Annotated in this window: 203 protein-coding genes, 2 tRNA genes, 1 other RNA gene and 3 pseudogenes (1 of these 209 cut by a window edge); 113 read left to right on the top strand and 96 right to left on the bottom strand. The window is 62.4% G+C overall.

Going from position 1 to position 230,686, the window contains the following annotated elements:
- Positions 1-304 precede the first annotated feature (304 nt).
- Positions 305-1,795 (top strand): sensor histidine kinase, encoded by a 1,491-nt coding sequence (locus HT585_RS21410; RefSeq protein ID WP_246707837.1) that lies wholly within the window; start codon positions 305-307, stop codon positions 1,793-1,795.
- Between the two features lie 197 nt (positions 1,796-1,992).
- Here HT585_RS21410 and HT585_RS21415 read toward each other — a convergent pair whose 3' ends face one another.
- The 3 genes from HT585_RS21415 to HT585_RS21425 all read right to left on the bottom strand — a co-directional run bounded on the left by HT585_RS21415 (position 1,993) and on the right by HT585_RS21425 (position 5,384).
- Positions 1,993-2,673, bottom strand: coding sequence for a response regulator (locus HT585_RS21415; RefSeq protein WP_173423536.1), 681 nt, complete (start codon positions 2,671-2,673; stop codon positions 1,993-1,995).
- 452 nt (positions 2,674-3,125) lie between these two features.
- Entirely contained in the window at positions 3,126-4,274 is a 1,149-nt protein-coding gene (locus tag HT585_RS21420) for a CobW family GTP-binding protein (protein ID WP_176354853.1), read from the bottom strand.
- A 12-nt stretch (positions 4,275-4,286) separates the two neighbouring features.
- The gene (locus HT585_RS21425; protein WP_176354854.1) at positions 4,287-5,384 is read right to left on the bottom strand and encodes a D-alanyl-D-alanine carboxypeptidase family protein; all 1,098 of its coding nucleotides are present in this window, start codon (positions 5,382-5,384) and stop codon (positions 4,287-4,289) included.
- A 164-nt stretch (positions 5,385-5,548) separates the two neighbouring features.
- Here HT585_RS21425 and HT585_RS21430 point away from each other — a divergent pair, with 164 nt between their 5' ends.
- Positions 5,549-6,712 (top strand): M20 aminoacylase family protein, encoded by a 1,164-nt coding sequence (locus HT585_RS21430; protein ID WP_176354855.1) that lies wholly within the window; start codon positions 5,549-5,551, stop codon positions 6,710-6,712.
- A gap of 22 nt (positions 6,713-6,734) precedes the next feature.
- Complete coding sequence (locus tag HT585_RS21435; RefSeq protein ID WP_176354856.1) at positions 6,735-7,199, top strand: Lrp/AsnC ligand binding domain-containing protein; 465 nt, start codon at positions 6,735-6,737, stop codon at positions 7,197-7,199.
- A gap of 57 nt (positions 7,200-7,256) precedes the next feature.
- Here HT585_RS21435 and HT585_RS21440 read toward each other — a convergent pair whose 3' ends face one another.
- Complete coding sequence (locus HT585_RS21440) at positions 7,257-8,306, bottom strand: NAD(P)-dependent alcohol dehydrogenase (RefSeq protein WP_176354857.1); 1,050 nt, start codon at positions 8,304-8,306, stop codon at positions 7,257-7,259.
- 220 nt (positions 8,307-8,526) lie between these two features.
- Between HT585_RS21440 and HT585_RS21445 the strand changes: the two genes are divergently transcribed.
- Positions 8,527-9,468: an AraC family transcriptional regulator gene (locus tag HT585_RS21445; RefSeq protein ID WP_176354858.1), complete on the top strand. Its 942-nt coding sequence runs from the start codon at positions 8,527-8,529 to the stop codon at positions 9,466-9,468.
- A 39-nt stretch (positions 9,469-9,507) separates the two neighbouring features.
- Here the strand turns inward: HT585_RS21445 and HT585_RS21450 are convergent, their stop codons facing one another.
- The gene (locus HT585_RS21450; RefSeq protein WP_176354859.1) at positions 9,508-9,990 is read right to left on the bottom strand and encodes an Lrp/AsnC family transcriptional regulator; all 483 of its coding nucleotides are present in this window, start codon (positions 9,988-9,990) and stop codon (positions 9,508-9,510) included.
- A gap of 80 nt (positions 9,991-10,070) precedes the next feature.
- On the opposite strand from HT585_RS21450, the gene HT585_RS21455 reads away from it, so the two are divergent.
- Together HT585_RS21455 and HT585_RS21460 are read left to right on the top strand one after the other, a co-directional pair.
- Positions 10,071-13,127, top strand: coding sequence for an aminotransferase class III-fold pyridoxal phosphate-dependent enzyme (locus HT585_RS21455; protein ID WP_176354860.1), 3,057 nt, complete (start codon positions 10,071-10,073; stop codon positions 13,125-13,127).
- A 209-nt stretch (positions 13,128-13,336) separates the two neighbouring features.
- Positions 13,337-14,347, top strand: a complete 1,011-nt coding sequence (locus tag HT585_RS21460) for an amino acid ABC transporter substrate-binding protein (RefSeq protein ID WP_176354861.1) — start codon at positions 13,337-13,339, stop codon at positions 14,345-14,347.
- 445 nt (positions 14,348-14,792) lie between these two features.
- Here the strand turns inward: HT585_RS21460 and HT585_RS21465 are convergent, their stop codons facing one another.
- From HT585_RS21465 to HT585_RS21480, 4 genes are all read right to left on the bottom strand, one after another.
- Positions 14,793-15,680, bottom strand: a complete 888-nt coding sequence (locus HT585_RS21465) for a branched-chain amino acid ABC transporter permease (protein WP_176354862.1) — start codon at positions 15,678-15,680, stop codon at positions 14,793-14,795.
- Positions 15,681-15,706: 26 nt separating this feature from the next.
- Positions 15,707-16,444: an ABC transporter ATP-binding protein gene (locus HT585_RS21470; RefSeq protein WP_246707838.1), complete on the bottom strand. Its 738-nt coding sequence runs from the start codon at positions 16,442-16,444 to the stop codon at positions 15,707-15,709.
- Between the two features lie 87 nt (positions 16,445-16,531).
- Complete coding sequence (locus tag HT585_RS21475) at positions 16,532-17,695, bottom strand: ABC transporter substrate-binding protein (RefSeq protein WP_176354863.1); 1,164 nt, start codon at positions 17,693-17,695, stop codon at positions 16,532-16,534.
- A 34-nt stretch (positions 17,696-17,729) separates the two neighbouring features.
- Complete coding sequence (locus HT585_RS21480; protein ID WP_176354864.1) at positions 17,730-19,607, bottom strand: branched-chain amino acid ABC transporter ATP-binding protein/permease; 1,878 nt, start codon at positions 19,605-19,607, stop codon at positions 17,730-17,732.
- A 178-nt stretch (positions 19,608-19,785) separates the two neighbouring features.
- Between HT585_RS21480 and HT585_RS21485 the strand changes: the two genes are divergently transcribed.
- Genes HT585_RS21485 through HT585_RS21505 form a run of 5 tightly spaced genes read left to right on the top strand, consistent with a single transcriptional unit; the run spans position 19,786 to position 24,912 of the window.
- Positions 19,786-20,667 (top strand): SIS domain-containing protein, encoded by an 882-nt coding sequence (locus HT585_RS21485; RefSeq protein WP_176354865.1) that lies wholly within the window; start codon positions 19,786-19,788, stop codon positions 20,665-20,667.
- 43 nt (positions 20,668-20,710) lie between these two features.
- Positions 20,711-21,373: a cysteine hydrolase family protein gene (locus HT585_RS21490; RefSeq protein WP_176354866.1), complete on the top strand. Its 663-nt coding sequence runs from the start codon at positions 20,711-20,713 to the stop codon at positions 21,371-21,373.
- Between the two features lie 36 nt (positions 21,374-21,409).
- Positions 21,410-22,756 (top strand): glutamine synthetase family protein, encoded by a 1,347-nt coding sequence (locus HT585_RS21495; RefSeq protein WP_176354867.1) that lies wholly within the window; start codon positions 21,410-21,412, stop codon positions 22,754-22,756.
- Positions 22,757-22,771: 15 nt separating this feature from the next.
- Positions 22,772-23,596 carry an N-formylglutamate amidohydrolase gene (locus HT585_RS21500; RefSeq protein ID WP_176354868.1) on the top strand — a complete coding sequence of 275 codons (825 nt, stop codon included), beginning with the start codon at positions 22,772-22,774 and terminating at the stop codon, positions 23,594-23,596.
- Positions 23,593-24,912, top strand: a complete 1,320-nt coding sequence (locus HT585_RS21505; RefSeq protein ID WP_176354869.1) for an aminotransferase class III-fold pyridoxal phosphate-dependent enzyme — start codon at positions 23,593-23,595, stop codon at positions 24,910-24,912. The genes HT585_RS21500 and HT585_RS21505 overlap by 4 nt, the downstream gene beginning before the upstream one ends.
- Positions 24,913-24,938: 26 nt before the next feature.
- On the opposite strand, the gene HT585_RS21510 is transcribed toward HT585_RS21505, so the two are convergent.
- Together HT585_RS21510 and hutC are read right to left on the bottom strand one after the other, a co-directional pair.
- Positions 24,939-27,866 carry an aminotransferase gene (locus tag HT585_RS21510; protein WP_176354870.1) on the bottom strand — a complete coding sequence of 976 codons (2,928 nt, stop codon included), beginning with the start codon at positions 27,864-27,866 and terminating at the stop codon, positions 24,939-24,941.
- 63 nt (positions 27,867-27,929) lie between these two features.
- The gene (hutC, locus tag HT585_RS21515) at positions 27,930-28,673 is read right to left on the bottom strand and encodes a histidine utilization transcriptional repressor HutC (RefSeq protein WP_173423801.1); all 744 of its coding nucleotides are present in this window, start codon (positions 28,671-28,673) and stop codon (positions 27,930-27,932) included.
- 138 nt (positions 28,674-28,811) lie between these two features.
- Here hutC and hutF point away from each other — a divergent pair, with 138 nt between their 5' ends.
- From hutF to HT585_RS21545, 6 genes are all read left to right on the top strand, one after another.
- Entirely contained in the window at positions 28,812-30,185 is a 1,374-nt protein-coding gene (hutF, locus tag HT585_RS21520; protein ID WP_176354871.1) for a formimidoylglutamate deiminase, read from the top strand.
- A 35-nt stretch (positions 30,186-30,220) separates the two neighbouring features.
- Complete coding sequence (locus tag HT585_RS21525; protein ID WP_176354872.1) at positions 30,221-31,255, top strand: ABC transporter substrate-binding protein; 1,035 nt, start codon at positions 30,221-30,223, stop codon at positions 31,253-31,255.
- Between the two features lie 161 nt (positions 31,256-31,416).
- Positions 31,417-32,274, top strand: a complete 858-nt coding sequence (locus HT585_RS21530) for an ABC transporter permease (RefSeq protein WP_077502802.1) — start codon at positions 31,417-31,419, stop codon at positions 32,272-32,274.
- Complete coding sequence (locus tag HT585_RS21535) at positions 32,267-33,094, top strand: quaternary amine ABC transporter ATP-binding protein (protein WP_176354873.1); 828 nt, start codon at positions 32,267-32,269, stop codon at positions 33,092-33,094. Before HT585_RS21530 ends, HT585_RS21535 begins: the two co-directional genes overlap by 8 nt.
- Complete coding sequence (locus HT585_RS21540) at positions 33,087-34,574, top strand: HAL/PAL/TAL family ammonia-lyase (RefSeq protein ID WP_176354874.1); 1,488 nt, start codon at positions 33,087-33,089, stop codon at positions 34,572-34,574. Before HT585_RS21535 ends, HT585_RS21540 begins: the two co-directional genes overlap by 8 nt.
- On the top strand, positions 34,571-35,155 hold the full coding sequence (locus HT585_RS21545; RefSeq protein ID WP_176354875.1) for a HutD/Ves family protein: 585 nt from the start codon (positions 34,571-34,573) through the stop codon (positions 35,153-35,155). The genes HT585_RS21540 and HT585_RS21545 overlap by 4 nt, the downstream gene beginning before the upstream one ends.
- A gap of 31 nt (positions 35,156-35,186) precedes the next feature.
- Here HT585_RS21545 and HT585_RS21550 read toward each other — a convergent pair whose 3' ends face one another.
- Positions 35,187-35,627, bottom strand: a complete 441-nt coding sequence (locus tag HT585_RS21550) for an acetyltransferase (RefSeq protein WP_176354876.1) — start codon at positions 35,625-35,627, stop codon at positions 35,187-35,189.
- A 265-nt stretch (positions 35,628-35,892) separates the two neighbouring features.
- Entirely contained in the window at positions 35,893-36,303 is a 411-nt protein-coding gene (locus HT585_RS21555; protein WP_176355119.1) for an SgcJ/EcaC family oxidoreductase, read from the bottom strand.
- On the opposite strand from HT585_RS21555, the gene HT585_RS21560 reads away from it, so the two are divergent.
- The 3 genes from HT585_RS21560 to HT585_RS21570 all read left to right on the top strand — a co-directional run bounded on the left by HT585_RS21560 (position 36,244) and on the right by HT585_RS21570 (position 37,046).
- Positions 36,244-36,414 (top strand): hypothetical protein, encoded by a 171-nt coding sequence (locus HT585_RS21560; protein ID WP_176354877.1) that lies wholly within the window; start codon positions 36,244-36,246, stop codon positions 36,412-36,414. The genes HT585_RS21555 and HT585_RS21560 overlap by 60 nt on opposite strands.
- 151 nt (positions 36,415-36,565) lie before the next feature.
- The gene (locus HT585_RS21565; protein ID WP_176354878.1) at positions 36,566-36,724 is read left to right on the top strand and encodes a hypothetical protein; all 159 of its coding nucleotides are present in this window, start codon (positions 36,566-36,568) and stop codon (positions 36,722-36,724) included.
- 91 nt (positions 36,725-36,815) lie between these two features.
- The gene (locus HT585_RS21570) at positions 36,816-37,046 is read left to right on the top strand and encodes a hypothetical protein (RefSeq protein ID WP_176354879.1); all 231 of its coding nucleotides are present in this window, start codon (positions 36,816-36,818) and stop codon (positions 37,044-37,046) included.
- A 219-nt stretch (positions 37,047-37,265) separates the two neighbouring features.
- Here the strand turns inward: HT585_RS21570 and HT585_RS21575 are convergent, their stop codons facing one another.
- Complete coding sequence (locus HT585_RS21575; RefSeq protein ID WP_176354880.1) at positions 37,266-37,409, bottom strand: hypothetical protein; 144 nt, start codon at positions 37,407-37,409, stop codon at positions 37,266-37,268.
- A 221-nt stretch (positions 37,410-37,630) separates the two neighbouring features.
- On the opposite strand from HT585_RS21575, the gene HT585_RS21580 reads away from it, so the two are divergent.
- The 3 genes from HT585_RS21580 (at position 37,631) to tcmP (ending at position 40,638) form a co-directional block, all read left to right on the top strand.
- The gene (locus HT585_RS21580) at positions 37,631-38,692 is read left to right on the top strand and encodes a DMT family transporter (protein WP_176354881.1); all 1,062 of its coding nucleotides are present in this window, start codon (positions 37,631-37,633) and stop codon (positions 38,690-38,692) included.
- A 201-nt stretch (positions 38,693-38,893) separates the two neighbouring features.
- The gene (locus HT585_RS21585; RefSeq protein WP_176354882.1) at positions 38,894-39,727 is read left to right on the top strand and encodes a DUF5131 family protein; all 834 of its coding nucleotides are present in this window, start codon (positions 38,894-38,896) and stop codon (positions 39,725-39,727) included.
- Between the two features lie 38 nt (positions 39,728-39,765).
- Complete coding sequence (tcmP, locus tag HT585_RS21590) at positions 39,766-40,638, top strand: three-Cys-motif partner protein TcmP (RefSeq protein ID WP_176354883.1); 873 nt, start codon at positions 39,766-39,768, stop codon at positions 40,636-40,638.
- A 106-nt stretch (positions 40,639-40,744) separates the two neighbouring features.
- On the opposite strand, the gene HT585_RS21595 is transcribed toward tcmP, so the two are convergent.
- The 3 genes from HT585_RS21595 to HT585_RS21605 form a co-directional block, all read right to left on the bottom strand.
- Positions 40,745-40,821 (bottom strand) — tRNA-Met (locus HT585_RS21595).
- A 134-nt stretch (positions 40,822-40,955) separates the two neighbouring features.
- Complete coding sequence (gene mnmA / locus HT585_RS21600) at positions 40,956-42,152, bottom strand: tRNA 2-thiouridine(34) synthase MnmA (protein ID WP_176354884.1); 1,197 nt, start codon at positions 42,150-42,152, stop codon at positions 40,956-40,958.
- A gap of 390 nt (positions 42,153-42,542) precedes the next feature.
- A complete protein-coding gene (locus tag HT585_RS21605; RefSeq protein ID WP_176354885.1) occupies positions 42,543-43,292 on the bottom strand; it encodes a helix-turn-helix transcriptional regulator in 750 nt (249 codons plus the stop codon).
- A 487-nt stretch (positions 43,293-43,779) separates the two neighbouring features.
- On the opposite strand from HT585_RS21605, the gene sciP reads away from it, so the two are divergent.
- Together sciP and HT585_RS21615 are read left to right on the top strand one after the other, a co-directional pair.
- Entirely contained in the window at positions 43,780-44,055 is a 276-nt protein-coding gene (gene sciP, locus HT585_RS21610) for a CtrA inhibitor SciP (RefSeq protein ID WP_003527546.1), read from the top strand.
- A gap of 215 nt (positions 44,056-44,270) precedes the next feature.
- Positions 44,271-44,552 carry a GNAT family N-acetyltransferase gene (locus tag HT585_RS21615; protein ID WP_176354886.1) on the top strand — a complete coding sequence of 94 codons (282 nt, stop codon included), beginning with the start codon at positions 44,271-44,273 and terminating at the stop codon, positions 44,550-44,552.
- A gap of 164 nt (positions 44,553-44,716) precedes the next feature.
- Here the strand turns inward: HT585_RS21615 and HT585_RS21620 are convergent, their stop codons facing one another.
- Positions 44,717-45,067, bottom strand: coding sequence for a flagellar export protein FliJ (locus HT585_RS21620; RefSeq protein ID WP_077502815.1), 351 nt, complete (start codon positions 45,065-45,067; stop codon positions 44,717-44,719).
- Positions 45,068-45,509: 442 nt separating this feature from the next.
- On the opposite strand from HT585_RS21620, the gene ctrA reads away from it, so the two are divergent.
- Positions 45,510-46,211 carry a response regulator transcription factor CtrA gene (gene ctrA, locus HT585_RS21625; protein WP_025424706.1) on the top strand — a complete coding sequence of 234 codons (702 nt, stop codon included), beginning with the start codon at positions 45,510-45,512 and terminating at the stop codon, positions 46,209-46,211.
- 340 nt (positions 46,212-46,551) lie between these two features.
- Here the strand turns inward: ctrA and HT585_RS21630 are convergent, their stop codons facing one another.
- The gene (locus HT585_RS21630) at positions 46,552-46,914 is read right to left on the bottom strand and encodes a response regulator (protein ID WP_025424707.1); all 363 of its coding nucleotides are present in this window, start codon (positions 46,912-46,914) and stop codon (positions 46,552-46,554) included.
- A 265-nt stretch (positions 46,915-47,179) separates the two neighbouring features.
- The gene (chpT, locus tag HT585_RS21635; protein ID WP_176354887.1) at positions 47,180-47,833 is read right to left on the bottom strand and encodes a histidine phosphotransferase ChpT; all 654 of its coding nucleotides are present in this window, start codon (positions 47,831-47,833) and stop codon (positions 47,180-47,182) included.
- 277 nt (positions 47,834-48,110) lie between these two features.
- Between chpT and HT585_RS21640 the strand changes: the two genes are divergently transcribed.
- Positions 48,111-48,701, top strand: a complete 591-nt coding sequence (locus tag HT585_RS21640) for an EipA family protein (RefSeq protein WP_176354888.1) — start codon at positions 48,111-48,113, stop codon at positions 48,699-48,701.
- 216 nt (positions 48,702-48,917) lie between these two features.
- Complete coding sequence (locus HT585_RS21645) at positions 48,918-50,099, top strand: coiled-coil domain-containing protein (protein ID WP_176354889.1); 1,182 nt, start codon at positions 48,918-48,920, stop codon at positions 50,097-50,099.
- A gap of 109 nt (positions 50,100-50,208) precedes the next feature.
- Here the strand turns inward: HT585_RS21645 and HT585_RS21650 are convergent, their stop codons facing one another.
- A complete protein-coding gene (locus HT585_RS21650; protein ID WP_176354890.1) occupies positions 50,209-51,045 on the bottom strand; it encodes a TrmH family RNA methyltransferase in 837 nt (278 codons plus the stop codon).
- Positions 51,046-51,049: 4 nt separating this feature from the next.
- Positions 51,050-51,433: a hypothetical protein gene (locus tag HT585_RS21655; protein WP_176354891.1), complete on the bottom strand. Its 384-nt coding sequence runs from the start codon at positions 51,431-51,433 to the stop codon at positions 51,050-51,052.
- A gap of 29 nt (positions 51,434-51,462) precedes the next feature.
- Between HT585_RS21655 and HT585_RS21660 the strand changes: the two genes are divergently transcribed.
- Both HT585_RS21660 and rpoH read left to right on the top strand, forming a co-directional pair.
- On the top strand, positions 51,463-52,491 hold the full coding sequence (locus HT585_RS21660; RefSeq protein WP_176354892.1) for an RluA family pseudouridine synthase: 1,029 nt from the start codon (positions 51,463-51,465) through the stop codon (positions 52,489-52,491).
- 210 nt (positions 52,492-52,701) lie between these two features.
- Positions 52,702-53,607 carry an RNA polymerase sigma factor RpoH gene (rpoH, locus tag HT585_RS21665; protein ID WP_077500721.1) on the top strand — a complete coding sequence of 302 codons (906 nt, stop codon included), beginning with the start codon at positions 52,702-52,704 and terminating at the stop codon, positions 53,605-53,607.
- Positions 53,608-53,693: 86 nt separating this feature from the next.
- On the opposite strand, the gene HT585_RS21670 is transcribed toward rpoH, so the two are convergent.
- Positions 53,694-55,997 carry a hypothetical protein gene (locus HT585_RS21670; protein ID WP_176354893.1) on the bottom strand — a complete coding sequence of 768 codons (2,304 nt, stop codon included), beginning with the start codon at positions 55,995-55,997 and terminating at the stop codon, positions 53,694-53,696.
- A 63-nt stretch (positions 55,998-56,060) separates the two neighbouring features.
- On the bottom strand, positions 56,061-57,359 hold the full coding sequence (locus tag HT585_RS21675) for an adenylosuccinate synthase (protein ID WP_053249702.1): 1,299 nt from the start codon (positions 57,357-57,359) through the stop codon (positions 56,061-56,063).
- Positions 57,360-57,566: 207 nt separating this feature from the next.
- On the opposite strand from HT585_RS21675, the gene HT585_RS21680 reads away from it, so the two are divergent.
- Together HT585_RS21680 and HT585_RS21685 are read left to right on the top strand one after the other, a co-directional pair.
- Positions 57,567-58,451, top strand: coding sequence for an EamA family transporter (locus HT585_RS21680; protein WP_176354894.1), 885 nt, complete (start codon positions 57,567-57,569; stop codon positions 58,449-58,451).
- Positions 58,452-58,574: 123 nt separating this feature from the next.
- Positions 58,575-60,389, top strand: a complete 1,815-nt coding sequence (locus HT585_RS21685) for a methyl-accepting chemotaxis protein (protein ID WP_176354895.1) — start codon at positions 58,575-58,577, stop codon at positions 60,387-60,389.
- A 63-nt stretch (positions 60,390-60,452) separates the two neighbouring features.
- Here HT585_RS21685 and HT585_RS21690 read toward each other — a convergent pair whose 3' ends face one another.
- The 14 genes from HT585_RS21690 to tolQ form a co-directional block, all read right to left on the bottom strand.
- On the bottom strand, positions 60,453-60,959 hold the full coding sequence (locus tag HT585_RS21690) for a GNAT family N-acetyltransferase (protein ID WP_176354896.1): 507 nt from the start codon (positions 60,957-60,959) through the stop codon (positions 60,453-60,455).
- A 190-nt stretch (positions 60,960-61,149) separates the two neighbouring features.
- A complete protein-coding gene (gene serA, locus HT585_RS21695) occupies positions 61,150-62,745 on the bottom strand; it encodes a phosphoglycerate dehydrogenase (protein ID WP_176354897.1) in 1,596 nt (531 codons plus the stop codon).
- A gap of 85 nt (positions 62,746-62,830) precedes the next feature.
- Positions 62,831-64,009, bottom strand: coding sequence for a phosphoserine transaminase (locus tag HT585_RS21700; RefSeq protein WP_176354898.1), 1,179 nt, complete (start codon positions 64,007-64,009; stop codon positions 62,831-62,833).
- Between the two features lie 164 nt (positions 64,010-64,173).
- Positions 64,174-65,010 carry an outer membrane protein gene (locus HT585_RS21705; RefSeq protein WP_176354899.1) on the bottom strand — a complete coding sequence of 279 codons (837 nt, stop codon included), beginning with the start codon at positions 65,008-65,010 and terminating at the stop codon, positions 64,174-64,176.
- Positions 65,011-65,198: 188 nt separating this feature from the next.
- Positions 65,199-66,029, bottom strand: a complete 831-nt coding sequence (locus HT585_RS21710; protein ID WP_176354900.1) for an outer membrane protein — start codon at positions 66,027-66,029, stop codon at positions 65,199-65,201.
- Positions 66,030-66,259: 230 nt separating this feature from the next.
- Positions 66,260-67,612: a phosphoglucosamine mutase gene (gene glmM / locus HT585_RS21715; protein WP_176354901.1), complete on the bottom strand. Its 1,353-nt coding sequence runs from the start codon at positions 67,610-67,612 to the stop codon at positions 66,260-66,262.
- A gap of 312 nt (positions 67,613-67,924) precedes the next feature.
- Positions 67,925-69,868, bottom strand: coding sequence for an ATP-dependent zinc metalloprotease FtsH (gene ftsH / locus HT585_RS21720; protein ID WP_173423580.1), 1,944 nt, complete (start codon positions 69,866-69,868; stop codon positions 67,925-67,927).
- 100 nt (positions 69,869-69,968) lie between these two features.
- Positions 69,969-71,309, bottom strand: a complete 1,341-nt coding sequence (gene tilS / locus HT585_RS21725; RefSeq protein ID WP_246707839.1) for a tRNA lysidine(34) synthetase TilS — start codon at positions 71,307-71,309, stop codon at positions 69,969-69,971.
- A complete protein-coding gene (gene ybgF, locus HT585_RS21730) occupies positions 71,299-72,330 on the bottom strand; it encodes a tol-pal system protein YbgF (RefSeq protein WP_176354902.1) in 1,032 nt (343 codons plus the stop codon). Before ybgF ends, tilS begins: the two co-directional genes overlap by 11 nt.
- A 197-nt stretch (positions 72,331-72,527) precedes the next feature.
- Entirely contained in the window at positions 72,528-73,061 is a 534-nt protein-coding gene (gene pal, locus HT585_RS21735; protein ID WP_176354903.1) for a peptidoglycan-associated lipoprotein Pal, read from the bottom strand.
- Positions 73,062-73,243: 182 nt separating this feature from the next.
- Complete coding sequence (tolB, locus tag HT585_RS21740) at positions 73,244-74,554, bottom strand: Tol-Pal system beta propeller repeat protein TolB (protein ID WP_173423583.1); 1,311 nt, start codon at positions 74,552-74,554, stop codon at positions 73,244-73,246.
- Between the two features lie 79 nt (positions 74,555-74,633).
- Positions 74,634-75,713, bottom strand: coding sequence for a hypothetical protein (locus HT585_RS21745; RefSeq protein WP_176354904.1), 1,080 nt, complete (start codon positions 75,711-75,713; stop codon positions 74,634-74,636).
- Between the two features lie 9 nt (positions 75,714-75,722).
- Positions 75,723-76,175, bottom strand: coding sequence for a protein TolR (tolR, locus tag HT585_RS21750; protein WP_173423585.1), 453 nt, complete (start codon positions 76,173-76,175; stop codon positions 75,723-75,725).
- Positions 76,176-76,202: 27 nt separating this feature from the next.
- A complete protein-coding gene (tolQ, locus tag HT585_RS21755) occupies positions 76,203-76,925 on the bottom strand; it encodes a protein TolQ (protein ID WP_176354905.1) in 723 nt (240 codons plus the stop codon).
- A 308-nt stretch (positions 76,926-77,233) separates the two neighbouring features.
- On the opposite strand from tolQ, the gene HT585_RS21760 reads away from it, so the two are divergent.
- The 3 genes from HT585_RS21760 to ligD are packed head-to-tail and all read left to right on the top strand — an operon-like array spanning position 77,234 to position 81,008.
- Complete coding sequence (locus HT585_RS21760; protein WP_176354906.1) at positions 77,234-77,524, top strand: hypothetical protein; 291 nt, start codon at positions 77,234-77,236, stop codon at positions 77,522-77,524.
- Positions 77,524-78,369 carry a non-homologous end joining protein Ku gene (gene ku, locus HT585_RS21765; protein WP_176354907.1) on the top strand — a complete coding sequence of 282 codons (846 nt, stop codon included), beginning with the start codon at positions 77,524-77,526 and terminating at the stop codon, positions 78,367-78,369. Before HT585_RS21760 ends, ku begins: the two co-directional genes overlap by 1 nt.
- Positions 78,370-78,377: 8 nt before the next feature.
- Positions 78,378-81,008 (top strand): DNA ligase D, encoded by a 2,631-nt coding sequence (ligD, locus tag HT585_RS21770; RefSeq protein ID WP_176354908.1) that lies wholly within the window; start codon positions 78,378-78,380, stop codon positions 81,006-81,008.
- Between the two features lie 89 nt (positions 81,009-81,097).
- Here ligD and ybgC read toward each other — a convergent pair whose 3' ends face one another.
- Positions 81,098-81,553, bottom strand: coding sequence for a tol-pal system-associated acyl-CoA thioesterase (gene ybgC / locus HT585_RS21775; protein ID WP_176354909.1), 456 nt, complete (start codon positions 81,551-81,553; stop codon positions 81,098-81,100).
- Positions 81,554-81,680: 127 nt separating this feature from the next.
- Between ybgC and HT585_RS21780 the strand changes: the two genes are divergently transcribed.
- Genes HT585_RS21780 through HT585_RS21790 form a run of 3 tightly spaced genes read left to right on the top strand, consistent with a single transcriptional unit; the run spans position 81,681 to position 84,648 of the window.
- Positions 81,681-82,901, top strand: a complete 1,221-nt coding sequence (locus tag HT585_RS21780; RefSeq protein WP_176354910.1) for an NAD-dependent epimerase/dehydratase family protein — start codon at positions 81,681-81,683, stop codon at positions 82,899-82,901.
- Positions 82,898-83,761 (top strand): glycosyltransferase, encoded by an 864-nt coding sequence (locus HT585_RS21785; RefSeq protein WP_176354911.1) that lies wholly within the window; start codon positions 82,898-82,900, stop codon positions 83,759-83,761. The genes HT585_RS21780 and HT585_RS21785 overlap by 4 nt, the downstream gene beginning before the upstream one ends.
- Positions 83,758-84,648: an NAD-dependent epimerase/dehydratase family protein gene (locus tag HT585_RS21790; protein WP_176354912.1), complete on the top strand. Its 891-nt coding sequence runs from the start codon at positions 83,758-83,760 to the stop codon at positions 84,646-84,648. Before HT585_RS21785 ends, HT585_RS21790 begins: the two co-directional genes overlap by 4 nt.
- 119 nt (positions 84,649-84,767) lie before the next feature.
- On the opposite strand, the gene HT585_RS21795 is transcribed toward HT585_RS21790, so the two are convergent.
- The 6 genes from HT585_RS21795 to ruvC form a co-directional block, all read right to left on the bottom strand.
- Positions 84,768-85,436: a hypothetical protein gene (locus HT585_RS21795; RefSeq protein ID WP_176354913.1), complete on the bottom strand. Its 669-nt coding sequence runs from the start codon at positions 85,434-85,436 to the stop codon at positions 84,768-84,770.
- 315 nt (positions 85,437-85,751) lie between these two features.
- Complete coding sequence (locus HT585_RS21800) at positions 85,752-86,651, bottom strand: metallophosphoesterase (protein ID WP_176354914.1); 900 nt, start codon at positions 86,649-86,651, stop codon at positions 85,752-85,754.
- Positions 86,652-86,835: 184 nt separating this feature from the next.
- A complete protein-coding gene (locus tag HT585_RS21805; protein WP_176354915.1) occupies positions 86,836-87,738 on the bottom strand; it encodes a metallophosphoesterase in 903 nt (300 codons plus the stop codon).
- Positions 87,739-88,779 carry a Holliday junction branch migration DNA helicase RuvB gene (gene ruvB, locus HT585_RS21810; RefSeq protein ID WP_173423596.1) on the bottom strand — a complete coding sequence of 347 codons (1,041 nt, stop codon included), beginning with the start codon at positions 88,777-88,779 and terminating at the stop codon, positions 87,739-87,741.
- Between the two features lie 87 nt (positions 88,780-88,866).
- Complete coding sequence (gene ruvA, locus HT585_RS21815) at positions 88,867-89,484, bottom strand: Holliday junction branch migration protein RuvA (RefSeq protein WP_176354916.1); 618 nt, start codon at positions 89,482-89,484, stop codon at positions 88,867-88,869.
- A gap of 72 nt (positions 89,485-89,556) precedes the next feature.
- Positions 89,557-90,069 (bottom strand): crossover junction endodeoxyribonuclease RuvC, encoded by a 513-nt coding sequence (gene ruvC, locus HT585_RS21820; protein WP_053249697.1) that lies wholly within the window; start codon positions 90,067-90,069, stop codon positions 89,557-89,559.
- A gap of 171 nt (positions 90,070-90,240) precedes the next feature.
- On the opposite strand from ruvC, the gene HT585_RS21825 reads away from it, so the two are divergent.
- Complete coding sequence (locus HT585_RS21825; RefSeq protein WP_176354917.1) at positions 90,241-91,242, top strand: LLM class flavin-dependent oxidoreductase; 1,002 nt, start codon at positions 90,241-90,243, stop codon at positions 91,240-91,242.
- Positions 91,243-91,348: 106 nt separating this feature from the next.
- On the opposite strand, the gene HT585_RS21830 is transcribed toward HT585_RS21825, so the two are convergent.
- From HT585_RS21830 to HT585_RS21865, 8 genes are all read right to left on the bottom strand, one after another.
- Positions 91,349-92,155, bottom strand: coding sequence for an HAD hydrolase-like protein (locus HT585_RS21830; protein ID WP_246707840.1), 807 nt, complete (start codon positions 92,153-92,155; stop codon positions 91,349-91,351).
- Between the two features lie 21 nt (positions 92,156-92,176).
- A complete protein-coding gene (locus tag HT585_RS21835) occupies positions 92,177-92,923 on the bottom strand; it encodes a YebC/PmpR family DNA-binding transcriptional regulator (protein ID WP_176354918.1) in 747 nt (248 codons plus the stop codon).
- 86 nt (positions 92,924-93,009) lie between these two features.
- Positions 93,010-93,507 (bottom strand): DUF6636 domain-containing protein, encoded by a 498-nt coding sequence (locus HT585_RS21840; protein WP_176354919.1) that lies wholly within the window; start codon positions 93,505-93,507, stop codon positions 93,010-93,012.
- Between the two features lie 16 nt (positions 93,508-93,523).
- Positions 93,524-94,360 (bottom strand): MBL fold metallo-hydrolase, encoded by an 837-nt coding sequence (locus HT585_RS21845; protein ID WP_176354920.1) that lies wholly within the window; start codon positions 94,358-94,360, stop codon positions 93,524-93,526.
- A 293-nt stretch (positions 94,361-94,653) separates the two neighbouring features.
- Positions 94,654-97,833 (bottom strand): efflux RND transporter permease subunit, encoded by a 3,180-nt coding sequence (locus tag HT585_RS21850; RefSeq protein ID WP_176354921.1) that lies wholly within the window; start codon positions 97,831-97,833, stop codon positions 94,654-94,656.
- On the bottom strand, positions 97,830-98,984 hold the full coding sequence (locus tag HT585_RS21855) for an efflux RND transporter periplasmic adaptor subunit (RefSeq protein ID WP_176354922.1): 1,155 nt from the start codon (positions 98,982-98,984) through the stop codon (positions 97,830-97,832). Before HT585_RS21855 ends, HT585_RS21850 begins: the two co-directional genes overlap by 4 nt.
- Before the next feature lie 401 nt (positions 98,985-99,385).
- Positions 99,386-100,210: a TIGR00282 family metallophosphoesterase gene (locus HT585_RS21860; RefSeq protein ID WP_077500688.1), complete on the bottom strand. Its 825-nt coding sequence runs from the start codon at positions 100,208-100,210 to the stop codon at positions 99,386-99,388.
- Between the two features lie 118 nt (positions 100,211-100,328).
- The gene (locus tag HT585_RS21865) at positions 100,329-100,901 is read right to left on the bottom strand and encodes a 5-formyltetrahydrofolate cyclo-ligase (RefSeq protein WP_176354923.1); all 573 of its coding nucleotides are present in this window, start codon (positions 100,899-100,901) and stop codon (positions 100,329-100,331) included.
- 359 nt (positions 100,902-101,260) lie between these two features.
- On the opposite strand from HT585_RS21865, the gene HT585_RS21870 reads away from it, so the two are divergent.
- Positions 101,261-101,470 (top strand): helix-turn-helix domain-containing protein, encoded by a 210-nt coding sequence (locus HT585_RS21870; protein ID WP_077500742.1) that lies wholly within the window; start codon positions 101,261-101,263, stop codon positions 101,468-101,470.
- Positions 101,471-101,794: 324 nt separating this feature from the next.
- Positions 101,795-102,670 carry a LysR family transcriptional regulator gene (locus tag HT585_RS21875; RefSeq protein ID WP_246707841.1) on the top strand — a complete coding sequence of 292 codons (876 nt, stop codon included), beginning with the start codon at positions 101,795-101,797 and terminating at the stop codon, positions 102,668-102,670.
- A 23-nt stretch (positions 102,671-102,693) separates the two neighbouring features.
- On the opposite strand, the gene ssrS is transcribed toward HT585_RS21875, so the two are convergent.
- The 3 genes from ssrS to HT585_RS21890 all read right to left on the bottom strand — a co-directional run bounded on the left by ssrS (position 102,694) and on the right by HT585_RS21890 (position 103,567).
- Positions 102,694-102,852, bottom strand: a non-coding RNA gene (gene ssrS, locus HT585_RS21880) — 6S RNA.
- Positions 102,853-102,907: 55 nt separating this feature from the next.
- On the bottom strand, positions 102,908-103,285 hold the full coding sequence (locus HT585_RS21885; RefSeq protein WP_176354924.1) for a cell division protein ZapA: 378 nt from the start codon (positions 103,283-103,285) through the stop codon (positions 102,908-102,910).
- Between the two features lie 12 nt (positions 103,286-103,297).
- Complete coding sequence (locus tag HT585_RS21890; protein WP_176354925.1) at positions 103,298-103,567, bottom strand: DUF4164 domain-containing protein; 270 nt, start codon at positions 103,565-103,567, stop codon at positions 103,298-103,300.
- Between the two features lie 336 nt (positions 103,568-103,903).
- Between HT585_RS21890 and tkt the strand changes: the two genes are divergently transcribed.
- The 9 genes from tkt (at position 103,904) to HT585_RS21935 (ending at position 112,933) form a co-directional block, all read left to right on the top strand.
- On the top strand, positions 103,904-105,886 hold the full coding sequence (gene tkt, locus HT585_RS21895) for a transketolase (protein WP_176354926.1): 1,983 nt from the start codon (positions 103,904-103,906) through the stop codon (positions 105,884-105,886).
- Positions 105,887-105,961: 75 nt separating this feature from the next.
- Positions 105,962-106,972, top strand: a complete 1,011-nt coding sequence (gap, locus tag HT585_RS21900; protein WP_176354927.1) for a type I glyceraldehyde-3-phosphate dehydrogenase — start codon at positions 105,962-105,964, stop codon at positions 106,970-106,972.
- A gap of 5 nt (positions 106,973-106,977) precedes the next feature.
- Positions 106,978-107,568 (top strand): putative glycolipid-binding domain-containing protein, encoded by a 591-nt coding sequence (locus tag HT585_RS21905; protein WP_176354928.1) that lies wholly within the window; start codon positions 106,978-106,980, stop codon positions 107,566-107,568.
- A complete protein-coding gene (locus HT585_RS21910) occupies positions 107,568-108,767 on the top strand; it encodes a phosphoglycerate kinase (RefSeq protein ID WP_176354929.1) in 1,200 nt (399 codons plus the stop codon). Before HT585_RS21905 ends, HT585_RS21910 begins: the two co-directional genes overlap by 1 nt.
- A 242-nt stretch (positions 108,768-109,009) precedes the next feature.
- The gene (locus HT585_RS21915; RefSeq protein WP_176354930.1) at positions 109,010-110,035 is read left to right on the top strand and encodes a class I fructose-bisphosphate aldolase; all 1,026 of its coding nucleotides are present in this window, start codon (positions 109,010-109,012) and stop codon (positions 110,033-110,035) included.
- Positions 110,036-110,245: 210 nt separating this feature from the next.
- Entirely contained in the window at positions 110,246-111,181 is a 936-nt protein-coding gene (locus HT585_RS21920; protein WP_210270520.1) for a PhzF family phenazine biosynthesis protein, read from the top strand.
- Positions 111,182-111,280: 99 nt separating this feature from the next.
- Positions 111,281-111,814, top strand: coding sequence for a MarR family winged helix-turn-helix transcriptional regulator (locus HT585_RS21925; RefSeq protein ID WP_176354931.1), 534 nt, complete (start codon positions 111,281-111,283; stop codon positions 111,812-111,814).
- Positions 111,811-112,578, top strand: coding sequence for a DNA alkylation repair protein (locus HT585_RS21930; protein ID WP_176354932.1), 768 nt, complete (start codon positions 111,811-111,813; stop codon positions 112,576-112,578). Before HT585_RS21925 ends, HT585_RS21930 begins: the two co-directional genes overlap by 4 nt.
- Before the next feature lie 10 nt (positions 112,579-112,588).
- Positions 112,589-112,933, top strand: a complete 345-nt coding sequence (locus tag HT585_RS21935; protein WP_176354933.1) for a DUF6616 family protein — start codon at positions 112,589-112,591, stop codon at positions 112,931-112,933.
- A gap of 23 nt (positions 112,934-112,956) precedes the next feature.
- On the opposite strand, the gene HT585_RS21940 is transcribed toward HT585_RS21935, so the two are convergent.
- Together HT585_RS21940 and HT585_RS21945 are read right to left on the bottom strand one after the other, a co-directional pair.
- On the bottom strand, positions 112,957-113,460 hold the full coding sequence (locus tag HT585_RS21940; RefSeq protein ID WP_176354934.1) for a GrpB family protein: 504 nt from the start codon (positions 113,458-113,460) through the stop codon (positions 112,957-112,959).
- Positions 113,461-113,523: 63 nt separating this feature from the next.
- Complete coding sequence (locus HT585_RS21945; protein WP_176354935.1) at positions 113,524-114,072, bottom strand: TetR/AcrR family transcriptional regulator; 549 nt, start codon at positions 114,070-114,072, stop codon at positions 113,524-113,526.
- A gap of 105 nt (positions 114,073-114,177) precedes the next feature.
- Between HT585_RS21945 and HT585_RS21950 the strand changes: the two genes are divergently transcribed.
- On the top strand, positions 114,178-115,686 hold the full coding sequence (locus tag HT585_RS21950; RefSeq protein WP_176354936.1) for a DHA2 family efflux MFS transporter permease subunit: 1,509 nt from the start codon (positions 114,178-114,180) through the stop codon (positions 115,684-115,686).
- 108 nt (positions 115,687-115,794) lie between these two features.
- Here the strand turns inward: HT585_RS21950 and HT585_RS21955 are convergent, their stop codons facing one another.
- Both HT585_RS21955 and HT585_RS21960 read right to left on the bottom strand, forming a co-directional pair.
- The gene (locus tag HT585_RS21955) at positions 115,795-117,729 is read right to left on the bottom strand and encodes a TPR end-of-group domain-containing protein (protein WP_176354937.1); all 1,935 of its coding nucleotides are present in this window, start codon (positions 117,727-117,729) and stop codon (positions 115,795-115,797) included.
- A 122-nt stretch (positions 117,730-117,851) separates the two neighbouring features.
- Complete coding sequence (locus HT585_RS21960; protein WP_176354938.1) at positions 117,852-118,007, bottom strand: hypothetical protein; 156 nt, start codon at positions 118,005-118,007, stop codon at positions 117,852-117,854.
- Between the two features lie 260 nt (positions 118,008-118,267).
- On the opposite strand from HT585_RS21960, the gene HT585_RS21965 reads away from it, so the two are divergent.
- The 3 genes from HT585_RS21965 (at position 118,268) to rcdA (ending at position 120,617) form a co-directional block, all read left to right on the top strand.
- Positions 118,268-119,572 carry an MFS transporter gene (locus HT585_RS21965; RefSeq protein ID WP_176354939.1) on the top strand — a complete coding sequence of 435 codons (1,305 nt, stop codon included), beginning with the start codon at positions 118,268-118,270 and terminating at the stop codon, positions 119,570-119,572.
- Positions 119,559-119,747 (top strand): DUF1192 domain-containing protein, encoded by a 189-nt coding sequence (locus tag HT585_RS21970; protein WP_176354940.1) that lies wholly within the window; start codon positions 119,559-119,561, stop codon positions 119,745-119,747. Before HT585_RS21965 ends, HT585_RS21970 begins: the two co-directional genes overlap by 14 nt.
- 351 nt (positions 119,748-120,098) lie before the next feature.
- Positions 120,099-120,617: a protease adaptor protein RcdA gene (gene rcdA / locus HT585_RS21975; protein ID WP_077500665.1), complete on the top strand. Its 519-nt coding sequence runs from the start codon at positions 120,099-120,101 to the stop codon at positions 120,615-120,617.
- 190 nt (positions 120,618-120,807) lie between these two features.
- On the opposite strand, the gene rpmE is transcribed toward rcdA, so the two are convergent.
- Positions 120,808-121,029, bottom strand: coding sequence for a 50S ribosomal protein L31 (gene rpmE / locus HT585_RS21980; protein ID WP_053249635.1), 222 nt, complete (start codon positions 121,027-121,029; stop codon positions 120,808-120,810).
- 209 nt (positions 121,030-121,238) lie between these two features.
- On the opposite strand from rpmE, the gene HT585_RS21985 reads away from it, so the two are divergent.
- Positions 121,239-123,041: an ABC transporter transmembrane domain-containing protein gene (locus HT585_RS21985; RefSeq protein ID WP_176354941.1), complete on the top strand. Its 1,803-nt coding sequence runs from the start codon at positions 121,239-121,241 to the stop codon at positions 123,039-123,041.
- Positions 123,042-123,172: 131 nt separating this feature from the next.
- Positions 123,173-124,165, top strand: coding sequence for a Bug family tripartite tricarboxylate transporter substrate binding protein (locus HT585_RS21990; RefSeq protein ID WP_176354942.1), 993 nt, complete (start codon positions 123,173-123,175; stop codon positions 124,163-124,165).
- A gap of 391 nt (positions 124,166-124,556) precedes the next feature.
- On the opposite strand, the gene HT585_RS21995 is transcribed toward HT585_RS21990, so the two are convergent.
- The 6 genes from HT585_RS21995 to HT585_RS22020 form a co-directional block, all read right to left on the bottom strand.
- Positions 124,557-126,206 carry an FAD-binding dehydrogenase gene (locus HT585_RS21995; RefSeq protein WP_176354943.1) on the bottom strand — a complete coding sequence of 550 codons (1,650 nt, stop codon included), beginning with the start codon at positions 126,204-126,206 and terminating at the stop codon, positions 124,557-124,559.
- 194 nt (positions 126,207-126,400) lie between these two features.
- Positions 126,401-127,432 (bottom strand): peptidoglycan -binding protein, encoded by a 1,032-nt coding sequence (locus HT585_RS22000; protein ID WP_176354944.1) that lies wholly within the window; start codon positions 127,430-127,432, stop codon positions 126,401-126,403.
- A gap of 3 nt (positions 127,433-127,435) precedes the next feature.
- Complete coding sequence (locus tag HT585_RS22005) at positions 127,436-128,539, bottom strand: MotA/TolQ/ExbB proton channel family protein (protein WP_176354945.1); 1,104 nt, start codon at positions 128,537-128,539, stop codon at positions 127,436-127,438.
- A gap of 254 nt (positions 128,540-128,793) precedes the next feature.
- Positions 128,794-129,594, bottom strand: coding sequence for an inositol monophosphatase family protein (locus tag HT585_RS22010; protein ID WP_176354946.1), 801 nt, complete (start codon positions 129,592-129,594; stop codon positions 128,794-128,796).
- Positions 129,595-129,974: 380 nt separating this feature from the next.
- Positions 129,975-131,213, bottom strand: a complete 1,239-nt coding sequence (locus HT585_RS22015) for a tetratricopeptide repeat protein (protein WP_246707843.1) — start codon at positions 131,211-131,213, stop codon at positions 129,975-129,977.
- A gap of 9 nt (positions 131,214-131,222) precedes the next feature.
- Positions 131,223-131,876, bottom strand: coding sequence for a thiamine phosphate synthase (locus tag HT585_RS22020; protein ID WP_176354947.1), 654 nt, complete (start codon positions 131,874-131,876; stop codon positions 131,223-131,225).
- Positions 131,877-131,978: 102 nt separating this feature from the next.
- On the opposite strand from HT585_RS22020, the gene HT585_RS22025 reads away from it, so the two are divergent.
- Together HT585_RS22025 and HT585_RS22030 are read left to right on the top strand one after the other, a co-directional pair.
- Complete coding sequence (locus tag HT585_RS22025; RefSeq protein WP_176354948.1) at positions 131,979-132,758, top strand: sulfite exporter TauE/SafE family protein; 780 nt, start codon at positions 131,979-131,981, stop codon at positions 132,756-132,758.
- Between the two features lie 98 nt (positions 132,759-132,856).
- Complete coding sequence (locus HT585_RS22030; RefSeq protein ID WP_176354949.1) at positions 132,857-133,117, top strand: ArsR/SmtB family transcription factor; 261 nt, start codon at positions 132,857-132,859, stop codon at positions 133,115-133,117.
- Between the two features lie 161 nt (positions 133,118-133,278).
- Here the strand turns inward: HT585_RS22030 and HT585_RS22035 are convergent, their stop codons facing one another.
- On the bottom strand, positions 133,279-133,452 hold the full coding sequence (locus tag HT585_RS22035; RefSeq protein WP_065780944.1) for a YdcH family protein: 174 nt from the start codon (positions 133,450-133,452) through the stop codon (positions 133,279-133,281).
- A 212-nt stretch (positions 133,453-133,664) separates the two neighbouring features.
- Between HT585_RS22035 and HT585_RS22040 the strand changes: the two genes are divergently transcribed.
- The 7 genes from HT585_RS22040 (at position 133,665) to HT585_RS22070 (ending at position 138,006) form a co-directional block, all read left to right on the top strand.
- Positions 133,665-133,868, top strand: a complete 204-nt coding sequence (locus HT585_RS22040) for a YdcH family protein (protein WP_077500646.1) — start codon at positions 133,665-133,667, stop codon at positions 133,866-133,868.
- 53 nt (positions 133,869-133,921) lie between these two features.
- Positions 133,922-134,386, top strand: coding sequence for a 5-(carboxyamino)imidazole ribonucleotide mutase (gene purE / locus HT585_RS22045; RefSeq protein WP_038576471.1), 465 nt, complete (start codon positions 133,922-133,924; stop codon positions 134,384-134,386).
- The gene (locus tag HT585_RS22050; protein ID WP_176354950.1) at positions 134,383-135,432 is read left to right on the top strand and encodes a 5-(carboxyamino)imidazole ribonucleotide synthase; all 1,050 of its coding nucleotides are present in this window, start codon (positions 134,383-134,385) and stop codon (positions 135,430-135,432) included. Before purE ends, HT585_RS22050 begins: the two co-directional genes overlap by 4 nt.
- 176 nt (positions 135,433-135,608) lie before the next feature.
- On the top strand, positions 135,609-135,734 hold the full coding sequence (gene ykgO, locus HT585_RS22055) for a type B 50S ribosomal protein L36 (protein ID WP_053249625.1): 126 nt from the start codon (positions 135,609-135,611) through the stop codon (positions 135,732-135,734).
- 81 nt (positions 135,735-135,815) lie between these two features.
- Positions 135,816-136,430: a tetratricopeptide repeat protein gene (locus HT585_RS22060; protein WP_176354951.1), complete on the top strand. Its 615-nt coding sequence runs from the start codon at positions 135,816-135,818 to the stop codon at positions 136,428-136,430.
- Between the two features lie 179 nt (positions 136,431-136,609).
- Positions 136,610-136,915, top strand: a complete 306-nt coding sequence (locus HT585_RS22065; RefSeq protein WP_176354952.1) for a hypothetical protein — start codon at positions 136,610-136,612, stop codon at positions 136,913-136,915.
- Positions 136,916-136,995: 80 nt separating this feature from the next.
- Entirely contained in the window at positions 136,996-138,006 is a 1,011-nt protein-coding gene (locus tag HT585_RS22070; RefSeq protein ID WP_176354953.1) for an alpha/beta fold hydrolase, read from the top strand.
- 2 nt (positions 138,007-138,008) lie between these two features.
- Here the strand turns inward: HT585_RS22070 and pyk are convergent, their stop codons facing one another.
- Both pyk and HT585_RS22080 read right to left on the bottom strand, forming a co-directional pair.
- Complete coding sequence (pyk, locus tag HT585_RS22075) at positions 138,009-139,448, bottom strand: pyruvate kinase (RefSeq protein ID WP_176354954.1); 1,440 nt, start codon at positions 139,446-139,448, stop codon at positions 138,009-138,011.
- A pseudogene (locus HT585_RS22080) lies at positions 139,448-139,828 on the bottom strand (DUF1036 domain-containing protein); the annotation flags it as partial. The gene pyk and the pseudogene HT585_RS22080, both read right to left, overlap by 1 nt.
- Before the next feature lie 287 nt (positions 139,829-140,115).
- On the opposite strand from HT585_RS22080, the gene HT585_RS22085 reads away from it, so the two are divergent.
- The 3 genes from HT585_RS22085 to HT585_RS22095 all read left to right on the top strand — a co-directional run bounded on the left by HT585_RS22085 (position 140,116) and on the right by HT585_RS22095 (position 141,621).
- Complete coding sequence (locus HT585_RS22085; RefSeq protein WP_176355125.1) at positions 140,116-140,910, top strand: N-formylglutamate amidohydrolase; 795 nt, start codon at positions 140,116-140,118, stop codon at positions 140,908-140,910.
- Positions 140,911-140,928: 18 nt separating this feature from the next.
- Entirely contained in the window at positions 140,929-141,234 is a 306-nt protein-coding gene (locus tag HT585_RS22090) for a DUF1244 domain-containing protein (protein WP_176354956.1), read from the top strand.
- A 123-nt stretch (positions 141,235-141,357) separates the two neighbouring features.
- Positions 141,358-141,621, top strand: coding sequence for a DUF2312 domain-containing protein (locus tag HT585_RS22095; RefSeq protein WP_176354957.1), 264 nt, complete (start codon positions 141,358-141,360; stop codon positions 141,619-141,621).
- 77 nt (positions 141,622-141,698) lie between these two features.
- On the opposite strand, the gene HT585_RS22100 is transcribed toward HT585_RS22095, so the two are convergent.
- Together HT585_RS22100 and HT585_RS22105 are read right to left on the bottom strand one after the other, a co-directional pair.
- Complete coding sequence (locus tag HT585_RS22100) at positions 141,699-143,567, bottom strand: peptidoglycan L,D-endopeptidase MepK (protein WP_176354958.1); 1,869 nt, start codon at positions 143,565-143,567, stop codon at positions 141,699-141,701.
- 180 nt (positions 143,568-143,747) lie between these two features.
- Positions 143,748-145,341, bottom strand: a pseudogene (locus HT585_RS22105) (sigma-54-dependent transcriptional regulator).
- Positions 145,342-145,476: 135 nt separating this feature from the next.
- On the opposite strand from HT585_RS22105, the gene HT585_RS22110 reads away from it, so the two are divergent.
- Genes HT585_RS22110 through HT585_RS22120 form a run of 3 tightly spaced genes read left to right on the top strand, consistent with a single transcriptional unit; the run spans position 145,477 to position 149,177 of the window.
- Positions 145,477-147,336 carry a M3 family oligoendopeptidase gene (locus HT585_RS22110; RefSeq protein ID WP_176354960.1) on the top strand — a complete coding sequence of 620 codons (1,860 nt, stop codon included), beginning with the start codon at positions 145,477-145,479 and terminating at the stop codon, positions 147,334-147,336.
- Between the two features lie 60 nt (positions 147,337-147,396).
- Positions 147,397-148,554, top strand: a complete 1,158-nt coding sequence (locus HT585_RS22115) for an aminodeoxychorismate synthase component I (protein ID WP_176354961.1) — start codon at positions 147,397-147,399, stop codon at positions 148,552-148,554.
- Positions 148,551-149,177 carry an aminotransferase class IV family protein gene (locus tag HT585_RS22120; protein WP_176354962.1) on the top strand — a complete coding sequence of 209 codons (627 nt, stop codon included), beginning with the start codon at positions 148,551-148,553 and terminating at the stop codon, positions 149,175-149,177. Before HT585_RS22115 ends, HT585_RS22120 begins: the two co-directional genes overlap by 4 nt.
- On the opposite strand, the gene HT585_RS22125 is transcribed toward HT585_RS22120, so the two are convergent.
- Positions 149,142-150,092 carry a diguanylate cyclase domain-containing protein gene (locus tag HT585_RS22125; RefSeq protein WP_176354963.1) on the bottom strand — a complete coding sequence of 317 codons (951 nt, stop codon included), beginning with the start codon at positions 150,090-150,092 and terminating at the stop codon, positions 149,142-149,144. The two genes, HT585_RS22120 and HT585_RS22125, sit on opposite strands and share 36 nt — an antisense overlap.
- A gap of 162 nt (positions 150,093-150,254) precedes the next feature.
- Here HT585_RS22125 and HT585_RS22130 point away from each other — a divergent pair, with 162 nt between their 5' ends.
- The 8 genes from HT585_RS22130 (at position 150,255) to HT585_RS22165 (ending at position 159,671) form a co-directional block, all read left to right on the top strand.
- On the top strand, positions 150,255-151,133 hold the full coding sequence (locus HT585_RS22130; protein WP_425513773.1) for a heme-dependent oxidative N-demethylase family protein: 879 nt from the start codon (positions 150,255-150,257) through the stop codon (positions 151,131-151,133).
- Positions 151,134-151,276: 143 nt separating this feature from the next.
- Positions 151,277-152,728, top strand: a complete 1,452-nt coding sequence (locus tag HT585_RS22135) for a homospermidine synthase (protein WP_176354965.1) — start codon at positions 151,277-151,279, stop codon at positions 152,726-152,728.
- Positions 152,729-152,899: 171 nt separating this feature from the next.
- Positions 152,900-153,268, top strand: coding sequence for an outer membrane lipoprotein Omp10 (gene omp10, locus HT585_RS22140; protein ID WP_176354966.1), 369 nt, complete (start codon positions 152,900-152,902; stop codon positions 153,266-153,268).
- A gap of 231 nt (positions 153,269-153,499) precedes the next feature.
- Positions 153,500-155,371 carry a bifunctional metallophosphatase/5'-nucleotidase gene (locus tag HT585_RS22145; RefSeq protein ID WP_176354967.1) on the top strand — a complete coding sequence of 624 codons (1,872 nt, stop codon included), beginning with the start codon at positions 153,500-153,502 and terminating at the stop codon, positions 155,369-155,371.
- A gap of 121 nt (positions 155,372-155,492) precedes the next feature.
- Positions 155,493-156,524: a ferrochelatase gene (hemH, locus tag HT585_RS22150; protein WP_176355126.1), complete on the top strand. Its 1,032-nt coding sequence runs from the start codon at positions 155,493-155,495 to the stop codon at positions 156,522-156,524.
- A 102-nt stretch (positions 156,525-156,626) separates the two neighbouring features.
- Positions 156,627-157,625, top strand: coding sequence for an SPFH domain-containing protein (locus HT585_RS22155; RefSeq protein WP_176355127.1), 999 nt, complete (start codon positions 156,627-156,629; stop codon positions 157,623-157,625).
- Positions 157,626-157,628: 3 nt separating this feature from the next.
- Positions 157,629-158,087, top strand: a complete 459-nt coding sequence (locus HT585_RS22160) for an NfeD family protein (protein ID WP_173423643.1) — start codon at positions 157,629-157,631, stop codon at positions 158,085-158,087.
- Positions 158,088-158,237: 150 nt separating this feature from the next.
- Positions 158,238-159,671 carry an outer membrane beta-barrel protein gene (locus HT585_RS22165; RefSeq protein ID WP_176354968.1) on the top strand — a complete coding sequence of 478 codons (1,434 nt, stop codon included), beginning with the start codon at positions 158,238-158,240 and terminating at the stop codon, positions 159,669-159,671.
- Positions 159,672-159,762: 91 nt separating this feature from the next.
- Here the strand turns inward: HT585_RS22165 and galU are convergent, their stop codons facing one another.
- Positions 159,763-160,650 carry a UTP--glucose-1-phosphate uridylyltransferase GalU gene (gene galU / locus HT585_RS22170; protein WP_176354969.1) on the bottom strand — a complete coding sequence of 296 codons (888 nt, stop codon included), beginning with the start codon at positions 160,648-160,650 and terminating at the stop codon, positions 159,763-159,765.
- 393 nt (positions 160,651-161,043) lie between these two features.
- Between galU and HT585_RS22175 the strand changes: the two genes are divergently transcribed.
- Both HT585_RS22175 and HT585_RS22180 read left to right on the top strand, forming a co-directional pair.
- Entirely contained in the window at positions 161,044-162,264 is a 1,221-nt protein-coding gene (locus tag HT585_RS22175) for a lytic murein transglycosylase (RefSeq protein ID WP_176354970.1), read from the top strand.
- A gap of 101 nt (positions 162,265-162,365) precedes the next feature.
- A complete protein-coding gene (locus tag HT585_RS22180; RefSeq protein ID WP_425513776.1) occupies positions 162,366-163,592 on the top strand; it encodes an SGNH/GDSL hydrolase family protein in 1,227 nt (408 codons plus the stop codon).
- Positions 163,593-163,787: 195 nt separating this feature from the next.
- On the opposite strand, the gene HT585_RS22185 is transcribed toward HT585_RS22180, so the two are convergent.
- Complete coding sequence (locus HT585_RS22185; RefSeq protein WP_176354971.1) at positions 163,788-165,245, bottom strand: glutamate synthase subunit beta; 1,458 nt, start codon at positions 165,243-165,245, stop codon at positions 163,788-163,790.
- A 104-nt stretch (positions 165,246-165,349) separates the two neighbouring features.
- Positions 165,350-170,074: a glutamate synthase large subunit gene (gene gltB, locus HT585_RS22190; RefSeq protein WP_176354972.1), complete on the bottom strand. Its 4,725-nt coding sequence runs from the start codon at positions 170,072-170,074 to the stop codon at positions 165,350-165,352.
- Positions 170,075-170,631: 557 nt separating this feature from the next.
- Here gltB and HT585_RS22195 point away from each other — a divergent pair.
- Positions 170,632-171,678 carry a threonine aldolase family protein gene (locus HT585_RS22195; protein ID WP_176354973.1) on the top strand — a complete coding sequence of 349 codons (1,047 nt, stop codon included), beginning with the start codon at positions 170,632-170,634 and terminating at the stop codon, positions 171,676-171,678.
- Between the two features lie 25 nt (positions 171,679-171,703).
- Here the strand turns inward: HT585_RS22195 and HT585_RS22200 are convergent, their stop codons facing one another.
- The gene (locus HT585_RS22200) at positions 171,704-172,561 is read right to left on the bottom strand and encodes a LysR substrate-binding domain-containing protein (protein ID WP_176354974.1); all 858 of its coding nucleotides are present in this window, start codon (positions 172,559-172,561) and stop codon (positions 171,704-171,706) included.
- A gap of 96 nt (positions 172,562-172,657) precedes the next feature.
- Between HT585_RS22200 and HT585_RS22205 the strand changes: the two genes are divergently transcribed.
- A complete protein-coding gene (locus HT585_RS22205) occupies positions 172,658-173,647 on the top strand; it encodes a bile acid:sodium symporter family protein (protein ID WP_176354975.1) in 990 nt (329 codons plus the stop codon).
- A gap of 75 nt (positions 173,648-173,722) precedes the next feature.
- Here the strand turns inward: HT585_RS22205 and HT585_RS22210 are convergent, their stop codons facing one another.
- Complete coding sequence (locus HT585_RS22210; RefSeq protein WP_077500592.1) at positions 173,723-174,184, bottom strand: Hsp20 family protein; 462 nt, start codon at positions 174,182-174,184, stop codon at positions 173,723-173,725.
- Positions 174,185-174,578: 394 nt separating this feature from the next.
- On the opposite strand from HT585_RS22210, the gene HT585_RS22215 reads away from it, so the two are divergent.
- Positions 174,579-175,544, top strand: a complete 966-nt coding sequence (locus tag HT585_RS22215; RefSeq protein ID WP_176354976.1) for an alpha/beta fold hydrolase — start codon at positions 174,579-174,581, stop codon at positions 175,542-175,544.
- 27 nt (positions 175,545-175,571) lie between these two features.
- Here HT585_RS22215 and hisN read toward each other — a convergent pair whose 3' ends face one another.
- Together hisN and HT585_RS22225 are read right to left on the bottom strand one after the other, a co-directional pair.
- A complete protein-coding gene (gene hisN / locus HT585_RS22220) occupies positions 175,572-176,345 on the bottom strand; it encodes a histidinol-phosphatase (RefSeq protein WP_176354977.1) in 774 nt (257 codons plus the stop codon).
- Positions 176,346-176,661: 316 nt separating this feature from the next.
- Entirely contained in the window at positions 176,662-177,543 is an 882-nt protein-coding gene (locus HT585_RS22225; RefSeq protein ID WP_176355129.1) for an N-formylglutamate amidohydrolase, read from the bottom strand.
- A gap of 195 nt (positions 177,544-177,738) precedes the next feature.
- On the opposite strand from HT585_RS22225, the gene cpdR1 reads away from it, so the two are divergent.
- From cpdR1 to HT585_RS31610, 5 genes are all read left to right on the top strand, one after another.
- Positions 177,739-178,101: a response regulator CpdR1 gene (gene cpdR1, locus HT585_RS22230; RefSeq protein WP_025424823.1), complete on the top strand. Its 363-nt coding sequence runs from the start codon at positions 177,739-177,741 to the stop codon at positions 178,099-178,101.
- A gap of 274 nt (positions 178,102-178,375) precedes the next feature.
- Positions 178,376-178,450 (top strand) — tRNA-Val (locus HT585_RS22235).
- A 429-nt stretch (positions 178,451-178,879) separates the two neighbouring features.
- Complete coding sequence (locus tag HT585_RS22240; RefSeq protein WP_176354978.1) at positions 178,880-179,692, top strand: hypothetical protein; 813 nt, start codon at positions 178,880-178,882, stop codon at positions 179,690-179,692.
- A 71-nt stretch (positions 179,693-179,763) separates the two neighbouring features.
- Positions 179,764-180,639, top strand: coding sequence for a hypothetical protein (locus HT585_RS22245; protein ID WP_176354979.1), 876 nt, complete (start codon positions 179,764-179,766; stop codon positions 180,637-180,639).
- A 258-nt stretch (positions 180,640-180,897) separates the two neighbouring features.
- A complete protein-coding gene (locus HT585_RS31610; RefSeq protein ID WP_343214066.1) occupies positions 180,898-181,284 on the top strand; it encodes an alpha/beta fold hydrolase in 387 nt (128 codons plus the stop codon).
- A 95-nt stretch (positions 181,285-181,379) separates the two neighbouring features.
- Here the strand turns inward: HT585_RS31610 and HT585_RS22255 are convergent, their stop codons facing one another.
- The 6 genes from HT585_RS22255 to HT585_RS22280 all read right to left on the bottom strand — a co-directional run bounded on the left by HT585_RS22255 (position 181,380) and on the right by HT585_RS22280 (position 187,901).
- Entirely contained in the window at positions 181,380-182,057 is a 678-nt protein-coding gene (locus HT585_RS22255) for a peroxiredoxin-like family protein (RefSeq protein ID WP_176354980.1), read from the bottom strand.
- Positions 182,058-182,345: 288 nt separating this feature from the next.
- Positions 182,346-185,624, bottom strand: coding sequence for an adenylate/guanylate cyclase domain-containing protein (locus HT585_RS22260; RefSeq protein ID WP_176354981.1), 3,279 nt, complete (start codon positions 185,622-185,624; stop codon positions 182,346-182,348).
- Positions 185,625-185,845: 221 nt separating this feature from the next.
- Positions 185,846-186,109 (bottom strand): hypothetical protein, encoded by a 264-nt coding sequence (locus HT585_RS22265; RefSeq protein WP_176354982.1) that lies wholly within the window; start codon positions 186,107-186,109, stop codon positions 185,846-185,848.
- Between the two features lie 36 nt (positions 186,110-186,145).
- Positions 186,146-186,328, bottom strand: a complete 183-nt coding sequence (locus HT585_RS22270) for a hypothetical protein (protein ID WP_176354983.1) — start codon at positions 186,326-186,328, stop codon at positions 186,146-186,148.
- Positions 186,329-186,447: 119 nt separating this feature from the next.
- Positions 186,448-187,386, bottom strand: a complete 939-nt coding sequence (gene dapA / locus HT585_RS22275; RefSeq protein WP_176354984.1) for a 4-hydroxy-tetrahydrodipicolinate synthase — start codon at positions 187,384-187,386, stop codon at positions 186,448-186,450.
- 11 nt (positions 187,387-187,397) lie between these two features.
- Positions 187,398-187,901 carry a hypothetical protein gene (locus tag HT585_RS22280; protein WP_176354985.1) on the bottom strand — a complete coding sequence of 168 codons (504 nt, stop codon included), beginning with the start codon at positions 187,899-187,901 and terminating at the stop codon, positions 187,398-187,400.
- Between the two features lie 302 nt (positions 187,902-188,203).
- Between HT585_RS22280 and ilvD the strand changes: the two genes are divergently transcribed.
- Positions 188,204-190,042 (top strand): dihydroxy-acid dehydratase, encoded by a 1,839-nt coding sequence (gene ilvD, locus HT585_RS22285; protein WP_176354986.1) that lies wholly within the window; start codon positions 188,204-188,206, stop codon positions 190,040-190,042.
- Positions 190,043-190,202: 160 nt separating this feature from the next.
- A complete protein-coding gene (locus HT585_RS22290; protein WP_176354987.1) occupies positions 190,203-190,631 on the top strand; it encodes a lipocalin-like domain-containing protein in 429 nt (142 codons plus the stop codon).
- 34 nt (positions 190,632-190,665) lie between these two features.
- Here HT585_RS22290 and HT585_RS22295 read toward each other — a convergent pair whose 3' ends face one another.
- Positions 190,666-191,070: a GFA family protein gene (locus HT585_RS22295; RefSeq protein ID WP_176354988.1), complete on the bottom strand. Its 405-nt coding sequence runs from the start codon at positions 191,068-191,070 to the stop codon at positions 190,666-190,668.
- A 156-nt stretch (positions 191,071-191,226) separates the two neighbouring features.
- On the bottom strand, positions 191,227-191,634 hold the full coding sequence (locus HT585_RS22300; RefSeq protein ID WP_176354989.1) for a GFA family protein: 408 nt from the start codon (positions 191,632-191,634) through the stop codon (positions 191,227-191,229).
- A 102-nt stretch (positions 191,635-191,736) separates the two neighbouring features.
- On the opposite strand from HT585_RS22300, the gene HT585_RS22305 reads away from it, so the two are divergent.
- Entirely contained in the window at positions 191,737-192,198 is a 462-nt protein-coding gene (locus HT585_RS22305) for a MarR family winged helix-turn-helix transcriptional regulator (RefSeq protein ID WP_176354990.1), read from the top strand.
- A gap of 116 nt (positions 192,199-192,314) precedes the next feature.
- Here HT585_RS22305 and HT585_RS22310 read toward each other — a convergent pair whose 3' ends face one another.
- Positions 192,315-192,761 carry a MarR family winged helix-turn-helix transcriptional regulator gene (locus HT585_RS22310; RefSeq protein WP_176354991.1) on the bottom strand — a complete coding sequence of 149 codons (447 nt, stop codon included), beginning with the start codon at positions 192,759-192,761 and terminating at the stop codon, positions 192,315-192,317.
- Between the two features lie 61 nt (positions 192,762-192,822).
- Between HT585_RS22310 and HT585_RS22315 the strand changes: the two genes are divergently transcribed.
- The 4 genes from HT585_RS22315 (at position 192,823) to HT585_RS22330 (ending at position 197,037) form a co-directional block, all read left to right on the top strand.
- On the top strand, positions 192,823-193,551 hold the full coding sequence (locus tag HT585_RS22315; protein WP_176354992.1) for a DUF899 domain-containing protein: 729 nt from the start codon (positions 192,823-192,825) through the stop codon (positions 193,549-193,551).
- Positions 193,552-193,671: 120 nt separating this feature from the next.
- Positions 193,672-194,136, top strand: coding sequence for a DUF1579 domain-containing protein (locus HT585_RS22320; RefSeq protein WP_176354993.1), 465 nt, complete (start codon positions 193,672-193,674; stop codon positions 194,134-194,136).
- Between the two features lie 80 nt (positions 194,137-194,216).
- Positions 194,217-194,987, top strand: a complete 771-nt coding sequence (locus HT585_RS22325) for a VOC family protein (protein WP_176354994.1) — start codon at positions 194,217-194,219, stop codon at positions 194,985-194,987.
- A gap of 292 nt (positions 194,988-195,279) precedes the next feature.
- Positions 195,280-197,037 (top strand): GGDEF domain-containing protein, encoded by a 1,758-nt coding sequence (locus tag HT585_RS22330; protein WP_176354995.1) that lies wholly within the window; start codon positions 195,280-195,282, stop codon positions 197,035-197,037.
- 21 nt (positions 197,038-197,058) lie between these two features.
- Here the strand turns inward: HT585_RS22330 and HT585_RS22335 are convergent, their stop codons facing one another.
- Positions 197,059-197,967: a LysR family transcriptional regulator gene (locus tag HT585_RS22335; protein ID WP_176354996.1), complete on the bottom strand. Its 909-nt coding sequence runs from the start codon at positions 197,965-197,967 to the stop codon at positions 197,059-197,061.
- Between the two features lie 111 nt (positions 197,968-198,078).
- Here HT585_RS22335 and HT585_RS22340 point away from each other — a divergent pair, with 111 nt between their 5' ends.
- The 14 genes from HT585_RS22340 (at position 198,079) to HT585_RS22405 (ending at position 221,236) form a co-directional block, all read left to right on the top strand.
- Entirely contained in the window at positions 198,079-199,113 is a 1,035-nt protein-coding gene (locus tag HT585_RS22340; protein WP_176355130.1) for an aldo/keto reductase, read from the top strand.
- A 401-nt stretch (positions 199,114-199,514) separates the two neighbouring features.
- Complete coding sequence (locus HT585_RS22345) at positions 199,515-202,841, top strand: transglutaminase family protein (RefSeq protein ID WP_176354997.1); 3,327 nt, start codon at positions 199,515-199,517, stop codon at positions 202,839-202,841.
- A complete protein-coding gene (locus HT585_RS22350; protein ID WP_176354998.1) occupies positions 202,842-205,250 on the top strand; it encodes a circularly permuted type 2 ATP-grasp protein in 2,409 nt (802 codons plus the stop codon).
- Positions 205,251-205,266: 16 nt separating this feature from the next.
- Positions 205,267-206,145, top strand: coding sequence for a transglutaminase family protein (locus HT585_RS22355; protein ID WP_176354999.1), 879 nt, complete (start codon positions 205,267-205,269; stop codon positions 206,143-206,145).
- A gap of 175 nt (positions 206,146-206,320) precedes the next feature.
- Positions 206,321-207,571: a TadE/TadG family type IV pilus assembly protein gene (locus HT585_RS22360; RefSeq protein ID WP_246707846.1), complete on the top strand. Its 1,251-nt coding sequence runs from the start codon at positions 206,321-206,323 to the stop codon at positions 207,569-207,571.
- A 225-nt stretch (positions 207,572-207,796) separates the two neighbouring features.
- Positions 207,797-210,262 carry a glycogen/starch/alpha-glucan phosphorylase gene (locus HT585_RS22365; protein ID WP_425513774.1) on the top strand — a complete coding sequence of 822 codons (2,466 nt, stop codon included), beginning with the start codon at positions 207,797-207,799 and terminating at the stop codon, positions 210,260-210,262.
- Entirely contained in the window at positions 210,259-212,469 is a 2,211-nt protein-coding gene (gene glgB, locus HT585_RS22370; protein WP_176355000.1) for a 1,4-alpha-glucan branching protein GlgB, read from the top strand. The genes HT585_RS22365 and glgB overlap by 4 nt, the downstream gene beginning before the upstream one ends.
- 124 nt (positions 212,470-212,593) lie before the next feature.
- Entirely contained in the window at positions 212,594-213,856 is a 1,263-nt protein-coding gene (glgC, locus tag HT585_RS22375; RefSeq protein ID WP_176355001.1) for a glucose-1-phosphate adenylyltransferase, read from the top strand.
- An 11-nt stretch (positions 213,857-213,867) separates the two neighbouring features.
- Positions 213,868-215,310, top strand: a complete 1,443-nt coding sequence (gene glgA / locus HT585_RS22380; protein ID WP_176355002.1) for a glycogen synthase GlgA — start codon at positions 213,868-213,870, stop codon at positions 215,308-215,310.
- A gap of 6 nt (positions 215,311-215,316) precedes the next feature.
- Positions 215,317-216,945 carry an alpha-D-glucose phosphate-specific phosphoglucomutase gene (locus tag HT585_RS22385; protein ID WP_176355003.1) on the top strand — a complete coding sequence of 543 codons (1,629 nt, stop codon included), beginning with the start codon at positions 215,317-215,319 and terminating at the stop codon, positions 216,943-216,945.
- Between the two features lie 168 nt (positions 216,946-217,113).
- Positions 217,114-219,078 (top strand): glycogen debranching protein GlgX, encoded by a 1,965-nt coding sequence (glgX, locus tag HT585_RS22390; RefSeq protein ID WP_176355004.1) that lies wholly within the window; start codon positions 217,114-217,116, stop codon positions 219,076-219,078.
- A 76-nt stretch (positions 219,079-219,154) separates the two neighbouring features.
- Positions 219,155-219,643, top strand: a complete 489-nt coding sequence (locus HT585_RS22395) for a MaoC family dehydratase (RefSeq protein ID WP_173423678.1) — start codon at positions 219,155-219,157, stop codon at positions 219,641-219,643.
- Positions 219,636-220,706: a DUF2332 domain-containing protein gene (locus tag HT585_RS22400; protein ID WP_176355005.1), complete on the top strand. Its 1,071-nt coding sequence runs from the start codon at positions 219,636-219,638 to the stop codon at positions 220,704-220,706. The genes HT585_RS22395 and HT585_RS22400 overlap by 8 nt, the downstream gene beginning before the upstream one ends.
- Positions 220,703-221,236, top strand: coding sequence for a GNAT family N-acetyltransferase (locus HT585_RS22405; protein ID WP_210270524.1), 534 nt, complete (start codon positions 220,703-220,705; stop codon positions 221,234-221,236). The genes HT585_RS22400 and HT585_RS22405 overlap by 4 nt, the downstream gene beginning before the upstream one ends.
- Before the next feature lie 130 nt (positions 221,237-221,366).
- On the opposite strand, the pseudogene HT585_RS22410 reads toward HT585_RS22405, so the two are convergent.
- The 5 genes and pseudogenes from HT585_RS22410 to HT585_RS22430 all read right to left on the bottom strand — a co-directional run.
- Positions 221,367-221,591: pseudogene (locus HT585_RS22410) on the bottom strand (alcohol dehydrogenase catalytic domain-containing protein); the annotation flags it as partial.
- 119 nt (positions 221,592-221,710) lie between these two features.
- Positions 221,711-222,262, bottom strand: coding sequence for a sarcosine oxidase subunit gamma family protein (soxG, locus tag HT585_RS22415; RefSeq protein WP_176355007.1), 552 nt, complete (start codon positions 222,260-222,262; stop codon positions 221,711-221,713).
- On the bottom strand, positions 222,255-225,248 hold the full coding sequence (locus HT585_RS22420; RefSeq protein ID WP_176355008.1) for a sarcosine oxidase subunit alpha: 2,994 nt from the start codon (positions 225,246-225,248) through the stop codon (positions 222,255-222,257). The genes soxG and HT585_RS22420 overlap by 8 nt, the downstream gene beginning before the upstream one ends.
- Positions 225,245-225,565 (bottom strand): sarcosine oxidase subunit delta family protein, encoded by a 321-nt coding sequence (locus tag HT585_RS22425; RefSeq protein ID WP_077500523.1) that lies wholly within the window; start codon positions 225,563-225,565, stop codon positions 225,245-225,247. The genes HT585_RS22420 and HT585_RS22425 overlap by 4 nt, the downstream gene beginning before the upstream one ends.
- 17 nt (positions 225,566-225,582) lie before the next feature.
- Positions 225,583-226,836 (bottom strand): sarcosine oxidase subunit beta family protein, encoded by a 1,254-nt coding sequence (locus HT585_RS22430; protein ID WP_176355009.1) that lies wholly within the window; start codon positions 226,834-226,836, stop codon positions 225,583-225,585.
- A gap of 337 nt (positions 226,837-227,173) precedes the next feature.
- On the opposite strand from HT585_RS22430, the gene rpsU reads away from it, so the two are divergent.
- The 3 genes from rpsU to HT585_RS22445 all read left to right on the top strand — a co-directional run bounded on the left by rpsU (position 227,174) and on the right by HT585_RS22445 (position 229,162).
- A complete protein-coding gene (gene rpsU / locus HT585_RS31790) occupies positions 227,174-227,386 on the top strand; it encodes a 30S ribosomal protein S21 (protein WP_077500520.1) in 213 nt (70 codons plus the stop codon).
- A gap of 264 nt (positions 227,387-227,650) precedes the next feature.
- Positions 227,651-228,535 carry a tetratricopeptide repeat protein gene (locus HT585_RS22440; protein WP_246707847.1) on the top strand — a complete coding sequence of 295 codons (885 nt, stop codon included), beginning with the start codon at positions 227,651-227,653 and terminating at the stop codon, positions 228,533-228,535.
- Between the two features lie 150 nt (positions 228,536-228,685).
- Positions 228,686-229,162 carry a DUF992 domain-containing protein gene (locus HT585_RS22445; RefSeq protein ID WP_176355010.1) on the top strand — a complete coding sequence of 159 codons (477 nt, stop codon included), beginning with the start codon at positions 228,686-228,688 and terminating at the stop codon, positions 229,160-229,162.
- Between the two features lie 259 nt (positions 229,163-229,421).
- On the opposite strand, the gene HT585_RS22450 is transcribed toward HT585_RS22445, so the two are convergent.
- A protein-coding gene (locus tag HT585_RS22450; RefSeq protein WP_176355011.1) for an NAD(P)(+) transhydrogenase (Re/Si-specific) subunit beta crosses the window boundary here: on the bottom strand, positions 229,422-230,686 show its 3' portion. Its footprint extends 136 nt past the window's final position; 1,265 of the gene's 1,401 nt are visible here — the last part of the coding sequence; its start codon lies beyond the right edge, outside the window — the gene reads right to left on this strand; its stop codon occupies positions 229,422-229,424.

The raw sequence follows: 230,686 nt of genomic DNA on the forward strand, positions 1-230,686 counted from the left end.
CTAAAGGACAGTCGGACCGGAATACTTTGGTCTCCACTGTTCTCAGACCTTAGTCGGAGCAAGATTTCGCATGCCGACGTCGCGTGAATGTCTGCAGCGCTTTGGTGCCCGGCCCGGGCGGCCATGCCAGCCCCACAGGTCCTTCCGCCGTCGGAGAATTTACCGTAACCATTTGATTGACTACAGAATTCCCTTGCATCAATTCCGGCTTTTGGCGTCTTTTGACGCACGATGCCGGAATTGGCGGAGGCATTTTTAAGGAATAGAGCATATAAGATCGCAGAAACGCGATCGGACAAGTCTCATGGATGCCGCCGGGAACAACACCGAAATGGCCAAGCGCAACTTTCCGCTGAACCTGAGCAGTTCAGCCACTCTGCAAAAGCTGGCGTCGGCATTCCAACGGCTCCGGCTTGAAGTTCGCTTCATCATCATCGCCTCGTTTATCGTCGTGGCGTTGATGATCGCGCTCGCGATCTGGACGACAAACCGCCTGGAGCGAACCGTGTTCAACAGCGTCGGCTCGCTCGGCGCCGCCTATCTTCAGACGTTCGTTGCGCCGCTGATCTCCGAGGAAGACATCAAGCGTGGCGTCCTTCCGCCCTTCGTAGAAGAGAAGCTGAAGCAGCTTCTGGGCACCAGCGCTCTCGGTCAGCACGTGCACGAACTGAAAATCTGGAGCCCCGACGGGGCCCTGATGTATTCGACGTCAGGCAAGCTCATCGACGAAGAGGTTGTCTTTGACGAGTTGCAGCGCGCCTTGACGGGAGAAATCGTCGTTTCTCGCACGATGATCCAGAAGCATGAATATACCGGCGAAGAGCAGCGCGGCATGTACATCGAGGTCTACGCACCGCTTGTGCGCAATGAGGCAGGCAAGGTGCTGCTGGTCGGCGAATTCTACGAGCGCCCCGATTTCCTGGTCGGTGAGTTGTCGACCGCCTGGCGCGAAACGGTCAGTATCGTTCTTCTCGTTTCGGTGCCGATGCTGGCGCTGCTGTTCCTGATCGTGCGCAGCGGCAGCCTGCTCATCGATCGGCAACACGCCGCCATCCGCCACAGTCTTGGACGGGCACTTGAACTGTCCAACCAGAACCGTCGGCTGCGGGCAGCTGCGGAGACAGCCCGGCTCGAGGCCGGCAAGCTCAATGAGATGATCCTCGACCAGATCGGGTCCGATCTGCACGACGGTCCGGTCCAACTGCTGACATTGCTCAAGCTGAAACTCAGCGACATGGCCTCGACGAGCGGCGGCCAAACAGCAGCAGCCGTCAAGTCGCAGGAAATCGACAGGCTGGTCAGCACGGTTACGACGGTGCTTGAAGATTTGAGGAACATTTCCTCCGATCTCGTGCTGCCGGAACTCGACGACATGTCAGTGAACGACACGATCCTGCTTGCCGTCAGGCGGCATGTGGATCTCATAGGTCGCGATGTCGATGTGGTCGGGCTGATCGCATCGCAGAAGGTAGATGCACACCTGAACATCTGCGTCTATCGCTTCATCCAGGAAGCGTTGATGAACAGCGAACGACATGCGCCGGGCAACCGCCAGCATCTGCGCTACGGCACGCGCCACAACCGGCTGTTCATCACCGTGGCCGATGTGGGCGACGCACCATCGACACCAGCGGCCCCGCGCAGCACCGGACGCACCGGGCTCGGGACCATCACGCAGAAACGCCGCATTCGCGCCTTTGGCGGCCGCATGCGCATGATCCGCCGGCCAAACGGCATGGTGGTGACCGCGGTTCTGCCGCTCGATCACAGCGGCGGCCCGTTCGATCGTCCATAGATTTCAATGATGCTTCGCAGGCAGGAGGCCAACCGAAACGGCGAGAACGCCGCATTCGCGCGAGATTCGGCATTCTGGGCGGCTACGGTATCACGCCTCAAGTCGAATTCGAATTGAGGCTCGAACCGTGCAGCAAGTCTGAAGTGCCACAGCGCCGCACATCATACTTGACGCGCGGCGCTGTGATGTTCGATCGCCTAGTTGATGCGCCGTGACGCACCGCGCTCCGCAGAGCCGTCGGGCAGGACATCCAGGCGCTGCGCTGCCAGCACCACTTCCACACGGTTCCTGACGTCGAGTTTCTGCATCAAGACAGTCATGTAATGTTTGACGGTCTTTTCGCTGATATCAAGACAGGCCGCTATTTCGCGGTTCGTGCTGCCCCGCATGAGATGACGAACGATCTGCTCCTCGCGCAGGCTCAGGCGTCGTTGTGCCTGAGACCGCCGGCGGATTTCCGCTGTTTTCATGGCCATGATGACCTTGGTCGCGAACCCCGCCGTGATGAACGTCTCGCCGTCATAGACGGTGCGTATGGCCTCGTGAAGGTCGCTGGCGCTGCTGCCTTTCAGCACATAGCCAGAGACCCCGTAATTCAGGACTTGTATCGCGGTTTCAATGCTTGAATTTGCGGTGAAGACGATGATCCGCGTGTCTTTGTATTTTTGCGCAACCAGCTCGATAGCCGCAATGGCGTCGCCGGGCATGCTCAAATCGAGCACGAGAACTTGAGGTGAAAATTCTTCAACTATTTTCAAAGCATCGACCGCGTTTTCGCCCTTCGCGACGATCTCGAGGTCACTTTTTCCAGAATATAAACTGACCAGTCCTTCCAAAAGGATCGGATGGTCGTCAACAAATGCAACTGATATCGACATGGTCGTTGCTCTCCCTCCGCAACGAACATGCTAGTTCATCAGGTTCGCGTTTAAAAGAACACACTTAACTTCTAGTTAATTTAGAAAGTGAACGGATACCGTGGTGACACGAACAGAGATACGGGTGGTACGTCTGAAACACAGCCGAAATATTCGCGTTTTGATCTAAGAAATGAGACAAGCACTCTTTAGACGGGAAGCTGCAAAAACCAGACTATTACAATATTTACAATTGCTTATGCGGCCAAAGGGTCACTCAGCTGGGCGCAACCCGGGACGCGGGAAGCGCGAGGCGGCGTTTTCTGGAGCATCTCGGTACATTTTAAGTAACGCCAGAATATTAGCCCAAAAATGTTTGCCGTCGTCGCCAAAGATCACCCGAAAGTACTACGGATTTTAACCTTCTTGCACGGCACTGACAGAATGATGCCGCCGGTTTCAGTGTTAAAACCCTAGAACTTCATGCCGGGCACAACCAAGGGATTGTCCGAAAGCGCCTGGGCATCGGGACGATCGATTCGCGGTTTGCCGGTGAAGGCATCGAAAAGGTCGTGCACGAACGCTTCGCTCAGCCCCTTGGTGATCAAGACCATGCGTGTCCGCCGATCGACCGGATCCGGCCAGGCAGACAGCCGCTCCGGGGTATGAAAGACGTTCTGCACGCCGTGAAGCACCAGCGGTCGCTCCGGGTTGTCGGAAACGGAGACGATCGCCTTCATCCGCAACAGCTTTTCGCCATGGGCCGAGCGTAGCAGATCGATGAACATGTCGAGCGCCATCGGCTCGATCGGCCGGTCATGCGTGATGCTGAACGAACGAATGTCTTGACCATGTCGGGTCACATCGTGGTGGTGGTGGTGATGATGATCGCCGTCAGGATGATGGTGCACGTGGTGTTCGTGATCATGGTGGTGGTGGTCGTGATCCGCCTCGTCCTGCAGCCAGCGGCCAACATCGGCAATCTTCGAGGCGGGATCGTAGAGGCCGCAGGCAAAGAGCGCGCCCTTCCCGGCCTCGGGGCTGTCACCGTCGACGAACGGCGCACGCGGATTGAGCGCTCGCAGGCGCGACCGCAGTTCTTCCAACTGCGCCTGATCGGCGAGCCCGGCCTTGCTGATCACGATGCGATCGGCGACCGCGACCTGCTTCAGCGCTTCCTCGTGGTTGGCAAGCGTCTGCAGGCCATTGACCGCATCGACCACCGTCACCACGCCGTCGAGACGGAAGCTCTGGGCGATCACCGGATTGCCGATCACCGACTGCAGCACCGGCGCCGGGTCGGCAAGCCCGGTCGTTTCGATGACGACACGCTTCAGCGGCTTGATGCGCCCTGTCTGCATCCGGTCCATGAGGTCGGCAAGCGTGTCCACCAGTTCGCCGCGCACCGTGCAGCACAGGCAGCCGTCGGAAAGCTCGATGACGCCATCGCTCGAGGCTTCCACCAGGAGGTGATCGATCGAGACATCGCCGAATTCGTTGATGATGACGGCCGTGTCCGAGAGGTCCGGGTCCTTCAGAAGGCGGTTCAAAAGCGTCGTTTTGCCCGCACCGAGAAATCCGGTCAGGATCGAGACCGGCACCGCCGGCAGTGGGCTAACCATGGAAAACTCCGATCAGAGGCTCGGCCGCGGCACCGGGATCGGCACATTGGCGACGTCGCCCTGGCCGGCCGGATCCGCGCCGGCCTTGGCCAGCTTGTCGCCGCTGCCGGGAATAAGGCCGGCAAAGGCCAGCTTCAGCGGGCGGTTGATCTCGTGGATGAACGGCGAAAGCAGCTTCTGCCGTCCGGCTTCGTCGCGGCCTTCGCTGCGCACCTTGGCAGCGGCCTGCGAGCAGATCTGCTTGCTGACGTCGGCAACCAGGTCGCGCGTTTCGCCATAGGGCGCGATCTGTACCAGTGAGGGCTTGGCCGCGCCCGAGGTCGTCAGTGCCGTCTGCAACAGGCGCGCGGATTCGTCGGCACGGGCGCCGAGGCTGTCTTCGCCAAGCACGACGGAAACGACGCTTCGGCCGTCGCGCGTCGCCGAGGAGACCTGATTGAAACCGGATGCGCAGATGAAGCCGGTCTTCATGCCGTCTGCGCCTTCGAATCGGCCGATCAGCATGTTGTAGTTCGGATAGTCCTTCTTGCCGGTGGTAAAGCCTTCCAGCGAGAAATAGGACGCGTATTCGGGAAACTCACGCTTGAGCGTGATCGCCAGCACCGCAAGGTCGCGCGCAGTGGTGTACTGGCCGGGCCCCGGTAGACCGTTGGCATTGATGAAATGCGACGACGTCATGCCGATGCGGCGCGCCTCCGAATTCATCCGGTCGATAAAGGCGGGCTCGGAGCCGCCGACGGTTTCGGCGATTGCCACCGCCACGTCGTTGGCCGACTTCACCAGCATCATTTTCAGGGCGCTGTCGAGCGTCATGGCCTGGCCGGGCTTGTAGAACATCTTGCTCGGCGGCTCAGAGGCGGCGTTCTTGGTCATCACGACCGGGCTCGTCAGCGCCAGCTGTCCCGATTTGATCGCCCGGAAGGTGGTATAGGCCGTCATCAGCTTGGTCAGCGATGCCGGATACCACTTCTGGAAGATATCCTGGTGCTCGTAAACCTTCAGCGTATTGACGTCGACGACGAGCCGCGGATTGGCAAATGCCGGCATTGCCATGAGAAGGCTCGCGCAGGCACCAGCCACGACACCCACCGCCTTTGCCTTGCCACGCATGAAAAATCCTGCTGTCACTACCATAGACCTCGAAATTCCGCTGTTGCCTCGTCTCGTTCGGCTATTTAGCCTATATGGCGAGGAGATGGCAAAGCCCATTCATTGGCTGCCGCGCCAATCCACCGCAGATAGATGTGATCGAACAGACCGACAGGACGTATCTCATGCCGATTCTCAACCGTGCCGCCGAACTGCAGAACGAAGTCACCGAATGGCGGCGCCATCTGCACAAGAACCCCGAGCTCCTGTTCGCGGTGGAAAATACGGCAGCCTTCGTCGAAAATAAACTGAAGGAATTTGGCGTTGACGAAATCGTGACTGGCCTTGGCCAGACGGGCGTCGTCGGCCTCATCAAGGGCAATCTCGGTCCCGGCCGCACCATCGGCCTTCGCGCCGACATGGACGCGCTGCCCATCACCGAGACCACCGGCAAGCCCTGGGCGTCGCAAACATCCGGCAAGATGCACGCTTGCGGCCATGACGGCCACACGGCCATGCTGCTTGGCGCGGCCAAGTATCTTGCCGAGACCCGCAACTTTGCCGGCAGCGTCGCCGTGATCTTCCAGCCGGCCGAAGAAGGCGGCGGCGGCGGCAACGAGATGGTCAAGGACGGCATGATGGAGCGGTTCGACATCGCGGAAGTCTACGGCATGCACAACATGCCGGGCATGCCCGTCGGCCATTTCGGCAGCCGCGTCGGCGCGATCATGGCCTCGACCGACGAATTCACCATCACCATCAAGGGCCGCGGCGGCCATGCAGCCCAGCCGCACAAGACGATCGACCCGATTGTCATCGGCACCCAGATCGTGACCGCTCTGCAGACGATCGCGTCGAGAACGGTCGATCCGCTCGCATCCGTCGTCGTTTCGGTCACCACGTTCAACGCCGGCTTCGCCCACAACGTCATTCCCGAAGAGGCTGTGCTCGGCGGCACCGTGCGCACGCTGAAGCCGGAAGTGCGCGATATCGGCGAGACCCGCATCCGGCTGATCGCCGAAGGCATCGCCGACGTCTATGGCGCGACCGTCGACGTTTGGTACAGCCGCAATTATCCCGTGACCGTCAACCATGAGGACGAAACCGGCTACGCGCTGAAGGCGGCGGCGGAAATCGCCGGCCAAGGCAACATCAAGCCGTCGCTTGACCCGATGATGGGTGGCGAAGACTTCTCCTATATGCTGCTCGCCCGCCCGGGCGCGTTCATCTTCATGGGCAACGGCGACACCGCCGGACTGCACCACCCCGCCTATGACTTCAACGACGAAGCGATCCCGCACGGGATCTCCTATTGGGTGAAACTCGCGGAAACGCGACTTGCCGCCTGAGGCGCGGGCGGGAGGCGGCACCATGCATCAGATCGACAAGATAGACCGTAGAATTCTCAACATCCTGCAGGCGGACGGCCGGATCACCAATCTGGAGCTTGCCGATCGCATCGGCCTGTCGCCGACGGCGACCAGCGAAAGGCTGCGCCGACTGTTGAAGGAAGGCTATGTTTCCGGCTTCGGCGCCCGTCTCGATCCGCAGAAGCTCGGCTTCGGCCTGCTCGTCTTCATCGAGGTCATGCTCGACAAGACGACGCCCGATGTCTTCGACCAGTTCGCGATCGCCATCAAGCAGGCACCGGCGGTGCTCGAATGTCACATGGTCGCCGGCGGCTTTGACTATCTCGTCAAGACCCGCTTCGAGGACATGGCCGCCTACCGCAGCTTCCTCGGCCAGGTGCTCTGGACGCTTCCGGGCGTCAAGGAGACCCGCACCTATGCCGTCATGGAAGAGATCAAGAACGACGGGCCGCTGCCGCTCGTCTGAAGAGAAACAAGAATGGTCCCGGGACCCGATGGGATCCCGGGACCATTTCCGACAAGCTTACGCCGCGTCGAGCGAGGCCATGTCGATGACGAAGCGGTAGCGCACGTCGCTTTTGACGACCCGCTCATAGGCTTCGTTGATCTCCTGGATTCTGATCGTTTCGATCTCTGAGACGATGTCGTGCTCGCCGCAGAAATCCAACATTTCCTGGGTTTCCTTGATCGAGCCGATCATCGAGCCGGAAATGCTGCGGCGCGCCGGAACCAGCGCAAAGGCATGGACCGGCACGGCATTTTCCGGAATGCCGACCAGCACGAAATTGCCGTCGACCTTCAAGAGATTGACATAGGCGTTCCAGTCGATCTCGGCTGCAACCGTACAGATGATCAAGTCGAACTGGCCCTGAAGCGTCTTGAAGGTTTCCGGATCGTTGGTGGCGTAATAGTGGTCGGCACCGAGCTTCAGCCCGTCTTCCTTCTTGGAAAGGGTCTGGCTGAGAACGGTAACGTCGGCGCCCATGGCGTGGGCAAGCTTGACGCCCATATGGCCGAGGCCGCCCATGCCAACGATCGCGACCTTCTTGCCGGGACCGGCCTTCCAGTGACGAAGCGGGGAGTAGAGCGTGATGCCGGCGCACAAGAGCGGTGCCGCCGCGTCGAGCGGCAGGTTTTCCGGGATCGACAGCACGTAGCCTTCCTTGACGACGATGCTGTCGGAATAACCGCCCTGGGTCGCGGTCTTGCCGTCGGCTTCGACGCCGTTATAGGTCACGACCAGACCCGGCATGTAATGCTCGAGATCGAGGTCGCGCGTCGCGCAGGTGGTGCAGGAATCGACGAAGCAGCCGACGCCGGCGCGGTCACCCACCTTGAACTTGGTGACCTTGGAGCCGACGGCGGTGACGATGCCCACGATTTCGTGGCCGGGGACCATCGGGAAGGCCGAGTTGCCCCATTCGTTGCGTGCCTGGTGGATGTCGGAGTGGCAGACGCCGCAATATTTGATGTCGATCACCACGTCGTCGTCGCGCGGCTCGCGACGTTCGAAGGTGAAGGGCGTAAGCGGTTTCGACGCGTCGGTCGCCGCATATCCTCTTGCAATGGCCATCAGTCTGTCCTTCAATTTTGGGAGATGCGAAAAGCCGGAGCGTTACCGACAGATCGCAGGCAGGGACTATGCGTTCGCCATCGACAAAAGCGTTATCGTGATCCTGCAAAGTTTTTGCCCGATCCTGCAAGAATGAAAGATGCATAGTGGCAAGTACGCTCCGAAGCGCTATCTGAGCATAGCTTCACGCAATGCTAAGCCGCTGGAAAGACCAAAGAATATGACCGCCACGCGACAGACCGCCAGACAGGACATGATCGACGTCATTGCCCGGATCAGCGGGAAGGACGGAGATCACCGGACTGCAATCCCCGGCTTGAGCATTCATCGCCATTCCGGCGACGCACCGGCCAACTGCGCCGCCTACAAGCCGAGCCTCGCCGTCATCGTCCAGGGCGCCAAGCGCGTGGTTCTCGGCGACGAGACGCTGATCTATGGCGCATCGGATTATCTCTTGACCTCGATCGACCTGCCGGTGCTTTCGCAGGTTTGCAAGGCGTCGATCGAAGAACCCTATCTCAGCTTCGCCTACCAGATCGATACGGCCAAGATCCCGGCATTGCTCGATTTTCTGGCGCAGGGGCCAGTGTCGGCGCCCGCCTCCCCCCGCGGCATGACGGTCAGCAAGATCACGCCCGATCTCGAAGATGCGGCACTTAGGCTCCTGCGCCTGCTCGACCGGCCCGACGACATCCCGGCACTGCTGCCGCTGGTCGAGCAGGAGATCCTCTATCGCCTTGTCACCGGCCCACACGGCCATCGGCTTCGCCAGATGGCAACCGCCGAGAGCCAGCCCCACCAGGTTGGCCGCGCCGTCGCTTGGCTGAAGGAGCACTATTCGCGGCCATTGCGCATCGACGACCTGGCAAGCCGCGTTTCGATGAGCGTCTCGTCTTTGCACCATCATTTCAAGGCGATCACGGCAATGAGCCCGCTTCAGTACCAGAAGCAGTTGCGGCTTCAGGAGGCGCGGCGGCTGATGCTGGAAGAGAGCCTCGATGCGGGCGACGCCGGCCATCAGGTGGGCTACGAGAGCCAGTCGCAGTTCAGCCGCGAATATGCCCGCCACTTCGGCGAGCCGCCGTTGCGCGACATCGGTCGCGTGCGCCGCACACTGGTCGCGCGGTTTGCCGGCGAGGCGGAAATGCTGAGTGAAGGCTGAGGCGACGGGGCTTCTTCCCCTCCCATTACGGCAGGGATATCAGCTTCTTTCGATATCCCGCCTGAGCACGATAGACGTGGTCAGGTCCTCGATATTGTCCATGGTCGCCACTTCGTTGCGCAACTCGTTCAGCGCATTGATGGACCCGACCTCGACCTCGACGACGAGATCGAGCTGGCCGCTGACGGACGAGACCTTGCGCACGGACGAAAAGCCCGCGAGCCGATCGAGCACGCCGATCGATGGCGTGCGCTGCAGGGTAACGAGCAGGAAGGCCTGGATCTGCCCCTCCTCTAGCTGGCCGATATCGGCGCGATAGCCGCGGATGATGCCCGCCTTTTCGAGACGGGTGACCCGCTCCGTCGTAGCACTTCTCGAAAGCCCGATCCGGCCCGCCAACGACTTCATCGGGATGCGCGCCTCCCGTGACAGGATGCTCAAAATCGTCCGGTCGATCGCGTCTGTGTCCTGCATGATTTCCGCCTCCGAGCGCGCCGACAAGATGACGGTTATTATAAACATAATGCCGGTGCAACCGGCATATTGCCGGATGCATGCCTTGGCCGCTCGTGTAACTCTGCCCACAAGACAAAGGGCGCCCAATGAACGACATGCTGAAGACGACACCAGACTTTTCCATCGACCAGGCATCGGCACTGCTGACGGATCACTATGGCCTTTCCGGCACGCTCTCGCTGCTCGCCAGCGAACGCGACCAGAACTTCAAGGTCGAGGCCGCAGACGGCGCCACCTATATCCTGAAGGTCGTCAATGCCGCCGAGCCCGAGATCGAGAGCGACTTCCAGACGGCACTGCTGAGCCACGTCGCAACCTTTGCCGGCGAATTGCCGGTGCCGCACATCGCTCCGACCTTGGCCGGCACCAGCCTTGCCGAAACCACCAGCCAGCACGGCGTGCGCCACCGTCTGCGTCTCGTCAGCTGGGTTTCGGGCCTTCCGCTTGCCGAAACCGGCCGCAGCGCCGCAGCGCTCCAGTCGCTCGGCCGGATGCTCGGTCGCTTCGACGCCTCGCTGAAGGGCTTCATGCATCCGGGCGCGTTGCGCGACCTCGACTGGGACATCCGCAACGCCGGCCGTTCCGCAGACAGGCTCGCCCATATCTCCGACCCCGAAGATCGGGCGCTGCTGGAACGCTTCCTCACCCGCTTTACGCAATCGGTAGCGCCGAGGCTCGCGACATTGCGTTCGGCCGTCATCCACAACGACGCCAACGACTGGAATGTGCTGGTCGACAAATCAGATCATGATCGCATCTCCGGCTTGATCGATTTCGGCGACGCGCTTTATGCGCCTGTCATCGCCGAAGTCGCGATTGCCGCCGCCTACGCCGGGCTCGACCATCCCGATCCGATGGGCGCCACCGCGGCCATCGCTCGCGGCTACCACGCCGAATATCCGCTGCTGGAAGAAGAAGTCGATCTGCTCTTCGACCTCATCGCCATGCGTCTCGTTACCTCGGTCACCATCTCGGCCTCGCGCCGCGCGCACACGGCCGACAACCCCTATCTCGCCATCAGCGAAAAGCCGGCCTGGACGCTGCTGCGCAAGCTTGACCGGATGAACCGTCGCTTCGCCATCGCGATCCTGCGCAAGGCCTGCGGCTTCGAGGCGGCACCCGGCACGCGCGGCGTTACCGCCTGGATCGCCGAAAATCGCAAGACGCTCGCCCCCCTGCTGGAGCGCCCGGCCGCGACCTATCCGGCAGCGCTCGTGCCCTATGGCGATCCCAACCATCCGATGACGGTGAATTCATCAGGCGAACAGCCGGATGAAGCGCAGGCAATCTGGGAAGACCATTGCCGCGAACATGGCATCGCTCTCGGCATCGGCCCTTGGGGCGAAGCCCGCACCGTCTATGCCGGCGAGATGTTCGTCTCGCGGCTGGTCGAGAACACACGTCGCACCCGCCATCTCGGCCTCGACCTGTTCATGGCCGCCGGCACCAAGGTCTTTACGCCGATCGCCGCCACGGTCGTCAGCGTCGAGGTCGAGCAGGACCCGCTCGGCTACGGCTGCCTGATCGCCCTTCGTCACGAACCCGAGGGCTGCCCGCCCTTCGTGTCGCTCTGGGGCCATATGGCCCATGAGGCCATGGGCCGGATCAAGGCCGGCGACCGGCTCGAAGCCGGCGCTCTTGTCGGCGAAATGGGGGCCCCGAAGGAAAACGGCGGCTGGGCGCCGCACCTGCACCTGCAGCTTTCCGTCGATACCAGCCTTTCGGCCACCGAAATCCTCGGCGTCGGCGAGCCGCAATATCTCGACGTCTGGGCTGAACTCTTCCCCGATGCGCGCACCTTCGCCGGCATCGCCGAGGAATTCTACAAGAAGAGCGGTCGCGCGCATGACGAGATCGTCAAGCTGCGCAAGGAATTGCTGCTGCCGAACCTGTCGATCTCCTACGACAAGCCGATCAAGTTCGTGCGCGGCGAAGGCGTCTGGCTGATCGACGACAGCGGCCGCGCTTATCTCGACTGCTTCAACAATGTCTGCCACATCGGCCATGCTCATCCGGCCGTGGTCGAGGCCATGGCAAAGCAGGCAGCCACCCTCAACACCAACACCCGCTACCTGCACGACAACATCGTCGCCTATGCGGAACGGCTGACGGCGACGCTGCCCAAGGAATTGACGGTTGCCGGTTTCGTCAACAGCGGCTCGGAGGCAAACAGCCTAGCGCTGCGCCTGATGCGCGCCCATACCGGCCGCGAAAACGCCATCACGCTCGACTGGTCTTATCACGGTACCACGCAGGAGCTGATCGATATCAGCCCCTACAAGTTCCGTCGCAAGGGCGGCAAGGGCCCGAAGCCGCATGTCCATGTGGCAGCGGTTCCCGACAGCTATCGTGCGCCGGCCGACTGGCCGGCCGAAGAGCACGGCAAGCGCTTTGCCGAAAGCGTCGCCGAACAGATCGCCGTCATGCAGGCAAAGGGCGAAGGCCCCGGCTTCTTCATCGCGGAATCGATCCCGAGCGTCGCCGGCCAGGTGTTCCTGCCGGAAGGCTACTTGAAGGAAGTCTATCGCCTGGTGCGCGAAGCCGGCGGTGTGTGCATCGCCGATGAGGTCCAGGTCGGCTTCGGCCGCGTCGGCAGCCATTGGTGGGCGTTCGAGACGCAAGGCGTGGTGCCCGACATCGTCACCATGGGCAAGCCGATCGGCGACGGTCATCCGCTCGCCGCCGTCGTCACCACCCGCGACGTCACCGACAGCTTCAACAACGGCATGGAGTACTTCAACACCTTCGGCGGAAACCCGGTTTCCTGCGCCGTCGGCCTTGCCGTGCTCGACGTCATCGAAGGACAGGACCTGCGCGGCAACGCGCTTGCCGTCGGCAACTACCTCATCTCCTCCTTCAAGGCGATGCAGGCACGCTACGAGGTGATCGGCGACGTGCGCGGCATGGGGCTCTTTCTCGGCATCGAACTGGTGACCGACCGTAAGACCAAGGCACCCGCCACCGAATTTGCCAGGGCCGTATCCAATGGCGCGCGCCAGCGCGGCGTGCTGATGGGGACCGAAGGACCGCATGACAACGTCTTGAAGATGCGCCCGCCGATGATCTTCTCGAAACGCGACGCCGACCATCTGCTCGCCGTTCTCGAAGAGACTTTTGCGGATGTGAAAAGGAAGCTCGGTTAAAGCACTGCCAGGAAAAGTGCGGAGCGGTTTTCCGTCAGGAAGCGCGTAAACACAAAGACATAGAGCGTTTTTGTGTTCCGTAAATCGGAAACGCTCTAAAGGCCGAGCTCGATACCGCCGAAACGATAGCCAGTTGGCCGGGACGCACACGCGCCCCGGCAGCGAAGATGCATGCCTTCAAAACTGCATAACAAGAGGAGAACAGAACAATGAAATCAGCAATTCTTGCACTTGCGAGTGCTGCCTTTCTCGCTGGAACGGCGGCAAGTGCCGCCACGCTCGACGTCGTCAAGGAACGCGGCGAGCTTCGCTGCGGTGTCAGCCAGGGCGTACTCGGCTTTTCCGCGCCGAACGACAAGGGCGAATGGAGCGGCTTTGACATCGACTTCTGCCGTGCGGTCGCTGCGGCAACGCTCGGCAACCCGGACAAGGTAAAGTACGTCCCGCTGTCGACCAAGGAGCGCTTCACGGCGCTGCAGTCGGGCGAAGTCGATCTGCTTTCGCGCCAGACCACCTGGACGCTGTCGCGCGACAGCGATCTCGGCATGAGCTTCGTCGGCGTCAACTACTATGACGGCCAGGCCTTCATGGTGCGCAACGACCTCGGCGTGAAGAGTGTCAAGGAACTTTCGGGCGCGTCCATCTGCACGGAGACCGGCACGACCACCGAGCAGAACATGGCCGACTACTTCAGCTCCAACAACATTCAGTACCAGGTCATCGCCTTTGAAAAGCCCGACCAGACGATCCAGGCCTTCAATACGGCACGCTGCGACGTCTATTCGACCGATGCCTCGGCGCTCTATGCCCAGCGCCTGACGCTGAACGACCCGGACCGCTTCGTCGTGCTGCCGGAAGTCATCTCCAAGGAGCCGCTTGGACCGGCCGTGCGCCAGGGTGACGAGCAGTGGTTCAAGGTCGTGCGCTGGACATTGTTCGCAATGATCGAAGCCGAAGAACTTGGTATCACCAAGGAGAATGCGACCAAGATGCAGGAAAGCGGCACGGTCGGCCAGAAGCGCTTCCTCGGCATCGACAACGAAGCCGGCAAGGCGCTGGGCCTCGGCCCGACCTGGGCCTTCCAGGCGATCTCCGCCGTCGGCAACTATGGTGAAGTGTTCGAAAAGCACCTCGGCAAGGACAGCGCGCTCAAGATCGACCGTGGCCTCAACAAGCTCTGGAACCAGGGCGGCCTGATGTACGCGCCGCCGGCGCGCTGATCGAAGGCAAATCCGGGGAAGGTCTTTCCCCGGAACTGCGCCAACCAACAGACCAGCCAACCAACTCGCCGCGGCCCTCACCGCGGCGTTTTTCGTTTCGGGCGATCGGTGAGAAGCAGTTGCATTCTGTCGGTCTGCCCGGGGCGAGGCTTTGCGCAGCGCCGCTTGAGGCAGCTTTTCCAATACGGATCCAAGCGGTTCAGCACAAACTCCCGGTTTTGATTTCGCGCCAGACAGCCGACAAGTCAAATTTCGTCACGGGAGATCGCCAAGCCAACGAGAACCACCCCGTTCCCTGTGCCTGCAACAGGGGTCGATCGGGTCGTTGAACTCCCCCAAAACGAGGGAGGAATGAGGGAGAGTGGATTGCCATCAAGCAAAAGCAAAGGCCGCGAAGGGAGCCCCCGCGGCCTTTGCTTTCACGTCGAAAGGATCGCTTTGGCGATCAGAGCTTTACGATGGTCTTGCGTGCCAGCAGGCCCTGCGGCGCGAAGAGAAGCACGCCGATGACGAGCAGGATGGTGAAGGCATCGCGGTAGCTGAGCAGGCTTTCCGGCAGATAAGCCTGCAGGAACACCTCGATGAAGCCGAGCAGGAAGCCGCCGGCAACGGCGCCCGACAGGCTGCCGAGCCCGCCGATGATCGCGGCGATGAACGCCTTCAGCACCGGCAGGAAGCCCATCAGCGGATCGACGCTGCCGCGCTGCGCCACCCAGAGAATACCTGCAACGCCGGCAAGCAGCCCCGAAATGGCAAAGGCTGTCGCCACGACGGCGTTGGCGCGAATGCCCATCAGCCGGACGATCGCGAAATCCTCGGACGCTGCCCGCATCGCCCGGCCGAGAACGGTGGTGCGCAGGAAGAGATTGAGCCCGACGAGCATGATAACGGTAACCAGGATCGACGTGCCCTGGATGAGGCCGAGATGGAGGCCGCCGATCTCGATCGTGCCGGAAAAGCTTTCCGGCATCGGCACCGGCTTCGGTCGGGCCGAGATGAAATTCTGGAAGATGACGCGCAGGATGGCGCTGACGGCAAAGCTGGTGAGAAGCAGTGTCGTGCCGCTGGCGCCGCGCACCGGCCGGAAGGCGACGCGCTCCATCAGCATGGCAAGCGCCACCGCAATCATCAGCGCACCGAAGACTGCAAGCGGAAACGGCAGGCCGAGCAGAAGCGCGAAACACAGCCCATAGCCGGCTGCCGTCATCAGCTCGCCATGGGCGAAATTGATCAGCCCCATGATCGAGAAGACGACCGCAAGCCCGAGCGCGAGGAGCGCATAGGTGCCGCCGAGGCTGAGCGCGTTGACCAACTGCTGCAGGAACATGTCCATCGTTGTGACCTCTTTGCCCCCGGGCCTCAGGCGCCGAGATAGGCGCCCTGGATTTCGGTTGAATTGCGAAGCTCGGCGGCGGTGCCGGAGAGCACGATGCGTCCATTCGCCATGACATAACCGGCGTCGGCGATTTCGAGCGACAGCGCCACGTTCTGCTCGACCAGCAGGATTGTCAGGCCTTTCTGGCGCAGGCCGGCGATCAGGTCGAAGATCAGGTCGACCACCTGCGGCGCGAGCCCGAGCGACGGCTCGTCGAGCAGCAAGAGGTCGGGCGACGACATCATCGAACGGGCGATCGCCAGCATCTGCTGCTCGCCACCGGACAGCGAACCGGCCTTCTGGCTGAGACGTTCTTTCAGGATCGGGAAGCGCGACAGCATGTCTTCGCGCACTTCGGAGATAGCACCCCGCGCCTTGTGCATGGCACCGCCGAGCAGCAGGTGCTCGTCCACCGTCAGGCTCGGAAAGATGCGCCGCCCTTCGGGCGTCAGCGTCATGCCGAGCCGGACGATCTGTTCCGGCGGCAGGCCGGAAATGTCCTGGCCGTTGAACGACACCCGCCCTGCCTTCTTGGCGGCCAGCCCTACCAGCGCATTCAGTGTCGAGCTTTTGCCGGCGCCGTTGGCGCCGAGCAGCGTGACGATCTGCCCCTTGTTGACGGTGAGGTCGACACCCTTCAGCGCCTCGACCGCACCATAGGCGACCTTGAGGCCGCTGACCTCGAGCAAGGGCTTCTGCGCTGGAATTTCACTGTGCATCATCGGGGCAAAGTCCTGCCATGGATTGCGAGACGGCCTTGCAGCCAAGCGATCTCCGGCCTGTCGCCGGAGATCTCGAGTAGCAGCGGTTCAGGGGGCCGGAATGTCGGCAGCGGCCGGAACACCCTGACTGATCAGCTCGCGGTTACCACCGCCGATGCGCACCAGCGACACCGAGCGCAAAGGCATGCCTTGCGTGCCGGCGTAGCTGATCGGGCCGGTGACGCCCTGGACGTTTTCGAGCGAGGCGATCGCGTTGCGGATGGCGACGGGGTCGATGCTGTTGGCTTCAGTCACCGCAGCGTCGATGACCTTGCCGAGGTCATAGCCGTTGGCGATGTAGACCGTATCCGGCTCCTGGCCGAACTTCTCCTTGTACTTGACGTTGAAGTCGGCAAGCGGGCTGCCCTCGCTGGCAAAGCCGGCCGTGGTGAAGACCACGCCGTCGACGGTGGCGCCAAGGCCGAAGGTCGTCGGCGAGTCGATGCCGTCACTGCCGAGGATCGGAATGGTGACGCCGGCGCCGCGCAGCTGGCGGATGAAGGCCGGGAAATCGGGCTCGTAGGCAGCCGTCATGATGACATCGGGAGCCGGGTTCATTGCCTTGATCTTGGTGACTTCAGCGCCGAAATCCTGCTGGCCCATGCTGAAGGTGCCTTCGCCCAGCAACTCACCGCCCTTGGCCTTGAAGGCGACGCCGAAATACTCCGGAAGCTTCAGCGTGTAGGCGCTGTCGGGAGACTTCAGGATATACGCCTTCTTGTAGCCCTTCTCGACCGCATAAGTCGCAAGCACTGAGGCCTGTACGTTGTCGGCTGGGTAGTTGCCGAACATGTAGTCGCCCACTGCAAGCGGCATGGTCGGGGTCGTCGCGCAGAACGAGAAAGCCGGGATCTGGGCGGCCTGCGTCACCTGGCCGGCGGCGATCGACGGATCGGCGTCGCAGGGGGTGATCATGATCTTGACGCCCTGGTCGACCAGTTCCTGCGCCACCAGCGCCGTCTGGGCCGCATCCGAGCGGGTATCCTTGGCCACGAGCTTGATCGGGAACTTGCCGGCAGCGCCGCCCGCGGCGTTGATTTCCTCGACCGCCATCTCCAGGCCCTTCAGCGACGGCTGGTCGTAGGGGGCGAGACCGCCGGTCTGGGCGGTCGCAAGACCGATCACCAGGTCTTCCGCGAATGCCGGCAGCGGCGACAGCGCGACGCCGCCAAGGATGGTTGTGAGGCACAATGTCTTGAGACTGGATTTCATCGGTAAGCTCCCTCTTTCTGATTTCGTTTACTGATCAAGCTGGGTTGGTAAGGCCGCTTGCGCCCGGCTGGAGGCCTCTTGCCTCGACAGCTTCGCGTTTTGCCTGACCCGCCGAGCGGCGACGGCCAATATAGGCTTCGATGACAGCCGGATTGGCCTGGATCTCCGTCGGCGTACCGATGGCGATCTGCTGGCCCTTGTTGAGCACGACGACGATATCGCAGAGCCGCATGATCAGCTTCAGGTCGTGCTCGACGACGAGCAGGCCGAGGCGGTACTTCGTGCGGATACGGTCGAGCACATGCATCAGTTCCTGCGTCTCGGCCGGGTTCATGCCGGCGGCCGGTTCATCGAGCAGCAAGTAACGCGGCTTCAGCGCCAGCGCGCGAGCGATCTCGAGACGGCGTTGCGCGCCATAGGAGAGCGTGCCGGCGAGCTGGTCGGCAAAGCCATCCAAACCCACCTCGGCCAAGACCAGCCGCGCGCTTTCCATCGGGTCCTCGCCGTTGCCTTTCAGCGCGCTTGCCGCCACCGTGGCATTCTCAAGCACGGTCAGGTTCTTGAACAGCCGTATGTTCTGGAAGGTGCGCGCAAGCCCGGCGACCGGGACCGCATGCACCGGCAGCGACGCGATATCCCTGCCATCGATCAGCACGCGACCGCTCGACGGCGGCACGACGCCGGAAACGCTGTTGATCAGCGTCGACTTGCCGGCGCCGTTCGGGCCGATCAGGCCAGTGACGAGGCCCGGCTTGATCTCGAAGTTGGCATTTTCCAGCGCAACGAGGCCGGCGAATTTCTTGCCGAGATTCTCGACCTTGAGCGTTCCGCCTGCAGGGATCGGCGCAATCTTTTGCGCACCCTCAGACGATATCGCAGGCTTAGAGGCGAAGCGCTTCAACCAGGCAAAACGCTCGTCCAGTTCCCGCACACCGAAGAGCCCGTCCTGCAGCCGGTACATCACCACCAGGATCGCGACGCCGATGCCGATATCGGTCAGGCCGAAGACGGTCGGCAGCGTGACGAAGCCGAGGTCGACGCCGCCCTCGAGTTTGCGCAGCAGCTCGACGATCAGCATGATCACCGCCGTGCCGCCGACGGCACCCGAAACGGTGGTGACGCCACCGAGGATCAGCATCGCCAGCAGCACGAAGGTCAGGTTGAAGTAAAAGTCCTTGGGCGAGAAGGCGCCGAGGAAATGTGCCAGCAGCGCGCCCGCAGCCCCAGCCAGAATGGCGCCGAGCACCCAGCCGATGAAACGATGGAGCCTGACGTTGACCCCGACGGCGGTCGATGCGATCTCATCCTCGCGTGAGGCTCTCAGCTTCAGGCCCGCGCTCGAATCCCGATAGAGACGGGCAATCGCAATGGCGGCGGCGGCAAACGGCAGCGCCACCCACAGATTGACCGCACGCGGGATGCCGAAGAAGGTCTGGCTGCCGCGGGTGATGTCGGTCGATGCGACCAGCACCACATGGACGATGACGAGGAAACCGAGCGTCGCGATCGATGCCGATGATCCGGCAAGGCGGGCAACGGGTATGCCGATGAGCACGGCGACCAGCGCCACGACCACCAGCGCCACTGCCAGCGCCGGCAGGAACGACATGCCGATGCCGGCCAGCCATTCCGGCAAATGCGGCAGCGCCGTCTTCTGGACGATCGGGTTGATGGTCAAAAGGCCGGACGCGTAGGCGCCGATCGCCATGAAGCCGACATGGCCGAAGGAAACGATGCCCGAATTGCCGGCATACATGCCGATGCCGAGCACCGCGATCACATTGATCATGAACAGCGTCACGAGGCGCTCGCCGCTGCCCGGAAAGGCCGACGAGGCTACGGCAGCAGCCACCAGCAGCGGCAACGACGTTAAAAGGATACCGACGACGGTTTCTCGCCTGACGCGAACCATCTGCATTCCCCCGAATTGTCGGCCCGCCATTGTTTTTGGCTCGGGCCTGTTCCCGAAATGAAAGTTATCCCATCTCGATCAAATGTCAATCTTGTTTCAAAAAACATTCTCTGCTAGCAATTATGTAACAAAAATTAGAAATCGGGGTTCAAGCCATCATTTTTGGGAGGCGGAAATCGTGGCAATCCGGGATCGACTGACAGACGGGACTATTACGTTCACGCGATCGGAACTGAAGATCGTGCGGCAGCTGCTGGCGAACTATCCGGCAGCGGGACTGAATACCGTTGCCCATCTGGCCTCCTCGGCGGGGGTCAGCAACCCAACCGTGGTGCGCTTTGCCAACACGCTCGGCTTCGAGGGGTATCCGGAATTTCAGAAGGCATTGCTCAGCGAAGTGCAGGAGCGCATGAGTTCGCCCTTGTCGATGCTCGACGAACGACGACCGTCGCTGGAACAGGAGAATTTCTACCAGCATTTCCTGCGCGCCAGCATCCACGCGCTCGAAGCCTCCATGCTGATGCTGCCGTCGGAAGATTTCGAGGCGGCCGTCGATGCAGCCGCAGACACGAGCGCACGCGCACATTGCCTCGGCGGCCGTTTCAGCGGTTTTCTCGCCGGCTTGCTATGGTCGCACATGAAGCAGCTCAGGGGCGATACCCGCTGGATCAACGGCAGCCAGGCCGACCAGGTCGACCAGCTCGTCGACCTCGGCAAGCGCGACGTGCTCTTCGTCTACGACTACCGCCGCTACCAGAACGACACCATCCGCTTCGCCAAACAGGCGGCCGCACAGGGTGCGCGCATCGTGCTGTTCACCGACCGATGGCTTTCGCCGATCGCCGATTTTGCCACCGTCACACTGACGGCGCCGGTCGACACGGTCTCGCCCTATGACACGATGGTGCCGGCAATCGCCCAGACGGAAGCGTTGATCGCCGCGCTGACGGCACGCCTTGCCACCCAATCCCGCGCCCGCATCGAGAAGATGGAAGAGCTGCGCCGCGGCTACGCCATCACCGAAGACGCTCTCAACCCGAACGTCGACGACGGCCGCTGACACGTTTGCCGAAAGGCCAGAACCACAACCGAGGAGAAACCGAATGAGTGCCGTTACAGTGAAGGTCGGGGACGACATGCTGAGACGCGACAGCGACTACGAGCGCGGCCGCACATCCGTGCTGTTCGTCGACATGCAGCGCATCTGGTGCGAACCCAATCTCGACCCCACCCATCCAAAGGATGCCGACAGCTACTATCACCAGCGGCTGCGCCAGACGGTGATCCCCAATCAGGTCCGCATCCTGGAGGCCGCCCGCAATTCCGGCTGCGAAGTGCTGCATACCATCATCGAGAGCCTGACGCTTGACGGCCGCGACCGCTCGCTCGACCACAAGCTGTCCGACATGCATGTGCCGAAGGGCTCGCCGGAAGGCCAGGTCATTCCGGAACTCGCGCCTATCGACAACGAGATCGTGCTGCCGAAGACGTCTTCCGGCGTCTTCAACTCGACCAACATCGACTACATCCTGCGCAACCTCAACACCCGCTACCTGATCATCGCCGGCGTCATCACCGACCAGTGCGTCGACATGGCAGTGCGCGATGCGGCCGACCGCGGCTACCTCGTTACCGTCGTCAACGACGCCTGCGCGACCTACAGCCCCGAGCGCCACGAAGGCGCCCTTCGCGCCTATTCCGGCTACTGCTGGACCACCGATACCGACACCGTCGTCAACCGCCTTCAAGGCCTGCGCCAAGCCTGAGCCGCCACTGATGATCTTGAGACAAGAGGGGAATTCATGACCGAGACCAACAACGGCAAGGCTCATTCCGCGCTGACGGAACTCGCCACCTTCGTCACGACCGACATCGCCGGCATCACCCGCGGCCGCAGTTTCGCCGCGTCGCAGATCGACGACTACCTGCGCAAGGGTGTCGGCTGGGTGCCGGCCAACCTGGCGCTGACGCCGTTCGACCAGATCGCCGAGAACAATCCTTGGGGGTCTTCCGGCGACCTCCGGCTGATAGCCGATCCGGCGAGCAAGGCACGCGTCACCTGCCTGCCCGACGTCACGCCGCTGCACTTCTATCATTCCGATATCACCGACCTCAAAGGCGACCCCTGGGAGTGCTGCGTGCGCAGTCTCCTCAAGCGCACACTCGAAGAGTTCGAGCGTGAGGCCGGCCTGAAAGTCATTTCCGCCGTCGAGCAGGAATTCCAGCTTCTCGGCGTCGACTGGCCCGACGCGCCGTCCTTCGGCTTGCGTGCCGAGCGCCGTGCCGACCCATTCGGCCCGTTGCTGATGACGGCGCTGCAAGAGGCGGGCGCGGAGCCTGAAATGTTCCTCCCGGAATACGGCAAGGATCAGTTCGAGATCACCTGCCGGCCGGCGGATGCGCTGACGGCCGCCGACCGCGGCGCGACGATCCGCTCCATCACCAAGGAAGTCGCTGCCCTCTTCGGCTGGAACGCCAGCTTCGCGCCGAAGACGAGCGCCAACGGCGTCGGCAACGGCGTGCATCTGCATGTCAGCTTCACCGACCTTGACGGCAACCCCGTTACTTTCGACGCCTCGCGACCGGGCCGCCTGTCGAAAGTTGCCGGGTCCTTTGCCGCCGGCGTCATCCGCCACCTGCCGGCGCTCACCGCCTTCACCGCCCCGTCGGTGCTGTCCTATATGCGGCTCGTTCCGCATCACTGGAGCGCCGCCTATACCTGCCTTGGCGAAAAAAACCGCGAAGCGACGCTCCGGATCTGCCCGACGCTCGATCTTCCCGGCAGCAACCCGGCCAAGCAGTTCAACATGGAGTACCGCGCCGCCGACGCCTGCGCGAGCCCGCACCTCTCGCTGGCCGTGCTGCTGAAGGCCGGCCTCGAAGGCATCCGCGCAGGTCTCGAACAGCCGCCGCTGATCAACTCGGATCCATCCAATTTTTCCGACAAGGACCAGAAGAAGCTCGGCATCCGTCGCCTGCCGTCGAGCCTGCCGGAAGCACTCGAAACGCTTGCCGAGGACAAGGTCGTCACCGGCTGGTTCGCCAAGGACTTCCTCGATTGCTACGTCGCGATGAAGCGCAAGGAAATCGAGATCGTCGACGGCCTCTCCCCCGATGAGCTCTGCGCCCGCTACGCGGCCGTCTACTGATACGGATAGGCTCCCATGACTTCGACAACGGCCATCAAGAGCCCCGACGCGCGACGCGGTCGGCACGACCCTCGCCAACCGCTTCTGGCGATCGACGAGCCGCCGCCCTATGCGGTGTTCAACCCGGACGGCACGTCGCCATTCCTGCTGCTCTGCGAGCATGCGTCCAACCGCATGCCGCGTGCGCTCGGCGATATGGGCCTGCCTGAACACGAGCGCCGGCGCCACATCGCCTGGGACATCGGCGCGCTGGCGCTCGCCCAGCACTTAAGCCTCAGCCTCGACGCGCCGCTGTTCTTCACCAACTATTCAAGGCTGGTGATCGACTGCAATCGCCCGCTTTCGGCGCCGTCCTTCATCCCCGAAGTCAGTGAAACGACGGAGATCCCGGCCAACCGGGATCTCACTGAAGCCGAGCGAAAGCAGCGGGTGGAGACCCTGTTCAAGCCCTTCGCTGATGCCGTTTCCCGGCGCCTCGATCTGCTTGAAGCCAAGGGAGAACGGCCGTTCGTCGTCGGCGTGCACAGCTTCACCCCCATCTATTTCGGCAAGCCGCGGCCGTGGCAGGCGGGCATTCTCTATCGCGATGCCGAGGCTTTCGCACAATCGATGATCCGCGGCTTGAGCAGCGAAGACCAGCTGACCATCGGCGACAACGAGCCCTACAACATTCATCCGGATGAAGACTATACCGTCCCGGTTCACGCCGACGCGCGCAGGTTGCCGGGCGTGCTGATCGAAGTCCGGCACGACCTGATCGATACCGACGCTGGCGTAAAGGCCTGGGGCGAGCGGCTCACGCGTTGTCTCCAGAAAAGCCTTGGGGAGTGCCGCCCGTGACCGAAGGCCTCTACGCCAGAGACGGACAAGCGATTGCCAACCTGCAGAAGCTACGCTTCTTTCCGCTTGCCATCGCCGGCGGCCATGGCGCACGCCTCATTGAAGAGAACGGCCGCGAACTGATCGACCTCTCCGGCGCCTGGGGGGCTGCGAGCCTTGGCTATGGCCACCCCGCCCTCGTCGAAGCGGTGTCGCGCGCCATCGCCAATCCGGCCGGCGCAAGCGTGCTGTCCGCCGCGAACGCTCCGGCGACGGCTCTTGCCGAAAAACTGCTCGGCCTTTTCCCCGGCAAGGGACGCAATAAGGTGTGGTTCGGCCACTCCGGCTCTGATGCCAACGAGGCGGTCTTCCGGGCGATCGCCAAGGCGACCGGCCGCACCGGCGTCATCTCCTTCGTCGGCGCCTATCACGGCTGCACCACCGGTTCGATGGCCTTTTCCGGCCACAGCGTTCAGGCGGGTGCCACCAAGGCGGAAGGCCTCATCCTGCTGCCCTACCCCGACGCCTATCGACCCTACCAGGGTGATGCCACCGGCGACGCGATCCTCGAGCTCCTGAAACAGCAGTTCGCAACGACGGCACCACCCGAGAAGATCGGTTGTGCCTTCATCGAGCCGATCCAGTCGGACGGCGGGTTGATCGTGCCGCCGAAGGGGTTCTTCAAGAAATTCGCCGAACTCTGCCAAGAGCACGCCATTCTCGTCGTCTGCGACGAGGTGAAGGTCGGGCTTGGCCGCAGCGGCAAGATGCACTGCTTCGAACACGAGGATTTCGTTCCCGATATCCTGACGATCGGCAAGGGGCTCGGCGGCGGCCTGCCGCTTTCGGCGGCTATCGGCCCGGCCGAAATCATGGACTGCGCCAACGCCTTTGCGATGCAGACGCTGCACGGCAACCCGGTCTCGGCATCAGCCGGCCTTGCCGTGCTCGAAACCATCGAGCGGGAGGGACTGGCGGAGGCGGCGCACCGAAAGGGCGAACGCCTGCGCGAGGGCCTCCGGCAACTTTCGGCCCGCCACGCCCTGATCGGCGATGTCCGCGGGCGCGGCCTTGCCTCGGGCGTGGAGCTGATCGCCGATCACGAGAGCCGGGCATCGGCAACAAGGCAAACCGCCAAGCTGGTCTATCGCGCCTATGAACTCGGCCTCGTCGTCTACTACGTCGGCATGAACTCCAACGTGCTGGAAATGACGCCGCCGCTGACGATATCAGAAGCGGAGATCGACCAGGCGCTCGATATTCTGGACGGTGCTTTCGGCGATGTGGCGGCCGGGCGGGTTTCCAACGCGGTCCTTGCTGACTTTGCCGGCTGGTAAGACCAACCCGCCAGCAGGTCCGTTCCTTACCAGCCCTCGTCCAGCACGCGCGTCAGCATGTCGGCGAAGAAGTCGGCACTCTCGCGGCTGAGGCAGAGCGGCGGCTTGATCTTCAAGACGTTCAGGTGGTCGCCGGTCGGCTGCATGATGACGCCGAGCTCAAGCAGGCGGTCGCAGATGGCAGCGGTCTCCTCCTTTGCCGGCTCCAGCGTGTTGCGATCGCGGACGAACTCGACGCCTAGATAAAGCCCCATGCCGTGCACGGCACCGACGAGGGGGAACCGCTGCTCAAGCGCTTGGAGCCTCGTCTTGAGATAACCGCCGACGACGCGGGCGTTGTCCTGCAGCTTCTCCTCTTCGATGAGATCGAGAACGGTATGCCCGACGACGGAGCTGACGGGGCTGCCGCCTGATGACGAGAAGAAGTAACCTTCCTTCTCCAGCGCATCGGCGATCTCGCGCCTGGTGATGACGGCACCCAGCGGATGGCCGTTGCCCATGCCCTTGGCGATGGTGATGATATCGGGCACCACGCCCTGCTCCTCGAAGCCCCAGAAGTAGTCGCCAAGCCTGCCATAGCCGACCTGCACTTCGTCTGCGATGCACACACCGCCGCGCTGCCGGACCATGGCATAGACCGCATCGAGATAGCCCTTGGGCAACGGAATGCCGCCGGCATTGCCATAGACCGGCTCGCAGATGAAACCGGCAAGCCCTTGGGCTCCGTCCTCCAGCTCGCGCAGCTTGGTCGCCACCGACCGGACGTAGTGGTCGGTGGTGTCGGAGCCACGGAATTGTCCACGATAGGTGTTGGGCGCGACGACAGCATGCACCCAGTCGGGACGGGTCTCAAGCGCCCGCGGGTTGTCGGCGATCGAGGTCGAGACCGCGTCGCTCGCCACCGTCCAGCCATGATAAGCCTCGAGCAGGCTGACGACATTGCGCTCACCGGAAAATGCCCAGGCGAGACGCAAGGCAAGGTCGTTCGCCTCCGAGCCACTATTGACCAGGAACACCGTGTCGAGACCGTCAGGCGCAAGCGCTGCAAGCCTTTCGGAAAACTCGGCAACTGACGCATAGTGAAAGCGCGAATTGGTGTTGAGCAGCGACCACTGCCGACCGACCGCCGCCGCCAGCCTTGGGTGCCCGTGGCCAAGGATCGTTACGTTGTTGACCATGTCGAGATAGGCCCTGCCCTCGACGTCGAACAGATACTCCTTCCAGCCGCGCTCGATCTGCGGCGGCTTGCTGTAGTAGTTCTTCTGCGGCCTGGCGAAATGTTGCTGGCGGCGATCAAGCAGTTCGGTCGAATGGAGCACCGGCGCATCGCAGTCGAAACCGAGAATGCCTGAGGGTGACGGGCAGAGCGCGCGCCAGGCGTCGGCCTGATGGGCCGGGACAAACAGCGGCGGGATCAACCCCGGTTCGCGGCAGAGCTGTACCCGCATCAGCCCAAGCCCGTGGCCGGCATCGACCACCGTGCCGATCGGCGCACCGGCGGCAACCGCCTCCTCAGCGTCCTCGGGCGGCTCCAGACCGGTGAGATGGAGAACGACTGCAGGACCGTTCAGCAACACCCGTCCGTCATGCCATTCGGTTCCGCCGGCAAAGGGCGCTCTGACGACAGTGCCGACAGGCAGGCACAGATCGACATGCAGCGCAAAGGTCGAAGTCGGTCGCGACGCGCGAAGCGCACTCTCGGTCAGCCGATATTCGCCGTAACGGGTGGACGCCATGCCGATCGCATGCGCAGCCGTCTGCAACAGTGACGCCGGAAGGCCCTGGTGCTGCCACCGTTCCTCGGGAAGCAAGGGGCTGAGGATGGAAAGGTCGATCTGGCGCACGCCGGCCGGCTCGATCTCGACGAGCAACCCTTCGCCGATCACCGTCAGCGTTTTTTCAGGCGCGGCATCGACAGCGCACAGGATCGCCTGCTGCATCAGCGCCGGCGGCACGGAAACGGCGACGTCGAAGATCTCACGTTCATGGGCGGCATTGCCCTGAACGTATGCATTGTCAGGGTCGATGGTCAGCTGCCGTTCGGAGCTGGCGACCAGCACGGCGGCGCGCGCGACAATCAGCGGCCACAACGCCTTCAGCTCGCTTTCCTCAAGCGGGCAGACCGCATGAAAAGCCGTGATAGCCGGCAGAATGAAGAGTGGATCGCCATCGGCATGATGCAGCAGCGAGGCGCAGGTGACGGCCAGTTCGGCGACGAGCCAGCCCTTGAGAATATCGCCGAAATCGATGACGCTGTCAGGAAACGGTCGGCCGGCGGCATCCGGTTGCCCGACGACATTGTCGTCGGTGACATCGTGGTGAATGGCCTGCACGCGCAGATCGGCGGTCAGCGGCTGAAGCCGGCGCATGGACGCCACCATGGCTTCGGCAATGCGCTTCTTCAGTCCCTCGTCGTTCATGGCCGCCAGCAGATGCAGCGCGACCGGGGCGGCGTGCCTCAGATCCCATTGCAACTCGCGGTCGAGGCCCGCATGGTCGAAATCACGCAGCGCCACCGCCAGCCGCCCGGCGATGTCGCCGAGGGCCGCCACCGTTTCCGCCGTCAGATGCTTGCGCCGCGTCAACGGCACGCCGTCGAGATAGGTCAGCAGACGAACGCGATAGGCGTCACCGCGCACGGTCACGTCGACGATATCGCTGCCATCGAGCGCGCGCACCACCTGCGGCGCCCGCACCGATCCCGTCTGGCGGGCGAGATGCAGCAAGGCGGCGTTCTGCGCCTGCAGTTCCTGCAGGTCATAGGCCGCCCGGCAGATTTTGAGCACGAAGCGCGCCTCGCCGGTGTCTATCCGGTAGTTGCGGTCCTGCTGGCTGCCGAGTTCGCTCAAGGTGCCGGAGAGGCCGAAATGCTCCAAAAGGATGCGCGCTGCGTCGTCAGGCGCGACGTCGGGCCTTGTCAATTCCGTGCGAAGCTTCAGCGCGTCTTGAACCATAGTGTCGCCTCCATCACATCCAGCACCATGCCGACTTCCGTTACGACCGAGCGGGTCTCCCGACTATTGCGACATACCTTCAAGGCGATAGCGCGTCCCGGGATAGAGCAGGCGCGCCGTCGTCACATTGGCGGTGTCGGACCAGGTGCGGCGCCGGATCATCAGGCAGGGCTCGTTGCGGTCGATACCGAGCAGCTTGCATTCCCATGGCTGCGGCGAGACCGCCTCGACGATCTGCTCCGTGCGGGTGATCGGTGCCACCGCCGTCAGATAGGCGTTGGGCGTCATGTCGCGGAAATCCTGCTCCATGTATTTCGGGCAGATCGACGGGTTGACGAACCGGTCCTCGATCTGGATCGGCAAGCCGTTTTCCGAATGCACCATGATCGAATGGAAAACCCTGGCCCCGGTCGCAAGGCCGAGCGCATAGCCGATTTCCGACGGCGCCACTTCTTCCTGCATCAGCGTCATGCGCGAGGTGTGCGCATGGCCGCGCTCGCGGATTTCGTCGGCGATGTTGCGCACTTCCAAAAGCGCCGTGCTGCCCTTGTGGGCCGCAACGAACGACCCGACCCCCTGGACACGGGTGATCGCGCCTTCGGTTGCAAGCTCCCTAAGCGCCCGGTTCGCGGTCATGCGGCTGACGCCGAGATCGGCGACGATCTCGTTTTCGGAAGGGATGCGATGATGTGCCGGCCATTCGCCGCTGTCGATGCGGGTGCGGATGAACTGCTTCACCGCCTCGTAGCGTGGCACCGGTCCGTCCTCGAATGCCGCCATGTCGATCCTTCGCCTGAGTGCCGTTATCGGCATTTTCCCCGCCCTTTCCGGATCACGAACAAATCATGCGCATCCGGCAATGATTCTTTTCGTTCATTTCGCGCTTGCGCGCCACAGCAAAATATCTATAGTTCCATATACAACTACGTACAGGAAAATCGCAACATGGCAACTTTTCCCGTCAACCGGCTCTTCGCCGACCATGCGCTTCTGCCGACCGGCTGGGCGCAGAACGTCGCCATTGCGCTTGATCAGACAGGCGAGATCGTCTCCATCAATGCCGATCAGCCCATCGCCGATGGCGACGAGCGCGTCGCCGGACCGCTGGTCCCCGCCATTGCCAACCTGCATTCCCACGCCTTCCAGCGCGCCATGGCCGGCCTTGCCGAAGTCGCCGGCAGCGGCGACGACAGCTTCTGGACCTGGCGGGAAGAAATGTACCGCACCGTCGGCCTCGTGAACCCCGACGATGTCGAGGCGATCGCCGCCAAGCTCTACATGGAGATGCTGAAGGGTGGCTTCGGCCATGTCGCCGAATTCCACTACCTGCACCACACCGCCAACGGCACGCCCTATTCCGACCCGGCCGAGATGTCGTTGCGCATTCTGAATGCTGCCAAGGCAACCGGCATCGGGCTGACCCACCTGCCGGTCTTCTACGCCCACGCCAATTTCGGTGGCGTCGCCCCCAATGCCGGCCAACGTCCCTTCCTTCACGATCCGGATCAGTTCCTTGCGCTGCTGGAACGCTTGGCGCCGCTCTGCCGCGACAACGGCCAGACGCTCGGCTATGCCATCCATTCGCTGCGCGCCGCGACCCCTGAAGAGATGCGCACGATCCTCGAACGCGCGCCCGTAGCAGGCCCGATCCATATCCATGTCGCAGAGCAGACCAAGGAAGTGGAAGACAGCCTTGCATGGAGCGGCCGTCGTCCGGTTCAGTGGCTGCTCGACGAAATGCCGGTCGATGAGCGCTGGTGCCTGATTCACGCGACCCATCTGACAGACGACGAACGACAGCGCTTGGCACGTTCCGGCGCCGTTGCCGGCCTCTGCCCGGCAACCGAAGCCAATCTCGGCGACGGCATCTTTCCTGCGGTCGACTATATGGCCGAAGGCGGGCGCCTCGGCATCGGCACCGACAGCCATGTGGCAACCAGCGTTGCCGAAGAGCTGCGGCTGCTCGAATACGGCCAGCGGCTGCGCGACCGCCGCCGCAACCGGCTGGCCGGCCCCGGCGCCTCCGTCGGCCACACCATTTTCGAGGCCGCCCTCAAGGGCGGTGACCAGGCCGTCGGCCAGAAGACATCGGGCATCTCGGTCGGTGCGCGCGCCGATTTTGTCGTGCTCGACGGCGCCAATCCGTACATCGCCGCGGCAAGCGGCAATCAGATCCTCGACCGCTGGCTGTTTGCGCTCGGCGGCGAGACCGTCCGCGACGTCATGGTCGCCGGACAGTGGAAGATCCGCAACGGACGCCACGACCGGGAGGAAGACATCGACCGCGCCTTCGCGCGGGTGCTCATGAAACTGAAGTAGCAATCGAAGCGACCATCAAAAAAAGGGGAATGCGCATGTCGATCAGCAAACTGAAACTCACCCTCGCCGCCACGGGCCTCGTGCTTGCCGCCTCCACCGGCAATGCCAGCGCCTCCTATTGCGGCGACGGCAAGACCGTCACCTTCGCCGGCATCGACTGGGAAAGCGGCGCCTTCATCACCGAGGTGATGAAAACGATCCTCGCCAAGGGCTACGACTGCCAGGTGGATTCGATCCCCGGCAACTCGGTGACGCTGGAACAGGCGACCGCCAACAACGACGTCCAGATCTTTGCCGAGGAATGGCTCGGCCGCTCCGACATCTGGAACAAGGCCGTCGAGGAAAAGAAGGTCGTTGCCGTCGGCAAGACCTTCGTCGGCGCCAGCGAAGGCTGGTTCGTGCCGGAATACGTCATCAAGGGCGATGCCAGCCGCAACATCGAGGCGAAGGCCCCGGACCTGAAGAGCGTGTCGCAGCTCACCGACGCCAAGATCGTCGAACTCTTCGCCGATCCGGAAGAGCCGTCCAAGGGCCGCTTCCTCAATTGCCCGTCGGGCTGGACCTGCGAAGGCGTCAGCACCGCCAAGCTCGATGCCTACAAGCTCGGCGAGACCTATGTGAACTTCCGTCCGGGTACCGGCACGGCACTCGATTCCGCCATCACCTCGGCCTATCTGCAGGGCGAGCCGATCCTGTTCTACTACTGGTCGCCGACTGCGATCATGGGCAAGTTCAAGCTCGTACAGTTGGAAGAGCCGGCCTACAACGAAGCTTGCTGGAAGGAGCTTTCGAGCGCCACCGGCAAGCGCGACGAGGGCTGCGCCTTCCCGTCGGTCGACGTCTCCTATGGTGTCAACAGCACCTTTGCCCAGGAAGCCCCCGAGATCATCGCCATCCTGGAAAAGGCGACCTTCCCGCTCGAAGACGTCAACGGCAGCCTTGCCTACATGACCGACAAGAAGGTCGATGCGGTGGCGGCGGCGGCCGAGTTCCTGAAGACCAAGGGCGACGTCTGGGGCAAATGGGTCTCCGACGAGGCTCGCGGCAAGATCGAAGCCAGCCTGAAGTAAGTCCGTTCGGTCGGCCGACGCGTATCCGATGTGCGGCGCCTCTGTCTGAGACAGAGCGCTGGCATCACACCTGCGTCGGCCGGAACCTTCGACACCCCGAGGCAAGCGCCATCGGCGGCGGCATCGTGCCCGCCCATGGCCCGAGCAAGGAACGACATCCGATGTTTCCGGATACCCTCAATCTCTCCATCCGCGCGCCGGTGAACGAGTTCATCCAGACGCTGGTCAGCAGCTACGGCTGGGTCTTCAAGGCGATCAGCGCGGTGATCCTCAAAGCCGTGCTGTTCATCGAGTGGATCCTGCGCGGCCTGCCCTGGTGGGTCGTCATCCTCGCCTTCATGGCGCTCGCCTGGCAAAGCTCCAAGCGCTGGACGCTGACGGTCGCCGTCGGCGCGCTGCTGTTCTTCGTCGGCGTGCTCGGTCTCTGGGATCTCACCATGCAGACGCTGGCGCTGATGCTGATGGCGACGCTGGTGTCGGTGGCGATCGGCGTGCCCATGGGCATTCTCGTCGCCAAGAGCCGGCTGGTGCGCAACATCACGCTTCCGGTGCTCGACGTGATGCAGACCATGCCGAGTTTCGTCTACCTGATCCCGGCTCTCATGCTCTTCGGTCTCGGCAAGGTGCCGGCGATCCTGGCGACGATCATCTACGCGGTGCCACCGCTGATCCGGCTCACCGACCTCGGCATCCGCCAGGTCGATCACGAGGTCGTCGAGGCGGCAACCGCCTTCGGCGGCAGCCCCAACCAGATCCTCTTTGGCGTCGAACTTCCGCTTGCCACTCCGACGATCATGGCCGGCCTCAACCAGACGATCATGATGGCGCTGTCGATGGTGGTCGTCGCCTCGATGATCGGTGCGCGCGGCCTCGGCGAACAGGTGCTGAACGGCATCCAGACGCTCGACGTCGGCAAGGGCCTGGAAGCCGGCATCGGCATCGTCATCCTGGCAATCGTACTCGACCGCATCACGCAAGGGTTCGGCAAGAGCCGGACGGAGGATCCCCGCAATGGCTGATATCGAGATCCGCAACGTCTACAAGATCTTCGGGCAGGACGCGAAGGCGGCCCTTGCCATGGCCAAGGACGGCCTCGACAAGGCCGAGATCCTTGCCCGCTCCGGCTGCAGCGTCGGCCTCAACGACGTCAGTCTGACGATCGGCGCCGGCAAGATCTTCGTCATCATGGGCCTGTCCGGATCGGGCAAGTCGACGCTGGTGCGTCACATCAACCGGCTGATCGAGCCGACGAGCGGAGAGGTCGCCTTTGATGGCAGCAACATCCTCGATCTCGATGCCAAGGCGCTTCGCACCTTCCGCATGCACCGTGTCAGCATGGTGTTCCAGAGTTTTGCCCTGATGCCGCATCGAACCGTCTTGCAGAACGTCGTCTACGGCCAGCGCGTGCGCGGCCTCTCCAAGGCTGACAGCCGCGACATCGGCATGAAATGGATCGAGACCGTCGGTCTCAATGGCTACGATGCCAAGTTCCCGCACCAGCTCTCAGGCGGCATGAAGCAGCGCGTCGGCCTTGCCCGCGCGCTTGCCGCCGACACCGATGTCATCCTGATGGACGAGGCCTTCTCGGCGCTCGATCCGCTGATCCGCGCCGACATGCAGGACCAGCTGCTGCAGCTGCAGCAGAACCTGTCGAAGACCATCGTCTTCATCACCCACGATCTCGACGAGGCTTTGCGCATCGGCTCGGAAATCGCCATCCTGAAGGACGGTCAGGTGGTGCAGGTGGGAACGCCGGACGATATTCTCGACAAGCCCGCGAATGACTACGTCGCCCGTTTCGTCCAACGCCGCCAGGGAAGGCCCGAAGCGCATGACTGAAACCATCACCCTTGATGGACCGGCGGACTGGACCGAGATCGCCGCCGTCGCGAACGGCGCCCGGCTTGCGCTTTCCGATGCGGCCCGCAGCCGCATCGTCAAGGCCCGCGCCGTGGTCGAGGCACTCGTCGATCGCGGCATCCGCGGCTACGGCATCAACACCGGCGTCGGCGCGCTCTGCGATGTCATCATCGACAGGGAAAACCAGGAAGCGCTATCGCGCCACATCATCCTCAGCCATGCCTGCGGCGTCGGCGAGCCGCTGGGGCGGGCGGAAGCGCGGGCGGTGATGGCGGCCCAGATCGCCAATTTCGCCCATGGTTACTCCGGCGTGCGCATCGAAACAGTCGAGGCGTTGCTAGCCCTGCTCAACGCCGGCCTCATCCCCAACATCCCATCGCGCGGCTCCGTCGGCTATCTCACCCATGCCGCGTCGATCGGCCTCGTGCTGATCGGCCATGGCACGGTGAACGACGGCAAGGAGATTGTGAACGGTGCTGAGGCGTTGCGCCGGATCGGGCTCCAGCCGCTGCGGCTGCAGGCGAAGGAGGGCTTGAGCCTCGTCAACGGCACGCCCTGCGCCACCGGTCTCGCAGCGCTGGCCCTGTCGCGCACGCAAAGCCTTTTTGCCTGGACGGATGCGGCGGCGGCACTCACCTATGAAAATCTCGGCAGCCAGGCCAATACCTTTGCCGCCGGGCCATTAGCGTTGCGCCATTCGCCGGGGTTGCAGGCGGTCGGAAAAACCTTGCGCGATTTCCTCGCGGATAGCCCGATGCTGGCCGCAAGCGCCGGCACGCGCACGCAGGACCCCTTGAGCTTGCGCGCCGTTCCGCATCTGCACGGTGCCGCCCGCGACACCTTTGACCACGTGGCCGAGGTGGTGAACCGGGAACTGGCCAGCCTCACCGACAATCCCGCCGTCTCCGGCACGCCGGACGCGCCGGAGGTGCATTCGCAGGCCCATGCGGTCGGCGCCGCCCTCGGCCTTGCCATGGACAGCCTCGCCGTTGCTGTCGCCGAAGTCGCGGCCATATCCGAACGTCGCATCGACCGGCTGGTGAACCCGCTCGTCAGCGGCCTTCCGGCCTTCCTTGCCGGCGACGGCGGTGTCTCCTCCGGCTACATGATCGCCCAGTATACGGCCGCAGCCCTCGCCGCGGAAAACCGCCGGCTGGCGGCGCCCGCAAGCCTCGACGGCGGCATCACCTCGGCGCTGCAGGAGGATATCCTGACGCACGCCACCCCCGCGGCCTTCAAGGCGCTGGCGATCGTCGACAACCTCGAGCGGATCCTTGCGATCGAGCTTCTCGCCGCCGCCCAGGCCTACGACCTGCAGCCACAGGCAACCGGCAAGGCCAAACGCACCGGCGCGCTCTACCAACGCATCCGCGCCGCCGTTCCCCATTATGCGGACGACCGTCCGATGAACGAAGATTTCGACCGGATGCGGCGCGTCATTGAGGAAAGCACCCCATGAAACTGCTGCCCGCCTCTGGCCACAAGCGCATGCCCTGGAAAAACGGCGGCGGCGAAACCGTCGAGATCGCGGTCTTTCCGGAGGGCGCCTCGCTTTCGCAGTTCGACTGGCGGGTGAGCATGGCGACCGTCGCCAGCGACGGCCCGTTCTCCGCCTTCCCAGGCATCGACCGCACGCTGTCGATCCTCGAAGGCAACGGCATGACGCTTCTGATCGAAGGTCGCGCGCCGGCGCCGCTGACCCAGGCATCCGCACCGCTTGCCTTTCCCGCCGACACCGCCACGTCAGCCAAGCTGATCGACGGCACGATCGTCGACCTCAACGTTATGACCCGTCGAGGCAAGCTTACGCATCATGTGCGCCGGCTCGTGGTCGAGGGCGAAGGTCCGCTTGCGAGCGAGGCTGCCGCCACCATGCTCCTTTGCCATCGCGGCGCGGTGACGCTGGATGGCAGCGGCCAGACAGTCGCGCTTTCGGCCGGCGATGCCGTGCTGGCCTCCGGACCGCTTGCCGCAAGCTTGAAAGCACCGGCAGGGTGCACGCTGTTCCTGATCGAGATCGATACCGCAGAGGGCGCCTGACAACGGGAGCAATCGGCGGCCCGCGTCCGGATCAGGGCCGGCGCAGGTGCAGCAGCGGATAGGGCCTGCCGTCGTCGTCGACAGGCGAGCGCCCGACGGCGACAAATCCCAAGCGCGCATAGAACCCGGCACCGGAGGTATTCTGCTCGTTGACATCGACGGTCAGCACCGGATGCACTACAGCCGCATGCTCGACAAGCGCGGGGCCGACGCCACGGCCATGGGCACCGGCATGAACAAACAAGGAATCGATCTGCGCCCCGGTCATGCCCATGAAGCCGAGCGCGATATCGTCGTCATCCGCTGCAATCCACAGTTCGGCTTGCGGAAGGTAATGGGCAGCAACCATCTCTTCGATGGCGGCAAAATCCTCTGCCGACAGAAAGTCATGGGTGGCAACAACGGCGCTGCGCCAGATATCGAGCGTGCGCGGAAAATCAGATGAGCGGGAAGAACGAATGGAAATGGTCATTTGAGAAGTCGCTATAAAATAGGTGTCTGCCTTTGTGAAGCACGGGAGAGAGTGCATTCTCTGGCGCGCAGAGCGGACGAAACCGGCAATGGTAGGCAATAGCGCTGTCGCTGAATGCGGGCACAATGGATCGCTACAATAGCCGCGAAGGCGAATTCTGCAAGCGCACTAGCTCGGGCGCCACGACAAGGGCCCCACCAAACCGCCAGCCTCACCACGGCAACCAGCAAGCCACATCCGCCGCCGACCATCGTCCGCTATCGCGCTACTTCGTATCGCCCGTGTCGATCTCGTTCTGCTGCGTCACGATCGCCTCGGTCTGGACCTTGGTGTTCTGGCCGACGGCAATCATCCAGCGCTCGTCTTCTTTCACCAGAATATAGAGCGGGCTGCCTTCCGCCTCTCCGGGGATCGGCGATCCATCGTCGAGCACCGGTCGCTGGCGCACATTGACGGCGGCCACACCCGGCCGCAGGAACGAGATATGCTCCGCCTCATAGCGCGCGTATTGATTGCCCAGCGCCGGTGTCAGCACCTTGCGGGTAAACGCGGCGACCTCGTCGCGGCCGGTCAGCCGCCGCCCGAAGGCCGTCACCCAGACGGCGTCCGGCATGAAATGCTGCAGGAAGTCCTCCGGCGACCGCTCGTTCTGCGCCCGCTCGACATCGGCGATCAGTTGTCAGATCCGCTCGCCCTCGATCTCTTCGAAATCAGTCATGAAGTCTTCCTCCCCCTGCCTGCCTTAATGCATATCAACATCACGAGGCTTGGCAACGGCGAGTTGTAGGACGCCCGTACGGTAGCACAGTCTCCGTTCACAAATTGGTAACCATACGGCGTGTTACCCGGGGAACAGCGCGTTCGGCGCCACACGATAGTCTCCATGCCACGGTTTGACAGTCTCTCAACAGCAAACACAAGGCTTGGAGGATACGGACATGATCAAGACCGGTTTCGGCGTTTCCATCACCGTTCTGGCCTTCTCTCTGGCGGTGATCGCCTTCATGAATGTGGCCCTGTCCCAATATCGGGCAGCCGCAATTGCCGACATCACCCTGCCGGACTACAGCACCATCACCTCGTCCATCCATCGCTAAGGCGCCACGTCGCGATTTCCACCGAGCAGGAAACGGGTGGCTTGCCCGAGGCTGGAAGGCAAGAATGCTCCATCAAGCGATGGAGCCAGCCATGATGTCCCTGCTCATCCGGCACACGTTCGCAGCCGCACGCGGCGACGGTCTTCGCCCCGAACTCCTCACCGCTACCACCCAAGAAAACCCGGCGTCCGAAGCCGGCAAGGATGGCGTTTCACTTCACGCAGGCATTGAGCGCCTGGATGGCCTCATCGGCTCCCGCGAGATCGACCCTGGTTTGCGCAGCGTCGGCCGATTGAAACGTCAGTTCGGCGCTCTGCGCTAACGCCGATTGCAACGCGTCCCTGTCAGCGCCAACCATGACAGCATGGAGACAGGGCGGGTCGTTCTGGCTCTGCATAGCGGCATTGCCTTGCCCTCGATCGAAGTTGCGTTCCACCGACCATGGGGATGGTCAGTCCGCCAACATCCGGGCTGACACCGGGAAGCTGATTTCACGACATCAACCTCGGCAGGCAGCCATCGACCGCGGCGGATCCAGGTGTCAGAGCTTCGAGACCGCGGCAAATGCGCGGCGGCATGACCTCACCTGCGCACCGTTGATCCGCATGACCAGCTTGCTGTTTTCCTCGAGATGTCGCTGATTGGCCGCAAGGCGATGGGCAAACATGAATGCGGTGATCGCCATATCGCTCCTTGAGCGTCACGCCGTCCGCCGACGCGATCCTCCTGCTTCAGGCAGAAATGCCAGGTCACCCGCAGACCTGAACGACCGATGGCATTGGTGGAGAAACCTCCCCTTCCCATTGCCGGCACGAACAAACGCTTCCCCTGACAGGGCTTTGCTGCTTGGATGGACAAGACCGACCGTCTCATGGTCGAGGCCCACCCGATGCCGGAACGTTTTCAATGTCGAGCGATCATTCCCACCTCTGGCCCGGCGTTCCGCTTGCGCTCGGCTCCGCCGTTCTCTTCGGCGCCTCGACGCCGCTTTCAAAACTTCTGCTCGGCACCATCGATCCCTGGCTGCTCGCCGGCATGCTTTATCTCGGCGCGGGGATTGGCCTGGCGATCGTCCACCGCGCCCGCGCGCTTGTCGGTCTTGACGGCGTCGAGGCGCCGCTGGCGCGTACGGACATTCCGTGGCTGATAGCAGTGATCCTGTTTGGCGGCGTGGTCGGTCCACTTCTCCTGATGTTCGGGCTCTTGCAGACCACGGCCGCCTCCGGCTCGCTGCTCCTCAACCTTGAGGGCCTGGCGACGATGGCGATTGCCTGGCTGGTGTTTCGAGAAAACGTCGACCGTCGCCTGCTCTTGGGCGCCGCCGCCATCCTGTGCGGCGCTGTGCTTTTGTCGTGGAATGGTGCGGGCTTGAGCCTCGATCGCGGCAGCCTGCTGATCGCAGGCGCCTGCCTTACCTGGGGCATCGACAACAATCTGACGCGAAAACTCTCCTCGGCCGATCCTGTCCAGATCGCCATGATCAAGGGTCTCGCGGCCGGCACGACCAACCTCGTCCTTGCCCTGTCGCTCGGCGCATCGCTGCCGCCCTTCGGCCTCACCGCCGGCGCCGCCCTCGTCGGCTTCCTCGGCGTCGGCATCAGTCTCGTGTTCTTCATGCTCGGCCTGCGCCACCTCGGCACGGCGCGCACGGGCGCCTACTTCTCGCTCGCCCCGTTCATCGGCGCCCTGCTCTCGATCGCCCTCTTCCGCGACGCCGTCACCCCGCAATTCCTCTCAGCCGGCCTGCTGATGGCCTTCGGTCTCTGGCTGCACCTGGCAGAGCGCCACGACCACGAACACAGCCACGAGGCGCTGGAGCACGACCACACCCATATCCACGACGAGCATCACACCCACAGCCACGACGGCCCGGTCAACGAGCCACATTCCCACTGGCACCGCCACGAACCAATGCGCCACAAGCACCCGCATTATCCGGACCTGCACCATCGGCATAGTCATCGGTGAGTGTGGTTAGGGTCGCCGTCTGTCCTGACCGCCCCGGTTGTAGAAGGGTACGTTCGATAGCGACAATGCGCAGCGAGTTCCCGCAGTTCCTCAATCAGGGTTGAACGCACATTTAGTGGACCTTCAAAGTCGATTTTAAATCTTTGGGAACCATGTGAGTTGAAGGTACGATGCAACCGATTTGATACAAGGAGTAGCGCGATGGCCAAGAACTCAACGATTGAGTGGACCGATCACACGTTCAATCCTTGGACCGGTTGCACGAACATTAGCCCAGGTTGCGACAACTGCTACGCGGAAGCATGGTCGAAAAGATCTGGGCACGTGAAATGGGGAAACTCACCTCGCAAGCGGACCACAGAGGCTTATTGGAAAGCCCCCCACATCTGGCAGAAAAAATCTGCGCAGTTCGCTGCGCAGCACGGTCGTCGCCAGAGAGTATTCTGCGCGTCACTAGCTGACGTCTTCGACAATAAGGCTGACCCTGTTTGGCGTGAGGAGCTTTTCAGCATTATTAAAGCGACACCGGCTCTGGATTGGCAGCTTCTGACCAAGCGTCCGCAGAATATCCGCAAGATGCTGCCAAATGACTGGGGGGATCACGGCTACGCAAACGTTTGGCTCGGCTTCACTGCCGAAGACCAAACCCGGTACGAGCAGCGAAAACGTTTCATCGCAGAAGTGCCGGCGGCAGTCTGGTTCGTATCCTACGAACCAGCCATCGGGCCTCTCCGAATTGCAGAAAACGACCCGAAGCCGAACTGGCTAATCAGCGGCGGCGAAAGCGGCCACGGGGCACGGCCAATGTTAGCTCAATGGGCACGCGATGTAATATCAGACTGCCAACGCCTTGGCATTGCCGCGTTCCACAAACAGTGGGGTGCAATCGGCAACAATCCGCTCGTGCAAGAGCACGGCATGGCACCGAACGAGGTGAAGGAGCTTGATACTTTCGGCAAAGGAGGCGGTTTGCTCGACGGACAACTGATCCGTGAGTTTCCAATCGTGCGCTATCCTGAGGAGAATGCCGCCTGACGCCTTGACGAATCGGTGGCCATCGAATGCCATGAGGAATGGCAAAACATCCAGAATTGTTTCCCGATGCGCCCCAACAACTCTCTCCTATGAAAATGCGGAGAGATGTAGAGCACAAAGTTTGGACCGAGAATAAGGCCCAGCTAATAGCTCGTTACCTGCGGTACTTCGTTTTTATTACGAAGCATGGCGCCTATATCGACGGCTTTGCCGCACCAAAGGACCCTTCCAATCCTCAGAGCTGGGCAGCCAAGCTCGTGGTGGAGAGCGAGCCTAAATTCCTACGCCAGTTCTTCTGGTGTGAACTTGAGCCCAAGCGAGCGGAATACTTGCAAGCTTTGAAGGACGAGCAATCACCGACAAAACCAGCTCGTCGATACGAAGTGTTGATCGATGACTTCAATAGATCCATCGATAACATCCTCGCGAGCGGTGTGATCACCGACAAGACAGCTACGTTCTGCTTGCTTGACCAATTTATGTGCGAGTGTGAGTGGGCGACGCTTCAGAAATTAGCCTCCCACAAGACCGCAGGGCAAAACAAAATCGAGCTCTTCTATTTTCTCGGGGTGGGGTGGATGTCGAGAGGATTGGCAGGTTTCACCAAAAACACTGCCATCCCTCGCCGGTGGTGGGGACGAGACGACTGGCAGTCTTTGCAGAAGCTCGGACCAACCAAGCTGACATTTGAATTCGAGGAACGGTTCCGGAAGGAGCTTGGGTACCGCAACGTCTTTTCGTTTCCGATCTACGAGCATGAAGGGCAAAACGGAAAGCACATGTTCACGATGATCCATGCATCGGATCACGACGAGGCGCCGCGCCTGATGCAGCGCGCTTACAGGAACGTGATGCAACCCCTCGAAGATGAGGACCAGCTCAAATTGGAGCTTGCAGCGCTACCGCTATGAATACGCGGCCCTTTGAAAGGGCCCGCTTGTGGTATCGATACCACTACAACATTCAGCATAGCTAACCGTACAAAGGCTGCCGTTTCATTCACGCGCATTGAAAAAATGGTAGCGGAGGAGGGATTCGAACCCCCGACACAAGGATTATGATTCCTCTGCTCTAACCTACTGAGCTACTCCGCCGGGTACCGCGTCAGGGCTTCGAAGAAGAAGCCGTCTTGACTGGACGGGCGGCTTATAAGGCCCGGTTCCGCCCAGTGTCAACCCAAGTCGCGGGGAAAATGTGAAGTTTTCCCGCGCGATCGGAAATGATGGTCTTAAGCAGCAGCAGGGGCTGACAGAAGCACCTTCAATGCGGCTTCCGCACCGGCTTCGCGCTCGGATTTGCGGATGAAGCCGCCGCCATAGACGCGGGCGTCTTCGCCGATACCGGAATAGAGCGCGCAGGCCTGGCCTGGCGCAATGCCCGCTTCACCCTCGGCAAGCTCGACATAGAGACCTTCCGCATCGCGCTTCAGGATCGCCGGCGCCGGCTGGCGGGTGGAGCGGACCTTGGCGAAACAGTCGAAGCCTTTTAGCGCCACGTCTTCGAGATCCTCGTCGCCCAGCCAGTTGACGTCGCGCAGGTAGACACGACGCGTTTCCAGCGCTTCCTTGGGGCCGACGATGACGCGGCGCGAGCGGGCGTCGAGATAGACGACATAGAGCGGCTCGCCGGTGGCGATGCCGATGCCACGGCGCTGGCCGATGGTGTAGTGCAGGATGCCTTCATGGCTGCCGAGGATGCGGCCGTCGAGATGCACGATCTCGCCGGCAAGCGCTGCGTTCGGCTTCAGCTTCGAAACGATGTCGCTGTACTTGCCCTGCGGCACGAAACAGATGTCCTGGCTGTCGGCCTTCTGGGCGACGACGAGACCCATCTCTTCGGCGAGCACGCGCGTTTCGGCCTTCGAGAGATGGCCGAGCGGAAAGCGCAGATAGTCGATCTGCTCCTGAGTGGTCGCAAAGAGGAAATAGCTCTGGTCGCGGTCGGCATCCGTCGGCCGATAGAGCGCCCGCTGGCCCGAATAGCGCGGGTTCGGGCTCGGCCGCGAGCGGATATAGTGGCCGGTTGCCAGCGCATCGGCGCCGAGCTCCTTGGCGGTCGCAAGCAGATCGGCGAACTTGACCGTCTGGTTGCAGGCAACGCAGGGGATCGGCGTTTCGCCGGCGACATAACTTTCGGCAAACGGGTTGATCACCGTTTCGCGGAAGCGCGCTTCGTAATCGAGCACGTAGTGCGGAATGCCGAGCGTTTCGCAGACGCGGCGGGCATCGTCGATGTCCTGGCCGGCGCAGCAGGAGCCGGCACGGTGCACAGCTGCACCATGATCGTAGAGCTGCAGCGTGATGCCCAGAACGTCGTAGCCCTCGCGTTTGAGCAGGCCGGCGACGACGGAACTATCGACACCGCCGGACATGGCGACGACGACACGCGTATCTTCGGGCTTGCGGTCAAAATCGAGAGTATTCACGGGATCCAATCCGGCCTTCGGGTGGCGGCAATCGCGCTCGCCCCTGTTTCACGCTTCATGCGATGCAATGCCGGGATAAGAGCACGCGGCACGCTGTCGGCTTCTGCAGCGCTGCACGTCCTGATCGGATGCGCAAAAATCGCTGCAGCATTGCAAGTTCCGGAGCATCGTCTCCGCTTTCTGCAGTTCGGCTGAAAGCAGGATGCTCTGAAGCGCACCGCGACCCGAAGGGGTCACTTCAGCGCTTTAGCTTCTTGTTTTCGAGCACGCCGTCACCGCAAAACCGCTGCGCATCTTTGCGCGACGTGCTCCAGTCGCCGACATATAGAAACTTGTCCGCTCCGCGGCAAGGGCGGCGCTAGGGCGCCAGGCCGATCAAAGCGGCCTGTCTCAGATCAGTTTCAGCCGCATGGCGCGGGCGATCGCCTGCATGCGGTTGACGGCGTCGAGTTTGCGGGTCGCGCTCTTGAAGTAGCTGCTGACCGTATAGGTGGAGATCCCCAGGATGATGGCGATCTCGTCGCTGCTCTTGCCGGCCGCTGCCCAGCGCAGACACTCGATTTCGCGGCTCGACAGCTTTTCGCGCGCCGAACTGCCCGTATCGAAGGTGCGCTCAAGACATTCGAACAGTTGCACGAGAGAAAGATAGAGCGTCGCCTGCTCGACGCCGACAGGCGCCTCGCGCCGGCCGGACAGCATGGCGACGAAGGGATCGCCGCTGCTGGTATGCAACTGGACGGCGAAATGACGCGCCATCTCCGGATGGGCCAGCAGGCGGTGCACCATCGCCTCGTCGACCGGCTTGCCGGCCGCATCCAGCAGTTCGGCACCGCCGACGACCGGCAGCTTGGTGTTGCGCAACCGCTCGACCAGCACGCTCGATTGAAAGGTCTCGCAGGCGTCGTACTGGCGCACCAGTTCGGATGGCCAGTTGCTGAGCACCAGGCGCTCGGAGAAGCGCTGCTGCTCGGCCAGCGGCAGCCGCGCGATCATGAAATGGCCGAAGCCATAACGCGCGATCAGCCGCCGCAGCAGATGCAGAAGTTCGTACTCGGTGCGCACGGCAGCCGTATCGATTTCGGAAATCATGTCCGCCGTCTCAGCCTCGCGTAGCAAGGCTGGTTCATTCGATTCCTTCATCTCTGATCACCACATCACCGGCGCCAACGCACCTGGTCGAGAGAATACAAACCGCCCCGAGAATCATCCGGCGCATGAACTTCACTCAGGCGCCAGAATACAGCCACCCTCTCCGGCATGCCCGCGAAAGCAACGCGACCGGTTGTGAAAATATGACGATGCACCAAGAATGAATCGGGAGCGCACAAACGTCGCTCATCCTTTATTTCGGCGTCTCGTTACCAAGAATTTTAGTTAAAGTGAAATGTGGTAATTGCATGGCTCCCATGTAAAATCCGCGATAATCCAAAGCTTTCCGGGCAAATTGACGGCTATTGTCGAACGCAACGGTCGCCGCGATCGCCGGCGCGCCGTTGCGGAAGTGATCGAGGGAGTGTGCGGAAGTATTTAAAATTATGAGCAAATTGTTACCGACGGCTTAGGCAAATGTTAAATGTGGCGGGCTAAGGTCAGCCACATATGGTCTTGAGTTTGTGTAGAGAGTCCCATGACCGAAATGATGCGACCACGCGTAAAATATGTCATCGGCCCCGATGGCAGTCCTCTGACGATTGCGGATCTGCCGCCGGCGAATACCCGGCGCTGGGTTATCCGCAGGAAGGCTGAGGTGGTTGCCGCAGTGCGCGGTGGCCTTTTGAGCCTTGAGGAAGCGTGCGAGCGCTATACCCTCACTGTCGAGGAATTCCTGTCCTGGCAGTCCTCCATCAACGATCACGGTCTGGCCGGTCTGCGCACGACACGCATCCAGCAGTATCGCCACTAAAAGCCCACGACAGGGCCATAGGTGGAACGGCGGCTCCGGTTTTCCGGTGGCCGCCGTCTTCGTTTTTGGTGAAGCAACGCTGCCCCCCTTCCGTTCGGCGGCATTTCGGCGACAGTGCGTTTCCCCTTTGCGTTCGCCAAACCGGTTCCTGTTGCCACAGTCATGCGATAGCATGGTCGACAACACGCAAACGTTGAATGCGAAGGGATGCCGAGATGGATATCGCCAACGAAGAAACCGGCTCGCACGGCCGCTACTCGACATCCGTCGAGGGATATACCGGCGAGATGACCTATTCGCGGTCGTCGCCGAAACTGATCATCGTCGATCACACCCACGTTCCCGACGAACTGCGCGGCAAGGGCGTCGGACAGGCGCTGGCAAAACATGCGATCGACGAAGCGCGCAACGGCGGCTGGAAGATCATTCCGCTCTGCCCGTTCATGCGCGCACAGGCGCTGCGCCATCCCGACTGGCAGGATGTCATCCAGGCCTGATCCCACCGCTCCACTCCCAGACGGTCCCGAAATGAGAAAAACCCGCTCGACAGTTGCCTGTCGCGCGGGTTTTTCGTTCTGGTGACAATCGTGCCGGATCGGGCCATGCCATCGGCATCGCCCGACAAAGAATGAAAATCATATGCCTCGAGACGCCGAGGGGCTTACGCCCTCAGACGCGTCGTCGTGTCCCGTTCCTCGAGCGCCGCCGCCTTCGCATACTCGGCTTGCACTTCTTCAAGCGCGAGTTCGGCAGCGTCTTGCTGCATCTTCAGTTCACGAATGGAGACCTGAAGATTGTCGGCTCTTTGACGAGCAGCCTTGGCGAAAGTGGGATAGGCAAAATGCGAGGGATCGGAAATGCCCGACTTCTTTTCCTCGAAAACAATCTGATTTTCCAGATCCTTGGTCATCCGTTCGAACTCAGCCATCATCATCTGAAGCTGGCTCAGCTGACGCTGCTTCTCCCTGACCTGAAATTCCTTCAGGCGGACAAGGCTCTCACGTGCTTTCATACGCAATACTCCCGTGGATAACGAGACCCCGGTTACTGATTTGGCCCGTCGAGCCTGCCCCAACAGACAGAAAACGAAAAATCGACAGCGATATTAACAAAAGCCTACCGCTGGTAACCTTTCGTTTACGGGCATCGTTAATCATAGGGGTGATGATTTAAGGCTCCGTAAATGCTGAGGCACGAAATATGACGGCCCCGGCATTAACGAGTCAGAAGAGTCAGATAGCGGCATTTCCTCATGTTTCGCATGAAAAGTGCCATTTTGGATTCACGTTTGAAATCAGGGAACTGCTAAAAATATTTAACAATCTCGATACACCTTGCCAGAGTGAATCAGAATTTGTTAACCATTTGATGGCAGCCTCCAAATCAGGCAACGACTGGATCCGTATCGCGTAAGGGGGCCACGATGACCTTGGGCGGCGGAAAAGGGGAAGAATATGCGGGTTCTACTAATTGAAGACGACAGCGCAACGGCTCAGAGCATTGAGCTGATGCTGAAGTCCGAGAGTTTCAACGTTTACACCACCGATCTCGGTGAGGAAGGCGTCGATCTCGGCAAACTTTATGACTACGACATCATCCTTCTCGACCTCAACCTTCCGGACATGTCCGGTTACGAGGTCTTGAGAACACTGCGTCTTTCCAAGGTGAAGACGCCGATCCTCATTCTCTCCGGCATGGCCGGAATTGAAGACAAGGTTCGCGGCCTCGGCTTCGGCGCCGACGACTACATGACCAAGCCGTTCCACAAGGACGAGTTGGTGGCACGCATCCATGCGATCGTCCGCCGTTCCAAGGGTCATGCCCAGTCGGTCATCTCGACCGGCGAACTGATCGTCAATCTCGATGCCAAGACGGTGGAAGTCGGCGGACAGCGCGTCCACCTCACCGGCAAGGAATACCAGATGCTCGAGCTGCTCTCGCTGCGCAAGGGCACGACGCTCACCAAGGAAATGTTCCTCAACCACCTCTACGGCGGCATGGACGAACCGGAACTGAAGATCATCGACGTCTTCATCTGCAAGCTGCGCAAGAAACTTGCCAACGCTGCCGGCGGCGCCAACTACATCGAAACCGTCTGGGGCCGCGGCTACGTCCTGCGCGAGCCGGATGGTGCGGAATACGCCGAAACCGCCTGATTTCAGGCTCTCTTCCGGGCGCGGCATGGATCCGCATATCCAGGCATGACGCCAACGGAACCCTTTTGAACGAACCCGCCCTTGCCGGCGGGTTTTTTCGTTGTGACAATGGCTCCTCGCTTGCCAATCGCGCGGCCCCTCCCCCACGTCTTCCGACTATCGAATGCGTGGCTGACGCTGCCAGCCCGCTATCGGACAAGCGGCGGCAAGGCCTTTAGGAATTGGCGACGCACTTGCCCTGGCCCTGATCTCGGCACCACGCAAAGGCGTGAAATCCGGGCAGCAAAAAGCCGCAGCAATCGCCGCGGCTTGTTCACTCTGGAGAGGGATGCGTCTGGCGTCAGGCCGCCATCGACTGGCTGGCAAAGACGCTGGTCAGGATCTTGCGATCGAACGGCTTCAGCAGAAAATCGTCGGCGCCGGCGCGCTTGCCCGCCATCATCTTCTTCAGATCCGCCTCGACGACGCAGTAATAGATGCGCACCGAAGCACCGTTCGGCAGCCGTCTGATATTGGCGATGAGATCCAGGGCGCCTTCCAGGCCGGCATCGACCACAAGAATGTTCGGCAGCTCGGCTTCACAGCGCACCAGCGCCTCAAGGCCGCTCGGCGCTTCGTAGACAAGGAAGCCCATGCCGGACAGGATACGTTTTCCAACCTTCCTGACGACATCCGAGCCGTCGGCAATCATCAAGCGCCGCATGTCCAACTCCTTCATGCCTTACCTATACGCGCATTCGCACGCTTGAAACAACCCTATACAAATTTGGCAAAGATTTCGTTACGGAGCTTGCTTAACGCCGCCTTTCGGACGACTTTTAAAGCGCTGAAAATATTAATTTTTCAGCGAACCAGCGAAAAGCATGGAATGCCAGGCGCTTAAACTGCGGCCACGCAAAAAACCGGCGCAGGGGCCATGGCCACACCGCGCCGGACATGTCTCAAATCGAAAAAGACGAGTGCCCGCCTTAAGCGTCGGCGGGCGCCATGCGCGCGGTGAAGATGATCTCTTCGCCGGTGGAAACCACGTCGATCGCCATGCCGGATTCTTCGCCGAGCAGCACCGTGTAGTAGGGCTGGATCGAGTGCGCATCGACCGCTTCTGCCGGCGTGCCGGACAGAAGTTCGACCAGGCGCGGAGGCACCCGCATCATGCGGCCCTTGCAGACCAGCGTGAACACGGCGTCATGCTCGGGATTCTCGAGCGTGATGTCGATGACGCCGCCGCGCGGGATCGCGCCATAGGCGATGAGGAAGAGGTTCAGGAGCAGCTTGACCCGGTTCTTGGCGATGATGGCGCGCGGCCCATGCCAATTGACCTCGGTCTTCTTCTCGGCGGCGGCAAAATCCTTGGCCGCCCTTTCCGCTTCGCCGGTGTCGATCGACGCCCCGACCGAGCCGGAAGCGCCGAAGGCGAGACGCGCGAACTTCAAGCGGACCGAAGCGTTGAGTGCGCTGGTGCGGATGAGGTCCATGGCGTCGGCGTCGGCGCCGCCCTCGTCGAGAAGCTCCAGGCCGTTGTTGATGGCGCCGACCGGCGAGATAACGTCGTGGCAAACCCGGCTGCACAGAAGCGCGGCCAGATCGGGTCCCGTCAATGTCAGGTTCGGATTCGTTGCCATCGTCGTTCCTTGTTCGGTTCCATCGGCATGCGGACATGAGGCACGCGCTCGAGCAGAGCCGGTAAAGCCTCAGGCGCGCAGACGCAAGCCATGGGCTGCCCGGCGCAGCCGTTCATCAGTGGATCATAATGACACCACATTTGGTAAACCGATTGTTAAGACCATCGGTTCAAATTGCAGGGAAATGGTCCAGACCCCCGCTGGCCGTGTCATCGATGCAGATGCCGGCCATAGCAAACCCGCAAGCGAGTGATTTTCGCGCCTGACGGAGGAAACGATGCAGCAGATCATGATGGCAGCCAAAACGGCCAGCCGCGCTATCCTGGCGACGATGTTCCTGATGGCGGGCGCCATATCCGCCGCCCAGGCCCAGCAGGCAAACAACAGCCAATACTCGATGCAGGAGATCGTCGATGCCGGTCACGGCTTCTTCGGCGAGACCTCGGGCGGCCTTGCCAAGGTGGTGGAGCGCGCCTTCGAGCGCTACGGCCTGCCGAACGGATACATCCTCGGACAGGAAGGGTCGGGCGCCTTCATTGCCGGCCTGACCTACGGGGAAGGCGAACTCAACACCAAGAATGCCGGCCAGCACAACGTCTTCTGGCAGGGCCCATCCCTCGGTATCGACTGGGGCGGACAGGGCAGCCGCACGATGATGCTGGTCTACAACCTGCCGAGCGTGCCTTCGCTCTACAAGCGCTTCGGCGGCGTCTCCGGCTCGGCCTATGTGGTGGCCGGCGTCGGCATGACCGTGCTGACCGACGAACAGATCGTTGTCGTTCCGATCCGCACCGGCATCGGTGCCCGTCTCGGGGTCAATGTCGGCTATCTCAAGATGACGCAGAACCCGACCTGGAACCCCTTCTGATCCAGCGCATGTCAGAGTGCGACGGCGACCCCTGCGCGTCCAAAAGGACGCGCGGCGCCGTAGACGGCGGGTGCACTTCGGCGAAATCCCGCCTCAAATACTTGCAGCGCACGAAACGTCATGTTTAGTGCAGGGAAGTAATATGCAGCGCCTTGCCCCGACCGGAGTGGTCTGGCGGGGCGTTTGCTTCCGGTCCAGCTTTGAAACGGCCAGCTCGTGATTGAATTCTCGCTCCTCTTTGCCCTGGGCTTCCTGACGGCGATCATCATCGGCCTTCTCGTTGCGCCGGCCATTCACCGCCGCATCGTGCGCTTTGCCGAGGACCGTTTGAAGGCCACCATGCCGCTCAGCCCTCAGGAAGTGCGTGCCCAGAAGGACGCCGCCCGCGCCACTTACGCCGCCGAGAACGCGCGCACGCTTCAGGCCCTGAAGCGTGAGCGCGATAAGGGCGTGTCGCTGATGCTCGGCAACGAGAAGACGCTGCAGGAAGCGCGACGCCTCGCCGGCGAGAATGCCGACCTGCATGCCCAGCTCGCCGACATGAACGTCGAGGCCGCCGACATGCGCTCGGCGATCCGCCAGTTCGAGCAGCGGCTGGAGCGCATGAAGGCCTCGCTCGAAACCGTCGAACGCGACAACGCCGCCAAGGCGCAGACGATCCAGGCGCTGACCAACCAACTGGCGCAGCATGCCGGCGATATCGACAACCTGCGCCTCGACCTTGCCGCTCGCGAAACCGAGGTCGAAAACCACAAGAGCCGGATTGCGACGCTGCGCGACGAGCGCGAGGCCCTGCGCTTGGACCTGAAGACCGAAAGCGCGCATGCCAAGGAAATGGAACTGCGCCTCGCCCGTGACGACAGCCGTCTTCAGCGGCTGGAGGACAAGCTTGCGCGGGAACTGGCAGCAGGTGCCGATCGCGAAAGCGCGCTCGAACGGCGCGCCGATGAAATCGAACGATTGAAGACCAAGGTGAAAGACGTGAATCAGGACATGCGGGATGCGGCCAAGGCGCTGCGGGCGGCAGGCGTCGCCTTCCCGGCGCGCAGGGACCGTCGCGCGAGCGGCAACGAGCCATCGCAGAGCGTTGCGGCCCCCTCCACCCCCCTCAGCGGTCAGCCCGTCGTGCCACCCCTGGACATCACAGACCTTTCCGATGACCTCAAAAACCGCGCAACAGCCCTGTCGGAGCGGCTGATCAATTCCAGAAGCTCGAACCATGACGACGCCTTGCGCGAGGAAGTGGCCGAAATCGCCGCCGGCATGGTGGCGCTGACCGCGACACGCGAAGGGGCTGCCTCACCGATCCCAGGCCTGCTCGCAGGCGAAGCACAGAGCGGTGCTGCAGGCCGCACGAGCCTGGCAAAGCGGGCAAAACAAATCCTGTCGAAAGAATAGAACCTGTCGCGCAGGCGCGTTTGGCGGGTTCGCGCAACCTGCGCAAAGCCGGAAAGCCAGAGACGCAGCAGGCGAACGCCGGAAAGCGCGGTGCGTTTGCACGCGCGGTTCAGATCCGGTCGTTGATCAAGGCGACCTGGTGCAGCGCGATGCCGGCCGCCATCGAGACATTGAGGCTGTCGAGCCCGGGCCTCTGGCGAATGCGCGCGGTGCGGACCGATTCCAGGATGGCCGGCGGCAAACCCTCGCCTTCGGTTCCGACAAGCAAGGCGGTGCGCGCCGCCGGTGGTATTCCGCCGATATCGGTTTCGCCGGCCGGCGACAGGCCCCAGATCGCAAAGCCCTCGTGCTGCAGCCGTTCGATCAGCGACGCCGCCGATCCCTCGCGCGCAAACGGCACGGTCAGCACCGAGCCGACGGAAACGCGGATCGCCTTGCGATACATCGGATCGCAGCTCGTCTCGTCCATCAGCACCGCATCGACGCCGAAGGCGGCAGCATTGCGAAACAGCGACCCCATATTGTCGTGATTGGAGATGCCGCAGGCGGCGAGCACAAGGCTTGAAGCGGGAAGCGAGGCGATGAGCGCGTCCCGGCCGGACACGCCGTCCCGCCGTCCGAGCGCCAGCACGCCACGGTGCATGTTGAAGCCGGCAATGGCGTCGAAAACCGGTGCCGCCGCCACATAGACGGGCACCTCGGCGGGAAACTCCCGCACAATAGCCTCGACGCCGGCCACCCGGCTTTCGAGAAGCAGGATAGCCTCGGCCGCAAGCCCGCGGCCCGCGTGGTGCGCCGCCGCCAGCATGCGCAGCACGACCGTGCCTTCTGCGATGAAGCGCCCCTGCCGTCCCGTCAGGTCGCGCTCCTTGATCGACACGAACCCGGCGATACGCGGGTCCGCCGGATCGTCGATGCGGATCGGGGACAGGGCGCTCGCAGCCATGCCGTCAGTTGGTCCTGACGGTGATGTCGGCAACGATGCGGCCGGCCGTAATGTCGAAGACGATCGCACGCGGCTCGGCGCCAGGCAGATTGCCGTAGAAAAGCACCTGCGAGCCCGACAGCGCGACATTGGTCACCGTGAAGCCGGCCGGGAGGGCTGCGACAGCATTGACCGGTGCCTCACTCGGAACGGCGATGGCTGCCGATTGCGCCTGCGCCTTTTCGTCCGTGCGGGTCAGCTTGTAGACAATCGTGCCGAGGACAGCCATAAGCATGACCAACATCACGCCTGCCGAGACGAGCTGCAGCCGCACCATCTTGCGGCGAACATTCTCCATCGCCGGGTCTAGCGGCTTGTCTTCCTGGTCATCGGGCGCGGTCGCGGTCATGATTGGCCTTTTATCGGATTAAAAACGGAATGAACGACCCCTTTAAACAAGCAGCAGCCAATAGGAAAGTCCTGACGGCGGGCGAGGACGCCGCAGGGCGGCTCGATTCCTTCCTGACCGAGGCGCTTTCGGGCGAGTTTTCGCGCAACCGGATCAAAAGCCTGATCGAACAGGGCGCCGTTTCGATCAACGGCAAGCCGGTGACCGAACCGAAGAAGAAGGTCCAGCCAGGCGACCGCTTCGAGATCGACCTGCCCGAACCCGAAGATCCGGAGCCGAAGGGCGAGGACATTCCGCTCGACGTTCTCTACGAGGACGACGACCTTATTGTCCTTGTGAAGCCGGCCGGCCTCGTCGTTCATCCCGGCGCCGGCAATTGGACGGGTACGCTCGTCAATGCGCTGATCCACCATTGCGGCAACAGCCTTTCGGGCATCGGCGGCGTCAAGCGGCCCGGCATCGTGCATCGGCTCGACAAGGAAACGAGTGGGGTCATGGTCGTCGCCAAGAACGACGCGGCACACCGCCACCTGTCGGATCAGTTTGCCGACCACGGCCGCACCGGTCCGCTCGAGCGCGCCTACCGCGCCGTCGTCTGGGGGCGCCCGCGCCAGCTGAAGGGGACGATCGACGCGCCGCTCGGCCGCGCCGGCGACCGCACCAAGCGCGCCGTGAAGCGCGAGGACAGCGACGACGCCCGCGAAGCGATCACCCATTACGAGGTTGTCGAGCGCTATCTGGAAAAGCCTGACGGCACCAGCCTCGCATCTACAGTCGAATGCCACCTCGAAACCGGGCGCACCCACCAGATCCGGGTGCACATGGCCCATATCGGCCATCCGCTGATCGGCGATCCGGAATATGGCGCGGCGTTCCGCACCAAGGCCAATCTGCTGCCCGACGCGGCAAAGGCCGTGGTCAGCCAGTTCCACCGCCAGGCGCTGCATGCGTTCATGCTGCAGTTCGAACATCCGGCAACCGGCGAGACCATGCACTTCGAAGCGCCGATGCCCGACGACATGGCGGCGCTGGTCGAGGCCCTGCAGGCCGCGACGTAACGCAACCTCTTGAATTCGGAGTGCAGAATTCCGATGTTGGATGCGCCTCTATTCGTGATCTGTCTTGCCTCCGGCGTCACATCTAAGTGAAACCGGACTCCTTGAATCATGCTTTTGCCGTACTTATTTCATAGCCTCGTGGGGTCTTAACGAAGACCCACATGCCCAGCCTGCCGCCCGGAGGCCGGAGACTATAAAGGGGGGTGCTTCATGGCCCGAAACAATTTGCCGTCCATTGCCGCTGGTGAAGGCGGCCTCAATCGTTACCTCGACGAAATCCGTAAATTCCCGATGCTCGAGCCGCAGGAAGAGTACATGCTCGCCAAGCGGTATCAGGAGCACGACGACCGCAACGCCGCCCACAAGCTCGTCACCAGCCACCTGCGCCTCGTCGCCAAGATCGCGATGGGTTATCGCGGCTATGGCCTGCCGATCGGCGAAGTCGTGTCTGAAGGCAACGTCGGCCTGATGCAGGCCGTCAAGAAGTTCGAGCCCGATCGCGGCTTCCGTCTGGCGACCTACGCGATGTGGTGGATCAAGGCAGCCATCCAGGAATACATCCTGCGCTCCTGGTCGCTGGTCAAGATGGGCACGACTGCCAACCAGAAGCGGCTGTTCTTCAACCTGCGTCGCCTCAAGGGCAAGATCCAGGCGCTCGACGAAGGCGACCTGAAGCCGGAGCACGTCAAGGAAATCGCCACCACGCTGAAGGTCAGCGAGGAAGAGGTCATCTCGATGAACCGTCGCCTGTCCGGCGATGCGTCGCTTAACGCGCCGATCAAGGCGAGCGAAGGCGAATCCGGACAATGGCAGGATTGGCTCGTCGACGACCACGACAACCAGGAACAGATCCTGATCGAGCAGGACGAGCTCGACAGCCGCAAGGCTTTGCTCGCAAACGCCATGAAGGTTCTCAACGATCGTGAACGCCGCATCTTCGAGGCACGCCGCCTCACCGAAGATCCGCTGACGCTGGAAGACCTGTCGAGCGAGTTCGATATCAGCCGCGAACGCGTGCGTCAGATCGAAGTCAGGGCCTTCGAAAAGGTCCAGGACGCCGTCCGCAAGGCGGCGCTGGAACGTGCCCAGGCCCTGCGGGTCGTCGAAGGCGCATAATCAAGAACTGATGCAATCGAAACAAAAAAACCCGGCGAAATTCTCGCCGGGTTTTTTTGTTGTTTTCCAAGTCGACAGATCCGGGACTATTGCCCCGTCGCCGCCGTACTGCCCGGCGATCCCCAGGCGCGCATGGCCTGGCTGAACGCTTCGTTGCCGCTCTGACCCTTTTCGAGCGTCAGCAGCGCGCGGCGGCCGTTGCGATAGGTCAAGGGGATGTCGATCCAGCCGCGGCTGCGCAGCAGCTCGGTGTTGCTGCCCACCACTTCGGGAAAATCGTTGAGCGCGATCATGTGGAAGTCGTCGGTGATCTTGGCGGGCACGGCGATCAGCGCGTCACCACGATCCTGCTCCGTCCGCTTCATCGAAACGCGCTGCACGCCGTCGATGGCGCCGCCTTCGAAGTTCTGCGGAAGCGAGAAGACGAATTCGATCACGTGGCTCGCCGGCAGAGACGGATCCGCATTGCGCTTGATCGTCATCAGAGCCGTAAGCCCGCGGTCAGGCACCGTGATCTGGGCCTGAATTGCCGGCTCCGGCTTGGCATCACCACCCGGAGACTCCTCCTTGACCGACCATGCGACCGTTCCCGGGATCGCCGTCGGAGAGGATTGGCCGAGCCGCTCCTCATAGAGGAACATCTTTTCGCCGCTGGCGACGGCAACGTCCGGCTGAGCCGGCTGTGCGCCGGGTTGCTGGCCGGCCGCAGGCGTTCCGACTTCGGCACCTGGGGTGACGGCTGCATCTTCCTGCGGCCTTCCCGCCTCGGTCTGCGGTGCGACCGACTTGCCTTCCTGCGCAACGCTTTCACCGTTCACCACGGCCGGGCCCGCATCCGTCTCCGAGCCGTCGGCCAGCAGACGTTGGGTAAATTTCGTCGATGTGTTGGCAGGGACAGCCGTGTCATCGTGCGCGCCGGGCTGCTGTTGCGTGGTGGGCTCGTTGGTCTGCGCCGGGGGCGTGCTCTGGTCAACGGGCGTCTCGCCCGTGCCGGAAAAAGCCGACGTTACCGACGCCACCATGCCGGACATCCAGGCATTGCCCGCCTCCCGGTTCTGCCAGTAGGCAAATCCGCCACCACCGAGCAAGAGCAGCAAGCCGGCGGCAATCGCCACGCGCTTGACGCTGAAGCGCGAAGGCTTCGGCGTCGTACGGTACGACGTGGGTCGCGAAGGGGCAGCAGCCGGCATCTCGATGCCGCGATCGGTATCCCTGGCCGTTGCGGCTCCCGCTGCAGCACCTGCAGCAATGGTCGCACCGCCTTCCAGACCCAGAAGATCGTCAATATGATCCCAGGCAGTCCCAGCACGCTCCTGCTGGCTTGCGGGCTCGGTCGCGCTTGCGGCCGGCGCTGGCGTCGATTTTTCGACGGGCCACGACCAATCGGAGATTTCGGCGTCGCTGGCCTTCGGCGCAGGGCGCTCGGTAATCGAGGCAAAGGGGTCGTCGTCGTCGAACGACCACGACCGGCTGGCGTCCGCTTTCGCAGCCACCGGTTCGATTTCTACAGGTTTTTCCTCGACGGGGTGCATGCCGAGCAGTTCCGGCGCGCCGGCGTCGTCGACCGCCTCGTGCGGCCCTGCATCCAGCGAAGCGGGCGCGGGAACCGGCTTTGTATCTTCCCAGTCGGGCAGTTCCCATTCCGAACGCGCCGGCATTTCCGCGGCAGGCTCGATAGCGGGCGGATCCCAGGTCGCTTCCTGAACCGGCTCCGCTTCAGGCTCGATTGCCGTTGCAGCGGGTGCGTGATCGTAGATCCCATCCGCGATCGGCTCGGCGCTCGCGACGATTTCCTCGTCATGCGGCAGCGCAGCGTCTGGCCGCTCATCCTCGACGGGAGGCTGCCAGGGCGCCTCTTCCGGTTCTTCGACCTGTTCGGCTGCGGTCTCGGCATATTCTACCGGGGCTTCGACCGGCAAGGGCTCAGCGTAGATTTCCGGCGGTTCGTGAACCGCGACAGGCGCATCGGCGTAGACAGGCCCGGCATCGTCAACGGCTTCGGCCGCCGGTTCCTCGGCAGCGGCCGTTATCGGTTCGTTCTGAACTTCGGGCGCGGGCTCGGCCGGCTCAACAGACGTCTCTACGATGTCGACCGGTTCCGGCTCCGGCTCCGGCGCAACGGGCACAACCGCGTCGACGGCCTCGGCCTCCGGCTCGACCTCGTCGATCGCCGGGAGCGCTTCAGCATATTCGCTGTCGACCTCGACGATCGCGTTTTCGAGCTTCGCCAACTGGCGATTGATCATGTCGTCCGACGGACGGGGATTCATATTCTCGAGCTGGCGACGCACGGCGGCGCGCGCCTTCTCGTAGACCTTATCCCGCATTTCAGGTGTGTTTTCCGACAGGCCGTCAACGGTCCTGCGAATAACTGCAACAAAATCCGCCATCAGAACTTTCTCATACGCTCAGGCACGTGTTTGCGATCACGACGCAATGTCAGTCCGCCGACACTAGTCCTCAAAGGGGTCCGTCACAAGTATCGTGTCGTCCCGCTCCGGGCTGGTCGAAAGAAGAGCCACCGGTGCACCGATGAGTTCTTCGACCTGGCGAACATACTTGATCGCCTGTGCCGGAAGATCTGCCCAGCTGCGTGCGCCGACAGTCGATTCCTTCCAGCCTTCGAGTGTAATATAGACTGGCTTTGCCGAAGCTTGCTGCGCCTGGCTTGCCGGAAGATGATCGATCTGCTGTCCGTCGAGAGTATAACCGACGCAAATCTTCAGTTCATCCAGGCCATCGAGCACGTCGAGCTTGGTCAGCGCGATGCCGGTGATGCCGTTGGCGGCAACAGACTGGCGCACAAGTGCCGCATCGAACCAGCCGCAACGGCGCTTGCGCCCGGTCACCGTGCCGAACTCATGACCGCGTTCGCCGAGGAACTGGCCGATCTCGTCATGAAGTTCGGTCGGGAACGGACCCTCGCCGACGCGCGTCGTGTAGGCCTTGGTGATGCCGAGGATGTAGCCGAGCGAGCCCGGGCCCATGCCGGAACCGGCAGCGGCCTGGCCGGCAACGGTGTTGGACGAGGTGACGAACGGATAGGTGCCGTGGTCGATGTCGAGCAGCGTGCCCTGGGCGCCTTCGAACAGGATGCGTGCACCCTTGCGACGCGCCTTGTCGAGCAGCACCCAGACGGTGTCCATGAAAGGCAGGACCTTGTCGGCGACCGAAGACAGCTCGAGCATGATCGCGTCATGGCTGATTTCCGGCTCGCCGAGGCCGCGACGCAGCGCGTTGTGGTGCGTCAGCAGGCGATCGACCTTGGCCGGCAGGGTTTCGAGATCGGCAAGATCCATCACGCGGATCGCGCGGCGACCGACCTTGTCTTCATAGGCCGGGCCGATGCCGCGGCGAGTGGTGCCGATCTTGGTGCCGCTGTTGGAGGCCGCGTCTTCGCGGAAGCCGTCGAGTTCGCGGTGCAGCGAAAGAATGAGCGTGGCGTTGTCGGCAACGCGCAGGTTCTCCGGCGTGATTGTCACGCCCTGCTTGCCGAGCTTGTCGATTTCAGCGATCAGCGCATGCGGGTCGATGACGACGCCGTTGCCGATGACGGCGAGCTTGCCCGGACGCACGACGCCGGACGGAAGCAGCGACAGCTTGTAGCTGACGCCGTCGATCACCAGGGTATGGCCGGCGTTGTGACCGCCCTGAAAGCGCACGACGATGTCAGCGCGTTCCGAGAGCCAATCTACAATCTTGCCTTTGCCTTCATCACCCCACTGGGATCCGACCACCACGACATTCGTCATAATTCTCTTCCTGTTGACGCGCGCAGAGAGGACTGCGCTGTTCTCAAAACCCGCGCATCTATACTGTGTTGTCTGCGGGAAAGCGACCCCGTTATGACGGGCGTTCCGGCCTTTTTGCATGACAAACGCTGGATTTAGCGCCTATATCTGGGGTCTCTCCCGCCCTCGTGGCCATCGATCCCCGTCATTCCAGCAGGTTGCAGCATCGTGAATTCCAGGGCTTATTTCTATCTCTGCGTGACCGCACTCTTCTGGGGCGGAAATTCCGTGGCCGGAAAAATGGCCGTCGGACATGTCAGCCCGATGATGCTCACGACCCTTCGCTGGGTATTTGCGCTTCTCATCATCCTGGTGCTGATGACACCGCAGATCCGCCGCGATTGGGACAAGATAAAGCAGCATTGGCTGCAGTTGCTGGCCTATGGCGTGATCGGCTTCACCACCTTCAATGCCCTGCTCTACTCAGCGCTGAAGTATACGAGCGCGATCAACGCGGTCATCCTCCAGGCCGGCATCCCGATGCTGATCTTCCTGTTCAATTTCATGCTGTTTCGCACCCGCGCCTCGATCGCACAGGTGATCGGCTTCACCGTGACGCTGATCGGCGTGCTGATCACCGCCGCACACGGCGACATCGCCAGCCTGCTGCAACTGGAATTCAACTTCGGCGACGCCCTGATGATCGCCGCCTGCATCGTCTATGCCGCCTATACGGTGGCACTGCGCTGGAAGCCTGCCATGCATTGGCAAAGCTTCATCGCGGCCCCCGCCTTCGGCGCGCTGATCAGCGCCATTCCGCTGCTGTTCTGGGAAATCGGCAGCGGCACGGCGATCTTTCCCGATATGACCGGCTGGATCATCGTCCTCTACGCCGCCATCTTCCCATCCTTGATGTCGCAAGTGCTCTATGTGCGCGGCGTCGAGATGATCGGCGCCAATCGGGCCGGCCTGTTCATCAATGCCATTCCCGTCTTCGGCACGTTGCTGTCGGTGATGTTGATCGGCGAGACGTTCCACACCTTCCATCTCATCGCCCTTCTGCTCGTGCTCGGCGGTATCGCCATTGCCGAAAAGGGGCGACCCAAGCACTGACCCTGCGCGCCTGCGTAGCGAAGCCTCGCCAATGCAATCCCTAGACCTAGGGAGGCACCTTAAGGCTTGGTTAGCAGATGAGTGTTTCTGTCCGACCCAGATTACATTCCTGGGGCTAAGGCAGTGAAAAATATTAGAATTTCGACACGTATCTACTTACTGACGGCGATGGCGCTGATCTTCATGGCCGCCGCCATGGCCTACAAGACGCAGGTCGCCAACGCCGAAGTGAGCCAGGAGCGCCAGCAGATGCTGCGCAACGTCACCGAAGCGGCGATCTCGGCGATTGCAAGCTTCGAGGAACAGGAGCGCAGCGGTGCGCTGACCCGGGAAGAAGCGCAAAGCCGCGCCATAGCAGCTGTCATGGCCATGCGCTTCGGTCAGGACGGCTACTTCTTCATCAACAGCTTCGACGGCGTGATGGTGGCGCATCCGCTCGCCAAGAAATTGATCGGCACCGACATCCGCGGGTTGAAGGATGCCAACGGCAAGGCATTCAACGTCGAGCTGATCGCGCTTGCACAAAACCCGGGCAACGGCATCGTCAACTACTATTGGGACAAGCCAGGCCAAGAGGGGCCGGTCGAGAAATACTCCTACATCCAGGGCTTCAAGCCATGGGGCTGGGGCGTCGGCACCGGCGTTTACGCGGACGATCTCGCGGCAAAGTACAATGCTTCGCTGATGATGACTGTTATCATCACCGCGATTGCCGCCATCGCCACGCTTGCCGCCGCCATGGCGATCGGCCGCTCCATCAGCCGTCCAATCAACCGCCTGAAGGACGTCATGCTCGAAGTCTCGCGCAACGAGACCCGTTCGGACGTTCCCGACACCGGCCGCCGCGACGAGATCGGCAACATGGCCGATGCGCTCGTGCTGCTGCGCGCTTCGGTCATCGAACGCAATGCGCTCGAAATCCGCCAGCGCGACCAGCAGAAGGTGCTCGACAGCGAGCGTAACGCCAATGAGGAAATGCAGCAGGCGACTTCGCGGACCCAGGCCCATGTCGTCAGCACCATCGGCGGCGCACTGGAAAGACTTGCCAGTGGCGACCTGACAATCGACGTTCCCGAACTCGGCGTCGAATACGAAAAGCTGCGCAAGGACTTCAACACGGCCGTTGACGCGCTGCGCTCGACGGTGAGCGCGATCGCCGACTCGACCTCGGTCGTCAACGGCAATGCCAATGAGATCAGCAAGGCAGCCAACGACCTGTCGCAGCGCACCGAACAGCAGGCAGCCTCGCTTGAAGAGACCGCCGCCGCACTCGACGAGATCACCTCGGCCGTGCAGAACTCCACCAACCGTGCCGAGGAGGCAAGCCGCATGGTGGCCGACGCCCGCAAGGGAGCAACGGCATCGAGCGAGGTCGTGCGCGATGCGATCACCGCCATGGGACGCATCGAAACCTCCTCCTCCAAGATCGGCGAGATCATCGGCGTCATCGATGACATCGCCTTCCAGACCAACCTCCTGGCGCTTAACGCAGGCGTCGAGGCGGCACGCGCCGGCGATGCCGGCAAGGGCTTTGCCGTCGTTGCCCAGGAGGTTCGCGAACTGGCGCAGCGTTCGGCAACCGCTGCCAAGGAGATCAAGGGCCTGATCACCGCATCCAGCGTCGAGGTCTCGGCCGGCGTGCGTCTGGTCGAAGCGACGGGCACGGCGCTCGGCGACATCGAGCACCGGGTCAACGAAATCAACGACCGGATCGTGGCGATTGCGACCGCGGCCCGCGAACAGTCGGTCGGCCTTCGCGAGATCAATACCGCCGTCAACCAGATGGACCAGATGACGCAGCAGAACGCCGCAATGGTGGAGCAGACATCGGCTGCAAGCCAGACGCTCGCTTCCGAAAGCAGCGTGCTCGCCGGCCGGCTGGCGCATTTCACCGTCGAGGAAAAGCAGTGGCGGCCTTCAGGCCGACGCGCAGCCTGATCCGATAGCGGCACAGGCAAGACGAGACAGGGGGCGTCGGCCGAGCCGGCGCCCCCTGTCGTTTCAGGTCAGTGCGCGTTCCATGTAGACCGCATCCTCGCCGTAGCTCGCAAGCTTCGATGCCAGCCGCTCGTCCATGCGGACGGAAAACCCCTGCCGCTCCCAGAAGCCGCGCGAGCCGTTGACCGAGACCAGCGACATCGAGCTGTAACCTTCCGATCGGGCGATGTCGGCAAGGAGCGGCACGACATTGCCCCCAGCCCCGGATCCGCGCGTCTGCGGCAGAAGCGCCAAATCGTGAATGTACCATGTGTCGGCAACGTCAGGGATCGCGCCCAGCATCGAATTCAGCGAGGGCGGTGCGCGCCTTACCCAAGGATGGCTCAGCACATAGCCTTGCGCGATGCCGCCGACCTCCAGCATGAAACAGCCCTCCGGGCTCAATTCCAGCCGATCGGCAAGCACCTCGTCGTCCTCGGTGAACGCCTCGTGCACAACCAGCTGAATTTCGGAGACCGAAACGAGGTCGGGAAGGCTGGCTTCACGCCAGCGGAACGTCTGTCTTGCCATCGCTTTCATCAACATTTCAAACCGAAAAACGCACCGGCTTGACCCGATGCGTCCCTGGCTATTCCAGAATTTCGTCTCGGCCCGCTGTCCGATAGCGGGATATTCGCCGGTGCATAGGCCCGAAAAACATGGCCGATTTGCGCCCGCTGGCCTTGTCCGCCAGACGGCGGACAAGGCTGGTGCCCTATGATCAATCGATGTTGAACACCAGCGGCTTTGCCTGGCGGATCGCCGCGTTGGCGCGCAGCTTGTCGAGCACGTCCTCGGAAACCGGGCCATCGACATAGAGCAGCGCGATGGCGTCACCGGCTTCCTTCTCGCGACCGAGCTGGAAGTTCGCGATGTTGACACCGGCATTGCCAAGCGTCGTGCCGATGAAGCCGATCATGCCGGGAACGTCGGTGTTGGTGATGTAGACCATGTGGCTACCGACGTCGGCGTCGAGATTGATGCCCTTGATCTGGATAAAGCGCGGCTTGCCATCGGAAAACACCGTGCCGGCGACCGAACGCGTCTGGTTGGCGGTCTTGACCGTCAGCTTGATGTAGCCGTCGAAGACACCGGTCTTGTCACGCTTGACCTCGGACAGGATGACGCCCTTTTCCTTGATCATGATCGGAGCCGAAACCATGTTGACGTCGGCAACCTGCGGCCGGATGAGGCCGGCAAGCACGGCGCTTGTCAGCGCCTTGGTGTTCATCGACGCGGTCGCGCCGTCATAGAGGATCTCGATTTCCTTGATTGCGCTTTCCGTCACCTGGCCGACGAAGGCGCCAAGCACGTCGGCAAGCCGGATGAAGGGTTTCAGGATCGGCGCTTCCTCGGCGGTGATCGAGGGCATGTTGATGGCGTTGGAAACGGCACCCTTGACGAGGTAGTCCGACATCTGTTCGGCGACCTGCAGGGCGACGTTCTCCTGCGCTTCCGTGGTCGAAGCGCCGAGATGCGGCGTGCACACGACGTTCGGCAGGCCGAAGAGCGGGCTCTCGGTCGCAGGCTCGACCTCGAACACGTCGAAGCCGGCGCCGGCAACATGGCCCGACCTGATCGCGTCTGCGAGCGCCTTCTCGTCGACGAGGCCGCCGCGGGCGCAATTGACGATGCGCACACCCGGCTTGGTCTTGGCGAGTGCTTCGGCATTGAGGATGCTACGGGTCTTGTCCGTCAGCGGCACGTGCAGGGTGATGAAGTCGGCCTGGGCCAAGAGCTCGTCGAGCTCGACCTTGGTGACGCCCATTTCCTCGGCGCGCTCCTTCGACAGGAACGGGTCGTAGGCGAGCACGTGCATCTTCAGGCCGATGGCGCGCGAGCAGACGATCGAGCCGATATTGCCGGCGCCGATGACGCCGAGCGTCTTGCCGGTGATTTCGACGCCCATGAAGCGGGACTTCTCCCACTTGCCGGCCTGCGTCGAAGTGTCGGCGGCCGGAAGCTGGCGGGCAACGGCAAAGAGCAGGGCGATGGCGTGTTCGGCTGTCGTGATCGAATTGCCGAACGGCGTGTTCATGACGATGATACCGCGGCGCGAGGCGGCCGGGATATCGACATTGTCGACGCCGATGCCGGCGCGGCCGATGACCTTGAGGTTGGTCGCGGCCGCAATCAGCTTCTCGGTCGCCTTGGTCGCCGAGCGGATGGCAAGGCCATCATAGTTGCCGATAATTTCGGCGAGCTTGTCCTTGTCCTTGCCGAGCTTCGGCTGGAAATCGACTTCAACGCCGCGGTCGCGGAAGATCTGGACGGCGGTTTCCGACAGTTCGTCGGATACGAGAACGCGAGGTGCCATGATGGCCTCCTTGAAAAGATCAGGTCTGAACGGAATGCGGGTACAAGGGCTTCGCTCCCATGAGGAGCGAAGCAAGCGCTTGGGGTTAGGCCGCGGCCTGCGACAGGGTCGCCTTCTGGGTCTCAAAAGCCCAGGTCAGCCACGGCATCAGCGCCGCCATGTCGGACGCCTCGATCGTGGCGCCGGCCCAGATTCTGAGGCCGGACGGTGCGTCGCGGTAATGGCCGATGTCGAACGCGACACCTTCCTTTTCGAGGAGGGCAACAACGCCCTTGGCAAAAGCCGCCTGTCCGTCGGCATCGAGGGCTGCGACGTCCTTGTCGACGATCTTCAGGCAGACCGAGGTATTGGAGCGGGTCTCGTCCTTGACCGCCAGGTTGGCGATCCAGCCGTTGGCGTCGACGAAGTCGAAGATCACCTGGGCATTGGCGTCGGCACGCGCCATCAGGCCCTTGAGCCCACCGACCTTCTCTGCCCAGACGAGGGCATCGATATAGTCCTCGACGCAAAGCATCGACGGTGTGTTGATGGTTTCGCCGGTGAAAATGCCTTCGATCAGCTTGCCGCCAGAGGTCATGCGGAAGATCTTCGGCAGCGGCCATGCCGGCACGTAGGTCAGCAGGCGTTCGACGGCACGCGGCGACAGGATGATGACGCCGTGGGCGCCCTCGCCACCGAGAACCTTCTGCCAGGAGAAGGTAACGACATCGAGCTTGGCGAAATCGAGGTTCTGCGCGAAGGCGGCAGAGGTCGCGTCGCAAATGGTCAGACCCTTGCGGTCGGCCGGGATGAAGTCGGCATTTGGAACGCGCACACCCGAGGTCGTGCCGTTCCAGGTGAAGACGACGTCACGGTCGAAATCGACCTTGGAGAGATCGGGCAGTTCGCCGTAACCGGCTTCGAACTTGCGAACGTCGGCGAGCTTCAGCTGCTTGACCACGTCGGTCACCCAGCCGGCGCCAAAGCTTTCCCAGGCGACCATGTCGACGCCGCGCTCACCGAGCATCGACCAGAGCGCCATTTCGACGGCGCCGGTATCGGAAGCGGGCACGATGCCGATGCGATAATCGGCCGGCACTTCAAGAATGTCACGGGTAAGATCGATGGCCTGCTTGAGCTTCGTCTTGCCGATCTTGGCGCGGTGCGAACGACCGAGCGGAGCATCGGAGAGAGCATCGAGCGACCAACCGGGACGCTTCGAGCAAGGGCCAGAAGAAAAATGGATGTTGTTCGGACGGAGGTCCGGCTTGGCAGGCTTCGTCATGTGCTATCCTTCCAGATAGATAGCCCTTCGTTGGGGAAGGGTGTCCCGCCGTCGGAAATATTGCGGGTCAGGAAGGAAGTCAAGCGACTTGTGTCGCAATCGGGAAAATTTATGGCGGGCTAGGCAAGATCAGCAAAGACGGAACCGTCCCCGCCGACCGAATGTTACCAGAACGAGAAACGCAGACCCGCTCTGATCTCGTGACGCGAAAGACCGTCATCGAAGCCCTTTGCCCCGCTCGCACCGGCAAGCGCCTCGGCCCCGAAGCCGAACATCCCGCCGTCGCCGATGTGCGAATAGCGGTAACCGACATCGAGCTTCAGGCGATCGCTGAGGTCGTAGGAGACACCGGCCATCAGCGCATAGGTAAAGCGCCAGCTGTCGTGGCCGTCGAAGGACGTGGTGGCCGGGGCGCCGGCACAGGCGCCGCCGCCGGCAACGCAGCTTTCGCTGGCAAAGGCGGTGTTCCAGCGCAGATTGGTCGCTCCGATGCCGGCACCGAGATAGGGTGTGAATCCGGCGAGCGTTCCGAAATCGACATAGGCGTTGGCCATCAGGCCCAGCGCGGAGAAATCAGCCGTCGTCGACAAGGCGCAGGACGTGCCGGCCCCCTGCCCCGCGCAAGGGCTGGCACCGATTGACGAGCCGTCAAGACGGCCCTCGAAATAATCCGCCGTCAGATCGGCGCGCACAGTGTCGGTGATCTGGTAGCCGAGGCCGATCGTGCCCGAAAGCGGTTTGTCGAAGCGCGTGCCGTCGAACGGGGTCGTGCTGTAGCTGCCGGTGCCCGCGTCGAAGGTGCGGTAGAAGGGATCGCCCGCATCGCGCCAGCCGGCATAGCCGATGTCACCGCGGATGTAGAGGCCGTTGCTGCCGATCGCTTCCTGGGCAATGGTGATTTCCGGCGCATCGATCAGGGCCTCGTCAGCGGCAAGCGCCGCACCTGAGGCAAGCAGGCCGATACCGAACGTGGCTCCGCAGATCCCGTTTCGCCATTCCATGCCCATGCCCTTTCGCTGCAATTGCCGTCACCGGACGGGATCCACCCATCGGCTACTTCGTTCGGCGTTAACTATTGCAGAGTGAGGTTAACTGTCGGTTAACCATGCCCGTTAGCATTTGCGCAAAGCTTTCGACGAAACGACGAAGGCCGCCCCTGGGGCGGCCTTCGATGCTCGATATCGATTGCTTACTTGTAGACGATCGGCTCCGGCGGCGGCTCATAAGGAACCTCGCAGACGTTGCCGAAGGAGTAGCGCAGGCCGGCGCGCGCTTCGTGGATGTAGAAGCCCTCGTCGTAGCCCGGGCCGCCGCCATTGGCGTAGCCGAACATGTTGCCGTCATCCACCTGGCGGAAGCGGTAGCCGACATCTGCCTTGAGATTGCAGGTCAGGTCGATGGCAGTACCGGCCATGAGCGCGTAGGTGAAGCGCCACTTGCTCTCGCCCTCGTGTTCCGTCGTCGGGTCGCAGGCCCCCGGATTGCTGACGCTGCAACTCGTGTTGCGCAGCTTGTCCCACTTGACGTGCGTGGCACCGACACCGGCACCAACATAGGGTGTGAAAGCGCCATAGGTGCCGATATCGACATAGGCGTTGGCCATCAGGCTCCAGGCCGAGACCGAACTTACGTCGCTCGACACGCAGGGTCCCACAACGCTGCCGCAGCCGCCGAATGTCGAGCCGGCGAAGTCGCCGCCGCCCCAGTAGTCGAGCGTGACGTCCGTGCGCAGGTAGTTGTTGAACTGGTAACCGACACCGACGCCGGCAACCCAGGAATCGTCAATCTCGGCCGTCGCGAATTCCGCGATGGAGCCGCCCGGTCCGCCCTGATAGAAATTCGCGCCACGCAGATTGTTCCAGGCGTAGCCCACGTCGCCGCGCAGATACCATCCGCTGGTCTGGATCACCTCGACCGGCTGCTCGACGATGGGTTCGACAGGCGGTTGATAAATGTCGGCAGCAATGGCTGCGGTGCCGCTGAGCAAGACTGCAACAACGCCACTCAAAATTCTCTTCATGGCCCACTCCAATACATTCGGTTGCTTGGCGCGCCATCAAAGTGGCGCACAAATCCTGACGTTGGTTATGGATAATGATGGGGAAAGGTTAAGCCTCGATTAACTACAAAAGTTTACCTTGCGCGTTAAGGAACATTAATACTCCGATACACAGCGACCTGTTCTTCGGCAGACAAAGAAAAGGCCGGTGAAAATCACCGGCCTTGGAGGAAACTGCGGGGGGAATGTTGTTAAGCCGCGTTGCGCGCGCTGCCGATGACATTGATCAGGCCGTCGACGATCCGCTCGACCTGACCGCGATCGTCACCTTCGGCCATGACCCGGATCAAAGGCTCCGTACCTGATGGACGGATCAGCAGGCGGCCGGACTTGGCAAGCTCGGCTTCCGCATCGGCGATCGCCTGGCGCACAGTTGCGTCTTCGAGCGGCTTGCCGGCGGAAACGCGCACATTCTTCAAGACCTGAGGCACCGGCTCGAAGCGGTGGCATACCTCGCTCACCGGCTTGCCCAGGCGCTTGACGACTGCAAGGATCTGCAGGGCTGCCACGAGACCATCGCCGGTCGTGCCGAAGTCCGAGAGCACGATATGGCCGGACTGCTCGCCGCCGACGTTCAGCCCCTCCTGGCGCATCTGCTCGACAACGTAGCGGTCTCCGACCTTGGTGCGGCGCAGCTCGATGCCACGGCCTTCGAGGTAGCGTTCCAGACCCAGGTTGGACATGACCGTTGCGGCGATCGCACCGCCACGTAGCGTGCCGTCCTCGGCCCAGCTGTCGGCGATCACGGCCATCAACTGGTCGCCGTCGATGACGGTGCCGTTCTCGTCGACGATCAGGACCCGGTCGGCGTCGCCGTCGAGCGCGATGCCGATATCGGCCCGCACCTCATGCACCTTTCTGGACAGGGCTGCCGGATGGGTCGAGCCGCATTCGAGATTGATGTTGACACCATTCGGTTCGGTCCCGATCGTCACCACTTCCGCGCCGAGTTCCCAAAGGGCCTGGGGCGCGACCTTGTAGGCCGCGCCATTGGCACAATCGATGGCGATCCGCAGCCCCTGAAGGGTGACATCGCGCGGCAAGGTACGCTTGGCATGCTCGAGATAGCGGTAGATGTCGCCATCGACGCGCTTGGCACGCCCGATGTCTTCCGCCTTGGCAAGCTGGCCGGACAGGTCCTGGTCGAGCAACGCCTCGATCCTGGCTTCGATATCGTCCGAGAGCTTGTAGCCATCGGGGCCGAACAGCTTGATGCCATTGTCCTGGAAGGGATTGTGAGAGGCGGAGATCATCACGCCGATATCCGCACGCAGCGAACGCGTCAGCATGGCAACGCCCGGCGTCGGGATCGGCCCGAGCAGGAACACGTCGAGACCGGCTGCCGTGAAACCGGCGACCATGGCGTTTTCGAGCATATAGCCTGAAAGCCGCGTGTCCTTGCCAATCACCACCCGGTGGCGATGGGCGCCGTTGCGGAAGATCGTGCCGACGGCGATGCCGACCCGCATGGCGAGATCCGGCGTCATCGGGAAGGTGTTGGACTGGCCACGGATACCGTCCGTGCCGAAATACTTGCGCTTCATAAGAGCTCCATCGTTCCGCTGGGTCAATGCAGGCTTTGCCTGCTTTACCTGTCTGCGTGTTCCGCGACTGGGTTTCATTGACCAGACCTCATATCATTCCGGCTGTTGCCGTTGCTCCCGCGCTGTAACAGCAAAACAAGGGCTGGGAGCCTTCGAATCTTCTTTGACACAAAACCAATGCAAACGGCAGCAACCGTAGCATCAGAAATCATTACATCCCGTTACCAAGTGCAATCCCGTGCCTCGGCAACAAAAAGCCGCCGCGCTCTCCGGCGCGGCGGCTTCTGAGATAAGCGTCTGAACCTGAAGCCGCTATTGCGGCTGCGGCTCGAAACCACCTTCGGATTCTTCGCCCTTGTTGCCGGACGAGCCCTCTTTCTTCACGCCGGCCGAAGGCACGGCGGAGCCGCGGTGCGGCGGTGTGTCGTCGCCGAGGTCACGCGCCGGCTTCTCGCCGCGGATGAGCGCCTTGATCTCGTCACCGGTCAGGGTTTCGTATTCGAGAAGCCCTTCCGCAAGCGCCACGAACTCGTGGTTCTTGTCGGTCAGGATCTTGCGGGCGGTCTCGTAAGCCTCGTCGATCAGACGACGGATTTCGTTGTCGATCTTCTGGGCGGTCGCTTCCGACACGTTCTTCTGCTGCGCCACGGAGTGACCGAGGAAAACTTCCTGCTGGTTCTCGCCGTAGGAAACCTGGCCGAGCTGGTCGGAAAAGCCCCACTGCGTCACCATCGCACGTGCCAGCTTGGTGGCCTGCTCGATGTCGGACGAAGCGCCCGAGGTGATGTTTTCCTTGCCGAAGGTCAGCTCTTCGGCAACGCGCCCGCCCATCATGATCGCAAGCCGCGAGACCATCCACTTGTAGCTCATGGAATAGCGGTCGCCTTCCGGCAGCTGCATCACCATGCCAAGCGCACGTCCGCGCGGAATGATCGTCGCCTTGTGCAAGGGATCGGCCGAGGGAACATTGAGCGCCAGAATAGCGTGACCGGCCTCGTGGTAGGCGGTCAGCTTCTTTTCGGCTTCGGTCATGGCGGAGGAGCGGCGTTCCGCACCCATCATGATCTTGTCCTTGGCGTCTTCGAACTCGAGCATGGTGACGACGCGCTTGTTGCGGCGCGCAGCCATCAGGGCCGCTTCGTTGACCAGATTCATCAGGTCGGCACCGGAGAAGCCGGGCGTACCACGGGCCAAAACCTTGAGGTCAACATTCGGTGCCAGCGGCACGTTGCGAACGTGCACCTTGAGGATGCGCTCGCGGCCGTTGATATCAGGGTTCGGCACGACGACCTGGCGGTCGAAACGACCGGGACGAAGCAGCGCCGGATCGAGAACGTCGGGACGGTTGGTCGCCGCGATCAGGATGATGCCTTCGTTTGCTTCGAAGCCGTCCATCTCGACCAGCAACTGGTTGAGCGTCTGTTCGCGTTCGTCGTTACCGCCGCCGAGACCGGCGCCACGGTGGCGACCGACGGCGTCGATTTCGTCGATGAAGATGATGCAGGGCGCGTTCTTCTTGGCCTGTTCGAACATGTCGCGCACACGGCTTGCGCCGACGCCGACAAACATTTCGACGAAGTCCGAACCGGAGATCGTGAAGAACGGAACGTTGGCTTCGCCGGCCACCGAGCGGGCAAGCAGCGTCTTGCCGGTACCGGGAGGACCCACGAGCAGCACACCGCGCGGAATACGACCGCCCAGACGCTGGAACTTCTGCGGGTCGCGCAGGAATTCGACGATTTCTTCCAGATCCTGCTTGGCTTCGTCGACACCGGCGACATCGTCAAAGGTGACGCGGCCGTGCGCTTCGGTCAGAAGCTTGGCCTTGGACTTGCCGAAGCCCATGGCGCCACGCGAACCGCCCTGCATCTGACGCATGAAGAACAGCCAGACGCCGAGGATCAAAAGCATCGGCAGCAACGTGCCGATATAGCTGAGGAATCCGGAAGAGCCGTCAGTTTCCGGACGAACGGTGACCGTCACGTCCTTCGCTTCCAGACGCTCGGTGAGCGCGGTGTCGACCGAAGGTGCATAGGTCTGGAACGTTGCGCCGCTTTCAGAATAGCTGCCGATGACCTTGGAGCCGGTGATCACGACTTCCTTTACGCGGCTTGCATCGACGTCCTTGAGGAACTGCGAGAACGGAATCTCACGCGAGCCGGTGCGCTCGGTCGGCTGCTGAAACATGCTAAACAGCGCGATCAGCAAAAGCGCTATGATTGCCCAGAGGGCAAAATTACGAAAATTAGGGTTCATCGAACTCCCCGGAACCTGTCACGACCCGCACATTTCGCCGGGCCGCTTTCTTGCCCCTAACATAGGGTTCTGGCGACGCCTTGCCAAGGCAAACCGCCAACTACCGTTCCATTTCTGTCAACAGATCGTGAACCGGCGACCGAACATAGGGCTGACGCCCGCACAATCCGGCAATCATGTCCGCCATGATCCGGTCGAAACCCGGCAAAAAGGTGTCGTAGGGGCAAATGCGCTGCTCGACGGCGGCCTTCGCGACACAATTGTCGTCTGTGGATACAACATGCGGCGCGGAAAGTGCTGCCCGCTTGGCAACGCCCGGTGGCAGTCCTGCGGCAATAAGTCTCTGCTGTTGCAGCCCGGAATCGTCGCCAACACCGACTGTCAACAGGCCATTTCCGACATTTCGAACGGCAAAGCGGCCATCCCAGATGCTGGCTTCGCCCGGCGCCAGGGTGAGACGCGGAAGATCGCGCGCCTCGCGATAGAGGTAGAGACCCGTCGCGCGCCTGTCGAAAACGACCCGTCCTGCCGTCAGCCGCCCCAACGCGCTCCGCTCAAGGAACGCCGTCACGCGCGCAGCAGTGTCTGCCGCCAAGGGATACGTTCGTCCGCCGACGATAGCGGCCATTGCCAAAAGCGCGCGCCGGCAGTCGATATCGGCGCATGTTCCGACGGCAGTTGCGGCAATGCTCACGACGAGGTTCTCGTGAACGCGCGCATGACGTTTCAACCATTCAGCCGCTTTCGCCGACGAGCGCGCGCGGGATGCGGTGTCCCATGTGGTCGCCACCTCATCGCCGGTTTCAGCGAGGCGCTCACGGGTTCGCACCCGTTCAAAATGCATGTTGGCGTTGCTCGGATCGTCAAACCAGCCCACGCCCTCCGCCGCAAGAAAGGCCCTGACATCGGCACGACGCAGACCGAGGAAGGGTCGCAGCACCCAGAAGCGCCTGTCGTAGAGTACGTCGACGGCCATTCCCGCGGCGCCGGGCCCCTGCCCGCGCTCCGACCGCATCAGGATCGTCTCGCGCTGATCATCCAGTGTGTGCCCGGTGGCAATGCAGGTGGCGCCGAGTTCATCGGCAGCGGCGGCCAACAGCTGATAGCGTTTTTCGCGCGCGGCGGCCTGAATTCCTGCCGCCGGTTTTTCACCGTCCCAGAGCTTGACGACATGCGCCACGTCGAGGCTGGCACAGAAGCCGGCCATGGCCCGCGCCTCATCGGCGGAGCCGGCTCTCAAGGCGTGGTCCACCGTGCAGGCAGCAAGAGAAAGATCGGTATTGCCGGTCGCCTCGATCGCCCTGTTTAGGGCGAGAAGCAGTCCCTTGGAATCGCTGCCGCCGGACACGGCTACGAGCAGTCGGGCAGGCCGATGGAGGGATGAAAGAAATCGTTTCGCCGTTTCGAGAACGGCCAGGCTGGCTTGCGTCTCAGCAGCCAAAGCGGCTTTGCTCGCTCGTCACCTTGGCGCGCACGGCCGGTGAGGCCTTCGGGTAGCGCTTGTTGACCTCGCGCAGCGTGGCGCAGGCGGTTTCCTTGTTGTCGAGGGCGCCGAGCGACATGCCGAGCTTCAAGAGCATTTCCGGAGCCTTCGGCGATTTGGCGTGCGCCTGGTGCGCATTCAGGAACGTCTTGGCTGCATCGCTGTACTTGCCCTGCGAATACTGCGCCTCGCCCATCCAGAAGCTGGCATCGGCCGCCTTCTCGCCCTGCGGGAAAACGTCGAGATAGTCACGGAATTCCTGCTCGGCAGTGCTGTAGTCGCCGGACAGCACGTGCCCGTAGGCCGACTGATAAAGGTCGCCGGGATTATCTAGCGCTGCGGTTTGCTGCTCGCTGTCCGGGTTGGCGTTGAGTCCGCCGTCGTTGCCCGGAAGGGCCACGCCGGTGTCGACGCCGGGAGGCGTCGCGTTGGCGCCCGGCTGGGCATCGGTCGTGGTCGAAATCGGATTGCCGCTCTCGTCGAAGACGATCTGGCCCAGCGTCGTTGGAGGCGCGGCACCGGTTGCGCCCTGATCGGCGCCCGATGCGGCCATGCCGGTGCCCGGATCGACGGGCGCCATCGTCTGGCTATCCGTCACCCCCGGGGTGACGGACGCCTGATCACTGGATTTCGGCGTCTGCAATGCGCCGCTCTTCTTGGGGGAGGCCTTGCCGCTTTCCAGATCCTGGAAACGGAACTCGTTGTCCTCCTGGAACTTCCGGATCTGCTCCTGCATCTGCAGAAGCTGGAAGCTCATTTCTTCGATACGCCCGTTGAGCGAGCGGATCTGTTCTTCAAGCTGGCCTATCCGTGTCGTCTCGGAGGCCTGTACCTTCACGACGGGAAGACTGTGCGAGCCTGCCGTATCGGCGTGTGTCGTTCGGGCAGCGAGCCCGGAAAGCGGCATGGCATTTACCGTCTGGCCAAGGCCCGAAAGGGCCGCGAGACCAAGCAGTCCAGCCACGACAAATTTCTTCATTTCATTTGTCCTGTTCGAATACCGGTTTTCCCACCCTGGAATCGGGGCCCGCAATACATCTCGCCGATTCATCTGGATGATTGCCGCACAGTTTTCCAATTACCCTGAAAAAGCAACGGAGTTCGGCCAAAGTGTGGTAAAAAAGCAAAGGGCGGCACAAGGCCGCCCTTATAATTTAGCGATGCGTGATCGGAAGATCACATGCCGGCGCCACCGAGAACGGTCACGGCACGGCGGTTCTGCGACCAGCACGAGATATCGTCGCAAACCGCGACCGGCTTTTCCTTGCCGTAGGAAATCGTCTTCAGGCGGTTGGCCGGAACGCCACGCGAGATCAGATAGTCCTTGGTGGAAGCAGCGCGGCGTGCGCCGAGTGCCAGGTTGTATTCGCGGGTGCCGCGCTCGTCGGCGTGACCTTCGACGGTGACGGCATAGTTCGGGTACTTGGCGAGCCACTGAGCCTGACGGTCGAGCGTCTGCTGTGCGTCGGCACGAATCGAGGTCGAGTCCGTGTCGAAGAAGATGCGGTCGCCGACATTGACGGTGAAGTCCTGCTGCGAACCCGGCGTTGCCGAGCCGGCGCCGCCGAGACCAAGCTCGCCTGCGCTGCCCGGAAGGTTCTTCTTCGAAGCGCAGCCAGCGATGGCAAGGGTCATGACGAGTGCGATCATGACCGGGTTGCGAGCGATGGTCTGCATGCGGCCTGCGGCCGGGGTGTCAATTCGGCTCATGCGCCGGTCTCCTTGAGAAGTGTCTGAATTCACGGTTGCCAGACTGTAACCGGAAGCGGTTAATCGCTATTCAACAGTTATGGTTAACAAATCGATAATTTAAGCTCGGCGCCTGCTAGACCAACACTTTGCGGCGAGAAAGCGGCATGATCGCCACAATCCCCGCCGCAAGTGAGAGCCTGCTATTCAAGCCGCGGCGACCAGGCCGGGTCTGAGGCAAAGCCCTGCGTGGGCACCGGCTGCTCGTTGTAGCCGCTCAGGTCGATCGAGTAGAGCTGCGGTCCGCCGGCACCGGCGTTCTGACGGAAGAACATCAGCACGCGGCCATTCGGCGCCCAGGTCGGTCCTTCGTTGTGGAAGCCCGTGGTCAGGATGCGCTCGCCCGAGCCGTCCGGCTTCATCACACCGATCGAGAACTTGCCGCCCGACTGTTTGGTGAAGGCGATGAGGTCGCCGCGCGGAGACCAGACCGGCGTCGAATAGGAGCCGTCGCCGAAGGAGATTCGGCGCTGGCCGGAGCCATCGGCACCCATGACGTAGATCTGCTGGCGGCCGCCGCGGTCGCTTTCAAACGCGATCTGGCTACCGTCGGGCGAATAGGACGGCGCGGTATCGATCGCCGCCGTGCTGGTGAGGCGTGTCGTTGTACGCGAGCGCAAGTCCATCGTGTAGATGTTGGCATTGCCCTCCTGCTGCAGGCTCATGATGACGCGCTGGCCATCCGGCGAGAAGCGCGGCGAGAAGGTCATGCCCGGGAAATTGCCGACCACCTCGCGCTGTCCGGTTTCCAGCTGCAGCAGGTAGACGCGCGGCTGGTTGTTTTCGAACGACATGTAGGTGACTTCCTGACGGTTCGGCGAGAAGCGCGGCGTCAGAACGAGGTCGTTGGAGTTGGTCAAGGCTCGGGCATTCGCCCCATCCTGGTCCATCATCGCGAGCTGGCGCTTGCGGGCGGTCTTCGGCCCGCTTTCTGCGACATAGACCACACGTGTGTCGAAATAGCCCTTTTCGCCGGTGATGCGCTCGTAGATCGCGTCAGCGATGATGTGAGCGACACGGCGCCAGTTTTCAGGCTGGGTGAAGAACTGCTGGCCGGTCATCTGCGTACCCGCAAACGTGTCCCAGAGGCGGAACTCCGCCTTCAGGCGGCCGTCGGCCTCCTGCGTCACGCGACCGGTGACCAGTGCCTGTGCGTTGATGACCTTCCAGTCCTCGAACCGCGGAGCGGCGTCGGGGTTGCTGATCTTCTCGATGAACGCGCCCTTGTCGATCGGCTTGAACAGACCCGAGCGCTTGAGGTCGGCTGCGACCACGTCGGAAATCTTCTTGCCGAGTTCCCCTTGCAGGAAGTCGGTGATCGCAATCGGCAAAGGCTCGACATTGCCCTTGTTGATGTTGATTTCGACGACAGCATTCGCCGGTGTCGCCGCCACGAAGGCGGCCAGCAGACCCGCTGCCACCATCAGGGCGCGAAAAAAAGAGCTCTTGATCATAGAGACAAGCCTTTCAGCTTAGTACGAAGGGTTCGCAGGGTTGGTTTGCTATCCGGCATAAGTTCCAATCCCGGCAGCTCTAGAGTGCGAATTCCGAGGGGTCGAAGTTCAGCACCAGGGTATTCCATCCTTTTTCGCCGTCATATTTTTCAGGCGGCAGATTCTGTAGCGGTGCCGAGCGCCGGAGCGCACGCAGCGTGCTGCTTTCAACGGCACGGCGCGTCCCTTCGGGACCACCCGTGGCGGTGACTTCGGGCGTGCCGACGATGTTGCCCGCCGGATCCAGCTGCACCCGGATCGACACACGGACTTCCTCGACGCCTGTGAGACCGGCAATCAGTGACCAGTTGCCCTGGATCTGGCCTTTCACACCGTCGATCTCGTTGGCGCTCAAGCCCACGCCGATGGTCTTCTTGCCACCGAGAGCCGCCTCCTGCGTCGAGCGCTTGGCGCCACCGGCGGACGGGTCCTGCCGGTTGAGCAGGGCCGCGATCTCGTCCGCGTTGAACTTGCTTTCCTCCGTGGAGGCCTGCTTCTTCTGTTCCTTCGGCGTCTGTTCGTTCTTGCGGTCGGGTGTCTTTGCGGACTGTGCCGGCTTTTCCACCTTGGGCTTGGCCGCCGGCGTCGGCACCTTTTCAGGCAGCGCTTCGGCTTCCGGGTTTTCGGCCGGCTTTTCTTCGGCCGGCGTCGGTTCCGGCTTGGTCTCGGGCTTCACTTCCTGCTTGGCTTCCGGCAGCGCCGCCACTTCGGTTGCGGGTTCTGAAGCCGGCTTGGTCTCCTCGACCTTCTTGATTTCCTGCTCGACCGGATCGGGCGTCGGTTCGGGCTTCTCGTTCTTTTCCGGCGATGCCGTGGCTTCGCTCTTCGACGGCTTGGCGTTCGGCGTCGGCGGCGTCTTGAGGTCCGTGTCGTTGTCGCCGACGTTCTCGGCCGGCTGGTTCGTTTCCGGACGTTTGGTCGGAACCGGCGACGAGGTCTCCTTCTTCGGCGCCTTCTTGTCGCCCTGCTGGACCTGGGTCATTTCCGAATAGGGCACGATGTCGACCGGCAGAGCCTCGACGTCGGCGACCTGGAAATCAGCCGGGCTGCCGAGCGAAACCATCGCCCAGGTCAGAACCAGAGCGTGCAGCAGACCAGATGTGGCGAGACTGCCCTTCATCGTGGACGATCACTTTTCCTGTTCTTGCAGCGTCACGAGGCCGAGGTTCTTGAACCCGGCAGCCGAGATGCGCGCCATGACCTTCATCACCGTGCCGTAGTCGGCATTGGTGTCGCCGCGAACATAGATGCGTTCGTTGTAGCCGGTGGTGGCGATGGCCTCGAGCTTCGGCACGACCTCGTCGATCGCGATCGCGGTCTCCTGCAGATAGATTTCGCCTGCCGGGTTGACCGAAACGGTGATCGGCTGCGTATCGGAGTTGAGCGCCTTGGCCTGCGTTTCCGGCAGGTCGATCGGCACGCCGACCGTCATCATCGGTGCAGCGACCATGAAGATGATGAGCAGCACCAGCATCACGTCCACGAAGGGCGTGACGTTGATTTCACTCATGATCGCTTTCTTGCCGCCGCGGCGACGACGACCGCCACCCGAACCCTTGGCTCCGCCAACCGACATGCCCATCAGCTTGGTCTCCGTGCTCTCTGGCGATTACTGCGCCGCCTGGCGCGGGTTCTGCAGCTTCTCGTCGATCTGCCGCGACAGGATCGCCGAAAACTCGTCGGCGAAGGCTTCCATGCGCGCCGACAGCTTGCCGGCATCGGCAGAAAACTTGTTGTAGGCGATAACGGCGGGAATAGCGGCGAGCAGACCGATGGCGGTTGCCAGAAGCGCTTCGGCGATACCGGGCGCCACAACCGCGAGGTTGGTCGACTTCGAACCGGCGATCGCCTGGAACGAGGTCATGATACCGACGACGGTGCCGAAAAGACCGATGAAGGGTGCCGCCGAACCGATGGTCGCGAGCGAGCCGAGGCGTGCTTCCAGCGATTCCGATTCACGGGCGAGCGTCACGTCCATGGCGCGGTCGATACGCATCTGCAGGCCTATCGGAGACCGCGCACCGCGTTCGAAGCTTTTCTTCCATTCGCGCATCGCCGACACGAAGATCGCGCCCATCCCGGCCGTCTGCCGGTCGGAGAGCGTGCGGTACAGCTCTTCCAGCGACTGGCCCGACCAGAACACCTGCTCGAAGCCGTCGAGCTGGCGACGGACACGGCCGTAGTTCAGCGTCTTGTCGACGACGATCGCCCATGTCCACACGGAGGCTGCAATCAGCCCCAGCATGACCAGCTTCACGACAAAGCCCGCCTGCATGAAGAGCGACCAGAGGCTCACATCGTGCGTGGCTGCGGCCAATCCAACCTGTTCCATCGTTTTCAGTCCCCGAATCCAAACACCCGGCAAGAGCGGCTCATGCTCGTGACCGGGTAGCCCAAACGTTCTGTTGCAAGAGAGCCCCGGCGCCGCCGCTGGTCGCACCATCGCGACCTTTATTAGCTTATGGTTGCCTTCTTGCCGTCAATTTTGGTCAAAGGATGACGTGCGCTGCACAAATCCTGATGGGGTGATTAAGACACCATTATGGTTAAGGGAGTGTTACCGCGATTGTGTCTTTCGGGCCGCAGTTGGCTGTGCATGACCATAACGGAACTTCCCCGCGCGGCAGACGTTTTCGGGGCATGAGCACGCAAACGACACGACATCGCAACCGGCGAGCCGCGCAGCAGCACTTCGATCAGCGTGACCGTCTGATCCTGGCGCTCTATGCGCAGCTGAAGGCGGAACGAGAAACGCGCGCCGCCCTTGAGGAAGCGCTCGCCAACGGCGTGTTGTCGAGCGAGGTGCTGCAGGCCATCATCGCGGATCCCATCCCTGCCATAACCAGCGAAGACATCGCCGGCATCGAGCAGGCCCTTGCTCACGACGCATCCCGCGCCTCGCCCACCAAGCCGTTGAGCGGAGAACGCTGATGCCTCCCCGCGCGCTCTGGAAGGGCCAACTTCGGCTTTCCCTCGTTTCGATCCCGGTCGAGCTTTTCAGCGCCACACGCTCGGGCGCCAATGTCTCGTTCCGCCAGATCCACGAGCCGTCAGGCAAGCCCGTGCACTACGAAAAGGTTGTCGATGGCATCGGACCTGTGGACACCGACGATATCGTCAAGGGGTACGAATACGAGTCCGGCAAGTACGTACTGCTGGAGCCGAAGGAAGTGGATTCGATCAAGCTGGAGACGAAAAAGACGCTGGAGCTCGTCCAGTTCGTCGGCGCCTGCGACATTTCGCCGATCTATTTCGACAAACCCTACTACCTGGTGCCCACCGACGACCTTGCCGAGGATGCCTACCGCGTCGTGCGCGATGCCCTGCGGGCATCCGCCAAGGTCGGGCTCGGCCAGCTGACGCTGCGCGGCCGGGAATATCTCGTTGCGGTCAAACCCTGCGGCGACGGTCTGCTACTCGAGACGCTGCGCTACGCCGACGAGTTGCGCAAGGCGGACCCGCTGTTTTCAGGCCTGTCAGGCAAGAAGGCCGACAAGGACCTGCTTGATGTCGCAACCGCGCTGATCGACCGCAAGACGGCGCCGTTCGATGCCGCCGTGTTCAAGGACAATTACACCGCCGCGCTGACAGATCTGGTCAAGCGCAAGATGAAGGGCAAGGCCGCCCGTGTTTCGGTGGATGAGGACGAACGGCCTTCGTCTGGGGGTGACAACGTCGTCGATCTGATGTCGGCCCTGAAAAAGAGTCTCGAAAGCAGCGGCAAGAAGCCGCCGGCGAAACCGGCGTCGGCTGCCCGCCGGCGCAAATCCGCTTGAGGTGACCGATGGCTGCCCGCCAGAACCCACTCTCAGAATACAACCGCCGCCGCGACTTTTCCAAGACGGGTGAGCCCCAGGGCAAAGCGGCCCCGGCGCGCAATGGCCAGAAGCGTTTCCTCGTCCAGAAGCACGATGCAACCCGGCTGCATTACGATTTTCGCCTGGAGTGGGGTGGTGTCCTGAAGAGCTGGGCGGTGACGCGTGGGCCGAGCCTCAATCCCGACGACAAGCGGCTGGCGGTGCGCACCGAGGACCACCCGATCGCCTATGGCGATTTCGAGGGAACGATCCCGGAAAAGCAGTATGGCGGCGGCACCGTGATGCTCTGGGACACAGGCTGGTGGGAGCCCGACAACGATCCGGAAGAAGGGCTGCAGGAAGGCAAGCTGAAGTTCCACCTGCACGGCGAACGCATGCAGGGCGGCTGGACGCTGGTGCGCATGCGCCCCCGTCCCGGCGAAAAGCGCGAAAACTGGTTGCTGATCAAGGAGACCGACGCCATCGCCTCCGACGACGGCGATAACCTGATCGAGGACAACACGACCAGTGTATTCACCGGTCGCACCATGACGGAGATCGCTGCCGGAAAAGGCGAGGCCAAGAAACACGTCTGGCAATCCGAAAAGAGCGCGGCCGCCAACGTCAAAGCCGGTGCCATCGACGAAGAGGCACCAAGGCTGAAACCGCGAAAGCGATCGGGAAAACCACCCGGCTTTCAAAAACCGCAACTCGCCACTTTGGTTTCGCAGGCGCCCGACGGCGACGACTGGCTGAACGAAGTGAAGTTCGACGGCTATCGGCTGCTCGTGGCCGTCGGCGGCGGCGAGGCGCGGTGTTATACCCGCACGGGTCTCGACTGGACCGAGAAGTTTCACACAATTGTCGATACGCTGGCAGAACTCGACTGCAATTCAGCGCTCGTCGACGGCGAGGCAGTGGCAGCCACCAGTGAAGGCTCGTCGTTTTCCGCCCTGCAGAAAGCCCTGAAACACGGCGGCGACACCCGCTTTTACGCCTTCGATCTGCTGGAGCTGAACGGTCGCGACCTGCGCAAGAAGCCGCTCATCGAACGAAAGCGCGCGTTGAAAGCGTTGCTCGACGCACTGGGGCCAACCGGCACGGTGCAGTACAGCGAGCATGTCCGCGGCAACGGTGCCAAGGTCTTTGCCGCCATGTGCAAATCCGGGCAGGAGGGCATCATCGCCAAGGAGGCAGACGCCCCCTACCAGAACCGCCGCACGCGCAGTTGGCTGAAGATCAAATGCACGAAACGCCAGGAGTTCGTGATCGGCGGTTATTCACCCTCCTCGAAAAAGGGACGCGCCTTCGCCTCGCTGCTTGTCGGAACGTTCGAAAATGGCAAGCTCGTCTACCAGGGCCGGATCGGCACTGGTTTCGACGAGGCGCGAATGGAAGAGCTTTCAGACGCCTTTGCCAAACGCCGCCGCAAGACGCCAGCATTCACCGCCGTGCCGGATGACATCGGCCGCGATGCGATCTGGCTGACGCCGGATCTGGTGGCCGAGGTCGATTTCGCCGAGTTTACCGACGATGGACACATTCGTCATGGCGCCTTCGAAGGTCTGCGCCGCGACAAGGAGGCAAAGACCGTGACACTCGAAAGACCGAAGCTAGCGAAAGTCTCCAAGGCGCGTGCCGAACACACACCGGACAGCGCCAAACGCGCTTCGGGCAAAGCCCAGCGTGCTCAGGGCACAACATCGCGCGCGGCGAACTCCGATGCAGGCGACACGGTGCTCGGCGTCCGTATCACCCATCCCGAGCGTGAGCTGTTCGAGGGCGAGCCCATCACCAAACTCGACCTAGCCCGCTACTACGCCGTGGTGGCGGAGAAGATGCTGCCCTTTGCAGGTGATCATCTGCTGTCGCTGATGCGATGTCCGCAAGGCAGTCGCGGCCAATGTTTCTACCAGAAGCATGCAAGCGATGGTTTTCCTGAAGAGATCCACGAGACGCCGGTGAAGGAATCCTCCGGCGACACCGAGAACTACATGTATGTGCGCGATGCCAATGGTCTTGTTGCGGCGGTTCAGATGGGAACGCTGGAGTTCCATATCTGGGGATCGCCCGCCGACAAGCTGGAGACGCCGGACCGGTTGGTGTTTGACCTCGACCCCGACCCGAGCGTCGGCTTTTCGGTCGTAAAGAACGCTGCAATCAGCCTTCGCGATGCGTTGGACGAGATTGGCCTCAAATCGGTGCCGATGGTGACCGGCGGCAAGGGCGTGCATGTCATCGTGCCGCTGACGCCGCGTGCACCCTGGGAGGACGCCAAGCGCTTCGCAAAAGCCTTTGCCCAAGGGTTTGCCGACCGCGATCCCGACAACTTCATTGCCACCATGTCGAAGGCGAAGCGCAAGGGCCGCATCTTTATCGACTGGCTGAGGAACGAACGCGGCGCCACCGCGATCGCCCCCTACTCCACCCGGGCCCGTCCCGGCGGGCCGGTGGCGACGCCCGTCAGCTGGAGCGAGCTTTCAGATCTCGATGCCGCCAACGGGTTTCACATTTCCGATATCCTTGGGCGGATCGAAAGCGGCATCGACCCCTGGTCCGACCTTGGCGATACCAGGCAGTCCCTGACCAAAAAGATACTGGACGCGCTGCCCGACTAAGCGGCTAGGCTCGCTTTTTTAAACGGCCTTCCCGCAACAAAAGCGCCCTTCAAAACGGTCGCTATGATGCTTGCAACGGTAGCGATGACCTAGCCCGCGCTTTGCTTTGCCTGCGTGAACTTTGTCGCCAGCGCCTCCGGCAGGCGGCGGGGGCGGCCCTGGCCGTTGATCACGGCGATGATCACCTTCGCGGCGATCAACAGTTGCCCATCGCGGCGGATCTCCTGCAGCAGCACCATCTTGGCGCCGCCGGCTTTCTCCGTCACGGTGCCGATCGTCAGGATGTCGTCCATGCGCGCCGGCGCCTTGAAGTCTATCTCCATGCGATGAACCACAAAAACGAGGCCTTCGCTGTCGCCCTCGATCGCCAGCGTCGCCTGCTCGACGCCCAGCAGCCGCAGAAAATCGGTACGGGCGCGTTCCATGAAATGCAGGTAGCGGGCATGGTAGACGACGCCGGAAAAATCGGTGTCTTCGTAGTAGACGCGCTGGACCAGCCGATGGCCGTCTTCGGTCAATTCGCCAGCAAGCGAGATCAGGGACATGCTTCTCTCCGACAAGAATTTGCCAAACCCTGTGCAGGAACCAAAACACATTTGCAAGCATTGCAGCTTTGTCACAAACCTATCCTACACGTGACACAGCTTTCCTTCCTGATCAGGAGATCCGTGCATGAAGATTGCGATCCTCGGCGGTGATGGTTTTGTTGGCTGGCCAACGGCCCTTCATCTCTCCGACGCCGGCCACGATATCCATATTCTCGACAATCTCTCGCGCCGCTGGATCGACACGGAGCTTGGTGTTCAGTCTCTGACTCCGATGGATTCGATCCAGGAACGCACCCGCATCTGGCATGCCGAAACCGGCCGCCGCATCCATTTCAACCTGATCGATCTGGCCCGCGACTACGACCTACTGAAGAACTGGCTGGCGGACCATCGCCCCGACGCCATCGTGCACTTCGCCGAACAGCGCGCCGCGCCCTATTCGATGAAGAGCGACCGGCACAAGAACTACACCGTCAACAACAACGTCAATGCCACCCACAATCTGCTGAACGCATTGGTCGAACTCGAACTCGATGCGCATCTGGTCCATCTCGGCACCATGGGCGTCTACGGATATTCCACCGTCGGCGCGGCGATCCCCGAGGGCTATCTGCCCGTCGGCATCGAGACGATGGCGGGGCAAACCGTGAGCCAGGAGATCCTCTACCCCTCCAATCCAGGCTCGATCTACCACATGACCAAGTGCCTGGATCAGTTGCTCTTCCAGTTCTACGCCAAGAACGACGGCCTCCGGATTACCGATCTGCACCAGGGCATCGTCTGGGGTACCCACACCGAACAGACGCGCAGGCACGCCCAGCTGATCAACCGCTTCGATTACGACGGCGACTACGGCACGGTTCTCAATCGTTTTCTTATCCAGGCGGCGATCGGCTACCCCCTGACCGTTCATGGCACCGGCGGCCAGACGCGCGCCTTCATCCACATCCAGGATTCCGTGCGCTGCATCGAGCTGGCACTGACGAACGCGCCCGCGCGCGGCAGCCGTGTCGAGATCTTCAACCAGATGACCGAAACCCACCGGGTGCGCGATCTCGCCGAAATGATCGCGGCAGTATCCGGTTCGCAGATCGCCTGGCTGCCCAATCCACGCAAGGAAGCGGCAGAAAACGACCTCGTCGTGCACAATGAAAAGTTCCTGGCGCTCGGTCTTAACCCGACGCGCCTCAGGGATGGCCTGCTGTCTGAGATCGTCGATGTCGCCAAAAAATTCGCCTATCGCGTCGATCGCGCGCGCGTCCCGGCCGTCTCCGCCTGGACCAGGGATATCGCCGCGCGCCTCGATCGTGACCCCGAGGGCAAGCGGCTGAAATCCGTTTCATGACTTCAACCGGCGATCATCCGGGCGGGCTCCGCCCGTCTTCCCCCGCCTTCTCGGACCACGCGTTCGTGACGCTGGTCACCAATGCCGACTATGCTCTCGGCGCCCGCGCGCTCGCCCGCTCGGTCCGCCTGACGAAGACCTCGGCGGATATCGTCGTCCTCCACACCGGCGGCGTTTCGGCAGATGCGCTCGCACCGCTCCTCGCCTTCGGCTGCCGTCTCATCGAAACCGATCTGTTACCGCTCTCCGATGCCTTCAACGAACGCCACGCCCGCCGCAATGTCCACGACAAGGCGCCCTTTACCAAGGGGCGCAAGCCGGCGTTTCACTCACCGCTCGACAATTTCTGCAAGCTGCGGCTCTGGCAACTGACGGAGTATGCCCGCTGCGTGTTCATCGATGCGGACGCCGTCGTTCTCAAGAATATCGACCGGCTTTTTCGCTACCCGGAGTTTTCCGCCGCCCCGAACGTCTACGAAAGTCTTGCCGATTTTCACCGCTTGAACTCCGGTGTCTTCGTTGCCGAGCCAGCCACCGCGACATTCAGAGCCATGTTGGAGAGGCTCGATACGCCCGAAGCCTTCTGGCCGCGCACCGACCAGACCTTCCTGCAAACCTTCTTTCCGCATTGGCACGGCCTGCCGGTGACCATGAACATGCTGCAATATGTCTGGTTCAACCTGCCCGATCTTTGGGACTGGTCGTCGATCGGCGTGTTGCACTACCAGTATGAAAAGCCGTGGGAGAAGGATCACCACCGCGCCGGGCAGCTTCAGCCGTTGATCGATCTCTGGTTCGCCTATCTCACCGGCGACGACATCCCCGACATCGCAACACTTGCCAATCCGGCCCCGTCATGACGCGCGTGCTCGTCACCGGCGGCACCGGTTTTGTCGGACGCTTCATCGTCGAGCATCTGCTGGCGAGCGGTTACGACGTTGTTGTCGGCGGCCGCAGCCCACCCGCTCCCACCTTGTTTTCGAAACCCGTCGCCTTCGTTGCCCTGACGCTCGACCCGGATATCGACCAGAGCCCTGCACTCCGTCACGTGGACCACTTCGTCCACGCCGCCTTTCAGCATGTCGAAGGGCGCTATCGTGGCGGCGAAGGCGGTGACCCGGAGGGGTTCCGTCGCAGCAATCTCGATGGCTCGGCCAGCCTGTTTCGAACCGCGCGCGACCAGGGCATTAAGAGGTGCGTCTTCCTGTCGAGCCGCGCCGTCTACGGCAAGCAGCCACCGGGAGCAGACCTCTTTGAAGAGACGCCCTGCCACCCTGACAGCCTCTATGGCGCCCTCAAGCTGGAGGCCGAAAACGAACTCGCCAAGCTGAATACGGAGGGATTCAAGACGGTGAGCCTGCGTGTGACCGGCGTCTACGGAGCGCCCGGCAGCGGCGGCGCGCACAAGTGGCAGCCGCTTTTCGACGATTATCTGTCGGGTCGCGTGATCGCACCCCGGGCCGGCACGGAAGTGCACGGGGACGATGTGGCCGCCGCCGTGCGCCTTGTTCTTGAAACACCTTCGGATCGCCCGCCGGACGGCGTGCTCAACGTCTCCGACATCCTTGTGGACAATCGTGCCATCCTGGCATTGGTCCGGGATATCACCGGAAGCCCGCACACCCTTCCGGGGCCGGCCGTGCTGACGGCGTTCAACACCATGAACACCGAGAAGATCCGGGCACTGGGCTGGCAGCCGGGCGGGCTGAAACGGCTGCAGGCAAGTCTGACGAGCCTGCTCGCCTGACGGTCGCCTGTTCGCCACGGCCATTCGTAACGCCATAAGCAGAAGGGCCCGGCGTCGTGTGCGACGCCGGGCCCTTCCTATCGGTCACGAGTCGAAGTCAGACCCGTGATCCCCCAAAATCAAGCAACCGAGGGCAGACCCATCATCGGCTCGACCCGCGTCTTCATCTGCACTGCCGGCTTCTTGTCAGCCGGAAGCACGAAGAGAAGGCTGTGCGAGATGACGATCGCCGCCGCGAGCAGCACCCCATAAGCCATCAGGATCACCGTCATCGGAACGACGAAGTTGAGCTGCGGCAATGCACCGAGCATCAGCGGCACGTACCAGGAGGTTGCCGATACGGCACCCGAGATGAGGAAGGTGCTGCGCTGTTTGGTGGACATGCCTTCCATCAGCGAACGGCCGATCTGCATCTTCACCTTCGGCAGGATCACCGCATGGATGAAGGCGCCATTGACCGTCAGGATGGCAACAATGGTCATTTTCGCCCAGACCTTTTCATTGCCGAGTTTGATCGGTTCGAAAAAGCCGTAATAGGCGAGGAAGCCGAAGCCCGTGACCCACAGAAGGATCAGGCCCCAATTGACGATCTTCGACCCGAAGTGGAACACCGCCCAGTGTTCCGGGGTCACTTTCCCCTTGATGAAAAACCGCACGATCATCAGATCGAGAACGGTCGCGGCGCCAAGTCCCAGCGCCAACCCGATGAAATGGAGTATGCGTAGACCCGTCTTGAGTGCGGCGACGGGATCGAGGCTCAGCGTATTGATCAGAAACATGAGACCCATTGAAAGTACCTTTTCGATATCGGCAGAATCACATGGGAACGGCGCCACCCCGAATGGCGTACCCTACAAACTTCCCTCAGACTGAATGAAATCAACGCTGAACTATAACCGCTTCTGTCTGTCCCTGGACGGCATGTGATACTGCTAATGCCCTTAATCGCCCGGCGTCTTGTTACTGTCGAAATCGGCTCAAAGCGCGGCGCAGATGTGGCTAAAATAAGAATACAATAAAGTAGACATACGCCATGCACAGATATTCAGCATCTGCCTTGGCGATATAGCCTCGATATCGCGACGGCGATGGCAGTGACGATCCTAGCCTATATCGATGGCAACGATCTCCGGCGGCGATCCGATCCGGATTGGCAGGTTCGAAAGCCCCAATCCACCGGAGACGATCATGTGCCGGTCCCGCTCGACGATATGTCCGTAGGCATAACGGTTGCCGTACCGTGACGGGACGAGCGGTGAATACCCGAGGAATCTTACCTGCCCGCCATGGGTATGTCCTGCGAGTGTCAGCGAAACGCGCGCGGGCACGTCAACGAAGATATCAGGCTCATGGGCCATGAGAATGATCGGCTCGTCGCCGTCGATACCCGCCAGCGTGCCCGGCAGATCGTCCAGCCCAGGGATCATGCCGGAGCCATCCGGAGCCGGATAGGTGGGCTCCAGTTGATCGGCGAGGCCCGCGAGCCAGAAGGATCGTCCGTCCTTTTCCAGGCGCAGTGCGCGATTGTCATAAACGGGAATACCGACGCCGGCGAGTGCCCGGTGCGCCAGCGTCGGACCATGTCCCGCTCGGCGGGCAACCGGATCGTTGAGCCAGTCGTGATTGCCCATGATCGCATGGACGCCGAGCGGCGCCTTCAGCCGCGCCAATGCATCGGCCCAGCGGGCGGGTTCGACGTAACCGGTCAGGCGCAGGCTGCTCATGTAGTCGCCGAGCAACAGGATGACGTCACCGCCGAGCGCACTGGCCTGATCGCAGATGCCGGCAATCCGGCTCACGGGCATCCAGGGTTCGCAGGCATGGATATCCGCGAGAACGACAAGCCTGAGCTTCAGTCCTGAGGGCCAATTGGCAGGCCGCAAGGCATAGGACGTGACAAGCGGCCGCTGCAATGGCTCCACACCCACGGCATAGGCGCTGGTGCCGAACCCGGCCATCACCAATCCGCCGAGAAGCTTGAGGAACCCGCGCCGCGCCAGCATGCACTCTTCCCTTCGATGGGTGAATTTCGAGCCACCGGCCGCCATCATTTGGCGCAGTGCAGGCAAAGGAGCGTGCTCGACGATCGTCGACGACCGGCTCATTCCTTGCCGGATCATAGCGAGCACCCGACGACGCCGAAATACGTCATTCGGCCACACGCTTAAGCCATGCGGCTGGGGCCCCTCAGCCGAGATCGATGACCAGGATCTCCGGAGGCACGCCGAAGCGGATCGGCGCAATCGAGCAGCCGAGCCCGCCGGAAACGATCAGACTGCGATCTCCCTCGACCACATGGCCGTAGGCATAACGATCGCCGAAACGGGAAGGCACGACGGGAGCATGGCCGAGAAACCGGACCTGTCCGCCGTGGGTATGGCCGGAGAGCGTCAAGGCGACGCGCGAAGGCACTTTTGGAAAAATATCCGGTTCATGCGCAAGCAGGATCACCGGAGCGTCGTCGACGATCTGCGCCAATGTGCCGTCGAGGTCGTCGAGGCCTTGCATGTCCTTGCGCATCCACTTCTTGCCGGGCACAAGCGCAAGCTGGTCTTCGAGGCCGGCGAGCCAGAAGCCCATCCCGTCCTTTTCCAGGCGGACGGCACGGTTGCTGTAGACATTGATGCCGACGTCGGCGAGCGCCTTGTGGCCGAAGGTGAGACCACCGCTGTTTTTCTGCGCCGTCCTGTCCTCCCACCAGTCATGATTGCCCATGACCGCATGCACGCCGAGCGGCGCCTCGAGCGTCGCAAGGGCTTTCGACCATTCGCTGGAATGCACGTAGCCGGTGACCAGGTTCATGCCTGCGGCATAGTCACCGAGAAGAACGGTGATGTCGCCACCGAGCGCATTGGCCTGCCGGCAGATCGAGGCGATACGACTGGCCGACATCCAGGGTTCGCACGCGTGGATGTCGGCAAGCGCCACCACCCGCAGTTTCAGGCCCGGCGTCCATCCCGGAGGTTTGAGCGCGTAGCGCGTCACGTTCAGTCGGGCGAGCGGCTCGATGGCAAAGGCATAACCGCCGAGTACCGCCATGCTGGCGAACCCGCCGCCGAGAAACTTCAAAAGCCCACGGCGGGTAATCATTCACTCATCCTCGAGCGTCAAACGAAACTGGGCCGCCTCCACCTCTTTCGGTGGATTGAGGCCGATATGTTTCCAGGCGTTGGCGGTGAGCACACGGCCGCGCGGCGTGCGCTGGATAAAACCCTGCTGGATCAGATAGGGCTCGATGATATCCTCGATCGCATCGCGCGGTTCGGACAGACCGGCAGCGATGGTCTCGATGCCGACAGGCCCGCCGGCGAAATTTTGAGCGATCATGAAGAGATAGCGGCGGTCGAGCTGGTCGAGCCCCATATTGTCCACGAGCAGCCGCGTCAGCGCCTCGTCGGCGATCGTCTTCGTCACCGCTTCGGCGCGGGCCACCTCGGCAAAATCGCGCACGCGGCGTAGCAGGCGGCCGGCGATGCGCGGCGTGCCGCGCGCGCGCCGCGCGATCTCTCGCGCGCCGTCATCGGTCATGCCGAGCCCCATCAGCCGGGAGCCACGGCGCACGATCGATTCCAGTTCCTCGACCGTGTAGAAATTGAGCCGCACCGGAATGCCGAAACGATCGCGCAGCGGAGTCGTCAGCAAGCCGAGACGCGTGGTCGCTGCCACCAGCGTGAACTTCGACAGATCGATCTTCACCGAGCGCGCCGCCGGCCCCTCGCCGATGATGAGGTCGAGCTGGAAATCTTCCATCGCAGGATAGAGGATTTCCTCGACCGCCGGATTGAGCCGATGGATTTCGTCGATGAACAGAACGTCGCGCTCTTCGAGATTGGTCAGAAGCGCTGCCAGATCGCCGGCCTTGGCGATCACGGGCCCGGAGGTCGAGCGAAAATTGACGCCCAGTTCCTTGGCCATGATCTGCGCCAGCGTCGTCTTGCCGAGGCCGGGCGGGCCGACGAACAGCACATGGTCCAGCGCCTCGCCGCGGTTCTTCGCCGCTTCGATGAAGATCTTCAGGTTGGCGCGCGCCTCCGCCTGCCCGGTAAATTCGTCCAGCGACTGCGGACGCATGGTCGCATCGAGATCTTCGCCGCGCTTGTCCGGCGTTATCAGGCGTGCGGCATCAGTCATCCATCCGTTCCAATCGATCGGGCATTCGTGTGCATGGTGTCAAAGAATATGGCCGTTTTGCATCGACCGGCCCGACAACGCAAGCCGTCATCGCGCCAGTTCCTTGAGACCCAGCCGGATCAGCTTGGCGCTGTCGGCGTCCTCGCCGCCGTTCTTCAACGCTGCAGCAACCGCATTTGCGGCCTGGTCGCGCGAATAGCCGAGATTGGTGAGCGCCGATACCGCGTCGGAAACCGGTGCCGAGGCAACGCCTTCGCCCAGTTCCTGTTTGAGGCCGATTGAGCCGGACATTTCGCCGGCAAAGGCCGGCGCCTTGTTCTTCAGTTCCGTGACGATCCGCACCGCCACCTTCGGGCCGACGCCCGGCGCACGCGACACGGAGGTCTTGTCCTGCAGCGCAATCGCGTTTGCGAGTTCGCCCGGGGTCAATGTCGACAAGAGAGCGAGCGCCACCTTGGAACCTACCCCTTGCACGCTTTGCAGCAGACGAAACCACTCGCGCTCCAGCGCGCTCAGGAAGCCGAACAGCTTCAGCTGGTCTTCGCGCACATAGGTTTCGATAAACAGCACCGCCGCCTCTCCCGCTGAGCCCAGCTTCGCCAAGGTCCGCGCCGAACAATGGGCGACATAACCGACGCCATGCACGTCGAGAACGACATGATCCTCGCCGATCTCGTCGATAGTACCCTTCAATTTGCCGATCATGTGGCGTCGTCTCTCATGAATGGATTGCGGGATGGCCGGACCGACCATCGGAAATTAATGGCGCAAGCGCAACTACCCCATCAGGGCCGCAAGCCGGCTGGTCACCGACAGGCGGTTGTGCGCGTGGCAGATGGCGATCGCCAGCGCGTCGGCAGCGTCATTGCCCTTGAACTCGGCCTTCGGCATCAGGACCTTCAGCATCATGTGGATCTGCTGCTTCTCGCCATGACCGACACCGATCACGGCCTTCTTGACGGCGTTCGGTGCGTATTCTGCAACCCGCAAGCCCGCGCGTGCCGGCACCAGCATGGCGATACCGCGCGCTTGGCCGAGCTTCAGCGTCGCCGTCGCATCCTTGTTGACGAAGGTCTGCTCCACGGCCGCCTCGTGCGGCTGGTAGCTGTGCACCACTTCGGCGAGGCCGTCATGCAGCTGGCAGAGCCGCGAAGCGAGATCCATGTCCCCGTCCGACGTCACCGTGCCGGAGGCAACGAAGCGCAGCGAATTGCCAAGCGTCTCGATGATGCCCCAGCCGGTACGGCGGAGGCCCGGATCGATGCCGATGATGCGAATCGTGGTCTGCATGAAATTCACCCTATGCTGCGTGTCCGGACGCTGCCAGCAAAAAGTGAACAAAACAAAAACATCCACACAAGGGAAATGCCTTCGCGGGAAATCTCGACCACCGCCCTTGGATTGAGGAATTTTGACCTTACATAGGTCTTCAATCAATTTCGCTCAATAAAGGCCTTGCTCATGGCGACGTTCTCCGTCCTCGATCTCTCCCCGATCACCGAAGGCGGCAGTGTCGCCCAGTCGCTGGAAAATTCCCGGCTCTTGGCGCAGGCGGCTGAAGAAAACGGCTACAAGCGCTTCTGGCTCGCCGAACACCACGGCATGAAGGGCATCGCCAGTGCGGCGACCTCGATCGTCATCTCACATGTGGCGGCGGGCACGAAGACCATCCGCGTCGGTTCCGGCGGCATCATGCTGCCGAACCATTCGCCGCTGGTGATCGCCGAGCAATTCGGAACGCTGGCAGCGCTCTATCCCGGACGTATCGATCTTGGGCTTGGCCGCGCGCCGGGCACCGACATGCGCACGGCGCAGGCGCTCCGCCGCAACATGGAGGCAAGCGCCAACAACTTCCCCAACGACGTCGTCGAGCTGCAGGCGCTGCTCGGTCCCGCCGCCGAAAATCAGGCGATCATCGCCGTTCCGGGTGCCGACACCAACGTGCCGATCTGGCTGCTCGGCTCCAGCCACTACAGCGCGCACCTCGCCGGCATGCTCGGCCTGCCCTTCGCGTTTGCCTCGCATTTCGCGCCCGACATGCTGTTGTCGGCACTCGAAATCTATCGCGAACGCTTCACGCCGTCCGAAACGCTCAACAAGCCCCACGTGATGGTCGGCGTCATGGGCGTGGCGGCGGAGACTGACGAGCAGGCGAACTATCTCTTCACCTCGATGCAGCAATCCTTCGTCGCGCTGCGCCGCAACGCCCGCGGCCGGTTCCCCGCACCCGTCGCGTCGATGGATGGGCTATGGAGTTCGGACGAAAAGATCTTCGTCGACCACGCGATGTCCTATGCCATCGTCGGTGGACCGGAAACGATCCGCCGGAAGATCGGGACATTCCTTGATCAGACGAAGGCCGACGAACTGATCATCTCCATGCCGATCTTCGACATGGAGGCGCGGTTGAAATCGCTGCGGCTTTTCGCCGAGGCGCAACAGCAACTTTCAAAGGCGGCCTAAGCATGTGGCGCAAAAGTGCGCAGCGGTTTTGCGATAACGACATGCGGAAAATCAACGCTTAAAGTGCAGTCAGCGAATCCTAGAGATCGCGACGCGCTTTAACCTTTCAGCGCTTCGCAGCCCGAAAGGCCGGCAAGATCTCGTCCATGCGATCGAAGAAGCGATCCGGTCCGAGCGATTTCAAAAACGTCGGGTCGGCGTAGCCCCAGCCAACGGCGCCGACCGAGATGCGTGCCTTGCGGGCGGCCTCGATGTCGCGGGCCTCGTCGCCGATCGCAAGGATGCGCTGGGGCTCGATGCCCGCGAACTTGACGACCCTCTTGAAATGCTGCGCCTTGCCGAAAAGGGTGGCCCCGCACTCAAAAAGGTCGACGGCAGCGGCAGTATCGCCCAGCGCCTTGCGGATCGCCGCCTCGCCATTGGAGCTGACGACCGCGATGCCGACGCCGGCCGACTTCAACCCCGCCAGCATGTCCGGTACACCGGGGAAAAGCTGGATCGCCCGCGCTTGCGAGCTCATTTCCTGGCGCATGAACGTCGCAATCCGCGGCAGCTTCCACATTGGCACACCCATATGCGCGATGATCTCGCGACTGCCCATGGCGCGCAGCCCCTTGAACTCTTCCAAGGAAAGCTGGCGGAAACCGAAGCGTGCGGCCGCAACATTGCTCGCCGCCATGAACCACTCCGCGGTATCGGCGAGCGTGCCGTCAAAGTCGAAGATCGCGAATTCATACGTCATCGGTGACATCCCGTCGGCGATATCCAAAGAAAAACCCGCGCCCAGCAGGACACGGGTAGTTCGCCACATCTGCAGGCCCGCGCGCGCCCCATCGGACGCACAAAGGTCGCTGCAGCGCTTTGCATTGCCGCATGCTTTCGTCCTTGAACCGGATAGGGTCGAAGGGAACATGCAAGGACAGATAGAAGAGTGTCAGGCGGAAAGCTTCGCCATGACCTCGTCGGAGACTTCGAAGTTCGAGTAGACGTTCTGGACGTCATCGTCGTCTTCGAGGATGTCGATGAGTTTCATCAGCGACTGTGCCTTCTCCTCGTCCACCGGCACGGTGTTCTGGGCCTTCCAGATCGCCTTGACGGTTTCGGCTTCGCCGAGCGTGTCTTCCAGAGCCTTGGAGACTTCGCCGATCGCTTCGAAGCCGCAGATGATCGTGTGGCCTTCCTCGTCAGTGGTCACGTCGTCGGCACCGGCTTCGATCGCCGCGTCCATCACCTTGTCGGCATCGCCGACCGAAAGCTTGTAGGTGATCTCGCCGACGCGGTCGAACGAGAAGGAAACCGAGCCGGTTTCACCGAGTGCGCCGCCGGCCTTGGTGAAGGTCGAGCGGACGTTGGAGGCGGTGCGGTTGCGGTTGTCGGTCAGCGCCTCGACGATAACGGCGACGCCGCCCGGGCCGTAGCCCTCGTAACGCACTTCTTCATAGTTCTCGGAATCGCCGCCGGAGGCCTTCTTGACCGCACGCTCGATGTTGTCCTTCGGCATCGACTGCGCCTTGGCGTTCTGGATCGCCAGGCGCAGGCGCGCGTTCATGGACGGGTCTGGCATACCGGTCTTGGCGGCAACCGTGATTTCGCGCGCGAGCTTGGAAAACATTTTCGAGCGCACCGCATCCTGACGGCCCTTGCGGTGCATGATGTTCTTGAACTGTGAATGGCCAGCCATGGCACCCTCTGCATGCATGAATTTGAATGGAATGGGGCGCCTTATAGTTTTATTGCCGCTTTCCGTCCAGCAGGGGGCGTTTCTTTTCAGTTGGCAGAGATACTGGCGCGGCTGAGGACGAAGGCATGGCCGTCGTCACGACGGCAGGAAAGGCCGGTTCGTTCCGAGATGCAGGAAAAAGGTCCGCCCGACCACGTCGCCCCGTATTCGAGAACGGGCGCGGCAGAACAGCAGCTGGGATCCCCGACCTCGCGATTGATCGTTGCAGCACCCGATCGTGCAAGCGTTGCCCTGACGTAACGCGGCGCGATGATATCGCAGGATAATTCCGGCCCGCCGTCGGCAGGCTGATAGGTCGCCGTGCCGCCGGCGGGTGTAAAGATGCAGCCGATATTGCCGGATGGCATCACGAACTCTTCCTGCTCGGCAACCGGCACGGCAGTCGCCTGGGGACCGGATTGCGGCTGCTGCGTATCGGGAGGAGGCAAGCGCGGTGGCGGCGCGCCGCCGGCCAGAGCCGTGTTTTCGAAGGCTAGGATCGCAAGAGACACAAACGCAACAACGCCGACCACTGACAACTTCATTGGGCAATCCCGATGTTCAGACGCCCTGGAGAATATAAATCAGCGGTTTGCTTGGCAAGGAACGCAGCGAGACTTTGACGCTCGTCCCGGTCGCGAAGCTCTTGTCGAAATCGTCGCCAAACATGTCGAGGAAGGCATTGATCGGCGGACCGCGCCGATGCATCGGCAGGATCAGTGCCGCGCGCAGCCGCGAAACCACGCGGCTCATGCTCTCGGCCCCCATGGTCAAGCCGCCGTCGACCGGCACCATCAACACGTCGAGCCTGCCGATCTGCCGGTAGTGGCTGTCATCGAGCTCGTGGTGCAAGTGACCGAGATGGCCGATGCACAGGCCCGCCACCTCGAAGATGAAGATGGAATTACCATCATGCTCCATCGTCATGGCGCCGGAGCGAATGTCCGTGGTGACGTTGCGGATATAGGCATCGCCGACGACGACATCGTGCCGCGCCGGCTCGCCGTCGTCACCCCAGCCATGCAGCACTGTGCGGATCGCCGGATCCGGCGTCAGCGTGTAGTGGCTGGAATGCGCCTTGTTCATCGTCGCCACCGTCGGCGGCGCTTCCGGGCGGAACCAGCCGTTATAGTCGGTCGCAATCGAGATGCCGCCAGGTGTCTCGATCAGGAAGGTCGAGTGGCCGAGATAGCTGATCGTCACCTCGCCAGCGGCCGCCTGCCCCGTCGTGGCGGCGGCCGGTGTGAAACTGGCGAAAGTCGCCTTGGGCAACGTCTCGGCGATCGCCTGGCATTGGCTCACCTGCGCGGGCGCCGTCTGCGCATGCGCGACCGATGGCCAGAAGGCATGCAGAAGCCAGATGGCGGCAAAAGTGTAGGCAAGGTAGCGGAGCATCATCCTTAACCTTTCACACCTCGCACACATGACCTTAGCCCAAGCACCTTCGACTTGGGTACAGGTCGTGCGGCCGTTCGACAGAACCCGCGGCGAACGCTTCTCGTAGAGGAATGCCGCCGTCCCGGACGAGAGGAGGATTGTTCAAGCACGCCGTTACGTCCAGCGACAAAGGTGCGGGCGGCACTCACGTTTGCGTCATTGTGCCACCATTGCAGACGATGCCTGCCTGTTCACAACGAGACGCCCCGGCGTTGTCACCGGGGCGTTGGGCCTTTGACGTCAGTGCGTCCGCGTCACTCGGCCGGCGTCGGAGCCGGCTCGCCTGCCGCGACCGGCTTGCGCCGGCGGAGGGAGCGAAGGGCAACATAGAACACCGGCGTCAGGAACAGGCCGAGGAAGGTGACCCCCAGCATGCCGGAGAACACCGCGGTTCCGAGCGACTGGCGCATTTCGGCACCTGGGCCGGTGGCGATCATCAACGGTACCACGCCGAGAATGAAAGCGAAGGCCGTCATTAGGATCGGCCGCAGGCGCAACTGGCTGGCCTCGACCGCCGCCTCGATCGGCGTCTTGCCCTCATCCTCACCCTGACGCGCAAACTCGACGATTAGGATCGCGTTCTTCGCCGCAAGCCCGATCAGAACGATCAACCCGATCTGGGTCAGCACATTGTTGTCGAGCCCCCGCACGAACACGCCGATGAGTGCCGAGAGCACACCGAGCGGCACAATCAGGATGATTGCCAGCGGCAGGACCCAGCTTTCATACTGCGCCGCCAGCGCCAGAAACACGAAGACGACCGACAGCGCGAAGATGAAGACCGCAGTGTTGCCGGTCTGGCGTTCCTGGAAGGCGAGCTCCGTCCACTCGAAAGTCGTTCCCTGCGGCAAGATTTGGGCGGCGAGCGCCTCCATCTTGTCGAGGGCCGTGCCGGTAGAAACGCCGGGCGCAGGGTTTCCTTGTATCGGCACCGATACGTACATGTTGTAGCGCTGCACGAGGGCGGGACCCGCCGTGTCGCGGATCTCCACCAGCGTGCCCATCGGCACCAGAGCGCCGGTGGCCGAGCGAACTTTCAGCGCCAGAATATCGTCCCGCTCCAGACGATATTGCTGGTCGGCCTGCGCCCGGACCTGGTAGACACGGCCGAAGGCGTTGAAGTCGTTGACATAGGATGTGCCCAGATTGATCGACAGTGCCTCGAAGATATTCGGGATAGGCACATTCAAGGTCCTCGCCTTGTCGCGGTCGATCGCCAGGAAGTATTGCGGGCTCGACGCCGAGAACGTGGTGAAGACCCCGGTCAGCCCCTCGGTCTGATTGGCGGCGCCCATCATCTGGTAGGCAAGCCCCAGCACCCGGCGCATGTCGGCGCTCTGTCGATCCATAATCTGCATCTTGAAACCGCCGGAGTTGCCTATGCCGCGCACGGACGGCGGCGGCACCGCGATGATGAAGGCCTCCTGGATGCTCTGCAGGCTGCCATAAAGCTGGCCGATGATCTGGTTGGCGCCCTGGCCGTGTTTCAAGCGCTCTTCGAAACTCTCGAAGGAGGCAAAGATCACGCCCGAATTGGAGGCGTTGGTGAAGGTCGCACCGTTGAAGCCGGCAAAGGCGACGGCGTTTTTCACGCCGGGCACGTCCTGGATGATCTTCGACGCGCGCCTGACCACCGCATCGGTACGGTCGAGCGAAGCCCCGTCCGGAAGCTGGATGACGACGATGGCGTAACCCTGGTCCATGGTCGGGACGAAGCCGCTCGGCACGATTTGCGCCATGTACCAGGTGGCGCCGAGCAGGCCGACGAAAACGATGAGCGCCGCAGCGACCGCCGTTTTTGTCGAAACCAGCTTGCGCACGATCCAGGCATAGCCTTCGGCCATGCGGTCGAACCCATTGTTGAAGCCGTTGGCCAGCGAACGGCCGAACCGGCTGAGCGGGTTGCGGCTTTCTTGGTGATTGTTTTCGTGCGGTTTCAACAGGATCGCTGCAAGCGCCGGCGAGAGCGTCAGCGAATTGAAGGCAGAGATCACCGTCGCCACGGAAATCGTGACGGCGAACTGCAGGTAGAACTGGCCGGCAATACCGGGAATGAAGGCCGTCGGGATGAAGACGGCGGTCAGCACCAGCGAAATCGCGATGACCGCTGCTCCCACTTCGTCCATGGTCACGTGTGCCGCCTCGCGCGGGGTCATGCCGCGCGCCAGGTTTCGCTCGACGTTCTCCACCACGACGATGGCGTCGTCGACGACGATGCCGATCGCCAAGACGAGGCCGAACAGTGTCAGCATATTGAGCGAGAAGCCGAAGGCATAGAGAAATGCGAAGGTTCCGACCAGAGACACGGGGATCGCGACGATCGGGATGATCGCCGTGCGCCAGGATTGCAGGAAAACCAGAACCACGAGCGCCACCAGAATGGCGGCTTCGCCGATCGTCTTGTAGACCTCGTTGATGGACTCGGAGATGAATTCGGTCGGATTGTAGACGATCCGGTATTCGAGACCGTCCGGAAAGTCCTTCGAAACGTCCGTCATCACCTTCTGGATCGCAGCGGCCGCGTCGAGCGCATTGGTGCCCGGCCGCGAGAAGATGCCGAGCGCCACGGCCGGGCTGCCGTCCAGATAGCTGTTGTTGACGTATTCGCGGGCACCGAGTTCGATGCGCGCCACGTCCTGGAGCTGCACCAGACGCCCGCTTTCCGTCGCCTTGACGATGACATAGCGAAACTGCCGGGCATCGCTGAAGCGGCCGTCAGTGGTAACGGTATACTGAAACGCGCTTTCGCCCGGTGTCGGCGGCGCACCGATCGAGCCGCCGGAGACCTGCACGTTCTGCTCGCGCAACGCCTGCACGACGTCCCCGGCCGTCATGCCATAGGCCGAGAGTTTTTCCGGATCGAGCCAGATGCGCAACGCATATTCGCGCTCGCCGAACAGGATGACGTCGCCGACACCGTCGAGACGAACGAGCAGATCGCGGATGCGGGTGCGGGCATAGTTCGACACGTAAAGCTGGTCGTAGCGCTCATTCGGCGACAGCAGGTGCACGACCATCATCAGGTCGGGCGAGCTTTTCGCTGTGGTGACGCCGATGCGCCGGACCTCCTCAGGCAGGCGCGGTTCGGCGATCGACACCCGGTTCTGCACCAGAACCTGGGCTTGATCGAGATCCGTTCCGAGCTTGAAGGTGATCGTCAGCGCCATCGAGCCGTCGGCGGTCGAATAGGAGGACATGTAGAGCATGTTCTCGACGCCGTTGACTTCCTGCTCCAGCGGCGTCGCCACGGTGTTGGCGATGGTCTCGGCGTCCGCGCCCGGATAGGCCGCACGCACGACGATCGTCGGCGGCGCGATTTCCGGATACTGCGCCACCGGCAGCTGGACGTAGGCGATGCTGCCGACGATCAACAGGACGATCGAAAGCACCGATGCGAAAATCGGCCGGTCTACGAAAAAGTGGGCAAATCTCATTGAGCCGTCTCCGCCGCTTGAGCTTCAGGAGGCAACTCGACGATCTCGGGTTTCACCTTGGTGCCGGGGCGGGCCCGCATCAGGCCGTTGACGACGATGATTTCATCGCCGGTCATGCCGGAGCGGATGACGCGGTAGCCGTGCAGCTTCGGGCCGAGCCGCACCGGTTTGGTGACGACGGTGCCGTCTTCGCGCACCTCGTAGACGATGCGTTCGTTCTGGTCGGCGCCGATCGCTTCATCAGGAATGAGCACCGCCTTATAGGTATTCGAGCCCTCGAGCTCGGCACGACCGAACAGGCCCGGCTGCAGTATGTAATCGGGATTGTCGAAACGGGCGCGCACCCGCATGGTGCCGCTTGCCTGGTCGAGCCGGTTCTCGGCAAAATCGAGCTTGCCCTTGAATGGCGCTTCGTTGGCATCGGCAATGGTGACCATGACCTCGAGCGAGCCGCCGCCCTCCTGGAGTGCGCTGCCGCGTTCGCGGGCCACCCGCGCATAGGACAGCAGACGCCGCTCATCGACATCGAAATAGAAGTCGATCGGATCGAGCGAAACGATCGTCGTCAACACGGTCTGATCCGCCTGAACCAGGTTGCCGGTCGAGATCAGCCGGCGATCGACGCGGCCGCTAAGCGGTGCCGTTATCGTCGTGTAGTCGAGATCGAGCTTGGCGCGCTCGACCGCGGCTTCCGCTCCCCGCACGCTGGCCTGCGCCGAGAGCAATTCGCGACGGTGATCGTCAAGGGTGGAAACAGAGAGCGTCCCGGTTCCCGTCAAGGATTCCGTGCGCTTGAACTGGGTTTCGGCAAAGGCGAGAGACGACCGCGCCGATTCGAGCGTCGCCTCGGCCTGCGATAGCGCCGTGCGATAAGGACGCTGGTCGATGACGAAAAGCTTGTCGCCCTTCTTCACCAGGGCGCCGTCGGTGAAGTTCACTTCGTCGAGATACCCGCCGACGCGGGCGCGGATGGCAACTTCGTCGACCGCTTCGAAGCGGCCGATGAACTCGTCGCTGTCGATGACGTCGCGCACAACCGGCTTGGCGGCGGTGACTGTGGGAAGCTGCGCATCCTGCGCCGCAACGTTTGCCGCCGAGAAAAAGGAAATTGAAGCGCCGACAATCATCGGCAGATGCCACTTTGAAAACATGCACGCTCTCCGAATGCACCGACAGCGCCGCGCTTCAAACCCGGCGCGGAAAGAACGCTGTCACGCTTGAAACTTGCTGCACAACTGTCCCGGCTCGACACCGATCCAGGCAATTTGCAGTAAAATAGAGAACGCCCGGCATGGGACATTGGTCGTCCGAATACCTGCGGCGACATTTCAAACCCGCAATCCTGTGCTGCGGATGGTACTTCAATATGGAAGACTTGCGGACGTCGGCCGCGACCGAAACGGCGCTGACGTGGCGTTAACCTGCCATCATTTCGCCGGGTTGTCACCTTGAAAAAAATCAATTCCGCGAAGGTGATACGCGTACAATCCCGCGCCTCGTTCAGGCGCGGGCAAGACGATCCGGCAGCCGGAAATCGTCAACTGGAGATGGCTCAGGCCCAAAAATCCGGGATCGTTTCCGTCAGTCTCGGACCGAGGCGGAGCGGCGCGATCTTTTCGGCAAGGCCGGTGCGGTCGGAAATCTCGACGCCGAGACCGCAGATGGTTGCCGGCCCGGACGCCGCCTCGAAGCGCCCCTTCGGCATCTTTGAGATGAAGCGGTTGAGCGGCTCTTCCTTGTCCATGCCGAGCGAGGAATCGTAGTCGCCGCACATGCCGGCATCGCTCATATAGGCCGTGCCGCCGTTGAGTATCTGGTGGTCGGCGGTCGGCACATGCGTGTGCGTGCCGACGACGAGGCTCGCCCGTCCGTCGACGAAGTGGCCGAAGCACTGCTTCTCGCTCGTCGCCTCGGCATGAAAGTCGAAGACGATCGCGTCGGCCTGTTCGCCGAGCGGGCAGGCAGCGAGGATCGCCTCGGCCGACTTGAAGGGATCGTCGAGTTCGGGATGCATGAAGACGCGCCCCATGACGTTGGCAACCAGCACGCGGGCGCCGTTGCGGGCAAAAAACAGGTTCGACCCGCGCCCGGGCGTGCCCGCGGGGTAATTCGCCGGCCTCAGGAACTGGTCGTGCCGCTCGCAAAAGACGACCGCTTCTTTCTGGTCCCAGACATGGTTGCCGGTGGTCACCACATCGGCACCGGCATTGATCGTCTCGAGAAAGATATCCTCGGTGATCCCAAAGCCGCCGGCAGCGTTCTCGCCATTGACGATGACGAAATCGAGCTTCAGGTCGCTGACCAGTCCCGGAAGACGCTCCCAGACCGCCGTGCGGCCCGTCTTGCCAACCATATCTCCCAGAAACAAAAGCCTCATGCCCGTTCAATCCTACCAGACCAGTTCGAGCAAAAGCGCGTGGCCTTCTTGCGTGCGAACTTGCGTAAAACAAAGTGATAGAGCGTGGCTCGGGAGTCCGTCGGTCGCCTGACGCGCCCTAGAAATGTCGAAACCCACTCTCCGTAAGCACGGCATCCAGCGCGACGTCGTGCGGTTCAGCCGGCACTGATGCCACTTCCTGGCAGTCGAATGCAATCCCGATCAGCTTCGGCAGGTGGCCTTTGTTGCGTAGCTTGTCGATGGCGCGGTCATAGTAGCCGGCGCCGTAGCCGATGCGGTGGCCGGTCGCATCGAAAGCCGACAGCGGCACCAGCATGATATCCGGGTCGAGTTCCGGCGCGTCCGGTCCCGGACCCGTCGTGCCGAAACCGGTCTCGATGATGGGAGCGCCGTTGAGCAGTTCGCGAAACACGATCGTCTTCTTGTCCATGATGACGGGTAGGCAAAGTCTTGCGCCGCGATCCCGAAGACGCGCCAAAAGCGGTCGGATGTCGACCTCGGAGCGGATCGGCCAGAAACCGGAAACGATGTGGCCGGGATCGAGCGCAATGACATCGCCGGCGTGGTCGACCATGGTCAGGCTCGCCTCGATGCGGATCTCCGGCGCCATCGCGTCGCGAAGCGCCAGCCTCTCCTTGCGCAGGGCAGCTTTCAGATCCTTTGGTGACATCATTCCCCTCCGACAGATTGCGCGCAAACATGGGACCGGCGCCACATTCTTTTTCCCGAAATGAGACAGGGCGCCGTTTTCCGATCGATTTCCCGCATCGACGCCTGTGGCATAGCGCGTTGCGGCCTTTAGCTCGAACCACGTCACCGCCGGTTTTGCAACAGTTTGCGACAGTTAAGCGCCATGTTCCCGCAACGGCACAGAGTTAGCGTTCCGTTCATCATGGGCAACAGTTCCGCTTTCGCACGAGTAGGGGCGCGTGCAAATACAAACATGATTTCAAATAATTAGCAGGAACTAATGCCCGCGTTCGATGTATGGACGCGCTCCTGCAGGCAGCAGTGGAAAAGCCGACGTCCATGAAGGACCAGATGAACGAACTCGAACCGTTGGAATTGCGTTGCCTGACGCTCGCCGCCCGGGGCCGCACGCGTCAGGACATGATGCGCGAGACCGATATTCCCCTCGACCGTATCGACAGAGCGCTTCAGGACGCCATGCGCAAGCTGCAGGCGGGCAACCTTGCAGAAGCGATCTTTCGCGCCGCCCGGCTCGATATCATTTCATAGCAGCCAGTGTGAGCGATAGACCGCATCCCGGCTCATCCTCTCTTCCCAGCGATCGTCCAACGGCAGACCACTGCTTCCTGCGTCTCGCAAGAGATGCGGCTTATCGGGTGGCATCGCCGGTGACGTCGCCACGCAAGCGGCTGCCAACAACGAGCGGCCGTGCGATACGAGACGGGCGCGAAGAGTGACCTGAAGATCAGAGAAGAAGGCAAGAGCAAGAACGCTCATCGGGGCAACCTTGATGTCGATCGGTTGAGCCTATTGTCTTCGCGTCGTTGACATATGACAAACGAATTGCAAGCATGACTGCCATCAGAAACTCTGATGGTGAACACCATGTCCGCTCCGCTCGACAGCGACCTGCTCAGAACCTTCCTCGCCGTTGCCGATGCCGGCAACCTGACGCGCGCCGCCGACAGCATCGGCCGGACCCAATCCGCCGTCAGCATGCAGTTGAAGAAGCTGGAGGAAATGCTCGGCGACCCTCTGTTCGAGCGTCACTCGCGCGGTGTGGTGCCGACCGCGCAGGGCCTGCGCCTCGTCGACAACGCCCGCCGGATCGTGGCCTTGCTCGACGACACCGCAGCATCGATGCGCCTGCCGGCGCTCGCCGGCACGGTCAGGATCGGGATTTCGGAGGAATACATTAACTCCACCCTTCCGAAGGCGCTGGGCACCTTCGCCGCCGTTCATCCCGGCGTCGAGGTGACGGTGCAGCAGGGCGTCTCGATGTCAAACGTCAATGCGCTCGCCGCCGGCGAAATCGACATCGCCGTGGTTTTCGAACCGGGCGGCCCGACGCGCAACGAAGTGCTGATGGTCGACCCCACCGTCTGGGTGACATCGGACCAGCACGAAGCCCATCATCGTCGCCCGCTGCCGATCGCCACCTACACCTATCTGGCAGGCGGCTGGTGCGACGAGCTTGCCATGAAGGGCCTGAAGAAGCGCGGGATCGAGAGCCGGGTTGCCTATGCCAGCCGCACCAGCAACGGCCTGATCGCCGCGGTGGTCTCCGGCCTTGCCATCGCGCCGGTGTCGCGCAGCGCCATTCCCGCCGGCTGCCGCGAACTGACGGAGGAAGACGGTTTCAGCGTCATCGACTTTTCCAACGTAGTGCTGCGCACCCGCCCCGGCCATCGCTCGCAGACCGTCGACGCCATGGCCGACGCCATCCGCAGCGCGTTTGCCGCTGGCTAAGGCTGAAGGAAAAAGGGGAAGAGGTGCGATCCACACAACCGATGGATATTTTACGATCCCGGGTGCCTACAAACGTAGGTGGGCGCCATATGTCCGGACCCACGAGTCCGGCCAGGGACAGCTCCCTTGAGATCGAGTATGGCCCCGGGGATTGTGTTTCCTGTCGGGAAGCGCAGACCGCAACCAACATATAGAGCCTATCCCTGCGTCGCGCCAGTGGCAGCCCGACGAAAGCTCTCAGTTTGTCGAAGAGGTTGCCCGGCCGTTGAGCTTGGCCGCGATGGTATGGATCTGTGAGGTGACTTCGGACAGTGCCGAAGCCAGCAGCTCCTCGCTTCTTGCCTGGTCGGAGAGCGCGCCGTCGCGCCCCTGCTTGAGCGTGTCCACTTCCGCTTCGAGCGCCTTCAGCCGGCGGTTCACTTCGCTGAGTTCGTCCATCACCATGATGCCGGCCATGACGGTCAGCCTGAGATCACCGATCTCGCCGAACTGGGTCTTCAAGTGACCGACATACTGATCGAAGTTGGTGGCCAGTTCGATCAGATGATCTTCCTGTCCCTCTTCGCAGGCCATGCGATAGGCCTTGCCGTCGATCGATACTGTCACCTGCGCCATGTCGCTTAAACCTCAGCGGTCGAGCACCGCTCGAATGGTTTCCATCGCCGTCACGAGGCGTCGGGAAACCTCGCGGTTGACCTCTTCAAGCCGGTTCGCCCGGAATTGGGATTGGTCGAGTTCCTGTGCCAGTCGCGAACGGTCCGTATTGACCCTCCGGACCTCTCCCTCGAACTCGCCGAGATAGCGTTCCCTGTCAAAACGGCTATCGATCGCGTTCTCCAGGGACTGAACCGCGTTCTTCAGTTCGTCGATCGCCGCTTTGACCGTCTTTGCCGGCATGTTTTTCGATACCTCGCCCGTGAGGCCGAATCGCCAGAATCCCGTCCGCCGCCTCGGCTCACTCCTTTTTAAACCTATTACGCAAATCTCAACAATGCCAACTATAGCAAAGCATTACGGAAGCTGTGGATGGATTGTATAGCCGGCTCATCCGGCCGCAGCGCAAAAACTGTGCTGCGACGCGATATCACCCCTTGAAAACCATGCTGCCAATGGCCGCGCAAGGCCTGTATTTGTTGACTCGCGCGGCGCAGATGCTATGTGTCTGCCGCTTCTTGCACGGTCTTTGGAGGATAGAGACCGTCCCCTGACCACCGAACTCAAAACGGAACAGTCATGATCTCTCGCGAAAAACACGACCGGATGGCGAATGCGATCCGTTTCCTCTCCATGGACGCCGTCGAGAAGGCAAATTCAGGTCACCCGGGCCTGCCCATGGGTGCGGCTGACATAGCGACAGTCCTCTTCACGCGCTTCCTCAGCTTCGACCCGAAGAACCCTGCCTGGCCGAACCGCGACCGCTTCGTGCTGTCGGCCGGCCACGGCTCGATGCTGCTCTATTCGCTGCTCTATTTGACGGGCTACGAAGACATCTCCATCGAAGAGATCAAGAATTTCCGCCAGCTCGGCGCCCGCACCGCCGGCCACCCGGAATACGGCCACGCCGCCGGCATCGAGACGACCACCGGTCCGCTCGGCCAGGGCATTGCCAATGCCGTCGGCATGGCGATCGCCGAGCGCAAGCTGCGCGACGAATTCGGTTCCGACCTGATGGAGCACTACACCTATGTGCTCGCCGGCGACGGCTGCCTCATGGAAGGCATCAGCCAGGAAGCGATCTCGCTTGCCGGCCACCTCAAGCTCAACAAGCTGATCGTCTTCTGGGACGACAACAACATTTCGATCGACGGCCCGATCTCGATCGCCGACTCGACCGACCAGCACGCCCGTTTCCGCGCCTCGAACTGGAACACCATCGCCGTCGACGGCCATGATCCGGATGCCATCGCCGCTGCGATCGAACAGGCGCAGAAGTCCGACAAGCCGACGATGATCGCGTGCAAGACGACAATCGGTTTCGGCGCGCCGAACAAGGCCGGCACCCACAAGGTTCACGGCTCGCCGCTCGGTGCCGAGGAAATCGCCGCCACCCGCAAGGCACTCGGCTGGGAAGCTGAAGCTTTCGTCGTTCCGTCCGACGTGCTCGACGCCTGGCGCCTCGCCGGCCTGCGTTCGACCAAGACCCGCAAGGACTGGGAACAGCGCCTGGACAAGAGCGACGCCGAGAAGAAGGCGCAGTTCGTTCGCCGTTTCTCGGGCGAACTTGAAGGCCGCCTGTCGTCGGCCATCGACGACTACAAGAAGAAGCTTGCCGAGACCAAGCCGTCGCCGGCAACCCGCAAGGCTTCCGAAGACGCGCTCGAAGTCATTAACGGCGTTCTGGCCGAAACGATCGGCGGCTCTGCCGACCTGACCGGCTCGAACAACACCAAGACCAGCCAGACCAAGTCGATCACGCCTGACGATTTCTCCGGCCGCTACATCCACTGGGGTGTACGCGAGCATGGAATGGCAGCTGCGATGAACGGCATGGCGCTGCATGGCGGCGTCATCCCCTATTCCGGCGGCTTCCTGATCTTCTCGGACTATTGCCGTCCGTCGATCCGTCTGGCAGCGCTGATGGGCATCCGCGTCATCCATGTGCTGACCCATGATTCCATCGGCCTTGGCGAAGACGGCCCGACCCATCAGCCGGTCGAGCACATGGCGGCGCTGCGCGCCATCCCGAACCTGCTGATGTTCCGCCCGGCCGACGCCACGGAAACGGCCGAGTGCTGGCAGTTGGCGCTCGAAAGCCACAACCGCCCGTCCGGCATCGCGCTGACCCGCCAGAACCTGATGGCCGTGCGCACCGAGTATGAGGAAGAAAACCTCTGCGCCCGCGGCGCCTATGACCTGATCTCGGCAAGCGACGCCAAGGTGACGATCTTCGCCACCGGCTCGGAAATCGAAATCGCCGTCAAGGCCTGCCAGGCACTGACTGCCAAGGGCATCTCGACCCGCGTCGTCTCGGTTCCCTGCTTCGAGCTCTTTGCCGAACAGAGCGAAGACTACCAGCAGGCGATCATCGGCAACTCGCCGGTCAAGATCGCCGTCGAAGCCGGCATCCGCCAGGGTTGGGACCACTTCATCGGTTCGGACGGCACCTTCATCGGCATGTCGTCCTTCGGTGCCTCCGGCCCCTACAAGGAACTCTACAAGCACTTCGGCATCACGCCTGAAGCGGTCGTCGCCGCTGCGGAAGCCAAGCTTTCCTGATCAAGCCGCAGGGCGCGCTCGAAAGCGCGCCCTGCTTTTTTCCGACCATGCCATTCAGACAGGGAGAGACCCGATATGACAGTGAAAGTCGCCATTAACGGTTTTGGCCGCATCGGCCGCAACGTGCTGCGCGCCATCGTTGAATCCGGCCGCAAGGATATCGAAGTCGTTGCCATCAACGACCTCGGCCCGGTCGAGACCAATGCGCACCTCTTGCGTTTCGATTCGATCCACGGCCGTTTCCCGGCTGACGTGAAGGTCGAGGGCGATGCGATCGTCATCAACGGCGGCAAGCCGATCAAGGTCACCGCGATCCGCAACCCGGCCGAACTGCCGCACAAGGAACTCGGCGTCGACGTCGCGATGGAATGCACCGGCATCTTCACCGCCCGCGACAAGGCGGCGTTGCATCTGGAAGCCGGCGCCAAGCGCGTTATCGTTTCGGCTCCGGCCGAAGGCGCTGACCTGACCGTTGTCTACGGCGTCAACCACGACAAGCTGACGAAGGACCACCTCGTCATCTCCAACGCCTCGTGCACGACCAACTGCCTTGCACCGGTCGCCAAGGTGCTGAACGATGTCATCGGCATCGACCACGGCATGATGACGACGATCCACTCCTACACCAACGACCAGCCGTCGCTCGACCAGATGCACAAGGATCTGTACCGCGCCCGCGCTGCTGCGCTCTCGATGATCCCGACCTCGACCGGCGCTGCCAAGGCCGTTGGTCTCGTTCTGCCGGAACTGAAGGGCAAGCTCGACGGCTTCGCCATGCGCGTTCCGACCCCGAACGTCTCGGTCGTCGACCTCAAGTTCGTCGCCAAGCGCGAGACCACCAAGGAAGAGATCAACGCTGCGATCAAGGCAGCCGCTGACGGCCCGCTCAAGGGCATCCTCGGCTACACGCTCGCTCCGAACGTCTCGATCGACTTCAACCACGACCCGCATTCCTCGGTCTTCCACATGGACCAGACCAAGGTAATGGAAGGCAAGTTCGTGTCGATCCTGACCTGGTACGACAACGAGTGGGGCTTCTCCAACCGCATGTCCGACACTGCGGTTGCGATCAGCAAGCTCATCTAACTCGGATGTTTCGCGCCCTTTCCCAAACGACGGTCCGCTGGCGTCCGCTGGAGGGGGAAGGGCTCGAACATCTGACGCTCACGTCAACGGATACTACCGACGGCGCGGTCATCCGCGCCGTCGGCGTTCTCATCGGCAACCGCGGCGGCTCGTCCTATGGTGTGCGCTACCGGATCGATTGCGATGCCGGATGGCTGGTCCGAAAGCTCCTGGTGGATACGACCGATGGCCGGAGCCTGCATCTGCGCTCGGATCATCCGGGTGAGTGGATGACGGCCAGAGGCCTGGCGCTGCCGGAATTCGACGGCTGCATCGACATCGACCTTGCCGGAACGCCCTTCACCAATACGCTGCCGATCCGTCGCCTCGGCCTTGATCGAAAGGCCGGCACCGTCAGGCTGAAAATGCTCTACGTGCCGTTCGACACGTTCGAGCCGGTCGTAGACGGCCAACACTACACCTGCCTCGATGACTTCAGGCTCTACCGCTACGAGGCCGAGGACCGCAGCTTCCGAGCGGACCTGCCCGTGGACGCCGATGGCCTCGTCATCGACTACCCAACCCTTTTTCAAAGACTATCACCGGAGACGATCTGATGACTTTCAAGACCCTCGACGACCTGACCGACATTGCCGGCAAGCGCGTGCTTGTGCGCGTCGATCTCAACGTGCCGGTCAAGGACGGCGTGGTCACCGACGCGACCCGCATCGAACGGGTCGCGCCGACGATCCGTGAACTGTCGGAAAAGGGCGCCAAGGTCATCCTGCTGGCGCATTTCGGCCGCCCGAAGGGCGAGCCGGTCGCCGACATGTCGCTGAAGACGATCGCACCCGCTGTCGAAGATATCCTCGATCAGCGCGTCCACTTCGCTGCCGATTGCATCGGCGACAAGGCGGCCAACGCCGTTGCCGAGATGAACGACGGCGACGTGCTGCTGCTCGAAAACACCCGCTTCCACAAGGGCGAAGAGAAGAACGAGCCCGAATTCGTCAAGGCACTTGCCGCCAATGGCGACATCTATGTCAACGATGCCTTCTCGGCCGCCCACCGCGCCCATGCCTCGACCGAAGGCCTTGCCCACCACCTGCCCGCCTATGCCGGCCGCACCATGCAGGCCGAGCTCGAGGCTCTTGAAAAGGGCCTCGGCCAGCCGAAGCGCCCGGTCGTTGCCATCGTCGGCGGCGCCAAGGTCTCGACCAAGATCGATCTGCTGCAGAACCTGGTGAAGAAGGTCGACGCCCTCGTCATCGGTGGCGGCATGGCCAACACCTTCATCGCCGCAAAGGGCATCAATGTCGGCAAGTCGCTGTGCGAGCACGATCTCGCCGACACTGCCAAGGCGATTATCGCGGCGGCAGCGGAAGCCGGTTGCGCCATCGTCCTGCCGGAAGACGGCGTGGTTGCCCGCGAATTCAAGGCCGGCGCCGACAACGAAGTGGTCGATGTGACGGCCATCCCCGTCGACGCCATGATGCTCGACGTCGGCCCGAAGTCGATTGCGGCGGTCAACGACTGGATCTCCAAGGCCGAGACGCTGGTCTGGAACGGCCCGCTCGGCGCCTTTGAAATCACGCCCTTCGACAAGGCGACGGTCGCCGTTGCCAAGCACGCGGCCGCGCGCACGCGCCAGGGTTCGCTCGTGTCGGTCGCCGGCGGCGGCGATACGGTTGCCGCCCTCAACCATGCCGAAGTCACCGACGATTTCAGCTATGTCTCGACGGCCGGCGGCGCCTTCCTCGAGTGGATGGAAGGCAAGCCGCTGCCCGGCGTCGACATCCTCCGCCAGCAGAACTAAGCCAAATCGTCAGGCGCGCGGCTCGTCCGCGCGCCTGAAACACAGAAAAAATCAAAATAATTCAACCGATTAAAATAATTTAAATCGTTTCAGTCGCTTTTCCTGCCTTTTTCCCGGACAATTTCTCGTGGTTACTCGCGCCCTCGCTTGGGGCGTGGCGGCTGCTTGTGCGCCGTCGGTCCCGAAACTGTTTCAGTGGTCGCCCGATCCGTCGACGATCGGCGCCGTCTAGGGAGAAAAACATGAGCGAAAGACTGGAAGATATTGCCGTTACAATGGTCGCAAATGGCAGGGGCCTGCTTGCCGCCGACGAATCCACCGCGACGATCAAGAAGCGCTTCGACGGCATCGGCCTTGAATCGACCGAGACATCGCGGCGCGACTATCGCGAGATGCTGGTTCGTGCCGACGAGGCGATGCGCAAGTACATCTCTGGCGTCATTCTCTACGAGGAAACCCTGTTCCAGAAGGCCGCCGACGGTACGCCGCTGGTCGACGTCATCCGCGCGGCAGGCTCGATCCCCGGCATCAAGGTCGATGCCGGCGCCAAGCCGATGACCAATTTTCCGGCCGAAACCATCACCGAGGGCCTCGACGGGCTGGCCCAGCGCCTCGCGAAATACCACGAGGCCGGCGCGCGCTTTGCCAAATGGCGCGGCGTGATTGCGATCTCCGACACCTTGCCGAGCCAGGGCGCCATTAGGGCAAACGCCCATGCGCTCGCGCGTTACGCTGCCCTATGCCAGGAAGCCGGCATCGTTCCGATCGTCGAGCCCGAAGTGCTGATGGACGGTGCGCCCGGCGACCACTCGATTGACCGGTCCGAGGCCGTCACCGAATGGACGCTGCGGCTCACCTTCGAGGCGCTCGCCGAAATGCGGGTGAAGCTCGAAGGCATGATCCTGAAGCCAAGCATGGTGATCGACGGCAAGAAGGCGCGAAAAGCCTCCGTCGCCGAGGTTGCCGAACGCACGATCAGGGTCCTGCGACGCACGGTGCCATCGGCTGTGCCCGGCATCGCCTTCCTCTCCGGCGGCCAGACGACGGAAGAGGCAACGGCCCATCTCTCGGCCATGAACGCGACCCACGATCTGCCCTGGAAACTGACCTTTTCCTACGGCCGCGCCCTGCAGCAGGAAGCGCTGTCCGCCTGGAACGGCAAGGCAGAAAACGTCGCCGCCGGCCAGCGCGCCTTTTCGCACCGCGCCGAAATGTGCAGCCTCGCCGCCAAGGGCAGCTGGAAGAAAGATCTGGAGAAGGCCGCCTGAGCGCGCTCGGCAGCCAGTCCAGGTCAGATACAAGGGGCCGTTCGTCGGCCTCTTTTTCATGTTGCCTTCGTGGTCCGCGCGCTGCCCGGACCTGAACTTGTCACCAAGACAAGTTGCCGTCTTTGCCGGCTCCGACACCTGCCTTAAGCCTTTCGCATCAGGCCACCGGGCGGCGCGCATCGCCGCCGAACCTATCGGAAGCGAGCGCTCATGACGTCTTTTTCACCCGTGCACTCCGTCGACTATGTCACCGTCGATGTGTTCACCGAGGATCGTTTTGCCGGCAACCAACTCGCGGTCATCCCTGACGCACGAGGCTTGAACGACCAGCAGATGCAGGCGATCGCCACCGAGTTCGGCTACTCCGAAGTCACCTTCGTGCTGCCGCCGGAAAATCCTGGGAACACAGCGCGGGTGCGCATCTTCACGCCGACGATGGAGATCCCCTTCGCCGGGCATCCGAATGTCGGCACCGCCTTCGTGCTTGGCCGGCAGGCGGAGATTTTCGGGCGCGTGCCTGACAACCACTTGCGGTTCGAAGAACGGGCCGGGGTCGTCGAGGCGGCCCTGTCGCGGGCGGACGGCGCGGTGACCGGCGCGCGCATCGTCGTGCCGCGGCCTTTGAGCATCGGACCAACGATCGATGTCGAGACGATCGCTGCCTGCGCCATGGTCCCGTCCGATGCGATCGATACGGGTAACCATGCGCCGGTGCGCGTTTCCGTCGGGCTGCCCTTCGCCGTTGCCGAACTGACGGATGTCGCTGCCCTGTCGGCGGCCCGTCCCAACGTCACCGCCTTCGAAGCGGCCAACAAGCGCTACAAACCGGACGAGGACAGCTTCAGCCTGTTCCTTTACGCCCGCTCGACTGGCAATCCCTGGCGCCTTCGTGCCCGCATGTTCGCACCGCTCGACAACGTCATCGAAGACCCGGCGACCGGCAGCGCCTCGGCCGCGCTCAGCGCCTATCTCGTCTCGCTTCTGCCCGATGACGCCATCGACGTCGACCTGACGATCGAGCAGGGCGTCGAAATGGGGCGCCGAAGCATCATCGAGGTCAGCGTCAGCAAAAATGGCGGCACCGTCGGCAAGACCAGCATCGCCGGCGCCTGCGTGACAGCGATGCGTGGCTCCATCGCACTTTGAGCGCCGCGAGCCAGCTGATCGGGCGGCGCGAGCATCCTCGTGCCCGCCGCCGGATAAAACTCTTGACAGATAGTTAGGCGCCATATCATAAGACGCCTTATGGAAATTCTCGAACAAAAACACCTCGCGCTGATTGATGAAGCTGAACGACGCGGCGACGGCCCAACCGCCAATCTGCGCCTGTGCTTCGAAGTGATAGCATTGGCGGCCGCGATCGATCGCGACTGCGCCGCCCGGTTGGCGCCCCACAATCTCTCCGAAGGAAAGTTCGTGTTGCTGTTCCTCCTGCACCAGTTGCCGGACGGCCTGTCGCCGCATGAGCTCGCCGACCGCGCCGGCGTCACCCGCGCAACCGTCACCGGGCTTCTGGACGGGTTGGAGCGCGACGGCTTTCTCGCCCGACAGCAGAGCAAGGATGATCGCCGCAAGGTGCTGGTCCGGCTGTCGCCAAAGGGCGAGGATGCGGCGCGCGAACTGTTCGACACCCATACGCGCTGGATCGCATCGCTGTTTGCCGGTTTCGACGAGAGCGACCGGCAAACGCTAAGCACCCTCATCCAGCGCGCATGGCGCAACACCGATGGCGGGCGAAAGGCTGTGCAGACGAAAGCTGCAAGCGAGATCACCCAATGAGCGCCGCCCTGCGGCGGATAGCGGACATCGACCCGCAACGGCTGGCGCTGCTGAACGCTGGACTGGTGGAAGCCTCGACGCTGACCGAATGCCTCGCAGTCGATTTTGAAACCTTGATGCGGGCGGCGGTTCCGGAGGTCGGCGACGATGCTTTCGCCGCGATCGGTGCTGTCGCCAGCAGTGGCATTTCCAGGCGCATGGCGCTCGCCGCCGAACTGATCCGCGAGCGGCTTGGCGATGGCGCCGTGTCGGGGCTACGGCAGCATCGCTCAGACACCGTTCGCGGCTGGGCCTGCTTCATGGTCGGCGCAAATACGGCGCTTACGCTTGAAGACCGCCTCGCCGCGATCCGTCCACTTGCCGACGATCCGCATTTCGGCGTTCGCGAATGGGCATGGATCGCTGTGCGGCCGCAGCTTGCGCAGGACATCGCAACCACGATTTCCCGTCTTGCCGCCTGGACGGGCTCGCCCTCCGATCGCCTGCGCCGGTTCGCAAGCGAAGCAACCCGTCCACGCGGCGTTTGGTGCAGCCATATCGCTTCACTGAAGCGAAATCCGGAAATGGCGCTTGCCATTCTTGAGCCGTTGAACGCGGACCCGTCGCGCTATGTCCAGGATTCCGTCGGAAACTGGTTGAACGACGCAGCCAAGGACCGTCCCGCTTGGGTTCTGGACCTCTGCGCCTCCTGGCAACGCAGCCACGAAAGCCCGGCAACGACCCGAATCTGCAAGCGCGCGCTTCGATCCATCGACAGATCCTGAAAGACAATCCATGACCCACTATCTGAGCGAACTCTACACCCCGAAGCAGACCTGGCTCGCGCTCGACCCAGCCGGTCGCCACAGGTTTTTCGAGGCCGTCGGCAGCGGTCTGGCTGACCTGTCGGACCTCGGGGTGGAGGCGGTCGCCTTCGGCGAGGTCGATGCCGGCACACTTCACGCCGCACCACACGCCTACTTCGCCATCTGGCGGTTCCCGGATGAAGCCGCACTGGACGCGCTTGTCTCGGGCATCGTGGCATCCGGCTGGCACGACTACTTCGAAACGATCAACGCTGCCGGTAGCGCAGTGGATCTGCCCGGCCACTTTGCCCAACTGACGGCGACGAATGGTTGACGCCATATCCACAAGCGTGTCGGTCAGATCCGTCTGGCAAGCTCGACGACTTCGGCGATGAATTGCGTCTTGGCAGCGGTGTAGCCGTCTCCATCGAATGGGAACGTGACCGCAAGGCCTCGCTTCAACGCTGCGTAGGCGTCCGCCATCTCACGGTTTTGACGCAACTGATCGCGAAAGATCATGCGGCGGCGATGGGTGTCGCTGAAGGGCGGGCAGAGATAGACGCGCTGCCCCGGCGATCCCTTTTTGGCGAATGCCCAGACACCATCATCGTACCTGTTTCCCCGCGAGACAAACCTGTGCGCAACGAGTGCTGTGCTCCCGGCTCCAATTGCCTCCGGGCTGCGCATCGTCACATCGATATCGATGACCGGCTTCGCGGCGAGCCCCGGAACGGCAGTGCTGCCGACATGGTCGATCGCGATCACGACAGGGCCGAGCAGGTTCACAAGATGCTTCGACATGGCGGCAAACGCTTGTGGCCACGCATCGTCGTAGGCAACCACTTCGACCGGGGTCGGCATGCATTGCTCCTTGCTTGAAACCCCAAGGCTCGCCGGAGCTTGCAGGGCGTAGAAAGCTCCCTGTCAGTCGGCTTCCTTCGGCACCAGGGCAACGATATCGGCAAAGATGTCCTGCCATTCCGCATCGTCCATTTCGGCGAAGCCGAAGCTGCGCAGCAAAAACGTACCTTCGGCGGCAAGAAACGCAAGGCGCGCCCGGCGCCCCGCGTCAGTCGACAGATCGAGGCTGTCGAGACGACCGCGATACCACACGCGGTTCTGTTCCATATGATCTTCACGCTGCAGAAGTGCTGCCATCATCCCGGATGTGCGGGCGTTCTCCGCCGTATTCATGCGCGCCGTCACCTGCGCATGCGCGCGCATTGCCGTTACCGGATCGGTCGCGCCTCCGACTTCGTCCGCCACCGCGCTGTCGAATTCGTTGAACCGGCGCTCGATCATCGCATCGATCAGCCCATCCTTGTTGCCGAAGCAATATTGCACGCCGCCCTTGGTGATGCCCGCCGCCTTGGCGACCGCGTCGATCGTCAGGCCGGCGGCACCGACGGCGCTCACGGTCGCCTCCGCCGCATCCAGCACCTTGTCGCGATCGATCGTCCGGCGTCGTCCCATATCAGAATCCCTCTTTCAATTCCATACGTATGTATTTATATAACCGCACCAACGTCAACAAGGCCATTCGTTCCGCAGGCAGCGGTTCGGCCACAGAGGTGTATCATGTCCCCGCATAATCGCTGGCTCATTCTGGCCATCGTGTCGAGCGCGCTGCTGCTGATCGTCGTCGATATGACCGTGCTTTACACGGCCCTTCCCCGGCTGACCCACGATCTTGGCGCCTCCGCCTCGGAAAAACTCTGGATCGTCAATGCCTATGCACTGGTCGTTGCCGGCCTGCTGCCGGGGCTAGGCACGCTCGGCGACAGGCTCGGCCACAAGCGACCGTTCATTGCCGGTCTCGCCGTTTTCGGCCTCGCCTCCCTGATCGCCGCATATGCGCCGAACCCGTCGATCCTCATTGCCGGCCGTGTGCTTCTGGCGGTGGGCGCCGCGCTGATGATGCCGGCGACGCTCTCGATCATTCGGTTGACCTTCACCGACGAGCGCGAGCGTGCGCTGGCGATCGGCATCTGGGCCGCCATCGCATCTGGTGGCGCTGCCATCGGCCCGGTGCTCGGCGGCTTCCTGCTCGAATATTTCTGGTGGGGCTCGGTCTTTCTCATCAACGTGCCGATCGTCGCCGTGGCCTTGCTGCTCGGCATGGTCGTGCTTCCTGATAGCAAGGGCAACAAGGAGCACCCTTGGGACCCGCTCGGCTCCGTCCAGATCATGGTCGGCCTGGTCGGCCTGGCCTATGCCATCAAGGAGATGAGCAAGCGCGAACCGTCGGCGCAGGCCGGGCTCATCGCCGCCGTGATCGGCGCCGTCGCGCTCGCCTTTTTCGTGCGCCGGCAGAGGCGCAGCGCGCACCCGATGATCGACTTCCGCCTGTTCCGCAACGCCGCCTTTTCGTCAGGCGTCGCCGCAGCCTTGGTGACATCCGGAGCGCTCGTCGGCGTCGAGCTCGTGCTCAGCCAACGGCTTCAGCTCGTTGCCGGCTATTCGCCGCTTGAGGCAGGCATCTTCATCCTGCCGATCCCGCTTGCCGCCTTCGTTTCCGGCCCGCTGACAGGCATGATGCTGCCGCGTCTCGGTCCCGAGATGGTGCTGCGCACCGGCCTCATCACCGCGGCTGCCGGCCTCGGTGCGTTTCTGGCCGTGCACGAAGCCGGCGTCCTCGGTCAGATCGTCAGCCTGATAGTGCTCGGCCTCGGCGTTGGCGCGACGATGACGGCCGCCTCCAGCGCCATCATGTCCAACGCCCCACCGCAGCACGCCGGCATGGCCGCCTCCATCGAGGAGGTCTCCTTCGAACTCGGCGGCGCCATCGGAATTGCAGTGCTCGGCAGCGTCATGTCGGCGGTCTACACCGCCTTCGTCGTGCTGCCGGAGGGTGCTGGCATATCGGAGATCGCGCGCGACAGCCTCGATGAAGCGTTGATCCTGGCGGAAAAGCTTTCGCCCGATGTCGCCGAAAGCCTGGTGGCACTCGCCAAGACGGCCTTCGAAAAGGCGTTTGTCGCCGTTGTCGTGTTGGCGACTGGTCTGTTGGTCACGACCGGTGCCGGCATCTGGTGGTTCACGCGCGGCAAGTCACGGCAACCGGTTCAATCCTACCGCGGCCATTGATCCCTCCAGCGCCGCGCGTGAAAACTGACGCGCGACGCTGTGACACTCTCATTGCCCTCCATGATCTTACCTAGATCCATGCCGATTGAAGGCGTTAGGCAGCAGGGATCAGTGCTTGACTGCCTCGCATTGGGCGATCGCCTCCACCATGGCCTGGAAGCGCACATGGTGGCGAACCGCATCCAGATCGGAATCCTGCTTGAACCACAGCAGCTGGTAACAGGAACTCTTCGGCAACAGGCTCTCGAGCATATCGAGCGCCGTATCGACATCACCGAGGATCGAATAGACGCAGGCCGTGTTGTAGCGTGCGACGATATCGTCGGGATCGATGGCGATCGCACAGGCCGCCCATTCGCGCGCGCGATCCGCCTCGCCCATATGCGCCAGCGCCAACGCGCCGCGATGCGCCGGACCAGAGTTTTCCGGATGCGACTCCAGCGCCCGTTCCGCCCGGGAGATGCCGATCTTCGCCCAATGTCCGCGCTCGGTCTCCTGGCCGAGCGACTTGTAGGCGCTCATCAGATGGATCGGCGAAAGGTAGTCGTCCGGCCGGATTTCCGCCGCCCGCTTGAAAAACTCGATCGCCGTCTCGAACTCACCGCGCATGAAGAGAAAGCGGCCATAGTGAAAATTTGCCTCGTAGAGCTGGGGATCGAGCGCCAGTGCGCGTTCGAACTCGGCAACAGCCTCTTCGCTTTGCCCGTCCTGATGCAGGACCAGGCCTCTGGAAGCGTGGGCCTCGGCGAGGTCAGGATCGAGCTCCAGTGCCCGCGCGCTCGTGCTTAAGATGCTTTCGAGCGGAAACTCGTGCTCATGCCAGTCGCGAAGGGCGGATTCGCAATCGGCGATGCCGGCATAGGCACGGGCGAAGTTCGGGTCGAGCTCGACGGCTTTCTGGAACATGCGCCGGGCAAGCAGCAGATAGGAGCGCGTCCAGGCATGCGAGAACCGCCGGCCGCGCAGATAATAGGTATAGGCTTCGACACTCGTCGTCGGGTCCCGCTCGATCGCCTTTTTTTCCTCAGGCAACAGCTTGATGCGCAGCTGGTTGACGATAGCGTGGGTGATCTCGTCCTGAATGGCGAAGATGTCGGTGAGATCGCGGTCGTAGCGGTCGGCCCACAAATGCGTGCCGGTCAGCGCATCGATCAGCTGCCCGGTGATGCGAACCCGCCCGCCGGCCTTGCGCACGCTGCCCTCGAGGATGAAGCGGACGCCGAGTTCCTGCGCCGCCGTTTTGACCCGCACCGACCGCCCCTTGTATGTAAAGACCGTGTTGCGGGCGACCACGTGGAGGCGCGAGATCTTCGACAGGTCGGTGATGATGTCCTCGGTGATACCGTCGGAAAAATACTCCTGCTCCGGATCGTGGCTCATATTGGTGAAGGGCAGAACGGCGACGGACAGTCCATAACCATCGTCGACGGTTACCGTATGGGTCCCGTTCACCACCTTGGCGATCTTGGTCGGCGCACCCAGCGCGACGGAATAGACATGGACGCCGGCCGCGATATTCTTCAGTGCATGCTGGCCCTTGTCGACAAAGCCGACATCGAGCCTGGAGCCGACATGGTCGCGCACCGAAGCAGATACGGCGATGCCGGAGGGTTCGGCGAGGCCCTCGAGCCGGGCTGCGACATTGACGCCGTCTCCAAAAATATCGCCGTCCTCGACGATCACGTCGCCCAGGTGCACGCCGATGCGCAGCTCGATGCGCTTCAGTTGCGGGACGTCTTCGTTGCGAATGAGCATGCCGCGCTGAATATCGACGGCGCAGGCAACCGCGTTCACGACGCTCGCGAACTCGACCAGAATGCCGTCGCCGGTCAGCTTGACGATCCGGCCTTTGTGCCGGCTGACCTTCGGGTCGACCAACTCGGTCTTGTGCCGCTTCATGGCGGCCAGCGTACCGGTTTCGTCAGCACCTATGAGACGGCTGTAGCCCACGACATCGGCAGCGAGGATGGCAGCAAGGCGGCGTTCCAAGTAACCCCCGAATTCATCTCCGTGATGAAGCGGACAATCTAGCGCGTTCTTCATGATCTGTCCTGCGCACTTTTCCAGCTACTACTATTGATCGAGTAACGGTATAGCAGAGTAGATCGATCGGCACAGTTTCCAAAGGCACAACCGTGGCATCGCACCGCTGACAATTGGACCCGTCAGGGTCGAACGAGGACGGTGACCATCATCATGGCGATCGCGAAGACGGCGATCTTCCAGAAATCGCGGCGCTGCCTCAGGCCCGGTAAGCCGATCGGCCAGATCAGCTGGATGGCCATCGCCAGAAGCAGAATGATCGCCAGCGCCTTCGACATATCCAGCCTATCCTCAGGGGACGTTCCCCAACCCGGCGAAGCGTCACACCGCCGTCACCTTGTCGTCGCATGTAGCGCACGCGCAGTCGCGGCACACACCTGCTTTTGATCCCACAATTCGATATCGATTCTCGGGACGATGCATTAGAGGGCTATTGTTTCCGCCGCCGATTTGCAATGACCGGCTGGACAGAATCCGGCTGGCAATTCAGGGCACGCCGCCCTAACTTGCTGACGGCAGAACGATTTTCGGATGGATGATGAGAAAAAACCTGCTCCCCGTCGCCTCTCTCCTGCTGGGCACGCTGTTTCTCTTCCTGGGCAACGGCCTGCAGGGCCTGCTTTTGCCGGTCAGGGGCACGGCCGAGGGCTACCCCACCACCATCCTCGGCCTGATCGGCACCTCGTGGGCCGCGGGCTTCGTGCTGGGCTGCTTCTTTGCACCTAATGTCGTCAAGCGCATCGGCCATGTGCGCGCCTTTAGCGTCTTTTCGTCGCTGATCGCCATCGTCGCGCTGATGACCGGCATTCTGATCGACCCAACCTGGTGGCTGATCCTGCGTGCGCTCACTGGCTTTGCCACCGCCGGCACCTCGATGATCATCGAAAGCTGGCTCAACGAACGCGCCACCAATGAGAGCCGCGGCGTCATCTTTTCCCTCTACATCGCCATCACGCTCTTCGGCGTCGTCGGCGGCCAGATGATGATCCCGTTCGGCGATACCTCGACCAGCACGCTCTTCATGATCTGTGGCATTCTCTATTGCGTCGCGATGCTGCCGACCCTTTTGTCGAAGGCCGCCACGCCGCAGCCGCTGAAGCAGGTCCAGCTCGACCTGCGCGGGCTCTATCGCAATTCCCCGGTCTCGTTCCTCGGCATCCTGCTCGTCGGCATCGCCAATGGTGCCTTCGGCACGCTCGGCGCCGTATTCGGCCGCCAGGCGGGCCTCTCCGACAGCACCGTGGCGGCGATGATGAGCGTCGCAATCTTTGCCGGCGCCGTGATGCAGCTGCCGGCCGGACGCCTCTCCGACCGCATCGATCGGCGCTACGTGCTGGCCGCCCTTGCCGGCGTCGGCGCGCTTGCGGGTCTGCTGATTTTCCTGGTGGAACCCACCCAGGTCTGGATCGTGCTGACACTGATCGCGATCTACGGTGCCGCCGCCAACGCGCTCTACCCGATCGCCGTTTCGCATGCCAACGACTTTGCGACCGCCGAGGATTTCGTCAAGGTTTCCGGCGGCCTGCTGCTGCTCTATGGCATCGGCACCATCATCGGCCCGACCATCGGCGGCCCGGTCATGACCGCGACCGGCCCCTATGGGCTGTTCATGATCACCGCATGTGCCCATATCCTGATCACCGCCTACGCCATCATCCGCAGCCGCATGCGCGCGCCGGTGCCCGTCGCCGAGCGCGATGCCTTCTCGCCGATCAATGCCGGAACGGCGATGACGCCCGAGAGCCTGCAGCTCTCCCCGCGTGCGGCCCCCTTCGATGAGACACACGATCAGGACGTCGAGATCGACCCCGAACAGGAGGAGAAGCCGAATGGGCCTGTTTGACGAAGACCAGCCAAAGAAAAAATTGGTACATGAAATCGGCAGCGACCTGTCGTTGCTGTCCGTTGACGAACTCACCCTGCGCATCGCGCTGCTGAACGAGGAAATCGGTCGGCTCGAGGCGGAACGCGAGCGCAAATCGGCGAGCCGGTCGGCGGCCGAAAGCCTGTTTCGCTGACGGCGGCACAAGGACAATCGGCCCGAAACGACGCTTGTTTAACTGTATATTAAGCATTCTCTGCGATTGTCTGATCATCCGGAGCTTTCCGGACTCAGACAATTTCTCCGACTGGCGAATGGGTCTGATTTTTCTCCCTGTTTTACCTTGAGAGCCGCTTTCCGCGGCTCTTTTTTTGTTTTGTCATACGGCGCTGCAAAGAATTGTGGAGATTAACCCTTTCTTAAGAATGCTCTTGCGTGAAATGCGCTATGGCATCATTCTTCAGGCATAGAGGCCGGCAAGGAAACTTTTCCCAAAGCCGCCCGTTACCCGACTGTCGTGATGCGTTTGAACCAGGGAAAACAGGTCATGTCCGAAAGAGGATTGAATACCGTCAGTTTCGCGGGGCACGCGGCGGCGTCGGCGCAGTTCAAGGCGCTCTATTCGGAAGGCATGGGTCTGGTCGAAGAAACCGCGAGCTATCTCGATGGTCCCGGTCGCCTGGCATCCAAGGTCCTGCCGCGCATGGCATCGGTCCTCTACGCAGCAGAATCCATGCGGCTCACCACCCGCCTGATGCAGATGGCATCGTGGCTCCTGCTTCAGCGCGCCGTCAACAATGGCGAGATGAGCCGCGATCAGGTCCTTTCGGAAAAGAGCAAGGTTCGCCTCGACAGCTTCAACGTCGACCGCAGCGCACCTGGCTGGAGCGAGCTTCCGGAATCGTTCCGCGACCTCATCGAGCGCTCGCTGCGCCTGCAGAACCGCGTCGCCCTGCTCGACCGCGAGATCTATCGCCCGCAGGAAGCCTCGACCTTCGTTCCGGACAACCAGAACGGCGTCAAGGCACAGATCAAGCTACTGCAGACAGCCTTTGGCACCAACTGATTTTGAAGATTTTCGGCAGTTTGCTGCCAGCGAAACAGACCCGGCCTTGGAGCCGGGTTTTTTCATGCGCCGATCAGGCACGCCCGCATTTCACAGGGATCGAAATCCCCTCCTGGATCGGAAACGGAAATCAGAACAACAAAAAGCCCGGCAGAGCCGGGCTTCGAATACGCGCCAAGAGAGCGTGCGATTAGAGGCCGAGGCCTTCGAAGCGCTTCTTGAACTTGGAAACGCGGCCGCCGCGGTCCATGAGCTGCTGGTTGCCGCCCGTCCAGGCCGGGTGCGACTTCGGGTCGATTTCCAGGTTCATGGTGGCGCCTTCCGAACCCCAGGTCGAGCGGGTTTCGTATTCGGTGCCGTCAGTCATGACCACCTTGATCAGGTGATAGTCGGGATGGATATCTGCCTTCATAACGATCTTCCTAGAGTTCCGGGGTCCAATTGTCGCAAGGCATTGCGACTTCGAGACCGAACACGTAAATGAAGCCGCGGACCGCCTGATGGGCCACGGCTTCCCAATTCGATGCCGTGCCTATACATCAAGGTCTGCGGGATAACAAGTGCCGCGCGGAAGACTCATGGGCAAACCCGCCCCCTCCGTGATTGGCGAACGGGGGTCATGTGTCCGAACGAGAAAACCAGTCGCCAGCGCGCAAATCCATTCGCCCTCTCGCAACGCTGCTGCCATACCTCTCGCGCTACCGCTATCTGGTCATCGGCGCCGGAATTTCGCTCGTAACCGCGGCGATAACGACCCTGACGCTGCCGCTCGCCGTCAGGCGCATGGTCGACAACGGCTTCTCCAATTCCGATAGTGGCTTCATCAATACCTATTTCGCGATGCTGATGATGCTCGCCATCATCCTCGCCTTGGCGAGTGCAGCGCGCTACTACTTCGTCATTACGCTTGGCGAACGCATCGTCGCCGATCTCCGCCGCAACGTCTTTCAGCACGTCACCCGCCTTTCAGCGTCGTTCTTCGACGTCAACCAGTCGGGCGAAATCGTCTCGCGGCTGACCGCCGACACCACGCAGCTCAAGTCCGCCGTCGGTGCGACGGCATCGGTCGCCCTTCGCAACCTGATCCTGTGTCTCGGCGCCATCGGCATGATGGTCTATACCAGCCCGAAGCTGTCGAGCCTGGTGCTGGCGGCAATTCCGGTGATCGTGTTTCCGCTGGTCGGCTTCGGCCGCTCCGTGCGCCGGCGCTCACGCGAGGCGCAGGACACGCTGGCAACGGCATCGGCCTATGCCGGCGAGGCGATTGCCGCCTCGCGCACCGTTCAGGCCTTCAACAGCGAAGACATCGCCAACAACCGCTTCGGCACAGCGGTCGAAGATGCCTTCGGCGCCGCGCGCTCGGCGATCAAGGCGCGTTCCGTTTTGACGGCCTTTGCCATTACCATGGTGTTCGGCAGCGTTGTCGCAGTGCTCTGGTTCGGAGCGCGCGACGTTCTGGCAGGCAATCTCTCGGCCGGCACACTCAGCCAGTTCCTGCTTTATTCGGTCTTTGCCGCCGGCAGTCTCGGCTCGCTGTCCGAGGTCTGGGGCGAGCTTTCGCAGGCAGCCGGTGCTGCGGAGCGGTTGAACGAACTGCTAACGGAAGTTCCTGATATCAAGGCGCCGGCAAATCCTGTCGCTCTTCCGTCACCGGCGCTTGGCGCCATCAGCTTCGGCGACGTCTATTTCGCCTACCCGGCACGTCCCGATTACAAGAGCCTGAACGGCCTGAGCTTTGCGATCAAGCCCGGCGAAACCGTTGCCATCGTCGGCCCGTCCGGCGCGGGCAAAAGCACCGTGTTCTCGATGCTGCTGCGGTTCTACGATCCGGCGAAGGGCGCCGTCACCGTCGATGGCGTCGATATCCGCACCGTCGACCCGAAGGATCTGCGCGCCCGCCTGGCGATCGTGCCGCAGGACGTCACCATCTTCGCCTCCTCCGTTCACGACAACATTGCCTTCGGCCTGCCTGGTGCTAGCCGCGAGGCCGTGCGCGCTGCAGCCGTCGCCGCCCAGGCCGATGAGTTCATCGGCCGGATGGAAAAGGGCTACGACACGCTTGTGGGCGAGCGCGGCATCACGCTCTCCGGCGGCCAACGCCAGCGCATCGCCATTGCCCGCGCCATCCTGCGCAATGCGCCGATCCTTCTGCTCGACGAGGCCACCTCCGCACTCGACGCCGAAAGCGAAACGCTGGTGCAGAAGGCGCTCGAAGGCTTGCTGCATGAGCGCACAACCATCGTCATCGCCCATCGGCTCGCAACCGTCCTGAAGGCAGACCGTATCCTCGTGATGGAGCACGGCCGGGTGGTCGAAGAGGGAACGCATGCCTCGCTGATCCGCCAGGACGGGCTCTATGCGAAGCTGGCCCGGTTGCAGTTCAACCACGGCGCCGAAGAACTGTTCCTGAGCCCAAACAAGTAATACAAACTCGACGATAGTCTGATGCCGGCATGCCCGGCACGCCATTGCAGCTGGAAAGTCGGCCCCTATTCTATAGGTGCCGGCTTTTTTTGGCCGCCATGACAGACGCGGACTGTCCAGGGAGGACCCTCATGACGTTTTCGAACTTGACCCGGCGAGCAGCGCTTGCCCTCGGTTTCACTGCACTCACCGTTTTCGGATCCGGCACCCAGGCAAGCGCTCAAGGCTTTCCGGATCGCGCCGTCACGCTCGTCGTTCCCTTTGCCGCCGGCGGCTCGACCGACGTGGTGGCGCGCATCGTGGCGCAGAAGATGTCGGAAGATCTCGGCCAGCAGGTCATCGTCCAGAACGTCGCTGGCGCCGGCGGCAACCTCGGTGCCGACAATGTCGCGCGCGCCGATCCGGACGGCTACACGATCCTCATGGGCACGGTCGCGACCCACGCGCTCAACCCGCTGATCCTCAAGACCAAGCCCTACGACCCGGAAAAGGACTTCGCGCCGATTTCGCTTCTGGTGGTCGTGCCGAACGTGCTGGTGGTCAATTCGGAGCTGCCGGCCAAGACCGTCGAGGAACTGCTGGCGCTCCTGAAGGCCAAGCCCGACGAATATGCCTACGCCTCGTCGGGTAACGGCACGCCGTTGCACCTCTCCGGCGAACTCTTCAAGAAGATGGCGGGCGTCAACATGCAGCATATTCCCTACAAGGGTGCAGGCCCGGCGCTGAACGATGTCATCGGCAACCAGGTGCCGATCATGTTCGACAACCTGCCTTCCTCCTCCGGGCACATCAAGGCCGGCACCTTGCGGGCGCTTGCGGTGACCACGGCCGAACGGGCGCCCTCCTTCCCCGATGTGCCGACAGTCGCTGAGGCCGGCATTCCGGGCTACGAAACCTACACCTGGAACGCGCTGTTTGCGCCTGCCAATACGCCAGAGCCGGTTGTCGCGCGCCTCAACGAAGCCGCCAACAAGGCGCTTGCCGATCCGGCCGTGGTCGAACGCATGAAGGAGTTCAGCGCCACCATCGTCGGCTCGACGCCTGCGGAGCTCGGCGCGCACGTGAAGGCGGAACTGGCAAAGTGGACGCCCGTCGTTCGCGACGCCAACATCCAGATGGATTGATCCCAAGCCATCTGATCCCATCGGGCGGATCAGCCCCTCATCCGGCTGCCGCCACCTTCTCCCCGCATGCAGGGAGAAGGGACATTGCCGCGCGAACTGATTTGACCTCGCATGCAGCGCCTGACGGCGACATGCCTCCCATGTCCACCCCAACGGAAGTAGGGACATGGTGGCACATGCTCCCAACATGGAGCGCTTTCCTCTCATGCAGAATCATTGAAGTGCTGCCCCTCGCGCACGCCTTGAACGAAAACGCTTCACGTTTGCCTGGAAAGGTTCTGCCGCCACAAGCAGTGGTCCCGCCGCAGCACACGTCCCCTCTCCCCGCTTGCGGGGAGAGGGCTAGGGTGAGGGGCAGGATATACGGACAACGATAGCCGTTTGGGTTCGCTCAAGCCGCCCCGGCAGCGCCCCGCCCGGCCACCCGACCGGAATAGATGCAACCGCCGAGAAACGTGCCTTCGAGGGCGTTGTAGCCATGCATGCCGCCGCCGCCGAAGCCTGCGACTTCGCCTGCCGCGTAAAGCCGCGGTACCGGCGCGCCGGATTGTTCGAGCACCTGACCCGACAGGTTGGTCTGCAAACCGCCGAGCGTCTTGCGCGTCAGGATGTGCAGCCGGACGGCAATCAGCGGCCCGGCCTTGGGATCGAGCAGGCGGTGCGGCTTGGCGGTGCGCAGCAGCCGGTCGCCGCGGTAGGATCGGGCGCCGCGGATCGCCGTCACCTGCGCGTCCTTCGAGAAGGAATTGCTGATCTCGCGGTCGCGCGCCTCGATCTGCTCGCGCAGGTGATCGAGCGAAAGCCGGTTTTCGCCGGTCAGCGCATTCATCGCCGGCACGAGATCGTCGAGCCGGTCGCGAACGATGAAATCTTCACCCTTGTCCATGAAGGCCTGTACCGGCCCGGGAGGGTTCTTGCCCAGGCGCTTGAGAAGAAGCGCGATGCTCTTGCCGGTCAGGTCAGGATTCTGTTCGGAGCCGGAGAGCGCGAATTCCTTCTTGATGATGGCCCGCGTTAGGATGAACCAGCTGTAGTCATGACCGCTGTCGCGAATGGCCTTGAGCGTGCCGAGCGTATCAAATCCCGGCATCGCCGGTGCGGAAAAGCGGTTACCATCGGCATCGCACCAGAACGACGAGGGACCGGGCAGGATGCGGATGCCGTGATCCGGCCAGATCGGGTCGAAGTTCTTCAGGCCTTCGGTATAGTGCCACATGCGGTCGGAATTGATCACCGAGCCGCGAGCGCGTGACGCTATCTCCAGCATCCGGCCATCGACATGGTGCGGCACGCCGCAGACCATCGTCGCCGGCGGCTGGCCCAGCCGCTTGCGCGGCCAGTTGCGCCGCACCAGCTCCTGGTTGCCGCCGATGCCGCCCGAGGTCACGATGACCGCACCCGCCGATATCTCGAAATCGCCAGCGACATCGCGTGAGCTGCGCTGACCGCGGCCAACCGGATCGGCCTTGAGCACCGACCCTCGCGCACCAGTCACCGCCCCATCCGTCGTTACCAGCTCATCGACGCGGTGGCGGAAGCGAAAGCGCACGAGGCCGCGGCTTTCGGCCTCGCGCGTCAGCCGCACGAACGGCTCGAGCACGGCGGGCCCAGTGCCCCAGGTGACGTGGAAGCGCGGCACCGAATTGCCGTGGCCATGGGCAAGGCCGCCGCCGCGTTCGGCCCAGCCGACGACGGGAAACCAGCGCATGCCGAGCGAATGCAGCCAGCTGCGCTTCTCGCCGGCAGCGAAATCCAGATAGGCATCGGCCCATAGTCGCGGCCAGTGATCTTCCGGCCTATCGAACTGCGACGAGCCCATCCAGTCCTGGCGGGCAAGCTCTCGGCTGTCCCTGATGCCCATGCGACGCTGCTCGGGACTGTCGACGAAAAACAGGCCGCCAAGCGACCAGAAGGCCTGGCCGCCGAGGTTTTGTTCGCCCTCCTGATCGAGGACGATTACCTTGCGACCAAGGGCTGCTGCCTCCGACGCCGCCACAAGGCCGGCAAGCCCGTCACCGACCACGAGTACATCACAATCCATCCAAGGCGCCCTCCCCTGCGTCCCCGAGGAATGCAAGCGCCTTCCTCGCATCCCCAGGAATACAAGGCCCTCTCCGGCATTCCCGAGCATGCAGGCGTCGCGCAGCCCTCGGTCGCAAGTGTTACGCGTACGTCAAGGTCAATTCAAGGGCGCTAGATCAAGAGGCCGGGCCGGCGACATCCCGGTCAGCCCGCCTATTTCTCGGTCAGCTTCAGCTCGATGCGACGGTTCTGCGACCGCGCCTCGACGCTGTCGCCCTCGGCGATCGGCTGATACTCACCGAAACCGGCGGCAACCAGCCTATCGGCCGGCACGCCCATCGAGATCAGGAACTTGACGACGGATGTGGCACGGGCAGACGAAAGCTCCCAGTTGTCGGCATAACGGCCGGTGCCGGAAAGCTGGACGTTGTCCGTGTGCCCGTCGACGCGCAGCACCCAGTTGATCTCGGCTGGAATCTCCTTGGCGAGATCGAGCAGGGCCGAGGCAAGCTTGGCCATTTCGGCCTGCCCCTCAGGGTTGAGTTCGTTGCCGCCCGAAGGGAAAAGCACTTCGGACTGGAAGACGAAGCGGTCGCCGACGATGCGGATGTTTTCGCGATCAGACAGGATTTCGCGCAGCCGCCCGAAGAAATCGGAGCGATAGCGGTTCAGCTCCTGCACCCGTTGCGCCAGCGCGACATTCAGGCGGCGGCCGAGATCGGCGATCTTGGTCTGCGACGACTGGTCCTTGGCCTCGGATGCCTGCAGCGCCTCTTCGATCGCTGCGATCTGGCTGCGCAGCGCCGCGATCTGCTGGTTCAGCAGCTCGATCTGGCTCATGGCGCGAGCACTGGTCTGGCGTTCGGCATCAAGCTCGGCGCCGACGCGTCCCAGCTTCTCGTTGGCCGCATCGGCACTGCCCTCGCCCTTGTCGAGCAGGGCCTGAAGGCGCGAGCGCTCGCCTTCCGACTGGGAGAGTGAAGCCTGGAGATTGGCAAGCGAATCCTCGAGATCCTGCTTGCCGCTCTTTTCAAGCGCCAGGAGCTGCGTGAGTTCGTTGATCTGGCTGTTCAGCCGGGTCAGCACCTCGTCCTTACCGCTGATCTCGCGGCTGAGCAGGAACTGCGCCAGCACGAAGACGCTGAGCAGAAACATGATCGACAAGAGCAGCGTCGACAAGGCGTCGACGAATCCCGGCCAGTAGTCGATCGTGCGCTGTGTACGGCCTTTGCGGGCAAGCGCCATGGATCATTCCCCTCCGGTGTCGTCCGCATGGCTGTGTTTGGCCTGCGATCCGGATTTCTCGCCGTTAACCGTAATGCGCTCGGAGTGGCCGATGCGCGTCGTCAGCTTGTCCAGCGTCTTTCGCATGGCCTTGGCCTCTTCCTGCTGCGCCTCGATCCAGTCGCGCAGCATCTGCTGCTCGCCACGCATGTTCTTGACCAGCCCCTGAATGCCTTCGGCAAGGCTCGCCATCGCCGCCGTCGTGCGCTGGTTGGAGCCACCTTCATGGTTAAGGCGGACGAGCTGATCCGTCAGGCGCTTCAGCTCCTCGACCGGCGCACCGGAAGGCAGGTCGCCTGTCATGGACAGTTCCGACCCGACATCGGTGACGGAGGACAGCCAGTTTTCAAGCTCGGTGTAGAAGCGGTTCTGCGCCCGGCCCGCCTGCAGGTCGAGGAAGCCGAGGATCAGCGAGCCGGCAAGACCGAAAAGCGACGTCGAGAAGGCCGTTCCCATGCCGGTGAGCGGCGCCGAAAGGCCTGTCTTCAGGGCGCCAAGCACGTCTTCGGTGCTGCCGGATCCGGCGTCCAACGACTGGATGACGGTGTTGATCGAGCCGATTGTACCGAGCAGGCCCCAGAACGTGCCGAGCAGGCCGAGGAAGACGAGAAGGCCGGTCAGGTAGCGCGTGGTATCGCGCGATTCATCCAAGCGCGTTGCAATCGAGTCCAGGATCGACCTGAGCGCCGTCGTCGAGATCGCCGTCTGGCGACCGCCGATCAGCGCGCGCATCGGCGCCAGCAGGACGGGATCGCGTCCGACTTTGTCGGCGCTGCCGGCGGCGCGGAACGAATTGAACCAGCGCACTTCGGGGCGAAGCCCGAGCACGTGATTGAACGCCAGGAGGATGCCGATCAACAGCACCCCGAGGATCAGCCCGTTGAGGCCCGGATTGGCGAGAAAGGCATTGTGTGCCTGCCGAAAGAGGATCGCGCCGACGAAACCGACAATGATCAGGAAGATCACCATGGTCCAGAAAAAATGCATGGGGCTCGAAAGCTTATGCGGATTGTAATCTGCTTCCACGCCTTCCCGACCGTCCCACCCGGACAGATGCAGTTTCGTCATGGGTATACCATTCTCCCGGTTGCATTTGGCGGAACGGTGCCGCGACGCGTCGGAGCCTACTGCATAATTCCTCAAATCGGAATCGAATTAAGGAGAAAGTTATACAGCCGGTTTGGAGCGCCGCAGCGTCCATGGCGCGTGATGTTTGACGCGGGGCGCCTTAGGCGAACTTTGCGCCGAAATGAAGGAAAAACAAAAGCCTCCGATGCGTGGAGCAACGGAGGCTTGGCAGCCGTGAAACGAACGGTCGTTGATTATTTCGTCGGGATCGGACGGTGAACGACGTCGCGCAGCGCCTTGGTGATGTACTCGTTGCCGCAGACGATCGAACCTTCGTCGACCGGCTTGGAGCCGCCGTCGATATCCGTCGACCAGCCACCGGCCTCGCGGATCAGCAGCACGCCGGCCGCAATGTCCCAGGCTGCAAGGTCGCGCTCCCAGTAGCCGTCGAAACGGCCGGCAGCGACATAAGCGAGATCGAGCGAAGCCGAGCCCATGCGACGGATGCCGGCGACTTCGCCCATCACGTGACGCAGCTCGATCAGGTATTTGCCGTGATTGCCGCGGCCGAGGTGCGGTGTGCCGGTGGCAATCACCGCATCCGAGAGCGCCTTGCGCGCAGCCACGCGCAGACGACGGTCGTTGAGGAAGGCGCCACCGCCGCGCTCGGCCGTGTAGAGTTCGTCCGTCGCAGGGTTGAACACGACGGCACCGACGATCTCGCCCTGGCGTTCAAGCGCGATCGAGACAGCGAAATGCGGAATGCCGTGCAGGAAGTTGGTGGTGCCGTCGAGCGGATCGACGATCCAGCGATGGGCGCCATCGGTGCCGATGATCTCCTCGCCTTCTTCGCCGAGGAAGCCATAGGTCGGACGCGCCTTCAGCAGTTCTTCGCGGATCAGCTTTTCGGCCTTACGGTCGGCCTGCGACACGTAGTCGCCCGGTCCCTTGAGAGAGACCTGCAGGTTCTGTACTTCACCGAAATCGCGCGCGAGCGACTTGCCGGCCTTGAAGGCGGCCTGGACCATGACATTGAGAAGAGCTGAACGGGCCATCTGGCGATCCTTGTGAAGCGAAGGCCGATCGAGCCTTCTCGATCGGACATTGAACCTGTGTGACGAAACGCGAAACGCCTGCCGTTCGGGCAAGGCTTGTCATCGAGTTCCATCGTCAAAAAACCGAGTGAAGATCACTCCGCCCTGGGGCGGGCCGGAAAGCCATGGCGCCAGGGGCTGAAATCGGGGCTTCAAGACCACAAAAGCCCCGGAAGTTCAAGAGAAATAGCACCTGGCTCCACCGAACGGTCGAGATTCAGGCGCCTGCAGCGCCGCTCGTCTTATTAGACGCGCAAAGGTCGCTGTAGCACTTTGATCGTTGCTGCATGTTTTATCCCTAAATCGAATATGATTTAAGGAAACATCCAGATGAATGCAGGTCAGGTCGAGCGAAACTTGTTGGCCGCGCTGAGTGCCGCCTTCTGTTGCTGCTCGTTGAGACCGAGGTAGAAGTCTTCCAACGCATCATCCTTGAGGCCGGCGCGGCGCGACAGCACATACCACTTGGCCGCTTCGACCGGATTGGGCCGGGTGCCGATGGCATTGACATAGAGATGCGACAGCCGGTTCTGCGCCACGACATTGCCGCCTTCTGCCGCCCGCTTCATCCAGCCGAAACCGTCCTCCAGGTTGCGTTCGCCGGCGATGCCTTCGATCATCCAGATGGCGATGTCGAGCTGCGCCGTATCATAACCGGCATGGGCAGCGCGAAGCAGCCACCCTCTCGCCCTTGCCCGCTTGCCGTCGTCGATGCCATCGACGTTAAGGTAGATCTGCGACAGCGCATATTGCGCGTCGGCAATGCCCTGCTCGGCCGATTTCTCGTAGTAGGGCATCGCGGCCTTGAGACCCTTGGGCCCGGGGCTGTCGGCCACCAGCGTCTGCCCATAGTTGAACTGGGCCGACGCATTGCCGAGATCGGCCGCCTTCTTCATCAGTTCTTCGGATTTCTTCCGGTCGCGCTTGACGTAACGCCCTTCCATCAGGATGAGCGCATATTTGAACATCGCCGCCGGGTTGCCGTTTTCTGCCGCCTGTCCGTACCAGAACGCCGCCTGCTTGGCATTGCGCACGACGCCAAGGCCTTGTTGCAGGATTTCTGCAACGAGCGTCTGGGCCGCCGGATCGCCAAGCTGGGCCCGCGGAAGCGCCAGATCCATCGCCGTCAGATAATAGCCCCGCTGGAAAGCGCCGTAGGCTTCGTCGACCTTGCCGGCAAACGGTTTTTCCGCCGGCAAGGCCGGCAACTCCGCGCCCATGCGATCGAAGACATTCACGCCTTGCGACGGCACCGTGCCGTCTCCGGCCTTCTTCTTTTCCAACGGATCACCCGGTTTGCCCCCAGGCTTGCCGGCGACCGTGCCGCCTTCCGGCATGGCGGCTCCATTGAAGGGCGTAATGCGGCCGCGTTTGCCAGCGCCACCGTCATCCGCCTTGACGCCTTGCTCCTGTGTTGCGGCAGGCTTCTCCTGCGCAAGAACCGGCTGCTCTTGTGCAGGAACTGCTTGTTCCTGCACGGGAACCGGTTGCTCCTGTGCAAGCGCCGGCATCGCCGCGGCAGCGGCGGCGGCAAGGAGGGCAACGCCCCAGCTGAGCTTTGAAGGCAGTCGGTTCAACATCGACACGTCTTAATCTTCAAACCGTGGCGCTTTTTCGTCAAGAAGCGCGTTGACGGCAGCAACGACCGACGGCGCCTGCTCGGGCTCGGCGAAGACGGCCAGCCGCAACGCCACGAACTCGGCGCCGGTTTCCGCGGCTGCCAGCGCCGATTGTGGATCCGTGCCACCCATGACGATGCAGGGGATCTCGATCATCGAGGCCCACCATTCGGCAAGCGCCAGGTTCTTCGGATGTGCATCCGGCTTGATGTCGCCATCGGTCTTGCCGAAGAACACGTAGTCCGGGCGCACCTCGCCAACTTCCAGCGCGTGATGGCGGTCGGCCGCATTGCCGCCGCCGACGATGAGCTTCGGCGTGTGCTTCTCCACCGCCTCGCGAAGCGCTTCGGCATTGCCCGAGATGTGCAGGCCATCGGCCTTGGCGCGACCGGCCACGCGGCTGTCGCCGTCGATCAGCGCAGCAGCGCCTGCCTCCTGGATGATCGGTACGAGAAGCTCGGCGTGTTTCTGGAACTCGCCATCGTCGAGGCCGTATTGCGGCACGATCACCGAAGCGACGTCGCCGCCCTTCAGGGCGTCGGCAAGCACCTTGGCGCGTTGCGCCGGATCGGCGATCTCAGGTGCGATCAGCACCAGGCGGCAGCGTTCACTTGTCTTGCTCATGACATCCATTTCCGGCTGTGCCCGCCATCAGGCGGAAACCAGCGCTCGATTTCGTTTGGGAAAACCGATAGACGGAGACGTCAAAAGGATCAACCGCCACCGATGCTTCCCGACCTGGACTTCTATCTCGTCGCCATCCCGGCGGTTCTTCTCGTTGGCCTCTCCAAGGGCGGCATGGGCGAGGCTCTTTCGCTGATGGGCGTGCCGATCCTGTCGATGGCGGTCTCGCCGGTGCAGGCGGCCGCATTGCTTTTGCCGATCCTGATCGCGATGGACGTCGTTTCGCTCTGGATGTGGCGCAAGCGTGGCGATCGCAAAACCCTCATCATGCTTTTGCCCGGCGCCATCGCCGGCATTCTCATCGGTTGGGCCACATCAGCCTATGTCTCGCGCGATCTTCTGCGCCTGATCATCGGCCTCATCACCGTGCTGTTTGTGCTGCGCTATGTCTACAATGTCTGGCGCACGCGCAATGGGATAACCATCACGCCGAAGCAGCAACGGGCGGGACCAGCGACGCTCTGGGGCTCGTTTGCCGGCTACGGCAGCTTCGTCGCCCATGCCGGCGGGCCGCCCTTCCAGATCTACGCCCTGCCGCTGCAACTCGATCCGCGTGAATATACAGGCACGATCGTGCGCTTCTTCGCCATCCTCAATGCCGTCAAGCTGATCCCCTATTTCGCGCTGGGACAGCTCGACATGAGCAATCTGAAAATCTCGGCGACGCTGTTTCCGCTGGCGATGGCCGCCACCGTCTGCGGCGCCTTCGTCGTTCGCCGGATGAAGCCGCAGATTTTCTATCCCTTCATGTATGGCATGGCCTTTATCGCCGGACTTAAACTGCTGTGGGATGGGCTCAACAGCCTGCTGGCCGGCGCTTGAAGGCAACAAAAGCAAATCGTCATGTTGCAAGGCAAAAGACAAATACCGCAATGCACAATTTTCTTGCTGCCCTTGAAGAATTCGCCTAACGTCGTCTCATGACCATCGCGGACCCTTTCGATGCCATCGCGGATCCCAACCGGCGCTACCTGCTGGAGGAGCTGCGGCGTGCACCCAAGACGGTCAACGAATTGGCCGTGGGACTGCCGATCAGCCGCCCGGCGGTATCGCAGCACCTCAAGGCTCTGCTGGATTGTAAGCTGGTTTCAGTTTCGGCCAATGGCACTCGGCGTATATACGCCATCAACCGCCCCGGCTTCGACAGACTCAACCTTTGGTTGGACCAGTTCTGGGCGTGATCCGCTGGTGGAAGCGTAACCGACGCCTGACACAAATCGACCGGGTCTCAAACCCGGTCGAGCGATCCGTATATTCCGTTGAGGGGATTGTTTGTGAACCTTGTTGCGTCGTCTCCTTGGAGAGGACACCTCCCGTTGTTACTGGGAAATACCGTTCATAATCAGTGAGTCGAGGAGCGAAGCCTTTCGATTTCGTCCTTGATGCGCAGCTTCCTTCGCTTGATGTCGCTGATCATTTCGTCCTCGGTGGACGGCTGGTTCATTGCTGCATGGAGCTCCTGCTCCAGTGCGCCATGTTTTTTCTCAAGCGTTGCAAGATGAGCCTCAATGGTCATTGGCAGTCCCTTCCTTTTGCTTGCATCCGGCAGGTAAATGCCGGATGTTCCATGGTTGTAACCTTACTACTGTGCCACGCCATTTTTCATTTGTCGAAGGCGAAATGATGACGACGGATAACTTCCCGTTACCGCCCAAGATGTGATAGAGCGGCGCATGAAATTCCGGTTCGAGGAGGACTTCGCAACCGGGCTGATGGGGATCGCTTTGCATGCCGGACCAGGACCAGGCCGAACTCAGATTGACCGCCGCGCGGCTGAGGCAGGAACATGAAGACTATGATGCTGCCATCAACGCCATGATCCAGACCGGCTGCGATGCGCTGAGAGTTCAGCGCATGAAAAAGAAGAAGCTGGTCATCAAGGACAAGATCACCAAGATCGAAGATCAGATCATTCCCGACATCATCGCCTGAAGCGGAACCTTAAAGACGTGCTCGACACCACGACCCCACCCGTCGCCATCATCATGGGAAGCCAGTCCGACTGGGAGACGATGAAGAACGCCGCCGATACGCTCGACGCGCTCGACATTGCCTATGAAGCCCGCATCGTCTCTGCACACCGCACGCCTGACCGGCTCGTCAGTTTCGCCAAAGGTGCGCGCGACGAAGGCTTCAAGGTCATCATCGCCGGCGCCGGCGGCGCTGCCCATCTGCCTGGCATGTGCGCCTCGATGACGCCACTGCCGGTCTTCGGCGTGCCCGTGCAGTCGAAGGCGCTCTCCGGCCAGGACAGCCTTCTCTCCATCGTGCAGATGCCGGCCGGCATCCCTGTCGGAACGCTGGCGATCGGACGCGCTGGCGCCGTCAACGCAGCACTGCTGGCCGCAGCCGTTCTGGCGCTCAGCGACAACGACCTGGCCGACCGCCTCGATGACTGGCGCGAGCAGCAGACCGTTGCCGTTGCGGAATATCCGGTAGACGACGCATGACCACCATCGGCATCATTGGCGGCGGCCAGCTCGGCCGCATGCTGGCCATGTCTGCTGCACGGCTGAACTTTCGCACCATCATTCTCGAGCCGCAGCCCGACTGCCCGGCAGCGCAGGTCGCCAACGACCAGATCGTTGCCGCCTATGATGACGAGAAGGCGCTCGACGCCCTGGCGGCCGCCTGCGATATCATCACCTATGAATTCGAAAACGTGCCGGTCGCGGCCGCCGAGCGACTTGCGCGCGCCCGGCCGGTGTTCCCACCGCCCAAGGCGCTGGAAGCCGCCCAGGATCGTCTGGTGGAAAAGCGCTTCCTCAACGACAGCGGCATCGTCACCGCCCGCTTCCACGCCGTCGACAGCCAGGCCGACCTCGAGGCAGCGCTTGCCGACTTTGGCGGCTCCGGTGTCTTGAAGACCTGCCGCCTCGGCTATGACGGCAAGGGCCAGCGCGTGTTCCGCTCCGGGCAGGACAGCCCGCAAGGCGCCTTCGCAGCACTCGGCTCCGTGCCGCTGATCCTCGAAAGCTTCGTGCCGTTCGAACGGGAAATCTCCATTATCGCAGCCCGCTCCGTTGATGGTGCGGTCGGCTGTTATGATCCGGCAGAAAACGTTCACCGCAACGGCATTCTTCACACCTCCACCGTGCCCGCCGCCATCGGCGCGGCGACCGCGGAAGCTGCGCGTGTTGCGGCCAAGGCGATCCTCGATGCGCTCGGTTATGTCGGCGTCATCGGCGTTGAGTTCTTCGTGCTTGCCGATGGCAGTCTCGTTGCCAATGAGATGGCGCCGCGCGTGCACAATTCCGGCCACTGGACGGAAGCAGCCTGCATCGTTTCGCAATTCGAGCAGCACATTCGCGCCGTCGCCGGCCTGCCGCTCGGCAATCCTGTCCGCCACTCCGACTGCGTGATGCAGAACCTGATCGGCGACGACATCGACGACGTGCCGGCATGGCTTGCCAAGGACAACGTCTTCGTCCATCTCTACGGCAAGACGGAAGCGCGACCGGGCCGCAAGATGGGTCACATCACCCGCCTGACGTGAGCCTCAAAGCCACAGAAATGCGGGGCAAGCTGCCAAAATCCGGCGTCTTGCGGTTGACACAACTGGGGTGACACGGTATTTGCCATCCCACCTTACGGAGCGCGCTGCATGGCGCGCTTTTGATTGTTAGAAATACCGGGCGAATTTTGTTTCCCCGAAACCTGCGGATCAGGAAAATGAAGATCAAGAATTCGCTCAAGTCGCTGAAGACCCGTCACCGCGAAAACCGTCTGGTTCGTCGCAAGGGCCGGATGTACATCATCAACAAGCAGAACCCGCGCTTCAAGGCACGTCAGGGCTGAGGCCCAGACTGGTTTCTGTTTGGCACCTCGCTTCGGCGATGTCCCAGAATTGATTTTGAAACTATTCCGTGGCGAGCTAACATGCTCGCCATGCGAGTTTTTGTACCCTTGATTCTGGCGTGCTCCGCCCTTCTCGCCGCCTCGACTGGAGCCGGCACCCTGGCTTTCGCCGCAGAGGCAGCGCCGCAAACCGAGGCCGCGAGCCTCACCAGTCCCAAGCAACGGCTGGACGGCCTGTTTTCCGACCTGAAAAAGGAACGGGACGCCGACAAGGCGCGCGAAGTCGCCAACCAGATCCAAATGGAATGGCAGGATTCCGGTAGCGCCACCGTCAATCTGCTGATGCAGTGGGCCGACAAGTCGATCACCGACGACAAGCAGGCGGCAGCCCTCGATATTCTCGATCAGGTCATCACGCTGGCGCCGAGCTATGTCGAAGGCTGGAACCGCCGCGCGACGCTGCACTACACCATGGGCAACTATCGCAAGTCGATGTCGGATATCAATCACGTCCTGTCGCTGGAACCTCGCCACTTCGGCGCGCTCGCCGGTATGGCCTCCATCCTTGGCGCCGCCGGCAAGGACGAGCTGGCGCTGAGGGCCTGGGAGCAGTTCCTGGCGATCTATCCAGCCGACCGCAAGGCGCAGGAGCGGCTGGGTGAGCTGACCGAAAAGCTCGCGGGCAGCAAGACGTAGACCGTCCGGATGCCGAAGCAGGCGCTGCCCCGCGATGATACCTTCTACGGAAATGGCCACGATCCGCACCCCTGCCATGGCTGCGCGTCGGTTCATGGAGCCGATCTGGCTGGAATGGCACAGCGCCCGCATGGCGATGCGCCATCACACCATCGCAATGGTCATGCGGGCGCACAAGCTTGTTTCTGGCCCGCGTGCTGGCCGTCGAAGGGTTGGATGCCTCGTGGCAAAGCGGCACGCCGCGATTGTCTCATGAAGGCCCGGAACCGGGTGATTTCGTCTTCCTCAGCGATACAAACTGGCAAAGCCATGCCTGGGTCGAATGCGGAAACCTCATCGTCGATGTTACCGCCGACCAATTCGGTGCGCCTCCTGTGGTCGTCATCAGCCGGCACGACCGCCGCTATAGCAAAGGCGACCGCGACACGGCCCTGCCGGAGTTCGTTCGGGCGCGTGAGCGCGCCGGCGACGAAATCTGGCCATGATGGCTTGGCATGAGCTTTGGTAGATCGGCATCCGCCAGTTGGACCTTTGACACTGCCGAGTAAGAGGATCCACCGAGACAATGATTCTAGCCGCCCTGCTCATCGCCGCCCTCATGCTCGCAGGCATTGCCTTTAGCCTGCACAGTGCACGAGGCATCAGCGCGCGGTTCCCGAACACGGGTCAGCTGATCGACGTCGGCGGCTTCCGCATGAACAGCGTCCATTTGCCGGCAACGCCAACGGCAGACCTTGCGCCGCTCGTCTTCATCCACGGCGCCAGCGGCAACCTTCTTGACCAGATGCATGCCTTTGCATCCGCCTTCGAGGGGCGCGCGGAAATGCTGTTCGTCGATCGGCCGGGCCACGGCTACTCCGAGCGTGGCGGACGGAAGAATGACCGGCCCGACGGCCAGGCAGATGCGATTGCAAAATTGATGGAGAAAAGAGGCATGGCCCAGGCGATCATCGTCGGCCACTCCTTCGGCGGGGCGATTGCCGCAAGCTTCGCCCTTCGCCATCCGGAAAAGACGGCTGGCCTCGTCTTGCTGGCGCCGGCGACCCATCCTTGGCCGGGCGGCGTCGACTGGTATTATCGGCTGACGGCCCTGCCCTATGTCGGTTGGCTGTTCGCCCACACGCTCGCCGCGCCGATCGGCCTCAGGCGGATCGACAGCGGCACGCGTTCCGTCTTCTATCCCAATCCCCGGCCTGCCGACTACATAGACAAGACGGCCCCGCACCTGGTGCTGCGGCCACTGGCTTTTCGCAACAACGCCGTCGATGTCGCCAATCTTCATGCCTATGTCAGCGAGATCGCGCCGCGATATCGGGAGATAGCCGCACCGACGATCATCGTCAGCGGCGACAGTGACGACATCGTGCTGGCCGACGTCCATTCGCGCGGGCTGGCGCGCGACATTGTCGGATCTGAACTGCTGTGGATCGGCAACCTCGGCCACAAGCCCGACTACGTCGTGACCGATGTCGTCGTTGCCGCCGTGGAAAAACTCTCCGGAAGATCGATCGACCTCGACAAAATAACAAGGCGGGCCGAAGCCCGCCTTATCGTGCAGCCCAAAGAGTTGCGCTAGCCTCAGATACCGCTCATGCCATCCGAGCCGATATAGGCGATGCGCAGCATGTTGGTGGCGCCGGGCGTACCGAGCGGCACACCGGCCGAGATGATGACGCGCTCGCCGGGCTTGCCGAAACCTTCGTGAGCAACGATGCGGCAGGCGCGGTTGACCATGTCGTCGAGATCGGTCGCATCCTCGGTGACGACGCAGTGCAGGCCCCAGACCACCGAAAGACGGCGGGCGGTCTGCACGATCGGCGAAAGCGCGATGATCGGCACCTGCGGCCGCTCGCGGGCGGCGCGAAGGCCCGTCGTGCCGGACGAGGTGTAGCAGACGATCGCCGACAGCCGGAGCGTCTCGGCGATCTGGTGGGCCGCCAGCGAAATCGCGTCGGCACCGGTTGCCTCAGGCGGCGTGCGCTGCGCGTAGATGATGCTGGAATAGTGCGGGTCGCGCTCGACGTTGCTGGCGATCGAGGCCATGGTCGAGACGGCTTCCACCGGATACTCGCCGGAAGCGGATTCTGCCGACAGCATGATGGCGTCTGCGCCTTCGAAAACAGCGGTCGCAACGTCGGAGACTTCGGCGCGCGTCGGCACCGGCGCAGAGATCATCGATTCCAGCATCTGCGTGGCGACGACCACCGGCTTGCCGGCGCGGCGACATGCACGCGTCAGCTGCTTTTGCAGGCCGGGCACGGATTCGAGCGGCATTTCGACGCCGAGGTCGCCGCGCGCCACCATCAGCGCGTCGGAGAGCTCGATGATTTCGTCGATGCGCTCGAGCGCCTGCGGCTTTTCGATCTTGGACATCAGGCCGACGCGGCCGCGCGCGATCTTGCGCACTTCGGCCAGGTCCTCGGGACGCTGGACGAAGGACAGCGCCACCCAGTCGAACTCGCCGGTGGCCAGAAGCGCATCAAGGTCGGAGCGGTCCTTGTCGGTCAGAACGCCGACGGCCAGGAGCGTGTCGGGCAGGCTGACACCCTTGCGGTCGGAAATTTTCGTGCCGGCAACAACCGTCGTGACAATGCTCTTGCCATCGGTCTTTTCGGCGCGCAGATGAAGCTTGCCGTCGTCGATCAGCAGGCGATGGCCCGGCTTGACCGCTTCGAGGATCTCCGGATGCGGCAGGAAAACGCGGGTGCTGTCGCCGGGCTCGTCCTTATTGTCGAGAGTGAAGGTCTGGCCGACCTTGAGCTCGACCTTGCCGTCGGCAAACTTGCCGACCCGCAGCTTCGGGCCCTGCAGGTCGCCGAGAATGCCAATCGGGCGGCCACACCGCGCTTCGACGGCGCGGATGCGCTGCACCAGCGTGCGCATCACGTCGTGGCTTGCATGGCTCATGTTGATGCGGAACAGATCAGCCCCTGCCTCGTGCAGCTTCTGGATCATCTGCTCGTCGGAAGACGCCGGTCCGAGCGTGGCGAGGATTTTGACTTTTCTGTTCCGCTTCATCAATTCTGGCTTTCCTGCGTGCCGGGCGTATCGGAGAGCTGAACCATCCAGCTCCCTTGCCGCCCCGTGTCATATTCCTTGAATCCCATCCGCTGGAAGCCACGGGCATAGCAGTCCTGCACGCCCGGGATCTTGAATTCGTTTTCGTCGACGCACATGTTGACGTCGCCGGTCCAGCGGCCACCACGGGCCGCGTCTTCAGCGTAGAGATAATAGTATCGCGATTGGAGTTCGCCCTCGATCAGGGTCGCGCAGGTGGTCGCGGGAACCTGCCACCACCCCTCCGTTACCCAGCCTTCCTTGGCGCGGTAACCGATTGCCACGCCGACCAGATTTTGCGTGCCGTTGCAGACGCGAAAATCGGCGCGGGCCTCGCCGGCAAAAAGAAATGAGCCTGAAATCGCCAGGGAAAACAGGAGCATTGCCCACAATGTCGACAGCCCCGACTTCGCTTTGGAAAATGGATATCTGGACACGGTTTCCAATGGAACTCCGTTTTGATTTGCGTGGCCTTTCTTGCGACGACCAGCCCGGAAAGTCAACGTAACTCTAATCGATTACATCGCGCTAATTGGGTGCAGATTGCGCAAAACAGTTGCGTTTTTCTTGTGAATGTCGCCAACGCATGCAATCAAAAGCACAACTCCCGAAAGCAGACTGGAACGGCATGCAGTCCTATTCGCCCTATGAGATTATCGAAGCCAAACCCACAACCGGTCTGGTGCTTCTCGCCGATCACGCCATGAACCGCCTGCCGGAAGAATACGGCAGCCTCGGCCTGCCGGAAGCGGCATTTCAGCGGCATATCGCCTACGATATCGGCGTCGAACATCTGGTCCGCCGGCTTTCGGCCATGCTCGACGCTCCGGCGGTTCTCGGGTGTTTTTCGCGGCTCTTGATCGACCCCAACCGCGGCGAGGACGACCCGACACTGATCATGAAAATCTCCGACGGCGCCATCATTCCCGGAAACCATCCGATCACGCGCGAGGAATGGGACAACCGTCTGAACCGTTTCCATCGTCCCTATCACCGTGCGGTCGCCGAAACCTTGCAGCGCAGTGCGATTGCCTCGGGTGGTGCGCCGCTGGTCATTTCCATCCATTCCTTCACGCCCGCCTGGAAAGGCGTTTCCCGCCCCTGGCATGCCGCCGTACTCTGGGACAACGACCCGCGTGCTGTCGGTCCACTGATCCAAAAACTCGAGGCACCGGGTGACATCATCGTCGGCAACAACGAACCCTATGACGGCGCGCTGCGCGGGGATACGATGTTCCGCCACTGCATGGCGCCGGGCATTCCCCACGCGCTGATCGAGGTTAGGCAGGATCTGATTTCCGACGCGGCTGGCGTTGCCGCGTGGGCCGATCGGCTCGCCCCGATCCTTGCCGCCCTCAACACCCGCCCCGACCTGCATCGCTACGAGCGGCATCCGTCACGCACCGGCGCCTACGACATCTGAGACCAGGAACATACGCCCATGACCGAACTCACCCCGGACCAACAGACTGCCTTCGAGGCCGCCGCCTTCCGGCGTCTCGTCCAGCATCTGCGCGAGCGTAGCGACGTGCAGAACATCGACCTGATGAATCTGGCCGGGTTCTGCCGCAACTGTCTGTCCAATTGGTATCGGGACGCGGCCAACGAAGCAGGCGTCGCACTCGACAAGGAGCAATCCCGCGAAATCGTCTACGGCATGCCCTATGAGGAGTGGCGGGCGCTGAACCAAAGGGAGGCATCGAGTGAACAGAAAGCCGCCTTCGAGGTCAACCGCCCCAAGGAATAGGGCCCCGCGGCGGGGGTCGCCACGGAAATGCCGGCGTTGTTGCGCAATGGCCCTTGACCTTGGCCGCCGTTCGCGGCACGTCACGGCACCCAAGAATTTCATTCCCCGCAAAAGGAGAAGACCATGTCAGATGCACACGGCGTCGCACGCGACCAGCTCCGCGCTTTCATCGAACGGATTGAGCGCCTGGAAGAAGAAAAGAAGACCATCGCCGACGACATCAAGGACGTCTACGGCGAAGCCAAGTCCACCGGCTTCGATGCCAAGATCTTGCGCAAGGTCATCTCCATCCGCAAGCAGGACGCCGACGAGCGCATGGAGCAGGAAGCGATCCTCGACACCTACCTGCAGGCGCTCGGCATGATCCCGGCGGCCGAAGAAGAATAAGTTCTTCCGCGATCTTCAACAAAAAACCCGCCGGTTTCGCCGGCGGGTTTTTTTGTTGGGTCTCGGTTGCGGGAAGCTCAGTTGGTGCTGAACTTCTTCACTTCCATGAAGTTGACGGCGTTGCCGCTGAAGCGGGCCGTATCGACCGTTGTTCCGGCAGTGCTGTTGAAGCCTGCTGCGTAGACTGTCGTCGGGGCGGTGCGCAACGTCTTCGAGACGAAGCGCGGTGCCTTCACCGGCTTGGAAAGCGTCGCGACGCGACCGGCCGAGAGCGCCCATTCGGAGATGATCTTCTGAGTCAGCTTCGGCTCGGTGCGAACCGACGAGCGGGTCGCCGCATCGGCATCTTGCTTTTTCGGGCGGCCACTCTTTGCCGGGGCTCCCGCCTGGGTATCGAAGGCGCCATCAAAGGCATTGGCACGACCATTGGTCGAGGCCTGCGGCGCATAGGCTGCCATTTCTACCGGCTGCCGCACGGGCTCGCGCTCGGCCGATGTCGGTGCAGCAAGGGCGACACGTGCCGATGCCTCGGCCGCGGTATCACGCGGCGGCTCGGCGGAAGCCAGAACCGGACGCTCCGCAAAGGCCGGGACCGCAACCTTGGCGTCTGCGACGGCCGCAAGGGCCGCATCGCCAGCCGGGCGCATGGCCGGCACCGGCACGAAGCCGAGCGCCTGCATGTCGGTCGCCAGCGGATCGACCGAGGCGACAAGCGTTTCGCCGGCAGCGGCGTTCACACCACCACGATCGAGCATCTGCGGAACCGGCACCTTGACCGAGCCCAGGTCGGCAAATTCGCTCGGCATTTCCGGCGTCTCAGGCAGGGCAGCAGCCAGCGCGTCCTGCGCGGCGTTCTTCTGCGGCGCCACCAGTGCCACCGCTACGCCACCATCCGAAGGATTCTTGAAGGCGGGACGAACGGCTGGAACCGGCGCATTGATGTTCTGATCGGCGGCAACCGTCGGCTGCTGCTCGACGGCAACAGAACCGGCGACGCCGGGCAACGCTTCCTGAGCGGCGGGGGCCGAAGCCGTCTGCACCTTGGCCGGCGCTTCGCCACCTTCGTCGTCGGAGCCCGGACCGGCTGCGATTGCCGTGGGTTCTTCATCCTCGTCGCCGCCAGCGCCAAAGAGCATCGCGAACAGGTTGCCGCGGCGCTTGCCGCTCTCGGCATCGCCCGCCTTGGCGCCGCCACCGGCAACCTCGATCGCCGAAGCGCCGACGCGACGCTTGTAGTCGGCAACGGCCTGGTTGTAGCCCGGCAACGGTTTGCCGTCGGAAGGAACGTGCATGGTCTTGCCGTCGGGGAAGAGACGGGCGAGTTCGTTGCGGGTCATGCGCGGCCAGGCGCGAACGCCGCCGACATCCATGTGTACGAACGGAGAGCCCGAAGTCGGATAGTAGCCAACGCCACCGACCTGGAACTTCATGCCGATTTCACGCACCGTCTTCAGCTTCACGTCGGGGATGTAGAAGTCCATCGCCTTGCCGAGCATGTGCTGGCTCTTCTTGGCAACTCCCTTGGAGCGCGAACGCAGCATGCCGTTGGTGGCCGGCGAACGATAGGCCGAAACAACGTGGATGTAATCGCGCGAGCCGCTCTTGGTATAGACTTCCCACACGAGGTCGAGCAGGCGCGGATCCATCTTTGTCGGCTCGTTGCGACGCCAGTCGCGCAGGAACCGGTTGATCTGCTGCAGGCCCTTCGGGTCGTAGCGACCGTTGCGCTTGAAGGTGATCTGCGCCTTTTCCTGCGTATGGATGAAATAGAGCTTGAGCGTGCGCGTCTGGCCGGCAGCCTCGACGGGAGGCGCCATGCCAGGCGTGACCAGCGATACCGCGAGGGCGATGGATGTCAGAACCTGCGGCACCTTACGGGTCATCGCCGAGCAGAGTCTGCTAGCTAAGGAGCCGAGAGGCTTCTTAAAACCGAACAAATTTGGCATTCAATCCCCGTCCGACGGACAACCGTGCTTCGCTGTCTCAGATGACTGTCAAATAAGGTGACAGCATGGCATATATGCCACAGTCGTCACCGCCCCTTATAATATAGTGAATACTTCACTAACAAGGTCTAAACGGCGGTGATGCAATCGCACGGCTAATGAATCGTGAATGCGTCGATTTTATGCCGCCTCGCGCAGGGGATTGTCGGGGTCGATGCCGTAATCCTTGAGCTTTCGGTAGAGCGTCGACCGGCCGATGCCGAGTTTCCGGGCCACCTGGCTCATCTGACCCCGGTAGAATTTCAGCGCAAAACGAATCAGTTCCTCCTCCACTTCGGCAAGCTTGCGCACGTCTCCGCCCTCGTCGACGCTGGCAATTGCGTTCTCCATGCGGCCGTCATGAGATGTATCGGCCTCCATCGATTTCGCCGCCCTGGCATAATCGGGGTAGACGCTTGCAGCCGGGTCGACGGCGACGGGGCGCTCAGGCCCGGCATCGCCCCAGGAAAAGCCGGAGCGGTCGGAGACGACGTAGCCGGGGATCTGCGTGGCGATCTGCGGGAAGTCCTTGACGGTCAGCTCGCCGCCTTCGGCCAGAACGACCGCGCGGAAGATTGCGTTCTCCAGCTGGCGGATGTTACCCGGCCAGTCATAGGCGGTGAGCAGCGCCATCGCACCGCTCGAAACGGTGAGCGGCATGCTGAGCCTCTGCTCGGATGCGAACCGATCGACAAACGAGCGCACAAGAACCGGGATGTCCTCCTTGCGCCGGCGCAGCGCCGGAATGGTGATCGGGAAGACGTTGAGGCGGTAATAGAGATCCTCGCGGAACCGGCCCTCGCGCACCTCGTTGATGAGGTCCTTGTTGGTGGCCGAGATCAGACGGACGTTCACCCGATGCGGATGGCGCGCGCCGATCGTCTCGATCTCCCCCTGCTGGACCGCACGCAAAAGCTTCACCTGGACTTCGAGCGGCAGGTCGCCGATCTCGTCGAGGAACAGCGTGCCGCCATCGGCATCGACGAATTTGCCGCTGTGCTTTTCGGAGGCACCGGTAAAGGCGCCCTTCTCATGGCCAAAGAGAATGCTCTCGACCAGATTGTGCGGGATCGCGCCACAGTTGACGGTGATGAACGGCTTGCCCGAACGGTCGCTGGCCGCCTGGATCGCCCGCGCCACCATTTCCTTGCCGACACCGGATTCGCCTTCGAGCACGATCGGAATGTTGGACTGTGCAGCCCGTCGGGCAAGATCGATCACCCGGATCATCGCGGGGCTTGCCGACACGACGTCATCGAAGCCGACGGCGCCGCCGCGCGGGCGGCGCGAGGTTTTGACCTTGCCGTCGCGGCTCGCCATCTTCAGCGCATTGCCGAGCGCCACCGACAGCCGCTCCGGCGAAACCGGCTTGACCAGGAAGTCGAAGGCACCGGCCTGCATCGCATGAACGACGGTTTCGATGCCGCCTTGCCCGGTCTGAACGATCACGGGCGTATCGACGCCCCGTTCCGCCAGCGCATCGAGAAAGCCGTGGCCGTTCATTTCGGGCATCAGCAAATCGAGAAGGATGACGTTGATGATGCCGCCCTTGCGCTCGAGCAATTCCAGGCCGCTGCGGCCATTGTCGGCGAGATGCGCGACATGACCGAGACGCTCGATCATGTTCGTCAGCAACCGGCGCTGCACCGGATCGTCATCGATGACAAGAATGTGTGATGTCACGGAAGCCTCCTGCTTTGGACACGCGGTACTTTTGGCCAACGTCATGTGCCAAATCACGTCAGGCATCTGTGCCATAAAGGGCTGAACATCATCTTTTGAGAAATGCTTGCATTTTATCCATCGCCGGCGATAGCAATGGGACCCGTATCGCTTGCCTCTTCCTGCCACGAACGAGAGAAATCCGACGATGACCTTCCGCACCTTCGCCCTCGAGAAAACCGTCGTGCGCGCTGCTGCCGACCCTGCCAAGGGTGCCGTGGCCGAGCTCGGCGAGCTGCCCTCCTGGCGGCTGGAGGATCTCTATCCGTCCGCAACTTCGGACGCCTTCCGCTCGGATATGAAAAAGGCCGAAGCGGATTCGATTGCGTTCGAGGCCAGATGGAAAGGCAAGCTTGCCACCGCTGCGACAAAGACCGGCAACGACGGCATCGGCGCCGCCGTCAAGGAATTCGAGGCGCTGGAAGACATCATGGGACGCATCGCGTCCTTTGCCGGCCTCACCTATTTCTCCGACACGTCCAAGCCGGAAAACGGCAAACTCTATGGCGACGTGCAGTCGAAGCTGACCGACATGTCGGCGCATCTCCTGTTCTTCTCGCTCGAGCTCAACCGCATCGACGATGCCGTGATCGATGCAGCGCTTGCCAATGACAGCCTGGCCGCGCACTACAAGCCTTGGCTTCTCGACCTGCGCAAGGACAAGCCCTATCAGCTCGACGACAAGCTCGAGCAACTGTTCCTCGAAAAATCGATGACCGGGCCTGCCGCCTTCAACCGCCTGTTCGACGAGACCATGGCGGCACTAACCTTCACCGTCGACGACGAGAAGATGCCACTCGAAATGGCCCTGAACCTGCTGCAGGATCCTTCGACGGAAGTGCGCAGGAAGGCAGCGATGGCGCTCGCCGAAACCTTCAGGGCCAATATCCGCACCTTCACGCTGATCACCAACACGCTCGCCAAGGACAAGGAAATCTCCGATCGCTGGCGCGGCTTCGAGGATATCGCCGACAGCCGGCATCTCGCCAACCGCGTCGAGCGCGAGGTCGTCGATGCGCTCGCAGAAGCGGTGAAGACAGCCTATCCGCGCCTCTCGCATCGCTACTACGCGATGAAGGCAAAGTGGCTCGGCATGGAACAGATGGAGTTCTGGGATCGCAACGCGCCGCTGCCCGAAACGCCGAACGCGCTGATCTCCTGGAACGAGGCAAAGGACACGGTGCTTTCGGCCTACCATGCTTTCGACCCGGAGATGGCCGCAATCGCCCGCCGCTTCTTCGACGACCGCTGGATCGATGCACCGGTTCGGCCCGGCAAGGCGCCTGGCGCCTTCGCTCACCCGACCGTTCCGTCAGCGCACCCTTACGTACTCGTCAACTATATGGGCAAGCCGCGCGACGTGATGACGCTCGCCCACGAACTCGGCCACGGCGTGCATCAGGTGCTCGCCGGCGAACAGGGCGCATTGATGGCTTCGACGCCACTGACCCTGGCCGAAACCGCATCGGTGTTCGGTGAAATGCTGACCTTCCGCGCGCTGCTCGACCAGACCAAGGATAAGCGCGAGCGCAAGGCCATGCTCGCCCAAAAGGTCGAGGACATGATCAACACGGTCGTGCGCCAGATCGCTTTCTACGAATTCGAGCGCAAGCTGCACACCGCGCGCAAGGAAGGCGAACTGACCGCCGAGGATATCGGCAATCTGTGGCTCTCGGTACAGGCGGAGAGCCTCGGTCCGGCAATCCGGATTTCCGAGGGCTATGAGACCTACTGGGCCTATATCCCGCACTTCATCCACTCGCCGTTCTACGTCTATGCCTACGCCTTCGGCGATTGCCTGGTGAACTCGCTCTATGCCGTCTACCAGAACGCCGAAAAGGGCTTTCAGGCGAAGTATTTCGAGCTTCTGAAGGCCGGCGGCACCAAGCACCATTCCGAGTTGCTGGCTCCCTTTGGCCTCGACGCGACCGATCCGTCGTTCTGGGCACAGGGTCTGTCGATGATCGAAGGGCTGATCGACGAACTCGAGGCGCTTGATAAGGCGTGATCCGGCGCGGGCCTCGCCCGCGCTCCAGAGACTTTCAAGGAAAAGTGCGAAGCGGCATCGATGAACGAAAATGCACCCTATGTGCTTTTCCGGGACGACAGCGAAAACCGGACCACGGTCTTCGCTGATCCGGAGCGCATCGTCACGGCGCGCACCAAAGCCGAATTCCGCCGCGGCCTCGCCGAGCTCGAACGCGCTCATGAAGCCGGAAAATGGATCGCCGGCTTCATGGCCTATGAGGCCGGCCATCTCTTCGAGGAGAAGCTCACCCCCTTCGCCGAGGAGGGTCGCGAGACGCCGTTGATGTCCTTCGGCATCTTCGACGCGCCGAGTGACGACCATCCGCTCGGTTTGCCGCAACGACGGATCGAGAACGAGCCTTTTCTTTCCGGACCGCGTGCCGCCTGGGATTTTTCCACCTACCGCCAGCGGTTCGACCGTCTGCACCAGCACTTGCGCCAGGGCGATTGTTACCAGGCGAACCTGACCATGCCGATCCGCGCCCGCTGGTCGGGCGACCCGCGCGCTGCCTTCTGGTCGCTGATCGAACGGCAACCGGTCAAGTACGGCGCCCTCGTAGCGCTCGATGGCCCGATCCTCGTTTCACGCTCGCCCGAGCTTTTCTTCCGGGTCGATGCCGACAGATGGATCGAGACGCATCCGATGAAGGGCACGGCAAAACGCGGCGCCTCGGCTGAAGAGGATGCCGAGATCATTGCCGCCATGCGCACTGACGAGAAGACGCAGGCCGAGAACCGCATGATCGTCGACCTCCTGCGCAACGACATCTCCCGCATCACCGAGGTCGGAACACTCGACGTGCCGAAACTCTTCGACATCGAGACCTATCCGACCGTTCATCAGATGGTCAGCCATGTCAGGGCCAGGCTGCGGCCCGATGTCGGCATCACCGATATTTTCGCAGCACTCTTCCCCTGCGGCTCGATCACCGGCGCGCCGAAGATGCGGGCGATGGAGATCCTGCACGATCTGGAAGACGGCCCGCGCGACGCCTATTGCGGTGCGATCGGCTTCATCGCGCCGAACGGCATCATGCGCTTCAGCGTCGCCATCCGCACCATCTCGCTGTTTGCCGACGGCGAGGCCGTCTTCAATGTCGGCGGTGGCATCGTCTTTGATTCCGGCGCCCAGTCCGAATATGACGAATGCCTGCTCAAGGCGCGCTTCGCCATCGGCGATGCCGAGATTGCCCGATGACGGATTTCTCGCTGATCGAGACCCTGCGCTACGAGCCCGATGCCGGCTTCGTGCGTTTGAGGCTGCATCTGGCCCGGCTGAAACGGTCGGCACGCAGACTGGGTTTTTCCGGTGTCAACCAGGCACAGGCAGAGCTGCAGAAGGCCGTTGAGGACGCGACTGTTCCCCTGCGCATAAGGCTGACGCTCGACCGACAGGGTGCCATCGCCGTGACCACGGCAGCTTTCACGCCTCTTGCCGCAGACGCAGTCTGGCGTGTGCGTCTTGCCGACACTCGGCTCTCCTCCGAAGACAAGCTCCTGCGGGTCAAGACGACGCGGCGCGGCATCTACGAGACGGCGCGCGCCGAGTATCCGGCAACGGAGGTCGAAGAAGTTCTCCTTCTGAACGAGAAGGGCGAGGTCTGCGAGGGGACGATCACAACGATCTTCCTCGACGACGGCAGCGGCACACTGAAAACACCGCCGATCGCCTGCGGGCTCCTGGCCGGCGTGCTGAGAACGGAACTCATCTGCCAGAGGCGAGCGCGCGTCGCCCGCCTGTCACCAGACGATCTGGCACGCGGCCAGCTCTATGTCGGCAATTCGCTACGGGGCCTGATCCGGGCGAAGCTCGGGGTCTGAACCCGGCAAGGTGTAGCGCTTCACCCGATCACGCCCGTCGCGCTTGGCGAGGTAAAGCGCCTCGTCGGCGCGGGCATAGATGTCCTTGACGCCGTCGCCTTCCCGGTATTCGGCCAACCCCACCGAACAGGTGTAGTAGAACTCCGGAATGCTCGCGAGCGGCCTGGCACTGCGCACCTTGTCGAGCAGCCGGTCGAGGATCATGTTGCCTTCGCTGATCGTGGTGTCGGGCAGGATCAGCATGAACTCCTCGCCGCCGATGCGGCCGAAACAATCGGAGCGGCGCACGAATTCCTGCATCTGGCGGGCAAAATCGAGCAGCACCTCATCGCCCTGGTGGTGGCCGTAGCGGTCGTTGATCGCCTTGAAATAGTCGATGTCGATGATGGCGACGCAGCCCCACATATGCGGGTTCTGGGCGCAGTTGGCGATGAACTCGCCGAGCCGCCCCATGGTGTGGCGCCGGTTGGGGACATTGGTCAGTTCGTCGACCTGCGAGGCGCGCAACGCAAAATCGCGGTCCTGGCGCAGGGCGCGCTCCTCGACGCGAACGGTGGTGATGTCGACCGCGACGCACAGCATGTATCCCCTGGCATCGACGGTCTCCGTCATCCACAGCCAGCGGCCGTCATGCAGGTCGGTCTCCATCGCACGAAACGGAACTTTACCGCGCCGATGGATCGTCGAAGCGATCCAGCCTTCGACGTCGTTGGTCGAAAGAACCGTGCCCCGACCGGCCGCGTGGTTGCGCCGCATGATGTCGGCCCAGGTCGGCGTCTCCTCCGCGTCGACGAAATAGGCGGTGCGAAAAGCCTCGTTGGCAAATTGCAGCCGGTCGTGCTGATCGTAGAGAGCCATCAGCACGGGCGTTTGGGCCTGCAGGCCCATGAGAGTCTTGATGTGGTCGCCGGTCACGTTCAGTCTGCAACGCCTCCAGGTCTGGCAAGGAAACAACAATCATGGCGCGTAGCGGATGATTGTATGAAAGCTATAGCACGAAGTGCTTGTGACAAGCTTCGGCCCATGCGAAACGAAAGGGATTATGGTTAAATCGCGAGAATGATCCGGTCATCCCGCATGAGACACACGCCCTACGACGGCTCCTCCAAGCCCTTTACCATCGGCCTCACCCAACTTGATCCCGATCGCTGGATCGAGCCGGACGATCTGCTACAGCACTATCTCGACCAGAAGGCCCAGTTGCTCGCGCGGTCGCGCGACGCCGTTTTCGTTGCAGAACAAGGGACGCAGGACGCGCAACGCGAGCTGCTACAGATCCTTTGCGACTATCTGCCGACGCGATATCCCGACATCTACCGTCAAGACGGGGATACCATGACAGTCGGCGGGCGACGTGCGGACCTGTTGGGCGACGACGCGCTGGTGATTGCCGGCTCGCTCATTCAGGACGATCTCGCGATCATGCAGCGCGGCGATCGCGGCTGGCGCCTTGGCGCCGCATATATCGCCTTCCCGTCATCCTGGTCGCTGGCGGAAAAGTTCGGGCGCACGATGGATGAGATCCATGCCCCGGTTCCCGGCTTCGGCGACGGCACGCGCAATGCCGAACTCATCGCCCGCATGTTCGACAACCTGCCCCCCGGCCGTTTCGTCGAGCGCTTCAACTGGGCTGTCAATGTCGACGGTTCCCTGCATCTGCCCAAGTCGAAATCCGAAAGCCTCGCGGCAACCGCCATCGACCTGACCGAAGAAAGCGCGTTCATCCGCATCGAACGCCAGACGTTGCGCAAACTGCCCGAGACCGGTGCAATCGTCTTCACCATCCGCATCTATTCCGATCCCCTGGCCATGTTGCGACACAGAGAAGATGCCGCCACTCTGGCTCTTTCCTTCGTCGAGCAACTGCGCGCGCTCGACCTGCCGCAGGCCGCCTACAAGGGCCTCGTCAGCAAGCGCGACGCCCTGATTTCGGCGCTGATTTCCATCGCTGGTTAAACAATATCGCAGGTCAGCGTTGACCCGCCGGCCCTTTATTGTGACAGCAAACTGTGCTCTAGGGCCTATCACACGGCGCGAGCCTCATTTTCAGACACTTTCAACACCGTCTCAGGGAAAGTTTCCTCAGGAGTAAGACCAAAATGGCAGACACCACCTATCCGGTTTACGGCGAGATCACCGGCCCGATCGTCATGATCGGCTTCGGTTCGATCGGCCGCGGCACCTTGCCGTTGATCGAGCGCCACTTCAAATACGACAAGAACCGGTTGATCGTGATCGAGCCGCGTGAGGATGCCGCCGACAACGAGATCTTCGAACGCCACGGCGTGCGCCACGTTCGCGCGCATGTGACGAAGGACAACTATAAGGAACTGCTGAAGCCGCTTCTGACCGAAGGCGAAGGCCAGGGCTTCTGCGTCAACCTGTCGGTCGACACCGGTTCGGTCGACCTGATCAAGATGTGCCGCAAGCTCGACGTTCTCTACATCGACACGGTCGTCGAGCCATGGCTCGGCTTCTACTTCGATGCCGAAATGGACAATGCCTCGCGCACCAACTACGCCCTGCGCGAAACGCTGCGCAAGGAAAAGGAAAAGAACCCGGGCGGCACCACGGCCGTTTCGACCTGCGGCGCCAACCCGGGCATGGTCTCGTGGTTCGTCAAGCAGGGCCTCCTGAACCTCGCCAACGATCTTGGCGTGAAGTTCGACGAGCCGCATCAGGACGACCGCGAAGGCTGGGCGAAGCTGATGAAGAAGGTTGGCGTCAAGGGCGTGCACATTGCCGAGCGCGACACCCAGCTGACCAAGAAGCCGAAGCCGCTCAACGTCTTTTGGAACACCTGGTCGGTCGAAGGCTTCATCTCCGAAGGTCTGCAGCCGGCGGAACTCGGCTGGGGCACCCACGAGAACTGGATGCCGAAGAACGCCAAGAAGCACAAGAAGGGCTGCAAGGCAGCCATCTATCTGGAGCAGCCGGGCGCAAACACCCGCGTTCGCAGCTGGTGCCCGACCCCCGGTCCGCAGTACGGCTTCCTCGTCACCCACAACGAGTCGATCTCGATCGCGGACTTCTTCACCGTCCGCGACAAGGACGGTGAAGTCACCTATCGCCCGACCTGCCACTACGCCTACCATCCGGCCAACGACGCCGTGCTGTCGCTGCACGAAATGTTCGGCAACGGCGGCAATGCGCAGCCGGTCCATCACGTTCTCGACGAGAAGGAACTCGTTGAAGGTGTCGACGAACTGGGCGTCCTGCTCTACGGCCACGACAAGAACGCCTATTGGTTCGGTTCGCGCCTGTCTCTGGAAGAGACGCGCCGCATCGCGCCCTACCAGAACGCCACCGGCCTGCAGGTCACCTCTGCCGTGCTTGCCGGCATGGTCTGGGCGATCGAAAACCCGAAGGCCGGCATCGTCGAGGCCGACGAGATGGACTACAAGCGCTGCCTCGAAGTGCAGCTGCCCTATCTCGGCCCGGTCGAAGGCCACTACACCGATTGGACCCCGCTCGACGGTCGCCCGGGCCTGTTCCCGGAAGACATCGACACCAAGGATCCCTGGCAGTTCAAGAACATCCTCGTTCGCTAAACCGCTGACATTACGAAGCATACGGCCCGGGGCATTTTCGCCCCGGGCTTTTTTTGTCCATATGGGAAAAGCCCGGCACGTCGGCCCGAGCGCTCTTGCTTTCAACTCTTGATCGCGGCATGGTTCGGCGAAATGAAACGGACGCTCGGCACCAAGCGAGGGAAATCGCCAATGAAGCCATTCGCAATTCTGACCCTTCTCGCGACCGCCGCGGCCCTGGCATCCTGCCAGTCGTCGCCCCGGGAAGTTGGAGGGGCACCGCCCGCTCGCCAGGCAGCGGGTGTCGAAGGCTCATGGACGGATCCGAACGGCATCGTGTCGACCTTTGCAGGCGGCACCTTCTCGACCCGCACCACCGACAGCAACCAGTTGCTGGCTTCCGGCAACTACGTGAAGCTCAGCCCGACGCTTGTCGAGATCAACATGACCTCGCTGGTGCGCAACACCCAATCCAAGGTCAATTGCGCGCTGGTGACCCAGAGCCAGCTCAACTGCACCACCGATGCCGGCGCCCAGTTCTCGCTGGCGCGACGCGGCTGAGACTGTCTTCGGTACACAAATCAAAGCCTCCGCAAGGGGGCTTTTTTTGTTGCTATTGTATGACTTAACCCTAGTTACAGATCCGGCAACCGGAGGATGGCTTTAGCGCTTGAACTCGCCCCGAAGTGATGAAACCATCCGCCCCGGCAAAGCCACCCCGGCTGTGGGGACCAGATCCGTAACCCGGACCTGCGATCGGCCGGCAGACAACAGGCAAAACAGGAGAACATCATGATCAGACACATGCGGACCGGCCTGATGACCGCGTCCATTTTCGCCCTCTCCTCGGGCGCAGCCTTCGCCGATTATGAACTGAACATCCTGCATATCAACGATCTCCACTCCCGCGTCGAATCGATCAACAAGTTCGATTCGACCTGCTCGACTGAGGAGGAAGGCAAGAACGAGTGCTTCGGCGGGGTTGCGCGCCTGAAGACCCTGATCGACCAGAAGCGCCAGGACATGTCGGGCAAGAACGTGCTGCTTTTGAACGCCGGCGACAACTTCCAGGGTTCGCTGTTCTTCACCACCTACAAGGGTCTGGCAGAAGCCGAATTCCTCAACCTAATGAAGTTCGATGCGATGACCGTCGGCAACCATGAATTCGACGAGAGTGAGGATGGCCTTGTCGGCTTCCTCGAAAAGGTCGAATTCCCCGTCGTCACCGCCAACGTGCTGCCGAGCTACAAGTCGAAGATCGGTGACCGGATCAAGCCGTCGATCGTTCTTGAAGTGGGTGGTCAGAAGGTCGGCATCGTCGGTGCCGTCGCCAACGACACGCCCGAGCTTTCCTCACCCGGCCCGGACATCCTGATCGGCGACGATGTCGCCACCACGACCGCTGCGGTCGAAGAGCTGAAGAAGCAGGGCGTCGACAAGATCATCGCCCTCACCCACGTCGGCTACCCGCGTGACCTGGCGGCGATCGCCAAGATCCCCGATGTCGACATCGTCGTCGGCGGCCATTCGCACAGCCTGTTGTCGAACACCGACGAAAAGGCCGAAGGCCCCTACCCCACGATGGTCGACAACCCCGGCGGCTACAAGGTCCCCGTTGTCCAGGCCGGTTCCTATTCGAAGTATCTCGGCGATCTCGTCGTCACCTTCGACGACAAGGGCGTGGTCAAGGCTGCCAAGGGCGATCCGATCCTGGTCGACAGCTCCGTCAAGCCCGACCAGTCGGTTCTGACCCGCGTGGCCGAACTCGCCAAGCCGATCGAGGAGCTGCGCTCCAAGATCATCGGCAAGAACGAAGCGCCGATCGACGGTTCGCGTGAGACGTGCCGCGCCAAGGAATGCGAAATGGGCAGCCTCGTCGCCGACGCCATGCTCGACCGCGTCAAGGGCCAGGGCGTGACCATCGCGATCACCAATGGCGGCGGTCTGCGTGCGTCGATCGACGCCGGCGACGTTTCGATGGGCGAAGCGATCACCGTCCTGCCGTTCCAGAACACCGTCGCGACGTTCCAGCTGAAGGGTGCCGACATCAAGGCGGCACTTGAGAACGGCCTCAGCAAGCTCGAAGAGGCAGGCGGCCGCTTCCCGCAGGTGGCCGGTCTCAAATATTCCTTCGACCGCTCGGAACCGGTCGGCAGCCGTGTCGTATCGGTCGAAGTCAAGGACGGCGAGGCCTACGGCCCGCTCGATCCGGCCAAGACCTATTCGCTGGTCACCAACAACTACATGCGCAATGGCGGCGACGGCTACGACGTGTTCAAGACCAAGGGCGAGAATGCCTATGACTACGGTCCGGGCCTCGAAACCGTATTGGCCGACTATCTGGCCGCACACCAGCCGTTCAAGCCCTACACGGATGGCCGCATCACCGAAGTCGCTGCAGCCGCCGGCGCGACCGCAGCCGAACCGGCAGCGGAAACAGCGCCTGCCGATACAACGGCAACGCAGCCTGCATCCGATGCCGCCGCGACAACGCCGGCCACCGGTCCTCAGAAGCACGTCATCGCCAAGGGCGACACGCTTTGGGATCTCGCCAAGGCGTTCTACGGCGACGGCGCACTCTGGGCGAAGATCTCGGCCGCCAATGGCAAGCCGGCCCCGCGCCACCTGCATGTCGGCACCGAACTGGAGATTCCGGCAAAGTAAGACAATTTGCCTCCCCCTCGAATGCCGGCGCGGGCTTCCCCGCGCCGGCATTTCTTTTTAGAAGGACGTGAACCGAAGACCATGTCCCGACGTATAAGGGCCCATGAGGACCGATATGATGATGCCACTCGCCGAGACCGCACCAGCCAACCACCCGCCCGTCAAGTCCGGAAAGGTCGGCGTACTGCTCGTTAATCTCGGCACGCCCGATGGAACCGACTACACGTCGATGCGCCGCTATCTCAGGGAATTCCTGAGCGACCGCCGCGTGATCGAATGGTCGCGTCTGTTCTGGTATCCGATCCTCTACGGCATCGTCCTCAACACCCGGCCCGGCAAGGTCGGCAAAGCCTATGAGATGATCTGGAACAAGGATCTGAACGAGAGCTATCTGCGCACCTACACCCGCAACCAGGCGACCTTGATGGCGGCAGCCTTCGCCGATCAGCCAATGATCGTGGTGGATTGGGGCATGCGCTACGGCCAGCCTTCGATTGCCTCGCGGATGGAAGCGCTACAGAAGGCCGGATGCGAGCGCATCCTGGTGTTCCCGCTCTACCCGCAATACGCCGCGGCAACCACAGCCACCGTCAACGACAAGGCGTTCGAAGCGCTGCTCAAGATGCGCTGGCAGCCGGCCTTGCGCACCGTGCCGCCCTATCATGACGATCCTGTCTATATCGACGCTCTGGCGACCTCGATCACGCGGCACCTGGCGACGCTCGACTGGGAGCCGGAAGTGGTTCTCACCTCCTTCCACGGCATCCCGAAGAGTTACTTCGACAAGGGCGATCCCTATTATTGCCAGTGCCAGAAGACCGCGCGCCTGCTGCGCGAAAAGCTCGGCTGGTCGAAGGACAAGCTGCAAGTCACTTTCCAGTCCCGCTTCGGTCCCGAAGAGTGGCTGCAGCCCTACACCGACAAGACGGTCGAGAAGCTGGCTCAGGACGGCATCAAGCGCATCGCCGTGATCAACCCCGGCTTCGTGTCCGACTGTCTGGAAACGCTCGAGGAGATCGCCGAGCAGGCGGCCGAAAGCTTCCATCACAATGGCGGCGAGAAATTCGCGCACATCCCCTGCCTCAACGATAGCGAAGAGGGCATGACGGTTCTCGAACACGTCGTGCGCCGCGAGCTAAGCGGCTGGCTTTGAAGCCGAAATCTGTGGCCGCCGGTTGAATTCGACTGACCGATCCCCAGGTCTGGGTTAGAGTGCCACTCTCAAACTGGGGTTGTGATCATGGCGGACTTGTCGTTGGGCGGTATGGATATTGCGGTCATCGCATTTGTGGTCCTCGTCGTTCTGGTTCTCTTTGCCGGAATCAAGACGGTGCCGCAGGGCTATCGCTACACGGTTGAGCGCTTCGGCCGTTATACCAAGACGATGGAACCGGGCCTCAACATCATCGTCCCGTTCATCGACCGCATCGGCGCCAAGATGAACGTGATGGAGCAGGTCCTCGATGTTCCGACTCAAGAAGTCATCACCAAGGACAATGCCAGCGTGTCGGCCGATGCGGTCGCCTTCTATCAGGTGCTGAACGCAGCCCAGGCTGCCTACCAGGTGTCGGATCTCCAGAACGCCATTCTTAACCTGACGATGACCAACATCCGCTCGGTCATGGGCTCCATGGACCTAGACGAGCTGCTGTCGAACCGTGACACCATCAACGAGAAGCTGCTGCGCGTCGTCGATGACGCCGCCAACCCGTGGGGCATCAAGATCACCCGCGTCGAAATTAAGGACATCGCGCCGCCGAAGGACCTCGTCGATGCCATGGCGCGACAGATGAAGGCCGAGCGCGAGAAGCGCGCCCAGGTGCTGGAAGCCGAAGGTTCGAGAAACGCCCAGATTCTGCGTGCCGAAGGCGCCAAGCAGTCGGCGATCCTGCAGGCCGAAGGCCAGCGCGAGGCCGCCTTCCGCGACGCTGAGGCGCGCGAACGTCTGGCGGAAGCCGAGGCCAAGGCAACGCAGATGGTGTCGGCCGCGATTGCTGCCGGCGATGTCCAGGCGATCAACTACTTCGTCGCCCAGAAATACACCGAAGCGCTCGCCGCGATCGGCACTGCCAACAATCAGAAGATCGTCCTGATGCCGATGGAAGCGTCAGCCCTGATCGGGTCGCTCGGCGGCATCGGCGCGATTGCCAAGGAAGTGTTCGGCGACAATCAAGCGCCCGCCGCCCGTCAGCGCCCAACGACGACCCCGCGCACCGGCCCGGCGCCTGGTCCGTTCGAACCCCAGGGGAAATAAGCGATGGTCCAGCGCATCATCCTTGAACTCGGCCCCTGGAGCTGGTGGGTTCTCGGACTTGTCCTGCTGGCCGCCGAAGTCGTTGCACCCGGTGTCTTCCTCATCTGGATCGCGATTGCCGCGCTGATCACCGGCGCGCTGTCGCTGTTGCTGTGGGACACGATCGTGTGGGGCTGGCAGGTCCAGTTCGTCGTCTTTGCGCTGCTGTCGATCATCTCCGTCCTCCTCGGACGTCATTTCGTCTCGTCGTCCGCTAGGGAGACGGACGAGCCCCTGCTCAATCAGCGGGCCCAGAGCCTCGTCGGCCGAACGGCCGTGCTTGAAAAGCCGATCGCCGAAGGACACGGCCGCGTGCGGCTGGACGATACGATCTGGATCGTCGAAGGGCCGGATCTGCCCGCCGGCACGCGCGTGCGCATCGTGGCCAGCCATGGACGCAGCCTGACGGTCGAAAGCGCCTAAGGCCCGTGGGCGCATTCGAAGCGGTTCTTCATCCCGAAGCATTGCCATCTTCCCGTCACTAAAGGGTTTTTCCCGTTTGGAAACGATTGGTTAACCACGCGGCTTTACGATTGCGAAAGGATTGCAATCAGGCTCGCGGACAAACGGCAGATGGTGCCAGACGACTTACGCTCGACCGGAAGAGACGCCCGGCGTTTTACGCTGATGGCGTTGTTGCTGGCCGGCACCGCGCTTGCCGCTCCGCTGCCGTCGCACGCCCAGACCGTCGCCAATTCCACGCCCCCTGGCGTCGTTGCACCCGGCACCGCGACCACGATGCCGGCGATATCGGATCCGCAGACGACGGGTGCCGTCAGCACTGATGACCTGTCACCGGCGTCCGACGAAGATCTCGTCCGCCTCAACCGTCGCGAACCGACGCTCGACGGGTTGCGGACCCGGATAGATCCCGACGACGACCGCGCTGTCGGCGTTCGCATCGGCACCTTCACCCTTCGGCCGGAGATCGGCGAAACGCTGAACCATGAATGGCGCAAGGACGGCGACACCAAGCAGAACCGCGGCTACCTGGAAACCGGCATCCGTGGCACGTTGACGTCTGACTGGTCCCGCCACGCACTGACGGTCACCGGCGCCGGCGTCATACAGAACAACATCTCCGGCGAAGGCGAGGAAGAACCCCGCGCCGATATCGACGCGGAACTGCGCCTGGATCTCTGGGATGAAACCATTGCGCGCCTGCGGGCGGGCTACAGCTTCTACCGCGAAGACGCGGACGATCCGAATGCGATCTCCAATGCAAAGACCCAATCAGGCGTCAACACCTATCGGCTGGGCGCCGCGATCGAGCGCGATTTCGGCCTCATCCGCGGCTCTGTCGGGCTCGATCTCGAACGGCAGACCTATGGTAACGTGGAACTGGAAAACGGCACGACGCTTTCCGTCGAAGACCGAAACCGCAACAGCGGGACCCTGACGGCACGGGTCGGTTACGAAATGTCGCCGGCCTTGATCCCGTTCATCGAGGCCGCGGTCGGCAGGTCGACCTACGATCTTCGTCAGGACACGCTCGGCTTCGAGCGATCCTACCAGAGCTACGCGACGCGCGGAGGCCTGGAAGTCGACCTCGGCGAGAAGCTCAACGGCGAGATCGCTCTCGGCTACGAAACCTATCGCTTCGAAGACGACCGGCTCAGCGATGTCAGCGGCCTGTCGGTCGACGGCCGCCTCAACTGGTCGCCGCAGCGCGGCACGGACGTCCTCTTCGGTCTGTCGACCGGTCTCGACCCATCGACCACGGCGGGCGTTTCGGGATCGATCGACTACACCCTGATCAACATCATCACCCACGAAATGCGCTCGGATCTGGTCGCGCGGCTGTCCAACACCTTGACCATCCGCAAGTATCCCTCGGATAGCCGCTCTTCCGACGAGACGACCTGGCGCACCGGGGCGGGTCTCACCTGGGATATGAACCGCTATCTCGCATTGACCGGCGACGTCAGCTACGAGCGCACCACGCCCGACGTCGGCGATGCCACCGACATCACCCGCGTCGGCGTCGGCCTCGTCCTCAGGCGCTGAGCCTGAAGGTCGCCTCGACATCCGCCGCTGCAGGCAAAGAAAAAGGCCGCACCCCGGGGGATGCGGCCTTCGTGTTTCGGCGGAACCGAAATTACTTCAAGCTGCTCAAAAGCGCCTTCAACGGACCTTCGACGGTCGGGCGGATGTCAGCGCGTTCCAGCGCGAAGGCGACGTTGGCGAGGATGAAGCCATCCTTTGCGCCGCAATCGTAGGTCTCGCCGCGGAAGTGATAGGCGGCGAACTGCTGGCTCTCGGACAGCTTCAACATGCCGTCGGTCAACTGGATCTCGTTGCCGGCGCCGCGTTCCTGCTTTTCCAGGATCGGGAAGATTTCCGGCTGCAGGATGTAGCGGCCATTGATGAAGAAGTTCGACGGCGCCGTTCCCGGCGCGGGCTTTTCGACCATCTTGGTGATCTTGAAGCCGTCGCCGACCCTCTCGCCGACACCGACGATCCCATACTTGTGGGCCTGGTCCGGCGCGCATTCCTCAACGGCGATGACATTGCCGCCGCTCTGTTCGTAGAGTTCGACCATGCCCTTCAGGCAGCCCTTCTCACCCTTCATGATCATGTCGGGCAGCAACAGTGCGAACGGTTCGTTGCCGACCAACTCGCGGGCGCACCAGACCGCATGGCCCAGGCCGAGCGGCGCCTGCTGGCGGGTGAAGCTTGTCGTGCCGGCCTTCGGCAGGATGTTGTCGAGAAGCTCGATCTCGATCTTCTTGTTGCGCTCGCGCAACGTCTGGTCGAGTTCGACCTGGATGTCGAAATAGTCCTCGATGACGGCCTTGCTGCGGCCGGTGACGAAGATCAGGTGCTCGATGCCGGCTTCCATCGCTTCGTCGACCACATATTGAATGACCGGCTTGTCCACCACCGTCAGCATTTCCTTCGGCACAGCCTTGGTGGCCGGCAGGAAACGCGTGCCCAGACCAGCGACCGGGAACACGGCTTTGCGGACTTTACGCTTGTCGGTCATCGGTACCTCCTTCAATCGGATTTCAATCCTGAGTGTTGCTGTAGAAACCCTTAAAGCAAATCAATTTAAGGAATCGTCAGCGCTTTGCAGTGCGGCGGCAATCTCTACGTAACGATGTGAACGCACGCTGAACCGGGACGAAAAAAATGCTCATATGCACTCTATCCGCATTTTCTTCGGCGCAAGACGCAATGGCCTTTTCATGGTAAAGGGTTTGTTGACCACGTTTCTGTAGATTCGTCCTGATCCGGCGCTGCATCGACTGCGGCCGGATCCGAAAACAGGAACCGCCGGCGGTCGACGAACCGCTGAGGCTGGCTCCAGACTGCCACCATGCGGAGATGTCCCGGCTATGACGGCTGAGGCTCCGCAGAGAAACGGAACCGACAGCTGATGATCAGAAACCGCAGGACGTTTTTCCGTCACATCGCAGCCGCCTTCGTCCTATCCGCCGTCGCGCTTGGCACCTCCCCTGCGCGCGCCGATGCCGGATTCCAGAACTGGATCAACAACTTCTATGCCACGGCTGCAAAGAGCGGCATCACCCAGGCAACCTATCGCAAGGCTTTTGCCGGCGTGAAAACGCCGGATGCGGCCGTGATTGAAAAGGCCAATTTCCAGCCTGAGTTCAAGCACAAGATCTGGGAATACATCGATTCCCGCGTCAACCCCTACACCAAGCGCATCGGCCAGGAGATGGCCGCCAAGCATGCTCGTACGCTGAATTCAATCGAAAAGCATTTCGGCGTCGACAAGAACATCCTGCTGGCGATCTGGTCGATGGAATCGAACTACGGCGCCGTGCTCGAAAAGGACGACCGTCTGCACTACGTGCCCCGTGCGCTGGCGACCCTTGCCTATGCCGATCCCAAGCGCGCAAAGTTCGCCAAGACACAGCTGATTGCCGCGCTCAAGATCCTGCAGAGCGGCGACATCACCCCGCGTGAACTGACCGGCTCCTGGGCCGGTGCCATGGGGCACACGCAGTTCATCCCGACAAGCTATCTGCTCTACGCGATCGACGCTGATGGCAACGGCCACCGTGATATCTGGAACTCGGTGCCCGACGCGCTGGCGACGGCTGCAAACCTCCTGAAGAAGAACGGCTGGCAGCCGGGCGAAACCTGGGGCTACGAAGTCGCACCGCCGGCCAATGCGGCGAAATACTCAGGGCAGACGAAGACGCTTGCCCAATGGGCAGCGCTCGGTTTCTTGCGCCCGAACGGCAAGGGTTTCCGCAATGGCAATTCGCGCGCCGAACTGAAGCTGCCGAGCGGCGGTGATGGTCCGGGCTTCCTGATGACCAAGAACTTCTTCGTCATCAAGCGCTACAACGCGTCGGACAGCTATGCGCTCGGCGTCGGTCTACTCGCCGACCAGATCGCCGGTTACGCCGGCATGCAGCAGCGTTGGCCGCGCCCGGACGGTTCGCTCGACATCAGTGAAAAGTTCGAGTTGCAGAACCGCTTGAAAGAACTCGGCTATTACAGCGGCGAGGTCGATGGGAATTTCGGATCCGGCTCCAAGGCCGCAATCCAGGAATTCCAGTCGAAGAACGGCTTGGCACCGGATGGCCAGCCGACGCAGCATCTGCTGCGCGCCCTGCGCAACTGACCCGCGTGCCCGAAACGCGACGGTGGCCTTGATGCTGCCGTCCGTCCGATGGATGATCAGACATGCAAGCGAAAACCAAGGCCCGGACGGCAGGCAGCGGAATGCCCTTGAAGGTCGCGACGATGTTCATCGCCGCGGCCGCGATGCTGTTTGTCGGCTTTGCCGCAAGCTTTGCCGAAGCCCAGGAACGGGTACAGCGGCGCAACCTCTTCCAGATGCTGTTTGGCGGCTTCACGCGCGAACGGCGTGTCATCGACGAGCGCTACGAGTTTCCGCAGCAGCCGCGACCCAGGCGCGCGCGCCAGAACCAGAGCCAAGGCCAACCACGGCAGAAGGTCCCGGGGCAGCAGAAGGCAAAGCCCGTCATTGCCGATGCGGCTCCCGTGCCGCAGCCGGTTGAAAAGGCGCCGGACGCCAAGAAGGTTCTAGTTGTCGGCGATTTCATGGCCGGCAGCCTCGGCGACGGCCTGAAAACCGCATTCGAGATGACGCCCGGCATCGCCATCGAGACGCGCGCGAACGGTTCGTCCGGCCTGGTGCGCGAGGACTATTTCAACTGGCCGGCGACGCTGCCGACTTATGTGAGCGAGATCAAGCCCGCCGTCATCATCGTCAGCCTCGGCGCCAACGATCGCCAGCAGATGCAGATCGGCAGCACCAAGGAAAAATACCGCACCGATCTCTGGACGGAGGAATACCGCAAGCGCGTCCACGCGCTCGCCGAGCTTGCGCGCAAGGAAAAGCTGCCGGTCCTGTGGGTCGGCATGCCGCCGTTCCAGTCGGCCGCAATGACGGCCGACATGGTAACGTTCAACGGCATCTACCGCGAGGAAGTCGAAAAGGTCGGCGGCCAGTTCGTCGATATCTGGGACGGTTTCGTCGATGAGGCCGGCAAGTTCGTGTTGACCGGCTCCGACATCAATGGCCAGCAGGTTCGCCTGCGTGGCGCGGACGGCATCAACCTGACGAAAGCAGGCAAACGCAAGCTCGCGTTCTACCTGGAAAAGGACATTCGCCGTCTGCTCGGAGATGCCGCCGCGACCGACAAGGACGTACCGGGCGCCGACGGACTGAAGGATCTTGTCGTTACCGCACCGCTTGCCAACGAGGACATCGTCAAGACGCAGCCAATCGGCCTGACCGATCCAGATCTCGATGGCGCAGCAAGCCTGCTCGGCGACGCCGCCCCCAACAAGGGCACCGGCCGGAGCCCGCGCGACCGCCTCGTCGACAAGGGCGATGTGGCTGCAGCGCCCGCCGGCCGCGTCGATGATTTCCGCCTTGCCAAGCCGGGAACAGTCATCAGCAATCCGGTAATCCGCAATTAGCTCTCGTTCGCGCGGGGGAGTTCTAAAGCACGTCGCGATCCTGCACTTTTGCGCGATATGCCTTAGCACCGCACATCAAATGAAGGCAGGGATCGCATCTTCCCGGTGATCCTCGCATCGCAGGGCATCGTCTTGAAAGCAAAAGGGCTCCGCCATGATCAGGCGGAGCCCTTTTTTTGCTTGGGAGTCCTGTCTTCAGCGCGGCAGGATCGTCGATCCCATCAACGCCTCATCGATCGCCCGGGCGGCCTGACGGCCCTCGCGGATCGCCCAGACAACGAGCGACTGGCCGCGGCGGACGTCACCGGCCGTCCAGAACTTGTCGACCGAGGTCTTGTAGTCGCGGTCGTTGGCAACGACGTTGGTCGAGCCGCGGCGATCGGTATTGAGCGTCAGCTTGTTGCCGAGATCCTTCAGCACGCTGTCGGTAAACGGACCGCTGAAGCCGATGGCGATGAAGGCGAGATCGGCCTTGATGATGAACTCCGTGCCGGCAATCGGCTTGCGGCGGTCATCGACCTGGCAGCACTTGACGCCAATGAGGTTGCCGTCTTCGTCGCCGACGAACTCCAGTGTCGCGACCTGGAATTCGCGGATGGCGCCTTCGGCCTGGCTGGACGAGGTGCGCATCTTGGTCGCCCAGAACGGCCAGACGGCAAGCTTGTCTTCCTTCTCAGGCGGCTGCGGGCGGATGTCGAGCTGGGTTACCTTGACGGCACCCTGGCGGAAGGCCGTGCCGACGCAGTCCGATGCGGTATCGCCACCGCCGACGACGACGATGTGCTTGCCGCCGGCGAGGATAGGTGCGGACGGCCAGCCGGTGCTGTCGATGTTCTCGCGGCCGACGCGGCGGTTCTGCTGCACCAGATAGGGCATGGCGTCATGCACGCCGACAAACTCGACACCGGGAATGCCGGCATTGCGGGGCGTCTCGGAGCCGCCACAATAGAGCACCGCATCATGCCCGTCGATCAGCTGCTCGACTGGAAGATCGACGCCGATGTTGACGCCGCAATGGAAGGTGACGCCCTCGCCCTTCATCTGCTCGACGCGGCGATCGATGAAGTTCTTCTCCATCTTGAAGTCGGGGATGCCGTAGCGCAGCAGCCCGCCCGGCTTGCTCTCGCGCTCGTAGACGTGAACCTCGTGACCGGCGCGCGCCATCTGCTGGGCAGCTGCCATGCCGGCCGGGCCCGAACCGATGACCGCGACCTTCTTGCCGGTCTTGGTCACGGCCGGCTGCGGCACGATATAGCCCATCTCATAGGCCTTGTCGGCGATCGCCTGCTCGACGGTCTTGATGGCGACCGGCGCATCTTCGAGGTTGAGCGTGCAGGCTTCCTCACAGGGTGCCGGGCAGACGCGGCCGGTAAACTCCGGGAAGTTGTTGGTCGAGTGCAGGTTGCGGATCGCCTCGTCCCAGTTGCCGTTGTAGACCAGATCGTTCCAGTCGGGGATCTGGTTGTGCACCGGACACCCGGTCGGCCCATGGCAGTAGGGAATGCCGCAGTCCATGCAGCGTGCAGCCTGCTTCTGCACTTCCGGCTCCGACATCGGAATGGTGAATTCACGGAAGTGGCGGATGCGGTCGGACGCCGGCTGGTACTTTGCCACTTGCCGGTCGATCTCGAGAAAACCAGTTACCTTACCCATCGTATCATCCTGATAGCTATGCGTCTGAACAGGCGCTTTTGAAAAGCGCGCGTGATGAACCCCCGAACCCTTTTCGGAACCGGGAGCCCTTTTCACCGGGGCCTCTATTCGGCCGCCTCTGCCATTTTCATACGTTCCATGTCTTCGAGCGCACGACGATATTCGACCGGCATGACCTTGCGGAACTTCGGCCGGTAGTCTGCCCAATGGTCGAGGATCGCCTTTGCCCGGGGCGAACCCGTGTGGTGCAGGTGATTGGAGATCAGCTGGTAGAGCCGCTCCTCGTCATGGCGCGTCATATCGCCGGAGACGTCGACCATGCCCTTGTGCATGATGTCGCCGCCGTGGTGATGCAGCTTCTCGAGCATGTCGTCCTCCTCCGGCACCGGCTGCAGTTCGACCATCGCCATGTTGCAGCGGCGGGCGAAATCGCCTTCCTCATCCAGCACATAGGCGACGCCGCCGGACATGCCGGCCGCGAAGTTGCGCCCCGTCGTGCCGAGAACGACGACGACACCGCCTGTCATGTATTCGCAACCGTGGTCACCCACGCCTTCGACGACGGCAACAGCGCCGGAGTTGCGCACGGCGAAGCGTTCGCCGGCGACACCGTTGAAGTAGCACTCGCCCGAGATCGCGCCGTAAAGCACGGTGTTGCCGACGATGATGGAGTCTTCAGGCACGATTTTGGTGTTTTCAGGCGGCCGGACGATGATGCGCCCGCCTGACAGACCCTTGCCGACATAGTCGTTGCCGTCGCCTACGAGGTCGAAGGTGATGCCGCGCGCGAGGAATGCGGCGAACGACTGGCCCGCCGTGCCCTTGAGCGTGACGTGGATCGTGTCGTCCTTCAGACCCTTGTGGCCCCAGCGCTTGGCAAGTGCACCCGAAAGCATCGCGCCGGCTGACCGGTCGACGTTCTTGATCTTGGCTTCGAAGGCAACGGGCGCCTTGGTTTCGAGCGCGACCTTGGCCTTTTCGATCAGCGTGCGGTCGAGCACGTCGTCGATTGGATGCTTCTGGCGGCTGGTCCAGTAGGTCTCTTCCTTGGGAGCATCGACCTTGTGGAAGATCTTCGAGAAATCGAGACCGTTGGCCTTCCAGTGCGCGAGCGCGCCGTCCTTTTCCAGCAGTTCGGAAGCACCGATGATTTCATCGAGCTTGCGCACACCGAGCGAGGCGAGGATTTCGCGCACTTCTTGGGCAACGAAGAAGAAGTAGTTGATGACGTGTTCGGCCGTGCCCTTGAAGCGCTTGCGCAGCACCGGATCCTGGGTCGCGACACCGACAGGACAGGTGTTGAGGTGGCACTTGCGCATCATGATGCAGCCGGCCGCGATCAGCGGGGCGGTCGCAAAGCCGAACTCGTCGGCGCCGAGAAGCGCGCCGATGACGACATCGCGACCGGTCTTCAGGCCCCCATCGACCTGGAGCGCCACGCGCGAACGAAGACCGTTCAGCACCAAGGTCTGTTGGGTTTCGGCAAGGCCGATTTCCCAAGGGCTGCCGGCGTGCTTCAAGGAGGTCAGCGGCGATGCGCCAGTGCCGCCGTCGAAGCCGGAAACGGTGATGTGGTCGGCGCGTGCCTTGGCGACACCGGCCGCAACCGTGCCGACGCCCACTTCCGAGACCAGCTTGACCGAAACATCAGCTTCCGGGTTGACGTTCTTCAGGTCGTAGATCAGCTGCGCAAGATCTTCGATCGAGTAGATGTCATGGTGCGGCGGCGGCGAGATCAGGCCGACGCCCGGCGTCGAATGCCGGGTCTTGGCGACGGTCGCGTCCACCTTGTGGCCGGGCAGCTGGCCGCCTTCGCCGGGCTTGGCGCCCTGGGCCACCTTGATCTGCAACATGTCGGCATTGACCAGGTACTCGGTGGTCACGCCGAAGCGGCCGGACGCGATCTGTTTGATCGCCGAGCGCTCCGGGTTCATCGAGCCGTCGGGCAGCGGCAGGTAGCGGTCGCTTTCCTCGCCGCCTTCACCGGTGTTCGACTTGCCGCCGATCCGGTTCATGGCAATCGCCAGCGTCGTGTGCGCCTCGCGGCTGATGGAGCCGAAGGACATGGCACCGGTCGAGAAACGCTTGACGATGTCGGCGGCCGATTCCACCTCGTCGACGGAGATCGGCTTGCGGCCGGCAGCTTCCGCGCTCTTGACCGTGAACAGGCCACGGATCGTGTTCATCCGCAGCGCAGAGGTGTTCACCATCTCGGCGAATTCGCGGTAGCGATCCTCCGCATTGCCGCGCACGGCATGCTGCAGCGACGCAATGGCATCCGGTGTCCAGGCATGGCTTTCGCCGCGCATGCGGTAGGCGTATTCGCCGCCGATATCGAGCGTGTTGGCCAGCACCGGATCGGCACCGAAGGCCGCCTTGTGACGGGCGACGGTCTCGGCTGCGATCTCTTCGAGGCCGATGCCCTCGATCGTCGTTGCGGTGCCGAAGAAGAACTGGTCGACAAGCTTCGACGACAGACCGACCGCGTCGAAGATCTGCGCGCCGCAATAGGACTGGTAGGTCGAGATGCCCATCTTGGACATGACCTTGAGGATGCCCTTACCGACCGCCTTGATGTAGCGGTAGACCACTTCGCTGCCGTCGACTTCCTTGGGGAAGTCGCCGCGCTTGTGCATTTCGGTCAGCGTATCGAAGGCGAGGTATGGGTTGATCGCCTCGGCGCCGTAGCCTGCGAGCAGGCAGAAGTGGTGCACCTCGCGCGGTTCACCGGATTCAAGCACGATGCCGACCGAGGTGCGCAAGCCCTTGCGAATCAGGTGGTGGTGCACGGCAGCCGTCGCCAGCAAAGCGGGGATGGCGACGCGGTCCGGACCGACCTGGCGGTCGGAAAGCACGATGATGTTGTAGCCGCCCTTGACCGCCGCCTCCGCCCTCTCGCACAGGCGATCGAGCATTTCCGGCATGCCTTCGGCGCCGCGCGAAATGTCGTAGGTGAAGTCGAGCGTCTTGGTGTCGAACCGGTCTTCGGTGTGGCCGATCGAGCGGATCTTTTCGAGATCGCCGTTGGTCAGGATCGGCTGGCGCACTTCCAGCCGCTTGGCATGCGCCATGCCGGCATGGTCGAGCAGGTTCGGGCGTGGACCGATGAACGAGACGAGGCTCATCACCAGCTCTTCGCGGATCGGGTCGATCGGCGGGTTGGTGACCTGCGCGAAGTTCTGCTTGAAGTAGGTGTAGAGCAGCTTGCGCTTGTCCGACATTGCCGAGATCGGCGTGTCGGTGCCCATCGAACCGACGGCTTCCTGGCCGGTTGTTGCCATCGGCGACATCAGGATCTTGGTGTCTTCGAGCGTGTAGCCGAAGGCCTGCTGGCGGTCGATGAGGGAAACGTCGCGACGCAGCGCGCGCGGCTCCACGGGCTTCAGGTCCTCGAGGATCAGCTGGGTGTCTTCAAGCCACTTGCTGTAAGGGTGCTTCGTTGCAAGCGAAGACTTCACCTCCTCGTCGGAGATGATGCGGCCCTGTTCCATGTCGATCAGCAGCATCTTGCCCGGCTGCAGGCGCCACTTCTTGACGATCTTGCTTTCGTCGACCGGAAGCACGCCGGCTTCCGAAGCGAGGATGACTCGATCATCAGAGGTGACGATGTAACGGGCCGGACGCAGACCATTGCGGTCGAGAGTCGCGCCGATCTGGCGACCGTCGGTGAAGGCGACCGCTGCCGGTCCGTCCCACGGCTCCATCAGCGCTGCATGATATTCGTAGAACGCCTTGCGCTCGGGCGACATCAGCTGGTTGCCGGCCCAGGCTTCGGGGATCAGCATCATCACCGCATGCGAGAGCGAGTAGCCGCCCTGCACCAGGAATTCGAGAGCGTTGTCGAAACAGGCGGTGTCCGACTGTCCCTCGTAGGAGATCGGCCAGAGCTTGGAGATGTCGTCGCCGAAGAGCGGCGAGGACACGGAAGCCTGGCGGGCCGCCATCCAGTTGACGTTGCCGCGCAGCGTGTTGATTTCGCCGTTGTGGGCGACCATGCGGTAGGGGTGCGCAAGCTTCCACGATGGAAAGGTGTTGGTCGAGAAGCGCTGGTGAACCAGGGCGACGGCCGACTGGAAGCGCTCGTCCTCCAGATCCTTGTAATAGGCGCCGACCTGGTAGGCCAGGAACATGCCCTTGTAGACGATGGTCTGCGTCGACAGCGACACGACGTAGAAGCCGAGATCGCCGCCTTCTGCCTCAGCATAGATGCGGTTTGAGATCACCTTGCGCAGCGTGAACAGGCGACGCTCGAACTCGGCATTGGTGGCGGCGTCGCGGCCGGCGCCGATGAACACCTGGACATGGTGCGGTTCGGTGGCGGCGATTTCAGGTGCCTTGGAAAGCGACGAATTGTCGACCGGCACGTCGCGGAAGCCGAGCACGTGCTGGCCTTCCTCGGCGACGACTTCGTTGATCACGTCCTTGAAGTGGGCGATCAGCTTCTCGTCACGCGGCATGAAGAGGTAGCCGACGCCGTATTCGCCTGCCTTCGGCAGGGTCACGCCCTGCTTGGCCATTTCCTCGCGGAAGAAGCGGTCGGGGATCTGCACCAGGATGCCGGCGCCATCACCCATCAGCGGGTCGGCACCGACGGCACCGCGGTGCGTCAGGTTTTCGAGCATGAAAAGGCCGTCGCGCACGATCTGGTGCGACTTCTCCCCCTTCAGATGCGCGACGAAGCCGACGCCGCAGGCATCGTGTTCGTTGCGCGGATCATAGAGACCCTGTTTTCGCGGCAGGCCAGACGGGAATACGGGCGTTTTTTCAGCCGTCGCAACAGTGTGTACGAGGTTGAGCCCAGATTGCTGTGATGGCGTGTGATCCGTCATCGTCTTCCCTCCTGTTGAACCCGGCACGTCCCGGGCATCCCTGCGCCCGCGCATGGCTCTCCGTCGCATGCATCCGCATGCCGCAAAGCCGGGGCATTCATCGTCTCATGATCCTGATCAGGTCGCAAATAATGCACGGCATCATCAGGCATTGATGTCAGTGACCATCCTGATGGCAGGCGTTGACAACCGGATGAAATCCGGCGGATTTGCCTATGCCACACGCCGATTGCCGATTTTTTGGGCACTTGCGGCGATTGTTCCGGTCCCTAGACCGAAATAGGACAGCAAGACTGTCCTATTTCATGCGCTCTATGCCAGAAACCGTCCCCCTCCGCAAGGGGCATATGAGCAATTATTAGAAGAGATTTTGCCGAACATTGCCGGAAATTTCCCAGTTTTATAATTTAATTACGACAAACCGGAGTTTTCTTCATTTTGGTTTCAAACTGGTATTCTGTTGGCCTCTTCCGCAGAGACCGTGATTGATCCGGTCGGGAAGTGGGTTATGGTCGCCCGAACAACGCCGACACGCCCGTAAAACAGGACTGCATGTGATGATTTTTTCCTCTGACAACTGGGCTGGAGCCCACCCGGCCATCGCCCAGAGCCTCGTGACCCATGCGGACGGCTACGCATCCGCCTACGGCACCAGTGAGCTCGACCGAAAGGTGGAGAAGAAACTGTCCGACGTTTTCGAGCGCGATGTCGCCGTCTTCTTCGTCGGCACGGGAACTGCCGCCAATTCGCTGGCTCTTGCCAGCGCCAGCCGCGCCGGCGGCGTCGCGTTCTGCCACCGCGAGGCCCATGTGACCGCCGATGAATGCGGCGCTCCCGAATTCTTCACCCATGGCTCGCGCCTGAAGCCGGTCGACGGAAAACACGGCAAGATGGATGCATCGCGTCTGGAAGTGGAAATTCGCCGCTACCCGCTCGACAATGTCCATGGCGGCCAACCGATGGCGGTAACGCTGACGCAGGCGACCGAAAGCGGCACCGTCTATTCGCTCGACGAGATAGAAGCGATCGCAGCCGTCGCCAAGGCGCACAAGTTGCCATTGCACATGGACGGCGCGCGCTTTGCCAATGCGCTGGTCAGCCTCGATGCGACACCGGCCGAAATGACCTGGAAACGCGGCGTGGATCTCGTGTCCTTCGGCGGCACGAAGAACGGCTGCTGGTGCGCCGAAGCGCTTGTCCTGTTCGATCTTTCCAAGGCGCATGAGATGCACTTCCTGCGCAAGCGCTCGGCGCAGCTGTTCTCGAAATCACGCTTTGTCTCCGCCCAGTTCGACGCCTATCTCGAAGGCGACCTCTGGCTAGACCTCGCCCGAAATTCCAACGCCATGGCCCGCCGCCTTGCCGACGGCATCGCCGCATCGCGCACGAGCCGCCTCGGCTGGCCAGTCGACGCCAACGAAGTCTTCGTCATTCTGAAGAGCGACGTGGCGTCAAAGCTGCGAGAGCAAGGTGCCGTCTTCTACGATTGGCCGGTCCCGCACGATCTTTCCGGAAGCCTTGCAGCCAATGAGGGCCTCTATCGCCTGGTGACCAGCTTTGCCACGAAGACAGACGACGTCGACCGCTTCGTCGCAGCCTGCTGAGACGGATCGGCCTGCAGGGCCGGCTTCAGGCCTGGCCCTGCAGCGTGCGCACCTTCGACAGGATTTCGGTCGACAGCGCCGCGATCAGCTTCTGGTCGGCACCCTTGCTCGGAACCAGCACGAACTCGACATCTTCCAGCGGCGGCAAGGTGCCAGTCGGCAGTTCCCTGAGACCCTGGGGCGCCATGCTGCGCGGCTGGACGAGCACGCCCATGCCGGCTTGCGCTGCGGCCGTCAGCCCGCTGAGGCTGCCGCAGGTACAGACGATCCGCCACGGCAGCCGATGCCGGTCGAGCACTTCGAGCGCCACGCTGCGGGTGATGCTCGGCGGCGGAAAGGCGATGAGCGGAAGGACTCTGTCACGCTTGATGCGCTCGGGATCGCGCGCCAGCCACACGAGCGGTTCGCGATAGACCAGTTCGCCGCGTGGATCGCCGAGCCGGCGTTTTGCCAAGACGAGATCGATCTCGCCGCCATCCTGCATCTGGTAGAGCACACCGCTCAGCGCCACCGTCAATTCGAGTTCCACCGACGGATGCGCCCGCACGAAATCCTCCAGCACGCCCGGCAGCCGGCTGGTGACGAAATCCTCCGACACGCCGAGCCTCAAGCGACCGCGAAGACTGCTTTCGGCAAACAGCGCCTTGACCTCGTCGTGGATCGCCAGCATCGAACGCGCATGCGCTAGCAGGGCCTGACCGTCCGTGGTCAATGACACCCGATGCGTATCGCGGGCAACAAGCTTGCGCCCTACAGCGGCTTCAAGCCTTTGAATATGCTGGCTGACGGTCGATTGCCCGAGCGTCAGCTTCTCCGCGGCAAGGGTAAAGCTGCCCATCTGTTCGAGCGCGACGAAGCTGCGCAGTTGCACGAGATCGAGCATTTATTATCCATTTTCGCGATAACTGTTATTCCTTGCATCCTGCTTCATAATGGCATTTCTCGGCAAGGTGTTTTCTCAATCGAGCCAGTGACAGCCATGCGCCGCTATCTTCCCGACACGTTCACCCTGCTTCTACTTCTCACCGTGCTTCTGGCATCCGTGCTGCCGATCCAGGGCAGCGCGACCGTCTGGTTCGCCATGGCGACGAAGGTGGCGGTGGGCCTCGTCTTCTTCCTGCATGGCGCGCGGCTGTCGCGCGACGTCGTCATCGCCGGCTTCCTGCATTGGCGGCTGCATCTGGCGATCCTGGCCTCGACCTTCGTGCTGTTTCCGCTGATCGGCCTTGCGATCGGCTTCGTGCCGTCGTCGGTCCTGCCGCCCACGCTTTACACCGGCATCCTCTTCCTCTGCGTGCTGCCCTCGACGGTGCAGTCGTCGATCGCGTTTACGTCGGTTGCCGGCGGCAATGTCCCGGCGGCGATCTGCTCAGCGTCCGCCTCCAACATCTTCGGCATGTTTCTGACGCCGCTTCTGGTCGGCCTGTTGTTTTCCGCCGGCGGTCATGGCGGCGTGTCGCTGGATGCGCTGGAGCAGATCTTCTTGCAACTGCTGGCGCCGTTCATCGCCGGCCAATTGCTGCAGCCGTGGATCGGCGGCTGGATCAGGGCGCGCAAGGGGCTGCTTACGCCCGTTGACCGCGGCTCGATCCTGATGGTCGTCTATCTCGCCTTCAGCCAGGCAGTCACATCCGGCCTGTGGCAGACCTTTTCGCTTACAGATCTCGGTGTGCTGGTCGTAATCGAGGTCGTCATGCTGGCGCTGGTGCTGGCCGTCACCATGTTCGGCAGCCGCCTTTTGGGCTTCAACCAGGCCGACGAGATCGCCATTACCTTCTGCGGCTCGAAGAAGAGCCTCGCGAGCGGCATCCCGATGGCAAGCGCCATCTTCGCCGGCCAGAACATCGGCGCGATCGTGCTACCGGTCATGCTCTTCCACCAGATCCAGCTGATGGCCTGCGCGGTGATCGCCCAGCGTTATGCCGCCCGCAAGCAGCCGGACGCAATCGCCGAACCCGTGCGGACATAACGTCCGAACCCGCCAGGCCATAACGAAAACGGCGCCCTTTCGGGCGCCGCCTCTTCGAAGCTTGAGAGGTACGGATTAGAGGCTTTGAGCCTCGATCTGCTTCGGCTGCGATGCGACCGACGTAATGTCGATGCGGCGCGGCTTGGCTGCTTCCGGGATCTCGCGGGTGAGGTCGATGTGCAGCAGACCGTTCTTCAGCGAAGCGGACTTGATCTCCACATGGTCGGCAAGCTGGAAGCGACGCTCGAAGGCGCGCTTGGCAATGCCGCGATGCAGGAACTGGTTTTCTTCAGCCTTTTCCTCGCTCTTTTCGCCCTTGATCGTCAGCGTGTGTTCACGCGCTTCGATCGAAAGTTCGGTTTCGTCGAAGCCGGCAACCGCCATGGTGATGCGGTAAGCATTTTCGCCGGTGCGCTCGATGTTGTAGGGCGGATAGGTCTGGGCCTGGTCAGGCTGGCCGAGGCTGTCAAGCATAGTGAACAGGCGATCGAAGCCGACGGTGGAGCGATAGAGGGGGGAAAAATCAACGTGACGCATGGTGTCCTCCTGGGAGCAACTGTTTGCGATATCTGGTCTGCCACCCCATCCAGGCAGCGGCGCGACCGGTGAACGGACCCGTTATCGGCGTCCGTGAGCATGAGATGGGAATGCGATTTCGCCAGTTCAAGGCATGTCATCTCAAGATTCTTGTCCGGTGAACGGCGCATGAATGGACGGTTCGGCCGCGGTTCAGATCATGAAGGTTAGAACAGCCACACTGGGAGGAAATCTCCTGGGGCTGAAGCGACATGTCCCTTCTCCTTCAGCGGCCGGAAACGGTGATCGTCCGGATTTCACCCACCGTTTCCGGCTTTTTTCTTTGACGGCGCTGGGCCCGCCGCCTATCCCTGATGATCCCGATCAACGCGTCTTTTTCTTGGTTTCGTCCGTCATGACCACGATCCTCCGCTCCACACCTGACAATCCGATACCGGACAATCACGTGGCGGGCTTCTTCGACGGAGCCGGCGGCCGCAAGATCCGCTACGCCATCTTCAAGACCAAAACGCCGGTGGCGCGCGGCACCGTCGTGCTTTTGCAAGGGCGCAACGAATCGATCGAGAAATACTTCGAGACCATCGCGGACCTCAACGCTGCCGGCCTGTGGGTCGCCACCTTCGACTGGCGCGGCCAAGCGGGCTCGGAGCGGCTTCTGCCCGAGCCCGGGCGCGGCCATGTCGAACGCTTTTCCGATTACGAACGCGATCTGACCACCTTCCTCGAGCAGATCGTGCTTCCGGACACCCGACTTCCTTTTTCGATTGTCGCCCATTCCATGGGCGCGCTGGTCGCGTTGTCCCTCGCCCCGATGCTTTCGAGCCGCATCGATCGCCTGGTGGTGCTAGCCCCCTTTGTTGGCCTCGGTGGCCAGGTGATCGGCGAACGCAGCATCGCGAGCATGGCAACGATGATGCGCTGGCTCGGCCTCGGGCGTCTGCCGCTGCACGCCGACAAGGGCAACCGCCCCTTTGAAAACAACGTACTGACGGCCGATCGCCGCCGCTTTGCGCGCAATCTTGCTCTGACCGATGCCTATCCGGAATTGCGGCTTGGGCCGCCATCGGCGCGCTGGCTGACCGAAGCCTTTCGCGCGGTGCGGCGTGTCACGCGCCGCGAACATCTGACCCGCATTACCCTGCCGACGATTATCCTGGCGCCGACGGCCGATCGGCTGGTGCCGCATATCGCCGTCGAATGGCTGGCACGCAATTTTCGCGCCGCCCACATGATCCCGATCGACGGTGCGCGCCACGAACTGCTACACGAAGCGGATCGCTATCGCGCCCAGGCGATGGCGGCCATTCTTGCGTTCATCATTCCCGATGAAGACGACGAGGACGAAGGCGAAGCGGCCTGAGAAGGGTCACGCCGACCTGAGCTGATATCAGCCCTTGAGGATTTCCAGTGCCTGCGCATGCAGCGCGGCGCTGCCGGCAGCGACGACTTCGCCGCCCATCTCCGCCGGTCCGCCCTGCCAGTTGGTGACGATGCCGCCAGCCTGCTCGATCAGTGGGATCAGGCCACCGACGTCATAGGGCTTGAGCCCGCACTCGATCACCAGGTCGACATGGCCGGCCGCCAGCAACGCAAAGGCGTAACAATCACAGCCGTAGCGGAACAGCCTCACCTTGTCCTGCAGCGCCTCGAAGCGGGTCTTGTTGGCGCCGGTGTAGAGGTGCGGCGACGTCGTGAACAGCACGGCATCGGACAGCGTGTCGCAGGCGCGGGTCGACAGCACCTTGTCGCCGTCGGGGCCGCGATAGTGCGCCTTCGCGCCATCGGCAAAGAAGCGCTCGCCGGTGAACGGCTGGTCCATCAGGCCCATCACCGCATCGCCGTTGCGGTAAAGACCGACCAGCGTGCCCCAGACGGGCAGGCCGGAGATGAAAGCGCGCGTGCCGTCGATCGGGTCGATCACCCAGACATACTCGCGGTCGAGGCCGACATTGCCATGCTCCTCGCCGAGGATGCCGTGATCGGGGAAATTCTGCTCGATCAGGGCCCTGATCGCCGCTTCCGCCGACTGGTCCGCTTCCGTCACGGGATCGAAACCGCCCTCGATCTTGTTGACGACGCTCGTACCAATGCGAAAGCGCGGCAGGGTTTCCGCCTTGGCGGCATCGGCGAGACGATCGAAAAAGGAGCGGTCAGGTAGCATGTCACTCTCTTTGGGGAGGAAAAACGGAGGTACGATCTGAATAGACGAAATTCGCAGAAAGGCAAACGGCGGGGCGTCCCGGCTTTCAGCGGTTGAGCCCGCAACATCGCTATCGCTTCAACCCCCGTCGCTTCGGTGAAATTCCTTTGCCGCACTGCAAAAGTTTTCAGTCGTTCAACTTGACAATTGTGCAGTGCAATATTAGGGTTTTTATGCAGTCACTCGTGACTGTAAATACCCTCCTTGGGTGTTTCCTCCCTAGACTTAACCGCGCCAATGGCGCGGTTCTTTTTGAGGTCTGATAGGGAAGCTGTCGTTATTCGGCGGCAAGCGGCAGATAGGCGCCATAATCTTCGACATGACGTGCCAGCGAAGCGATGAAACTGGTGAGATCGGCAACCAGCGCGCCGAAACCGGGTTTCCTGACGAGCGTCGTCTCGTCGACATAGAGCCCGCGATTGATCTCGATCTGCAGCGCATGCAGGCCGCGGCTCGGCCGGCCGTAGTGTTCGGTGATGAAGCCGCCGGCATAGGGCTTGTTGCGTGCGACGGTATAGCCGAGCTCCTGCAGGAGATCGACGGCGATCCGCGACAGCTCCGCCGCCGCACTGGTGCCGTAGCGGTCGCCGATGATGAAATCCGGCCGCTGGGCGCTGCCGGGCAGATGCACATTACCCGGCATCGAATGACAATCGATCAGCACCGACAGGCCGAACTGCACATGCGTGCGGGCAATCAGCTTGCGCAAGGTGGCGTGGTACGGCTTGTAGATCGTTTCGATCCGCGTCAGCGCCTCTTCGACCGGAAAACGGCCGCGGTAGATTTCCATGTTCTCGGCGACGAGCCGCGGCACGGTGCCAAGGCCGCCTGCCACCCGCATCGAGCTGATATTGGCGTGCGGGGGCACCGGGCCGTCGAACATGCGCGGGTCGAGTTCGTAAGGCTCTCGATTGACGTCGAGGAAAGCGCGCGGGAAATGCGCCAAAAGCATCGGCGCGCCGAGGAACGTCGCGTTCTGGAACAGCTCATCGACATAGTGATCTTCGGACCGGCGGATTGCCAGCGCATCGAGGCGCGACTGATCGAGAAAGGCCTGTGGATAAGATCGACCGCTATGCGGCGAGTTGAATACGAAGGGAATCCGCTGGCTTGCAGGTTCCAGAACCTCAAACAGCTCCCTCTCCGTCATCTCCCCCATCGGAACCCTTTTTACCATGTGCGGTTCTTGCTGTTGTCATCATGTTGCCAGTTGGCCGGCTCTGTGTCCATAGTGCGCCCACTCCGGTTTCTCGGGAGTTGACGCGCCGCGTTCACGAGATATTTACCCCGTTGCGGCTTGGATAGAACGCCGCAATCCATCCGCAATGAATAAACAGAAGCAACGGCCGAGTTCATGACTGTGAAAATCCTTCTTGCCGAAGACGACAACGATATGCGCCGCTTCCTGGTGAAGGCGCTCGAAAAGGCTGGCTACAAGGTCATGTCCTATGACAACGGCGCCAGCGCCTACGATCGCCTTCGCGAAGAGCCCTTCTCGCTTCTCCTGACCGACATCGTCATGCCGGAGATGGACGGCATCGAGCTTGCCCGCCGGGCGACCGAACTCGATCCGGACCTCAAGGTGATGTTCATCACCGGCTTTGCAGCGGTGGCGCTGAACCCGGATTCGAAAGCCCCGAAGGATGCCAAGGTGCTGTCGAAGCCTTTCCACCTCCGCGACCTCGTCGACGAGGTCAACAAGATGCTGGCCGCCTGAGGCCAGACATTTTTTCCACAGCTGCCGCTCCCCGTCCGCGACATTTCAGACGGGCCGGCGCTGATTTCAGATAGACCGCCGCGATCCACAGGGATCTTCGGCGGTCTTTTCATTTCAGTGACTTACGTGGAAGGCCCGGAAATCCGGGGCTTCCCGCAGGTCGCCAAAGGCGGCGCGCGTCGGCTGAAAACGCCCAACGAAATTTCTGTCAAAAAACCTTCGAAAACCCTATTGACGCGACAGCGGGTTCTATGGTCTATGCGCCTCATCGGATGGGCGTGTAGCTCAGCGGGAGAGCACTACGTTGACATCGTAGGGGTCACAGGTTCAATCCCTGTCACGCCCACCATCCTAATTAGCTGATAAGCAAGGGCTTTCGAGAAATCGGAAGCCCTTTTTACATTTGGCTCGCAAGGTCCATCGAACCTGACGACCTGCGAGCCATGCGACCCCGCGCGTGACGGCACTTCGCCTCCCCGATCTCAACGAAGGTTACCATTGGGCGGCGGCAAGCACTTGACTCTGCCGTGCAAACTGTGGCGTTCACAATCAGCCACGCCCAAGTCGTCTATTTCGAACGGGGAGTTAGATCTTGTCGCCGGACTTCCAAATAAAGACAATTGAGACGCTGGCCAAGCGAGCTGCACTGCGGTGCAGCAATCCGGATTGCCGTAAGCTCACAACTGGGCCGCACTCGGACGAGACCAAAGCATCGAACCTTGGCGAGGCCGCCCACATTTTTGGTGCGCGGCCCGGGTCTGCGCGTTATCGGTCAGAAATGAGTGATCATGAGCGGGCAGCGATATCTAACGGAATATGGATTTGCCGCACGTGCCACGGGCACATCGACAAGGATCAAGCGCTCTTTTCCGTAGAGCTTCTTCTTCTTTGGAAGAAGACGCACGAAGAGCAAAACCTAGCAGAGCTAGGAAGCGCCGGTGATAGGCTTCGAATGCTGGTTGTCGACAAGGAGTTGGAGGCTTTCGGGCATCTACCCGCGTTCATTCGCGAAATTATAAAGGATAAGCCGGACTACTGGGAGTACATTCTGTCCTGTGAATTGCTGGATCATTACATAGCCCCCACAGTGCGGAGAGGGCGTGACTTAGAGCTTGGGAGAATTACAAAGACTAGAATCCTACTTCAACCGGAGAGATTCAATCAATGGATGCGAAGTAAACCAGCAGAATTCTTGCAAGTTGGTCGGGCGCTTTCAGGGCTGATTGAAGACCTACAAAACTCATGGGGTCCCTCGGGTACGCCTGGCGATGTAAATGAAATCGACCACGTGTGCAGACTATATGGTGAGACCGCTAAGCACCTTTTGACAATTGCAGAAGACGCGACTTTCACAGCCGTTCCTGAGGGTTTCGAGGATGCATCAAAGGCCCTATCCGAGGGTGCCTTCTTCACCCTCCGACTGTTGCCCGATCTCCCCCGCTTTTTAAGATCCATGTTTGCGGAGGGTAAGCCTTCTGGAGAATACAAGTTTTCGCTTGTACTTGATCTGCCCGAGGGGTGGGCCGACTCGTTCAGTGCAGCAATTGAGCGCGGACAAGAAGCTTTAGCTGCAAGAGATTATGTTTGGTAGGCTCTCTTCATTCGACTGTCGGTCGGGAATATTTGCCAGTCTGGACTACTTGCTTGGAGAAATGACAGCACATGAGTGACGTAGACACAACGCCCCCAGAAAAAGATGAGATTAATCCGGCCGAGGAGCCAATCAGCTTAAGGGAGTTTCTTGAACGGACGCACCCGTCTGTACAAAAGCCGGTCAATGGCGCGTGGGAAATCGAAGCGAGTGTCGGGTCAAGGCGGCGAAAATTGACCTATCCAGAAATCCGCCTTCACTGCCGTGACTGCCAGGGAGAGCGGACTTTTCGATTAGCAAACCGAAATGAAAGCTGGATGTGGGAGACGCAGATATGCAACGCGCATCCTATTTTTCGCTGCGGCGACTGCAACCTACAATCAAAACAGTACGCGCTTCGCGTTGTGTTTAAGGGCGAAGGCGATGCATCACTCTACAAATATGGAGAGCATCCCGCGTTTGGCATTCCGGTACCGAACCGCGTTTTGCGCTTGGTTGGTAACGAGGATGCCGCCCTGTTCCTTAAAGGAAGACAGTGCGAGAACTTGGGTTATGGGATCGCCGCGTTCGCCTACTACCGCCGTGTCGTTGAGAATCACAAAAACGAACTGTTCGAGGAAATTATAAAGGTTTGCGAAACACTGGGAACTTCCGGAGAACTCATAAAGGAGCTTAAAGCGGCTCAAAAGGAGATCTCTTTTTCCAAATCAATGGAAAAAATAAAGACCGCCCTTCCTCACGGCCTGCTCATCGACGGGCACAATCCGTTGAATGCACTGCACGGTGCCTTGAGCGTGGGGCTTCACGCAGAAAGCGACGAGAATTGCCTCGCTAACGCCCAAGCAGTTCGGCTTGTTCTGAGCGAGCTCGTCGAGCGAATTGCACTCCTGAAGCAGGAGAACAAACAACTCAGCGCAGCGGTGCACCGCCTTTTGTCGAAGAGGTAATCGACCTTCGGGCGAAAGCCCCAACGCCATGGCGGCAATCACGGCACCTCGAAAAGTTTCAGGATTGCGCACCTTCAAGGAGTGCGGGCTGTGGGAACAATTCTCCGCTTTTGCTGCTATGTAAGGGCACGCGCAAACGATCCACCGATGATAATCCGTCGGGATCGTGCGCAAGGATGGCCCCGCCAGTCGCAGGCCATCCTTTTCGTTCCGCTCCTTCACGCCGCGGTGGGCTTCTAAGGCGACAGTCTCGGCAGCATCTTCGCCCGCCGCGATCCCCCTTCCGGAGCCGGCAGCATCCGGCCGGACAAGGACGGCTTCCTCTGGCTCGACCAGGCGACGTTCCGGCAGAGTTTTGGTCAGGATCTCGGCGAGACCGAAGCGCTGGTCATGGCCGTCGCGCAGAAGCCGATTGCCGGACGCTGCTTCGAAGACAAGTCGGGCCCGCCGGCCTGGAAGGTGAAGCCAAGCTGGTATCAGGTGTCGAGCCGCGACAACATGATCCCGCCGGAAACCGAACAGTGGATGGCCGAGCGCATCAAGGCGAAGAAGACGATCACGCTCGACGCGAGCCACGCATCGCTGGCCTCGCACGCCCCGGAGATCGTCGCACTGATCGAGGAGGCGGTTGCCTCGCTCGCCTGACGTCAGTCCTGACGAAACCGCCGGCACCCGGGGACATTCCGTCTCCGGGGCCGCATTGTTAAAGGGGGAACGGCCGAGGCGCAAATCAGGCGCCGTCAATGGGCGACGTTGGAGGCGGCCGACATCAGCTCCTCGCGGCGCGGCATGCCGAACATGTTGTGCCCGTCGGCCGTGGCCTCGGTAAAGCTCCAGCGCACGATGCCATCCCGGTCGAGCAGGAACTCGCCGACGAGCTGGCCCTCGCCGGCGGCGATCATACGTTCGTCGTCCTGCATGATTTCATAGCCGTCCGCCTTGTCGAGAAAGGCCGAGGCTGCCCAAGGATCCATCGCGGTCGGCAACTCGCCGGGCATATCGATCAGCATCGCCATGGCGGTTTTCTTGGCGAGCTTGTGGGGCCATTCGTCCTCATCCTCGGTGAACTGAAGATTGGGCAAGCCGAACGCACGATGCGAAACCCGCTCCGGATCGGAAGCCGCCAGCAGGTTAGGCAGCGGATGGTAGCGGAAATAGAGCCGTGCCCGGTCGATCGGCGTGTTGACGACCGTCAGGCTCTCGATGCCTTTTTCGCGCAGCACACCGTCGAGCTGCGCCATCGCAGCGATCTGCCGCCGGCAGAAGGGGCAATGCAGACCACGGAACAGGCCGACCAGGACCGGCTTGCGTCCGCGAAAATCGTCGATGGAAATCTGGCCGTCCTGGGTGATGGCGTCAAGAACCACGTTCGGCGCCCGATCGCCGGGCTGTAGCGGTCCATTGTAGTGTTCAATCATGATCTCTTCTCCTCGTATCGATCGTGAGTTGCGGCGATGCGGGGCGGACGTGTCGAACGCTGGGGCGAACGCGACCGTCGCGTCTGACGCAGAACCGAATTGGCGACACAGATTTGTATTTCGGACACCCATTGGGGCCCGATCCTGCAATCCGGATCGCCTTACATACCTTCGAGGGACCTGCCCTGAAGCGCGTCGCGATCTTTCAGATTCGCTTGCTGCGCTTTAATTTCTTGTTTCGCGCATGTCGTTGTCGCAAAACCGCGGCACACTTTTGCGCGACATGCTTCAGTCGAGGAACGGCAATATCATCAGCGCTTCGGGATCGAGACCGTGCCGTGTGCATATGTCGCGAGCCGAAGCAAAGTGCCGTTCCGCACCGTCGAGGTCACCCGCATCGAGGCAGAGTGTCGCCAAGCCATCATAGCACGGAAACAACAGCTGCGCCTCTCGCGTTTCGAACGCGAGTTCGAGAGCCTCCTCGTAGAGACGCCGCGCGACATCAGGGCGACCATGACACTGGTCGATCTGTCCCAGGACCAGCAACGACACCGCCAGATGATCGCGCTGATCGAGTTCGCGGTCGATGGCGATCGCCCGTTCGGCGGCCGGGATGCCGTCGGCCGCACAGCGATCTGTGAAGGTGCAATAGGCCACGGCCAAATTGGAAAGCAGTCGCGCCTGAAAACCAAGGTCGCCGATACGGTGCGCCATGTCGAAGCCGAACTTGCACACTTCGATGGCCCTGCGCGGCTCGATGATCGTGTAGAGAACGGCAAGATTGGTATAGCCGCGGCAGGCCGCATTGAGCAGATCGGCAGCCTCCGCGACGGCGACGCTGCGCTCGATGGTTGCGATCGCCTCGGAACCGCGGTTGAGGCGTGCCAGCGCCACGCCCTTGGTATTGAGGGCTTCTGCCGTCACCCGGTCCATTTCACGCCGAGCGTCCGGTGCTTGCGGTGCCAGGCCACCGACACGCTTCAAGGCATCGTCGGCCCAGACGATCGCGTCGGCATAGTTGCCCATGCGAAAGGCAAGGTGGCCCCGCTCCTGGGAGAGATGGGCGCTTTCGATCGGCGCATCCGCGTCCCGCAGAAGCTGGGCTGCGTTCGCGAAGGCCGTCAGTGCCTCATCGCGTCGGGCCGCCTCCCACAACAGATGTCCGAACTTGCGCTGGATGCGGGCCGAAGAGATCCGGTCGTCAGTGGCGCGATAGACGTCGAGGAGGGATGCATAGTGCCCTGTGGCCGCGTCGCGCTGACCCGAGGGCCCGAGGAGATCGGCAACCCGCTCGCGGGCGGCAAGCCATTCGGCGCCCTCTTCCCCGGCCGCCGCCCAGGCGGCCATCGCCTGTTTGTAGAACCGGATGGCATCGTCGTTCGCATAGATCGCCTGCGCACGTTCACCCGCCGCCATGAGATAGCGTGCGCCCTTCGACTTGTCCTCCGACTGGCTGAAGTGGTGGCCAAGCAGCGCCATTTCCTCCAGTCTCGTGGTCTGCGCTCCGTAGCGGCGCTCGAGCCGGTCGGCGACGACGGCGTGTATCTCCGCACGCCGCCGCAGAAGCAGGTTGTTGTAGACCACCTCCTGCAACAGCGTCTGGGTGAAGCGGTAGGTTTGCGCGCCCTGCAGGCGGCCCTCTCGCGTCTCCTCGATAATCTCGGCATCACACAGGATATCCAGCGCTGCATCGATCGTGGGTTCGTCGCCGGCGACGCCCCGAAGCAGATCGACATCGAACCGTGGGCCGATGACCGCCGCATGATGAAGCAGCCTGCGCGACGGCGGCTGCAGCCGGTCTACCCTGCCGAGCAGCATGGCTTCGATGGTCACCGGAATATCGACGGTCGCCTCGCGCTCGACCACGCGCCAGGCGGCGCCGAAGTGCTTGAGAGCATCGACTTCGATCAGGCCGCGCACGATTTCTTCGATGAACAGCGGGTTCCCGCCGGCGCGCGCCAGTATGCGGCCCGCCAACCCCCGGTGCAGACCATCGGCACCGAAGAAGGCGGACAGCAGCCTGTGCCCTTCGGCATCGGTGAGCGGCGCAAGCCGCAACGCCGTCAGGCTCGTTCGGCCAGGTCTCAGCCGGTCGACCGCCGTCTCGGGACGCTCCGTCGTCAGCATCATCAATGGACTGCCCTCCATCCGATCGAGGATAAAGGCGATGGCATCGAGGGACGCGGCATCGGCCCAGTGTAGATCCTCGATCACCAGCAGCAGCGGCGTTCGCGACAGGCGTCGCTCGAAGATGGCGCGCACCGCTGCAAAGAGCTGGCGACGCATCTGTTCCGGCTCGACATGCCGCAAGCTTTCGTCCTGCGTTCCCATTCCCAGGATGCGCAGGAAGAGCGGGAGGAGCTGTTCAAGTTTTTCGGCCGCAAAGCCGATCTCGGCCAGACCCGCCGTCAGCAATTCAGTGGTGCGTTCCAGGGTATCAAGGGTCGAGATGCCATAGGCGCCGCGCAACACAGATGCCAGGACGCCGTAGGAAGGCTCGCCAAGCGGAGATGAGCTTGCCCTGCGAACGACGACATTCCCGAATCGCGGGTCGACGGCAACCAGCCCGAGAAATGTACTGACGAGCCGCGATTTTCCCATCCCTGCCTCGCCGGACAGCCGCACCAGTTGCGCCGCTCCCTCACAGGCAAGCTCCAGACAATCGAGCAGCCGCTTCATTTCCGCGTCGCGCCCGACCAGCGGTGACGTCAGGCCCAGAGCCTCCAGGCCGCGGGCGGCACCCGGGGCATCAAGGACCTTGATCAACCGGTAGACTTCGACAATGCCGGCTTTGCCGCGCAACGCGGTTGCGCCCAGCGCCTCATAGGCGAAGGCATGCCGGGTCACTCGATAGGTGACCGGCCCAACGAGAATCTCACCGGGTCCCGCCATGGACTGCAGGCGCTGGGCGGTGTTCACGGCATCCCCTGTGACCGAATAGGATTTGCTGTCTCCAGCACCCAGGGCACCGGCGACGACGGTGCCGGTATTCAAGCCGATATGCAGGTTCAACGGCGCGCCGATGCGATCCTCCCAGCGTTCACCGATCAGGTTTACCCGCGCGATCATGTCGATCGCTGCGCGAAGGGCGCGCTCGGCATCGTCCTCATGCGCCACCGGGGCGCCAAAAAGCGCGAGCAAGGCATCGCCGATGAATTTGTCGACGAAGCCGCCATAGGTTTCGACCGCTTCGGTCAATTCCGCAAAAAGTTCATTCTGAAAGGTCTGCAGGATCTCCGGATCCATATGCTCGCCAAGGCCGGTGAAACCGCACAAATCAGCAAAAAGGATGGTCGCCGTGCGACGGTCGGCATTTTCATTGTCGCTCGATACCGATGCGGATTGCCCCCGTGCCGCCCTCGGCAGGGGCATGACGGCAACCTGCCCCGACACCAGGACCTTTACGGCCACCGGCTTGTCCAACGGCATCCCGCAATTCGGACAGAAGGCGAAACCGGGCTGACAGTCTGCACCGCACCCCGGGCACGGGCTCTGCTGTCTGGCCCCGCAGCTCGGGCAAAACGAAAAACGCCCCTGGATCTCGCAACCGCACTCGTGACACTTCATCAATAGCGAACCTTCGCAGAGGCCCCGCGCCGCATGCTATCCAGAGCCATTTGGACACAGTCAACGCAAAACAATGAACCCGCGGCCGCGGGTTTGCAAGCAATCGCTAACATGAAGATGTCAAGGTCTGACAGGATCCGAACAGGGAGCACATTGGCGCCCTTCTGCACTCACCCGTCGGCCAAGCGGACGCCTCGACCGACGGAAGCAATGACGTCGAATCAGGAGTGGGGCCTGCGCGAAGACGGCCTGCTCGCAAACGTCCCGAGATCGATTGCGGCATCGTCCGGTGCGCGGCACACGTTTTCGGGGTGCCGATCGCTTGCCTCCACTGCGAAATGGATCGCCGCCGCCTCGTTGGTAAAGAGCCCTCCGACCAGTCCCTTGCGGTCGGAAACAACCCACCATCCGTGACTGTCGCGCCCGACGACGAACCGTGCCCGCGCCCGAAAGCCGCGCCGTACCTGCTGCTGCATACTGCCCATGATCGAATTTACCTCATTGATGAAGAGCGCGGCCGCTCAGCCGGCAAGCCAGGGGATCACGGTCTGGATGCCGTATGCGAGCCCAAGCACGATGCCGAGGCGGATTCCGATCCCGAGGAAGGCATCGCGAACGACACTGTTGTCGGCTGGATAGGGCTCGATCTCCTGCGAACGGCGCCTTTGTTCCGCCTGCGCGGCAAGGTGGGGAAAGCGTGACATGGTCTGTCTCCTTTGAGGGGTTTGATGCGAGGCACGGGCAGAGCCGATCGTGCGCAACGGCAAGAGCCGTCCAATCTGCGATGACATGGAACCGACTGATCGATCGCCGCGACGTAAGTTCAGCTCACGAGCGCCAGAGGCAAGCGGGAACGGAGGTGCTGGGCGCCCCGCGTCTCGATCAGCGGTTCGAGCGCCGAGCGAATTTCCGCCGCCGTTTCAGGCGACACCGTTGTCAGCGGCAGCCGCACTTCGGGACTGAAGTCCCGCGCCAGATGCAGCGCATATTTGATCGGGCCCGGGTTGGTTTCGCGTTCGAGCGCCGTGAACAGGGGTTGGAGCCGTTGATGGATGGCGACGGCCGCCTGGGCGTTGCCGGTTGCGATCGCATGGTGCAAAGAAACCATCAGCCGCGGCACGACATTTGCCGCCACCGAGATCGTCCCATGCCCGCCGCAGAGGTTGAAAGGCAGCGCCGTCTGGTCGTTGCCGGAGAATTGGCTTAGCCGCGCCTTGACCGCCGGCGATGACGCAAGGAAGCGGCCGATGTCCCCCGTCGCGTCCTTGATGCCGACGATACCGGGCAGTTGCGCCAATCGCTCCAGCGTGCGCGGCGCCACGTCGACGCCGGTGCGCGAGGGCACATTGTAGACGATGACGGGCAGATCGACAGCCCGGACCACCGCCTCATAGTGGCGATAAATCCCCTCCTGCGAGGGCTTGCTGTAATAGGGCGCAACGATGAGCGCGGCATCGGCACCGAGCGCCTTTGCCTCTGCCGTCAGTTCGATCGTCGTTTGCGTGCAGTTCGTGCCGGTGCCGGCGACAACCGGGATTTTTCTTTCGGCCACCTCGACGCACCGTTCGATGACCATCGAACGCTCGGCGCGCGAGAGCGTCGCCGCTTCGCCCGTCGTTCCGCAGGCGACGACACCGGAAATGCCGTGACGTATCTGCCATTCGACGAGCGACATCAGGCCGATGCCATCGACCTTGCCGTCCTTGAATGGCGTGACCAGCGCCGTGATCGCCCCTTCGAGGCGAAGCGAATGATCGCTCATGGAAATATCCTTCAGGTTGGGAGATGACTGCTGCGGGCGCCCTGGCTTTCGATGACAAGCCGATAGGCGCGGCAGCATTGCAGGAAGGCCGATAGGATCGCCGCTGCCAGATCGGCGTGGCGCGCCTTGAATGTGACGCGGCCGGGTCCTTCAGGTGCATAGCGTAGCGTGCAGGTCCAAACCCCACACTCATGGCTGAGCGTACGCAGGCAGAGCTTGGCTTTGGTGGCCGTCGTCAGGTGGATCACGGCATCGACCAGCGCGTCGGCGGCCATCAGATCGCGAAAGCGGCGCGCGGGCCAGTCGTCCGGTACCAGGTCGGGCCTGTCTTGGAGCAACCGCACGGCCTCCCAGACGTGATGTTCGCGCAGCCGACGAACCGTGGCGATGCGCACGAGCAGATGCCTCAGGGCACCCGGTCCGCCTTCGGCATGGCCCCCCTGAAAGGCGCCGATGCAGCTGTGGGTATCCGGCGCGTCGGAGCGATGGCGAAAGCTGAAATCGTGAAGGGTCATGGTGCTCACCCGTTGTCGATGAGCAAACGCTACCCCCGCCGCGCGTCCGGTTTCGATTGCGACTTGCAGCGACCGGCATAAGATTTTCATAAGGGGGAGCGCGTGCCGGGTGTGCAAGGCAATGGCACGGCGCTAGAGTGCCGCAAGGCGGCGATAGCCGGCGGAAATGCGGCCCGTATCGCGTCGAAATATTCTGACGCAAAAGATGACGCGCACGCAATTTTGCGCTAGGTAGCCCCTGCACTGGCGGTCGGTGATCGCCATATCAGCCAATGACATTTGGTCCTTGAAGGAAAACGTCCATGCCTGCCTATCGCTCCCGCACCACCACCCACGGCCGCAACATGGCCGGCGCCCGCGGCCTTTGGCGCGCGACGGGCATGAAGGATGGCGACTTCGGCAAGCCGATTATTGCGGTGGTCAACTCGTTCACGCAGTTCGTGCCGGGCCACGTGCACCTGAAGGACCTCGGCCAGCTCGTCGCCCGCGAGATCGAGGCGGCCGGCGGCGTCGCCAAGGAATTCAACACGATCGCCGTCGATGACGGCATCGCCATGGGCCATGACGGCATGCTTTATTCGCTGCCCTCGCGCGAGATCATCGCCGATAGTGTCGAATACATGGTCAATGCGCACTGCGCCGACGCCATGGTCTGCATCTCCAACTGCGACAAGATCACCCCCGGCATGCTGATGGCCGCACTGCGCCTCAACATCCCCGCCGTGTTCGTGTCCGGCGGCCCGATGGAAGCCGGCAAGGTCGTCCTGCACGGCAAGACCCATGCGCTCGATCTGGTCGATGCCATGGTTGCCGCCGCCGACGACAACATTTCCGACGAGGACGTCAAGGTCATCGAGCGCTCCGCCTGCCCGACCTGCGGTTCCTGTTCCGGCATGTTCACCGCCAACTCGATGAACTGTCTGACCGAAGCCCTCGGCCTGTCGCTGCCGGGCAACGGCTCGACGCTGGCAACGCATGCCGACCGCAAGCGCCTGTTCGTCGAAGCCGGCCACCTGATCGTCGACATCACCCGCCGCCACTACGAACAGGACGACAACAGCGTTCTGCCGCGCAATGTCGCCTCCAAGCAGGCATTTGAAAACGCCATGGCGCTCGACATCGCCATGGGTGGCTCGACCAACACGGTTCTGCACATTCTCGCCGCCGCCCATGAGGGCGAGGTCGATTTCACCATGGCCGACATCGACCGGCTGTCGCGCAAGGTTCCCTGCCTGTCGAAGGTGGCGCCGGCCAAGAGCGACGTGCACATGGAAGACGTGCACCGCGCCGGCGGCATCATGTCGATCCTCGGCGAACTCGAAAAGGGTGGCTTGATCAACCGCGATTGCCCGACGGTACACAGCGAAACCCTCGGCCACGCCATCGACCGTTGGGACATCACCCGCACCACCAGCGAAACCGTGCGCAACTTCTTCCGCGCCGCTCCCGGCGGCGTTCCGACACAGGTCGCCTTCAGCCAGGCAGCCCGCTGGGACGAACTCGACACCGACCGTGAAAAGGGCGTCATCCGCTCGGTCGAGCATCCCTTCTCCAAGGACGGTGGTCTTGCCGTTCTCAAGGGCAACATCGCGCTTGACGGCTGCATCGTGAAGACCGCCGGCGTCGACGAGAGCATCCTGAAATTCTCCGGTCCGGCCCGCGTGTTCGAAAGCCAGGATTCGTCGGTCAAGGCGATCCTTGCCAATGAGATCAAGGCCGGCGACGTCGTCGTCATCCGCTATGAAGGCCCCAAGGGCGGCCCAGGCATGCAGGAAATGCTCTATCCGACGAGCTATCTGAAGTCGAAGGGCCTCGGCAAGGCCTGCGCGCTGATCACCGACGGCCGTTTCTCCGGCGGCACCTCGGGCCTTTCGATCGGCCACGTCTCGCCGGAAGCGGCAAACGGCGGTATGATCGGCCTCGTACGCGAAGGCGACATGATCGACATCGACATCCCCAACCGCACGATCAGCCTGCGTGTCGACGAGGCGGAACTCGGCCGCCGCCGCACAGAGCAGGACGCTAACGGCTGGAAGCCGACCGAGATCCGCAAGCGCAAGGTGACGACAGCCCTCAAGGCCTATGCAGCCTTTGCGACGTCGGCAGACCGTGGAGCAGTGCGCGACCTCGGCGATCTCTGACCGCGCAACGGTTGATGAGACGAAGGCTCCCGCACGCGGGGGCCTTTTTTTTGTGCGGGTGGCACCGCTCACAGCCACACGCCGATACCAAGGTCGGCCGGCCTGTTCCGCGCTCGATTCACCTGCTATTTTAGATTTCTCTAATTTTTTGAGGTGAACGATGACAAGCGCAGCGGACCTGCTCGGCACCTGGAAAATGCTGTCCTGGACTCGCAGGGCTGTTGCATCCGGTGAGATCACCGATGCGATGGGCCCGGACCCGATCGGCTACCTCTCCTACCAGCCCGATGGCCGCATGACTGCGGTCGTGGTCGAGCGTCACCGGCCCGTACCGAACGGCACGACACCGACCGATGAGGAGAAGGTGGCGCTATTCGATTCGATGCTCGCCTATGCCGGCTCCTACACGCTTGAGGACGGCAAGGTCATCCATCATGTCGATGCGAGCTGGAACCCCATCTGGGGCACCTCCGACCTGGTTCGACCCTATATCCTGGACGGCGAGCGGCTGGTCATCCACAGCGCGCCGGGCGTCGATCCGACAACGGGCGAAGAGGTGACCTACTACCTCGAGTTCCGGAAGGTGTGAAACGCGCCCTGCGCCGTGATCAAGCCAGACGGCCCTAAAGATGGCGCGTTTCGGCCGGCGGATGAAACCAGTTGTTGTTGCGGCCATCCATATACTGCACCGGCACTTCGGCCAGCACGGCGGGGTCGACGTCATCGAGCGTCGCGACGTTGACGGAATAATACGCGCCGCCAATTTCCTCGATATAGCCATGCCCGAAGGCGGCGATGCCGCAGGTCTTGCAGAAGCGGTGATGTACGCTGTTGCTGCCGAACTGGTAGTCGGCGATATCGACTTCCTCGGCCTGCAGCCGGAACGCATCCGGTTTGACGATCGCGCCCCAATAGCGCCTCTTCCAGCAGATCGAGCAATTGCACTTGCCGGTACCGGCGTCGAGATCGATATCGGCCTCGTAGCGGATCTTTCCGCAATGGCAGCTTCCCCGGTAGGTCATTTTCATCGCCTTCACTCCTGGATCAGAACGGCATCGTCTCAAAACATTCTCATGACAACTTATTGTCATTTATTTCGCACATTGACAATAAGTTGTCAATTTCAAGGGCGCGCGTTTTTTAAAGAAATCGCAGGAGGCGAGGTCGCCCCAGGGCGACCTGATCTAGAGGTGGCGAACCTCCAAAGGCGCATTCGCCCAGTCGTCGTTGCGCCCGTCCATGTAATAGACGGAGGCCGCGGCAAGCGCCGACGGATCGAGATCGTCGAGGCTGGCAAGATTGACGGAGTAGTATGCGCCGCCCAACTCCTCGACATAGCCGTGGCTGAACGGGACGATGCCGCAGGCACGGCAGAAGCGGTGATGCCCGACCTTGGCGCCGAACTGGTAGTCGCCGACATCGGCATCCTCCGACAGCAGGCGAAAATCACCCGGCCGGACCTGCGCACCCCAATAGCGCACCTTGGCGCAGAGCGAGCAATTGCACTTGGTCGTGCCGGCATCGAGATCGAAATCGGCTTCGTAACGCACCTTGCCGCAGTGGCAACTGCCTTTGTATGTCCGCTTGGCCATTTCCATTTCCTCCTCGTTCGGTCAAAAACGCTTGCGACAAACACGCCAGCATGACAACATGCTGTCATTATTCACCATCGCACAATGATTGTCGCTGTCAACATGAACGATCCCCTTCGCACGCCTGCCGGCGACGCTTTCGCTGAGTTCGCCATCTCGGTGCTGCGGCTCGCCGGCCCCCTGACGGCGGCCGGCGACGTGCTCGCCAGACCCTCGGGCCAGACCAGCGCGCGCTGGCAGGTGCTGGCGGCAGCAAACCATGCGCCGATGTCGGTCGCCGATGCCGCACGCGCGCTTGGCCTTGCCCGCCAAGGCGTGCAGCGCATCGCCGATCTGCTCGAAGAGGAAGGGTTGATCGCCTATGTCGACAACCCGGCGCATCAGCGCGCCAAGCTGATGGTACCGACGCCGCGCGGCGAGGAGGTGCTGGATGAAATCAAGGCCAGGCAGGCCGTATGGGCGGATGCGTTCGGCGCGGAACTCGGCGAGGAGCGGCTGCAACAGGCAACCACATTGATCGGGCAAGCGATCGCCCTCTTGCGGGATCGCCCGACGACCGCTTAGAGCATTTCCAGGAAAAGCGCGAAGCAGTTTTCCGATAATAAATGTGTAGAAACAAAGAGATAATTTGCTTTTACGATTCCGTCTAAATCGGAACACTCCAGAGCGCTGGCTCGGCTTTAGACGAACTGCAGAAGATCGGCGCGCAACCGCGCCGGCCCGCCCTCTCCCAGCTTCTCGTCGACGACGGAGTGGGTGGCCTTCCAGATCGGAACGGCCCGTGCCAGAAGCTGCTCGCCCTCAGGCGTCAGCCGCAGCCTGCGCGATCGTCGATCGTCTTCGTCGGCGAAAATCTCGACCAACCCGCGCCGCTCCAGCGGCTTCAGCGCCGCCGTCAGCGTCGTACGGTCCATGGCAAGCAACGAAGCCACGGCACGCATGTTTGGCGGGACAGGGCGATTGAGCGACATCAGCAGGGAAAATTGGCCGTTGGTGATGTCGAGCGGGCGCAAGGCCTCGTCGAACTGGCGGGCGAGCGCGCGGGCTGCACGCTGGACATGCAGGCACAGGCATGTGTCCTTCACGAACCCCGTGGTCTCGAACGGTATGACGGGTGATTTTGACATGATCGATTAATGTTGATATCAACGTAATTAGTCAAGTGCAACGTTGGAAGGAGGAACGGGCATGAGACAGGAGCATGCAGTCGTATCGCCACGCGAATGGCTGGAAGCGCGTAAAGCCCTTCTGGAGCTCGAAAAAGAACACACCCACCTGAGGGACAAGGTCAACAAGTCGCGCCTCGCTTTGCCCTGGGTGAGGATGGAAAAATCCTACATCTTCGACACGCCGAACGGTCAAAAGTCACTGGCCGAACTGTTCGACGGGCGCAGCCAACTGGTCGTCTATCACTTCATGTTCGGTCCGACCTGGGAAGCCGGGTGCCCCGGCTGCTCGTTCCTCGTCGATCATTTCGACGGCATGCTGCCGCACCTCAATCACCACGACGTCACCTTGATCGCCGCCTCCAATGCGCCGCTTTCCAAGCTCGAGGCCTACAGGAAACGCATGAACTGGCATTTCCCCTGGGTTTCGGCCGAGGGCAACGGCTTCAACAGCGACTTTCACGTCGCGTTCACGCAGGCCGAACTCGCTGACGGCAAGGTCGTCTACAACTTCACCGAGACCGAAAGTGGCAATGCGCACGAAGAACTGCCTGGCCTCAGCGCTTTCCAGAAGGCTGACGACGGCACTGTCTACCACACCTATTCCACTTATGCCCGAGGGCTCGAGGAAATGGTCGGCACGCTGATGCTTCTCGACCGCGCGCCAAAGGGACGAAACGAGGATGGAACGCAAGGTTTCGTGCGTCGCCACGACGAATACGAAGACGCCCCTCGACGCAAGGCCGGTTAAGCCTTCCAAAGCAGCACACCCGACGATGGAACCTTTCGTCTTCGGGTGCGTTTCTAACCGCCTGTACCCTTGACGTGCATCTCGTATCGAATGGCAAGCGCCCTCGGAAGGGAAACATCGATGAATGCGGAGCCGCAGGAGGCCCATCGCTGGCTTGAGCAATTGCTCGGCGATTGGCAGGTCCACACGCCGGATGCGCCGGCGAAAGGCATCCCCTGGACAGAACAGGTTCGAAGCCTTGAAGGTCTCTGGACGATCTGCGAAGGGCGCGGCACCATGCCGGACGGCAATTTCGGCCAGAGCTTGATGACCCTCGGTTACAACCCCCAAACCGAACGCTTCGTCGGGACCTGGGTCGGTTCCATGATGACCCACATGTGGATCTATGACGGCGAGCTTGAACCAGACGGACGGACACTCTCCCTTTACTGCGATGGTCCTGATTTCGATGTTCCGGGAAAGCAGTCCAGATATCGTGACGCAATAACCCTTGTCGACCAATCCCGGCGGCTGCTGACAGCCCATGTCAAGAGCAACGACGGGACCTGGAAGGAACTGATGACGGCGCAATACACCCGCATCTGACGACGAATTTCAAACACATAGCTCGGGGAGCGCTGGCCTCGGTCGGCGCGGTTTCCAAATTTGCAACCGGAGGACAGAAGATGGCAGGCCATCACGGCAAATTCGTCTGGTACGAACTGATGACGACCGACACCCAGGCGGCAGAAACCTTCTACAAGGATGTCGTCGGATGGGACGCCCGCGACGCCGGCATGCCGGGCGTGAGCTATACCCTGTTTACCAAAGGCGAGCAGCAGGTCGCAGGCCTGATGACCATGCCCCAGGGCGCACTCGAGATGAACGTGCCGCCCGCCTGGCTCGGCTACATCGGCGTCGATGATGTCGATGCCGCGGCGGAGGATGTTGCTGCCAAGGGCGGCAAGATCCACCGCGCGCCCGACGACATCCCCGGCATCGGCCGCTTCGCTATCGCCACCGACCCGCATGGCGCGGTCTTCGCACTGTTCACCGGGATCGGCGCCCCTCCACCCGCTGTCGACCCGATGGCGCCCGGCCAGATCGGCTGGCACGAACTGATGTCCGGCGACCTCGACACGGCCTTCCCCTTCTATGCCGGGGCCTTCGGCTGGACCAAGGACCAGGGCATGGATATGGGCGAGATGGGCACCTATCAGATCTTTGCCATCGATGGCGCCCAGGCCGGTGGCATGATGACCAAGCCGAAGGACATTCCGTCACCCTATTGGCTCTATTACTTCAGTGTCCCAGCGCTCGACACGGCCATCGAGCGCATCAAGTCCGGCGGTGGCAAGATCGTGCTTGAGCCCATGGAAGTGCCGGGCGGGGCCTGGATCGTCCAGGCGCTCGACCCTCAAGGCGCCCTCTTCGCCCTGGTCGGCCAGCGCGGCTGAACGCCATTGAAACGGATCTGCCTGGCACCGCCGATGCGGGCCAGGCAGGTAGAACCGCTCTGGCACCGGGCGTCGGCACAATTCCATCAACGGCGCATGCCCTGCGCCGCGCGCATCCCTCAGTTGCGGTTTTACCCATGGTATTTTAGGGTATTTCAAGGATATTTAACACCTTATGCGATACTACTGCGGCACGTATCACTGATCGCGGAAAGCATTCGTTCTCCGCGGCAAGGAATTGTCGCGACCTCCGGTACGATGGCCGGTGCATTGGTGGACCAACTTCGCGCAAATGACCAATCACACCGACAATGAGCTAGAGGACCGCAAGAGCGTGGGGGACATTCGCTCGGCCAAGCTGCTTCGCCGCAAACTGCAGTGGCTGATTGGCATCGTGGTGGCCTGTACGGGTGTGCTGGCAACCGAAATCATTGCCGCATCCTACTCCGACTTCGTCATCGCCCGACGCAACCTTGTGGAAGTCATGGCGTTCTGCCGCGTTCTCGACACGGCGACCTATCTGTCGGCCGAGCGCGGACCGTCGAACGGGGTCATGGGCATCGGCGTCGCCACGGGCTCGGTTCAGGCACGCCTTGCCGAGTTCAGGTCGCGCAGCGACGCTGCCCTCTCTGAGATCATTGCCGGCGCGACCGATGGCAGCCGGTCGGAGCCGGCAGCGGCACTCTCCCCCATCCTGGCGGAAGTCCAGCGCCGCCTTGTCATCGCCCGCGCCGAAATCGACCGCATCGCCGCCCTGCCGCCGGAACGCCGCGACCTCAAGGAAATCCAGCTGGCGATCGAGGGCATGTTCGCGGTGATCGACGCGATGCGCCCCGCCTTCGACTGGAACATCCAGCGTCTGACCAACACCGATCCCGATCTGGCCGGCATCGCCATCGCCGCCCATATGCTGGCCAATCTGCGCGAGGACGGGGGCCGCCTTGCCTCACAGCTCATGGCTCCGGTCGCGGTCGGACAACCGCTGGAAGCCAGGAACATCGCAGACAGCGAGCGAACCCGCGGTCGCCTGCAGGAAATCTGGTCTGTCGTCGGCAGGCCGGGTGCGCTGCCGGGGCTGAAGCCGAAGAACATCGCCGATATCGCCGCCATTGAACACGAGTTCTTCGGCGAGGGTTTTGCGATCATCGACAGCGTCGTGTCGGTTGGCCGGCATACCGGGCACTACCCGATGACGGCGGAGCAGTTCACCGACCGCTACGTTCCGAAAATGAAGCCGCTCGAAACCCTTCGCCGCGATTTCATGGATGCAACGGTAGAGCGGCTCGCCAGCAGCAAGACTCAGGCCTCGATCAAGCTGACGATCGCCAGCACGGCAACCTTCGCCCTGTTCATCGTCCTTCTCATTCTCATGCGTCGCGCACGGTCGCTGGTGTTCGAGCCGCTGCTGCTCGCCCGCCACAGCATCATCGAACTTGCCAACGACCGCCCGATCGCCCGATTGAGCGGCAAAGGCGGCGAAGGCGAAATGGGACGGCTCTTCGATGCGATCGACGTGCTGCGCGTGAGGCTCGACGAGCGCACGCTCCTGATGAAGCATCTCGAACGCCAGGCCGAAACGGATGAATTGACCGGCCTGCTCAACCGTCGCGCGCTGGAACTCATCGGCGGCGCCGAGGATGCAGCAGGCAACGACAAGAACGCCTGTCTCATCCTCATGGATATCGACCACTTCAAGCAGATCAACGACACGCACGGCCATCTCGTCGGCGACATCGTGCTGAAGGAAACCGCCCGTATCATTCGCTATTCCGTGCGCTCGTCTGACCTGGTGGCCCGTTTTGGCGGCGAGGAGTTTGCCGTCATCACGCCTGGCGACGATCTCGAGGCAGCCCGCGCCCTTGCCGAGCGCATTCGCTCGAACCTGGCGCGCGCGCCGATCACCCTTGCCGATGGCCGGGAACTGAACGTCACCGCAAGCTTCGGCGTCGCCGGCGCCGACGCCAATCCGGGCTGGAAAGGCCTGATCGAAAGCGCCGATACCGAACTCTACCGCGCCAAATCCGCAGGTCGCAATCGCGTTTGCGGCTAGCCCTGGGCTCCCGTCGCGTCATCAGCCGGAAAGCCGTGCCCGCCCTGCCAGAAAGTCGAGCATCACCCGGACGCGGGACGGTAGCGCGCCGCCCTGCCCTTGAAACACCGCATGGAAGGTTTCTCGATCCCCCGGATTGAGATGTTCGACAAGCGGCACCAGCCGGCCGGCAGCGATGTCGTCGCGAACGGTGAAGGTCGCCATCCTCGCCAGTCCGACGCCGGTAAGCGCCAGACGACGCAATCCTTCCCCGTCGCTGACGCGCACCTTTTCACTCGGCGGCACCAATATTGCTTGGCCATAGGATAACAGCGGCCAACCGTCGACTGCCCGCGCATAGCTCAGGCTCAGGCGATTGTGCGCCCTTAAATCGTCAAGGGTCTCGGGCCGGCCGCAACGTTCGAGGTAGGACGGCGCGCCGACGATGGTCATCGACGTGCTGCCGAGCTTGCGCGCAATCAGCCTGGAAGCCTTAAGCGGCCCTGCACGGATCGCGATGTCGACGCGCTCCGCCATCAGGTCGACGACGGCATCGTTCTGGATGATATCGACCGAAAGATCCGGATATGCGCTCAGCAATTCCGGCAGCAGCGGCATCAGCACATGGGCGGCGAAAGATGCGCTGGCATTGATGCGGACACGCCCGGCAGGCACATCGCCGACAGCCGCCTGTCTCTCCGCGTCGTCGATATCGGCGAGAATGCGGGCCGCCCGCTCATGAAAGGCACAGCCCTCCGGCGTCAGCTGCAATTGCCGCGTCGAGCGGTTGATCAGCCGAACGCCGAGCCTCTCTTCCAGCCGCTGCACCAGCTTGCTCACCGCCGACGGCGTCATGCAGCATTCGCGCGCCGCCGCCGAGAAACCGCCGAGTTCGACAGCCCTGACGAAGACGGCCATTTCGCCGGAGCGGTTGATCGCGTTTCGAGACATGTGACTTCAACTCACAAATGATGTTCCTGCAGATGGTCTACCTCTCAAATGGCGGAGACACCATCTTCCCTTTGCCAAGACAGGCATGGACAGCAACGAGGAGTTCGAATGATGGAATACAGACGGCTTGGCTCATCAGGATTGAAGGTTCCGGCGCTGAGCTTCGGCGCCGGTACGTTCGGCGGCAAGGGCCCGCTTTTCAGCGCCTGGGGCAATAGCGACAATGCCGAGGCGCGCCGTCTCGTCGACATCTGCATCGAGGCCGGCGTCAATCTGTTCGATACGGCCGATGTCTATTCCGATGGCGCCTCCGAACAGGTGCTCGGCGCGGCCATCAAGGGACGGCGCAACGACGTGCTGATCTCGACCAAGATGTCGCTGCCGGTGGGTGATGGCCCGAACGACGCCGGCTCCTCCCGCTCCCGGTTGATCAAGGGTGTCGACGATGCCCTGCGCCGCCTCGGCACCGATTATATCGACCTCATGCAACTGCACGCCTTCGATGCCGGCACGCCGGTCGAAGAGGTGCTTTCGACCCTCGATACCTTGGTACGCGCCGGCAAGCTGCGCTACGTCGGCGTCTCCAATTTCGCCGGCTGGCAGCTGATGAAGTCGCTCGCAGCAGCAGAGAAGCATGGCTATCCGCGCTATGTCGCCCACCAGGTCTACTATTCGCTGGTCGGGCGCGACTATGAATGGGAGCTGATGCCGCTTGGGCGCGATCAGGGTGTCGGCGCACTCGTCTGGAGCCCGCTCGGCTGGGGCCGGCTGACCGGCAAGATCCGGCGCGGCCAGCCCTGGCCGGAAGGAAGCCGCCTGCACGATACGGCCTCGTTTGGTCCGCCAGTTGAGGACGACACGCTCTACGATATCGTCGACATGCTCGACGAACTGGCCGGCGAGACCGGCAGGACCATTCCGCAGATCGCCATCAACTGGCTGCTGCAGCGCCCGACTGTGTCGAGCGTCATCATCGGGGCGCGCAACGAAGAGCAGTTGCGCCAGAATCTCGGCGCTGTCGGCTGGTCGCTGACCGCAGAGCAGATCGGCCGGCTGGACAAGGCCAGCGGCAAGACACCCGCCTATCCGCACTTCCCCTATCACCTGCAGGAAGGCTTTGCCCGACTGAACCCGCCGGCCGTGTGATCGCCGGTCCCGACGGCAGACGCGCCGGAGAAATCCGGCGCCGTCTTTCGCGCTTGCTTTCTCTCTTCGCATTGCACAAACTTCCCGGGAATGGCGCGCAATACCAACCTGCGCCGATATTGACCTCTTGCGCCGGAGCGATTTTGGTTTTCGGCAAGGAGAGAACCGGAAGCGGACCCAAGCGGTCCGGTGAGGATCATCGACGCTGTCCGGGGGCCAAAAGCGCCCTGCCCTTCGAGTGGGCCGTCTGTCGGCGAACGGCAGCGTCGCAATCCTCGACCGATGCCAAGGCATCGCTCTGCGGTATGCTCCTTGCCGGCTGACCGCAGACGGTCCCACGCAAGAGGCCAATATTGGCGAAGGTTGGTATCAAACCTGCCATCAAGGGGACAAAATCCGGTATGTCGATCAAGGCCAGTATCTACCACCTGACCCACTATACCTATGACCGGCCGATCCGGCTTTCACCGCAGATCATCCGATTGAAACCGGCGGCGCACTCCAAGACCAAGGTCATCAGCCACTCGCTGAAGGTTTCGCCGGCCAACCACTTCGTCAACCTGCAGCAGGATCCTTACGGCAACTACCTCGCCCGCTACGTCTTCCCCGACCCGGTCACCGAGTTGAAGATCGAAGTCGATCTCGTTGCCGACATGACGGTCTACAATCCCTTCGACTTCTTCATCGAGGAAGAATCCGAGCACTGGCCCTTCGCCTACCCGGAGGACCTGATCGACGACCTGAAGATCTACATGACGCCGGAACCGATGGGGCCGGCGCTGTCCTCGTTCATGGCAACCGTCGACCGCTCCCGCCAGCGGACCATCGACATGGTCGTCGGCCTCAATGCCCGGCTGCAGCAGGAGGTCGGCTATGTCATCCGCATGGAGCCCGGCGTCCAGCTGCCCGAGGAAACGCTGACGTCGGCCAGAGGGTCGTGCCGCGATTCGAGCTGGCTGTTCGTCCAGATCCTGCGCAATCTCGGCTTTGCCGCCCGCTTTGTCTCAGGCTATCTCATCCAGCTGGCGCCCGATCTGAAGGCGCTCGACGGTCCCTCCGGCACCGAGCACGATTTTACCGATCTGCACGCCTGGGCCGAAGTCTACCTGCCGGGCGCCGGCTGGGTCGGCCTCGACCCGACCTCCGGGCTCCTGACCGGCGAGAGCCACATTCCGCTGGCCGCCACGCCGCATTATCGCAACGCCGCTCCAATCTCAGGCGGCTTCTTCGGCGATCCCGAGACCCGCACCGACTTTGCCTTCGACATGAAGGTCTCGCGCGTCGCCGAGCATCCGCGCATCACCAAGCCGTTCTCCGACGAAAGCTGGGAAGCGCTGAACGCGCTTGGCAATCACGTCGATCGGGTACTGTCCGAAAACGACGTGCGCCTGACCATGGGCGGCGAGCCGACCTTCGTGTCGATCGACGACTTCGAGGCCGAGGAGTGGAACACCGAGGCCGTCGGGCCGACGAAACGCGAGAAGGCGGATATCCTCATCCGCCGGCTGCGCGAGCGCTTCGCCCCCGGCGGTTTCCTGCATTACGGCCAGGGCAAGTGGTATCCGGGCGAAAGCCTGCCGCGATGGACCTTCTCGCTCTACTGGCGCAAGGACGGCGTGCCGATCTGGCGGCAGCCCGATCTCATTGCCGAGGAGAACGGGCGTCACGACGTGACGGCAGAGGACGCCGAGCGCCTGCTGCATGTGGTGGCGGCGGAATTGAACGTGCCGACGGAGATGGTGGTGCCGGCCTTCGAAGATCCGGCCGACTGGCTGCTCAAGGAGGCGAACCTTCCCGACAATGTCGATCCGGCCAACTCCAAGCTGAAGGACCCGGAAGAGCGCAGCCGCATGGCCCGCGTGTTCGAGCGCGGCCTGACGGCACCCACCGGCTATGTGCTGCCGGTGCAGGCCTGGAATGCGCGCGCGACCGGCGTGAGGTGGATGAGCGAGAAGTGGCAGACGCGCCGCGGCCGCATCTTCCTTGTCCCCGGAGACAGCCCCGTCGGCTACCGCCTGCCGCTCGGCGCCCTGCCCCATGTCCCGCCGTCGGCCTATCCCTACATCCATCCTGTTGACCCGACCGTTCCGCGCGACGATCTGCCGGATTTCACTGAGACCAGCGTGCGCCCGCAGCATTCACGCTTTCAGGCGACGGAAGGACCGGAAACACCGCAGGCGCAACCGCGCGACGAGATCGCCGGATTGGTGCGCACAGCCATCAGCGTCGAGCCGCGCGACGGCAGGCTCTGCGTCTTCATGCCGCCGACGACAAGCATCGAGGAATATCTCGACCTGATCGCGTCGACCGAGCGGGCGGCTGCCGCCCTCGGCCTGCCGCTTCACATCGAAGGCTACGCGCCGCCGCACGACGAGCGCATCAACGTCATCCGCGTCGCGCCCGACCCCGGCGTCATCGAGGTCAACATCCATCCGGCCGCCAGCTGGCAGGAGTGCGTCGATATCACCACGGCCGTTTATGAAGAGGCGCGCCAAAGCCGGCTCGGCGCCGACAAGTTCATGATCGACGGTCGCCACACCGGCACCGGCGGCGGCAATCACGTGGTCGTCGGCGGCGCCAACCCCAATGACAGCCCGTTTCTGCGCCGGCCCGACCTGTTGAAGAGCATCGTGCTGCACTGGCAGCGCCATCCGTCGCTCTCCTACCTGTTTTCCGGCATGTTCATCGGCCCGACGAGCCAGGCGCCGCGCATCGACGAGGCCCGCCACGATCAGCTCTACGAGCTGGAGATCGCGCTCTCACAGGTGCCGCTGCCCGGCTCCGCAACGCCGCCGCCCCTGCCCTGGCTGGTAGACCGGCTGTTCCGCAATCTGCTCGTTGACGTTACCGGCAACACCCATCGCGCCGAAATCTGCATCGACAAGCTGTTTTCGCCGGATGGACCGACCGGCCGTCTTGGCCTCGTCGAATTCCGCGGTTTCGAAATGCCGCCCAATGCCCGCATGTCGCTTGCCCAGCAGTTGCTGGTGCGCGCGCTCATCGCCCGCTTCTGGAAGCATCCGCTCGACGGCCGGTTCGTGCGCTGGGGCACCGCGCTTCATGACCGCTTCATGCTGCCTCATCACGTCTGGCAGGATTTTCTCGAAGTCCTTGCCGACCTGCGCGCCCACGGCTTCGACCTTCGGCCGGAATGGTTCGAAGCCCAGCTCGAGTTTCGCTTCCCCTTCTGCGGCGAAGTCGAATACGAGGGCGGCAAGCTGGAAATCCGCCAGGCGCTGGAACCCTGGCATGTCATGGGCGAACAGGGGGCGATCGGCGGTACGGTGCGCTATGTCGACAGCTCCGTCGAGCGGCTGCAGGTCAAGCTCGATACGCCCAATCCCGAGCGCTACACCGTCACCTGCAACGGCCGTCCCGTGCCTCTGGCCAAGGCCGGCACCAACGGCAGCGCCGTTGCCGGCGTCCGCTACAAGGCCTGGCAGCCGGCAGCCGGTCTTCACCCGGTTTTGCCCGTCAACACTCCCCTTACATTCGATATCTATGATACATGGTCGAATCGGGCGATTGGCGGATGCGTCTACCACGTCGCCCATCCGGGCGGGCGCAGTTACGAAACATTTCCGGTCAACGGCAACGAGGCAGAAGCGCGGCGATTGGCGCGGTTCGAGCCATGGGGCCACACCCCGGGAGGCTATCTGCTTCATCCGGAAAGCCCGTCGATGGAATTTCCGATGACGCTTGATCTCAGGCGTCCGCCAGGAGCGTAAATGGCGAAGAAGCAGACAGCAGCGGCAGACCGGCTGGGTATCGATGACGATCCGGTCTTCGGCTACCGTGCCCTTCCGGGCATTGCCGACGAGATGCTCGACGCGCAAGGCAATGTGCGGCCCGTCTGGCAACGGCTGCTTTCGACGCTTGGCCGCCTCGACGAAACCGAGCTTGCCAACCGCTTCGCGCGCGCCGATAGATACCTGCGCGACGCCGGCGTCTTCTACCGGGTCTATGGCGGCAAGGACAGCTCGGAGAGAAGCTGGCCGCTGTCGCATATCCCGGTCCTGATCGATGAGAATGAATGGGCGACGGTCTCGCAAGGGCTCATCCAGCGGGCCGAACTTCTGGAAAAGGTGGTCGCCGACATCTATGGCGAAAATCGCCTGGTGCGAGAGGGTCTGCTGCCTCCGGCCCTGGTCGCCTCCAACCCTGAATTTCTCCGCCCGCTTGTCGGCGTCAAGCCGGCCGATGGCCATTTCCTGCAGTTCATCTCCTTCGAGATCGGCCGCGGGCCCGATGGCAACTGGTGGGTGCTTTCGGACCGCACGGAGGCGCCGTCGGGCGCCGGCTTCGCGCTGGAAAACCGGGTTGCCACCACCCGGGCCTTCTCCAATCTCTACGCCGAAACCCATGTGCATCGCCTTGCCGGCTTCTTCGGCGCCTTCCGCGACACGCTGCAGGCGCGCAAGCTGCATCCGGACGACCGCATCGCCGTGCTTTCTCCCGGCATCGCCAACGAGACCTATTTCGAACACGCCTACATTGCCCGCTACCTCGGCTTCATGCTGCTCGAAGGCGAAGACCTGACGGTTGTCGGCGGCCGGGTGATGGTGCGCACGGTCGCGGGCCTAAAACCGGTCGGCGTGCTCTGGCGCCGCCTCGACGCGGCCTTTGCCGACCCGCTCGAACTGAATCAGTCTTCGCATATCGGCACGCCGGGGATCGTCGAGGCTCTGCGCGCCGGGTCCGTCGCCATCGTCAACGCGCTCGGCTCCGGCATCGTCGAGACGCGCGCCTTTCTCGCCTTCATGCCGGCGATCTGCCGGCATCTGCTCGGCGAAGACCAGAAGCTGCCGTCGATCGCCACCTGGTGGTGCGGCCAGACGTCCGAGCGGGCTCAGGTTGCCGCCAACATCGATCGCATGGTCATCGGTCCGGCCTATGCGACCCGCCCCCTGTTCGACGACAACGGCCAGTCGGTGCTCGGCGCGTCTCTGGCGGAAAAGGACGCGGCATCGATCGCCCACTGGCTCGATGCAGAGGGAGGCAAGCTCGTTGGCCAGGAGGCGGTGACGCTGTCGACGACACCGGCCTGGGTGCGCGGCCGACTGACACCGCGCCCGATGAGCCTGCGCGTCTTTGCCGCCCGCACCCGCGACGGCTGGCAGATCATGCCCGGTGGTTTCGCCCGCATCGGCTCCGGCGATGACGTTGCCGCCATCGCAATGCAGGCAGGCGGTACCGCCGCCGACGTCTGGATCGTCAGCGACCGGCCGGTCGAACGTACGACGCTTTTGCCGGCGGAAGAAAGCTTCACCCGCAACATGCCGGGAAGCCTGCCGAGCCGGGCTGCCGACAACCTGTTCTGGCTCGGACGCTACATCGAGCGGGCCGAAGGGGCGTTGCGCATCCTCAGGGCCTGGCACGGCCGGTTTGCCGAGACCGCCGACCCGAGCCTGCCGCTGCTGCAGGATGTCACCGACTACCTGGCGGCGTTGGATATCGATACCCGCCAGGCTGTGCCCGACAGCCTGCTCGCCAACATTTCAAGCGCGCTCTTCAGCGCCGGCAATATCCGCGACCGCTTTTCGCCGGACGGCTGGCTGGCGCTCAACGACCTGTCGCAGACGGCGCGCAAATTCCATGCAACGGTGCAATCAGGCGACGACGCGACCCGCGCCATGACCGTGCTGTTGCGCAAGCTTGCGGGCTTTGCCGGGCTCGTGCACGAAAACATGTACCGCTTCACCGGCTGGCGCTTCCTGTCGATCGGCCGCTATATCGAGCGCGGCCTGCACATGACGCGGTTGCTCGGCCATATGTCCGGCCCGAACGCGCCCGATGGCGCCTATGACATGCTGCTTGAAATCGGCGACAGCGTCATGACCCATCGACGGCGCTACAACGTCAACACCGCAGCACTCACCGTGACCGACCTTCTGGCGCTCGACCCGCTCAACCCGCGCTCGGTGCTCTACCAGCTGAACGAGATCAAGACCGAGGTCGAGCTTCTGCCGAACGCCTGTGTCAACGGCCAGATGTCGCCCTTCTATCGCGAGGCGATGCGCCTGCATTCCGGTCTCGCTGTCATGACGCCGGAGGCCATGAACCTCGGCGTCTACAACAGGCTGGAACGGGATCTGGAAGAACTCTCCAACATTCTCGCCAACACCTATCTCGGCTGACCGGCAGGACGCGCCCATGCTCTACGACATCAGCCTGAAGATCACCTACGGCTACGAAGTGCCCGTGTCCGGCGGGCGCCATCTGGTGCGCGTGCTGCCCGCGACGCTGCCCGGCCGGCAGAGGCTCGTCGTCGGCTCGCTGAGCTGCCATCCGGTGCCGGCGGAACGCTCCGAAAGCGTCGACTTCTTCGCCAATCCCTTCACCGCCATCCTGTTTCGCTCCGCCCATGACGACCTCGTGATCCGCATGCAGGCGCGCGTACATGTGGAGCCGCTGCCGCTGACGGCCGACTTTTCAGCAGATCTTTCCCGCCTGCCGATGGAGCTGGCCGCCTGCTGGTCGGTCGACCCGGAAGCGCCGCATCATTTCGTCGGCCCGAGCCCGCTGCTGGCAGACGTGCCGGAAATCGAGGCCTATGCCCGGGCTGTCGTTACCCCCGGCATGACCATCCGCCAGATTGCAACGGCGATCTGCGCCCGCATCCACCGGGACTTCGTCTACGATGCCGAGGCGACGACGGTGAACACCACGGCGGCCGAAGCCTTCGAGCTGAAGCGCGGAGTGTGCCAGGATTTCACCCATGTGATGATCGTGGCGCTGAGAAGCCTCGGCATTCCCGCCGGGTATGTTAGTGGATTCTTAAGGACGATCCCGCCTGAAGGCAAGGAGCGCCTGGAAGGGGCCGACGCCATGCACGCCTGGGTTCGTATCTGGTGCGGCACCACCGCGGGCTGGCTCGAACTCGATCCAACCAACAATATTCCCGCTGGAACCGATCATATCGTCGTCGGCCATGGCCGGGACTACGGCGACGTCGCGCCCGTCATCGGCGTCTTGAAGAGCTATGGCGGACAGAAGACCGAACAGGCCGTTGACGTCATTCCGGTCAACTGACCCGTTTCGAGACATCGTATTCCCGTTTTCAAACACCGCGGCATCGCCGGAACCTGCTGTAAGCACTGGATTTCCGGCATTCCGCTAAAATTGAATCTTTCACCTGAACGATATCGTAAGCCATCGCGGCTAATGTCGCCTCAAGCTTGCAACGTGTTCCTTGGGGTGTGCAGAGATGGGAAAACGATCCACGATCAACCGGTCCTTCATGGCTATGCTGAAGGACCGTGGCGGCAATTTCGGCATAATGGCAGCCTTGGTAATGCCATTGATCCTTGCCGCCGGTGGCGTCGCCATCGACATGGCCAAGATGGTAACCACCAAAAACCAGATGCAGGATGCGGCCGACGCGGCGGCACTCGCGGCAGCCTCCGCTCTGGTATCGAAGGAAAAGCCCGATATCGCGAAGGCCAAGGAAATTGCGACAAACTTCCTGAAGGCTCAAACCGCCGGCAATGTCGTCGACGTTCCGGGCAGCGACGATGGCGCGTCCGGCAGCAGCTCTCTCGCAGCGGCCAAATCGGCAGCGCCTGAAGAGTTGGAGGTCAACTCCTCGACGGTCGACATTCTCGAGACCGCCAACGGCGCGACCGGCAAGGCCTTCAAGGTGACGGTCGCCAACAAGAAGACCATTCAGTTCAACGCGATGACACGCCTCCTTGGGCAGGATTCGATACTGCTCGAGACGCGGGCTACGGCGGAAAGCGCCACCGAAACCAAGAACGCGCTGTCGATGTATCTCGTGCTCGACCGTTCCGGATCCATGGCCTGGAAGACCAACACCAAGGATACGACGAAGACGTCGTGCCCGAACTACACCGAGGCGAACTGGAGCAAATACCCGAACCTCAAGGCAAGCAGCCCGTGCTATGTCACCAAGGTCGATGCCTTGAAGACGGCCGTCAAGGATCTGCTCGCACAGCTCAAGACGGCCGATCCGAAGGATCTCTATGTCCGCACGGCAGCCGTTTCCTACAATTCGGCGCAGGATACGGCCGGTAGTCTCGATTGGGGCACGACGGGAACCGCAACCTACGTCAACGCCCTCGTTGCAACCGGCGGCACCGCATCCGGCAATGCCTTCAAGACGGCTTACGGCAAGGTCATCGCGACCACCGAGGACACGGCGCACAAGACCAAGAACGGTCAGGTCGCCACGAAGTACATCGTCTTCATGACCGATGGCGACAACAACAACACCAGCGACGATACCGTGACGCTGCAATGGTGCGACACGGCACGCAAGAACAACGTTCAGGTCTACACGGTCGCCTTCATGGCACCCGACCGCGGCCAGAAACTGCTCAAGGCCTGCGCCACGACTGCCGCCAACTACTTCGAGGCAGACGAAGCTGCCGATCTGATCGCAGCCTTCAAGGCGATCGGCGAGAAGGCCTCGGCCATGGCGACCCGCCTGACCAAGTAAACAAACAAAAGCGCGCAACACTATGCCGTCCGGTCCAGCCGGGCGGCATTTTTCGTTGGCGGGACCGCCAAAGCTTCAGTGCACCAACCCACATCCCTTCTATTCAGGCAATTCTAATCCTTTTAAAAACAGCTGTTGCAAGCGCTTCGGATCGATGCATAAATTGCCCATCCCCGGTCGGTTCCGGCCTGCGACCTCCCAACGCAAAAGGGTAAGACAGTTCTGATGATGAACAAGATTTCCGCCAACGAACTGCCGCAGCCCGCACTTCGTTCCTCCGAACCCGATCAGCTTGCAGTCGAAATTCTCGAACGCTTGAAGTACCGCATCGGCAAGGATCCGAAGGTCGCGAAGCCGCATGACTGGCTGACGGCGGCTATCCTCGTGGTGCGCGACCGCATCACCGACAAGTGGATGGACTCGACCCGCCAGACCTACGCGACCGGCGCCAAGCGCGTCTATTATCTCTCGCTCGAGTTCCTCATCGGCCGGCTGATGCGCGATGCCATGACCAATATCGGACTGATGGAGGAGATGCGCGATGCGCTCGCTTCGCTCGGGGTCGATATCGACGTCATCGCCTTGCTGGAACCCGACGCGGCGCTCGGCAACGGCGGCCTCGGCCGTCTCGCAGCCTGCTTCATGGAATCCATGGCGACCGTCGACGTTCCGGCCTACGGCTACGGCATCCGCTACATGCACGGCCTGTTCCGCCAGCAGATGGCCGATGGCTGGCAGGTCGAACTGCCCGAAACCTGGCTTGCCCACGGCAACCCCTGGGAGTTCGAGCGGCGCGAAAGCTCCTATGAGATCGGCTTCGGCGGCATCGTCGAAACCGCCAATGTCGACGAGGAAATCCAGCGCTTCGTCTGGAAGCCGGCGGAACGCGTGATCGCCACCGCCTTCGACACCCCGGCCGTCGGCTGGCGCGCCAAGCGCGTCAACACTTTACGGCTCTGGACGGCCCAGCCAATCGACCCGATCCTGCTCGATGCCTTCAACGCCGGCGACCACATCGGCGCGCTGCGCGAAAGCAACAAGGCCGAAAGCCTGACCCGCGTGCTCTATCCCGCCGACGCGACACCGGCTGGCCAGGAGCTTCGGCTGCGTCAGGAATATTTCTTCTCGTCGGCCTCGCTGCAGGACATCCTGCGCCGCCACCTGCAGCAGTATCCCGATTTCACGTCCCTGCCCGATGCGGTCGCGATCCAGCTCAACGATACACACCCGGCGGTCTCGATCGCCGAACTGATCCGGCTCTTGACCGACATCCACGGCCTCGATTTCGAACAGGCCTGGGACATCACCCGCCGCACCATTTCCTACACCAACCATACGCTGCTGCCGGAGGCGCTCGAGAGCTGGCCCGTGCCGCTGTTCGAACGGCTGCTGCCGCGCCACATGCAGATCGTCTATGCGATCAACGCCAAGATCCTGATCGAGGCGCGCAAGCAGAAGGGCGCCACCGACCAGGAGATCCGCAACATCTCGCTGATCGACGAAAGCGGCGAGCGCCGTGTGCGCATGGGCAACCTTGCCTTCGTCGGCTCGCATTCGATCAACGGCGTCTCGGCGCTGCACACGGAACTGATGAAGGAAACGGTGTTTGCCGACCTGCATCGGCTCTACCCCGATCGTATCAACAACAAGACCAACGGCATCACCCCACGCCGCTGGCTGATGCAGTGCAATCCGGGCCTGTTCAGCCTGATCCGAGAGGCGATCGGCGACGAGTTCATGGACAATACTGAGGCGCTTCAGGCCCTCGATGCCTTCGCCGACAAGCCGGATTTCCAGGAGCAGTTCGCCGCCGTCAAGCGCGCCAACAAGGTCAAGCTCGCACAGCTCGTGCAAAGCCGCCTCGGCATCAGGCTCGATCCCTCGGCGATGTTCGACATCCAGATCAAGCGCATCCACGAATACAAGCGCCAGCTTCTCAACATCATCGAGGCGGTCGCGCTCTACGACCAGATCCGCTCGCATCCCGAGCTTGACTGGGTGCCGCGCGTCAAGCTGTTTGCCGGCAAGGCGGCGCCGAGCTACCACAACGCCAAGCTGATCATCAAACTGGCCAACGACGTCGCGCGTGTCGTCAACAACGACCCGGCCGTCCGCGGTCTCCTGAAGATCGTCTTCGTGCCCAACTACAACGTCTCGCTGGCCGAGATCATGGTTCCCGCCGCCGACCTGTCCGAGCAGATCTCGACTGCCGGCATGGAGGCGTCTGGCACCGGCAACATGAAGTTCGCGCTGAACGGCGCACTGACGATCGGCACGCTCGACGGCGCCAATGTCGAGATGCGCGACTGGGTCGGCGAGGAGAACATCAAGATCTTCGGTCTGACGGCCGAGGAAGTCACCAATGCCCGTGCCGAGGGGCACAATCCGCGCGCCATCATCGAGGGCTCGCGCGAACTGTCGCAGGCGTTGCAGGCGATCGCTTCGGGTGTGTTTTCGCCCGACGACCGCAACCGTTTCACCAGCCTCGTCGACGGCCTCTACAATCACGACTGGTTTATGGTGGCGGCCGATTTCGAAGCCTATGCCAAGGCGCAGCGTGAAATCGACCAGCTGTGGACGACGCCGTCGGCGTGGTATTCGCAGGCCGTGCGCAACACCGCGCGCATGGGCTGGTTCTCGTCCGATCGTACCATCCGGCAATATGCCGGGGAAATTTGGAGAGCCGGATGACCCCTTCGGCCGGCAAGGACCCGGAACCTGCAGCCTCAGCCCTGCTGTCAATGCCGGCCATTGCGGCCATTCTCACGGGCACGCATGACGATCCCTTTGCCGTTCTGGGCGTGCATCCGGCGGGGAAAAACTACGTCGCCCGCTGCTTCATCCCGGACGCCGTCAACGTCGTCGCGGAAACGCTGGCGGGCAAGGAACTCGGAACCCTCGAGCGGCGCGACGACGCCGGCTTCTTCGAGGGACCGGTCGCTCTGCGCAAGATCCAGCCGGTGCGTTACCGCGCGCGCAACGATGGCGGCGAGTGGATCGTCGTCGATCCCTACAGTTTCGGCCCCGTGCTCGGTCCGATGGACGACTACTACATTCGCGAAGGCTCGCACCTGCGCCTGTTCGACAAGATGGGCGCGCATCCGATCGACCATGAAGGCGCTCAAGGCTACCATTTCGCCGTCTGGGCCCCGAATGCCAAGCGTGTCTCGGTGGTCGGCCAGTTCAACGACTGGGACGGGCGGCGCCATGTCATGCGGCTTCGCACCGACACCGGCATCTGGGAGATCTTTATCCCCGGCGTCGAGGCGGGTCTTGCCTACAAGTATGAGATCCTTGACCGCCAGGGCACGCTGCTGCCGCTGAAGGCGGACCCCTTCGCGCGCCGCTCGGAGCTTCGGCCCAACACCGCTTCGGTGACGACGCCCGAAATCGCGCAGGTTTGGGAAGATGAGGCGCACCGTGCGCACTGGGCATCGACTGATGCCCGCCGCCAGCCGATCTCGATCTACGAGGTGCATGCCGGCTCTTGGCAGCGCCGCGACAACGGCGACATGCTCTCCTGGGACGAGCTTGCCGACCGGCTGATCCCCTACTGCGTCGACATGGGCTTTACCCACATCGAGTTCCTGCCGATCTCCGAGTTTCCCTACGACCCGTCCTGGGGGTACCAGACGACCGGCCTCTATGCGCCGACGGCACGCTTCGGCGAACCGGAAGGCTTCGCGCGGTTCGTCAATGGCTGCCACAAGGTCGGCCTGGGCGTGCTCCTCGATTGGGTCCCGGCGCATTTCCCGACCGATGAGCATGGCTTGCGCTGGTTCGACGGCACCGCACTCTACGAGCACGAGGATCCGCGCCAGGGGTTTCATCCTGACTGGAACACGGCGATCTACAATTTCGGCCGCCAGGAAGTGCTGTCGTTCCTCGTCAACAACGCGCTCTATTGGGCGGAGAAATTCCACGTGGACGGTCTGCGCGTCGATGCCGTGGCCTCAATGCTCTATCTCGACTACTCGCGCAAACACGGCGAATGGGTGCCGAACGAGTATGGCGGCAACGAGAACCTGGAGGCAGTCCGCTTCGTTCAGACGATGAACACCGAGATTTACGCCTCCCACAAGGGCATCCTGACGATTGCCGAGGAATCGACCTCCTGGCCAAAAGTGTCTCATCCGGTCCATGCCGGGGGCTTGGGTTTCGGCTTCAAGTGGAACATGGGCTTCATGCACGACACGCTGCAATATATGTCGCGCGAGCCGATCCACCGCCGTCACCACCACAACGACCTGACCTTTGGTCTGCTTTACGCCTTCAGCGAAAACTTCGTTCTGCCGCTGTCCCATGACGAAGTCGTGCACGGCAAGGGTTCGCTCATCGCCAAGATGACCGGCGACGACTGGCAGAAGTTCGCCAACCTGCGCGCCTATTATGCCTTCATGTGGGGCTACCCCGGCAAGAAACTCCTGTTCATGGGACAGGAATTTGCGCAGTGGCGCGAATGGTCGGAGGAGCGGGCGCTAGACTGGAACCTGCTCGAATATCACCTGCACGAAGGCATGCGGCGGCTGGTGCGCGACCTCAACGGCACCTATCGCTCAAAGCCGGCACTGCATGCCCGTGACTGCGAGCAGGACGGCTTCGAATGGCTGATCGCCGACGACCGCGACAATTCGGTCTTTGCCTGGCTGCGTAAGGCGCCCGGCGAGAAGCTCGTCGCCGTCATCACCAATTTCACGCCCGTCTACCGGGAAAACTACACGATCCCGCTTCCGGTCGCGGGTCGATGGAAGGAAATCTTGAACACCGACGCGGAAATCTATGGGGGGAGTGGCAAGGGCAACGGCGGCGCCGTTCAGGCACAAAAGGACAAGACAGGAGCACTGACAGCCACCATCACATTGCCGCCCTTGGCAACGCTGATGCTGGAACAGGATTAGTGCCTTTCCGGCAAGCCGTCCCAAGCGGTTTTCGTGGAAAAGGCGTCAAGAAATTTCGAGGGCCGCAAGGCGTCGCAAAGGTCGCCGTGACGATCCCGAGGAACAATCAATTTGGGGAGGACAAATGGTGGAAAAGCGTACGCAACCCTTGGCCCGTGATGCCATGGCCTATGTTCTCGCTGGCGGCCGCGGCAGCCGTCTGAAGGAGCTGACCGACCGGCGGGCGAAACCAGCCGTCTATTTCGGCGGCAAGGCCCGCATCATCGACTTCGCCCTTTCGAACGCGCTAAACTCCGGCATCCGCCGCATCGGCGTCGCCACGCAGTACAAGGCACACTCGCTGATCCGCCACCTGCAGCGGGGCTGGAACTTCTTCCGCCCCGAGCGAAACGAAAGCTTCGATATCCTGCCGGCAAGCCAGCGCGTTTCAGAAACGCAATGGTACGAAGGCACCGCCGACGCGGTCTACCAGAACATCGACATCATCGAGGATCACGGCGTCGAATACATGGTGATCCTGGCGGGCGACCATATCTACAAGATGGACTACGAATTGATGTTGCAGCAGCACGTCGATTCCGGCGCCGACGTCACCATCGGCTGCCTCGAAGTGCCGCGCATGGAAGCGACCGGCTTCGGCGTCATGCATGTCGACGACAAGGATCGCATCATCGCCTTCGTCGAGAAACCGGCCGATCCGCCGGGCATTCCCGGCAATCCCGGCATGGCGCTCGCCTCGATGGGCATCTACGTCTTCCACACCAAGTTCCTGATGGATGTGTTGCGGCGCGACGCCGCCGATCCGAAATCGAGCCGCGACTTCGGCAAGGATATCATTCCCTATATCGTCGAAAACGGTAAGGCCGTCGCCCACCGCTTCAACCAATCCTGCGTGCGCTCGGATTTCGAACGCGAAGCCTATTGGCGCGACGTCGGCACGATCGATGCCTACTGGCAGGCCAATATCGACCTGACCCACGTGACGCCGGAACTCGACATCTACGACAGCACCTGGCCGATCTGGACCTTTGCCGAGATCAAGCCGCCGGCAAAGTTCGTGCATGACGACGAAAACCGCCGCGGCTCGGCGACCTCATCGCTGGTGTCGGGCGACTGCATCATCTCCGGTGCTGCCCTCAATCGCAGCCTGCTCTTCACGGGCGTCCGCGTAAATTCATATTCGCGACTGGAAAATGCCGTCATCCTGCCCGATGTGAAGATCGGTCGCCGCACGTTGCTGAGCAACGTGGTGATCGACAGCCGGGTGGTCATTCCGGAGGGCCTCGTCGTCGGTGAAGATCCGGAGCTGGATGCCAAACGCTTCCGCCGTTCGGAAAACGGCGTTTGCCTGATTACCCAAACGATGATCGACAAGCTGGGAATGTAGGTCCGCCGCTGATGAACATTCTTTCCGTCGCGTCCGAAGTGTATCCGCTGGTCAAGACCGGGGGGCTTGCCGACGTCGTCGGCGCCCTGCCGGCCGCACTGTCGCCGCACGGTATCCGCACCCGCACCCTGGTGCCCGGTTATCCCGCGGTGCTGCAGAAGCTGAAGAAGAAAAAGAAGGTCGGCAGTTTTGCCAACCTGTTCGGCATCCCGGCCTCGGTTCTGGCGGCCGATCTCGACGGTCTGGACCTCCTGGTGCTTGATCTGCCCGCGCTCTACGACCGCGACGGCGGCCCCTATGTCGATGCCACCGGGCGCGACTATGTCGACAACTTCCGCCGCTTCGCCGCCTTGTCGCTGGCTGCGGCCGAAATCGCGGCCGGCGACGTCGTGGCCGGCTGGAAGCCCGACATCGTCCACGTGCACGACTGGCAGACGGCGCTGACGCCGGTCTACATGCGCTTCGGCCGCGCGGCCTCGACGCCGACGGTCATGACCATCCACAACATCGCCTTCCAGGGACAGTTCGGGCCGGCGGTCTTTGCCGAGCTGGCGCTTCCGCCCGAAGCCTTCTCTATGCAGTTCGTCGAGTACTACGGCGACGTCTGCTTCCTCAAGGGCGGCCTACAGACGGCAAACGCGATCACCACCGTCAGCCCCTCCTATGCGCAGGAGATCTTGACACCGGAATTCGGCATGGGCCTCGAGGGCCTGCTGAAGAGCAGGCTTTCCGACCTCGTGGGCATCGTCAACGGCATCGACGCCGATGTCTGGAACCCGGCAAGCGATCCGCTGATCGCCCAGCATTTCAGCCCGACGACCTTGAAGCAACGTGGCCCCAACCGGCGGGCGCTCGAAGAACGCTTCGGGCTGGAACAGGGCAATGGCCCGATCTTCTGCGTCATCAGCCGGCTCACCTGGCAGAAGGGCATGGATCTGCTTGCCGAAGTTACCGACGAGATCGTGGCGATGGGCGGCAAGCTCATCGTTCTCGGCTCCGGCGACACCGCGCTCGAAGGCGCACTTCTTGCTGCCGCCTCGCGCCACCGCGGCCATGTCGGCATGGTCACCGGCTATAACGAACCGCTCTCGCACCTGATGCAGGCAGGATCGGACGCAATCCTCATCCCGTCGCGCTTCGAGCCCTGCGGGCTGACGCAGCTCTACGGCCTGCGCTACGGCTGCGTGCCGGTCGTCGCCCGCACCGGCGGTCTTGCCGACACCATCATCGACGCGAACGAAGCCGGACTATCGGCAAAGGTGGCGACCGGTTTCCAGTTCACGCCTGTTACCGCCGACGGGTTGCGTCTTGCGATCCGGCGCGTCTTCCGTGCATACAACGAACCGAAAGTCTGGGCGCGTCTGCAGACCCAGGGCATGAAATCGGACGTTTCCTGGGCCAGAAGCGCCGAGCGTTACGTCTCTCTATATTCCGGTCTTCTCGGGAAAGGCTAAGCCAGAATGATAAGAACAGTCACCACCACACCCTATGGCGACCAGAAGCCCGGCACGTCCGGCCTGCGCAAGAAGGTTCCGGTGTTCCAGCAGAAGAACTATGCCGAGAACTTCATCCAGTCGATCTTCGACGCGCTCGAAGGCTTTGCCGGCCAGACCCTGGTGATCGGCGGCGACGGCCGCTTCTACAACCGCGAAGTCATCCAGATCGCCATCAAGATGGCCGCGGCCAACGGCTTCGGCCGCGTGCTCGTCGGCCGCGGCGGCATCCTGTCGACGCCCGCCGCCTCCAACGTCATCCGCAAATACGAAGCCTTCGGCGGCATCGTGCTGTCTGCCAGCCACAACCCCGGCGGCCCGACCGAAGACTTCGGTATCAAGTACAACATCGGCAATGGCGGCCCGGCGCCGGAGAAGGTCACCGACGCGATCTATGCCCGCAGCCAGGTGATCGACACCTACAAGATTTCCGATGTCGCCGACGTCAATCTCGATGCCGAGGGCACGCAGGACATCGACGGCATGACCGTCACGGTCATCGACCCCGTGTCAGACTACGCCACACTGATGGAAAGCCTGTTCGATTTCGATGCCATCCGCAAGCTGATCGCGGGCGGCTTCCGCGTCGTCTTCGACGCGATGAGCGCCGTCACCGGGCCTTACGCCAAGGAGATCATCGAGAAGCGCCTGGGCGCGCCGAAGGGCTCGGTAATGAACTTCATTCCGCTGCCGGACTTCGGCGGCCACCACCCGGACCCGAACCTGGTGCACGCCCGCGCATTATACGAGACGATGATGGCGCCGGACGCCCCCGATTTCGGCGCAGCCTCCGACGGCGACGGCGACCGCAACCTCGTCATCGGCCGCGGCATCTTCATCACGCCTTCCGACAGCCTGGCGATGCTGGCCGCCAATGCGCATCTGGCGCCGGGCTACGCCAAGGGCCTCGCCGGTATTGCCCGTTCGATGCCAACAAGCGGGGCCGCCGACCGGGTCGCCGAAAAGCTCGGCATCGGCCTCTATGAGACGCCGACCGGCTGGAAGTTCTTCGGCAACCTGCTGGACGAGGGCATGGCGACGATCTGCGGCGAGGAAAGTGCGGGCACCGGCTCCAACCATGTGCGCGAAAAGGACGGTCTCTGGGCGGTTCTGCTCTGGCTCAACATCCTTGCCGTGCGCAAGGAAAGCGCGCTCGACATCGCAGCCAAGCACTGGGCGACCTACGGCCGCAACTACTACTCGCGCCACGACTACGAAGAAGTGGACAGCGACGCCGCCAACGGCCTGGTGGCAGCGCTTCGCGACCAGCTCTCGACCCTACCCGGAAAATCCTTCGGCGCGCTCAAGGTCGCAACGGCAGACGACTTTTCCTATCATGATCCGGTCGACCATTCCGTCAGCAAGAACCAGGGCATCCGTATCCTGTTCGAAGGCGGCTCGCGCGTCGTCTTCCGCCTGTCGGGAACCGGCACGTCGGGTGCGACTCTGCGAGTCTATATCGAACGTTTCGAGCCGGACCCGACCCGTCACGACATCGACACCCAGGAGGCACTCGCCGACCTCATCCTCGTTGCCGATGAGATCGCCGGCATCAAGACCCGCACTGGCCGCACCGAGCCGAGCGTCATCACCTGAGTGAGCGCCCCTCGGGGCGCTCGAAGACCTGATATCGCTGCTGCACAGTTCCTGAAATCGGAAGCGATTTAAGACGGGAAATATGCGGCAGACTTCAAGTGTTGCAGCGTCCTTTGCGCGTCAGGTTTGACGCGCGGCGCTGCGAGAAAACCGAGGGGTGCCTGATTGATGCCGACCGCTGCACTGCCACCCCTCGGCGCCACCATAACCCCTGATGGCACGCGCTTTGCCGTCTGGTCGCGTTATGCCGCGCGCATCGACCTCTGCCTGTTCGACAAGACGGGCGAAAAGGCCTTGCGCCAGTTGCCGATGACGCGTGACGGCGACATCCACAGCCTTGTTGTTGCCGACGCGCCGAAGGGAACCCGCTACGGCTTCCGTGCCGATGGCGTCTATTCTCCCGATCATGGCCTCTGGTTCGATCCGTCGAAGCTGCTCGTCGACCCCTATGCCGTCGAACTCGACCGGCCGTTCCGGCACGATCCGAGGCTGACCATTTTCGGCGAAGACACAGCCGATTTGGTGCCCAAGGCGATCGTGACAGAGGTCAAGACCGCCAAACCGAAGCCGCCGATTTTCAAGGCGGGCGGGCTCATCTACGAAATCGCCGTCAAACCTTTCACCGCGCTGCATCAAGGCATTCCCGCAGAAAAACGCGGCACGGTCGCAGCGCTTGCCGAGCCCATCATCATTGAGCATCTGAAGCGGCTGGGCGTTTCCGCCGTCGAACTGATGCCGATCGTCGCCTGGATCGACGAGCGCCATTTGCCGCCGCTCGGGCTCAGCAATGGCTGGGGCTACAATCCCATCGCGCCGATGGCGCTCGACCCGCGACTGGTGCCGGGCGGCGTGAAGGAACTGCGCCAGACCGTCGAGGCGCTGCGCAAGGCCGGGATCGGCGTGATCCTCGATCTGGTCTTCAACCATTCCGGCGAAAGCGATCGGCTCGGCACGACGCTGTCGATGCGCGGGCTCGACAACCTCGCCTACTATCGCCACGTCACCGACAGGCCCGGAGACCTGATCAACGATACCGGCTGCGGCAACACGATCGCCTGCGACCACCCGGTCGTCCAGACGCTGATCCTCGACAGCCTGCGCCACTTCGTGCTCGCCGCCGGCGTCGACGGCTTCCGCTTCGATCTCGCCTCGATCCTCGGCCGCGACATGGCGGGATTCCACCGCGACGCGCCGCTGTTCGAAGCCATCCACGCCGATCCGGTGCTTGCCGATCGCGTGCTGATCGCCGAGCCCTGGGATGTCGGCCCCGGCGGCTACCAGCTCGGCAATTTCCCCGCTCCGTTCCTCGAATGGAACGACCGGGCGCGCGACGATATCAGGCTCTACTGGCGCGGCGACCGGCATGTGATCGGCGCGCTTGCGACAGCACTTGCGGGCTCGTCCGACATGTTCTCCCGCTGGGGCAACGCCGGCACGCGCACCGTCAACTTCATCGCCGCCCATGACGGCTTTACTCTTGCCGACATCGTTACCTTCGCCGGCAAGCACAATGAAGCCAACGGCGAAGAGAACCGCGACGGCCACAACGAGAACCATTCCTGGAATAATGGGGCCGAGGGCGCGACCGCCGACCCCGAAATCCGGGCAGCGCGTCGGCATGATGTCATGGCGCTCCTGGGCACGCTGTTTGCTTCCCGCGGCACGATCATGCTGACAGCCGGTGACGAAGGCGGGCGCACGCAACGCGGCAACAACAATGCCTATTGCCAGGACAACGCCATCACCTGGATCGATTGGAGCGCTATGGACACGACGCTGGTCGCCCATACGGCAGCGCTTTCGGCACTCAGGAGACGCTTCAGTGTCTTCAGCGAGACAGCGTTCTTCACCGGCAACGGCGATGTCGAATGGCTGCGCCTCGACGGCCACCCAATGGCGGTGACGGACTGGGAGCACCCGGCAACGGACAACCTGATGATGGTGCTGGCCACCCGAGACGGCAGGAAGAAGCGGTCGACGCGGCTTGCCGTCGTCGTCAACCGCAGCCACGCGCCGCACCCGATCCATTTGCCCGAAAGCCTCGACGGGCAGTGGCAGGATGCGCTTTCCCGCGAGCCCCCGCCCACTTTCGTGCCCCCTCGCTCCGTTTCCTTCTTCGTCGAAAATTTCTGAACTATTCCGACCACTTGCTAGAACTTGCCCGGCCGTCCTATAGATTCGTCCGGGGGGCCACTTTCAGGACAGACACATGCTGAAGGATATTTCACTTGCCGAAATCAGACCGCTGGTCGGCACCGAGGTCGGTGTCTCCGACTGGATCACGGTCACGCAGGAAACGATCGACAAGTTCGCCGAGGCAACCGGTGACTATCAGTACATCCATGTCGATCCGGTACGCGCGGCTGCCGAAACACCGTTCGGCGGCACGATCGCGCATGGCTTCCTTTCACTCTCGCTGCTGTCGGCGATGAACTACAGCTGCCTGCCCAAGATCCGCGAACAGACGATGGGCATCAACTACGGCTTCGAGAAGGTGCGCTTCATCGCTCCGGTCAAAAGCGGCGCCCGCGTGCGCGGACATTTCACCATGGCCGACGCCCGCTTCCGTGGCGGCAGCATGCTGATGATCACCTATGATGTCAGCGTCGAGGTCGAGGGCGAGCGCAAGCCGGCATTGACCGCCACCTGGCAAACGATCATCCAGTTCGACCCCAAGGACCGACCCGCCGATGCCTGAGACGAAGGCAACCGAGCAGGCCGTGCGCGATGCGTTTCGCGACCAGGCGAAGTCCTGCGACGGGCTCGGCTCCCCGTTCACGGCGCGGCTCTGCCGCCTGATCGCCGATCGGCTCAAATCTGACACTCCGGTCGGTGCCCGTGTGCTCGGCTGGCAGGGCGACCCGACATCCGCGGGCGATTCCGTGGCGTTGCGGCTCTGCGGCGCCCTGCACGCAGTCGTGCGCGCCGGAAGGGACGATCGGTTGCAGGCGAGTTATCCGCCGATCCAGGCGGACGACGAGACACTGTGGTCGGCGGTGGACAATGCCATTCGGCGTGAAGCGGCCTTCATTCTCGATCGGCTGCAATCGGCGCCGCAGACCAACGAAGTTCGCCGCTCGGGCGCGCTGCTTGCCGGCTTCCTGACGCTTGTCGATCTGTTCGGCAAGCCGCTGGTGCTGTCGGAACTCGGCGCCAGCGCCGGCCTCAATCTGCACTGGGACCGCTATCGCTATCGGCTGGGCGATACCGCCTGGGGCGATCCGGCGTCGCGCGTCATCATCGAACCGCAATGGACCGGCCCAAATCCACCCACAGCTAAGATCGCTGTGACAGATCGCGCCGGCTGCGATCTCAATCCGCTCGACCCCGCATCGGAACAGGATCGCCTGCGCCTGCTCTCCTTCATCTGGGCAGACCAGCAGGATCGCCTCGACCGCACCAGCTTTGCCTTCGAGACGGCGGCAGCCCGCCCTGAACGCGTCGTGCGCGCCGATGCGATCGACTGGCTGAGACAGCGGCTCGCACGGAGTTTTCCCGGCGCCGTTCATGTCGTCTATCACACGATTGCCTGGCAGTATTTTCCAAAGGCGTCGCAGGACGAAGGCGAAGCTCTGATTGCCGAAGCCGGCAGGAACGCAACAATGGACGCGCCGCTTGCACGGCTGCAGATGGAAGCCGACGGACAGACGCCCGGCGCGGCCCTCACTCTGGAGGTCTGGCCGAGCGGCGAAAAGCATCTCATCGGCCGCGCGGACTTCCACGGGCGCTGGGTCGAGTGGACAGGATGGCCGCACGCATGATCATCGAACCAGCCGACGGGCGCTTTGTCTCCGACTTTGAAGCGTGCGACTTCTCCTTCGAGGTGACAGCGGAAGCCGTCCCGCCCTTCGATGGACCGGGTCTCAGCGGCACGATGCCGGTGGACGCCTATCGCAAGACCTATGATGCCGACCCGGTCGAGCTGCTGGAGGCGGCGGCAGAAAGTGATGCCGCACTCTTCGTCGCTCGCGCCGAAGGCCGAATGCTCGGCTACATCGCATTGTCCATAGGCTGGAACGGCTACGCCGAGATCGACGATATCGCGGTCGATGCCTCAGCGCGCCGTTCGGGCGTCGCCGTGGCGATGATGGATAAGGCCGTCAATTGGGCAAGAGAACACAGCCTGGCGGGACTTCGCCTCGAAACGCAGTCCAACAATGTTGCCGCCTGCCGTTTCTACGCGCGATACGGTTTCGAATTGGCCGGCTACGATCGTCATCTCTATACGGCCCTCAACCCCGGCACGCGCGAGGTTGCGCTCTACTGGTATCTTCGGTTCGACGCCGATTAGAAGGCAGCGCGGCTCTGGCAGCCTTGATCCGATCGAAGGTACGGAGTCGCAAGAGCCCGGTCAGAACGTGATCACGTGACGGATGACCGTGCCTTGATCCAGCAGGTCGAAGGCTTCGTTGATTTCATCGAACTGTGCCTGCCGCCTCATGGCCGAGCGCCACGGGCACGGGCCGTGGCCTGTCGCCGTTGATGACGGAAAGATCGGAATGGCAGAGACCGGCAGTGCCGATGCGCACCAACAGTTCATCCGGGCCCGGCGGATCAAGATCGAGGGTCTCGACGGATAGCGGCAGCGTCGTGGCATAGGGCCGTCTGATCGGCGCGTGTCGGAGCACCGCTGCACGTGTTTTCAAACCATCCTCCCGTTTGCAAACGGGGGCAGCTTGCCGCTGGAAGTTTCTGGCGGCAAGCTCACATTGCAGGCCTGTCGATCACCGTTGCGGATCGACAGGCGGGCAGGAAGTCGTCGAAGCTAGTGGCCGGCGTCCGCGGCCCCTTCGGACAGCATGCCGAAGACGTAAGGCGAGAAAGACCGCCAGCATTCGACGCGGAAGGTGTCCTCGGCGAGGCGCAGGAGCACGATTTCGACCTTGCCGAAAATGGTGCGCGAGCAGGCGCCGACCGGGAAGATCGCCAGCGACAGGTCCTGCGGGCAGCCGCTATTGATGGCCACCTCCGCACCCGGACCGCTGACGACGACGGCGACGTTGCGATGCGAGACGTCGACAGCCGAATGCAGCGTGCCGCTGGTCGTAGCCGCGGCCATCAGGTCGGCTTCGCTCTCGTCGATGACAAGCCACTCGTCCGGCCCGAGCCAGAGCGCATGGCGCTTGCCGTTCGAAGCCGAGGTCTTCGGCCGCGTCGGCAGGGTAACGCCGAGAGAGGCCGAAAGACCGGGCAGCGCATCGGCTCCAGCCCTTAGCGACAGGCGCGAAGCAGCGGGTGCAGGCGTCAGGACCACCTCGGAAAAACCGCCACGGGCAGTAAGAGCGCTCTTGCGGGTTGCAGTTGCCAGATCAGCCATGGAGGCGACCCCCTTCCTTGTCAAAGAACACCATGTCGCTTACCTCGACGGCGATCGTCCTGTCGGCCATCGGCACGTAGAGCGTCTGGCCGAGGCGCGCGCGGCCACCGGCAACGACGGCAAGAGCAATCGAGCGGCCGCAATTTTCCGACCAGTAGGACGAGGTCACGTGGCCGAGCATGGTCATCGGTTTCGGCTGGTTCGGATCGGCGACGATCTGTGCGCCTTCCTCCAGCACCACGTTCGGATCCTTCGTCAGGAGACCAACGAGTTGCTTGCGACCCTCCTTGACCAGATCAGGACGCTTGAGACCGCGAATGCCGACGAAATCGGCCTTCTTCTTCGAGACGGCCCAGGAGAGGGCCGCGTCGTCAGGCGTCAGCGTGCCGTCGGTGTCCTGACCGACAATGATGTAGCCCTTCTCGGCGCGCAGCACGTGCATGGTCTCGGTACCGTAGGCGCAGGCGCCCATCGGCTCGGCCCGCTCCCAGATCGCTTCCCAGGCCGCCTGGCCATAGTCGGCCGGCACGTTGACTTCGAAACCGAGCTCGCCGGTGAACGACATGCGGAACAGCCGGGTCGGTACGCCGCAGATCTTGCCTTCGGCCACGCTCATATGCGGGAAGGCCTCGTTGGAAAGATCGATGCCCTCGACGAGCGGTGCGATGATCTCGCGTGCCTTCGGTCCCTGCACGGCGATGACGGCCCATTGTTCGGTCGTCGAGGTCAGCCAGACCTTCAGGTGCGGGAATTCCGTCTGCAGGTAGTCTTCCATGTGGTTCATGACCCGCGGCGCGCCGCCGGTGGTCGTCGTCACGTGGAAGCGGTCTTCTGCCAGCCTGCCGACCACGCCGTCGTCATAGACGAAGCCGTCGTCGCGCAGCATGATGCCGTAGCGGCAGCGGCCGGGCTTCAGCGTGTCCCAGGCGTTGGTGTACATCAGGTTGAGGAACTGAGCCGCATCCGGCCCGACCACTTCGATCTTGCCGAGCGTCGAGGCGTCGAACAGGCCGGCGACCTCGCGCACGGTCTTGCATTCGCGCGCGACCGCCTCATGCATGCCCTCGCCCGCCTTCGGGTAGAACCAGGCGCGTTTCCAGTTGCCGACATCCTCGAACGCAGCGCCATGCGCCTCTTCCCAGGCATGAACAGGGGTCTTGCGGGCGGGATCGAACAGGCTGCCGCGCGAATGGTTGACGATCGCGCCGAAGGTGACCGGCGTGTAGGGCTGGCGGAAGGTCGTCAGGCCCACCTGCGGGATATCCTTGCCGAGCGCTTCGGCGGCAATCGCAAGGCCATGCATGTTTGACAGCTTGCCCTGGTCCGACGCCATGCCGTTTGTGGTGAAGCGCTTGATGTGCTCGATCGAATGCATGCCTTCGCGCACCGCAAGCCGGATGTCCTTGGCGCAGACGTCATGCTGGAAGTCGATGAAGGCCTTGACGCTTGTGTCCGGTCCCGCGCCTTCGGCAGCGCCGATCATGCCGCCGGTCCAGCTGAAGGCATTGTCGCCGTGCAGCGTTACCTGCGCACCGCCTTCGGCGCCGGCCGCACGCGCGGTCAGTTCGCCGGCAGCCAGCGCCTCGTCGATCGTTGCCTGCAGATCATCGGTGCCGTTGCAGGCGCCGATCGACAGGCAATCCTGCAGATACGTGCCCGGCAGGAAGCGCTGCGTGGCCGCATCGAATTTCACCTTGCCGCGCGATTGCGAGAACAGATGCACTGACGGTGTCCAGCCGGACGAGACGAGCAGCGCATCGACGGCAATCTTGCGCGCCGATCCGCCGCCGTTGCGGGCAACGCTGATCGAGGATACCCGCAGCTTGCCGCCGGAATTGACGACGGAGTGTCCAGTCAGCACCTCGATCCCGAGGCGGCGGGCTTCCGCCAGCACCGCTTCGCCGGGATTGTCACGGCAATCGACGATGGCGGGAACAGCGACGCCGGCCCGCTTGAGGTCGAACGCCGCCTCATAGGCGGAATCATGGGCCGTGTAGACGCCGACCTTGGAGCCGACGGCAACGCCGTAGTGGTTGAGATAGGTGCGCCCGGCTGACGCGAGCATGATGCCCGGACGGTCGTTGTTGGCAAACACCATGTGCCGCTCGATCGAGCCGTTGGCGAGGATGACCTTCTTGGCGCGCACCTGCCACAGCCGCTCGCGCGGCAAAGCCTTGTCGAGCGCCGGCAGATGGTCCGTCACCCTTTCGACGAGGCCGACGAAGTTGTGGTTGTAGTAGCCGAAGCCGGTGGTGCGGGTGAGAACCGTGACGTTGTCCATCGCGGCAAGCGTCTTGGCCGTCGTCTGCGCCCAGTCCCAGCCGTCCTTGCCGTCGATCGTCGTGCCGCTTTCATACCGCAGCGCGCCGCCGACTTCCGGCTGTTCGTCGCAGATGATCACTTTTGCGCCCGCCTTGGCGGCGGCCAGCGCTGCCGAGAGGCCGGCAACGCCGGCACCGATCACCAGCACGTCGCAATGGGCATAGCGGCTGGCATAATGATCGGGATCCGCTTCCGTCGGTGCAACGCCGAGACCGGCGGCACGGCGGATGAAGGGTTCGTAGATCGCGTGCCACGCGGCCTTCGGCCACATGAAGGTCTTGTAGTAGAAACCGGCGGCAAAGAACGGCGACAGGAGGTCGTTGAAGCCGCCGACGTCGAAGGCGAGCGAGGGCCAGCGGTTCTGCGACTGCACCTTCATGCCGTCGAACACTTCCTGCACCGTGGCGCGCACGTTCGGCTGGCGGCGGGCCGCATCGCGCGAGACGTCGAGCAACGCATTCGGCTCTTCGGCGCCGGCCGAAAGAATGCCGCGCGGACGATGATACTTGAACGAACGGCCGACGAGATGAATGCCGTTGGCAAGCAATGCGGAGGCAACGGTGTCGCCTTCAAGGGCGGTCAACGTGCGCCCGTCGAAGGTGAAGCGGGCGGTGCGCGCCGGCGTCAGACGGCCCGAACCTGCAATACGATTGGCGCCGCTCATCGTGCCGCTCCCTTGTCCTGCTCGCCCTTTAGAATGGCGGCCACATCGGGCTTGGGTTCGCCCGCCTTGTAGGTGGTGTAAAACCGGTCGCTCACCGTGTCGCGCGCGGCATTGAAGAACCGGCCGCAGCCATGGATATGGCGCCAGCGTTCGAAGATCAGGCCCTTGGGGTTCTGACGGAGGAAGAAGAACTCTTCGAACTCCTCGTCGCTGATCTCGGCAATGTTGGTCGGACGGACGATATGGGCGTCACCGGCATTGCGGAATTCGAGCTCGGAACGCTCTTCCTCGCAATAGGGGCAATAGATCAAAAGCATCTCGAAATCCTTGGCAATCAGTGCGCAACGGCGGCAGCGGCCGCCTCGTCGATCAGTCGGCCGGTGCGGAAGCGGTCGAGCGTCAGCCCAGCGGCCAGCCGATGCGGCTCGCCCCTGGCAATGAGGTGCGCAAACAGGTTGGCTGACCCCGGCGTCGCCTTGAAGCCGCCCGTACCCCAACCGGCATTGAGGAACAGCCCTGGAACCGGCGTCACACCCTGGATCGGCGAGCGGTCCTGCGTCACGTCGACGATACCGCCCCACTGCCGCATCATCTTGACGCGCCGGAACATCGGGAAGAGCTCGCAGATCGCATCCAGCGTATGGGTGATGATCTGCAGGCCGCCGGTCTGGGAGTAGGAATTGTACTGGTCGGTACCGGCGCCGATGACGAGCTCGCCCTTGTCGGACTGCGAGATGTAGGCATGCACCGAGTTCGACATGACCACGCAAGGGAACATCGGCTTCAGCGGCTCGGAGACCAGCGCCTGCAGCGGCTGGCTCTGTAGCGGCACGCGCACGCCGGCCATTTCCATCAGCACCGACGAGTGACCGGCGGCGGAAACGCCGATCTTCCTGGCGCCGATGAAACCGCGATTGGTGTCGACGCCGGTCACATTGCCGTTCTCGTCACGGCGGATGCCGGTGACTTCGCAGTTCTGGATGATGTGCACGCCGCGGTCGGACGCGCCGCGGGCATAGCCCCAGGCAACCGCATCGTGTCGCGCCGTGCCGCCGCGCCGCTGGAGTGCTGCACCATTGATCGGATAGCGGGCGTTCTTGGCGATATCGAGCGGCGGGCAGTAGGCCTTGGCCTGTTCCGGCGTCAGCCACTCGTTGTCGATGCCGTAGAGACGGTTGGCATTGATATGGCGCTTGAACGACTGCTGGTCGTGGATGTTGTGCGACAGCATCATAACGCCGCGCGGCGAATACATGACGTTGTAATTGAGGTCCTGCGACAGGTTTTCCCAGAGCTTCAGCGAATGCTCGTAGATATCCATGCTCTCTTCATAGAGATAGTTGGACCGGATGATCGTGGTGTTGCGGCCGGTGTTACCGCCACCGATCCAACCCTTTTCGAGCACCGCGACATTGGTGATGCCGTGTTCCTTGGCAAGATAGTAGGCAGCGCCCAGCCCATGGCCGCCGCCACCAATGATGATCACATCATAGTCCTTGCGGGGCTCGGGCGAGGCCCATTGCGGACCCCATCCCTTGTGGCCGCGCAAAGCCTCGCGCGCCACGGCAAAAACAGAATATTTGCGCATCCGCCTGTTACTCCATGAACCCCGGTGATCATTCTCGTTGGCGTTAGAAATCGCAAATCCGACGCCCGCGCAACGTTTCTTTTGCGACGCAAACGGGCGGACTTGCGCGGAGTTGCGACATCGCCGCAATCCGCCGATTGCCGCTCGATGATACACATAGCGGTCTAGCATTGCGGTTTTTTCAGCACGGGCTCATGTCCTCGCTGGACTTTCTACTGATGATCTGGTATCCGCACCTTCAATCGTCGAGCTTTCGGCTCAGCGAACGTAGCTTTTTTTGCCTCCGACACCTGACGTGAGGCAACAACTCGAAACAACCAAAGGAACGGGATTTCACGTGCAGGTACTTGTCCGCGATAACAATGTTGACCAGGCGCTCCGCGCTCTCAAGAAGAAGATGCAGCGCGAAGGCATTTTCCGCGAAATGAAGATGCGTGATTTCTACGAAAAGCCGTCCCAGAAGCGCGCCCGCGAAAAGGCTGAAGCCGTTCGCCGCGTTCGCAAGCTGGCGCGCAAGCGTGCACAGCGCGAAGGCGTCGTGGCCCGTTAATTTGTCGATTTTTCGACACTTTTCGATCTAAGTCGTGGCGGGGGCGAAATATCGCCGCCGCCTTTCTTTTGGTATGGACATCTTTTCCGTCGTCGGGCTAGCGTGACAGTCGCAACCGGCAACGGTGGCCGGTCGCGGTGTTTAGCGCCGGACGGTTTGCCGCAGGCCCTCGTAGCCTCGGCTGTGGGGCCCCGCGAAATTCGCCGGCCTCCTCGAACGGGAAGCCGATGGCTTTCGGACCTAGTCGCATTGAGGGATCGACCTTTGACACTTGCTGCCATGACTGCGGACGTCGCCGGTTTTACCACCCAAGAGGCGCGCCGCCGCCACAAGCGCAAGCCGAAGCTTGCCGCCATGTTCCTGCTCGGATCGGCTCTGCTTCTTTCGGGATGCACGACCGACGGCCCTGAATCGATGGCCAAGGTCGAGCGTGAACAGGGCTCGCAGGGAAACATCGCATCGCTGTCGAGCGTGATCGCCTCCAACCCGAGCGACCCCGAGGGTTATAATGTCCGTGGCTCCGCCTACGGCCGCGCCGGCGAATACCGCCGCGCCCTTGCCGACTTCGACCAGGCGATCCAGCTCAACCCGCGCTTCTACCAGGCCTATGCCAACCGTGCGCTCGTTCACCGCAACATGGGCAACACCCAGGCAGCCCTTGCCGACTACAACATGGCGCTGCAGCTGAACGCCAACTACGACGTCGCCTATATCGGCCGCGGCAATCTCTACCGCCAGGCAGGCCAGCTCGATTCCGCCTTCAACGATTTCAACAAGGCGATCCAGCTCGACACCACCGACCCGCGCGCCTACCACAACCGCGGCCTGATCTATCAGGCGCGCAACCAGCACGGCCAGGCGATCGAAGACTTCTCGACGGCGATCTCGCTGTCGCCGAGTTCGCCGGAGCCCTATAACGGCCGCGGCATCTCCTACGTCGCCCAGGGCGATGACGACAACGCGTTCTCCGACTTCAACACCGCCATCACGCTCGACGGCAAGGTTGCCGAATCCTGGGCGAACCAGGCGCTGGTCTACGAGCGCAAGGGCGACAAGACCAAGGCTGCAAAGTCCTACTCGCATGCCCTGCAGCTCGATCCGAAATACGAGCCGGCACGTGCAGGCCTTGCCCGCGTGAAAGCCACCTAAGACGCAAGCACGCCTCTCCCGTTTCAGCGCCCGCGACCCGTTCGCGGGCGTTTTCGTTTGTCCGCAGCGACAATCGACGCTTGCGATGACGAGCGGAACCTTCCCGGCCACCATCCGTTTGCTCAAGGAATGAAAAACGGAGACTGAGCCATGATCAAAAAGACCTTCATCGCGACACTGGCCCTGGCAGCCCTTTGCGCCGGGCCGTCCGCAGCCCAGAACTATGTCGCGCTCGGCCGCCTCGTCTGCGGTTCGGACGGTGGCACCGGCATGATCGTTACCTCGACGAAGAACCTGCTTTGCACCTTCAAGCCCGCCAACGGCGCGCCGGCCGCAAGCTATGCCGGCACCATTCGCAAGATCGGCATCGACATTGGCAAGACGGGCAAGAGCACCATGGTCTGGGATGTGCTCGCCAAGACCGGCACGCCGGTGACCGCACATGCGCTGGCCGGTGAGTATTACGGCATCGGCGCCGATGCGAGCGTTGCCGTTGGCGGCGGCGCCAAGGTGATCGGCGGCGGCACCAACAAGGCCTTCATGCTGCAGCCGGTCAACGTTCAGGTCCAGGAAGGACTGAACATCGCGATCGGCGTGGATGAACTGACGCTCGCCCCGGCGGGCTGACACGGCGCATAGGCAAATGTCGGCGAGATGATCCTCGCCGGCAGGCGTCGAGCCGTCGGCGGGACCGCCCTTCCAGAGCAGCGCTACACGTCAGATATGACGCGCGAAAGACGCTGTGGAACGTGGGTTTGCATCATGATTTTGGCCAAGCCGAAATCATGATATGGGCATGCCTTCTTCGCCGGCGGCTCGACGCAACAGACGAAAACGCCCGCCATATGTGGCGGGCGTTTTCAATTCCAACTTGGGTTACGGCCGATCAGGCGTGCAGCGCCTTGACGATATCTTCCGTCACCTTCTTGGCATCACCGAGCAGCATCATCGTGCCGTCCTTGTAGAACAGCGTGTTGTCGATGCCGGCATAACCGGAGCCGAGCGAGCGCTTGACGAAGAGGCAGGTCTTGGCCTTGTCGACGTCGAGGATCGGCATGCCGTAGATCGGCGACGATGGGTCGTCGCGCGCCGCCGGGTTGGTGACGTCGTTGGCGCCGATGACATAGGCGACGTCCGCCTGGGCGAATTCCGAGTTGATGTCTTCAAGCTCGAACACTTCGTCGTAAGGCACGTTCGCTTCGGCGAGCAGCACGTTCATGTGACCAGGCATGCGGCCCGCAACCGGGTGGATCGCGTATTTCACATCGACGCCGGCGGCCTTCAACTGGTCGCCGAGTTCGCGCAGCGCATGCTGTGCCTGGGCGACGGCCATGCCGTAGCCCGGGACGATGATCACCTTGGAGGCGTTGGCCATCAGGAACGCCGCATCGTCGGCCGCGCCCTGCTTGACGGTACGCTGGACGCCGTCGTCGACGGCGGCTGCAGCCGCCTCGCCACCGAAGCCGCCAAGAATGACCGAGATGAACGACCGGTTCATGCCCTTGCACATGATGTAGGACAGGATCGCACCGGACGAGCCGACCAGCGCGCCGGTGATGATCAGCGCCAGGTTGCCGAGCGTGAAGCCGATGCCGGCCGCAGCCCAACCCGAATAGGAATTGAGCATCGAGACGACCACCGGCATGTCGGCGCCGCCGATCGGCACGATGATCAGTACCCCGAGCGCCAGCGACAGGAGAACGATCAGCCAGAACACCGTCGTGCTCTGGGTGAAGACCAGCATGATCACCAGCACGACGAGCGCGATCGCCAGGCCGGCGTTGACGAAGTGACGGCCGGTGAGCAGGATCGGCTTGCCGGACATGCGCCCGTCGAGCTTGAGGAAGGCGATGATCGACCCGGTAAAGGTGATCGCGCCGATGGCAACGCCGAGCGACATTTCGACCAGCGCCTGGGCGTGGATGTCGCCGACGGTGCCGATGCCGAAGCTTTCGGGTGCGTACATCGCCGCGGCCGCGACCATGACTGCCGCGAGACCGACGAGCGAGTGGAAGGCGGCGACCAGCTGCGGCATCGACGTCATGGCGATGCGCCGCGCGATCACCGCGCCGGCACCGCCACCGATGGCAAGACCGAGCACGATCAGCAGGAAACCGCCGAAGGTGGGCTTTGCCAGAAGCAGCGTGGTGA

Source organism: Ensifer oleiphilus, assembly GCF_013371465.1.
Taxonomy (GTDB): Bacteria; Pseudomonadota; Alphaproteobacteria; order Rhizobiales; family Rhizobiaceae; genus Ensifer; species Ensifer oleiphilus.

Coding starts and splice junctions, on each gene's coding strand:
- HT585_RS21410 (WP_246707837.1), top strand. CDS start 305: ATGGATGCCGCCGGGAACAACACCGAAATGGCCAAGCGCAACTTTCCG.
- HT585_RS21415 (WP_173423536.1), bottom strand. CDS start 2,673: ATGTCGATATCAGTTGCATTTGTTGACGACCATCCGATCCTTTTGGAA.
- HT585_RS21420 (WP_176354853.1), bottom strand. CDS start 4,274: ATGGTTAGCCCACTGCCGGCGGTGCCGGTCTCGATCCTGACCGGATTT.
- HT585_RS21425 (WP_176354854.1), bottom strand. CDS start 5,384: ATGCGTGGCAAGGCAAAGGCGGTGGGTGTCGTGGCTGGTGCCTGCGCG.
- HT585_RS21430 (WP_176354855.1), top strand. CDS start 5,549: ATGCCGATTCTCAACCGTGCCGCCGAACTGCAGAACGAAGTCACCGAA.
- HT585_RS21435 (WP_176354856.1), top strand. CDS start 6,735: ATGCATCAGATCGACAAGATAGACCGTAGAATTCTCAACATCCTGCAG.
- HT585_RS21440 (WP_176354857.1), bottom strand. CDS start 8,306: ATGGCCATTGCAAGAGGATATGCGGCGACCGACGCGTCGAAACCGCTT.
- HT585_RS21445 (WP_176354858.1), top strand. CDS start 8,527: ATGACCGCCACGCGACAGACCGCCAGACAGGACATGATCGACGTCATT.
- HT585_RS21450 (WP_176354859.1), bottom strand. CDS start 9,990: ATGTTTATAATAACCGTCATCTTGTCGGCGCGCTCGGAGGCGGAAATC.
- HT585_RS21455 (WP_176354860.1), top strand. CDS start 10,071: ATGAACGACATGCTGAAGACGACACCAGACTTTTCCATCGACCAGGCA.
- HT585_RS21460 (WP_176354861.1), top strand. CDS start 13,337: ATGAAATCAGCAATTCTTGCACTTGCGAGTGCTGCCTTTCTCGCTGGA.
- HT585_RS21465 (WP_176354862.1), bottom strand. CDS start 15,680: ATGGACATGTTCCTGCAGCAGTTGGTCAACGCGCTCAGCCTCGGCGGC.
- HT585_RS21470 (WP_246707838.1), bottom strand. CDS start 16,444: ATGATGCACAGTGAAATTCCAGCGCAGAAGCCCTTGCTCGAGGTCAGC.
- HT585_RS21475 (WP_176354863.1), bottom strand. CDS start 17,695: ATGAAATCCAGTCTCAAGACATTGTGCCTCACAACCATCCTTGGCGGC.
- HT585_RS21480 (WP_176354864.1), bottom strand. CDS start 19,607: ATGGTTCGCGTCAGGCGAGAAACCGTCGTCGGTATCCTTTTAACGTCG.
- HT585_RS21490 (WP_176354866.1), top strand. CDS start 20,711: ATGAGTGCCGTTACAGTGAAGGTCGGGGACGACATGCTGAGACGCGAC.
- HT585_RS21495 (WP_176354867.1), top strand. CDS start 21,410: ATGACCGAGACCAACAACGGCAAGGCTCATTCCGCGCTGACGGAACTC.
- HT585_RS21500 (WP_176354868.1), top strand. CDS start 22,772: ATGACTTCGACAACGGCCATCAAGAGCCCCGACGCGCGACGCGGTCGG.
- HT585_RS21510 (WP_176354870.1), bottom strand. CDS start 27,866: ATGGTTCAAGACGCGCTGAAGCTTCGCACGGAATTGACAAGGCCCGAC.
- hutF (WP_176354871.1), top strand. CDS start 28,812: ATGGCAACTTTTCCCGTCAACCGGCTCTTCGCCGACCATGCGCTTCTG.
- HT585_RS21525 (WP_176354872.1), top strand. CDS start 30,221: ATGTCGATCAGCAAACTGAAACTCACCCTCGCCGCCACGGGCCTCGTG.
- HT585_RS21530 (WP_077502802.1), top strand. CDS start 31,417: ATGTTTCCGGATACCCTCAATCTCTCCATCCGCGCGCCGGTGAACGAG.
- HT585_RS21535 (WP_176354873.1), top strand. CDS start 32,267: ATGGCTGATATCGAGATCCGCAACGTCTACAAGATCTTCGGGCAGGAC.
- HT585_RS21540 (WP_176354874.1), top strand. CDS start 33,087: ATGACTGAAACCATCACCCTTGATGGACCGGCGGACTGGACCGAGATC.
- HT585_RS21545 (WP_176354875.1), top strand. CDS start 34,571: ATGAAACTGCTGCCCGCCTCTGGCCACAAGCGCATGCCCTGGAAAAAC.
- HT585_RS21550 (WP_176354876.1), bottom strand. CDS start 35,627: ATGACCATTTCCATTCGTTCTTCCCGCTCATCTGATTTTCCGCGCACG.
- HT585_RS21560 (WP_176354877.1), top strand. CDS start 36,244: ATGCTGCAGGAAGTCCTCCGGCGACCGCTCGTTCTGCGCCCGCTCGAC.
- HT585_RS21565 (WP_176354878.1), top strand. CDS start 36,566: ATGATCAAGACCGGTTTCGGCGTTTCCATCACCGTTCTGGCCTTCTCT.
- HT585_RS21570 (WP_176354879.1), top strand. CDS start 36,816: ATGATGTCCCTGCTCATCCGGCACACGTTCGCAGCCGCACGCGGCGAC.
- HT585_RS21575 (WP_176354880.1), bottom strand. CDS start 37,409: ATGGCGATCACCGCATTCATGTTTGCCCATCGCCTTGCGGCCAATCAG.
- HT585_RS21580 (WP_176354881.1), top strand. CDS start 37,631: ATGTCGAGCGATCATTCCCACCTCTGGCCCGGCGTTCCGCTTGCGCTC.
- HT585_RS21585 (WP_176354882.1), top strand. CDS start 38,894: ATGGCCAAGAACTCAACGATTGAGTGGACCGATCACACGTTCAATCCT.
- tcmP (WP_176354883.1), top strand. CDS start 39,766: ATGGCAAAACATCCAGAATTGTTTCCCGATGCGCCCCAACAACTCTCT.
- HT585_RS21605 (WP_176354885.1), bottom strand. CDS start 43,292: ATGAAGGAATCGAATGAACCAGCCTTGCTACGCGAGGCTGAGACGGCG.
- sciP (WP_003527546.1), top strand. CDS start 43,780: ATGACCGAAATGATGCGACCACGCGTAAAATATGTCATCGGCCCCGAT.
- HT585_RS21615 (WP_176354886.1), top strand. CDS start 44,271: ATGGATATCGCCAACGAAGAAACCGGCTCGCACGGCCGCTACTCGACA.
- HT585_RS21620 (WP_077502815.1), bottom strand. CDS start 45,067: ATGAAAGCACGTGAGAGCCTTGTCCGCCTGAAGGAATTTCAGGTCAGG.
- ctrA (WP_025424706.1), top strand. CDS start 45,510: ATGCGGGTTCTACTAATTGAAGACGACAGCGCAACGGCTCAGAGCATT.
- HT585_RS21630 (WP_025424707.1), bottom strand. CDS start 46,914: ATGCGGCGCTTGATGATTGCCGACGGCTCGGATGTCGTCAGGAAGGTT.
- chpT (WP_176354887.1), bottom strand. CDS start 47,833: ATGGCAACGAATCCGAACCTGACATTGACGGGACCCGATCTGGCCGCG.
- HT585_RS21640 (WP_176354888.1), top strand. CDS start 48,111: ATGCAGCAGATCATGATGGCAGCCAAAACGGCCAGCCGCGCTATCCTG.
- HT585_RS21650 (WP_176354890.1), bottom strand. CDS start 51,045: ATGGCTGCGAGCGCCCTGTCCCCGATCCGCATCGACGATCCGGCGGAC.
- HT585_RS21655 (WP_176354891.1), bottom strand. CDS start 51,433: ATGACCGCGACCGCGCCCGATGACCAGGAAGACAAGCCGCTAGACCCG.
- HT585_RS21660 (WP_176354892.1), top strand. CDS start 51,463: ATGAACGACCCCTTTAAACAAGCAGCAGCCAATAGGAAAGTCCTGACG.
- rpoH (WP_077500721.1), top strand. CDS start 52,702: ATGGCCCGAAACAATTTGCCGTCCATTGCCGCTGGTGAAGGCGGCCTC.
- HT585_RS21670 (WP_176354893.1), bottom strand. CDS start 55,997: ATGGCGGATTTTGTTGCAGTTATTCGCAGGACCGTTGACGGCCTGTCG.
- HT585_RS21675 (WP_053249702.1), bottom strand. CDS start 57,359: ATGACGAATGTCGTGGTGGTCGGATCCCAGTGGGGTGATGAAGGCAAA.
- HT585_RS21690 (WP_176354896.1), bottom strand. CDS start 60,959: ATGGCAAGACAGACGTTCCGCTGGCGTGAAGCCAGCCTTCCCGACCTC.
- serA (WP_176354897.1), bottom strand. CDS start 62,745: ATGGCACCTCGCGTTCTCGTATCCGACGAACTGTCGGAAACCGCCGTC.
- HT585_RS21700 (WP_176354898.1), bottom strand. CDS start 64,009: ATGACGAAGCCTGCCAAGCCGGACCTCCGTCCGAACAACATCCATTTT.
- HT585_RS21705 (WP_176354899.1), bottom strand. CDS start 65,010: ATGGAATGGCGAAACGGGATCTGCGGAGCCACGTTCGGTATCGGCCTG.
- HT585_RS21710 (WP_176354900.1), bottom strand. CDS start 66,029: ATGAAGAGAATTTTGAGTGGCGTTGTTGCAGTCTTGCTCAGCGGCACC.
- glmM (WP_176354901.1), bottom strand. CDS start 67,612: ATGAAGCGCAAGTATTTCGGCACGGACGGTATCCGTGGCCAGTCCAAC.
- ftsH (WP_173423580.1), bottom strand. CDS start 69,868: ATGAACCCTAATTTTCGTAATTTTGCCCTCTGGGCAATCATAGCGCTT.
- ybgF (WP_176354902.1), bottom strand. CDS start 72,330: ATGAAGAAATTTGTCGTGGCTGGACTGCTTGGTCTCGCGGCCCTTTCG.
- pal (WP_176354903.1), bottom strand. CDS start 73,061: ATGAGCCGAATTGACACCCCGGCCGCAGGCCGCATGCAGACCATCGCT.
- tolB (WP_173423583.1), bottom strand. CDS start 74,554: ATGATCAAGAGCTCTTTTTTTCGCGCCCTGATGGTGGCAGCGGGTCTG.
- HT585_RS21745 (WP_176354904.1), bottom strand. CDS start 75,713: ATGAAGGGCAGTCTCGCCACATCTGGTCTGCTGCACGCTCTGGTTCTG.
- tolR (WP_173423585.1), bottom strand. CDS start 76,175: ATGGGCATGTCGGTTGGCGGAGCCAAGGGTTCGGGTGGCGGTCGTCGT.
- tolQ (WP_176354905.1), bottom strand. CDS start 76,925: ATGGAACAGGTTGGATTGGCCGCAGCCACGCACGATGTGAGCCTCTGG.
- HT585_RS21760 (WP_176354906.1), top strand. CDS start 77,234: ATGAGCACGCAAACGACACGACATCGCAACCGGCGAGCCGCGCAGCAG.
- ku (WP_176354907.1), top strand. CDS start 77,524: ATGCCTCCCCGCGCGCTCTGGAAGGGCCAACTTCGGCTTTCCCTCGTT.
- ligD (WP_176354908.1), top strand. CDS start 78,378: ATGGCTGCCCGCCAGAACCCACTCTCAGAATACAACCGCCGCCGCGAC.
- ybgC (WP_176354909.1), bottom strand. CDS start 81,553: ATGTCCCTGATCTCGCTTGCTGGCGAATTGACCGAAGACGGCCATCGG.
- HT585_RS21780 (WP_176354910.1), top strand. CDS start 81,681: ATGAAGATTGCGATCCTCGGCGGTGATGGTTTTGTTGGCTGGCCAACG.
- HT585_RS21785 (WP_176354911.1), top strand. CDS start 82,898: ATGACTTCAACCGGCGATCATCCGGGCGGGCTCCGCCCGTCTTCCCCC.
- HT585_RS21790 (WP_176354912.1), top strand. CDS start 83,758: ATGACGCGCGTGCTCGTCACCGGCGGCACCGGTTTTGTCGGACGCTTC.
- HT585_RS21795 (WP_176354913.1), bottom strand. CDS start 85,436: ATGGGTCTCATGTTTCTGATCAATACGCTGAGCCTCGATCCCGTCGCC.
- HT585_RS21800 (WP_176354914.1), bottom strand. CDS start 86,651: ATGCTGGCGCGGCGCGGGTTCCTCAAGCTTCTCGGCGGATTGGTGATG.
- HT585_RS21805 (WP_176354915.1), bottom strand. CDS start 87,738: ATGATTACCCGCCGTGGGCTTTTGAAGTTTCTCGGCGGCGGGTTCGCC.
- ruvB (WP_173423596.1), bottom strand. CDS start 88,779: ATGACTGATGCCGCACGCCTGATAACGCCGGACAAGCGCGGCGAAGAT.
- ruvA (WP_176354916.1), bottom strand. CDS start 89,484: ATGATCGGCAAATTGAAGGGTACTATCGACGAGATCGGCGAGGATCAT.
- ruvC (WP_053249697.1), bottom strand. CDS start 90,069: ATGCAGACCACGATTCGCATCATCGGCATCGATCCGGGCCTCCGCCGT.
- HT585_RS21825 (WP_176354917.1), top strand. CDS start 90,241: ATGGCGACGTTCTCCGTCCTCGATCTCTCCCCGATCACCGAAGGCGGC.
- HT585_RS21830 (WP_246707840.1), bottom strand. CDS start 92,155: ATGTTCCCTTCGACCCTATCCGGTTCAAGGACGAAAGCATGCGGCAAT.
- HT585_RS21835 (WP_176354918.1), bottom strand. CDS start 92,923: ATGGCTGGCCATTCACAGTTCAAGAACATCATGCACCGCAAGGGCCGT.
- HT585_RS21840 (WP_176354919.1), bottom strand. CDS start 93,507: ATGAAGTTGTCAGTGGTCGGCGTTGTTGCGTTTGTGTCTCTTGCGATC.
- HT585_RS21845 (WP_176354920.1), bottom strand. CDS start 94,360: ATGATGCTCCGCTACCTTGCCTACACTTTTGCCGCCATCTGGCTTCTG.
- HT585_RS21850 (WP_176354921.1), bottom strand. CDS start 97,833: ATGAGATTTGCCCACTTTTTCGTAGACCGGCCGATTTTCGCATCGGTG.
- HT585_RS21855 (WP_176354922.1), bottom strand. CDS start 98,984: ATGTTTTCAAAGTGGCATCTGCCGATGATTGTCGGCGCTTCAATTTCC.
- HT585_RS21860 (WP_077500688.1), bottom strand. CDS start 100,210: ATGAGGCTTTTGTTTCTGGGAGATATGGTTGGCAAGACGGGCCGCACG.
- HT585_RS21865 (WP_176354923.1), bottom strand. CDS start 100,901: ATGTCACCAAAGGATCTGAAAGCTGCCCTGCGCAAGGAGAGGCTGGCG.
- HT585_RS21870 (WP_077500742.1), top strand. CDS start 101,261: ATGAAGGACCAGATGAACGAACTCGAACCGTTGGAATTGCGTTGCCTG.
- HT585_RS21875 (WP_246707841.1), top strand. CDS start 101,795: ATGGTGAACACCATGTCCGCTCCGCTCGACAGCGACCTGCTCAGAACC.
- HT585_RS21885 (WP_176354924.1), bottom strand. CDS start 103,285: ATGGCGCAGGTGACAGTATCGATCGACGGCAAGGCCTATCGCATGGCC.
- HT585_RS21890 (WP_176354925.1), bottom strand. CDS start 103,567: ATGCCGGCAAAGACGGTCAAAGCGGCGATCGACGAACTGAAGAACGCG.
- tkt (WP_176354926.1), top strand. CDS start 103,904: ATGATCTCTCGCGAAAAACACGACCGGATGGCGAATGCGATCCGTTTC.
- gap (WP_176354927.1), top strand. CDS start 105,962: ATGACAGTGAAAGTCGCCATTAACGGTTTTGGCCGCATCGGCCGCAAC.
- HT585_RS21905 (WP_176354928.1), top strand. CDS start 106,978: ATGTTTCGCGCCCTTTCCCAAACGACGGTCCGCTGGCGTCCGCTGGAG.
- HT585_RS21910 (WP_176354929.1), top strand. CDS start 107,568: ATGACTTTCAAGACCCTCGACGACCTGACCGACATTGCCGGCAAGCGC.
- HT585_RS21915 (WP_176354930.1), top strand. CDS start 109,010: ATGAGCGAAAGACTGGAAGATATTGCCGTTACAATGGTCGCAAATGGC.
- HT585_RS21920 (WP_210270520.1), top strand. CDS start 110,246: ATGACGTCTTTTTCACCCGTGCACTCCGTCGACTATGTCACCGTCGAT.
- HT585_RS21925 (WP_176354931.1), top strand. CDS start 111,281: ATGGAAATTCTCGAACAAAAACACCTCGCGCTGATTGATGAAGCTGAA.
- HT585_RS21930 (WP_176354932.1), top strand. CDS start 111,811: ATGAGCGCCGCCCTGCGGCGGATAGCGGACATCGACCCGCAACGGCTG.
- HT585_RS21935 (WP_176354933.1), top strand. CDS start 112,589: ATGACCCACTATCTGAGCGAACTCTACACCCCGAAGCAGACCTGGCTC.
- HT585_RS21940 (WP_176354934.1), bottom strand. CDS start 113,460: ATGCCGACCCCGGTCGAAGTGGTTGCCTACGACGATGCGTGGCCACAA.
- HT585_RS21945 (WP_176354935.1), bottom strand. CDS start 114,072: ATGGGACGACGCCGGACGATCGATCGCGACAAGGTGCTGGATGCGGCG.
- HT585_RS21950 (WP_176354936.1), top strand. CDS start 114,178: ATGTCCCCGCATAATCGCTGGCTCATTCTGGCCATCGTGTCGAGCGCG.
- HT585_RS21955 (WP_176354937.1), bottom strand. CDS start 117,729: ATGAAGAACGCGCTAGATTGTCCGCTTCATCACGGAGATGAATTCGGG.
- HT585_RS21960 (WP_176354938.1), bottom strand. CDS start 118,007: ATGTCGAAGGCGCTGGCGATCATTCTGCTTCTGGCGATGGCCATCCAG.
- HT585_RS21965 (WP_176354939.1), top strand. CDS start 118,268: ATGAGAAAAAACCTGCTCCCCGTCGCCTCTCTCCTGCTGGGCACGCTG.
- HT585_RS21970 (WP_176354940.1), top strand. CDS start 119,559: ATGGGCCTGTTTGACGAAGACCAGCCAAAGAAAAAATTGGTACATGAA.
- rcdA (WP_077500665.1), top strand. CDS start 120,099: ATGTCCGAAAGAGGATTGAATACCGTCAGTTTCGCGGGGCACGCGGCG.
- rpmE (WP_053249635.1), bottom strand. CDS start 121,029: ATGAAGGCAGATATCCATCCCGACTATCACCTGATCAAGGTGGTCATG.
- HT585_RS21990 (WP_176354942.1), top strand. CDS start 123,173: ATGACGTTTTCGAACTTGACCCGGCGAGCAGCGCTTGCCCTCGGTTTC.
- HT585_RS21995 (WP_176354943.1), bottom strand. CDS start 126,206: ATGGATTGTGATGTACTCGTGGTCGGTGACGGGCTTGCCGGCCTTGTG.
- HT585_RS22000 (WP_176354944.1), bottom strand. CDS start 127,432: ATGGCGCTTGCCCGCAAAGGCCGTACACAGCGCACGATCGACTACTGG.
- HT585_RS22005 (WP_176354945.1), bottom strand. CDS start 128,539: ATGACGAAACTGCATCTGTCCGGGTGGGACGGTCGGGAAGGCGTGGAA.
- HT585_RS22010 (WP_176354946.1), bottom strand. CDS start 129,594: ATGGCCCGTTCAGCTCTTCTCAATGTCATGGTCCAGGCCGCCTTCAAG.
- HT585_RS22015 (WP_246707843.1), bottom strand. CDS start 131,213: ATGTTGAACCGACTGCCTTCAAAGCTCAGCTGGGGCGTTGCCCTCCTT.
- HT585_RS22020 (WP_176354947.1), bottom strand. CDS start 131,876: ATGAGCAAGACAAGTGAACGCTGCCGCCTGGTGCTGATCGCACCTGAG.
- HT585_RS22025 (WP_176354948.1), top strand. CDS start 131,979: ATGCTTCCCGACCTGGACTTCTATCTCGTCGCCATCCCGGCGGTTCTT.
- HT585_RS22030 (WP_176354949.1), top strand. CDS start 132,857: ATGACCATCGCGGACCCTTTCGATGCCATCGCGGATCCCAACCGGCGC.
- HT585_RS22035 (WP_065780944.1), bottom strand. CDS start 133,452: ATGACCATTGAGGCTCATCTTGCAACGCTTGAGAAAAAACATGGCGCA.
- HT585_RS22040 (WP_077500646.1), top strand. CDS start 133,665: ATGCCGGACCAGGACCAGGCCGAACTCAGATTGACCGCCGCGCGGCTG.
- purE (WP_038576471.1), top strand. CDS start 133,922: ATGGGAAGCCAGTCCGACTGGGAGACGATGAAGAACGCCGCCGATACG.
- HT585_RS22050 (WP_176354950.1), top strand. CDS start 134,383: ATGACCACCATCGGCATCATTGGCGGCGGCCAGCTCGGCCGCATGCTG.
- ykgO (WP_053249625.1), top strand. CDS start 135,609: ATGAAGATCAAGAATTCGCTCAAGTCGCTGAAGACCCGTCACCGCGAA.
- HT585_RS22060 (WP_176354951.1), top strand. CDS start 135,816: ATGCTCGCCATGCGAGTTTTTGTACCCTTGATTCTGGCGTGCTCCGCC.
- HT585_RS22070 (WP_176354953.1), top strand. CDS start 136,996: ATGATTCTAGCCGCCCTGCTCATCGCCGCCCTCATGCTCGCAGGCATT.
- pyk (WP_176354954.1), bottom strand. CDS start 139,448: ATGAAGCGGAACAGAAAAGTCAAAATCCTCGCCACGCTCGGACCGGCG.
- HT585_RS22085 (WP_176355125.1), top strand. CDS start 140,116: ATGCAGTCCTATTCGCCCTATGAGATTATCGAAGCCAAACCCACAACC.
- HT585_RS22090 (WP_176354956.1), top strand. CDS start 140,929: ATGACCGAACTCACCCCGGACCAACAGACTGCCTTCGAGGCCGCCGCC.
- HT585_RS22095 (WP_176354957.1), top strand. CDS start 141,358: ATGTCAGATGCACACGGCGTCGCACGCGACCAGCTCCGCGCTTTCATC.
- HT585_RS22100 (WP_176354958.1), bottom strand. CDS start 143,567: ATGCCAAATTTGTTCGGTTTTAAGAAGCCTCTCGGCTCCTTAGCTAGC.
- HT585_RS22110 (WP_176354960.1), top strand. CDS start 145,477: ATGACCTTCCGCACCTTCGCCCTCGAGAAAACCGTCGTGCGCGCTGCT.
- HT585_RS22115 (WP_176354961.1), top strand. CDS start 147,397: ATGAACGAAAATGCACCCTATGTGCTTTTCCGGGACGACAGCGAAAAC.
- HT585_RS22120 (WP_176354962.1), top strand. CDS start 148,551: ATGACGGATTTCTCGCTGATCGAGACCCTGCGCTACGAGCCCGATGCC.
- HT585_RS22130 (WP_425513773.1), top strand. CDS start 150,255: ATGAGACACACGCCCTACGACGGCTCCTCCAAGCCCTTTACCATCGGC.
- HT585_RS22135 (WP_176354965.1), top strand. CDS start 151,277: ATGGCAGACACCACCTATCCGGTTTACGGCGAGATCACCGGCCCGATC.
- omp10 (WP_176354966.1), top strand. CDS start 152,900: ATGAAGCCATTCGCAATTCTGACCCTTCTCGCGACCGCCGCGGCCCTG.
- HT585_RS22145 (WP_176354967.1), top strand. CDS start 153,500: ATGATCAGACACATGCGGACCGGCCTGATGACCGCGTCCATTTTCGCC.
- hemH (WP_176355126.1), top strand. CDS start 155,493: ATGCCACTCGCCGAGACCGCACCAGCCAACCACCCGCCCGTCAAGTCC.
- HT585_RS22160 (WP_173423643.1), top strand. CDS start 157,629: ATGGTCCAGCGCATCATCCTTGAACTCGGCCCCTGGAGCTGGTGGGTT.
- HT585_RS22165 (WP_176354968.1), top strand. CDS start 158,238: ATGGTGCCAGACGACTTACGCTCGACCGGAAGAGACGCCCGGCGTTTT.
- galU (WP_176354969.1), bottom strand. CDS start 160,650: ATGACCGACAAGCGTAAAGTCCGCAAAGCCGTGTTCCCGGTCGCTGGT.
- HT585_RS22175 (WP_176354970.1), top strand. CDS start 161,044: ATGATCAGAAACCGCAGGACGTTTTTCCGTCACATCGCAGCCGCCTTC.
- HT585_RS22180 (WP_425513776.1), top strand. CDS start 162,366: ATGCCCTTGAAGGTCGCGACGATGTTCATCGCCGCGGCCGCGATGCTG.
- HT585_RS22185 (WP_176354971.1), bottom strand. CDS start 165,245: ATGGGTAAGGTAACTGGTTTTCTCGAGATCGACCGGCAAGTGGCAAAG.
- gltB (WP_176354972.1), bottom strand. CDS start 170,074: ATGACGGATCACACGCCATCACAGCAATCTGGGCTCAACCTCGTACAC.
- HT585_RS22195 (WP_176354973.1), top strand. CDS start 170,632: ATGATTTTTTCCTCTGACAACTGGGCTGGAGCCCACCCGGCCATCGCC.
- HT585_RS22200 (WP_176354974.1), bottom strand. CDS start 172,561: ATGCTCGATCTCGTGCAACTGCGCAGCTTCGTCGCGCTCGAACAGATG.
- HT585_RS22205 (WP_176354975.1), top strand. CDS start 172,658: ATGCGCCGCTATCTTCCCGACACGTTCACCCTGCTTCTACTTCTCACC.
- HT585_RS22210 (WP_077500592.1), bottom strand. CDS start 174,184: ATGCGTCACGTTGATTTTTCCCCCCTCTATCGCTCCACCGTCGGCTTC.
- HT585_RS22215 (WP_176354976.1), top strand. CDS start 174,579: ATGACCACGATCCTCCGCTCCACACCTGACAATCCGATACCGGACAAT.
- hisN (WP_176354977.1), bottom strand. CDS start 176,345: ATGCTACCTGACCGCTCCTTTTTCGATCGTCTCGCCGATGCCGCCAAG.
- HT585_RS22225 (WP_176355129.1), bottom strand. CDS start 177,543: ATGGGGGAGATGACGGAGAGGGAGCTGTTTGAGGTTCTGGAACCTGCA.
- cpdR1 (WP_025424823.1), top strand. CDS start 177,739: ATGACTGTGAAAATCCTTCTTGCCGAAGACGACAACGATATGCGCCGC.
- HT585_RS22240 (WP_176354978.1), top strand. CDS start 178,880: ATGAGTGATCATGAGCGGGCAGCGATATCTAACGGAATATGGATTTGC.
- HT585_RS22245 (WP_176354979.1), top strand. CDS start 179,764: ATGAGTGACGTAGACACAACGCCCCCAGAAAAAGATGAGATTAATCCG.
- HT585_RS22255 (WP_176354980.1), bottom strand. CDS start 182,057: ATGATTGAACACTACAATGGACCGCTACAGCCCGGCGATCGGGCGCCG.
- HT585_RS22260 (WP_176354981.1), bottom strand. CDS start 185,624: ATGAAGTGTCACGAGTGCGGTTGCGAGATCCAGGGGCGTTTTTCGTTT.
- HT585_RS22265 (WP_176354982.1), bottom strand. CDS start 186,109: ATGGGCAGTATGCAGCAGCAGGTACGGCGCGGCTTTCGGGCGCGGGCA.
- HT585_RS22270 (WP_176354983.1), bottom strand. CDS start 186,328: ATGTCACGCTTTCCCCACCTTGCCGCGCAGGCGGAACAAAGGCGCCGT.
- dapA (WP_176354984.1), bottom strand. CDS start 187,386: ATGAGCGATCATTCGCTTCGCCTCGAAGGGGCGATCACGGCGCTGGTC.
- HT585_RS22280 (WP_176354985.1), bottom strand. CDS start 187,901: ATGACCCTTCACGATTTCAGCTTTCGCCATCGCTCCGACGCGCCGGAT.
- ilvD (WP_176354986.1), top strand. CDS start 188,204: ATGCCTGCCTATCGCTCCCGCACCACCACCCACGGCCGCAACATGGCC.
- HT585_RS22290 (WP_176354987.1), top strand. CDS start 190,203: ATGACAAGCGCAGCGGACCTGCTCGGCACCTGGAAAATGCTGTCCTGG.
- HT585_RS22295 (WP_176354988.1), bottom strand. CDS start 191,070: ATGAAAATGACCTACCGGGGAAGCTGCCATTGCGGAAAGATCCGCTAC.
- HT585_RS22300 (WP_176354989.1), bottom strand. CDS start 191,634: ATGGCCAAGCGGACATACAAAGGCAGTTGCCACTGCGGCAAGGTGCGT.
- HT585_RS22305 (WP_176354990.1), top strand. CDS start 191,737: ATGAACGATCCCCTTCGCACGCCTGCCGGCGACGCTTTCGCTGAGTTC.
- HT585_RS22310 (WP_176354991.1), bottom strand. CDS start 192,761: ATGTCAAAATCACCCGTCATACCGTTCGAGACCACGGGGTTCGTGAAG.
- HT585_RS22315 (WP_176354992.1), top strand. CDS start 192,823: ATGAGACAGGAGCATGCAGTCGTATCGCCACGCGAATGGCTGGAAGCG.
- HT585_RS22320 (WP_176354993.1), top strand. CDS start 193,672: ATGAATGCGGAGCCGCAGGAGGCCCATCGCTGGCTTGAGCAATTGCTC.
- HT585_RS22325 (WP_176354994.1), top strand. CDS start 194,217: ATGGCAGGCCATCACGGCAAATTCGTCTGGTACGAACTGATGACGACC.
- HT585_RS22330 (WP_176354995.1), top strand. CDS start 195,280: ATGACCAATCACACCGACAATGAGCTAGAGGACCGCAAGAGCGTGGGG.
- HT585_RS22335 (WP_176354996.1), bottom strand. CDS start 197,967: ATGTCTCGAAACGCGATCAACCGCTCCGGCGAAATGGCCGTCTTCGTC.
- HT585_RS22340 (WP_176355130.1), top strand. CDS start 198,079: ATGGAATACAGACGGCTTGGCTCATCAGGATTGAAGGTTCCGGCGCTG.
- HT585_RS22345 (WP_176354997.1), top strand. CDS start 199,515: ATGTCGATCAAGGCCAGTATCTACCACCTGACCCACTATACCTATGAC.
- HT585_RS22350 (WP_176354998.1), top strand. CDS start 202,842: ATGGCGAAGAAGCAGACAGCAGCGGCAGACCGGCTGGGTATCGATGAC.
- HT585_RS22355 (WP_176354999.1), top strand. CDS start 205,267: ATGCTCTACGACATCAGCCTGAAGATCACCTACGGCTACGAAGTGCCC.
- HT585_RS22360 (WP_246707846.1), top strand. CDS start 206,321: ATGGGAAAACGATCCACGATCAACCGGTCCTTCATGGCTATGCTGAAG.
- HT585_RS22365 (WP_425513774.1), top strand. CDS start 207,797: ATGATGAACAAGATTTCCGCCAACGAACTGCCGCAGCCCGCACTTCGT.
- glgB (WP_176355000.1), top strand. CDS start 210,259: ATGACCCCTTCGGCCGGCAAGGACCCGGAACCTGCAGCCTCAGCCCTG.
- glgC (WP_176355001.1), top strand. CDS start 212,594: ATGGTGGAAAAGCGTACGCAACCCTTGGCCCGTGATGCCATGGCCTAT.
- glgA (WP_176355002.1), top strand. CDS start 213,868: ATGAACATTCTTTCCGTCGCGTCCGAAGTGTATCCGCTGGTCAAGACC.
- HT585_RS22385 (WP_176355003.1), top strand. CDS start 215,317: ATGATAAGAACAGTCACCACCACACCCTATGGCGACCAGAAGCCCGGC.
- glgX (WP_176355004.1), top strand. CDS start 217,114: ATGCCGACCGCTGCACTGCCACCCCTCGGCGCCACCATAACCCCTGAT.
- HT585_RS22395 (WP_173423678.1), top strand. CDS start 219,155: ATGCTGAAGGATATTTCACTTGCCGAAATCAGACCGCTGGTCGGCACC.
- HT585_RS22400 (WP_176355005.1), top strand. CDS start 219,636: ATGCCTGAGACGAAGGCAACCGAGCAGGCCGTGCGCGATGCGTTTCGC.
- HT585_RS22405 (WP_210270524.1), top strand. CDS start 220,703: ATGATCATCGAACCAGCCGACGGGCGCTTTGTCTCCGACTTTGAAGCG.
- soxG (WP_176355007.1), bottom strand. CDS start 222,262: ATGGCTGATCTGGCAACTGCAACCCGCAAGAGCGCTCTTACTGCCCGT.
- HT585_RS22420 (WP_176355008.1), bottom strand. CDS start 225,248: ATGAGCGGCGCCAATCGTATTGCAGGTTCGGGCCGTCTGACGCCGGCG.
- HT585_RS22425 (WP_077500523.1), bottom strand. CDS start 225,565: ATGCTTTTGATCTATTGCCCCTATTGCGAGGAAGAGCGTTCCGAGCTC.
- HT585_RS22430 (WP_176355009.1), bottom strand. CDS start 226,836: ATGCGCAAATATTCTGTTTTTGCCGTGGCGCGCGAGGCTTTGCGCGGC.
- HT585_RS22445 (WP_176355010.1), top strand. CDS start 228,686: ATGATCAAAAAGACCTTCATCGCGACACTGGCCCTGGCAGCCCTTTGC.